This window comes from Rufibacter sp. LB8, assembly GCF_014876185.1.
GTDB lineage: Bacteria > Bacteroidota > Bacteroidia > Cytophagales > Hymenobacteraceae > Nibribacter.
In genome coordinates this window covers 2,234,651-2,465,336 of the sequence record NZ_JADALJ010000001.1, presented here as the reverse complement: position 1 = coordinate 2,465,336, position 230,686 = coordinate 2,234,651, and the positions used below count along the sequence as shown (strand labels likewise).

Annotated in this window: 184 protein-coding genes, 2 tRNA genes, 1 pseudogene and 1 riboswitch (1 of these 188 only partly in view); of the genes and pseudogenes, 86 read left to right on the top strand and 101 right to left on the bottom strand. The window is 50.8% G+C overall.

The features are described 5' to 3' along the window. The 10 genes from IMY23_RS10445 to IMY23_RS10400 form a co-directional block, all read right to left on the bottom strand. On the bottom strand, positions 1-654 hold the start of the coding sequence (locus IMY23_RS10445; protein ID WP_192822029.1) for a M1 family metallopeptidase. Its footprint begins 1,665 nt before the window's first position; 654 of the gene's 2,319 nt are visible here — the first part of the coding sequence; it begins with the start codon at positions 652-654; its stop codon lies off the left edge, out of view. A gap of 130 nt (positions 655-784) precedes the next feature. Then, complete coding sequence (locus IMY23_RS10440; RefSeq protein WP_192822028.1) at positions 785-1,411, bottom strand: J domain-containing protein; 627 nt, start codon at positions 1,409-1,411, stop codon at positions 785-787. A gap of 55 nt (positions 1,412-1,466) precedes the next feature. Beyond that, complete coding sequence (locus IMY23_RS10435; protein ID WP_192822027.1) at positions 1,467-2,069, bottom strand: HupE/UreJ family protein; 603 nt, start codon at positions 2,067-2,069, stop codon at positions 1,467-1,469. A gap of 704 nt (positions 2,070-2,773) precedes the next feature. Then, positions 2,774-5,392 (bottom strand): ATP-dependent chaperone ClpB, encoded by a 2,619-nt coding sequence (gene clpB / locus IMY23_RS10430; protein ID WP_192822026.1) that lies wholly within the window; start codon positions 5,390-5,392, stop codon positions 2,774-2,776. Positions 5,393-5,711: 319 nt separating this feature from the next. Beyond that, complete coding sequence (locus tag IMY23_RS10425) at positions 5,712-6,278, bottom strand: transposase (protein ID WP_225986474.1); 567 nt, start codon at positions 6,276-6,278, stop codon at positions 5,712-5,714. Positions 6,279-6,425: 147 nt separating this feature from the next. Next, positions 6,426-6,986 (bottom strand): hypothetical protein, encoded by a 561-nt coding sequence (locus tag IMY23_RS10420; protein WP_192822025.1) that lies wholly within the window; start codon positions 6,984-6,986, stop codon positions 6,426-6,428. A gap of 95 nt (positions 6,987-7,081) precedes the next feature. Beyond that, positions 7,082-7,879: a prohibitin family protein gene (locus tag IMY23_RS10415; protein ID WP_192822024.1), complete on the bottom strand. Its 798-nt coding sequence runs from the start codon at positions 7,877-7,879 to the stop codon at positions 7,082-7,084. Then, the gene (locus IMY23_RS10410; protein WP_192822023.1) at positions 7,876-8,142 is read right to left on the bottom strand and encodes a hypothetical protein; all 267 of its coding nucleotides are present in this window, start codon (positions 8,140-8,142) and stop codon (positions 7,876-7,878) included. Before IMY23_RS10410 ends, IMY23_RS10415 begins: the two co-directional genes overlap by 4 nt. A gap of 69 nt (positions 8,143-8,211) precedes the next feature. Further along, a complete protein-coding gene (gene nfi / locus IMY23_RS10405; protein ID WP_192822022.1) occupies positions 8,212-8,895 on the bottom strand; it encodes a deoxyribonuclease V in 684 nt (227 codons plus the stop codon). Positions 8,896-9,863: 968 nt separating this feature from the next. Beyond that, positions 9,864-10,619 (bottom strand): hypothetical protein, encoded by a 756-nt coding sequence (locus IMY23_RS10400; protein WP_192822021.1) that lies wholly within the window; start codon positions 10,617-10,619, stop codon positions 9,864-9,866. Between the two features lie 756 nt (positions 10,620-11,375). On the opposite strand from IMY23_RS10400, the gene IMY23_RS10395 reads away from it, so the two are divergent. Further along, positions 11,376-13,601: an NADP-dependent isocitrate dehydrogenase gene (locus IMY23_RS10395; RefSeq protein WP_192822020.1), complete on the top strand. Its 2,226-nt coding sequence runs from the start codon at positions 11,376-11,378 to the stop codon at positions 13,599-13,601. Positions 13,602-13,776: 175 nt separating this feature from the next. On the opposite strand, the gene IMY23_RS10390 is transcribed toward IMY23_RS10395, so the two are convergent. From IMY23_RS10390 to IMY23_RS10365, 6 genes are all read right to left on the bottom strand, one after another. Beyond that, positions 13,777-14,670 carry an HpaII family restriction endonuclease gene (locus IMY23_RS10390; protein ID WP_370589908.1) on the bottom strand — a complete coding sequence of 298 codons (894 nt, stop codon included), beginning with the start codon at positions 14,668-14,670 and terminating at the stop codon, positions 13,777-13,779. A 52-nt stretch (positions 14,671-14,722) separates the two neighbouring features. Further along, entirely contained in the window at positions 14,723-15,490 is a 768-nt protein-coding gene (locus IMY23_RS10385; RefSeq protein WP_192822019.1) for an HNH endonuclease, read from the bottom strand. Then, positions 15,474-15,692, bottom strand: a complete 219-nt coding sequence (locus IMY23_RS10380) for a hypothetical protein (RefSeq protein ID WP_192822018.1) — start codon at positions 15,690-15,692, stop codon at positions 15,474-15,476. Before IMY23_RS10380 ends, IMY23_RS10385 begins: the two co-directional genes overlap by 17 nt. 38 nt (positions 15,693-15,730) lie before the next feature. Further along, positions 15,731-16,156 carry a putative toxin-antitoxin system toxin component, PIN family gene (locus IMY23_RS10375; protein ID WP_192822017.1) on the bottom strand — a complete coding sequence of 142 codons (426 nt, stop codon included), beginning with the start codon at positions 16,154-16,156 and terminating at the stop codon, positions 15,731-15,733. Beyond that, entirely contained in the window at positions 16,134-16,370 is a 237-nt protein-coding gene (vap15, locus tag IMY23_RS10370) for a type II toxin-antitoxin system VapB15 family antitoxin (protein ID WP_192822016.1), read from the bottom strand. The genes IMY23_RS10375 and vap15 overlap by 23 nt, the downstream gene beginning before the upstream one ends. 120 nt (positions 16,371-16,490) lie before the next feature. After that, the gene (locus tag IMY23_RS10365) at positions 16,491-17,570 is read right to left on the bottom strand and encodes a glycoside hydrolase family 3 protein (RefSeq protein WP_192822015.1); all 1,080 of its coding nucleotides are present in this window, start codon (positions 17,568-17,570) and stop codon (positions 16,491-16,493) included. Positions 17,571-17,780: 210 nt separating this feature from the next. Here IMY23_RS10365 and IMY23_RS10360 point away from each other — a divergent pair, with 210 nt between their 5' ends. Then, positions 17,781-18,683, top strand: a complete 903-nt coding sequence (locus IMY23_RS10360) for an NmrA family NAD(P)-binding protein (protein WP_192822014.1) — start codon at positions 17,781-17,783, stop codon at positions 18,681-18,683. Between the two features lie 128 nt (positions 18,684-18,811). On the opposite strand, the gene IMY23_RS10355 is transcribed toward IMY23_RS10360, so the two are convergent. From IMY23_RS10355 to IMY23_RS10325, 7 genes are all read right to left on the bottom strand, one after another. Further along, positions 18,812-19,372, bottom strand: coding sequence for a fasciclin domain-containing protein (locus IMY23_RS10355; protein WP_192822013.1), 561 nt, complete (start codon positions 19,370-19,372; stop codon positions 18,812-18,814). 404 nt (positions 19,373-19,776) lie between these two features. Next, positions 19,777-21,078 (bottom strand): outer membrane beta-barrel protein, encoded by a 1,302-nt coding sequence (locus IMY23_RS20310; protein WP_192822012.1) that lies wholly within the window; start codon positions 21,076-21,078, stop codon positions 19,777-19,779. Positions 21,079-21,225: 147 nt separating this feature from the next. Further along, positions 21,226-24,195 carry a M16 family metallopeptidase gene (locus tag IMY23_RS10345; protein WP_370589843.1) on the bottom strand — a complete coding sequence of 990 codons (2,970 nt, stop codon included), beginning with the start codon at positions 24,193-24,195 and terminating at the stop codon, positions 21,226-21,228. Positions 24,196-24,480: 285 nt separating this feature from the next. Further along, positions 24,481-24,996 carry a hypothetical protein gene (locus tag IMY23_RS10340; RefSeq protein WP_192822011.1) on the bottom strand — a complete coding sequence of 172 codons (516 nt, stop codon included), beginning with the start codon at positions 24,994-24,996 and terminating at the stop codon, positions 24,481-24,483. A 251-nt stretch (positions 24,997-25,247) separates the two neighbouring features. Beyond that, entirely contained in the window at positions 25,248-27,197 is a 1,950-nt protein-coding gene (locus tag IMY23_RS10335) for a DNA polymerase III subunit gamma/tau (protein WP_192822010.1), read from the bottom strand. A 374-nt stretch (positions 27,198-27,571) separates the two neighbouring features. Further along, positions 27,572-28,879 (bottom strand): tetratricopeptide repeat protein, encoded by a 1,308-nt coding sequence (locus IMY23_RS10330; protein ID WP_192822009.1) that lies wholly within the window; start codon positions 28,877-28,879, stop codon positions 27,572-27,574. A 62-nt stretch (positions 28,880-28,941) separates the two neighbouring features. Then, on the bottom strand, positions 28,942-29,346 hold the full coding sequence (locus IMY23_RS10325; protein WP_192822008.1) for a hypothetical protein: 405 nt from the start codon (positions 29,344-29,346) through the stop codon (positions 28,942-28,944). 306 nt (positions 29,347-29,652) lie between these two features. Here IMY23_RS10325 and IMY23_RS10320 point away from each other — a divergent pair, with 306 nt between their 5' ends. The 4 genes from IMY23_RS10320 to pruA all read left to right on the top strand — a co-directional run bounded on the left by IMY23_RS10320 (position 29,653) and on the right by pruA (position 34,101). Beyond that, positions 29,653-30,393 carry a nucleotidyltransferase gene (locus tag IMY23_RS10320; protein WP_192822007.1) on the top strand — a complete coding sequence of 247 codons (741 nt, stop codon included), beginning with the start codon at positions 29,653-29,655 and terminating at the stop codon, positions 30,391-30,393. Positions 30,394-30,476: 83 nt separating this feature from the next. Then, on the top strand, positions 30,477-31,319 hold the full coding sequence (locus IMY23_RS10315) for a metallophosphoesterase (RefSeq protein ID WP_192822006.1): 843 nt from the start codon (positions 30,477-30,479) through the stop codon (positions 31,317-31,319). Positions 31,320-31,517: 198 nt separating this feature from the next. Next, complete coding sequence (locus IMY23_RS10310) at positions 31,518-32,063, top strand: hypothetical protein (protein ID WP_192822005.1); 546 nt, start codon at positions 31,518-31,520, stop codon at positions 32,061-32,063. 406 nt (positions 32,064-32,469) lie between these two features. Next, positions 32,470-34,101, top strand: coding sequence for an L-glutamate gamma-semialdehyde dehydrogenase (pruA, locus tag IMY23_RS10305; protein ID WP_192822004.1), 1,632 nt, complete (start codon positions 32,470-32,472; stop codon positions 34,099-34,101). Positions 34,102-34,471: 370 nt separating this feature from the next. On the opposite strand, the gene IMY23_RS10300 is transcribed toward pruA, so the two are convergent. The 5 genes from IMY23_RS10300 to IMY23_RS10280 all read right to left on the bottom strand — a co-directional run bounded on the left by IMY23_RS10300 (position 34,472) and on the right by IMY23_RS10280 (position 40,338). Further along, positions 34,472-35,746 (bottom strand): N-acetylmuramoyl-L-alanine amidase, encoded by a 1,275-nt coding sequence (locus IMY23_RS10300; protein ID WP_192822003.1) that lies wholly within the window; start codon positions 35,744-35,746, stop codon positions 34,472-34,474. 72 nt (positions 35,747-35,818) lie between these two features. Next, positions 35,819-36,739 (bottom strand): N-acetylmuramoyl-L-alanine amidase, encoded by a 921-nt coding sequence (locus IMY23_RS10295; RefSeq protein WP_192822002.1) that lies wholly within the window; start codon positions 36,737-36,739, stop codon positions 35,819-35,821. Between the two features lie 57 nt (positions 36,740-36,796). Further along, positions 36,797-37,072: a hypothetical protein gene (locus IMY23_RS10290; protein ID WP_192822001.1), complete on the bottom strand. Its 276-nt coding sequence runs from the start codon at positions 37,070-37,072 to the stop codon at positions 36,797-36,799. Between the two features lie 113 nt (positions 37,073-37,185). Next, positions 37,186-38,478, bottom strand: a complete 1,293-nt coding sequence (locus IMY23_RS10285) for an N-acetylmuramoyl-L-alanine amidase (RefSeq protein WP_192822000.1) — start codon at positions 38,476-38,478, stop codon at positions 37,186-37,188. A gap of 585 nt (positions 38,479-39,063) precedes the next feature. Continuing rightward, positions 39,064-40,338 (bottom strand): ROK family protein, encoded by a 1,275-nt coding sequence (locus tag IMY23_RS10280; protein ID WP_192821999.1) that lies wholly within the window; start codon positions 40,336-40,338, stop codon positions 39,064-39,066. A 435-nt stretch (positions 40,339-40,773) separates the two neighbouring features. Here IMY23_RS10280 and IMY23_RS10275 point away from each other — a divergent pair, with 435 nt between their 5' ends. The 4 genes from IMY23_RS10275 (at position 40,774) to IMY23_RS10260 (ending at position 44,319) form a co-directional block, all read left to right on the top strand. Then, entirely contained in the window at positions 40,774-41,259 is a 486-nt protein-coding gene (locus IMY23_RS10275; RefSeq protein ID WP_192821998.1) for a DUF4112 domain-containing protein, read from the top strand. Between the two features lie 179 nt (positions 41,260-41,438). Beyond that, positions 41,439-42,827 (top strand): lysophospholipid acyltransferase family protein, encoded by a 1,389-nt coding sequence (locus IMY23_RS10270; protein WP_192821997.1) that lies wholly within the window; start codon positions 41,439-41,441, stop codon positions 42,825-42,827. A gap of 131 nt (positions 42,828-42,958) precedes the next feature. Beyond that, entirely contained in the window at positions 42,959-43,669 is a 711-nt protein-coding gene (locus tag IMY23_RS10265) for a GDSL-type esterase/lipase family protein (protein WP_192821996.1), read from the top strand. A gap of 224 nt (positions 43,670-43,893) precedes the next feature. Continuing rightward, complete coding sequence (locus IMY23_RS10260) at positions 43,894-44,319, top strand: hypothetical protein (RefSeq protein WP_192821995.1); 426 nt, start codon at positions 43,894-43,896, stop codon at positions 44,317-44,319. Between the two features lie 109 nt (positions 44,320-44,428). Here the strand turns inward: IMY23_RS10260 and IMY23_RS10255 are convergent, their stop codons facing one another. From IMY23_RS10255 to IMY23_RS10215, 9 genes are all read right to left on the bottom strand, one after another. After that, positions 44,429-45,442, bottom strand: a complete 1,014-nt coding sequence (locus IMY23_RS10255; RefSeq protein WP_192821994.1) for a hypothetical protein — start codon at positions 45,440-45,442, stop codon at positions 44,429-44,431. 121 nt (positions 45,443-45,563) lie between these two features. After that, positions 45,564-46,457 carry a UV DNA damage repair endonuclease UvsE gene (uvsE, locus tag IMY23_RS10250; protein WP_192821993.1) on the bottom strand — a complete coding sequence of 298 codons (894 nt, stop codon included), beginning with the start codon at positions 46,455-46,457 and terminating at the stop codon, positions 45,564-45,566. A gap of 252 nt (positions 46,458-46,709) precedes the next feature. After that, the gene (locus tag IMY23_RS10245; protein WP_370589907.1) at positions 46,710-47,006 is read right to left on the bottom strand and encodes a hypothetical protein; all 297 of its coding nucleotides are present in this window, start codon (positions 47,004-47,006) and stop codon (positions 46,710-46,712) included. A 50-nt stretch (positions 47,007-47,056) separates the two neighbouring features. Then, positions 47,057-47,551 carry a hypothetical protein gene (locus IMY23_RS10240; RefSeq protein ID WP_192821991.1) on the bottom strand — a complete coding sequence of 165 codons (495 nt, stop codon included), beginning with the start codon at positions 47,549-47,551 and terminating at the stop codon, positions 47,057-47,059. Positions 47,552-47,675: 124 nt separating this feature from the next. After that, positions 47,676-49,052 (bottom strand): hypothetical protein, encoded by a 1,377-nt coding sequence (locus IMY23_RS10235; protein WP_192821990.1) that lies wholly within the window; start codon positions 49,050-49,052, stop codon positions 47,676-47,678. Between the two features lie 10 nt (positions 49,053-49,062). After that, the gene (locus IMY23_RS10230) at positions 49,063-50,055 is read right to left on the bottom strand and encodes a hypothetical protein (protein ID WP_192821989.1); all 993 of its coding nucleotides are present in this window, start codon (positions 50,053-50,055) and stop codon (positions 49,063-49,065) included. A gap of 10 nt (positions 50,056-50,065) precedes the next feature. Next, entirely contained in the window at positions 50,066-51,022 is a 957-nt protein-coding gene (locus IMY23_RS10225) for a DUF6175 family protein (RefSeq protein ID WP_225986473.1), read from the bottom strand. A 2-nt stretch (positions 51,023-51,024) separates the two neighbouring features. Continuing rightward, the gene (locus IMY23_RS10220) at positions 51,025-51,540 is read right to left on the bottom strand and encodes a hypothetical protein (RefSeq protein ID WP_192821988.1); all 516 of its coding nucleotides are present in this window, start codon (positions 51,538-51,540) and stop codon (positions 51,025-51,027) included. After that, positions 51,527-52,087 (bottom strand): hypothetical protein, encoded by a 561-nt coding sequence (locus IMY23_RS10215; protein WP_192821987.1) that lies wholly within the window; start codon positions 52,085-52,087, stop codon positions 51,527-51,529. Before IMY23_RS10215 ends, IMY23_RS10220 begins: the two co-directional genes overlap by 14 nt. 230 nt (positions 52,088-52,317) lie before the next feature. On the opposite strand from IMY23_RS10215, the gene sucD reads away from it, so the two are divergent. Further along, positions 52,318-53,208 (top strand): succinate--CoA ligase subunit alpha, encoded by an 891-nt coding sequence (gene sucD / locus IMY23_RS10210; RefSeq protein WP_192821986.1) that lies wholly within the window; start codon positions 52,318-52,320, stop codon positions 53,206-53,208. A 552-nt stretch (positions 53,209-53,760) separates the two neighbouring features. Here sucD and IMY23_RS10205 read toward each other — a convergent pair. Next, on the bottom strand, positions 53,761-54,696 hold the full coding sequence (locus IMY23_RS10205; protein ID WP_192821985.1) for a hydrogen peroxide-inducible genes activator: 936 nt from the start codon (positions 54,694-54,696) through the stop codon (positions 53,761-53,763). Between the two features lie 182 nt (positions 54,697-54,878). On the opposite strand from IMY23_RS10205, the gene IMY23_RS10200 reads away from it, so the two are divergent. Next, the gene (locus IMY23_RS10200) at positions 54,879-55,352 is read left to right on the top strand and encodes a Dps family protein (RefSeq protein WP_192821984.1); all 474 of its coding nucleotides are present in this window, start codon (positions 54,879-54,881) and stop codon (positions 55,350-55,352) included. Between the two features lie 426 nt (positions 55,353-55,778). Here IMY23_RS10200 and rny read toward each other — a convergent pair whose 3' ends face one another. The 6 genes from rny to radC all read right to left on the bottom strand — a co-directional run bounded on the left by rny (position 55,779) and on the right by radC (position 63,034). Then, entirely contained in the window at positions 55,779-57,371 is a 1,593-nt protein-coding gene (gene rny, locus IMY23_RS10195; protein ID WP_192821983.1) for a ribonuclease Y, read from the bottom strand. Between the two features lie 58 nt (positions 57,372-57,429). Continuing rightward, positions 57,430-57,720, bottom strand: coding sequence for a cell division protein ZapA (locus IMY23_RS10190; protein WP_192821982.1), 291 nt, complete (start codon positions 57,718-57,720; stop codon positions 57,430-57,432). Positions 57,721-57,897: 177 nt separating this feature from the next. Continuing rightward, positions 57,898-58,194 carry a hypothetical protein gene (locus IMY23_RS10185; RefSeq protein WP_192821981.1) on the bottom strand — a complete coding sequence of 99 codons (297 nt, stop codon included), beginning with the start codon at positions 58,192-58,194 and terminating at the stop codon, positions 57,898-57,900. A 1-nt stretch (position 58,195) separates the two neighbouring features. Beyond that, complete coding sequence (gene pheT, locus IMY23_RS10180; protein ID WP_192821980.1) at positions 58,196-60,610, bottom strand: phenylalanine--tRNA ligase subunit beta; 2,415 nt, start codon at positions 60,608-60,610, stop codon at positions 58,196-58,198. 271 nt (positions 60,611-60,881) lie between these two features. Next, the gene (locus IMY23_RS10175; RefSeq protein ID WP_192821979.1) at positions 60,882-61,484 is read right to left on the bottom strand and encodes a DUF1684 domain-containing protein; all 603 of its coding nucleotides are present in this window, start codon (positions 61,482-61,484) and stop codon (positions 60,882-60,884) included. Between the two features lie 845 nt (positions 61,485-62,329). Continuing rightward, the gene (radC, locus tag IMY23_RS10170) at positions 62,330-63,034 is read right to left on the bottom strand and encodes a DNA repair protein RadC (protein ID WP_192821978.1); all 705 of its coding nucleotides are present in this window, start codon (positions 63,032-63,034) and stop codon (positions 62,330-62,332) included. A 207-nt stretch (positions 63,035-63,241) separates the two neighbouring features. Between radC and IMY23_RS10165 the strand changes: the two genes are divergently transcribed. From IMY23_RS10165 to IMY23_RS10140, 6 genes and pseudogenes are all read left to right on the top strand, one after another. Then, entirely contained in the window at positions 63,242-64,471 is a 1,230-nt protein-coding gene (locus IMY23_RS10165) for a metallophosphoesterase (RefSeq protein WP_192821977.1), read from the top strand. Between the two features lie 255 nt (positions 64,472-64,726). Further along, on the top strand, positions 64,727-65,536 hold the full coding sequence (locus IMY23_RS10160; RefSeq protein WP_192821976.1) for a hypothetical protein: 810 nt from the start codon (positions 64,727-64,729) through the stop codon (positions 65,534-65,536). A gap of 81 nt (positions 65,537-65,617) precedes the next feature. Then, a complete protein-coding gene (locus IMY23_RS10155; RefSeq protein WP_192821975.1) occupies positions 65,618-66,310 on the top strand; it encodes a carboxypeptidase-like regulatory domain-containing protein in 693 nt (230 codons plus the stop codon). 138 nt (positions 66,311-66,448) lie between these two features. Further along, positions 66,449-67,426 (top strand): annotated as a pseudogene (locus IMY23_RS10150) (PLP-dependent cysteine synthase family protein); the annotation flags it as partial. Positions 67,427-67,611: 185 nt separating this feature from the next. Beyond that, the gene (locus tag IMY23_RS10145) at positions 67,612-68,892 is read left to right on the top strand and encodes an ATP-binding protein (protein ID WP_192821973.1); all 1,281 of its coding nucleotides are present in this window, start codon (positions 67,612-67,614) and stop codon (positions 68,890-68,892) included. Then, positions 68,889-69,305 (top strand): response regulator, encoded by a 417-nt coding sequence (locus IMY23_RS10140; RefSeq protein ID WP_192821972.1) that lies wholly within the window; start codon positions 68,889-68,891, stop codon positions 69,303-69,305. Before IMY23_RS10145 ends, IMY23_RS10140 begins: the two co-directional genes overlap by 4 nt. A 144-nt stretch (positions 69,306-69,449) precedes the next feature. On the opposite strand, the gene IMY23_RS10135 is transcribed toward IMY23_RS10140, so the two are convergent. The 3 genes from IMY23_RS10135 to ade form a co-directional block, all read right to left on the bottom strand. Continuing rightward, positions 69,450-70,286, bottom strand: coding sequence for a sulfite exporter TauE/SafE family protein (locus IMY23_RS10135; protein ID WP_192821971.1), 837 nt, complete (start codon positions 70,284-70,286; stop codon positions 69,450-69,452). A gap of 360 nt (positions 70,287-70,646) precedes the next feature. Continuing rightward, complete coding sequence (locus IMY23_RS10130; protein WP_192821970.1) at positions 70,647-71,105, bottom strand: DUF2750 domain-containing protein; 459 nt, start codon at positions 71,103-71,105, stop codon at positions 70,647-70,649. Positions 71,106-71,163: 58 nt separating this feature from the next. Next, positions 71,164-72,804 carry an adenine deaminase gene (gene ade, locus IMY23_RS10125; RefSeq protein WP_192821969.1) on the bottom strand — a complete coding sequence of 547 codons (1,641 nt, stop codon included), beginning with the start codon at positions 72,802-72,804 and terminating at the stop codon, positions 71,164-71,166. A 295-nt stretch (positions 72,805-73,099) separates the two neighbouring features. Here ade and cmk point away from each other — a divergent pair, with 295 nt between their 5' ends. The 4 genes from cmk to IMY23_RS10105 all read left to right on the top strand — a co-directional run bounded on the left by cmk (position 73,100) and on the right by IMY23_RS10105 (position 78,486). Beyond that, a complete protein-coding gene (cmk, locus tag IMY23_RS10120; protein ID WP_192821968.1) occupies positions 73,100-73,795 on the top strand; it encodes a (d)CMP kinase in 696 nt (231 codons plus the stop codon). A 98-nt stretch (positions 73,796-73,893) separates the two neighbouring features. Continuing rightward, entirely contained in the window at positions 73,894-74,787 is an 894-nt protein-coding gene (locus IMY23_RS10115) for a 4-hydroxy-3-methylbut-2-enyl diphosphate reductase (RefSeq protein ID WP_192821967.1), read from the top strand. Between the two features lie 78 nt (positions 74,788-74,865). Then, the gene (locus tag IMY23_RS10110; RefSeq protein ID WP_192821966.1) at positions 74,866-75,408 is read left to right on the top strand and encodes a DUF502 domain-containing protein; all 543 of its coding nucleotides are present in this window, start codon (positions 74,866-74,868) and stop codon (positions 75,406-75,408) included. A 492-nt stretch (positions 75,409-75,900) separates the two neighbouring features. Next, complete coding sequence (locus IMY23_RS10105) at positions 75,901-78,486, top strand: family 20 glycosylhydrolase (protein ID WP_192821965.1); 2,586 nt, start codon at positions 75,901-75,903, stop codon at positions 78,484-78,486. A gap of 132 nt (positions 78,487-78,618) precedes the next feature. Here IMY23_RS10105 and IMY23_RS10100 read toward each other — a convergent pair whose 3' ends face one another. The 3 genes from IMY23_RS10100 to kaiC all read right to left on the bottom strand — a co-directional run bounded on the left by IMY23_RS10100 (position 78,619) and on the right by kaiC (position 80,939). After that, positions 78,619-78,978, bottom strand: coding sequence for a hypothetical protein (locus IMY23_RS10100; RefSeq protein ID WP_192821964.1), 360 nt, complete (start codon positions 78,976-78,978; stop codon positions 78,619-78,621). A 164-nt stretch (positions 78,979-79,142) separates the two neighbouring features. Continuing rightward, positions 79,143-79,433 carry a circadian clock KaiB family protein gene (locus tag IMY23_RS10095; protein WP_192821963.1) on the bottom strand — a complete coding sequence of 97 codons (291 nt, stop codon included), beginning with the start codon at positions 79,431-79,433 and terminating at the stop codon, positions 79,143-79,145. 69 nt (positions 79,434-79,502) lie between these two features. Then, positions 79,503-80,939 carry a circadian clock protein KaiC gene (gene kaiC, locus IMY23_RS10090; protein ID WP_192821962.1) on the bottom strand — a complete coding sequence of 479 codons (1,437 nt, stop codon included), beginning with the start codon at positions 80,937-80,939 and terminating at the stop codon, positions 79,503-79,505. A gap of 472 nt (positions 80,940-81,411) precedes the next feature. Between kaiC and IMY23_RS10085 the strand changes: the two genes are divergently transcribed. After that, positions 81,412-82,215, top strand: coding sequence for an alpha/beta fold hydrolase (locus tag IMY23_RS10085; RefSeq protein WP_192821961.1), 804 nt, complete (start codon positions 81,412-81,414; stop codon positions 82,213-82,215). 8 nt (positions 82,216-82,223) lie between these two features. Here the strand turns inward: IMY23_RS10085 and IMY23_RS10080 are convergent, their stop codons facing one another. Continuing rightward, positions 82,224-82,412: a hypothetical protein gene (locus IMY23_RS10080; RefSeq protein ID WP_192821960.1), complete on the bottom strand. Its 189-nt coding sequence runs from the start codon at positions 82,410-82,412 to the stop codon at positions 82,224-82,226. Positions 82,413-82,639: 227 nt separating this feature from the next. On the opposite strand from IMY23_RS10080, the gene IMY23_RS10075 reads away from it, so the two are divergent. From IMY23_RS10075 to IMY23_RS10040, 8 genes are all read left to right on the top strand, one after another. Further along, complete coding sequence (locus tag IMY23_RS10075) at positions 82,640-83,842, top strand: sorbosone dehydrogenase family protein (RefSeq protein ID WP_225986472.1); 1,203 nt, start codon at positions 82,640-82,642, stop codon at positions 83,840-83,842. Positions 83,843-83,910: 68 nt separating this feature from the next. Next, the gene (locus IMY23_RS10070) at positions 83,911-84,108 is read left to right on the top strand and encodes a hypothetical protein (RefSeq protein WP_192821959.1); all 198 of its coding nucleotides are present in this window, start codon (positions 83,911-83,913) and stop codon (positions 84,106-84,108) included. 73 nt (positions 84,109-84,181) lie between these two features. Continuing rightward, positions 84,182-84,370, top strand: a complete 189-nt coding sequence (locus tag IMY23_RS10065; RefSeq protein ID WP_192821958.1) for a hypothetical protein — start codon at positions 84,182-84,184, stop codon at positions 84,368-84,370. Next, entirely contained in the window at positions 84,367-84,741 is a 375-nt protein-coding gene (locus IMY23_RS10060; protein WP_192821957.1) for a type II toxin-antitoxin system death-on-curing family toxin, read from the top strand. Before IMY23_RS10065 ends, IMY23_RS10060 begins: the two co-directional genes overlap by 4 nt. Before the next feature lie 86 nt (positions 84,742-84,827). Continuing rightward, on the top strand, positions 84,828-85,370 hold the full coding sequence (locus IMY23_RS10055) for a hypothetical protein (RefSeq protein ID WP_192821956.1): 543 nt from the start codon (positions 84,828-84,830) through the stop codon (positions 85,368-85,370). A 125-nt stretch (positions 85,371-85,495) separates the two neighbouring features. Further along, entirely contained in the window at positions 85,496-85,990 is a 495-nt protein-coding gene (locus IMY23_RS10050; protein ID WP_192821955.1) for a RimK/LysX family protein, read from the top strand. Next, complete coding sequence (gene rimK / locus IMY23_RS10045) at positions 85,987-86,922, top strand: 30S ribosomal protein S6--L-glutamate ligase (RefSeq protein WP_192821954.1); 936 nt, start codon at positions 85,987-85,989, stop codon at positions 86,920-86,922. Before IMY23_RS10050 ends, rimK begins: the two co-directional genes overlap by 4 nt. Beyond that, the gene (locus IMY23_RS10040; protein WP_192821953.1) at positions 86,900-87,838 is read left to right on the top strand and encodes a succinylglutamate desuccinylase/aspartoacylase family protein; all 939 of its coding nucleotides are present in this window, start codon (positions 86,900-86,902) and stop codon (positions 87,836-87,838) included. The genes rimK and IMY23_RS10040 overlap by 23 nt, the downstream gene beginning before the upstream one ends. Positions 87,839-88,047: 209 nt before the next feature. Here the strand turns inward: IMY23_RS10040 and metF are convergent, their stop codons facing one another. The 7 genes from metF to IMY23_RS10005 form a co-directional block, all read right to left on the bottom strand. Further along, entirely contained in the window at positions 88,048-89,001 is a 954-nt protein-coding gene (gene metF, locus IMY23_RS10035; protein ID WP_192821952.1) for a methylenetetrahydrofolate reductase [NAD(P)H], read from the bottom strand. A gap of 95 nt (positions 89,002-89,096) precedes the next feature. After that, positions 89,097-92,786, bottom strand: coding sequence for a methionine synthase (gene metH / locus IMY23_RS10030; protein WP_192823741.1), 3,690 nt, complete (start codon positions 92,784-92,786; stop codon positions 89,097-89,099). An 82-nt stretch (positions 92,787-92,868) separates the two neighbouring features. Then, positions 92,869-92,977: riboswitch (SAM riboswitch) on the bottom strand. A gap of 400 nt (positions 92,978-93,377) precedes the next feature. Next, positions 93,378-93,890 (bottom strand): hypothetical protein, encoded by a 513-nt coding sequence (locus IMY23_RS10025; protein WP_192821951.1) that lies wholly within the window; start codon positions 93,888-93,890, stop codon positions 93,378-93,380. A 139-nt stretch (positions 93,891-94,029) separates the two neighbouring features. Then, complete coding sequence (locus tag IMY23_RS10020) at positions 94,030-94,815, bottom strand: cyclopropane-fatty-acyl-phospholipid synthase family protein (protein WP_192821950.1); 786 nt, start codon at positions 94,813-94,815, stop codon at positions 94,030-94,032. Between the two features lie 418 nt (positions 94,816-95,233). Then, complete coding sequence (locus tag IMY23_RS10015; RefSeq protein ID WP_192821949.1) at positions 95,234-95,899, bottom strand: oxidoreductase; 666 nt, start codon at positions 95,897-95,899, stop codon at positions 95,234-95,236. 12 nt (positions 95,900-95,911) lie between these two features. Then, positions 95,912-98,392, bottom strand: coding sequence for a DUF5916 domain-containing protein (locus tag IMY23_RS10010; protein WP_192821948.1), 2,481 nt, complete (start codon positions 98,390-98,392; stop codon positions 95,912-95,914). A 28-nt stretch (positions 98,393-98,420) separates the two neighbouring features. Next, a complete protein-coding gene (locus tag IMY23_RS10005) occupies positions 98,421-99,257 on the bottom strand; it encodes a S1 RNA-binding domain-containing protein (RefSeq protein ID WP_192821947.1) in 837 nt (278 codons plus the stop codon). Positions 99,258-99,731: 474 nt separating this feature from the next. Here IMY23_RS10005 and IMY23_RS10000 point away from each other — a divergent pair, with 474 nt between their 5' ends. Both IMY23_RS10000 and IMY23_RS09995 read left to right on the top strand, forming a co-directional pair. Then, entirely contained in the window at positions 99,732-102,311 is a 2,580-nt protein-coding gene (locus tag IMY23_RS10000; protein ID WP_192821946.1) for a zinc-dependent metalloprotease, read from the top strand. Positions 102,312-102,589: 278 nt separating this feature from the next. Next, a complete protein-coding gene (locus tag IMY23_RS09995; protein WP_192821945.1) occupies positions 102,590-102,862 on the top strand; it encodes a hypothetical protein in 273 nt (90 codons plus the stop codon). 80 nt (positions 102,863-102,942) lie between these two features. On the opposite strand, the gene IMY23_RS09990 is transcribed toward IMY23_RS09995, so the two are convergent. Next, positions 102,943-104,835, bottom strand: a complete 1,893-nt coding sequence (locus IMY23_RS09990; protein ID WP_192821944.1) for a hypothetical protein — start codon at positions 104,833-104,835, stop codon at positions 102,943-102,945. A gap of 188 nt (positions 104,836-105,023) precedes the next feature. Between IMY23_RS09990 and IMY23_RS09985 the strand changes: the two genes are divergently transcribed. The 11 genes from IMY23_RS09985 to rodA all read left to right on the top strand — a co-directional run bounded on the left by IMY23_RS09985 (position 105,024) and on the right by rodA (position 117,130). Continuing rightward, positions 105,024-106,289 (top strand): putative DNA modification/repair radical SAM protein, encoded by a 1,266-nt coding sequence (locus tag IMY23_RS09985; RefSeq protein ID WP_192821943.1) that lies wholly within the window; start codon positions 105,024-105,026, stop codon positions 106,287-106,289. Positions 106,290-106,357: 68 nt separating this feature from the next. Next, complete coding sequence (locus tag IMY23_RS09980) at positions 106,358-106,507, top strand: hypothetical protein (protein WP_192821942.1); 150 nt, start codon at positions 106,358-106,360, stop codon at positions 106,505-106,507. A gap of 98 nt (positions 106,508-106,605) precedes the next feature. Continuing rightward, the gene (locus IMY23_RS09975; RefSeq protein ID WP_192821941.1) at positions 106,606-107,442 is read left to right on the top strand and encodes a TIGR03915 family putative DNA repair protein; all 837 of its coding nucleotides are present in this window, start codon (positions 106,606-106,608) and stop codon (positions 107,440-107,442) included. Positions 107,443-107,654: 212 nt separating this feature from the next. Then, positions 107,655-108,173: a DUF488 family protein gene (locus tag IMY23_RS09970; protein WP_192821940.1), complete on the top strand. Its 519-nt coding sequence runs from the start codon at positions 107,655-107,657 to the stop codon at positions 108,171-108,173. Between the two features lie 94 nt (positions 108,174-108,267). Continuing rightward, a complete protein-coding gene (gene purN / locus IMY23_RS09965) occupies positions 108,268-108,879 on the top strand; it encodes a phosphoribosylglycinamide formyltransferase (RefSeq protein ID WP_192821939.1) in 612 nt (203 codons plus the stop codon). Positions 108,880-109,098: 219 nt separating this feature from the next. After that, the gene (gene purH / locus IMY23_RS09960; protein WP_192821938.1) at positions 109,099-110,628 is read left to right on the top strand and encodes a bifunctional phosphoribosylaminoimidazolecarboxamide formyltransferase/IMP cyclohydrolase; all 1,530 of its coding nucleotides are present in this window, start codon (positions 109,099-109,101) and stop codon (positions 110,626-110,628) included. Between the two features lie 960 nt (positions 110,629-111,588). Then, entirely contained in the window at positions 111,589-112,617 is a 1,029-nt protein-coding gene (locus IMY23_RS09955; protein WP_192821937.1) for a rod shape-determining protein, read from the top strand. Positions 112,618-112,629: 12 nt separating this feature from the next. Further along, the gene (gene mreC / locus IMY23_RS09950) at positions 112,630-113,496 is read left to right on the top strand and encodes a rod shape-determining protein MreC (RefSeq protein ID WP_192821936.1); all 867 of its coding nucleotides are present in this window, start codon (positions 112,630-112,632) and stop codon (positions 113,494-113,496) included. Continuing rightward, the gene (locus IMY23_RS09945; protein WP_192821935.1) at positions 113,489-114,013 is read left to right on the top strand and encodes a hypothetical protein; all 525 of its coding nucleotides are present in this window, start codon (positions 113,489-113,491) and stop codon (positions 114,011-114,013) included. The genes mreC and IMY23_RS09945 overlap by 8 nt, the downstream gene beginning before the upstream one ends. After that, positions 114,010-115,845, top strand: coding sequence for a penicillin-binding protein 2 (gene mrdA / locus IMY23_RS09940; RefSeq protein WP_192821934.1), 1,836 nt, complete (start codon positions 114,010-114,012; stop codon positions 115,843-115,845). Before IMY23_RS09945 ends, mrdA begins: the two co-directional genes overlap by 4 nt. Before the next feature lie 10 nt (positions 115,846-115,855). After that, positions 115,856-117,130, top strand: a complete 1,275-nt coding sequence (rodA, locus tag IMY23_RS09935) for a rod shape-determining protein RodA (protein ID WP_192821933.1) — start codon at positions 115,856-115,858, stop codon at positions 117,128-117,130. Positions 117,131-117,448: 318 nt separating this feature from the next. Here rodA and IMY23_RS09930 read toward each other — a convergent pair whose 3' ends face one another. From IMY23_RS09930 to IMY23_RS09920, 3 genes are all read right to left on the bottom strand, one after another. Beyond that, positions 117,449-117,700, bottom strand: coding sequence for a PID-CTERM protein-sorting domain-containing protein (locus tag IMY23_RS09930; RefSeq protein ID WP_192823841.1), 252 nt, complete (start codon positions 117,698-117,700; stop codon positions 117,449-117,451). A gap of 46 nt (positions 117,701-117,746) precedes the next feature. Continuing rightward, positions 117,747-121,913, bottom strand: a complete 4,167-nt coding sequence (locus tag IMY23_RS09925; protein ID WP_192821932.1) for a T9SS type A sorting domain-containing protein — start codon at positions 121,911-121,913, stop codon at positions 117,747-117,749. A 422-nt stretch (positions 121,914-122,335) separates the two neighbouring features. Next, complete coding sequence (locus tag IMY23_RS09920; protein WP_192821931.1) at positions 122,336-123,427, bottom strand: hypothetical protein; 1,092 nt, start codon at positions 123,425-123,427, stop codon at positions 122,336-122,338. Between the two features lie 35 nt (positions 123,428-123,462). On the opposite strand from IMY23_RS09920, the gene IMY23_RS09915 reads away from it, so the two are divergent. Next, on the top strand, positions 123,463-123,792 hold the full coding sequence (locus IMY23_RS09915) for a 2Fe-2S iron-sulfur cluster-binding protein (RefSeq protein WP_192821930.1): 330 nt from the start codon (positions 123,463-123,465) through the stop codon (positions 123,790-123,792). Positions 123,793-124,240: 448 nt separating this feature from the next. Then, positions 124,241-124,834: a thymidine kinase gene (locus tag IMY23_RS09910; RefSeq protein ID WP_192821929.1), complete on the top strand. Its 594-nt coding sequence runs from the start codon at positions 124,241-124,243 to the stop codon at positions 124,832-124,834. Between the two features lie 238 nt (positions 124,835-125,072). Here IMY23_RS09910 and IMY23_RS09905 read toward each other — a convergent pair whose 3' ends face one another. After that, entirely contained in the window at positions 125,073-125,843 is a 771-nt protein-coding gene (locus tag IMY23_RS09905; protein WP_192821928.1) for an IS5 family transposase, read from the bottom strand. A 413-nt stretch (positions 125,844-126,256) separates the two neighbouring features. Between IMY23_RS09905 and IMY23_RS09900 the strand changes: the two genes are divergently transcribed. The 4 genes from IMY23_RS09900 to IMY23_RS09885 all read left to right on the top strand — a co-directional run bounded on the left by IMY23_RS09900 (position 126,257) and on the right by IMY23_RS09885 (position 131,984). Further along, positions 126,257-129,529: a S41 family peptidase gene (locus IMY23_RS09900; RefSeq protein WP_192821927.1), complete on the top strand. Its 3,273-nt coding sequence runs from the start codon at positions 126,257-126,259 to the stop codon at positions 129,527-129,529. 102 nt (positions 129,530-129,631) lie between these two features. After that, positions 129,632-130,111, top strand: a complete 480-nt coding sequence (locus tag IMY23_RS09895; protein ID WP_192821926.1) for a hypothetical protein — start codon at positions 129,632-129,634, stop codon at positions 130,109-130,111. Positions 130,112-130,299: 188 nt separating this feature from the next. Next, the gene (locus IMY23_RS09890) at positions 130,300-130,626 is read left to right on the top strand and encodes a hypothetical protein (protein WP_192821925.1); all 327 of its coding nucleotides are present in this window, start codon (positions 130,300-130,302) and stop codon (positions 130,624-130,626) included. 134 nt (positions 130,627-130,760) lie between these two features. Continuing rightward, positions 130,761-131,984, top strand: a complete 1,224-nt coding sequence (locus IMY23_RS09885) for an RtcB family protein (RefSeq protein ID WP_192821924.1) — start codon at positions 130,761-130,763, stop codon at positions 131,982-131,984. 330 nt (positions 131,985-132,314) lie between these two features. Here IMY23_RS09885 and IMY23_RS09880 read toward each other — a convergent pair whose 3' ends face one another. Further along, complete coding sequence (locus IMY23_RS09880; protein WP_225986471.1) at positions 132,315-133,430, bottom strand: mechanosensitive ion channel family protein; 1,116 nt, start codon at positions 133,428-133,430, stop codon at positions 132,315-132,317. 212 nt (positions 133,431-133,642) lie between these two features. On the opposite strand from IMY23_RS09880, the gene IMY23_RS09875 reads away from it, so the two are divergent. Then, positions 133,643-135,817: a bifunctional alpha,alpha-trehalose-phosphate synthase (UDP-forming)/trehalose-phosphatase gene (locus tag IMY23_RS09875; protein WP_192821923.1), complete on the top strand. Its 2,175-nt coding sequence runs from the start codon at positions 133,643-133,645 to the stop codon at positions 135,815-135,817. A 296-nt stretch (positions 135,818-136,113) separates the two neighbouring features. Here IMY23_RS09875 and IMY23_RS09870 read toward each other — a convergent pair whose 3' ends face one another. From IMY23_RS09870 to IMY23_RS09845, 6 genes are all read right to left on the bottom strand, one after another. Next, on the bottom strand, positions 136,114-137,895 hold the full coding sequence (locus tag IMY23_RS09870) for a glycoside hydrolase family 15 protein (RefSeq protein WP_192821922.1): 1,782 nt from the start codon (positions 137,893-137,895) through the stop codon (positions 136,114-136,116). Positions 137,896-138,179: 284 nt separating this feature from the next. After that, complete coding sequence (locus IMY23_RS09865; RefSeq protein ID WP_225986470.1) at positions 138,180-139,547, bottom strand: leucine-rich repeat-containing protein kinase family protein; 1,368 nt, start codon at positions 139,545-139,547, stop codon at positions 138,180-138,182. Positions 139,548-139,863: 316 nt separating this feature from the next. Beyond that, positions 139,864-142,482 carry a hypothetical protein gene (locus IMY23_RS09860; protein WP_192821921.1) on the bottom strand — a complete coding sequence of 873 codons (2,619 nt, stop codon included), beginning with the start codon at positions 142,480-142,482 and terminating at the stop codon, positions 139,864-139,866. Between the two features lie 27 nt (positions 142,483-142,509). Next, on the bottom strand, positions 142,510-143,223 hold the full coding sequence (locus IMY23_RS09855; RefSeq protein WP_192821920.1) for a GLPGLI family protein: 714 nt from the start codon (positions 143,221-143,223) through the stop codon (positions 142,510-142,512). A gap of 112 nt (positions 143,224-143,335) precedes the next feature. Then, positions 143,336-143,590 carry a hypothetical protein gene (locus IMY23_RS09850; RefSeq protein WP_192821919.1) on the bottom strand — a complete coding sequence of 85 codons (255 nt, stop codon included), beginning with the start codon at positions 143,588-143,590 and terminating at the stop codon, positions 143,336-143,338. A gap of 20 nt (positions 143,591-143,610) precedes the next feature. Next, entirely contained in the window at positions 143,611-143,850 is a 240-nt protein-coding gene (locus tag IMY23_RS09845; protein WP_192821918.1) for a hypothetical protein, read from the bottom strand. 1,281 nt (positions 143,851-145,131) lie between these two features. Between IMY23_RS09845 and IMY23_RS09840 the strand changes: the two genes are divergently transcribed. The 4 genes from IMY23_RS09840 (at position 145,132) to IMY23_RS09825 (ending at position 149,477) form a co-directional block, all read left to right on the top strand. Continuing rightward, positions 145,132-145,884, top strand: coding sequence for a phosphoadenylyl-sulfate reductase (locus tag IMY23_RS09840; RefSeq protein WP_192821917.1), 753 nt, complete (start codon positions 145,132-145,134; stop codon positions 145,882-145,884). 15 nt (positions 145,885-145,899) lie between these two features. Continuing rightward, on the top strand, positions 145,900-146,808 hold the full coding sequence (gene cysD / locus IMY23_RS09835; RefSeq protein WP_192821916.1) for a sulfate adenylyltransferase subunit CysD: 909 nt from the start codon (positions 145,900-145,902) through the stop codon (positions 146,806-146,808). A gap of 331 nt (positions 146,809-147,139) precedes the next feature. Beyond that, positions 147,140-148,417, top strand: a complete 1,278-nt coding sequence (locus IMY23_RS09830; protein WP_192821915.1) for a sulfate adenylyltransferase subunit 1 — start codon at positions 147,140-147,142, stop codon at positions 148,415-148,417. 169 nt (positions 148,418-148,586) lie between these two features. After that, on the top strand, positions 148,587-149,477 hold the full coding sequence (locus tag IMY23_RS09825) for a sulfite exporter TauE/SafE family protein (RefSeq protein ID WP_192821914.1): 891 nt from the start codon (positions 148,587-148,589) through the stop codon (positions 149,475-149,477). 283 nt (positions 149,478-149,760) lie between these two features. Here the strand turns inward: IMY23_RS09825 and metX are convergent, their stop codons facing one another. Then, on the bottom strand, positions 149,761-150,771 hold the full coding sequence (metX, locus tag IMY23_RS09820) for a homoserine O-acetyltransferase (RefSeq protein ID WP_192821913.1): 1,011 nt from the start codon (positions 150,769-150,771) through the stop codon (positions 149,761-149,763). Positions 150,772-150,827: 56 nt separating this feature from the next. On the opposite strand from metX, the gene IMY23_RS09815 reads away from it, so the two are divergent. Beyond that, complete coding sequence (locus tag IMY23_RS09815; RefSeq protein ID WP_192821912.1) at positions 150,828-151,253, top strand: OsmC family protein; 426 nt, start codon at positions 150,828-150,830, stop codon at positions 151,251-151,253. Positions 151,254-151,770: 517 nt separating this feature from the next. Continuing rightward, positions 151,771-152,940, top strand: coding sequence for a PLP-dependent aspartate aminotransferase family protein (locus IMY23_RS09810; RefSeq protein ID WP_192821911.1), 1,170 nt, complete (start codon positions 151,771-151,773; stop codon positions 152,938-152,940). Between the two features lie 438 nt (positions 152,941-153,378). Here the strand turns inward: IMY23_RS09810 and IMY23_RS09805 are convergent, their stop codons facing one another. The 4 genes from IMY23_RS09805 to IMY23_RS09790 form a co-directional block, all read right to left on the bottom strand. Beyond that, a complete protein-coding gene (locus IMY23_RS09805; RefSeq protein ID WP_192821910.1) occupies positions 153,379-153,918 on the bottom strand; it encodes a pyridoxamine 5'-phosphate oxidase family protein in 540 nt (179 codons plus the stop codon). A gap of 118 nt (positions 153,919-154,036) precedes the next feature. Continuing rightward, positions 154,037-154,879 carry a metallophosphoesterase gene (locus tag IMY23_RS09800; protein ID WP_192821909.1) on the bottom strand — a complete coding sequence of 281 codons (843 nt, stop codon included), beginning with the start codon at positions 154,877-154,879 and terminating at the stop codon, positions 154,037-154,039. A gap of 18 nt (positions 154,880-154,897) precedes the next feature. After that, the gene (locus tag IMY23_RS09795; RefSeq protein ID WP_192821908.1) at positions 154,898-155,806 is read right to left on the bottom strand and encodes a polysaccharide deacetylase family protein; all 909 of its coding nucleotides are present in this window, start codon (positions 155,804-155,806) and stop codon (positions 154,898-154,900) included. A 221-nt stretch (positions 155,807-156,027) separates the two neighbouring features. Further along, on the bottom strand, positions 156,028-156,219 hold the full coding sequence (locus IMY23_RS09790) for a cold-shock protein (RefSeq protein WP_192821907.1): 192 nt from the start codon (positions 156,217-156,219) through the stop codon (positions 156,028-156,030). Between the two features lie 351 nt (positions 156,220-156,570). On the opposite strand from IMY23_RS09790, the gene IMY23_RS09785 reads away from it, so the two are divergent. The 5 genes from IMY23_RS09785 to IMY23_RS09765 all read left to right on the top strand — a co-directional run bounded on the left by IMY23_RS09785 (position 156,571) and on the right by IMY23_RS09765 (position 165,019). Beyond that, positions 156,571-157,632, top strand: coding sequence for an oxidoreductase (locus tag IMY23_RS09785; protein ID WP_192821906.1), 1,062 nt, complete (start codon positions 156,571-156,573; stop codon positions 157,630-157,632). Between the two features lie 268 nt (positions 157,633-157,900). Continuing rightward, a complete protein-coding gene (locus IMY23_RS09780) occupies positions 157,901-158,641 on the top strand; it encodes a hypothetical protein (RefSeq protein ID WP_192821905.1) in 741 nt (246 codons plus the stop codon). Then, on the top strand, positions 158,638-161,409 hold the full coding sequence (locus tag IMY23_RS09775) for a TonB-dependent receptor (RefSeq protein ID WP_192821904.1): 2,772 nt from the start codon (positions 158,638-158,640) through the stop codon (positions 161,407-161,409). The genes IMY23_RS09780 and IMY23_RS09775 overlap by 4 nt, the downstream gene beginning before the upstream one ends. After that, the gene (locus IMY23_RS09770) at positions 161,409-162,602 is read left to right on the top strand and encodes a DUF4249 domain-containing protein (RefSeq protein ID WP_192821903.1); all 1,194 of its coding nucleotides are present in this window, start codon (positions 161,409-161,411) and stop codon (positions 162,600-162,602) included. The genes IMY23_RS09775 and IMY23_RS09770 overlap by 1 nt, the downstream gene beginning before the upstream one ends. 59 nt (positions 162,603-162,661) lie before the next feature. After that, positions 162,662-165,019 carry a hypothetical protein gene (locus IMY23_RS09765; RefSeq protein WP_192821902.1) on the top strand — a complete coding sequence of 786 codons (2,358 nt, stop codon included), beginning with the start codon at positions 162,662-162,664 and terminating at the stop codon, positions 165,017-165,019. Between the two features lie 349 nt (positions 165,020-165,368). Here the strand turns inward: IMY23_RS09765 and typA are convergent, their stop codons facing one another. Beyond that, the gene (gene typA / locus IMY23_RS09760; RefSeq protein ID WP_192821901.1) at positions 165,369-167,174 is read right to left on the bottom strand and encodes a translational GTPase TypA; all 1,806 of its coding nucleotides are present in this window, start codon (positions 167,172-167,174) and stop codon (positions 165,369-165,371) included. A 221-nt stretch (positions 167,175-167,395) separates the two neighbouring features. Here typA and msrB point away from each other — a divergent pair, with 221 nt between their 5' ends. The 6 genes from msrB (at position 167,396) to IMY23_RS09730 (ending at position 173,839) form a co-directional block, all read left to right on the top strand. Beyond that, entirely contained in the window at positions 167,396-167,938 is a 543-nt protein-coding gene (gene msrB / locus IMY23_RS09755) for a peptide-methionine (R)-S-oxide reductase MsrB (RefSeq protein WP_192821900.1), read from the top strand. Between the two features lie 215 nt (positions 167,939-168,153). Further along, positions 168,154-168,936: a DUF3050 domain-containing protein gene (locus IMY23_RS09750; RefSeq protein ID WP_192821899.1), complete on the top strand. Its 783-nt coding sequence runs from the start codon at positions 168,154-168,156 to the stop codon at positions 168,934-168,936. Positions 168,937-168,999: 63 nt separating this feature from the next. Then, the gene (locus IMY23_RS09745) at positions 169,000-169,311 is read left to right on the top strand and encodes a hypothetical protein (protein ID WP_192821898.1); all 312 of its coding nucleotides are present in this window, start codon (positions 169,000-169,002) and stop codon (positions 169,309-169,311) included. An 82-nt stretch (positions 169,312-169,393) separates the two neighbouring features. Then, positions 169,394-169,672 (top strand): hypothetical protein, encoded by a 279-nt coding sequence (locus IMY23_RS09740; protein WP_192821897.1) that lies wholly within the window; start codon positions 169,394-169,396, stop codon positions 169,670-169,672. A 657-nt stretch (positions 169,673-170,329) separates the two neighbouring features. After that, positions 170,330-172,375, top strand: coding sequence for a methionine--tRNA ligase (metG, locus tag IMY23_RS09735; protein WP_192821896.1), 2,046 nt, complete (start codon positions 170,330-170,332; stop codon positions 172,373-172,375). Between the two features lie 336 nt (positions 172,376-172,711). After that, entirely contained in the window at positions 172,712-173,839 is a 1,128-nt protein-coding gene (locus tag IMY23_RS09730) for an acyltransferase (RefSeq protein WP_192821895.1), read from the top strand. A 168-nt stretch (positions 173,840-174,007) separates the two neighbouring features. Here the strand turns inward: IMY23_RS09730 and IMY23_RS09725 are convergent, their stop codons facing one another. From IMY23_RS09725 to pth, 5 genes are all read right to left on the bottom strand, one after another. Then, positions 174,008-175,012 carry a phytanoyl-CoA dioxygenase family protein gene (locus IMY23_RS09725; RefSeq protein ID WP_192821894.1) on the bottom strand — a complete coding sequence of 335 codons (1,005 nt, stop codon included), beginning with the start codon at positions 175,010-175,012 and terminating at the stop codon, positions 174,008-174,010. A gap of 213 nt (positions 175,013-175,225) precedes the next feature. After that, positions 175,226-176,320, bottom strand: coding sequence for a lactonase family protein (locus tag IMY23_RS09720; protein WP_192821893.1), 1,095 nt, complete (start codon positions 176,318-176,320; stop codon positions 175,226-175,228). A 244-nt stretch (positions 176,321-176,564) separates the two neighbouring features. Continuing rightward, on the bottom strand, positions 176,565-177,173 hold the full coding sequence (locus tag IMY23_RS09715; RefSeq protein WP_225986469.1) for a transposase: 609 nt from the start codon (positions 177,171-177,173) through the stop codon (positions 176,565-176,567). 140 nt (positions 177,174-177,313) lie between these two features. Then, positions 177,314-178,528: an MFS transporter gene (locus IMY23_RS09710; protein WP_192821892.1), complete on the bottom strand. Its 1,215-nt coding sequence runs from the start codon at positions 178,526-178,528 to the stop codon at positions 177,314-177,316. Positions 178,529-178,638: 110 nt separating this feature from the next. Then, the gene (gene pth / locus IMY23_RS09705) at positions 178,639-179,199 is read right to left on the bottom strand and encodes an aminoacyl-tRNA hydrolase (RefSeq protein ID WP_192823737.1); all 561 of its coding nucleotides are present in this window, start codon (positions 179,197-179,199) and stop codon (positions 178,639-178,641) included. Between the two features lie 405 nt (positions 179,200-179,604). Here pth and IMY23_RS09700 point away from each other — a divergent pair, with 405 nt between their 5' ends. Next, positions 179,605-180,987: a T9SS type A sorting domain-containing protein gene (locus IMY23_RS09700; protein ID WP_192821891.1), complete on the top strand. Its 1,383-nt coding sequence runs from the start codon at positions 179,605-179,607 to the stop codon at positions 180,985-180,987. A 224-nt stretch (positions 180,988-181,211) separates the two neighbouring features. On the opposite strand, the gene IMY23_RS09695 is transcribed toward IMY23_RS09700, so the two are convergent. The 6 genes from IMY23_RS09695 to IMY23_RS09670 all read right to left on the bottom strand — a co-directional run bounded on the left by IMY23_RS09695 (position 181,212) and on the right by IMY23_RS09670 (position 185,848). Further along, the gene (locus IMY23_RS09695; RefSeq protein ID WP_192821890.1) at positions 181,212-182,339 is read right to left on the bottom strand and encodes a PLP-dependent aspartate aminotransferase family protein; all 1,128 of its coding nucleotides are present in this window, start codon (positions 182,337-182,339) and stop codon (positions 181,212-181,214) included. Positions 182,340-182,444: 105 nt separating this feature from the next. Then, entirely contained in the window at positions 182,445-183,005 is a 561-nt protein-coding gene (locus IMY23_RS09690) for a hypothetical protein (RefSeq protein ID WP_192821889.1), read from the bottom strand. Positions 183,006-183,158: 153 nt separating this feature from the next. Then, a complete protein-coding gene (gene atpC / locus IMY23_RS09685; RefSeq protein ID WP_192821888.1) occupies positions 183,159-183,407 on the bottom strand; it encodes an ATP synthase F1 subunit epsilon in 249 nt (82 codons plus the stop codon). Positions 183,408-183,477: 70 nt separating this feature from the next. Continuing rightward, positions 183,478-184,983 (bottom strand): F0F1 ATP synthase subunit beta, encoded by a 1,506-nt coding sequence (gene atpD / locus IMY23_RS09680; RefSeq protein ID WP_192821887.1) that lies wholly within the window; start codon positions 184,981-184,983, stop codon positions 183,478-183,480. A 219-nt stretch (positions 184,984-185,202) separates the two neighbouring features. Next, complete coding sequence (locus IMY23_RS09675) at positions 185,203-185,442, bottom strand: hypothetical protein (RefSeq protein WP_192821886.1); 240 nt, start codon at positions 185,440-185,442, stop codon at positions 185,203-185,205. Further along, positions 185,435-185,848 carry a hypothetical protein gene (locus IMY23_RS09670; RefSeq protein ID WP_192821885.1) on the bottom strand — a complete coding sequence of 138 codons (414 nt, stop codon included), beginning with the start codon at positions 185,846-185,848 and terminating at the stop codon, positions 185,435-185,437. The genes IMY23_RS09675 and IMY23_RS09670 overlap by 8 nt, the downstream gene beginning before the upstream one ends. 682 nt (positions 185,849-186,530) lie before the next feature. Between IMY23_RS09670 and purL the strand changes: the two genes are divergently transcribed. Next, positions 186,531-188,753, top strand: a complete 2,223-nt coding sequence (gene purL / locus IMY23_RS09665; protein WP_192821884.1) for a phosphoribosylformylglycinamidine synthase subunit PurL — start codon at positions 186,531-186,533, stop codon at positions 188,751-188,753. Between the two features lie 96 nt (positions 188,754-188,849). Beyond that, positions 188,850-188,922, top strand: a tRNA-Gln gene (locus IMY23_RS09660). Between the two features lie 861 nt (positions 188,923-189,783). Here the strand turns inward: IMY23_RS09660 and xylE are convergent. The 3 genes from xylE to IMY23_RS09645 are packed head-to-tail and all read right to left on the bottom strand — an operon-like array spanning position 189,784 to position 194,110. After that, on the bottom strand, positions 189,784-191,238 hold the full coding sequence (gene xylE / locus IMY23_RS09655; RefSeq protein WP_192821883.1) for a D-xylose transporter XylE: 1,455 nt from the start codon (positions 191,236-191,238) through the stop codon (positions 189,784-189,786). A 33-nt stretch (positions 191,239-191,271) separates the two neighbouring features. After that, positions 191,272-192,603 carry a xylose isomerase gene (gene xylA, locus IMY23_RS09650; protein WP_192821882.1) on the bottom strand — a complete coding sequence of 444 codons (1,332 nt, stop codon included), beginning with the start codon at positions 192,601-192,603 and terminating at the stop codon, positions 191,272-191,274. A gap of 25 nt (positions 192,604-192,628) precedes the next feature. Continuing rightward, entirely contained in the window at positions 192,629-194,110 is a 1,482-nt protein-coding gene (locus tag IMY23_RS09645; protein WP_192821881.1) for a xylulokinase, read from the bottom strand. A 669-nt stretch (positions 194,111-194,779) separates the two neighbouring features. On the opposite strand from IMY23_RS09645, the gene IMY23_RS09640 reads away from it, so the two are divergent. The 4 genes from IMY23_RS09640 (at position 194,780) to IMY23_RS09625 (ending at position 200,672) form a co-directional block, all read left to right on the top strand. Beyond that, complete coding sequence (locus IMY23_RS09640) at positions 194,780-195,856, top strand: LacI family DNA-binding transcriptional regulator (protein WP_192821880.1); 1,077 nt, start codon at positions 194,780-194,782, stop codon at positions 195,854-195,856. A gap of 172 nt (positions 195,857-196,028) precedes the next feature. Then, positions 196,029-198,704, top strand: coding sequence for a hypothetical protein (locus IMY23_RS09635; RefSeq protein WP_192821879.1), 2,676 nt, complete (start codon positions 196,029-196,031; stop codon positions 198,702-198,704). Positions 198,705-199,048: 344 nt separating this feature from the next. Continuing rightward, positions 199,049-199,981, top strand: coding sequence for a ribose-phosphate pyrophosphokinase (locus IMY23_RS09630; protein WP_192821878.1), 933 nt, complete (start codon positions 199,049-199,051; stop codon positions 199,979-199,981). Between the two features lie 106 nt (positions 199,982-200,087). Next, positions 200,088-200,672 (top strand): 50S ribosomal protein L25/general stress protein Ctc, encoded by a 585-nt coding sequence (locus IMY23_RS09625; protein ID WP_192821877.1) that lies wholly within the window; start codon positions 200,088-200,090, stop codon positions 200,670-200,672. 688 nt (positions 200,673-201,360) lie between these two features. Here the strand turns inward: IMY23_RS09625 and IMY23_RS09620 are convergent. The 4 genes from IMY23_RS09620 to IMY23_RS09605 are packed head-to-tail and all read right to left on the bottom strand — an operon-like array spanning position 201,361 to position 204,879. Next, positions 201,361-202,497: a DegT/DnrJ/EryC1/StrS aminotransferase family protein gene (locus tag IMY23_RS09620; protein WP_192821876.1), complete on the bottom strand. Its 1,137-nt coding sequence runs from the start codon at positions 202,495-202,497 to the stop codon at positions 201,361-201,363. Then, complete coding sequence (locus tag IMY23_RS09615; RefSeq protein ID WP_192821875.1) at positions 202,494-203,153, bottom strand: acetyltransferase; 660 nt, start codon at positions 203,151-203,153, stop codon at positions 202,494-202,496. Before IMY23_RS09615 ends, IMY23_RS09620 begins: the two co-directional genes overlap by 4 nt. Then, entirely contained in the window at positions 203,150-203,764 is a 615-nt protein-coding gene (locus IMY23_RS09610; protein ID WP_192821874.1) for a sugar transferase, read from the bottom strand. Before IMY23_RS09610 ends, IMY23_RS09615 begins: the two co-directional genes overlap by 4 nt. An 8-nt stretch (positions 203,765-203,772) precedes the next feature. Next, complete coding sequence (locus IMY23_RS09605) at positions 203,773-204,879, bottom strand: transglutaminase domain-containing protein (RefSeq protein WP_192821873.1); 1,107 nt, start codon at positions 204,877-204,879, stop codon at positions 203,773-203,775. A gap of 236 nt (positions 204,880-205,115) precedes the next feature. On the opposite strand from IMY23_RS09605, the gene ispE reads away from it, so the two are divergent. Beyond that, entirely contained in the window at positions 205,116-205,934 is an 819-nt protein-coding gene (gene ispE / locus IMY23_RS09600) for a 4-(cytidine 5'-diphospho)-2-C-methyl-D-erythritol kinase (protein WP_192821872.1), read from the top strand. On the opposite strand, the gene IMY23_RS09595 is transcribed toward ispE, so the two are convergent. The 3 genes from IMY23_RS09595 to tgt all read right to left on the bottom strand — a co-directional run bounded on the left by IMY23_RS09595 (position 205,911) and on the right by tgt (position 209,334). Then, entirely contained in the window at positions 205,911-206,834 is a 924-nt protein-coding gene (locus IMY23_RS09595; protein ID WP_192821871.1) for a DMT family transporter, read from the bottom strand. The genes ispE and IMY23_RS09595 overlap by 24 nt on opposite strands. Before the next feature lie 161 nt (positions 206,835-206,995). Next, entirely contained in the window at positions 206,996-208,078 is a 1,083-nt protein-coding gene (locus tag IMY23_RS09590; protein ID WP_192821870.1) for an LptF/LptG family permease, read from the bottom strand. Positions 208,079-208,203: 125 nt separating this feature from the next. Continuing rightward, positions 208,204-209,334 (bottom strand): tRNA guanosine(34) transglycosylase Tgt, encoded by a 1,131-nt coding sequence (gene tgt / locus IMY23_RS09585; RefSeq protein WP_192821869.1) that lies wholly within the window; start codon positions 209,332-209,334, stop codon positions 208,204-208,206. Between the two features lie 128 nt (positions 209,335-209,462). Here tgt and IMY23_RS09580 point away from each other — a divergent pair, with 128 nt between their 5' ends. The 7 genes from IMY23_RS09580 (at position 209,463) to IMY23_RS09550 (ending at position 219,167) form a co-directional block, all read left to right on the top strand. Then, positions 209,463-210,632 (top strand): glycosyltransferase, encoded by a 1,170-nt coding sequence (locus IMY23_RS09580; RefSeq protein WP_192821868.1) that lies wholly within the window; start codon positions 209,463-209,465, stop codon positions 210,630-210,632. Next, positions 210,623-211,231 carry an RNA polymerase sigma factor gene (locus IMY23_RS09575; RefSeq protein ID WP_066615766.1) on the top strand — a complete coding sequence of 203 codons (609 nt, stop codon included), beginning with the start codon at positions 210,623-210,625 and terminating at the stop codon, positions 211,229-211,231. Before IMY23_RS09580 ends, IMY23_RS09575 begins: the two co-directional genes overlap by 10 nt. Positions 211,232-211,363: 132 nt before the next feature. Further along, positions 211,364-211,771 (top strand): hypothetical protein, encoded by a 408-nt coding sequence (locus tag IMY23_RS09570; RefSeq protein WP_192821867.1) that lies wholly within the window; start codon positions 211,364-211,366, stop codon positions 211,769-211,771. A 125-nt stretch (positions 211,772-211,896) separates the two neighbouring features. After that, positions 211,897-212,538 carry a 16S rRNA (guanine(527)-N(7))-methyltransferase RsmG gene (rsmG, locus tag IMY23_RS09565; protein WP_192821866.1) on the top strand — a complete coding sequence of 214 codons (642 nt, stop codon included), beginning with the start codon at positions 211,897-211,899 and terminating at the stop codon, positions 212,536-212,538. 178 nt (positions 212,539-212,716) lie between these two features. Continuing rightward, complete coding sequence (locus IMY23_RS09560; protein WP_192821865.1) at positions 212,717-215,509, top strand: TonB-dependent receptor; 2,793 nt, start codon at positions 212,717-212,719, stop codon at positions 215,507-215,509. Positions 215,510-215,514: 5 nt separating this feature from the next. Then, positions 215,515-216,678, top strand: coding sequence for a DUF4249 domain-containing protein (locus IMY23_RS09555; RefSeq protein ID WP_192821864.1), 1,164 nt, complete (start codon positions 215,515-215,517; stop codon positions 216,676-216,678). Positions 216,679-216,704: 26 nt separating this feature from the next. Then, positions 216,705-219,167, top strand: coding sequence for a hypothetical protein (locus tag IMY23_RS09550; RefSeq protein ID WP_192821863.1), 2,463 nt, complete (start codon positions 216,705-216,707; stop codon positions 219,165-219,167). Between the two features lie 104 nt (positions 219,168-219,271). On the opposite strand, the gene IMY23_RS09545 is transcribed toward IMY23_RS09550, so the two are convergent. Both IMY23_RS09545 and IMY23_RS09540 read right to left on the bottom strand, forming a co-directional pair. After that, positions 219,272-219,955, bottom strand: coding sequence for an SH3 domain-containing protein (locus tag IMY23_RS09545; protein ID WP_192821862.1), 684 nt, complete (start codon positions 219,953-219,955; stop codon positions 219,272-219,274). A 145-nt stretch (positions 219,956-220,100) separates the two neighbouring features. Beyond that, positions 220,101-222,044 (bottom strand): peptidylprolyl isomerase, encoded by a 1,944-nt coding sequence (locus IMY23_RS09540; RefSeq protein WP_192821861.1) that lies wholly within the window; start codon positions 222,042-222,044, stop codon positions 220,101-220,103. A 209-nt stretch (positions 222,045-222,253) separates the two neighbouring features. Here IMY23_RS09540 and IMY23_RS09535 point away from each other — a divergent pair, with 209 nt between their 5' ends. After that, on the top strand, positions 222,254-223,441 hold the full coding sequence (locus IMY23_RS09535; RefSeq protein ID WP_192821860.1) for an MFS transporter: 1,188 nt from the start codon (positions 222,254-222,256) through the stop codon (positions 223,439-223,441). 576 nt (positions 223,442-224,017) lie between these two features. On the opposite strand, the gene IMY23_RS09530 is transcribed toward IMY23_RS09535, so the two are convergent. Continuing rightward, positions 224,018-225,871, bottom strand: coding sequence for an ABC transporter ATP-binding protein (locus IMY23_RS09530; RefSeq protein WP_192823736.1), 1,854 nt, complete (start codon positions 225,869-225,871; stop codon positions 224,018-224,020). 163 nt (positions 225,872-226,034) lie between these two features. Next, positions 226,035-226,108 (bottom strand) — tRNA-Ala (locus IMY23_RS09525). 738 nt (positions 226,109-226,846) lie between these two features. On the opposite strand from IMY23_RS09525, the gene IMY23_RS09520 reads away from it, so the two are divergent. Together IMY23_RS09520 and IMY23_RS09515 are read left to right on the top strand one after the other, a co-directional pair. Next, positions 226,847-229,453, top strand: a complete 2,607-nt coding sequence (locus tag IMY23_RS09520; RefSeq protein WP_192821859.1) for a TonB-dependent receptor domain-containing protein — start codon at positions 226,847-226,849, stop codon at positions 229,451-229,453. A 12-nt stretch (positions 229,454-229,465) separates the two neighbouring features. Continuing rightward, positions 229,466-230,644 (top strand): hypothetical protein, encoded by a 1,179-nt coding sequence (locus IMY23_RS09515; protein ID WP_192821858.1) that lies wholly within the window; start codon positions 229,466-229,468, stop codon positions 230,642-230,644. The last annotated feature ends 42 nt before the right edge of the window (positions 230,645-230,686 follow it).

Below are 230,686 nucleotides of genomic sequence, written 5' to 3'. Positions count from 1 at the left end.
GTCATACACGGCCATGCGCGGGAACCATTGGGCCATCTGGTATTCATAGTTTCCGTCTTCGGGGAAATATTCAAAACCGCCCCGGCCACCGTGCTTGCGTTGGTCATTGATGTGGTTGAACCAGTCTATGCTGAACTTCACTGACTTGCCCGGTTTTAGCGGCTGCGGCAAATCAATGCGCATCATGGTGAAGTTGATGGTGTAGGGCAACGCTTTCCCGCCCGCATCTTTCACGGCTCTTATTTTGTAGCCACCGTCAAAGGTCTGCTCGGCCAGCGCCTCAGCCGCGCCAAACGTGGGCTTGTCCGGGATTTTGTTGCTGCGGGTGAGGTTGGTTATGGAATTTTTCTCGAAGACGTTCTGGTCCAGCTGCACCCACAGGTACGTCAAAACATCTGGCGAGAGGTTGGTGTAGGTGATGGTCTCAGAGCCGGTGAGGGTCTGGTTGTCATCGTTCAGTTCGGCTTTAATCACATAGTCGGCGCGCTGCTGCCAGTAGGCATGGCCGGGCGCCCCAGACGCTGACCGGTAGGTGTTGGGCGTAGGCAGTTCCTGCCCTAGTTGCCGAAACTTGGACTTGTCAATATTCTCCTGCGCCCAGGCCGGAGCCGCCAGACTGAGCAGCAGGCCCGCAGTGAGTAAGGTATGTTTCATATGGTGTGGTGGATGAATGCGTTTGGTGTGCTTGGTGCGCCCGCGATGATGGATTTTCAACTCCCCAGACTACACGCTTGCACTGGCAAATTCGGGATTTCTGGGCTAAGAACAAAATAGCGAAATGGACCTAGGTTTCTTCCCGTAAATCTTCCCCAAAATGCCGCCTGATGTCTTTCCGGAAATCCCGCATCACGCCAATCATTCTGTAGCCCATGGGCAGCATGAACACCCCCAGCAGCGAGGCTTTGTACTGCCCTGTGAGTACGAACCACACCGGGAACACCATGAACAAAATGCCCACTCCCCAACCCAAAACCAAGACCACGTAACTGCTGCCCCGGGCCAGCCCATACCACCACTTTTTCTTCATGGCCAGCGTCCGTTTCACGTAGGCCGCATGGTCTTTGGCTTTCTGCCGACGCACCCGTTCGCGGGCCACGGCTGCCCAGGCGTTGTATTCTTTGGGGTCTCTGGGCGGCTCAAACACATGCTGGTAGCGTTCCCAGTCTGAGATAGGTTTTGGCGGTGGTGAGGCAGTGCGCGATGGGGGAGCAGTGTTTTGGGTGCCCGGTACGCCCTCAAACCGCTGCAGATACTCATAGGCGGCCTGAATCTGGAGGAACATATCATGCGCGGCCGGTGAGGGGTTTCGGTCTGGGTGGTATTGCAGCACCAACTTGCGGTACGCCTGCCTGATCTGCGGCATCTTGGCCCCAAACGGCACTTGCAACACTCGGTAAGACTCCGCCAGCATGAAAGAAATCGGTTAAAAACGAAGTAGCTATACTATCTAAGGTGGGACCCGTTCGCTAGAAAATGGCCGAAAAATCCTGTTCCAGAATCAGCATAAGCGCAATGGCTCCGGCGGCGGCGCTCACGCCCAGAATCCAGTCGCGGCGGGTGAGCCGGAAAGCCTGCACCAGCACCGCACTTAAAATCAGCACCAAGACCACAATCAGCAACTGCCCCAGTTCAATACCCACGTTGAACGCCAGCAACTCCAGCACAATGTTTTCGCGGTTGCCCAGCAGAGATTTGAGGTAATTAGAGAAGCCCAACCCATGGATCAGCCCGAACGCCACCACGTAGAAATTGCTCCAGTTGAACACCACGGAGGCATGGCTTCTGTTCTTGCTCATCTGCGAAAAATTATAGAAACACGTGAGCAAGATGGTAATGGGGATCAACAGCTCAATAAACGCCGTGTTGAACCTGATGATCTCCAGCGTGGACAAGGCCAGCGTAATGGAATGCCCCACGGTGAAACACGTGACCAGCACCAGAATGCGTCGCCAGTCATAGGCTGTGTAGAGTGCGCACATGGCCAGAATAAACACCAGGTGGTCATAGGCCTGCAAATCGAAAATGTGATGGAAGCCTAATTGCAGGTATGTAAAGAAGGTGGAAGACACAGGAAAGGTGGTTTGGCGCGTATAAACAGACAAATTTAACAAATGCCCGCTCCTTCGCAAGAAAGCCTCGGTTTTGCTAAGGTATTCCTTCCGTTTTCGGGCTCATTTCTGGAAACGGAGCCGAAAAGGAAAGTAGAAGTTTTCTCTTCCTTTGGGAGAGGGCTAGGGTGAAAATGTTGCTTTTTGATTCACGGGAATTACTGATCAATGGTGAAATCTCCCTCATCCTAACCTTCTCCCAGAGGGAGAAGGGACTGGGCTTTTCTGTTTTGGTGCTCATTTCTGAAAACGAAGCCAAAAACACATTCTAGAAAGGTGGCGTCAATTCACTAAACTACGTGTTGGCATGGAACGGGAAATTGATTTTGCTGGCGCGAGTGTTTAGCGCAGCGGTCACTCGTGTCTACAGATGACGGGTAGTCTCCAGACAACCCTCGCTGCGGAGGCAGCGAAACTACGCATGACTTATAATCACGCAGCATTGCGCAAAAATAGCTTGTGGTTTCCGACGAGTCTGGAGACTCGCGCCAGGGAAATCGGCAGGGAAAATTCCTTTCGTTTTTGGCCTCATTTCCAGAAATGAAGCCGAAAACGCACTTCAAAAAACTCCCCTCTCTGTGGGAGAGGGGCCGGGGGTGAGGTCACAAAAAAAGCGGCCGAAGAATTTCTCCGGCCGCTTTCCAAATTCTAATCACTTTCTAAACTTATCTATCTACCGGCAAATCAAGGTCAATGTTCACGAACTTGATTTCGTTACCTTCCAGCACGGCTTCCACCACGGCGTCTTTCCGAATGTCACCACCCAAGATGGACTTGGACAGCTCGTTCAGAATACGGCGCTGTAGCACGCGCTTCAACGGACGGGCCCCAAACTGCGGGTCGTAGCCCTCGTGGCCCAGGAAGTCCAGGACTTCGTTGGTGGCTTCCAGCCGGATGCCGCTTTCTTCCAGACGGTTCTGGATCTGGCGGAACTGGATGTCCACAATCTTCCGAATTTCCTTGGAACTCAACGGACGGAACATAATCAGCTCGTCAATCCGGTTCAAGAACTCCGGCCGAAGCGTTTTCTTCAAGACCTCAAACACCTCGTCTTTGGTGCGCTCAATGGTGGGCTCGGGGTTCAATTCATCCAAGGTCTGGAAGTTCTCCTGAATGATGTGCGCGCCAATATTAGACGTCATGATGATGATGGTATTCTTGAAGTTGGCCACGCGGCCTTTGTTATCGGTTAACCGACCATCATCCAAGACTTGCAGCAGGATGTTGAATACATCGGGGTGCGCTTTCTCAATCTCGTCCAGCAGAATTACGGAGTACGGTTTGCGGCGAACGGCTTCGGTCAACTGACCACCTTCATCGTAGCCCACGTAGCCCGGAGGTGCGCCCACCAATCGGCTCACAGCGTGGCGTTCCTGGTACTCGCTCATGTCAATGCGCACCATGGCGTTCTCGTCATTGAACAGGAAGTCGGCCAAGGCCTTGGCGAGTTCGGTTTTACCCACACCCGTGGTTCCCAGAAAGATAAACGACCCGATGGGGCGTTTGGGGTCCTGTAACCCGGCCCGGCTGCGGCGCACGGCGTCAGAAATGGCAGCAATGGCTTCTTCCTGACCGGCTACGCGGTTGCCCAATTCAGCTTCCAGGTGCAGCAGTTTTTCACGGTCGCTTTGCAGCATTTTGTTCACCGGTACGCCGGTCCACTTGGCCACCACCTCGGCGATGTCCTCAGACGTCACTTCCTCCTGCAACATGTGCTCGCCTTCCTGCTGTAGTTTAACCTGTTCTTGCAGTTCTTTCAGCTTAGCCTCAGCTTCCTGGATTTTTCCGTACCGAAGTTCCGCCACGCGACCGTAATCGCCGGAGCGCTCGGCTTGGTCGGCTTCCAGTTTGAATTGCTCAATAGCTTCTTTTTCCTTCTGGATGCCTTCAATCACCTGTTTCTCGCTCTGCCATTTGGCTCTGAGGTTATCCCTGATTTCGCTTAAATCAGCGATTTCTTTGCTCAACAGGTTCTCTTTTTCCTTGTCATTTTCCCGCCGGATGGCTTCGCGCTCAATCTCCAGCTGCATGATTTTGCGCTGCACCTCGTCCAGTTCCACGGGCAGAGAATCCATCTCAATTCTAAGCTTAGACGCGGCTTCGTCAATCAGGTCAATGGCTTTGTCTGGCAAGAAACGGTCTGTGATGTAGCGGCTGGAGAGTTCCACCGAGGCAATGATGGCATCATCTTTAATGCGCACGCCGTGGTGCAACTCGTACTTGTCTTTGATACCCCGCAAAATGGAAATGGCATCCGGAATGCTGGGCTCATCTACCGTCACCGCCTGGAACCGACGCTCCATGGCCTTGTCCTTCTCAAAATACTTCTGGTATTCCTTGAGCGTAGTAGCGCCAATGGCATGCAACTCACCACGTGCCAAAGCTGGTTTCAAGAGGTTCGCGGCATCCATGGCACTGTCGCCGCCGGCCCCGGCGCCAATCAAGGTATGAATCTCGTCAATGAACAACACAATATCGCCCTCAGAGTCTACCACTTCTTTAATCACGGCTTTCAGGCGTTCCTCAAACTCGCCTTTGTATTTGGCACCCGCCACCAGCAGACCCATGTCCAGGCTCATGATGGTTTTGGATTTCAGGTTTTCCGGCACGTCACCGGACACGATGCGTTGCGCCAAGCCTTCCACAATAGCGGTTTTACCCACGCCTGGCTCCCCTAAAAGAATAGGGTTGTTTTTGGTGCGGCGGCTCAGAATTTGTAATACGCGTCTGATTTCCTCGTCACGGCCAATTACTGGGTCAATCTTGCCCAGGCGCGCCTGCTCGTTCAAATCAATGGCGTAGCGTTTGAGGGAATTGTATTTGGCTTCGGCGTTTTGGTCGGTTACTTTGGAGTCGCCGCGCAGTTCCTTAATGGCTGCTTTCAGACCTTTCTCGGTAATGCCGTTGTCTTTTAAAAGCGTAGCGGTTTTATCACGTCCGGCCAGCAAACCCAAGAGCAAATGTTCAATGGCCACGTACTCATCGCCGAATTCCTTCAAATACGAGGTGGCTTTCTGCAAGGCGGCCGCCGCGTCATTGCCCAGGTACGGACTTCCGCCCGTCACCACGGGGTAGCCCTTCACAATTTCGTCTAGCCGCGTGTTGAATTGGTTTACGTTCACGCCCAGCTTCTTGAGGTAGAAGTTGGTCACGTTCTCGTCGGTCTGCAGGATGCCCTTCAGCAAGTGCCCCGTCTCAATGGCCTGCTGCTGGTTGCCGCCGGCAATCTCGGTTGCCTTTTGCACGGCCTCCTGTGATTTGATGGTATAGTTGTTAAAGTTCATGGCTTTATCTTGTCTTTCCTGTAGTTGCTGTATTCTCTACGAGGACGATAGCAAAGCAGGTGCCGCGGCGTTTTTGCCCTCCATTTCGGAAATAATGGCAGAAGTAGGGAGGGTGGTATTTAACATAATCAGACAGAATGGCTGGGTTTTTGACGGAGACACTCGTAGAAGCTTCGCACACTACGAGGTCTTTTGAGCAGGCGTTAAAGGGTTTTTCCTGTGTTGTGCTTGTGTTGTTTGTGTTGTGCGTAGAGTTAGCGCTAGCGCTCTACGCACTGCCGTACCGCCAATCTCCAGATTGGCGGTACGGCATAAACCTTCATTCAATGAAAGTAATTGGCACCAACCCGTTCAATCCCGCATAATCGCGGGCACTGCTGTAGAGGTAGTGCTCCGGTTCTTCCACCCAGCCTTCTTTTACCGAGTTTTCATGGATGTACTGCAGCTTCTGGTCCATAAAGTTATTGCTGGTCAGTTCCAGGGCGTGGTTGTTTTGTTGCCAGAACTGGTACGTAGTATTTCGGCTGTTGCTCTTAGCCGCGAATTCAAATTTATCCAACAGCCAATCCCGACGACTTTCTAATAGGGTGCTTTCAATTTCCCGGATGATCTGTTGGGCGGTGTACTTCTTAAAATCTCTAAGAACACCTGCTAGATTGGTGGTTTCTGGGTCTTTGGCAGAAAGAATCAAATGCGCATGGCTGGTCATCAGGCACCACGCGTGGACTTGCAGTCCTTTGTGCTGACAGCAGAACTTCAGGCTTTCTACAAAGACTTCTTTGTATTTGGCCCTGATGAACACGTCTAACCAAAACACCACCGTGCACGTGACAAAATACATGCCCTCTGGGTTGTGCATGTGGTAGGGCCGTGGCTCTTTGGGCATGGTTGAAATGTTCTGCGTGTGAATGTTAATCTACGTTTGGTGCCAATCTGGAGATTGGCTGTCTGGAAGTGCGTAGAGCGCTGGCGCTAACTCTACGCACAGCAAATGCTCAAAAGACCTCGTAGTGTGCGCAGTTCCTACGAGTGTCTACACCACCGGCCCAGCCAACTTTTGCACGATGGTTATTACCATTCTATAGACTTCTTGCAGTTTGGTCATGTCCAGGATGGCTTCGTCTTTGGAGAAGGTAATGAAGGGTGGGGCGTCGGCGTCATCGCTTTCTGTGCCTAGTTTGAGTTCACAGTTGGGGTGCTGCAGCAGGGCGTGCCGGAGGTGTTCATCGGCGAAGAGGGCTTGGAGTGTTTCTGGTTGGTTCGTTTTCACCACAAAGGCCTCGTCCAGTTCTGGGTAGCCCAAGGTCACATCGTCCATCCCGAAGAACTTGCCGATCTCGCTCATCCAGTCTTGTTCATGCAGCACAAACTGAAACGTGGAGGGAGACAGCAGCGGCGCCATGAACGTGGTGGTGGAGAAACCGCTCTCAAAACCGCCGCCCAGGTCAATGTCAATGTCCAGGAAAACCTCGGTGTCGTTGAGGTTCAGTTGCGCGGAGTAGGAGGTGAGGTTCTTGTCGCGGGCGATGTCTAGGGCCACTTGTTGCCAGAGTTCTTCTTCAGAGGTGCAGTTGAATTTTCTGAGAGCTTCCATATAGATTCAAAATGGTGGATGGACCGGCTCTAAACGGCAGCGGCCTCACGTTTTAGACGTAAGGCCGATGGGTTTGGTTGAGTGTCAGAAAAAGTCTACTGCGGAACGTTCTTGAAAAACACCGGCGAGTTGCCGTACAGCGGCGTGGAGCCGTTCCACTTCTCAATGAACTGCTGCTGGATCAAAAGCGGCGTCAAGGTCTGCTGGCGGAGTCGGTTGGCTTCGGCCTCAGCTTGGGCTTCCACAATTTTCTTGCGGGCTTGGGCTTCGGCTACTTTCAATTCGTTTTCTACTTGCATGGCCTGTTGCACGGCGCGGTTTTTCAGGTTCACGGCGCGCACAATCTCTTCGGGGTAGGTGAGGCCGCTGGTCATCTGCTCCAGCTTGAACCCGTCTTTCTGCAGGGCAGAATCCAGGGTACTCTGCACTTCGGCCTCAAACTGCTGGCGCTTGGAGATAATTTCCTCGGTGCTGTATTGATTCAACCTGATTCTGAAGGCGTCTTTCACGTAATTGAGCAGCGTGGTCTGGGCAATCTCCTGAATGGTTTTGCGGTATTTTTTGAAGATAATCGGCGAAGCGCCCGCTTTCACATAGAACGAGATGGTGGGGTCCACGGTGAACACCGAGCCGTCTTTGGCGTTGACCGTGAAGGCGTCATAGTCGCGGGTCTGGATAAAGGTGGGGAACTCGTGCACTTCCTCGGTGAACGGGTTGAACCACACGCGGCCCGTCACCAATGACACGTCCTGCACGCCTTTGTCAGTGCCGTAGAGTTTCACCAGCACGCCTTCATGGCCGGCGTCTACGCGGGTGCAGGACTGGGTGAGCGTTACTCCGATAATCAGTATGAAAAGGCTGGAGAGAATGCTGGTGACAACTTTGCGGTTCATTTTTTTCTGCTGTTTGCGAGGATTAATTTAACGACAAAATAATTAAGCGTCATCAGGAGCACGAGGAACATGACGCCCAGCAATACCGCCGAATCTGACGTGGCCCGGAGCAGGCTCACCACTTCCGTGAACACAAAAATGTCCAATGCGGCCATGGCCAGAAGAATTAACACATGTTTTGCATTCATGCAGAGCTCAATCTTAGTTGTAGGAAGTGGTTTTTGCCGGGTACCTGCAATATCTGCAATCCTGCTGAATTTCAAGCCAACGGCCTAAAAAAGCCCTGAAGATTTTGTCTCTCAGGGCGTTTCTTGTGATTGCTATAGGAATTACTACAGGTTTTTAGCTTCCGCCTTAAAGACCTCGGCGTAATGGTCGGCCAGCCGGGTAGGTTCCGGCAGTTTGTGTTTCACCGCGGTCTGCAGAGCAATGGCGGTGGCCGTTTCCAGGTCCATCAAATGCCCCGGCGACACAAACACGGGCAGTACCTTGTCTTTGGTCCGGAGCACGTTGCCAATGTGTTCGCCTTTCTGCGTGAGCGGGGTAATGCTTCCTTTTTCTAAACTTGGTTCCTCGTATTTGCCCGTCAACACTTTTTTGGCCACGCCCATGGTGGGTTTGTTCAGCAGCACACCCAACTGACTGGCAATGCCCAGCCGGCGCGGGTGCGCAATGCCGTGGCCGTCTACCATGATCAGGTCTGGCGTGTGTTGCAGTTTTCCGTAGGCTTTCACCAGATTAGGCGATTCCCTAAACGCCAGAAACCCCGGGATGTACGGTACCTCCACCGGCGCATAATGCCACACCTTTTCCACCAGCTCCAACTCCGGGAATTTCAGCACCACAAACACCGATAAGATATTTTCGCCGATGAACGAAGAGTCACAACCCGCCAGGTAGTTTAAGTGGAAGTCTGGTTTCTGGAGGATGACCTGCTGGCGCAAGATTTCCTGCTGCTCGGTGAGCGTACGCACCAGTTGCGGGTCGGGTGGGGGAAGGTTTGGGTACCAGGCCATGGGCTTGCGTTTTTGGCTTCGTTTCCAGAAATGAGCCCGAAAACGGTGTTGGAGAGTGTACGCGGTTTTAGGTTTGCTGTTTACATTGTTACGGTCATCCTGAGCCTGTCGAAGGATCTAACGAAGATTTTTGTATTGATTTCCTTTCGTTTACTGCGTCGTTTTTTTGCCGTTGTTGGTGTTCTCACCAACGACTAAGACTGCGGCGCCAGCAGCTTTCCTTCGCCGTTGTTATCACCAACAACCTGAACTGTGGCCTCAACAGCTTTTGTGCATGCCATTTGCTTTCCTTCCAAACCGCCGCTTCATCCTGAGTTCTACAAGACGGCCTATTCCATAGCCGGGCTCCGGGCGCTCACGGCCGCGAGGCCCCGCCTTCCCCTCTCGCGCTGCCCGTCTTGGCCATAGCTGTTCTCTTCTTTTAGCCCCGGCCATACAAGGCCAACCCGCGAGGCGCTCGATGGAAAGGCTGGAATAGGTGACCACCCCCAGCCCCTCCTAAGACAGGAGGGGAGCCTTTCTGTAAATTGCGTTTTCGGGCTCTAAAATGGAAATGGAGGCGAAACTGGAATTCGGTTGCTGGTTGTAGAGACAAGGCACCGCCTTGTCTCTACGGTGGAGGTTCCGATTGCTGTTGCTCAAAAGACCTCGTAGCGTGCGCAGCTCCTACGAGTGTCTCTGCCAATCCCGTTTCTAGGCTCTGGATTGGAAATGGAAGCTAAACTGGAAATTGTGCAGGTGTAGAGACCAGGCACCGCCTTGTCTCCCACGTTTGGCTTTCTTCTGCCTTCGCATGCATAATATTCCCCCTTTGAAGGGGCCATTGGGTAATGTTGACACCAGCAGAGTTTAGCATTCCAGATAACTCCCCTCCTGTCCTAGGAGGGGTTGGGGGTGGTCATGTAACAAAAAGAGCCGCTCTACTTACAGAACGGCTCTTCTCAAATCAAAACTAATTCAAACGCAATTTACGCGCTACAAGGTGTCATCAGGTTAATAAACAACACCTTCCACTGCCCGTCAATCTGCCCGAAGTAGAATTTATAGCCAGAGACGGTATGCAGCACAGATTTAGTCACCAAAGGCAGGGTTTTCTCCACGCGTTGGTTCTCGGCGTCTGGTAAACTGGCGAACTGGTGGATGCGCTGCTGCTGGAATTCTTTGCCGTCGGTCAAGAAGCAGCCGCGTTGGGCGTAGGCATCCCCGTCGCCTTCGCAGTTGATCTTGGGCCAGGTTTTCACCTCTTTCAGCTGGCAGCCTTTGAACAACTCCTTAATGGTGAAAAACGGTTTGTTGAAGTTAGACAGCCGGTGCTTGGCAATGTCAGTGATGTGGTAGAAATTGGGCATGGTGCCGGTGGTCTCAATGGTGTAGAGGCCGCGCTGCGGGTCAATGAATTTGTTGAAAGCGGCGGCGTCCTGGCGCTGGATGGTGGCCTCAAACTGCGTGAAAAAAGCGGCGAAGCTCTGGGTCGTGCTGGCCGTCGGTTTCTTTACTATTTCTTCCTGCACAGCGTTCAGGGTGTCTTTGGCCAGCATGTCGGCTTCGCGCTGCTGTTCCTGGCGCGAGGGGGTGGCCGAGGTTTCTGCGCCCGCCGGTGCGCCCGCTACCGGTGCCGTGGAAACTGTGTCGGTGGCCTGGGTGGTGACCTGGTTGGAACTCTGGGACTGGCAGCTGAAAAAAAGCAGGGCACTGAGGCCCAAAAGCGTGGCGTGTTTTTTCATAGTGGTCTTTTGTACGGGTATTGGTGCTAAGATGGGCGAAAGAAACCAATATCTCAACCCAAACGGCTACTTCTTTTTACCTGGATCGTTCAGTAACAGTCAGTTTCAAGACTGCCCGGCAACACACTTTTCGTCTCCAAAACACGTAAACTTTCTTTCCGTTTTCGGGCTCAATTCCAGAAATGAAGCTGAAAACGGAAGAGTTTTAAACTGGAACCTTGCCCAAATTCTGGCTCGTTCGCTCTCAACGGTTGCTCTCCCACGTTCGCTCTTTCGGATTTCTAAACCAAGGTTCGCTCCTCAGCTCCGCTCTTTCGGATTGATAAATCCGAAAGTACCTCTGTCGGGGATTTGCAATCCCCGTTGTGCTATAAGTTCACCTACCACGGGGATTACAAATCCCAGACAGAGTGATTCGGGGTTACAAATCCCGAATAGCAAGCAAGAAGCGAAAGTTGAAATTGCCATTTTTGGCTCCGTTTCCAGAAATGAGCCCGAAAACGCAAGCCTGCTCGTCTGGATTTCTGCCCTAAGCGTCTGATCAAAGAGAAATGGGTCTATTGGTTTCTGCGCGAGATGGGTTTGGAGGCAAACAGACTAGGAGGAAGAAGACAACAGAAACCAATCAGCAACGTAGGTTCGGGCGTATTGAAAAGACACGTATATTTGCCTTCTGCGCGTCCACGTTTATGGGTGTGCAGGCCAAGGCGTTTTTAATGGAAAATCGCCTCGGCGCAAAACCTAAACCAGAAAGACATGAGCAACACCGCAAAGATTATTTATACCATCACAGATGAGGCCCCGGCGCTGGCCACGCAGTCGTTCCTGCCCATTGTAAAGGCGTTCACCAAGGCAGCAGGCATTGACGTGGAAACCCGCGACATCTCGTTGGCAGGCCGTATTCTGGCCACCTTCCCAGAGAATTTAACAGAAGAACAACGGCAAGCCGATGACCTGGCAGAACTGGGCGAACTGGCTAAAACGCCAGAGGCGAACATCATCAAATTACCGAACATCTCTGCCTCGGTTCCGCAGTTGACGCAGGCTATCAAAGAACTGCAGGCGCAGGGCTACAACATTCCAGATTATCCGGCCACGCCGAAAGATGATGCTGAGACCGAAATCAAGAGCCGCTACGCCAAAGTGTTGGGCAGCGCCGTGAACCCGGTTCTGCGCGAGGGCAACTCTGACCGCCGCGTGGCCGATGCCGTGAAGCAGTACGCCCGCAAGAACCCGCATTCCATGGGTGCGTGGTCTGCTGATTCTAAGTCGCACGTGGCCCACATGACCGAAGGCGATTTCTACGGCAGTGAGCAGTCGGTGACCGTGGAGCAGGCCGGTGCCGTGAAAATTGAGTTCGTGGCCGAAGACGGCAGCACCAAAACCCTGAAAGAAAACATCTCTCTGAAAGCCGGCGAAGTGATTGATTCATCAGTGATGAGCAAAAAAGCGTTGCGCGCGTTCCTTGAGAAAGAGATTGCTGATGCCAAGGCGCAAGGTGTGCTGTTCTCCTTGCACCTAAAAGCCACCATGATGAAGGTGTCTGACCCTATTATGTTCGGGCATGCCGTGACGGTGTTCTTCAAAGACGTGTTCACCAAGCACGCCGAAACGCTGAAGCAATTGGGCGTGGACGTAAACAACGGCCTGGGAGATCTTTATGGTAAAATCCAGACCTTGCCGGCTGACCAACGCGCCACCATTGAAGCCGATATTCAGGCGGTGTATGACAATGCGCCGGCCATGGCCATGGTAGATTCAGACAAAGGCATCACCAACCTGCACTTCCCCAATGACGTGATTATTGACGCGTCTATGCCGGCCGCTATCCGGACCTCTGGCAAGATGTGGGGAACTGATGGCAAGGCGCATGACACCAAATTCATCATTCCAGACCGCAGCTACGCCGGTATTTACCAGGAGATTATTGATTTCTGCAAAGAGAACGGCGCCTTTAACCCCAAAACTATGGGCACCGTGCCGAACATCGGGTTGATGGCGCAGAAAGCCGAGGAATACGGTTCGCATGACAAGACGTTCCAGATGACCGGCCGCGGTACTGTGCGCGTGGTAGATGCTTCTGGCACGGCGTTAATGGAGCAGAAAGTGGAGGAAGGCGATATCTTCAGAATGTGCCAAACCAAAGACCTGCCTATCCAGGACTGGGTGAAACTGGCCGTGACCCGCGCCCGCATTACCGGTGCCCCCGCTATTTTCTGGCTAGACCCGCAGCGCCCGCATGATGCCAACCTAATCAAAAAAGTAGAGCGTTACCTGCAAGACCATGACACCAACGGCCTGGACATCCAGATCATGTCGCCGGTGAAAGCTATTAGATACACGTCTGAGCGCGCTATTGCCGGAAAGGACACCATCTCGGTGACCGGGAACGTGCTGCGTGATTACCTCACAGACCTTTTCCCGATTATTGAACTGGGCACCAGCGCCAAAATGCTTTCTATTGTGCCCTTGCTAGACGGCGGCGGGCTGTTTGAAACCGGTGCCGGTGGTTCCGCGCCGAAGCACGTGCAGCAGTTCCAGGAAGAAAACTACCTGCGTTGGGATTCACTGGGTGAGTTCCTGGCCCTGGCTGTTTCTTTGGAAGACCTGGCCTACAAAACCAAAAACGACAAAGCCGCCGTGCTCGCCGAAGCCCTGAACCAAGCCAACGCTGAGTTCCTGGAGAAAGACAAATCGCCGGCCCGTAAAGTAGGCGGCATTGACAACCGAGGTAGCCACTTCTACCTGGCGCTTTACTGGGCCCAAGCCCTGGCCGAGCAAACCAAGAACGAGGAGCTGAAAACCCGCTTCACTGACTTGGCCAATAGCTTAACGGAGAACGAGGAGAAGATTGTACAGGAGCAGATTGCCGAGCAAGGCAAGCCCGTAGACATGGGCGGTTACTTCCACCCTGACTTCGAGAAAGTAGCGGTGGCCATGCGCCCAAGTGCTACGTTGAATGGGTTTATTGACCAGTTCTAGGAGGAGAAAGTTTTGTAAACAGGAAAGGCTGTCTGAGAAATCAGGCAGCCTTTCCTTTTGTTGGTGGCGTAAACGTGTTTTTGGCCTCAAAGTTGTAAATAGAAGTAAAACTAAAGCAATTGTATTGCCAGGGCAATTGTGCCGCGGGCTGTGGCACAAATTCAGATGCTTTTGTTTACTTAAACCTCACTTGCAGATTGAGTTTAAAATAATATTCTCCAGCCTCTTTATAGATTACGCCGAAGTCGTGGCGGGTACTGCTGGCCGTGTCAAGCCTTGTATTTGCGAATAAATAGTCCTCAAACTCATTTTTGTTGTAAATATGGTAGCATACTATTTCGCCGTCTGCCTTTACAATTAAATAACCACCTGTAGCATCATATTGACCCGTCCAGACCTTAGAGGGCATCATGCCTAAGGCAATATCAGTAAGAAACCGCTTTATCTTGTAACTGTAAAACAGGTGTTTGTCAGAAATATCAAAGTCTAGCGGGTTCTGTGTTTCAGTTATCTTTACTAAATCTGCTGTGTTTGAATGACTTGATGTATAAAAATGAAATAATACGCTAGCAAGAATCTGAGGCAATAAACTATCAATAAGAATAAGATTGTTGCCGAAAATAGTGCGTTGGGTTTTTACAAATGAAAATAGACCGCCCTTAGAAGTAATTGCTGAAATGCGGTCTTTAATCTTACTTTTTGTGGAAATGCTGTTAATGTCATCTATTTCCTTCTGGCTGAATGCTGCGCCAGTTATCTTGTATATAAAATTGGTAGTCTCACCAGCGTTTAAGAGGGTGGAGGGATTGCCTAATTGAGATTTAATGCTGAAGCCTAAAGATGGTTGAAGTCCTGTTCTTTGGTCATGCACCACAATGGTTATATCTGTTTTAGCAGAAGAACTTGCCTTTAATGAAAGACAGTTTATGTCTTTCATAAATTGCTCTATTTCTGGCACTGGAAAAACGCCTGGGGTATTTCTAATCTTCTTTAATAAAAAGCCTGCGCGTAATTTAAATTCTGAAATTGGAATACGTAATATCTCTTCATTGCCTGAAACTACTACAATATTATCTTCAATGGGGTATTCAAAGCTTCCATTGTCTTCTGTGTGAAGAATTTTATTTTTTGAATTTATTTTGGTAATGATAATCCAAAAATTCTTTTGAGGGAAGGAATTTGTCGGGTAGGTTAATGGATAGGCCTTCGTATTTTAAAAAGAAATCTAAAACGGATTTGTCAGTTTTGAAATCATTAAAATACTTTGAAGTCATAACTTTATAATCAGGGGTGACAGTAATATAACCTTTATCAAACGCTTTATCGTGAATTGAGTTCAGACACAATCCATTGCGTGGGTTTAATCTATTCTTTTTATCTTCTGACCACGGAATAATATGGCTTGAAACTAAAAAGTCTGTTATGGATAATTCTGTGATGCAGCATTTTAAATTGTATGATGATAAAACTGTTGAACGAAAGAAGCTTTGGTTTACCCTTTGCTTGATTATTGCTTCTCTTTCTTTGCCAATAGGAAATTCAATTGTTTCAACATCTATTGTGTCTTCAATTGCCTTGTTCTGAAATCTTGCAATCAGTAATTCGCTTTCGTATGCCAGCTTGTCCCAATTACCATGAAATTCATTCCAAATAGTTTCTTCTAGTTTGCCTCCATTAGATAATCCTACTATTCCTTGGCTTCTTAATTCAGGGTCTAATCTTCCAAAGTTACCAATTTTCATGTTTAATGCGGAGGGAGAGCGGCCAATGATATTGGCATATTTAATTATAGTTGGATTAGTTTTGCTGCTTTTCTTAAATTGGATTTTACAATAAACGTTGAAAGCGATTATTGTTTCGTCTCTTGTCCAGTTATTTTCTTTTTTCATTATCTAAGTCAATTACCTCAAGATTAGAAACGCAATAATCAGATAAAATTTCATCTAAAAGGTTTTTAGTGAAATCAGAACTTCCTACTAGTATTGTTCTGAAAACTTCAACTCTATCATCTGCATATAATTCATTTAATTTTTCATTATCACGAAAGAATTTCATGAAATCATCTCTTGTTATTTTATGATAATTTTCCATGTATTGATTATCTTGTAAGATATTAGTTGCCTCGAATTTTAAGATATTTCCAAGACTACTTCAAACTCCTTTGGTGAAATGATTTTGGCAGTTTTAAACTTCCCAAGTTCAAGCAAGTCATTATCTCCTGTTATCAGATAATGTGCGTTAGAAGCGTCAATTAAATCGAGCAGGAAGCTGTCTTTAAGGTCTCTCTCTAAGGTATGGGTTGGAGTTGCGTTATAACGTGTGCCAATGGTGTCAAGCAAATCTAATAGCTCTACCACTGCGTTCTGTGGGAAATATTTCTGAAGTTTAGGACGCGAAGTGACCAACTTAATTTCTGTCAACAATTGGTCAGATAGGATTAGATGAATATTTCCGTTGGCAATAAGGGAAGTGATAGATTTTAACCGCTTGCCAATCAAAAAGCTAATCCAAATATTGGTATCAAAAATGACTTTAAACTTTCCTTGAATTGGCATAAAGCTCTTGTCTTACCGATTCTACTTCTTGGTTTACATCTTCTATAGAAAGGTCTTCTGCTTTGAAGGTAGAAAGCAGTTTCTGGAGCTTCGTGTAAATGCCTTCTTTCTCCAATTCTTTGGAGAGTTTTATTTTCTGGCTTTTAGGTAACTGGCGCACCAAGTCCAGAATTTGGTTAAAACTCAATGCTATGTTATAAGATTCTGATTTCATAACGCTTAGGTTTACTAATCAAATATACGAAAAACTGAGGTGAAAGGAATTAGGAATTACTGTTTTCGGTCTCGTTTCCTAAAAAGAAGCCGAAAACAGAAATGCCATCCTCAACCGCTTCTACCAGCGATTCTTCATCTTCATAATCCTTCCATAAGCTTCCTCAATCCTACTTTCAGGGATTTTCTTTTCCTGCACCAGTTCCAGAATCATGGCCACCAGGGTACTGCCAGACACGGGTGCTTCACCAGCGATGTTGCCAGAGAACAGCAGCACATCCACGCCGGCGTTGATGGCGCGTTCCAGGGCTTCTTTGAGGCCGTATTCCGCGCTGATGGCTTTCATGTGCAGGTCGTCTGAGAAGATGACGCCGTCAAATTTCCGGTCTTTCCGGAGCAGCGTGGTCATGACTTTTTTAGAGAGCGTGGCGGGCAGTTTGCCTTCATCTAAGGTGGTGTTGACAATGTGCGCCGTCATCACGCCCTGTACCAACCCTTGCTTGATCAGGCGGCGGTACGGTTCCAGTTCACTAGGTTTCCAGGTGCGGCTGACATCGGTGAGACCCAGGTGTGAGTCCTCGGTGGAGCTGCCGTGGCCGGGGAAGTGCTTCATGACCGTGTGTACCTTGAAGTAGTTGTGGGCTTTAATCACCTGGGCCGCGTGTTTGATGATGATGTCGGGGTCTATGGAATAGGTGCGTTCGCGGGAGCCCAGCACGGGGTTGGTAGGGGCGTAGACATCCAGCACCGGCGCGAAATTGATGGTAATCCCCAACCGTGACAGCGTGTAGGCGGTGTTGTCGGCGTAGAATTTGGTGCTGTCCAGGTTATTCAGTTGCCCCAGGTACTGCGCCGAGGGCATGCGCGGAAACCCGTATTTCTCTTTCAGGCGGTTCACCACGCCGCCTTCTTGGGTAATGGACACCAGCAAGGGAACCGGCGCGGCTTTCTGGTAGTTACTGATCAGGTTCTTCAGGTTCTCGGCCGCGTTAGTAGGGGTGAGGTGCCGTTCATACAGCGTAATGCCGCCAATCTTACCCTGCTTTATGTCCTGGTAAAAGGCGCTGGTGGTGTCGGCTATGGTGCCCGGAACGCCAATCATCAGCATCTGCCCAATTTTTTCTTCCAGTGTCACTGGTTTCTGCGCGAAAGACAGCCAAGGGGCCAAGCAGAGCAATAAACCCAACCAAATTGTTTTCATAGAGAAAATGCTATCGTTGACGTGCGCCACAGGATAGATGCCAGGGAAGTTACAGCGCAGTAGAAGTGAATTGTGGGTTACGCCAGCTTTCCGTTTTCGGGCTCATTTCCTGAAACGAAGCCAATAACGGGAATTATAGGAGCATTTAGGTCATAGCCTACAACCTTTTACCTGTCTACAGGTTATTCCTCAGAACCAAGCCGCTTCCCCATGTCTACCACTTCTGCCACTATTATTCTTGCCGGGGCCACCGGTGACCTGGGCCGCCGCATTGCCCGTTTCCTGAAACAACGGGGAGCCCATGTGCGCGCGCTGGTTCGACCGGGCACCGAGGCTAGTCGGCTGGCGCCTTTGCATACCATGGGCGTGACGGTGGTGGAAGTAGATTTCAACAATGCAGCGGCTCTTGCCAAAGCCTGTGAGGGCGGAACCTGCGTGGTCTCTGCCTTGTCGGGATTGCGGGAAGTGATGATTGACGCGCAGACGCAACTCCTGAACGCGGCGGTAGCGGCAAGCGTACCAAAGTTTATTCCCTCAGATTTCTCCATTGATTTCACCAAACTGCCGCGCGGCCAAAACCGGAACCTGGATTTCAGAAAGGAGTTCCAGCAAATTCTGGACAAAGCCCCCATTCAGGCCACGTCTGTGTTGAACGGCATGTTCGCTGATTTGCTCACGGGGCAGGCGCCTATTGTGCTGCAGGGCATCTCCCGCATCATGTTTTACGGCAACCCAGACCAGCCGCTGGACTTCACTACCATTGAGAACACCGCTGAATTTACCGCCGCCGCGGCGCTGGACCCTACCACGCCTCGGTTTTTGCGCATAGCCGGCGACGTGCTTACCGCCAGAGGTTTACAAGCCGCCGCCAGCCAGGCCCTGGGCAAGCCATTTAAATTATTTAGGGTTGGCGGTTTGGGGGTGTTAAAGGGATTAATTACCGCCACCAAAACGCTGGCACCCGCCAAAGGAGAAGTGTTCCCGGCCTGGCAAGGCATGCAATACATGTATGATATGTTCACTGGTCTGCCCAAGCTTTCGCCGCTTGACAATGACCGCTACCCAGACATCACCTTCACGCCCGTGCACCAGGTTTTGGCCACCAAAGAGTAAAACGTCAGAACCACTTTGGCAGGTAATTTCTGTTTTCGGGCTCATTTCCAGAAACGGGGTCAAAAACGCAAAAAGGGCCGATGCTTTCTTAGAAAGCATCGGCCCTTTTTGCGTTACCTCACTAGGTATTACTTAGTAGGTGGCATTATTACTTTGTCAATTACGTGCACCACGCCGTTAGAGGCAGCCACATCGGCCATGGTCACGGAGGCGTCATTGATCATCACGCTTGAACCGTTCAGCATCACTTTAGCGGTGGCGCCGTTAAGGGTTTTGGGCATCATGTTGTTGGTTAAATCTGTTGACATCACCTTGCCTTCTACCACGTGGTACATCAAAAGGTCTACCAACATCTGCTTGTTTTCTGGCTTTAACAGGTTCTCCAAGGTGCCGGCGGGCAACGCGGCGAAGGCCTCATTGGTGGGCGCGAACACAGTGAACGGACCTTCGCCTTGCAGGGCACCTACCAGGTCAGCGGCTTTCACGGCCTGCACCAAGGTAGAAAGAGAAGGCGTTTCCATGGCCAGGGTCACAATGTCTTTGGCGTCAGAGGCCATGGCGTTGTCTGTAGTAGTGACAGAATCTGTGACCATGGTTTCAGTGGTGGTGGTGGTCTCTGTGGTTTCCTCTTTAGAAGAACAGCCGAATAAGAACGCGGCAGACAGTGCAAAAATGATTAATCTTTTCATTGGTTTTTTTGTAGTTGGTTGAAAATCAAAAGGTAAACCACGGCGGGGCGGCATTGTTTCTTTTTATTTTTCCATAGCCCCAAGAAAGTTCCAAGCCAAGCCAGTTGCCACCTTCTTCTCAATGTTGAATACGGCGTTTGCGCCCTGACAGAGCCGTTCTGGTAAAGGTTGGTCACCAGATTTTTACCTGAAATTTATTCTGAGAAACTTCAGAAATATGAACCGTCTCTGGTTTTGGTGTCTGTAAAACTCAGAAATAGAGGGCGTCTTGCCGCCGAAGAAGAAGGGAGAGATGGCACGTAAGCCAGAACAGGCACTTGGTTTCCCAACTGAAATCTGGGGTGTCAAAGATTTTCCGTTTTCGGGCTCATTTCCAGAAACGAAGCCGAAAACGCACTTACCTTTTATGGCCTTGCCGCGTTCATTGCTAAAAGAAGTAGCATGGCAGCAATTTTATGGGAAGGTGCCAGGCTGTGCGAAAAGGAATCGCCACGTTCAACGCGAGTTTCCAGGCTGAATTTCTTGTACGTAACCCCAGCCCCCAGCGCCAAAGCCAATTCCACCTGCTGGTAAACGCCCAGTGGCGTAGGTTCCCAGTAAGTCTCCCGGGTGGTGAAGTCAAAGGTGGTGCGCACGCTCTGGAATTCCTGCACATCAAATATGTAATTGACTGCAAACCCAGCATTCACATACGGCCTTACCGGCGTGTCCAGGAATTGGTACCGCAACATAGAGGTGAGCCCTGCGCTTTTCACGTCAAACTCTGTGTAATAGTGGCGGGTTTCATACGCAAAGGGTAAGTGTTCCTCAAAACTGCCGGTGGCTTTAAAACTCTTTAAAAGCAACTCATTGTAAAAAGACCATTTCTGCCGGTTCTGCGGAATAATGATGTTCAGGGCCAAGCCCACGTTCAAGCTTGGGCCACCTTGAAAAGGCGTGTGCTGCAAAGATGGAGTTTCAGGCGTGTCAAAGTCCACGTAGGTCAGAGATGTGCCGCCCAACAGGCCAAAGGCCAGCGTCAGGTTTTTGGCGGCTCCTTCATAGCCTTGGTTTTGGGTGCAGGCATTATATGCCTTGAACGCAGCACGTAAGTCTGAAATATTGTATTTGGCGAACGTAAGCTGCTTCACCACCGCGGGGCACGCTTCAAAATAGGATTTCAACTGAGCTTGGAACCTGTTGTCAGTGATGAACAGCGCCTTGCCGGTGAGCGGATCTTGCTGCAGGGTGTAGCGTACGTCTAGCTCCACAGGGATGTCTGCGTTGGTCTGGTAATAGAAGTAGTCGCGGTTGCCGTTGTTGAGGTAGAGCAGGTTGGCCGCGCCGCGCACCAGCACCCGCAGGAAAACGGTGTCTGTGGTCGTGACCCCGGTGTTTCCCAGGCGCAGTGCCTCAAGGTCTTTGGGCGAGTTGTTGCGCGTGACCACCCGGCCTTCATAAATGTCTCCGGTAGACAAGCCAAAGCTTTTGATCTCAGCGGGCCGGAACGTGGCAGCCTCGCCGGCGGCGGTGATTTTGTACTCAATCTGCCTGGGGTTCTGGTTCCAGCCCTTGTCATTGATAAAGCACTGAATGGTGTCATTGGCCGTGGTCACAAAATAACCTTTAATGAAATTCTTCTGCGCCGCCACTGGCAACGAAAAAATCAGCAGGGTTGGCAATATCAGGGCAACAACTAAAACGCTACGCAGCAAGAAAACGGTCACAGGTTGATTCTTTGGGGAAGGTGAAAAAAAGAGAGCCTGAGCCTTTGCCAGCGCTTTTCTGGTTTGGGCTTCATTTCAGAAATGTAGCCCAAAAACGCAAAAGGAGCAACCGCTAGGCTGCTCCTTTTCTTTCTTGACAACTGAATACTAGTACCCAAACAGCTCTTTCAAGGTCAACTGTTTCACGGTGCCGTACTTGGCCAGTTCCTTGAAATTGAGCCGATCCTTGGACCCGATGACCAGAATAGTTTGGTTCTGGCCTTTCACAAACTGCTGCTGAAACGTCTTTATCTGATCCAGGGTGATCGCGTCCAGGCTTTCATAGATGTCGCGCCGCAGGTCATGCTCTACGCCCAGTTTGCGGGCTTGCTCATAGTTGAACAAGATGCCCACTTTGTTGATGCGCTCCGTGGCGATGCTGTTGCGCACCGAGGCCTTCGCGTTGGTGAAGTTGGTCTCCGCCAGGGGCAACTCATTCAGGAGTTCCTGCATGCCGGCCATGGCCTCGGGGAGTTTGTCGCTCTGCGTACCGATGTACGACATGATGTAGTTGGCCTGGTTTTTCTTGCTGGCGTTGTTGAACCTGGAGCTGGCGCTGTAAGCCAAAGCCCGGGATTCTCTGAGTTCCTGGAACACAATGGCGCCCATGCCGCCGTCAAAATATTCGTTGTACAGCCTGATGGTGGGCACCAGTTTCGGGTCATAGTTCAGAGATTTGGTCAGGAAGAGCAGTTCGGCCTGCACCATTTTATAATCGGTCCAGAGCACCTGGCGCTTGTTGATGTCCAGTTCCTTGAAGGCATTCTCCGCTGGAACCGGTTTTAAGCTAGCCGGAACATGATGCCCCGTGTTCAAGGTAGCCGAAATGGCCTGCAACTCCCGAGGGCCATAATACAACACGCGGTGCTGGTACGTAGGAATGCTCTTGATGCGGGAAATCAACTCAGCGGGTTTGATTTTCTTCAGTTCCTGTTCGCTGAGAATGTGCGTGAACGGGTTTTTGGGGCCGTATTTGGCGTAGTTCACCATGGCCACGCTGTGGATGATGTTCTTGTTCAGCTTCGCGTCTTTGCGGTCTTTCAAGATGCCGGCCACCATATCATTCAGGGCTTTTTGGTCGGCTTTGGGGTTTTGCAGCAGGCTTTCAAACAAGGCCAGGCCCTGCTCTAAATTGGCATCTAACCCGGTCAAGGACACATACACCTGGTCTTGGCCCGAGGACACGTTGAACGAGCAGCCAATCTTGAAAAACTCCTTCTGCAGTTCCTCGGCGGTGAATTTATCGGTGCCCAGGTATTTGAGGTAATCCACGGCCAGGCCCAGTTTCAGGTCATTGTTGGTGCCCATGTCCAGGAGGTAGTACAGGTTGAAAAGGCCGTTTTCCTGGTTTTTGGTGTAATAGATGGGTATTCCGGCCTTGAGCGTGCCCTGCTGAATGTCTTTCTGATAGTCCAGAAACTGCGGCTTGAGGTCAGACACGGTTTTGCCGGCCACTTGCTTGTAGTAGTCAGACTGCGCCTCGCGGTTGGCAGGCACAGGCGTGATGGTGGGTTTGTCCACTTTCTGGGCGGTGGGGTCTTGGCCGATGCGCTTGTAGATGATGGCGTAGTTGTTGGCGTAGTAGCGGTTGGCCACGTCCATCACGTCTTGCTTGGTGATGCGGTCGAAGGCTTCATCCTGCTTCAGGTACTCGGCCCAGTCCTGGCGCGCCAGAAAGGCATCTACGAAGGCGGTGCCGCGGGCGGCGTTGCTTTCATAAGCCTGCATCTTGCTGATTTTGTTCTTGTTCACGATGGCCGGAATGAGCCAATCTTCAAAAGCTCCTTTCTTCACCATCTCAATCTGCTGCAACAACAAGTCTTTCACCTGGTCAAGCGTCTGTCCCTGCCGCGGGTTCCCGCTCAGGAAATGGGCGCTGTAATCATTGTAAATCTCCGCGAACGAACCTGCGCCCAGGGCGGCCTGCTTCTGGTTAATGTTCAAATCTATCAAGCCGGCCTGACCGTTGCTCAGAATCTGATTGATCATGCGCAGCACCAACGCGTCTTTGCTCTTGATGCCTGGCAGGCGGTAGGCCATCAGCACCATCTCAGCCTCAGGCCCTAGAATTTCTTTGACCACGGGGGCAGCCATAGGTTTTTCCTGCGGGGCATGGTACACCGGCTCGGGTCCTTTTTTCCAGCGCCCAAAATGCTCGTTAATCGTTTTAATGGTCTGGTCGAAATCCAAATCACCGCTCATGGCAATGGCCATGTTGTTGGGCACGTAGTAGGTATCAAAATACTTCTTGATCTCGGTGATGGACGGGTTTTTGAGGTGCTCCACAGTGCCGATGGTGGTCTGCGTGCCGTACTGGTGCGTGGGGAAAAGCGCTTCAAACGCGGCCTCAAAGGCTTTGTTCTGGTCAGAGTCCAGCGACCGGTTTTTCTCTTCATACACGGCCTCCAGCTCGGTGTGGAACAGGCGGGGCACCATCACGCCCAGGCGCTCAGATTCCAGCATGGCCCATTTGTCTAGTTGGTTGCTCGGGATGTCGCCGTAATAGATGGTTTGTTCCACCCAGGTGCTGGCGTTGGAATTCTTCATGCCCATGGCCGCCACCAGTTTGTCATATTCATTGGGCACCGCATACTTGGCCGCCACGCCCGAGATAGAGTCAATCTGGTGGTAGGTTTTCTGGCGCTGGGCCTGGTCTTTCTGGGTGCGGTACAGCTCATACAGCGCCTCAATCTTGTCCAGCTCTACTTTCTCTTTTTCCCAGTCAATAGTGCCCAACCGGCTGGAGCCTTTGAACGCCATATGCTCCAGGTAATGCGCCAGCCCTGTGGCATTGGCCGGGTCATTCTTGCTGCCCGCGCGCACCGCAATGTAGGTCTGAATGCGCGGCGCGTTGTCATACTGCGTGAGGTACACCGTTAAGCCGTTGTCCAAGGTATAGATGCGGGCCTTGAGCGGGTCATTGGGAACGGTGGTATAGGTGAATTCTTTTTGGGCCGGGACTGTGGTGGGCGTGGCAGCAGTTGGTTGCGTTTGCGCTGTCTGCGGCGGCGTGCTGGTCTTGCACTGGGTCAGCAGCACCGCTGATGCCATATACAGGGGGAGGAATCTTCTTTTCACGGGAAGGTTTGTGTTAGGTCTGATAACCAAAGATAAGGATTCTGGCGGTTTTGTGCCGCAATTCCCTCTCCCACTGGGAGAGGGTTAGGGTGAGGGAGTTTCCCTGCCTCAAGGTGCGCAAACGGCCTACACTTGCGGTAGTTAAATCGAAACGTAGAGACAAGGCACTGCCTTGTCTCTACCACGCATACCAGATTTCTCCCCTCTCTGTGGGAGAGGGGCCGGGGGTGAGGTCCTTCCGTTTTCGGGCTCATTTTCAGAAACGAGGCCAAAAACGGAAAATGACTACAACGGTCGGGTGGTGTCCTCGGCGGGAATGTTGAGTTGTTTGGCTAACAACTGGAGCGTTTTATGGGCATCGGCTTTGTTATCGGTGCGGAGCTCATAGTCCGGAGCTTCTGCCTGCGAGTACAGCGAAATGGTGAACCAGGAAATGAGTGGCTTGGGTTCTTCCCCATCATGCACATGGCCGTGGTCATTTGGGCCGGGGCCGAGGTTGGAGCTGAGCACCACGCGCCGGAAAGCCGGCAGCGGCGCCCACTTGCCGGTCTTGAACCAAAACATGCTCAGGTATTCGCGCACGCGCTGTTTCTTAAAATCTAGTTGGAAACCGTGGTGCGTGCTCTGGAACAACACGCCCAACAAAAACAACAACGCACCCACGCTCAGCATCTGCACTTTGTCAGCGGCAGACCAAAACACTGAACCGCCTAGTATAATACCTGCTGGTACCAGCAAATACCCCAGAAAGCTGATGCTCCCAAAAAAAGAATCGGTTTTACGGTCAAACACGTGGGGCATGGTTTTTTTGGTAATAGACGATGACTGAAGTAACGCGAACCGCTAGCAGAGGTTATTTAGAAGGCAAAACTGGCAATGTAACTATTTCTCCTCCTTTGTCATCCTGAAAGGATCTCGCTAGCAAACTAGACAGACTTTTGCCAAACGTTTTCATGGCTTGCTCACTAGATTTTTCCAAGAGGACAAAGTGGGTGGTTTCTATGGACGGCCTGCGTAAATGTTACAACTTTTCTGCGGCGGCTGTACAGCAATTAAAAATCTGTATCTAGCCCCAGGCGGGTTTTCAGGTCTTTGAGCACGGGGTATTGTTCCGCCAGGTAATTGTACTTGTCTTGGGTGGTGTAGAGCTTTCGGCCGTTTTCCTGCTGCACCACGTCAATGCGCACCTGCAGGCGGTTGTGGTTCAGGCCCTGGCGCAGATACGCCATGAACTCTGGTTTGAAGCTGTTGAACTCGGCTACCTGCACATCATTCTCCACGTTGAGCTGAATCTCGGCTTTCTCGGCGTCAAAATGCCATTCGCGGTTCAGGATGGTGTATTCCAGGGTGCGGTCTGTGTTCTTGATGCGGTCTACGTAGAGCTTCCAGAGGCGTTCCAGTTTCTCAGCGTTGATGGGCGGGAGGGAGCCGGGCACGTAGTCTTCGGTTTCCTCTTCCAGCACTTCCACCGCCGGGGCCGCCGATGCCGCTACTTTCTCCTCCAGGTTCTTGAAGCTGGGCAGCTTAGAGGCTTTCTTTCCCGCCAGCGGCGAAGAAATAGGCCGTGACGGCGCCAGCATGGCCGGGGCTGGTTTCGGTTCTTCAGAAGGGACTAACGAAGGCGCTTCTTCGGGATATTCGTCAGAGAAAATGGGGTCTTCGCCGGCGTCCATGTCAGCGGGCGCGGTGTTGTGGTGCGTTTCCGGGCTCTGTTCCGCAAATGAAGCTAAAACTGGCGCTTCCTTGGTAGGTGCCGTGCCTAGATTTGGAGCTGAACTAGCTTGCGGTGCTGGTTGCGGCGGCGCCGAAGAAACAGCGGATGGCGCTGCGGGGGCTGCTACGCCGGAACTTCCATTAGTTTTTTTTTTGACGTCCCCGGTGAGAGAGACGTCTGAGGCCAGTTGCAGGGCGTGGGGCAAATGCGCCAGCTTCATGAGCAGCAGTTCCACGTGCAGCCGTTGGTTTTTGGCCGCCTTGAAGTTCTGGTCACAGCTTCCCACCAGGTTCAACCCCGAGAGCAGGAAACTCAAACTGGCTTCCTGGGCCTGTTTGGCGTACTGACTCTTGATGTTCTCAGATACTTGCAGCAAAGCTACCGTCACGGTGTCTTTGCACACCAGCAAACTCCGGAAATGGTCACCGATGCCCAAGACGAAATTATGCGAGTCAAATCCGTTTTTCAGGATTTCATCATACAGCAACAGCGCGCCGCTCAGGTTCTGGGTAAGCAAAAAATCAGTGAGCCGGAAATAATAGTCATAGTCCAGAATGTGCAGGTTCTGCACGGTGGCCTTGTAGGTGAGGTGGTTGCCCGAGAACGTCACCATCTGGTCAAAAATAGACAGGGCATCACGCAGGGCACCATCGGCTTTCTGGGAGATCAGGTGCAGGGCGTCGTCCTCGGCGGTGATTTCCTCTTTGGCGGCAATGCGGCCCAGGTGCTGCACCATGTCTTCAATCCTGATTCGGTTAAAATCAAAGATCTGGCAACGGGATAATATGGTGGGGATGATCTTGTGGCGCTCGGTGGTGGCCAGAATGAAAATGGCGTAAGCGGGCGGCTCTTCCAGGGTTTTCAGAAACGCGTTGAACGCCGAGTTGGAGAGCATGTGCACCTCATCTATGATGTAGATTTTGTACTTGCCCGTCTGGGGGGCGTAGCGCACCTGCTCCACCAGGTTCCGGATGTCTTCTACCGAGTTGTTGGAGGCCGCATCCAGCTCATGCACGTTGAACGAGCTGTTGTTGTTGAAGCTCTTGCAGGAGTCGCACACGTCACAGGCCTCAGTTTCTGGAGTAATGTTCTGGCAGTTGATGGTCTTGGCCAGAATACGCGCGCAGGTGGTCTTGCCCACGCCCCGCGGGCCGCAGAACAGGAAGGCCTGGGCCAAATGGTTGCTGCTAATCGCGTTTTTGAGGGTAGTGGTAATGTGGTGCTGTCCCACCACGCTGTCAAAGGTGGTAGGGCGGTATTTCCGGGCCGAAACAACAAAATTCTCCATCGCTCTACAAAGTTACTCTATTCTGGTTTGTTTGCGCAACGGAAAAAAGACACGGCGTGCAGGTTCTTGGTTAAGTGCAAGGAGAAAGGCGTTTTAAGGCCCGTTTCTGAAAATGAGCCCCAAAACGAAATCAAGAAAACCAAGGCAAGAGAAATGATTCACAATATAACCCATGGGAACTAGTCGTAACTTATCCAACAACACATTGCTTTAAATACAAGATTATATCAAATCATTAATGTACTCTTTTGCAGGCGAAAGTCTGCAGTATGTGTCGGCACACATATGGATTCCTTTTTCTGAAAGTTTAACTTCTGAAAGTTTGTATAGGAACGTGTGTAAACACGAGTCGCAGATTCTTGCTAGCGGACGCTTTATAACTTAATAAAGTAATTTGATAATATATATCCATAATTGCCCTGCCATTCAGTATAGAAATATTCACTATCAGTATTAACATCCAGAATTCTTACTTTCCCACCAATTGGTACAATTACATTTATATCTTTCCCATTTGACTCTTTGTACATTATACAGGCATCTAAAACTTCAGTGCTAGTTTCTTCTAAATATCGGTAAAATGAAAAATCATATTGGTCATCAGAATAAACTTCTTCTTGCAATAATTTATATTGTTTCTTTTCATGATTAGACTTTTTCTTTTCATGATCTGACTTTCTAGTTGCAATTTTAAAGTCACTTCCCTTCAATGCGTCTATTGCAACCTGAAGCCCTCCATTTGCGGCTGACTGATACCAATATTTGGCCTGTTGTAAATCTTTGCCTGTTCCATCTCCATTATGATATAATTTAGCAACAACTAACATGGCGGTTGAATTACCTTTCTTAGCTACTTTCAAAAATCTTTTAAAAGCCTCGGTTTTATCTTCATTTATACCATTTTTGCCATGGTAATATTGTGTTGCTAAATAGTAATCAGCAAAGATAGCCTGAAGAGTATCCTTTCCTTGCGAAATTTCATTCATCATTTTATTTGCTAATAAATCATTTTCTTGTACTCCTAGTCCCACTCCATGCATATAGGCAAGACAATACCTAGCCTCCTGAGTAAAAACTTCATCATTTTCTAGGCTCCGCAGAATTTTATAACTTTCAGAATAATTTTCATTATTAAATAATTGAATTCCAGCTGCTAGTTCAGCAGTTTTATTATCATAATTTTTAGACCTTGCAAAAAATAATAGTATAATAATAAAAAATAAACTTATAAGGGTAAATAATATAAAAGAATTGTAATTGTTTTTTATTGAAGGTGAAGACTTAGGCTGTTGTGAACCAGACGTTTTCTGATAATTTTTACTCTGTTGATGATTATTCTGATTATTAAAAGCAGAAGCAGTATTTTTAGCGCGTTCTTGGCGTAGTTTTTCTTCGTATTCTTTTTTTATCTTCTCAGCAAAATCCCTTACCTCTTCAGCTGTGAAACGATGTTCTTGAGATTTATTTAAATACTCACGCAATTTACTGTCATAACTTAGCTTTTTAGCTGAGTCAGAAAGCGTCTCATATGCTTCATTAATCTGTTTGAATCTATCCTCAAAAAAAGTATCTCCACCATTTTTGTCAGGATGGAATTTCAGTGACAATTTTCTGTATGCTTTTTTTATCTCTTCTTGGGAGGCATTACTTTCAAGCCCAAGAAAGTGATAGTAATTTTTCATAAACTTTTAAAATATGATTTTGACTATAATTTAAGAGTTGTATTGTCACTTTCAATAACCATTTACTTAAACGGCCATTGCACCACGCGCGTCTGGCCCATGGCGTCTTTCTCATACACGGCCAGGCAGTGTTGGTTGAACTGCTGGTCAAAATTCTGCTCGCCGGGGAAAACTTCTGTAGGCGCGGGTTGGCCTTTCAAGAAGAAATAGACCTTGGTGGTGCCGTATTTGGTGTGGGGCATGAAATCGCCGTAGGCCTGCATCTGGTCCCAGAGCGTATCAGTGACGGTGGCGGCGTAAATGCGTTGGATAGGGCCGGTGTTGTTCTCGTTTCTATAGAGGGCCACTTCCTCAAACTGGCCGGGGAGGTCCTGCGGGCCGGGCTGGGTGAGCGCATCTTTCATAAACCAGACTACCAGCACGGCGAAGGCGGCTAGCAATAGGTATTTCAGTTTCTTGTTCTTCATGGCATGGTACATTATTGCCCGCAAGGGCAGAAAGCGGCAAGGTACCGCTCTTTTTCCTTTTTGACCGCAGCAGCCGCGGGAATTTCCGTTTTCGGGCTCATTTCCAGAAACGGGGCCAAAAACGGGAAGAAGTGCTTTTTTCTGGGCGACATGGCAGTTTGCAGATAACATTTTTCCAAGGATTCAGTAAATGCTATACCTGCCGTGCCTTGGCCCAGAACGCGTGACGTGTTTCCCTTGGCTCACAAGGCAGGGCCTACCGTGACAGCGGCAGTCTTTCTTTCAATTTCTCATACCAGGTTTACCATGGAACTAGATGATATGGCCCCCGAAGTGGCCAAAGAGTTTTACCCGCAGGCTTTAGCCATGCTGCATGAAAGCGGTCTGCCCTTTTTAATGGGCGGCGGCTTTGCCCTGCGCCAGTACACCGGCATGCAGCGCGACATGAAAGACATGGACGTATTCTGCAAAGCCGGCGACTGCCCCAGATTGTTGAAATTGTTCGCTGATGAAGGATTTAAGACCGAACTGGTAGATGCGCGTTGGCTGGCCAAGGCGTTCAAAGACGGCAAGTACGTGGACTTCATCTTCAACAACCCCGGCAACAACACGCCCGTGAACGACGGCTGGTTCCGGAAAGCTCCCGAGGGCACCGAGTTCGGCGTGCCAGTCAAGTACATCTCTGCCGAAGATCTGTTCCGGTGCAAGATCTACGTACAGAACCGCGAGCGCTATGACGGCTCAGACCTAAACCACCTCATCTTGCGCCACGGCCACCTCATGGACTGGGAACGCATCTTGCAGACCCTGGAGCAGCACTGGCAACTGGTGCTGGCGCAACTGCTGTCGTTTCAGTTTGTGTACCCAAGTGAGCGGGACATCATTCCACGTTGGTTGTTTGACGAACTCCTGCTTCGTGCCAAAGAACAGTTTGACATGCCGCCGCCTACGGAGCGCGTTTGCCGTGGTCTGCTCATAGACCAGACGCAATACGCGCCGGCCGTCACAGAATGGGGCTTCAAGGCCATGACCATTATGACTATTTAGTTGCTAGTTGTCTGTTTTTAGTTGTTTGTTCCAGCCACAATGAAACGTACAACAATCAACCACCAACAATCAACAATTTAAAGATGGAGCAACAACCACAACCCTTTGCCACACCGCAGCCGGCCGCCGCGCTGCAACCGGTGGCCACGCAACAGCAGCAATTGGTAGAGCAACCAGCCCCCGTGCAGGAACCAACCCGCCCGTTCCGGATTGCCGCCGTGGGCGATATTCACGTGCGCGAAACCGACAAAGGCAAGTGGGTGGAATTCTTCAGGTTGGCCTCTGAACAGGCAGACGTTTTGCTGCTCTGTGGCGATTTAACGGATCATGGCTACGCCGTGGAGGCCGAGGTGCTCTGCGAAGAAATGAAAGCCTGCGCCATTCCCATTATCTGCGTGCTGGGCAACCATGACCATGACAAAAACGAGCATCAAGCCATCAGAAAAGCCCTCATCAGTGACCGCGTGCATTTCCTGGACGGCGACAGCCTGGTGATTGGCAACGTGGGTTTTGCGGGCGTGAAAGGCTACGGAGGCGGGTTTGACCAATACATGCTCTCCATGTTCGGAGAGGCCGAAAACAAAGCCTTCGTGCAGACCGCCGTAGACGAAGCCCTCAAGCTGGAAAGCGCCTTGTCACGCTTAGACGCGGAGCACCCCGGCGTGCAGAAAATTGCCATCATGCACTACGCGCCCATCAGGGCTACTGTTGAGGGAGAACCAGACGCCATTCATCCGTTCCTGGGTTGTTCGCGCCTGGCAGAGCCCTTGAACCGGCAGAACGTGGTGGCCTGCTTTCACGGGCACGCGCACGTGGGCACCCTGGAAGGCGAAACCTCAGAAGGCGTAAAAGTCTATAACGTGGCCAAACCCATTTTGCAGAAAGCCGGGCTGGCCTTGCCATTCTTTATTTTCGAAGTGCAGTAAGGCCAGGAGGTTTTTCCGTTTTGGGGCTCATTTCTGGAAACGAGGCCAAAAACGGGAATGCATAATATTGCTATACCAATTATTAAACCCTGAATAGCAGAAATAAAGGAATTTGTAAAGGCTAGGACAAGTAGAAATGGATGAAATGGCAGGTTTAACTATTGGAAACCTTATATTTAGGGTAATAATCCCCAACACATGAAGCACCTCCTTTCAGCAAAAAGAACTTTCCTGTTGCTAATCATTACCTGCCTCATACCACTTTTGGCATCTACGCCCCTTGCTAATGACTGGAAAAGACAGCAGATTGACCAAAGATTGTCTGTGGAATTCCCTATAGTGCCTGTGCATAAAAGTGGGTATGGCTCTCTGCTGTACAACTCTATTTTACCAGATGCCGCTTATATAGTTGCAGCTATTCATTATAACAAACAGCCGCATTTAAGGCCCATCACAGAGCCTTATACCTATTATCTGAGCATGTTGAATTCCAGTTTAAGGGATTTTAAAGGCACGATGGTAGATTCTTCCACGTTTGAGGTGGACAACTACAAAGGCTTGCAATATGCTTTCTCTGCGTTGCACCCAGGTGGGAAGAGAAAATTAATCAGAACCAAAAGAGTGCTTTTTGTGGAAGGCTGGGTGTACCAGGTAGAATATATGCCCCTAACTGCGGTTACTTCTAAAGATGGCCCTGTCAACATGAAGAAATTCTTTGACTCCATGCGGCTTACAAATATGTAAATCCCAAATGGCTTGCATACCCCGCCACCGCCTCGCTCTTCCGGATTTATCAATCCGGAAGTTTTCTGTCGGGGATTTATCAATCCCCGTGCATGTGATTTCCCAATAGACCAGCAACGGGGATTAGGAAATCCCCGACAGCGTGGTTCGGGATTAGAAATCCCGAACAGCAGAGTAACAAAAGATTAATACATCCCAAACAGCAGAATAGCAAAAGATTAATACATCCCGAACAGCGATTACACCAAGGCAAAAATCTAGAATGCGTTTTTGGGCTCGTTTTCAGAAATGAAGCCGAAAACGGAATGTAAACAAGTAAAAGAAGCCGCCTACCAAGCGTTAGCCATTTCCGGGGAAAGCGGTATCTTTGTTTTCATCACATCAGCACCTAAAAATTAGAAATTATATGGCCAACGGATATTTCAACGTCCCTATTCCGGTGAACGAGCCGGTGAAAAGCTACGCCCCCGGTAGCCCAGAAAGAAAAGAACTGCAGGCTACTTACAAGGCCATGCGTGACCAGAAGATGGACATACCCATGTACATTGGCAGTGAGGAAGTACGTACCGGCAAAACCAAAACCATCAGTCCGCCGCATGACCATACCCACGTGCTGGGGCAGTTTCATGAAGGCGATGCCAACCACGTGCAGCAGGCCATTGACGCCGCCTTGGCCGCCCGCGAGAACTGGGCGAACATGCCCTGGGAAAGCCGCGCCGCCATCTTCCTGAAAGCCGCCGATTTGTTGGCTGGGCCTTTCAGAGCCAGAATGAACGCCGCCACCATGCTGGGCCAGTCTAAGAACGCCTTCCAAGCTGAGATTGACGCCGCCTGCGAGCTCATTGACTTCTTTAAGTTCAACGTGAAGTTCATGACCGACATCTACAAAATGCAGCCGGAGTCACTGCCGGGCATGTGGAACCGTCTGGAGCACCGTCCGCTGGAAGGATTTGTGTTCGCGCTCACGCCGTTCAACTTCACGTCTATTGCCGCCAATTTACCAGCTGCACCGGCCATGATGGGCAACGTGGTGGTCTGGAAACCTTCTAACACCCAGATTTATTCTGCCAACGTGATCATGGAGCTGTTCAAAGCGGCCGGTGTGCCAGATGGCGTGATTAATTTGGTGTATGTGGACGGCCCTACGGCCGGTGACGTCATCTTCAAGAACCGTCATTTCGCGGGCATCCACTTCACAGGTAGCACGGGCGTGTTCAACCACATCTGGAAAACCATTGGCGAGAACGTGAACACCTACCGCAACTACCCGCGCATTGTGGGTGAGACCGGCGGAAAAGACTTTATTGTCGCCCACAAATCGGCGAACGCCAAAGAAGTGGCCGTTTCCATCAGCCGCGGCGCGTTTGAGTACCAGGGACAGAAATGCTCGGCTGCCTCAAGGGCGTACATTCCTAGCAATATCTGGGAAGATGTGAAAAAGTACGTGGTGGAAGACCTGAAATCGTTCAAGATGGGCGACCCAGCGGATTTCGGCAATTTCATCAACGCCGTGATTGACGAAAAATCCTTCGACAAACTTGCCAAGTACATTGACAACGCTCAGAAAGATGACTCCGTGGAAATCATAGCCGGCGGAAAGTATGACAAGAGCAAAGGCTATTTCATTGAACCTACCATCATAGTGGCGCAAGACCCTAACTACGTGACCATGTGTGACGAATTGTTCGGGCCGGTGCTGACTTTGCATGTGTATGATCCGGAGAAATTTGAGGAGACCTTGCAACTGGTAGATGAAACATCGCCGTATGCCTTGACGGGTGCTATTTTCTCTAATGACCGCTACGCCATTGAGGTGGCCACCAAGATTCTACGCCATTCTGCCGGTAACTTCTACATCAATGACAAGCCCACGGGCGCTGTGGTGGGCCAACAGCCCTTCGGTGGTTCACGTGCTTCAGGCACCAATGACAAAGCCGGTTCTATGCTGAACCTTTTGCGCTGGACCACTGCCCGCACCATCAAAGAAACGTTTGTGCCGCCGGTTGATCACCGCTACCCGTTCCTGCAGCAAGACTAAATTTGGTGCATTGATTTGCAAAAAAAAATCCCCGAGGTGAGACATCGCTTCGGGGATTTTGCGTTTTCGGGCCCGTTTCCGGAAATGAGGCCGAAAACGGAATATTCGCACTTATTCACTCACTCACTCACTCACTCACACTTTGTCATCCTGAAAGGATCTTGTGGACAAGTTAGAAAAGCATTTAGTGAAAGCTTGTCTAGTTCGCCACCTAGATCCTTTCAGGATGACAAAAATATAGATCCATAGCTCGCTTCCTTATTTAATATGCAAAATCCCCGAAGCAAATTCTCACTTCGGGGATTTTACGTTTTGGGCCTCATTTCCGGAAATGAAGCCAAAAACAGAAAAGTCTGGATGAAAAATATACCTAGTTGATCACAATTCTGCGCACCACTTTGCCATAATCTGGCGTGTCAAAATGGAAGAAATACGTTCCGGCGGTTAGACCGCTCACGGGCAAAACCTCGCCAGATTTCTTCACGGCGGCGCGAACCTGTTTTCCGTCTAAACCAAACACAGACACGGTCTTGTAATCAAAGTTGGCTTTCAGTTCTTTGCCGTTGCTGGGGTTTGGGTAGACAATCACAATGTAATCCATGTCCTCGGCAGTGAGGCCGAGCGGCGCTTCGCAGATGTTGCCCACTTCGGTTCTGATACGACGGTTGGGGCTGGTGGGCGAGGTAAACAAATAGTTGTACAGCGCATTGCCCGGGCAGGCGGTGGCGCAGGGACCTTCGCGGTGGCCAATGATGGTGGGGATCCGGTTCTGTGGTCTGGTGGAAGTTGGCGTGTTGGGGTGCAAATCGGTGCCGTTAATGTCAATGTTGTCCTTTTTCGCCTTCCACTTAATGATTTTGTAGAGCGACTCCAGGGCCTTGGCACTAGGCAGCAGGTTGGTATAATCGCCCATGATGCAGATGCCCATGCTGTTGGAATTCATAGAGCACAAGTGCGCGCCCATGATGTAATCTGACGTGTAGGTTTTATCAGGCGTTACTTCCCTGCCCTGAAAAATGGAACCGTCTGGCCCAATAAGGTAATTGTAGCCAATATCGCCCCAATCATTGGTGTTACGGTGCAGCAAGTAGTACTGCCTGATGGTGGCCAAGCCTTGTTCATAGGTGCTAATGGTCACCCCGCCCGCGCCGTGGTGCACGGCAATATTCTCCGTTTTGGTGTAGGTAGTGCCCCAGGTAGGTTCTGCCAAACCAGCCCGCCAGACAGAAGTAGGAATGACGTCAAAGGTGCAATCTCCATCGCCAACGCGTAGGGTGGCACCTTTCTTAGCTGGTATTTTAGTGCCGCTGGTCTTAAAGAAGTCAAAGCTGAGCAGGCCTTTGGTGTTGCCGCTGTGAAAAGTAATGGCCTCTTGTTTGGAAGGCAGCACGGCCAGCGCCACAATCAGGTCAGAGTGCTCATCGGCCTTGAGGGCAACCGTATCTTTGCCCACCACCAAATAGGCGCCGTCAAACACGCAGGACTCGCATTTAACGCCTGCCGCATCAGCAGAGAAGGCATTGATTTGGTACGTTTGGTTGGGTTGGGCCTGTAGTTGGGCTTTTCCGGCCAGGCCGTCTTGTGCCCAGGCGCTGGAAGAGAAGCCAAGGACCAAGGTGAGGAGGGGGAGTAAGGTTTTTTTCATGCGTAGGTTAGTTTGTAATGGGAGGGTTGGGTGAAAATAAAAGAGCCCAGGTTGCTGGGCTCTTTCAGATGGTTAGTTGATCACAATTCTGCGGACTACCTTGCCGTAATCTGGGGTGTCAAAATGGAAAAGATAAGTACCGGCGGTCAGGCCGCTCACAGGCAGAACCTCGCCGGCTTTTTTCACGGCGGCACGTACCTGCTTGCCGTCTAGGCCATATACGGCTACGGTTTTGTAGTCAAAGTTGGCTTTCAGTTCCTGGCCGTTGCTTGGGTTAGGGTAGACAATCACAATGTAGTCCATTTCCTCTGCGGTTAAGCCCAAAGGCGCCTCGCAGATGTTGCCTACTTCGGCCTTGATTAAGCGGGTAGGCGTGACAGCCGGGTTAGCTTTGAAGAGGTAATTGTACAGCGCGTCTCCGGGGCAGGCGGTGGCGCAGGGACCTTCGCGGTGGCCAATAATGTTGGGGATGATGTTGCCGTAGTGGTAGGTGCTGCCGTTAATGTCCAGGTTGTCTTTCTTCATCTTCCACTTAATAAGCTTGAACAAAGATTCCAGGGTTTTGGCAGATGGCAAGACGTTGGTGAAATCGCCCATGAGGCAGATACCCATGGTGCCCACGTTTTTTTGACACAGGTGCGCGCCCATGATGTAGTCTGAGGTGAAATTCTGCCCTGCTTTTACCTCACGGCCCTGGAAAACGGTTCCCTCTGGCCCAATCAGATAATTGTACCCTATGTCTGACCACCCGTTGGTGTTGCGGTGCAACAGATAATACTGTCTTATAGTTGCTACAGCCTGGTCATAGGTTGAAATGTTTGCCGAAGCGCCGTGGTGTACCGCCACAATCTCTGTCTGGGTGAAAGAAGGGGTGTAAGTGGGCTGAATCAAGCCTGCGCGCCAAACGGAGGTAGGCACCACATTGATCACGCAGTCGCCGTCACCTATGCGCAGGGTTTCCTGGCGCTTGTCAGAGGTTTTGATCTTGCCCACGCTGAACAGGTCAAAAGAAACCTGCCCAGAAATGGTGCCGCTGTAGAAGGTAAGCGTTTAAGTGGGTGCCGGAAGCACAGCCAGGGCGGTGAGTTGGTCAGAATGTTCGTCCTGGGCTAAACGAACGGTGTCTGGGCCGGCTAGAAAGTAAGCCTTGTCAAAGGTGCAGGATTCGCATTTCACACCCAGCGCATCTGCCGAAGCCGATTTGATGGTATAAGTCTGGCCTGGTTGCACGGTCAGCTGCACCTTGCCGGCCAGCCCGCCTTGCGCCAGGGCAGTCACTGAAAAGGTGCAGAAAGCGGCTGCTAGTAAAAGTAAACGTTGTTTCATGTTGTTTGTCTGGTGTAATATTGGGTGAGAACAGTACTAAACTAAAAAGAAGCCAGACGTAGTAAGGCCTGGCTTCTTTTGGTTAGTTGATATGGATATGGTAGCGGGCCATGTTAGTTTACAACCACACGTCTCACTACTTTGCCGTAGTCTGGGGTGTCAAAATGGAAGAGGTAGGTACCGGCGGTAAGACCTGTTACGGGCAAAACCTCACCGGCTTTCTTCACGGCGGCACGCACTTGCTTTCCGTCTAAACCATACACAGAAACGGTTTTGTAATCAAAATTGGCTTTCAGCTCCTGGCCGTTGGTTGGGTTGGGGTACACCACTACAATGTAGTTCATGTCTTCATTGGTGAGGCCAAGCGGCGCTGCACAAATGTTGCCTACTTCGTTTAAGATAGGACGAACCGGGCTGTTGGGGTTGATAAAGTGGTTGTTGTAGAAGAAGTCACCCGGGCAGGAAGTGCCGCAAGGTCCTTCACGGTGGCCAATCAATCTGGGGATGAGCGCCTGGGTTTGGCTAGACGTTGGGTTCACCGGGTGCAACACTTTGCTGTTGAGGTCAATGTTGTCTTTGGCTGCTTTCCACTTGATCAATTTGTACAGAGATTCCAGCGTTTTGGCGGTAGGCATCTCAGAGGTATAACGGCCAATAAGGCAGATCCCCATGGTATTGGTGTTCTTCGCGCAAAGGTGGGCAGCAATAATCTTGTCAGACTCCTGGCCAGTCCCGGTCTGGCTGGCTAGTTTTTCACGCCCTAAAAAGATGGTGCCGTCTGGCCCAATCAAATAGTTATAGCCAATGTCTGACCAGTTATTGCCTGAGGGGCTGGTGTGGTGATTGTAGTAACTTCTCAGCACGCGCAGGCCTTCTTCATACGTAGGGGCGGTATTAGGAGAATCTCCGTGGTGAACGGCAATGACATTGGTGGTAGAAAACCCAGGCGTATAATTAGGCTGAATCAAGCCGGTGCGCCAAACAGAAGGCGGTACCACCTGAATGGCGCAATCACTGTTATCGGTTCTAAGCGTGATGGTTTTCTTGGCAATTGGTTTCTTGGGCGTTCCGGTGATATACACCATTTGCAAATCTGCGTTTATGGTGCCGCTGTAGAACGTTATGGTTTCTTGTTTTGATGGCAGGAACACCAGGGCAGACATGTCTACGTGACCGTCTTGGTTTACGGTAACGGTGTCTTGGCCAACCACAAAGTAGGCCTTGTCTATCACACAGTCTTCGCATTTAAGACTGATGGCTTCTGCCGCGTAAGTAGGCACGCTGTACGTTTTGCCAGGCTTGGTTGGCAGCACGGAAGATTTGATTATCCCTTCTTGCGCCATGGCCGAACCGGCCAGGCAGCAAACTGCCAGAAAGGTAAAGAATGAGTGTAAGGGTTTTGTCATTGTTGTCTGTAAGAAATAATGGTAAGCGGCTGAAGAACACCAGTTGTCAGGAAAGTGTTCACTGGGTCTAAATTAATAATTTGATTTATGGAACACAATAATATTAATAAAAAATTTTAAAATCTTTTGAATGATCAGCCCCTCCTGATTGCATTTTTGAAATTGGGGAATTCCACCCACCTTTTATTTTGAGAAATAGGCAAAGTTCTCTTTGGCCACGGCGGGCATAAAAACTGTTTCAGAAGTTGGATTGTTGGGGTCTGCAACTTGCCAGAATAGCCAAAACTTAAGCCTTTACAAAATAGACTTTGTCTCGGTTAAATCCTGAGATATTAATGAGAGGTTTCTGACTAATTAGAAGTCATAGGAAAAGAAGCGAAAGCCACCTCGGGTTTTGAAAAAGCAGGCAAGACGGTCAGAATCCTTTCCGTTTTGGGGCTCATTTCTGGAAATGAGCCCCAAAACGGAAAAGGATTTCCTCTGACTAAATTAGGAGGTGCCTTGTGAGGACTGGAAGCCTGCATAATGCAAAAGCCCCGCCAACTGGCGGGGCTTTCTTCTTGTCATGAATTGGTGAACCAATGCTTAGGCGTACACAAACGAGGTGTTTTTGGGTGGCTTGGCGTTCAAAGAAGTATCCAGGTCCAGTAGTTTGTGGCGTACCAAAAGACACGCGCCAATCACGCCGGCCTGTTCGCCCAGTTTGGAGAATTTGATCTGGGTGTCATTGTTCACCAGGCTCAGAGAGTATTTGTTGATGGCGCTTTTGATGGGGAGCAGTAAATATTCTTCAGTGGAAGACAGCAGGCCGCCTAAAATCACCAGTTCCGGGTTGAAGATGTTGATCAAAAGGGCAATGCCCTTGCCAATGCGCTTGCCTACCTTGGCAATGAGCTCAATGGCCAGTACGTCATCGTTATGAGCGGCCTCAATAATGTCTTCCAGCAGCAGGTCATCAATGGGAATGCCTTTGTGTGTGACCATGGAGGTAGCGCCATCTCGCAGCTGTTGTTTAAACATATCCAGGAGCGCCCAGCCAGAGGCCTCGGTTTCCAGGCAGCCTTTCTTGCCGCACTTGCAGATGATGTCGTTCTGAAAGATGGGAATGTGGCCAAACTCCCCGGAGAACCCCGACTTGCCATAGTACAGCTGGTTGTTCAGAATCACGCCCATGCCAATGCCGTAGTCCAGGTTCAGGAACAATACGTCTTTCTCATCGTTCACGGTGCCGGAGCAGAATTCGCCGTAGGCCATGGCCCGGGAGTCGTTCTCCAAGAACACACGTATGCCCACCTCAGACTCAATCACTTTGCTCAGCGGTGCCTCATGAAAGTGGAACAGGTTGTAGTTGCGGCCCTTAGCGTAGTTAATGCGGCCCGACAGGTTAATCCCAATGCCCAGAATCTTCTCTTTGGGCACGGGCAGGCTGGCGATGAAGTTGTTGATGATCAGGCAAAGTTCCTGCAAAGAATCCTCGTCATTGCTCAGCAGGTAAGGGAACTGGTCAAAGTCGCTGATCAGGTTTTTCTGGAGGTCGGTGAGGCCAATGTTGATGTGGTTTTTCTTCACGTCAATGCCCAGAAAGAAGCCCGAGTTAGGGGCCAGGCCGTACACGTTGGGCTTGCGGCCGCCGGTGGAATCTACCTTGCCGTGGTCCTGCACCAGCCCATCCAGGATCAAAGAGTTCACCAGGCTGGTGATTTTGGGCACGCTCAGGTTCAGTTCTTTGCTCAGCTCTGCAATGGTGGCGTTGCCAATATGCGCGAAATAGGAAATGACCTTCTTTTTCAGGTTCACATTTTTATAAGCGACTCCAGATGAGGTCTCGTCATTGATTTCCTCAAAGAAAGAAGGGGTCATTTTTTTTGCTTTGGTCATCATATTGGCGGTGGTGCTTTTTAAATTTTAGGTGAGTTATAAATATTTATTTTGCGGTAAGTATAAGAAACGAAGCCCAAATATTTATATATTTTTAAGAATAGCCTAAAAAATGTTAAATAGAAACCCGACTTTTCTAAAAAAATAGCGGTCGAGAAGAAGTTTGATTTAATAAATTGGCCTTTGGTGAATGGTTTACCCCAAGCTTGCTGTATCTAATTGAGATAAGTTTTGCTCCATGATAAGATAAGTGTAGGTCTGGGAAAGAAATACGCGGCGGCCTAGTAGAATAGGGGAGTGAGCTGCCTCCAGATCATGGCATTTTTGCCTTTCGCTCGGCGGTACAGAGCCGTGCGTGGTGACAGGCTTATCTAGTGGGCGCTTTTTTGCGTAAGACCACCAAAAAGCCAAGCAGCCATGAACACATCTCCTGAAATACCCCTGGACGACCGCCTGCGGTGGGTGCAAAGCGTCTCTAAATTATTAGACAACCAGTTCACCTTCCCGGGCACCAACTTCAAGTTTGGGCTGGACCCAATTATTGGCTTGTTGCCGGTGGTAGGCGGTATGTCTACCATGGCCATGTCTGGGGTGTTGGTCATGACCATGGCCCGCCACGGCGCCAGCCGCTACCTCATCATGAGAATGTTGTTCAACGTGGTGCTGGACACCGTTATTGGCATGATACCCGTGCTGGGCTGGATTTTTGACTTTACCTACAAGGCCAACCAACGCAACGTGGAACTGCTGCGCCGCCATTACCAGCACGGGCAATACCAAGGCAAAGGCACCGGTTTTCTGATGGCAGTACTCCTTGGCTTCTTGGTCCTCTTCGGGCTGATTTTCTACGGCATCTGGAAAGCGTCAGAATACATCTGGACGTATTTTTCTTCTATGTGGTAAAACCAGAAAATAGGAGAATGGGGAAGGTTTGGGGTCTGGTTTGCTGGGCTTTGTAAGGAAGATGCACTTCATATAAATACAGCTTCTGAGTAGAGGCAAAGATTGCTTTCCTGTTTTCGGGCTCATTTCTGGAAATGAGCCCGAAAATGCGTAGCTTTCTCTGCATTAACAGAGCCATTATGCTGTACTTCCTGCTGAAAAACCTTTTCAGAATTGCCCTGCGGGTTTTTTTCAAGCGAATCACGGTCAATAACCGGCAACGGCTGCTGGGGGAGGGGCCGCTCATTGTAATTTCCAATCACCCAAATACCCTCATGGACCCGGTTGTCACGGCCTCTTTCATGAAGCAGGAGATTTATTTTCTGGCCAAGAGCAGTTTTTTCAAACCGGGTTGGCAAGGCTGGCTTTTCCATAAGTTATTCATGATTCCTGTGTACCGCCGCGAAGACGTGGGTGACTCCGGCACCGCCCAGAACGATGCCACATTCTCTAAATGCTATGAATTCCTGGGCACGGGCGGCACGCTCATGGTGTTCCCGGAGGGCAACAGTTTTATGCAGCGCCGGCTGCGTCCGCTCAAGACCGGCACCGCCCGCATTGCGCTGGGCGCCGAGGCGCAGCATGATTTCAACCTGGGCTTGAAAATTCTGCCCGTGGGCCTCAACTACTCAGACCCGTCCAGGTTCAGGAGTGAAGTGTTTGTGAACGTGGGCGAACCCCTGAGTCTGGAAGCCTACAAAGAAGCCTACGTCCAGGACCCGTTCAAAGCGGCGCACGCCCTCACAGACCAACTGAAAGAAATTCTGGAGGAACTGGTCATCCATTCAGAAACCGACGAGGAAGACCAGTTGGCGCGCCAGATTGAGGCCGTGTACCAAGACACTCTGGTTCGGGAATTGGACCTGGCCCCGACGGAGCCCGAGGAAAAGTTTCTCATCACCAAAGGCATTCTGCAGAGCATCAAATATTTTGAGGCCCGTGACCCCCAGCGGGTGCATGCCTTAAAAGAGGAACTGCAGGAATACCTGAGCCATCTGCAAAGCTTAGGCCTGCTGCCCGAGGGCGTGAAACAAGCGCCCCAGAAATCAAAAGTGGCCTGGGGTACGCTGGAGACCTTGGCGTATCTGGTGCTGGGGTTTCCGGTGTATGTGTTTGGGGTGATTCATAATTACCTGCCCTACCTGCTGCCCGCTAAAATTGCCAAGGCGCTCACCAAAGACATTGAGTTCTACGCGCCCATGATGATGACCATTGGCATGTTCACCTTCCCCATCTTCTATACAATAATCGGGTTGGCGGTACATGCCTGGCTGGGGCTGAGCGGTTGGGCCTTGGTGGCGTATCTGGTGGCTTTGCCGGTAACTGGGTTTTTTGTACTTCACTACTGGCACCGCATACAGGTGGCCCGCCGCCACTGGATCTTTTTCTCCCTGTTTTACCGCCGGTCCACGGTGCTGCAGCAACTCCTGGAACAGCGCAAACGCCTCATGCAGGTCTTAGAGGCAGCCCGGGCCGAGTTTTTGGGCTCATTTCCAGAAACGAAGCCAAAAACGGAAACACACCCCTAGTGTTGACTTTCTCTGCGCGTCATTTTATATTTATTGCATAAAATGAACATTTACGGAATTGCCTTTGTTTGCGCAAAACAAGGGCGTCCTTACGAGTCTAATTTGTAAAAGGTTACAAAATTTTATCAATTATGCGGTCTATTCTATTTTCCTTGTTGCTTTCGGGCCTTGCCCTGTTCAGTTCCTGTCAAGGTAAGGACGAGGATGACCCGTTGGAAGACTTGCCTGGCCCAGGTGCCTCGGCCTCTTATGTGGCGCTTGGTGATGCCTACACCCTTGGCGACGGCATTGCCACCGCCAACCGTTGGCCCATGCATCTGTCACGCCTGCTGGCCACTGAAAATCTGCAGGTGGGTGAACCCCTGGTGATTGCCAAAGCAGGTTGGACTTCAAATGAATTAGCCACCTATTTACGCAGCGTGGCCCTGCCCAATGACTACGGCATGATCTCGTTGCAGATTGGCATGAATGACCTGCTCCAGAACCGCACGGTAGACGCCTTTAGAATAGATTTTAGGGCGCTGTTAAGCCTGTCTACCAACATGGCCAGAAAAAACGCCAAGAAGGTGCTGGTACTCACTATCCCAGATTTCAGTGCTTTGCCTTCTGCGTCTAGCCAGAACAGAACTCAAATAAGTGGGCAGATTAAGAAGTTCAATGACATCATCAGGGCAGAGGCGCAGGCCGCCGGTATTGCCGTGGGAGACGTGAACGACCTGTCTTTGAAAGTGGTGCAGGACCCCAGCCTGCTCACCCCAGACGGACTCCATTACAGCAGCGCCATGTACCTGCAATGGGCCCAACGCGTGCAGCCCCTGGCCAAAACCATTATGTTGAATTAATCTTTCCTGTTGTTAATCTGAAATTGGCTTTCTGTTAGAAAAACCTTTTTCAGCTTTTAGAATCAAACATTTGGCACCTTTCTTTAGAGCAGCCGTGGGGCTTCCTGAAGAAAGGTGTATTTTTTTTCAGGCAATCAGGCGCGTGCAAAATTTTTGGAACGAAAAGTGCATAGAGCCTTTCAGCCGCCGGTGCGGTGCGTGTTTAACCCCAAACTAAAGGTGATATGAAGCTGAAATTTAACTCTGTAAACAGCATGATGGTGGTAGTTGGCGTAGTGTTCATGACAGCCACAACCCTGCAGGCCCAGACCCAAACAGCGCCAAGGGCAAAAGGTACTACCATTGCTATGGCGGCGGCCAGAAAAGCTGCCCCCGTTCGGCGCGAGACGCTTTCTGGCATTGACCTGTTCCCCAAAGCCAAAAACAACGACGAGTTCCTGCTTTCCTTCCAACAGAACATGACCGAGGCCGGCGTGCTGGAATTTACCAACGCCTCCGGCAAAGTGCTGTTCAGCAAACCCATCTCGGTGGGCGACCATACCTTGGCGGCCCCAGACACCTTGGGAAAACTAAAGCCGGGCATTTACATGGTAGAAGTGAAAACCCCCACCACTGTGTACTGGAAAAAAATGCGCGTTCGCCTGAGATAACGTTTAAAATCTGTCTATAAAAAAAGCATCGGTCTGTGGGAAATACGCCACAGACCGATGCTTTTTTTAGGACTAAGATATTATTTCGGCTATTTAAAAACGCTACTTCTTACCACGAAAACGTAAGAAGCACCAGCTCAGAGAAACCATCGTCATTGTCGGCTACGGCTACGGCCTCCAGGTGGCGCCGGTGCGTGTCTAGTATACAGATAGATTCAATCTTGCTTTTGTAGGCCGCGCCGTCCTTTTCCGTGATGGGCACAATTACTTCGGGTTGCAGGGGTTGGGCGCTGGGCCTGGGGTGCGCTTTGAGCCAACCCACCATGCTGCCGTACACTTCGCCGTCCAGCACGGCATTGGGTGTTTCCTCGGCAGAAGATGTGAACAGAAGTTTTCCGCCCAAGGCCGGGGCCATGCCCGAGAACCCAGTCTTAATGGAAGCCAAATCTGGCAAGGCCCATTGTTGAACCGATGTTGGTTTGGGTGCCGGCCGTTTGCCCAGCAGAAACTGCTCAATAGAAGACAAGGTGTAGGTGATGACCACGTTCTGCCCGCCTGGCGCAAACCGCTGCAACAAATAAAGATAGTCTTCATCGGCCGCCAGGCCTTCCAGGTTAAGCGTGGCCTGGCCCACCACGTTCTTATCTTCCCTGAAATGCTGATAGAGCGGCTGCAACGACAGACTGATGGGTTTGCCAAGTCCACTGCGCCCCACCGGCACCAAGAACCCCTGGTTGCGCGCCGGCATGGAGCCTGAGCCAATGATGAACAGATACGGCATGCCTTCCAGGGTGATGGAAGTGATGGCTTCCAGGTCAGGTTTCACGGGTTTGGGAATGCGGCCCGCCGTGAGCGAATCAGTCTGCAGCAGTTGGATTTTGTCAATCAGCTTGAAGTCCTGGTCAAGGCAGAAAAGGTACGGCGAATCATCTCCAATCACATAGTACCGGTTGCCCACGCGCTCAATGCCAGACGCCGAGGGAATTCCCTTGAGCGATACTTTCTTTGTGATGATGGCGGCCGGTGGGTTGTTGGCGGTTTCTGCAGAAGACTGGCAGCCGGTGGCGAAAAAAGTCATGGTCACAAACGCGAGACAGGAAAAAAACGGAAGTACAGGTTTCATAAGGAGCGGCAATAGGGCCCAGCCAAGATGTTCTTTTAAGTGACGGCAGGCCGAACGTTTGGTTCTATACGCAGACTTTCCGTTTTTGGGCTCATTTCTGAAAACGAAGCCAAAAACGCCTTTACACCAAGGCCAGCTCCTGCAGCACTTGCCGCGCCCGCAGGCAGCTGGCTTCTTTGTCTTTTATCTCCAGCATAATGTCCACATCCAGCCCGTTCAAGTGCGTGAGAAACTCCCGGAACAAGTCCGTGTCCATGCTGCTGGTGTGCTTGCCTTTGCGCTCGCCGGTAGATTGGGAGCTGTAGTCCATCATCAAGACGCCGTCTTGCTGCGGGTGCCAGGTACCGGCGGCTAATTGTAGAGCCTCGGCCATGGGTTCGCCGTTGTTCAGGCATTCATGGTGGAAATTGTCGAATAAAATAGGGATTCCGGTTTCGCCGTGTAACTCCAAACAATCTCTGAGGCTGTAGAGTCGGTCATCGTTCTCTACTACCAGACGGGCTTTCACTTCTTCAGGCAGCATGGTGTGGTACGTGTGGATGAAGCGTTTGAGCGCGGCCGGTTTGTCGCCGTACACGCCGCCGGCATGAATCTGGAGTTTGGCCGTAGAGTCCAGTCCCATCAAATCCATCACGCTGCCCTGGTAGATTAATTCTGAGATGCTGTTGCGCACAATGCGCTCGTCGGGCGAGTTGAGTACCACAAACTGGTCTGGGTGCATGGAAATACGCATGTCGTGCTTCTTGATGAAATCGCCCAGGCGCTTGAACGTCATCTTAAAATGCTCCTGCCAGTTGTATTTGCACACTTCATGACTGGCGAACGGCACCAACCCAGAACTCATTCTAAAGAACAGAAAGCCGTGTTCTAAGTTATATTCCAGAATTCGCCGCAGGCAGGCCAGGTTTTTCTCCACGTTTTCTATCAGGCGCTGCTCAGAGTAAGACGCCAGCCTGAACGTGGTGGACGTGCTACAGTCCAACGATTCATTTACACAAGGGTATCCTATTTTCATGTGCTACAGTTTAGGGCAGAAACCTGAAAGCCGGTCTAAGGTTTTCCCTTTTGTAAACGGAAGGAAAATAGGAGTGTTGGCTGAAACTGGGCTTATGGCAACGAGGATTTTCCGTTTTCGGGCTCATTTCTGAAAATGAGCCCCAAAACGGAAGAGAAGAAAAGAGATAGTGATTGTGTATGAGTAAACTAAAGGTGCACACTCTCTCGCTGGCGCCCCGCGAGTGAGTAAAAAATATCCGCCAACTACCAACTACTTTACTTCCACGGTTTTCAGTGCTTCCCGCCCGAAGAACGTGGGGAAATACATCAGTTCCGCTTTGGCGGGGTTCAACGTGTAGGTGCCTTTGTAGCGCGGCAGCAGTTTGATAGTGAAGGTGTAATGGCCCTGGTACAGGTAGTTGGAGAAAATACTGACTTTGTCCCGGAAATACTCGCGGTGCGCTTCATTGGATCCCCACTTGGTTTTGGTGTCATAAGAACAGCCCGCCGGAATGGGCACTTCAATCATCACATAAGAAGCATTCCCTTTTACATCAACGGAAAGAATTTGCAGCTGTTAAACATTAATTTATCAGCTACAAGCATGACTATGTAATGTTATAATTCTTTGAAGAAAATAAATACCATATGCTTGCCTTCATTTGTATCAAAATTAGTGAGAAGTTCAAGCCTCCTAACAAATCCTTGTGAATTTTCTTTAATGGATTCAATAGTTTCTATTGTAGATTTTCTAACGGTACTGTCATTCTTTTGCTCAGTAGTTTTAATGATTAAATCAGAGGTTATTGTTGAGCCATTAAAGAAAGTATTAGCTAAGGACTGCCCTTTGGTTTGCGCAACACGCATCATAATGCTGTTGCTTGGATATTTCCCTTTATTTAAAGAGAGAACTGAAACAAGATATTTTTTTTCATAATCTTCAATGACCTTTACTCCTTCAAAAGGAGAGTATAGATACATTCTTTTTAAAAAAAGTCCCAAGTTGTTCCTTTCTTCGTTAAACCCTTGAGCATTAGAATAATTAGTAATAAAAATTATAGAAATATAAAATATTAAATTTATTAATATTTTAAAGGTGTGTTTTTTAGCCATTTTAATATTCTTAGTTATAACTAGAGGACTTAATAAGGTCTGGTGATTAGGCTTAAGGTGAATAGAATAATTAAAAAATTATTTACATTATTTTATTTAATAATTTTTTAATAATGCTTCTTTATTAGTCTTCATAAGGCTTTATTTCTGGAATAACTTTGTATCCAGTTATTTTAGCAAGTTTCTCTTCGGTCAATACATTTCTAAAAGAAAATATCATCTTAGATTGTGAAATTTTTGTTAAGTCAATTAATGTATCAATATTAATTCTTTCTGAGCTGCCAGCTTTATCAGTAAGAATAAATGAGGCGAAAGGCTTGTCGTATTTATTATACTTGTTATACAGTTTTTCTATTGTACTTCTGTCATACATATCTGATTCTTTGCGATTTAAATCACTTAAATTAGTTATTATGTTGTAGAAGTTCAAATACTTGACATCCATTAATAAGTGCAAACCTTCTAATCCTGCATATTTAACTCCAATTAGATTATTGAGGTTTCTGTCATAAGCATCTAATGCGTAAAAATCTGTTGATTCACTTGTAACTCTAAAATTTACTGATTTTGTAAATATTCCTTGATGGATTAAGTGTTGAATCATATTTAATGAGTATAGGCTTCTTAATGTAAAATAATAATATTTTTTTCCTTTAAAAATGCTGCTATTACTTCCTTCTAATACTGGTATATTTCGGTAGTTGTTAAGAGTACTTTTTGCGTTCTCTGTGTTTTCTAATTTATTTTTTTTATTTTTGGGTTCGTTTTTAGCTTCTTCTAGTTTTTGGGTATCTTCTATCTTGAATAGAATGGTATATAACTGTTTGTTTTGTCTTTTGTAAGATTCAATCTCTACCGATGTAAGACTAACACCAGCCAGTGTATTTAGCATAAGGGGATACATGTTGTCTAGGTTCTTGTTATATCTAGCTTCAACATCTAATTTAATTTCCCAACTTCCTTTAGTTGAACTACTTTTGCTTTCTACTGGCTCACTCGCAGTAATAGTATAGTCATAGCCACTCTTGGCCATTGTGGAAATAGTGTTACATAAGTTCAATATGGCTTTTTCTTCATTCTCCTGATTTAATTTTTGCAGTTTAATATTTGCAGCAAACAAACTTCCTTTAAGTTCCACTTGTCCACCCTTGCTTTCAATAAAGCTTGTAAGCTTAGTCACAGAGACTACTGCCTTGACTGTGTTTGTGAATGTGCCATCTAAAGCTTGCGTTTCTGTTAAAACTTCATAGTTCTGAATATTGCCATTGCTAACAGAAACGATTTCATCTTTAATTAACTTGTCATTTAATATTTCTGTTTTAGATGAAATAAAAGCACCAAAGGCCTGTTCAATTGCATTTCTAAGTGCGTTCTGAGTTGCTTCATCCTTTGTTTTGCCATCTCCTGTTACAGTAAGGGTCACAGTATTATTCTCTTGTGCATTAGCAAATTGAGCAAAGAGAAGGGTGATAAGTAAACTTAGTAAGTATTTAGTTTTCATTTTTGTAAATTTATCTCCAATAGATTCTATTATAATACACTGCTTTAGGCTGTTTCTCAGCATACTTTACAGCTATGTCACGATAAGCTGTTATGCGAGTGCGTTCTGTTTCTGATTGCTCTCTTGCGTTAATTATTGTTAACTGGTGATTCCTCTGTGCTTGTCTTTCTTGTAGGCGAAAGCGTTCCCTATCATCTGAAGCTAATTTAGTCTGAATTGACTTTATAAGTGGAGCTACATCTGGGTAAGAACTAGAAGAAGGATTAATCTGAATAGTTAATTCTAAAGCTTTTTCTGCTCCTCCATAGTTTTGATTAGATGCCCATAATGCTTTAGCCTGCGTTAATTTTTCTTTTCCTTCTGCATCTATCAGCTTCTGGTATATGACAGCAGAGTTGCTAAGGCTATTGAAATAGCATTCTTTGCAAACTTCAGGTACCAGAGACAATTTATAGATAGCCTCTTGGTACTTGCCTTGATTGGATAAAGCTTTTGCGTCCTCCGTAATAAAATCACATTGAGTATTATAATAGGCAATTATTTTATTTTTTCCTTCCTCAATGAGAAGGGCTAAGTTCTTGTTCTTAGGATTTATCTTTTTAAGCGCGTCAATAAAGGCTTTGTTTTCATTAGTGCCAACGCCTTTTAGTGAGACAGTGGAGTTGCTAAATATTTTGTCTTCTATAGCATCTCCTATAAAGAAGGTTATATCTACATTCTGTGCAACCATTTGAGGCGGTCCAGCAATAATATCTTTTGTGCCAATATTAATGGATGCCGTTAAGATAAATCTTGGGTTTGCTGAACTGCCCCCCATGCCGTAAGCGGTAGCTATTTGGTTTAGCTTGTTTTGGAGAAGTTGTTTTGATTCTTGGGGTAGGCTTGCCTTATCTGAGATATAGGTATTCAATACAATCCTGCCAAAATCATCAAGTTTTGGTTGTACTTGCGCATTTGTATAGAATGCTACAAAGAGTAATAGTGCTGTTATAAATCTTTTCAAAACCAAGTCTTTATTTTTCTCCTACAACTATTATAGCTTCACCAAGCCCTCTTGTCATTAATTTTGCTTCTGAGGTAATGGGGTTGCCTTTAATATACTTCTGTAATCCTTTTGCAAACTCCCTGGCATCTACAGGTCTATTGTTTTTGTCAAATAAGGGTATGCGCACCTGTTCAAAGCTTATCTTGTTTTCAGTTGCATCACTTAGGTTAAAGCGGCCCGCGACTGTGTTTTCCTGCATCCATCTCTGAATTAAATCAGTGATTTCGTCACCATTAATTTCTGTTTCAAAATTTCTGTCCCAATTATCCCAGCGTTTTACTGTTAGTATAATTTCTCTGCCATTTTTAAACATATCATTAAAATGGGTCTGGAGTTGTGCTGCGAAAGGGTCAATGTTAGTAAGTATTGCTTTCTCTAACATGACTGGCACTATCTCAGTATTTGATGGAGGACTTGTGCCTGTTGATGAGGCAATACGTTTACTAGAATAAGAATCAAAAGCTTCTAGTATAAAGGATACTGATTTGCCTTGATCCGTTTTATTTACCTTCCACCATATTTGAATTAGGATATCAGCTTTAGCCCTGTTTTTTAATTTGTCAAGTGGGCTTTCTGCAATAGATGACCCGCTAGTATTACTCGCGGTTACATTATCTTCAGCTGTTCGAGCTTCAATATTCTTTAGTTCTTGTTCTGCATCCTTTAAGGGGAAGCCTCTGTCAATCATTAAAGCTCCTATTTTACTTATAACTTGTCCGAGTTCTGTGTCCTCTTGAAATGCCATTTTATAGTCAGGAACTTTCTGCTTAGTCCCCTGATTATTAAATTCAGTCATGAAATAACGTTGATTGCACCAGTTGTCACTAGGCAAAACAATAATTGTTGGCTTTTTGGCTTGGCTCAAAGCCACATAGGAGTAACAAAGAAGAAATAAAGCTATTATGTATGTGATTATACGTGGCATATTTAGAATCCAGAATTGAGAGGTTTTAAAATTTGTTGCTCCTGTAAGTCTTTTCTTAGTAAGTTTTTGGCAACACTTATTGTGTAAACCTTCCACTTTTTGCTATCTATAGGTGAACAAGAAGTCACCATCTCTGTAGATAGTCTGGAATATTTAGACCATGAGCCTCTTTTACTAAAGAACTCAGATTCTATTTTCTTATATTTGTTAATTTCTTCTTGGTTGTACAAGATAGGCTTCTGATTACTACCTCCATTATTTATAGCTATACCAGAAAAAAGAATAGCATGTATGGCATCCTTCTGAGCTTGTTGCTGCTGGTATCCTTTCCCGTCCTTAGTGTCATAAATTTGAAGAGTAATATATTCGTGAGTATCTAGAGTAGCACATGCTATCTGGTATGAACCTCTATTGTTTGTAAAGGAAGATAAGAGAAGGAACAGGAAAATTATAGTTATGAGGTTAAGACTACAACAATTGTAAGTCAGCTCTAACAAAAAGATTTTATAAGTCTTCATATTTTTCATACACCTGTTTTCCATCAATACTAAGAGTTGTACCACAAGCGCTTGTTCCACAATGTGATGAAGTGCTTACAATCTTACCCGAGTATGATGTAATAGTGCCAGAACCGTGTAAAGCAGTGCCGGCATTAAAATTATAACTTATAGTCACATCCTCGTCTTGGTAGGTGATTGGTGTATAGGTCAAAGTATAAGAAATGTACTGTTCACCAATTAAACCTTCTTCGCTTGAGTAGATGAGTTGATTTAAAAAATGTTCTGGCTCACCTTCCTCTGTTCTGTAATATCGCTTTACACTATCTGCTAAAACTATTGATTCTTCCATTTTAATAAGATTTTTGAAGAGTTTCTTCTCTTCCTCACTAAGGGCTTCAACTTTTATTGTAGTGCCATCAATCTTAATTGCTTCTTTTGAGGGTACTACTTCTTGTTTAGAGGTCTGAATAGCAGGTTCTTTAGAGTCAATTTTACAACTCAAAAATACAGAAGCCACCAAAAAAGGTAGAATCATAGATTTAGTGTTTTTAATAATTGATTTCATGGTTGATTAAAGTTATAATATAAAAGTAATTAAATATAGTGAAAAGTCATTTTTGCTTATCGTATTGTGTTTTCGGCCTCGTTTCCAGAAATGAGCCCCAAAACGCCGGTGCTTGGCCAGCTAGCTTATTCCGGCTTCTTAGTTTGCAAGCGCGGCAAAAAAGCCTATTTTTGCGTACAGTTTCAAAAAGCTTAAACCAGACCGTTCATCTTTCACATAATCCACTACACATGAGTGTTTTAGTAAATAAAGATTCCAAAGTGATTGTGCAGGGCTTCACCGGCTCAGAGGGTTCCTTCCACGCACAGCAAATGATTGAGTATGGTACCAACGTGGTAGGCGGCGTAACCCCGGGCAAAGGCGGTGCCATGCACCTGGACCGTCCCGTGTTCAACACCGTGGCCGAAGCCGTGCAGAAAGCCCAGGCCAACGTGTCTATCATTTTCGTGCCGCCGGCGTTTGCCGCTGATGCTATCATGGAAGCCGCCGATGCCGGGATTGAAGTGATTGTATGCATCACCGAAGGAATTCCGGTGAAAGACATGGTGGCCGCCAAAAACTACATCAAAAACAAAGCGGTTACTTTAATCGGGCCAAACTGCCCAGGTGTGATCACGCCAGGAGAGGCGAAAGTTGGTATCATGCCTGGTTTCGTGTTCAAGCCGGGTAGAATTGGCATTGTTTCTAAATCAGGTACGTTGACCTATGAAGCCGCTGATCAGATTGTGAAAGCCGGTTTGGGTATTTCTACCGCCATCGGTATCGGGGGTGACCCTATCATTGGAACGCCAACCAAAGACGCGGTGCAACTGTTGATGGAAGACCCGGAGACCGATGCCATTGTAATGATTGGTGAGATTGGTGGTAACTATGAGGCCATGGCCGCAGAGTACATCCGCTCTACCGGCAATAAAAAGCCAGTGGTTGGTTTCATTGCCGGCCAAACCGCTCCAGCCGGACGTAGAATGGGCCACGCCGGTGCCATCATTGGCGGTGCCGATGATACCGCTGCTGCCAAAATGCGCATCATGCGTGAAAACGGCATCTTCGTGGTAGATTCTCCCGCTGAGATTGGCGACACTATGCTGAAAGCCTTGAAAGGCGAAGCCACCAACGCGTAAGTTCTAATAACCTATAAATGTTGAAAGGCCACTCTGTAAAGAGTGGCCTTTTTTTTGCTCCAGTCCCCGGCCCAAAGGAGAGGCGAGAAATCTGTAGAAGCGTTCCAAAAAGCAGTTGTGCGAAGAGTTAGCAATAGCGCTCTTTGCACGTACCGGGCAGCCAATCTCCAGATTGGCGTGAAAAGAATGGACATCGGCGGAGACGCTCGTAGGTCTTGCAGACGCTACGAGGTCTTTGGAGCAAGCGATAATACGAGTTCAACCGCAGGAGACAAGGCTGTGCCTGGTCTCTACAGAATCTGGTTTTACCTTCATTTCCAATTCAGAGCCCGAAATCAGCATTTACTGCCGCAAGTTTAGCGCCAGCGTAACTTGTGGCTTACAACCGAGTGAGTTTGTTAACTCACGTATAAAGTATACATATGTAAGTTTATAAACTTACTCAGTGAAAAACCACAAGTTACGCTGGCGCTAAACTTGCGGTAGGTATAAATTCTGGTTTTGCTCTCAATTCAAATCTGGAGCCCGAAAACGCTAAAACAGACGCACTAATTACTTAATCTTCACCACCCGCACCGGGTTGCGCTCCCGCATTTCTAAGGGCACGTGCGCCAGAATCACATTGCGGAGCGATTCTATCATTTTCTTCTTCAGGAAACTGCGATGGACAACCAGACTGACTTCGCGCAGGGGCTGCGGTTCTGCGAAAGGTCTTACCAACGCAAATTTCTCCGGGGACAGCTCCCGCACCGATAGTTCTGGTAGCAGGGTCATGCCGCTCTGGGTTTCCACAATGCGCTTGAGGGTTTCCAGGGAGCCGCTTTCATAGTCAATGTGCACGTTTCTGATGCCTTTGGCGCGGTTGCAGAGTTGCAGGACCTGGCTCCGGAAGCAATGGCCGTCGTTGAGGAGCCAAAGGTCGGTGGGGTCAATGGTTTCGGGGGTGATTTCCTGTTGGGCGGAGAGTGGGTGGGAGGGGTGGAGGTACCCTACAAAGGCTTCGTAGAAGAGCGGTACCTCCACCATAGTTTTGTCATGCAGGGGCGTCACCAGCAAGCCCACGTCCAGGAGTTCCAGTTTCAGTTTTTCTATAATGTTGGCCGTCACCAGTTCCTGAATGGAGATGTGCACGTCTGGGAATTTCTGGATAAAATCTGTGATGAACAGCGGAATCAGGTACGGTGCCAGGGTGGGAATTACGCCAATCCGGAGTTCGCCGGAAATGCCGTCGCGCTGCGTTTTCACCAGTTCGGCAATTTTCTTGAACTCGGCCATGGCCACCCGCGCCTGCGCAATGATTTCCTTGCCCAGTTCGGTGGGCCGCACGGGCACGCGGCTTCGGTCAAAAACCTGCACGCCCAGCTCTTCCTCCAGTTTCTGCAGCTGCATGCTCAGGGTGGGCTGGGTCACAAAGCATTTCTCGGCGGCCGTGGCGAAGTGGCGGTACGTGTCAACGGCCAGCAGGTATTCCAGTTGCGTGTGGGTCATGGGCAGTGCGTTTTTGGCCTCTGTTTCCCAAACGGGCGCCAAACCGACGGATCCAGGAAGCAGGGTAAAGATAATAGATTTTCTCTATGGCCGGTGGGTGCTTATCAAGCGGTTGAATGTAATCGTTTCAATCGGATTCCCGTATGGGAAGTACAATCGTTTTACTCTACTAATTAAAATTCATGGAATCACATAATGAACTGGGCCTGGCCCGCCGCGACACCAAAGACCTGGCCGTGAAATTGAACGAACTGCTAGCCAATTACCACGTGTATTACCAGAACCTGCGCGCTTTCCACTGGAACATCAAAGGCGGAAACTTCTTCGCGCTGCACGCCAAATTTGAGGAACTCTACACCGAGGCCTTCGAGACCATAGACGAGATTGCCGAACGCATCTTGACCCTGCGCCACACGCCCATGCACAGCTTCTCAGATTTCCTGGCCACTTCTACCGTGCAGGAGCGCAAGGGATTGAGTTCTGACGTAGACACTGTGGCTGCCACCGTGGAAAACATTGGCCAGATTATCCAACTGGAGCGCGACGTGTTAGCCTTGGCCGCTGAACTGGACGACGAAGGCACGCAAGGTCTTATCAGCGATGACCTCAATGCCCTGGAGAAAAACCTTTGGATGCTAAATGCTTTCCAAGGATAAATAATAACCTCACCTCCGACCCCTCTCCCGTAGAGAGGGGAGCCCCAATTTCCGTTTTCGGGCTCTGATTTGGAAAAAAAGCAAAAACCGCAGTTCTGGTGATAGCCCGAGCTGCGGTTTTTTAATGGTATTTCAGATTTGTACGGACAGGGCTTGACCTGTCCCGAGCGCATTGCTTTCTGTATTTGATAATTTATCTGCTGGTGTAAACATCCCCCTTCGCCCCCTTCAATGGGGGAATTTGCGGTTGGTAAACGTTCTTACTTCGGCCACCGTTCAGGACAGGTCGCGACCTGTCCGTACCTTAATAAGCAAAGGCAAAAATAAAAAAACGCCCTTCACTCCACAGAGCAAAGGGCGTTTTTGGCTTCACTTCCAGTTTAGAGCCCGAAAACGGACTAATCACTGAACACAAATAACTAATTACTATTTAGCGTAAGAAACCGAGCGCATTTCCCTGATGACCGTGATTTTAATCTGGCCTGGGTACTGCATCTCTTTCTCAATCTTCTGCGAAATATCAAACGACAACTGTGAGGCACGCTCGTCGGTGACGTTATCAGCGTCAACCACTACACGTAACTCACGGCCGGCCTGAATGGCATAGCACTGGTTTACGCCTTCAAACGAGTGGGCAGTTTCTTCCAGTTCTTTCAGACGTTTGATGTACGACTCCATGATTTCGCGGCGGGCACCTGGGCGTGAGCCGGAGATGGCATCACAGGACTGGATGATTGGCGAAATCATAGCGGTCATCTCTACCTCGTCATGGTGAGCACCGATGGCGTTGCACACGTCTGGGTGTTCTTTATACTGCTGGGCCAACTGCATACCAATTATAGCGTGCGGTAATTCTGGCTCCTCGGTGGTCACTTTCCCAATGTCATGGAGCAAACCGGCGCGTTTGGCGTGTTTCACGTTCAAGCCTAGTTCGGCGGCCATGGTGGCGCAAAGGTTGGCTACTTCGCGGGAGTGCTGCAGCAAGTTCTGGCCGTAGGAAGACCTGAAACGCATGCGGCCCACCATTCTGATTAGTTCTGGGTGCAGCCCATGAACGCCGAGGTCAATGGCGGTACGCTCGCCAATCTCCACAATCTCGTCGTCAATGCTTTTCTTGGTTTTGGCCACCACTTCCTCAATACGGGCGGGGTGAATTCTGCCATCGGCCACCAAGCGGTGCAAGGAAAGGCGGGCAATCTCACGGCGCACAGGGTCGAAACCAGAGATGATAATCGCTTCTGGCGTGTCATCCACAATAATCTCTACGCCAGTAGCTGCTTCCAAAGCTCTGATGTTCCGGCCTTCACGACCAATAATCTTCCCTTTGATATCGTCTGACTCAATGTTGAAGATAGAGACGCAGTTCTCAATGGCGTGCTCGGCGGCGGTGCGCTGAATGGTCTCAATCACTACCTTTTTGGCTTCTTTGGTAGCGGTGAGCTTGGCCTCGGCCACAATGTCTTTGATGTAAGAAGAGGCGCGGGTAGAGGCTTCTGATTTCAGGTTTTCTACCAATTGCTCGCGGGCTTCATCGGCAGACAGATTCGCGATGCGCTCCAGGCGGCTCAGGATTTCGTGGTGGTCTTGCTCTACCTTGGTCAGCTTGTCTTTGTACTGGGCCTCCAGGTCTTCTTTGCGCTTGTTGAAGCCTTCCAGCTGTTGGTTCAGCTTGTTCTGGAGAACGTCTGTGTCCTGCTCTTTTTTCTTGAGGTCTTCCAGCTGTTTGTTGATCTGCTGCTCGCGCTGCTTGACCTTGTTTTCATTCTGGATGATGATGTTCTTCTTGTGGTTGGCCTGCTCCTCGTGCTCGGCTTTCAGCTTCAGGAAATGTTCCTTGGCTTCCAGCATCTTGTCTTTCTTCTGGGTCTCGGCTTTTACTTCGGCCTCTCTAATGATAAGTTTGGCGCGCTCGGTGGCTTGTTCTTCTTGCTCTTTGAAGAGCTTGAGCAGCAGCACGCGGCCGGCGTAGAAACCCACGCCCAAGCCCACAACGGCGGCTAAAATGATATAAATAGTCATGACTACAACTTTAAAGGGTTATAAAGTATAGCAATGACACTTGGCTAACAGAACCGGTTTACCCGAGCTGCAGGGAAGAGAGCAATTGGTTTAAAGAAGAGAGTTTCTGTTCCAGCGTGAGCTGGGTTTCTACGGCGGCGTCTTCCGTTTTTATCTTGTCAGCGGCGGTTTCCAGCGCAATCATGGCCAGCAGATCCTGCTTGTCATGAATCCCGAACTGCTCCCTGAACATGCGCAGGCGCTCATTTAGAAACTTTCCGGCTTGCCGCAGCCTTTCTTCCTCGTCCTCGTTTACCCGCATCGGATATTCGCGGTCTGCTATCTTGATTCTAATAGATAACTCACTCATGTCCAGATGCTATTTAAGGGCGGCCTTGGCGCGTTGGTTCTTTAAAAGGTTGTTCTGCAGTCTCAAAATTGTGTAAAAATGCTGCATGGCATGCCTTGGGTTCTATCTCTATGGTCAGCGTGCGGGGCACGCGGTAAAATGTAAAGAAACAACACGCGAACAGGACCACCCGTTCTTCTATTCCCGTAAATAAGCGATGCACTTGTCAATCTCGCGCAAGTACTCGTTTATCTTCAGCTTCAACTCCGTTGAATTAGTAGTGTCTACTGCTATGGTTTGTACAATTTTACTAATATTATCTTGATTCTGAAAATTTTTTATCTCCGCGTCCTTCTCCTGAATGACCTGCTGCAGCCGCGCAATTTCCTGCTGGGCCGCCAATAGCCGTTCTTTGCCCGCCTGGTACTGCTGTACCAACTGGTGCACTTTGCCCTCAATGGCCTGTATTTGGTTAAGGTAGCTTTTGTTGGGCATCTTATTTCCTGATAACGGCTCCTAGCTGGTGCTCAAACTGTTGCATCAAACGCCCCATGGTGGCATCAATCACTTTGTCGGTGAGCGTTTGGTTCTGGTCTTGCAACGTGAAGCTGATGGCGATGGCTTTCTTGCCGGCTTCAATCTTGTCGCCTTCATACACGTCAAACACGTTCACGTCTTGCAGCAGTTTGCGCTCCACGCGCTGGGCCACTTGTTTAATCTGGTCAAAAGATACACTTTTTTCCACCACCAAAGACAAATCGCGGCGCACCTCCGGGAATTTAGACAGTTCAGAGAACACCAACTTGTTTTTGTAGTTGCGCAGCAGGTAATCCCAGTTCAGCTCGGCGTACCAAACGGGTTCTTTTACGTCTATCTGCTTGCACACACTTTCCTTCAGCAACCCGATATGGCCCAAGACCACGTCGCCTTTCTGGTACGTCACGCCACCGGCTAAATAAGGATGCTCGGTAGGCTTGGTGGTATAGTTCGGCTGACGGCACAGCGTAAGTACCTGTTGCACTTGTCCGGCTAAATCATGGAAGCTCGCCTTCGCCGTGGCCTGCTGCCAGCTTTCGGCGGCTTGGTTGCCCGTTTGGAAAAGTGCTAAGAAATTATTCTCCTTGAATTTCTCGCCGTCTTTGCGGTACACTTTGCCAATCTCAAACACTTTGAGGTCGCGCTGGCGTCGGTTGATGTTGTGGCGCAAAACTTCCAAGCCAGAATACACCAAGGTCAAACGCATGGCATCTAAATCTTCTGAATTGTAGTTCAGGATAGGCACCAGTTCCGGCGGCGTATTGCCTTCGGCGTCTTTGTAGTAATTGGAGTTGGTGAGCGAGTTGGTGATGATTTCCAGGAAACCGTTGGCGGCCAACGCGTCTGCCACGCGCTTGGTGATTACCTCTGGGTCTGGGTTGGGGAACTGCGCCAAATAACTAGCCGCCAGATTGTCGCTCAGCGTGATGTTGTTGTACCCGTAAATACGAAGCACTTCCTCCACCACATCGGCCTCACGGGTCACATCTACTTTATACGCCGGAATAGTCAGCAATAAATCCTCTGCGGTTTCCTCGGCTATTTCAATGCCTAAATCCGTGAGAATTTCTTTGATTCTGGCTTCGCCGATATGCTGACCAATCAGTTGGTGTACCTTCGCGTAGCTTACTCTGATTTGCGTTGGCTGCACCGGCGTTGGGTACACGTCTACAATCTCCGACGAAATTTCGCCCCCGGCTACTTCCTGAATCAACAGCGCTGCCCGTTTCAAAGCCGTGATGACCATGTTAGGGTCGGTGCCGCGCTCAAACCGGAACGAAGAATCTGTCTTAATCCCGTGCGTCTGGCTCGTTTTCCGGATGCCGGCTGGGGAGAAGTAAGCGCTTTCCAAAAAGATATTCTGCGTCTCAGCCGTTACACCGGAGTTCAACCCGCCGAACACACCGGCCAAGACCATAGGCTCCTCGGCGTTGCTGATGGTTAAATCTTCAGCGCGCAACGTGCGTTCAATGCTGTCTAAGGTGGTGAACTTGGCTCCTTCAGAAGCGTTTTTCACAATGATTTTACCGCCTTTGATTTTGGCCGCGTCAAACGCATGCAACGGTTGCCCCAGTTCATGCAGCACGTAATTGGTCACGTCTACCACATTGTTAATAGGTGACAAACCAATGGCCCTTAACCGCTGCTGCAACCACTTGGGCGACTCCTGCACTTTTACACCAGAGATGGTCACGCCCGCATAACGCGGACAAGCCTCTGTATTCTCAATCTCAACTGAAATAGGCAGATTGGTATTGGCCACGTTGAAACCGCTCAAATCTGGCAGTTGGTACGGTGTTTTCAGCAATGCCTGCAAGTCGCGGGCCACGCCCAAGTGGGAGGCTGCATCTGCGCGGTTAGGCGTCAAGCCAATCTCAAACACCTCGTCAGACGCCAGCCCGAAATAGTCCGCAGCCGGGGTTCCGTTGGGTAAATCGGTGTCCAGCACCAAAATTCCGTCGTGGTCGGTTCCCAAGCCAATTTCATCTTCGGCGCAAATCATGCCTTCAGACAGCGCGCCGCGTATTTTCGATTTCTTGATTTGAAAAGGTTCGCCGCCCGCCGGGTACAGGGTAGCGCCCACGGTGGCCACCACCACTTTCTGGCCCGCCGCCACGTTGGGCGCGCCGCAGACAATGTGCTTGGGCTCGGCTTCGCCAATGTCTACGGTGGTCACGCTCAGTTTGTCGGCGTCTGGGTGCTTAGCGCAGGTGAGCACCTGGCCAATGACCATGCCTTTCAGTCCGCCGGGCACTACTTCCACGGTGTCAATGCCTTCCACCTCTAGACCGGCATCGGTGAGGAGTTTGCCTACTTCTAAGGCGGGTTTATCTATGGTAATTAAAGTCTTGAGCCAATCTAATGATATGCGCATGGTGTTCTGTGGGTTACGGGTGCAGCCTGTGCCGCGCTAGACGGCCATTTCTGGACTACAATTTTCAAAATTACCAAAAACTGGTAAACATGGTGCTGCCGGGGGAATTTTTATGACCTCACCCCCGGCCCCTCTCCCACGGAGAGGGGAGTGGATTTTCCGTTTTCGGCCTCAATTCTGGAAATGAAGCCGAAAACGGCTTGGCGCAGACGCTCGCAGGTCCTCCGGACGCTACGAGGTCTTTTGAGTCAGCGGTTTTACAAACGCAGGATTATTTGAACTCCTTCTCGCCCGCTGGGATTTTTACTTTCAAGCGGTTTTCTGCCGGGGGCATGGGGCACGCGAAGGCCGGGTTATAGGCGCAGAACGGGTTATAGGCCTTGTTGAAGTCCAGCACAATGGTTTTGCCGTTGGGGATGGCGTCTAGGTAGCGGCCGCCGCCGTAGGTCTCGAACCCGTTGGTCTGGTCTGTGAACGGAATGAACAAAGTGTCTGAAGCGGCTCCGGCTTTTTGGTACAGCGTGAGCGTGTGGGTGTTTCCATCCAGCTCAAATTCGGCTTTGCCTTTGATGAAGTAGGGCTCTTTGGTACCGGTGGTCATGGGCATGGATACGGGCTCTGCGCGTTCCTCCGGTAGAAAATCTGCGGTGACTTCGTAATCGCGGGTGGGGTCGTAGTAGGTGAGTTTCCGGAACAGGCGGCGTAAAGAATCTGGCAGCGGCGAGCGGGTCACGCTGGAGAAGGAGAGGTCTTTGCTCTCGCGGAATTTCAGAAGGGCCTGGTTGTAGCTTTCATCATTATAGAACAGGTCCTTTACCAAATATCCGAAGATGACCAGGAGCCCGAAGAAGATGACGTATTTAATTCTTTTCATGGTTTGCCAATTGACGGGCAAAGGTCGGAAAGAAATTGATATGACGTTGGGGTTTGTTAAAGGGGGGGGATTATGTGATTCTAAGTATTCGTTAGCTGAAAACCCAAAACGGTCATCCTGAGCATTCTTGCTGTGAGAGCCTAACCGGTCATCCTGAGTATTCTTTAACCGAAATACAAAAACGGTCATCCTGAGCCTGTAGAAGGATCTAACGAAGATTCTTTCTTTCCTTTTCGCAATTTTTATAGTAGTGCAGATAATTCTACGCCGTTGTTGTTATCACCAACGACCAAATCTGCGGTTCATTCATCTTTTGTGCACGCCATTTGCCTTCCTTCCAAATGATCGCTTACTCCTGAGTTCTACAAGACGGCCTTTTGCATAGCCGGGCTCCGAGCGCTCACGGCCGCGAGGCCCCGCCTTCCCCTCTCGCACTGCCCGTCTTGGCCATAACCGCTGTCTGCATTTAGCTTCTGCCATACAAGGCCAACCCGCGAGGCGCTCGATGGAAAGGCTGGAAAAGGTGCGGGTTCAAGCGCAGTCTGCCAGGTAAGACCTCACAGGTTTCCAAAACCTGTGAGGTCTAGAACGTTTTCGGGCTCTGTTTTGGAAATGGAGGCGAAACTGGGCAATGCGTGGTAGAGACAAGGCAGTGCCTTGTCTCTACGGTTGAGGACCCGACAAACGCCTGCTCAAAAGACCTGTAGTGTGCGCAGCTCCTACGAGTTTCTCCGCCTTTTCCCGTTTTCTGCTCCATTTCCAATCCAGAGCCCGAAAACGCAAAAGGCCGATGTCACCCCACATCGGCCTTGCAAAAAAAACAATCAACAATGAACAATCAACAATTACAAAAGGTCTTCATCGGCGAAGCTATAATAACTGCTATCCGTGAAAATCAAGTGGTCCAAAATAGGCAAGTCCAAAACCTTTCCGGCTTCCTGGAGTTTTTTGGTCAGGGAAATATCGGCGGCGCTGGGTTTGAGTTGGCCCGAAGGATGGTTGTGCACCAGAATGATGGCGCTGGCCAGGTTTTCCAGGGCGTGCTTGAAAATGAGTTTGGGGTCGGCCACGGTGCCGGCCACGCCGCCGCTGCTGATCTGGATCTTCTTCATGATGGTGTTGGCGCGGTTGAGCAAGATGATCCAGAATTCCTCGTGGGGCAAGTCCAGCAGGTGCGGCTTGATGTAGTCGTAAATGTCAGTGGAGCAGGTGATGCGGGTTTTGACGGCGGGCGCGGCTTCTTTGCGTCTTCGGCCCAGTTCCAGGGCGGCCACAATGGAGATGGCCTTGGCTTCACCAATACCTTTGTGCTTCTGCAGTTCCTTTACGGTGAGGCGGGCCAGGGCGTTGAGGTCATGGTCCACGGCGCTTAAGATTAGTTTGGCCACGTCTACAGCGCTGAGTTTGGGCGTGCCGGAGCCAATGAGAATGCCAATTAATTCGGCGTCTGAGAGGGCGGCGCGGCCTTTGAGCAGGAGTTTCTCCCTGGGGCGGTCTTCCTCGGCCCAGGATTTAATGGTGAGCGGCGCGGCGGCATACACAACTGACATACGGTGAAGGGTTTACGGGCTTAATTCTGAAATAAAATTGAACCTACAAGCCCCGCGCCCCTGAAATAGTTCACCAGAGGCGTACAATTTCCCGTACACCCCACGTTGTAGCAAATTATCTTCGGCCGTGAACGGAAGGCCTCTTGCTGAATGTTCAGCGGAGCAGCCTCCTGAAATCTGGCCCACGCCCTTGTTGTAAAAAGAAAAATGATTCGTCTGATCCTTACCTTAGTAGTTGTCTTCCTGATTGATTTATATGTCTTCCAGGCCATCCGGACGGTGGCGGGGGGCATGTCGCCCATGGCCAGAAAAGTGGTGTACTTCCTGTATTGGGGCATCAGTCTGTTCACCTTGGGTACTTTGTTGCTGGCTTTGTTGACCCGGGGCACCGCGCCCAACCCGGTGCGCATGCAGGTGGCCAACGTGCTGTTCATCCTGTTCGTCTCCAAGTTGGTGGTGGTGCTGTTTCTGTTCCTGGATGATTTGGTGAGAATGGGCCAATGGCTGTCAAACGCCATGCGCGCACCGGAAAAACCGAAGTTCGATTTGTCACGGCATAAATTCATGAGCCAGTTGGCGCTGGTGGTGGGGGCTATTCCGTTGGGGACCATGCTGTGGGGCATGGTGAAGGGCGCATATGCCTACCAGGTGAAGAAAGTAACCCTCAAGTTCCCTAACCTGCCGCCCGCCTTTGACGGGTTCAAGCTGCTGCAGATCACAGACATGCACGCGGGTAGTTTTTACTCAGGCGAACCCTTGCAGGAAGCAGTAGCCTTGATCAACAAACAGGCCGCTGACGTGGTGGTGTTCACCGGGGACATGGTCAACAACATGGCCACTGAAGTGGAACCGTACGTGCCCATTCTGGCCCAGATCAAAGCACCCAGCGGGGTGTACTCCATCTTGGGCAACCATGACTACGGCGATTATGTGCAATGGCCCAGCCCCGAGGCCCGCAAGAAGAACATTGACGACCTGAAGAGCCACCAACGCCGCGCCGGCTTTGACTTGCTCCTGAACGAACACCGCGTGCTGGAGCGCGACGGCCAGAAAATTGCGCTACTAGGCGTGGAGAACTGGGGCCACCGCATGAACTTCCCAAAATATGGTATTCTGTCTAAAGCCTACGCAGGTACGGAGCAATACCCGTTCAAAGTGCTGCTGTCGCATGACCCATCGCACTGGGACGGCGAGGTGAACCAGAAGTACCCAGACATTGACCTTACCTTGTCGGGGCACACGCATGGCATGCAGTTTGGCGTGAACATACCCGGGTTCAAGTGGAGCCCGGTGCAGTATGTGTACAAGCAATGGTCTGGCTTATATAAGAAAGGCAAGCAGTACCTGTACGTGAATGTGGGCCTGGGTTTCATTGGCTACCATGGTCGCGTGGGGTTCTTGCCAGAGATCACGGTGTTTGAGTTCAAGCGCGGGTAACAAGGCTGTAAAAGTTAAGCAGCGGCTAGATTTTTTTACAGCCGTTGGTGCAATTCCTGTTTTCGGGCTCATTTTCAGAAATGAGCCCGAAAACAGGAATTTTTTTGTCACAGGCTGATTTTGCAGAACTCTGGGCTTTCCGGCGTCTTTTTAAAGTACAACCCAACGGGAACATGGTGTCTGGCAATACGTACGTATGGGAGGCTGCCTTTGCAACGCGCGGCCGGTACATGTTAAACTGAAAGCAGAAAGCATATGAAAAAGCATTTTTTAATGGTAATGGCAGCCGGAGCCCTGGTTTTCTCCAGCTGTAGTGAAGACCGCGGTACCTCCACAGAAACCAATGAAAACGACAGCAGCACGCCAGACAATGCCGCGGGCAGTACCAATGACAGCACCACTTCCTACAACTATGAGACAGAGTACCGCGAACGCGCCAACCGCATGGCCACCCAGGTATCGCAGGACTTAACCTTAGACACCGCTGCCCAAGCCCGGTTGCGCACCGTTTTCTACAACCGCGCCCGCCAAATGGCCGACCTGGAAACCCGCTACAGCAGCACCAACCGCAGCGCCGGCATGACCGCAGACAACGGCGATAGCCGCACAGCCAGCTCCACTATTCCGCCAGACAATGACATGGCCATGCGCGAGAACAGCACCCGGTCTACCAGCACGGTGGGCGTGGCAGATTCGTACCCGGCGGGATATTACAAAGAAATGGAATCCATCAACTCCAACGTAGACATGGAAATGCGCGGTTTTTTAACGCCCCAACAATACCAGACCTTTGAGACCAACCGCACCAAATACTATGATGCAGACATCAAATACAAGATGGAAAACGGCGGAAAGATGAAGATTGACGGCGATGAGGCCAAAATGGAGATAGGCGACACCAAGATTAAACATGAAGGAGACGAGTCTAAGTATAAGTCTGACAACCTGAAAATCAAGAAAGACGGCGACGAGACCAAAATTAAGACAGACAACACCAAGATTAAGAAAGACGGCAATGAAACCAAGATGAAGTCTGGTGACACCAAAATAAAAATCGAGAATTAGGCGTTCTCTAGCTACTTTTGAAGGCTTGCCCGGTTATAAAGGCAAGCCTTCTGTTTTTATATTCGCTGCGCCGCCGTCTCTATGCTGAAAACCTTGTACCTGTTGCTTTTTCTGTGCTGTTCTCTGCTTTGGGCTAGCGTGGCGCTGGGGCAAGAACAAACCCGAAGTTTGGTGATCAGCGGCCAGGTGCTCAAAGAGAAAGACAAATCTCCCATTGCGGGCGTGTCTGTGTACCAGAAAAGTACCGGCCAGGGCCTGGCCACCGACGCCGCGGGCCGGTTCAGGATTCAGATTCCGGCTTCAGATACCTTAGTGTTTAGAGCCTTGGGCTTCAAGCAGAAACTGTACGTGCCCTCATTGCGCAGCGTGACCGAGATACGGGTGAACATTCTGCTGCAGGAAGAAAGCGTGCAGTTGCAGGAAGTGAAAGTGTCGCCGTTTGCTACGCCAGAGAAAGTGGACCGCGTTTTGCGCAACATGAAACCTAGGCCCGCGCCGCCCAAGCCCCGCATGAACCCCACCGTGCCGCGCATCATCATTCCGCCCGGGCCACCGGCAGAACCCAACATTTTTGAAAGCCCGCTTACGTTCTTGTGGGAGCAGTTTTCCAAGGAAGGCAAGCAGCGCGCGCGGCTCAAACAGCTCATGGAGGCCCGCGAGCGCGAAAAGGAATTGCAGCGGCTCATGCTTCGGCAAGACTCCATCAGGCAGGCCCGCATCAGGTATAACCGTTTCTTCAGAGACACCACCAGTTACTTTGACCCCCGCTGGTAAGCTAACCGCCGTTAGCCACGTCTGAAATATTTTAGTTACCTTTGCACCTGGTTCTCAGAGCTTGTTTATAATTTGATTTCGCTTGCGAAAGACACCTATATACAAACGCTCATAGCCCTGAATTTTAACGCATTGACTATGTATTTCAACAATATTGTAGAAGCCATCGGTAACACGCCCCTGGTGAAACTAAATAAAGTGACGGACGGCATCAAAGCCACCGTGTTGGCCAAGGTAGAATATTTCAACCCGGGCAACTCCGTGAAAGACCGCATGGCCCTGCGCATGGTGGAAGACGCTGAGAAAGCGGGCATCTTGAAACCGGGCGGCACCATCATTGAAGGCACCAGCGGGAACACCGGCATGGGTCTGGCCCTGGCCGCCATCGCCAAAGGTTATAAGTGCATCTTCACCATGTCTGACAAGCAGAGCCCTGAGAAGGTGAACATCCTCAAGGCCGTGGGCGCCGAAGTAATGGTTTGCCCCACCAACGTGCCGCCGGAGCACCCAGATTCTTATTACTCGGTGGCCAAGCGCCTGAACCAGGAAATCCCCAATTCGTTCTACCCCAATCAGTATGATAACCTGAGTAACACCGCGGCGCACTATGACACCAGCGGCCCCGAGATCTGGAACCAGACAGATAAGAAAATCACCTGCTTTGCGGCGGGCGTGGGCACGGGCGGTACCATCTGCGGCATCTCCAAATACCTGAAAGAGCAGAACCAAGCCATTAAAGTAGTGGGCATTGACACCTACGGCTCAGTGTTCAAGAAATACAAAGAGACCGGCATTTTTGACGAAGAAGAAATCTACGCCTACGCCACCGAAGGCATTGGCGAAGACATTCTGCCCAAAAACGTGGACTTCGACCTTATTGACACCTTTATTAAAGTAACCGACAAAGACGGAGCATTAATGACGCGCCGCCTGGCCAAGGAAGAAGGTTTGTTTGTGGGTTGGTCCTGCGGTTCTGCCGTACACGGCGCCCTGGAATATGCCAAGGAACACCTCACCGAAGACGACGTGTTGGTAGTAGTCTTGCCGGATCACGGCACCCGTTACCTGGGTAAGATTTACAATGATGACTGGATGCGCGCCCAAGGCTACATAGACTAACCTGGGCGGCCGTTTTTGCCCTCATTTCTGAAAACGAAGCCAAAAACGGCCGACCGTCTCTTGCGGTTGGCCGTTTTTGGCTTGTAGCTATCCTAAAAATGTCTAGTTTTGAAACAGTGGCCCTCGGGCCGATGATAACTTTCTGACGGTTATCGGCGTTCTTTCCTCAGACAGGACTTGACATGACCTTACCGGTACTTCTTTTTCAACTTCAAACGCAGATGACCACAGGTGCCGCTTCGGCAGACATGGGCTGGATGTACTGGGCCGGCGAGCTGCTGGCCGCCGGTGCGTACAGCCTGGTGGCGGTCCTGCTTTTCTTTCTGGGCGCCAAACGTGATGAATGGCCGCGCCGCCTGCTGTTCTTTCTGTTTGGGGTGCTGGCCACCATGGGCTCCTCTGTGCATTTCATCAACTTGCTGGGCACGCAGGAGTGGCTGGGCGTGTTGCTGGTGGTCAAACTGTTCTTCGGGCTGATTGCGGTGGTGGCGGCTTTTCTGCTGTTCAAGGCCATACCGGGCGTGCTGGCTATTCCCAGCACCAAAAAGCTGGAGAAAGCCAACGCAGACCTGCAGGCCCTGGTCCTGGACCGTGAACGCATAGAGCATGACCTCAAAGAAACCCAGGCCGAACTGGAGCGCCGCGTGCGCGAGCGCAGCAACCAACTCACCAAAGCCAACCGTGACCTGGAAAGGGAGGTGGAGAACCGGAAAAGCACTGAAAAACAGCTCATCGCCAAGAACTATGAACTGGTGCGCATCAACGCAGACTTAGATGACTTTGTGTACTACGCCTCGCGTGACTTAAAAGGCCCCGTGCTCAACGTGGCCGGTTTGGTAGACGCCCTCAGAGAAGACCTGCCGGCCGGAAATCCAGAATTCGCGCAGCTTTTTAGTCGGTTAGATGGGGCCGTGGCGCAGATCAACCAGAAATTGAACAACCTGGCCGAGGTGAGCCGCATTCAGCGCCCCGCCGAGGAAGCCCAGCAGACCACCGTTGCCTTTGACGAAGTCCTGGCCCAGGTGAAGGGTGATCTAACCGAAGCCCTGCAAATATCCCAGGCCCAAATTATCACTGATTTTTCGGCCGCGCCTACTCTTTCCTATTCCAAGGAGAACCTGCGCAGCCTGCTCTTCCACCTGCTTTCCAACAGCTTGAAATACCGTGACCCCGAAAGGCCTTTGACCGTGACGCTGAAGACGGAGGTGCAGGAGAAATTTGTGCGCCTCACCGTGCAGGACAACGGCATTGGCATGGATTTAAGCCGGCATGAGCAGCAGCTGTTCTCGTTGTTCCGGCGGTTCCATGACCACGTGGAGGGCTCCGGCCTGGGCCTGTACATCATCAAGCGCATCATAGATAATAACAGGGGCAAGGTGGAGGTGCAAAGCACCCTGGGGCAGGGAACTACCTTTTTCCTTTACTTTGTTAACCACCAGATAGAGACTGGAACAACTGTATGAAAAAAATAGAGGGCATTCTGCTCATTGACGACGACGATACGAACAACTTTTTGAATAACCGCCTGCTTTCGCGCATGCAACTCACTGACCGGATCAAGGAGTTCAGGAACGGCAAGCAGGCCTTTGATTACCTGTATAACATTAGTACCGGGCATTATGATGCCAGCAACCCAGAGTATTTCAAGCCGGCCCTGGTGCTGTTAGATATTAACATGCCGGTCATGGACGGGTTTGAGTTCATTGAACTGTTTGAGCGCCTGGATGCTGAATTCAGGAAAGACGTGGTGCTGGCCCTGCTCACCACCTCAGAGCACAACCAAGACACCGAGCGCGCCGCCGCCAGCAACATTGCCTACCTCACCAAACCGCTTACCTCAGAGAAAGTACAAAGCCTGCTGGAGCAATATTTTTAAGCGAAGCGGTTGAATTGATGTAGATTATTACGAAACGATGAAGGCGTTTTGGGGCTCATTTCCAGAAATGAGCCCCAAAACGCCTTTTGTTATTTTAAGGTGGAGGTGCTGAAAAGGAATGATGGCATCACTAAGGTTGAAGCCTTAAAACTCGTACTTCATAAAGATGTGCACTACCACGCTCAGGCCCGCCAAAATCAGACCAATGCCAATCATTTTCTCTGAGGTCTGCTGCGACGCCGCGTTTTTTCCTTTGATCACCTTCCCCAGAACGGCACCAAACGCGAAGGCCAGCATGAGCGGGAAGCTCTTGGCCCAGTCCACGTGGCCCAGCCAGTAATGCGAGGAGATGCCAGACAGACTGGTGATCACCAGAATAAACAAAGACGTGGAAATGGCAATCTGTGACGGAATCCTGAACGCCTTGATCATGATGGGTGTCTGCAGAAACCCGCCCCCAATCCCGAACAAGCCCGCCACGGTGCCCGTGCAAAGCCCCATGAACGCCATCAGGCTGCCGTTAAGCCGGTAGGCGGTGTGTTTGTTGTGGTTCTTCCGGATGAAGGAGGTGGGCATGCGGTTGAGGCGGTACATCATGCCCTGCTTGCGCTTCTGCTTTTTCTTGTAGGTGGCCAGCATGTAAATGCCCGTGCCCAGTACAAAAAACGAAAACAGGAACTGCATCTGCAGCACCGGCATGTACGCTACCAAAAACGCCCCAATCAAGGTGCCCACCATGGCCGGCAACTGCAGCAAAGAAGCCACCACGTAGTCAATGCTTTTCTCGCGGTAATTGAACACAGAGGCAATCAAGGAGGCTGGTAACAACGCGCACATGGCCGTGCCAATGGCCAACTCAATCGGGAATTTGAAGACAATGATGAGAATGGGCACCATGAATACACCGCCCCCAAACCCCACCAGCACCCCGAAGGCGCTCACGGCCACACCAATCACAAAAAGCAGGAGTTCAGTTACCAATAGTTCAGGTCAAAAAGGCTTCTCTTTCTCTACGGCGTAAGCGCAGGCAAGGTAGAGAAGAATTATAATAGGCGATGGTGCTGCTGCCCATGATTTGCGGCAAAACGCAGGTTGAAATAAGCACGAAGTTGAATGAGAACGTGGTTAAATTCCTGTTTTCGGGCTCGTTTTCAGAAATGAGCCCGAAAACAGATTAGCTGTAGGTTAAATATCTTTCCTTGATTTGTAGAACAATGAATAACCTAAATAAGAATGCTGTGGAAATAGAGATGTTCATTCAGTATCTAGGAAAATTATAGTACAGGAGAATTCATTAAATGTGGTTCTACTCTGGTAGAGTGACGAGAACGCATGTGAATTTTAACTTGCTATAATATCCCTTACTTGATTTTCTAAGTCTTCTAAGTTAATAAACTTTTGGAAGTCCAGGTTTTTGCCTTTCGCTTTAAGTTCTGTTGCTAATTCCAATACAAGATCCAAAGGATCGCTTTCATAGCCGAATAAATTTTGATCAAAATTGGTGCCTATTAAAAGTCCATCGGTATACATGCCAACACACCAATTCTCAAGGAATTCTGCCAAAGGGATTTCTGTAGGATGATAATCTTTCCAATCCTTCTGGGCACATGCCTGCGCCAATGCTTTTTCTGACCAAAAGCAAATCATAGGAATAGGATTCTCTTCATCGTCTTCATAGTTATTTGAACTTGATGTAGCAAAACCTTCTTTACCTTCAAGCCCAAATACACGACCAGACTCACATGCCTTGGTTATAAATGCTTCGTGCCTCTGTTTTACTGTGATAGAATCTTGTAACATATTAAAAAGTTATAGCTTATAGTTGTTAGATTATTGTCCTCTTTCTCTACCTAGCTTACTACTCCACTACCTCCACAAACTGGAAATGCTGCCCGTCAAACAGCCCTTTGTCTGAAAGTTTAAGAGCCGGAATCACTAGCAAAGCCATAAACGAAAGCGTCATGTACGGCGAAGTGAGCGTGCTGCCCAGGTCTTTGGCGGCTTGGTCCAGTTTGGCGTATTGCTCGGCTACCCAATACCCATCCTCGGCCGACATGATACCGGCCACCGGCAAGGGGAGGAGTTCTTCGCGGGCACCGTCTACCGCCGAGATACCGCCTTTGGCGTCAATCAACAGGTTCACGGCGCGGCACAGACTTTCATCGTCTACGCCCACAGCAATAATGTTGTGCGAGTCATGGCCCACGCTGGAGGCGATGGCGCCGCGTTTCAAGCCCACGTTATTGATGAAGGCCACGGCGGGTTCGGTGTTTTGGTAGCGGTTCACCACCGTCATTTTCAGCACATCCACGCTTGGGTCACTCACAATAAAACCGTTTTCTACCTTGGCATCCGTAGATACCATGCCGGTGATTAATTGCCCGTCATACGGTTCAATTACGCGTATTCTGGCACCTTTCTGACCCGCAAGTTGAAATTGCTCCACAGTTTTAGGCGCCGTGTTGAAGTTGTTTATGATCTCGCTGGGCGTGAATTCAATCTTGGTTTGGCCGTTCTCAGCCACTAACTGCCCGTTGATGTACGTCTGCAGAATGTTGAAGTCCTGCGGGTTGTCAATCACAATGAAATCAGCGGGGTCTTTTGGCTGGAGCAGGCCCACTTCCAATTTGTAGTGCTGCACGGGGTTTATGCAGGCGGCCTGTAGCACGTGGAACAAATCATGGCCTTTAGCCAGCCCGCGTTTCACCAGTTCATTGATGTGGCTTTCCACCAGGTTGTCGGGGTGCTTGTCGTCTGAGCAGAACATGATTTTTTCTGGGAATTCGCTCAAAAGCTCAATCAAGGCCTCAAAATTCTTGGCGGCGCTGCCTTCCCGTATCAGGATTTTCATGCCGGCGGCCAGTTTGTCGCGGGCCTCGTCGGCGGTGAAGCATTCGTGGTCGGTGGTCATGCCGGCGGCGGCGTAGGCATGGGCATCTTCGCCGCGCAGCCCGGGCGCGTGGCCGTCAATCTGCTTGTCGAACTTCTGCGCCAGCGTGATTTTCTGCATGACCAGGTCATCCTGGTTCAACACGCCGGGCCAGTTCATCATCTCGGCTAAATATTTTACTTCCGGCCGAAGAAACAGTTCCTCAATATCCTCTGGGGTGATTTCGGCGCCAGCCGTTTCAAACGGCGTGGCCGGCACACAAGACGGTGCCCCAAAGAAGAATTTGAACGGTACTTTCTTGCCATTGTCCAGCATGTATTCCACGCCTCTCAAACCCAGCACGTTGCCAATCTCGTGCGGGTCAGAGACGGTAGCCACCGTGCCATGCGGAACGGCCAGACGCGCGAACTCAGACGGCACCAGCATGGAACTTTCCACGTGCACGTGTGCGTCAATGAACCCGGGCAGAATGTACTGCGTTTCTGAAACCGGTTCCCGAATAATGGCCGATATGCGGCCATCAGTGATTTCAAGGGTGCCCTGGTAGGTGTCATGGTTCAGCACGTCTAGGATGGTACCGCTCACTTTGAAAAACCTGCGTGTTGCCATGGTATGTTTTGGGGTTCGTTTACGATTTGGAGGCCAGAAACAGAAAGGTACGTAAAAACACGTGGCGGTTCCGGCAGATAACGTGTATCTTTGCGCCCAAAGTTAATGGTTTTGAGAAAGATTTTTTCCCTTGGGTTGCTGTGGTGCGTGTTGTTGGGGGCGGTGAGCCCGGCCTGCACGCGCAAATCCACGTCATTGAGTAAGAAAACCAAAATTTTCCAGCGCCAGCAGCGCAGCGGCAAGGGAATTCCCTGCCCCACTAAAGATTGTTAATTTCTATTCCCAAGGCACTGGTATGAAGAAGATTGTTGTAGCCCTTGACGGGCACTCTTCGTGCGGTAAGAGCACTACCGCCAAGCAAGTGGCACAAGAACTAGGCTACGCCTACATTGACACCGGCGCCATGTACCGGGCCGTTACCCTCTATTTCCTGGAGCATTACATTGACCTCACCAACCCCAAAAAGGTACAGGAAGCCCTGGACAACATTGAGGTCACCTTTCACCGGAATGACAAAACGGGCCGCAATGAGGTTTTTCTGAACGGGCTCAACGTGGAGGACGAAATCAGGAAGATGTACATCTCCAACAAAGTGAGCGAGGTGAGCGTGCTGGCCCCGGTGCGCCATGCCATGGTGGCCGAGCAGAAGAAAATGGGCAAGCGCCGCGGCGTGGTCATGGACGGCCGCGACATTGGCACCGCCGTTTTCCCTGACGCCGAGGTGAAAGTGTTCATGACCGCCGATGTGGAGACCCGCGCCAAACGCCGCCAGGAAGAACTGCTGGAGAAAGGCCAACTGGTGCCCTATGACGAAATTGTAGAGAACCTGCAGAAACGCGACCACATAGATTCCACCCGTGCCGAAAGCCCTTTAAGACGTGCCGAAGATGCCCACCTGCTGGACACCTCACACATCACCATTGACGAGCAGGTGGACTTTGTATTAGATTTAGTGGCCACAGCGTTACTCCACAAAGAACTAGCCGACTAATCTGTTTGTTTAGAAGATGACGTAAGAAGAGAATCCAGAGGGAAGAGCCCTTGTTGGATCTGGCTTGTGTCTTTTATCTTGATACTTGTGTCTTTCATATGAATGTTACCATAGATCAGAATTCGGGGTACTGTTTTGGGGTGGAGTTTGCCATACAAATGGCCGAGGATGAACTGGAGGAAGTGGCAGAACTTTATTGCCTAGGCGATATTGTGCACAACCGCATGGAAGTGGAACGCCTCTATAACAAAGGCCTGCGTATTATTGACCGTGCCCAACTGCAGGAACTGCATGACTGCAAAGTCTTGATACGGGCCCACGGCGAACCACCAGAAACCTACCAAACCGCTTTAGAAAACAACCTAGAGCTGATTGACGCGTCTTGCCCCGTGGTACTCAAATTGCAGAATCGCGTGAAACATGCCTATGACTCCACCAAAGCCATCAACGGCCAGGTGGTACTCTACGGCCAGCAAGGCCACGCCGAGGTCATTGGCCTGGCCGGCCAAACAGGCAACGAAGCCATTGTGATTACCACCGAGGAAGACCTGGACCAACTGGATTTCACGCGCCCCATCACCTTGTTCAGCCAAACCACCAAAAGCACCAAAGGCTTCTACAAAATGAAGGAGCTGATTGAGCAGCGCGTGGCCGTCGCCAAGGCAAGTGGTGTGGAAGTGATTGATCTGGACGCCAATGACAGCATCTGCCGCCAGGTGTCTAACCGCGAGCCCCAACTGGAGAAATTCGCGCAGCTGCATGACGTGGTGGTGTTTGTGAGCGGCAAGAAAAGCTCCAACGGCAAAGCCCTGTACGCCGTGTGCCAGCGCGTGAACCCGCAGAGCTATTTTATAGAAAATGAAACCGAACTAGACAGGAGCTGGTTTGCCAACGCAACTTCCGTGGGAATCTGCGGCGCCACCTCCACGCCCATGTGGCTCATGCAACAGGTGGCAGACGCCATTCAAGCCCAGCAGCCGGTGGCCGTATAAAAGACACAACCTATATAGTAGAATATCAGTATTTTTGAAAGCCCCGCGTACCGGGGCTTTTTTCTATTCTCCATCCCTATGAAACGGATCTTACGCTATTTCCTGAACGGGTTCCTGATCATGGCCCCCATCACGCTCACTATGTACATCATCATCGCCACGGTTAACTGGCTAGATGATCTCTTCTTCCTGACATACCCGGGGGTGGGCCTGGCCATTATCTTGATCTTGACCACGGTGGTGGGTTTTATTGGCTCTTCGTTTCTGGTGAAACCGTTTCTGGTGCTCACTGAGCGCGTGCTCAGTCGTTTGCCGCTGGTGAGCATGATCTATTCGTCGCTCAAAGATTTGTTTGATGCCTTTGTGGGCGAAAACCAGAAGTTCAACCAACCGGTGCTGGTGAAGATGACCCAGTTCCAGGATACCTACAAAATGGGCTTCGTGACGCAGACCTCCATGGAAGCCGTGAATATGCCAGACAAAGTAGCCGTCTATTTCCCGCACTCCTACAACTTCTCCGGGGAGATGTTTTTGGTGGCGCGCGAAAACCTCACGTATTTAGACATTCCAAGCGGCGAAGTCATGAAGTTCATAGTCTCCGGCGGCGTCTCAAAACTGTAACAGATTTTCTGCCTTGCAGACTCATTCCCGTTTTGGGGCTCATTTTCAGAAATGAGCATGAAAACGGGAATCTTCTTTTTCCCTGCCGCAAGTTTAGCGCAGCGTAAATGTGGTAGCCAACATGGTGAGTTTATCAACTCACGTAAGTTTATAAACTTACAACGTGTTTAGCCACAAGTTACGCTGCGCTAAACTTGCGGCAGAGAGAGGCCGAGAAACTTCTAATATCCTTATCATGCCGGGCCTTAAAAGGATGACGGAATGCGTACGAACCTATCTCCGCTGTTAAAGCCATTTTCAAAGGGTAAAGACTTCCGTTTTTGGCTTCATTTCTGGAAATGAGCCCGAAAACGGAAGTCTTTTTGAGGCGTCATCTTTTTAAAAAAAATTAGGTAAGGCCAGCCGTCTCGTGAGAAAGAGGTATATTAGAACTTTCAACAGCCGCTGGGCGCTAGCCGCCTGCCTGGGCCTCTGACTTTAATTTTTCCCCTGATGAAATCCATTTTAGCCACGTTTCTCTGCGTTTTTGTTCTCTGCATATCGGGCTCCTGCCAGAACAGCAGCAGTCCAAAACCAGCGCCGCAGCAAGCTGCCAATGCCACTAAGTTTGACGCCAACCACCTGCAACTCACTTGGGAAGTGTTGGAAGAAAAATTCCAGGGGAAAAACCAGACCCGGTCAGTGCTTACTTTCAAGAACACCGGTTCCGTGGCCCTGCCCGCCAGCGGCTGGAACCTGTATTTCCATAGCAGCCCTTCGTTCAAACCCAAAGAAGAAGGCGCGCCCCTGAAAGTGGAACCCATCAACGGCGATTACCTGCGCATGTCGCCCACGGCTGGGTTCACGGCCTTGGCGCCGGGTGCTTCTGCGCGCGTGGAATTTGTGGCCGCCGGCCAGATTGTGAACGAAAGCCGGGCGCCCCGCAGCTTCTACTTGGTCTGGGACAGCGAGCCCGGCAAAGGCTACACCCTGGAAAATTTTTCCATTACAAAACCGGCCCAGAACCAGATTGGCTGGATTGAACCCAAAGACATTTTTGAGCAGAACAAAAGCATCAAAAACCTGCCAGACGCGCAACTGACCAAGGTATTTCCCACGCCGGCGCAATACAAAGAAACCGGAGCCACCTTCGCCCTGACCCCGGCCGTGGCCATAGTCACAGACAACGCATTCCAGCGGGAAGCCGCGCACCTGGCCGAGCATTTAGGCCTTATTTTCGGGCAGAAACCGGCGGTGAAAAACGCAGGAACCGGCAAAGTAATCAAACTGCAGAAGAAGGCAGGCTTGGCCGCTGAGGCCTATGAACTGAATGTGACACCGCAGGAAATCGTGATTTCGGCTACCACCCCGGCGGGCGTTTTTTATGGAATTCAGTCCTTGAAAACTTTGATTCCGGCTTCGGCGCTAGCCAAAAAACAAACGTCTGTGACCATTCCGGGTGTGCAGGTGGCAGATGCGCCAAGGTTCGGGCACCGCGCCTACATGATGGACGTGGCCCGTAATTTCCAGCCGAAAGAACAGGTTTTGAAAGTGCTGGATTTAATGGCGCTCTACAAACTGAACGTGTTCCATTTCCACCTGAATGACGACGAAGGCTGGCGCATTGAGATTCCGGGCTTGCCCGAACTGACGGAAGTGGGCGGCCGCCGTGGCCACACCGTGGATGAACGCCACTCGCTCAACCCGGCCCTGGGCTCTGGCCCAGACGTGGACAAAAGCAGCGGCAGCGGTTTTTACACGCGCGCAGACTACGTGGAGATTCTGAAATACGCCCGTGACCGCCACATAAAAGTAATACCGGAGATTGAGACGCCCGGCCACGCCCGCGCCGCCATCAAGTCCATGGATGCCCGCTATGACCGCCTCATGAAGGAAGGCAAGAAAGCCGAGGCCGAACAATACCTGCTCCGTGACCCCGCTGATAAATCGGTGTACCGCTCGGTGCAGTATTTCAATGACAACGTGATCAACGTGGCGCTGCCATCGGCCTATGATTTCCTGGAGAAGGTCACTGATGAACTGCTGGGCATGTACAAAGAAGCCGGAGCGCCCATTGAAACCATCCATTTCGGGGGTGATGAGGTACCCAACGGCGTGTGGGAGAAATCGCCGGCGGTGCAGGAACTCATGGCCAAAAACGCCACTATCAAAGAGGTAGATGACCTGTGGTATTACTACTTCAGGAAGCTGAATGACATGCTCAAGGCCCGCAGTTTGTATCTTTCTGGCTGGGAGGAAGTGGGCCTCAGAAAAGTGCGCACCAACGGCCGCCTGACCTATACCGCCAACCCAGACTTTGTGAAAGACAACATGCACATGGATGTCTGGAACAACCAGGGCAACAACATTGACCTGGCTTACCGCATGGCCAACGCCGGCTACAAAGTGATTTTGACCAATGTGAGCCACCTGTACATGGACCTGGCCTACCAGAAATCTTATGACGAAATGGGCCTCTACTGGGGCGGCTACACAGACGTGGACAAAGCCTTCTACTTCAACCCGTATGACTACATGAAGAGCATGCGCGTGAACGATGACAACCAACCGCTCAGCGCCGCCGCCTTGGCCGACTACGCCACTAAAGAACAACTCAAGCCCGAAGCCCGCGCCAACATTGTTGGCCTGCAAGCCCCGCTCTGGAGCGAAATGGTGAAAACCCCGGAACGCCTGGAGTACATGTTGCTGCCTAAACTATTGGGTTTAGCAGAACGCGCCTGGGCTCCGGATCCAAGTTGGGCCACCAATCCAGAATCGGCTCAAAGCAAAGCGGGCTATGCGCAGGCGTGGTCTCAGTTTGCCAACGTGTTGGGCAAGCGCGAACTGCCGCGCCTGAACTACTACGCCGGCGGCTTCAATTACCGCATTCCTACCGCTGGGGCCGTGGTAGAAAACGGAAAAGTGCTAGCCAATGTGCAACTGCCCGGCTTCAGCATTAAGTACACCACCAACGGCGCTGCCCCCACCGCTAAAAGCAAAACTTACACTGGGCCCATCACTGAGAAAGGAACCGTGAAACTGGCCGTGTTTGACGCCGCCGGAAGGTCCAGCAGAGTGACCACAGTGGAAAATAAGTAGGTAGATTTTTTCGTCCCGAAAAAAAAAGTCCGTTTTAGGCCTCATTTCTGAAAATGAAGCCTAAAACGGAATATAAAAGAAAAGCCTCTCCAATCTGGAGAGGCTTTTTTGTGCTTTTAATTGACTGGCAGTTTAGTTGCTGTCAGACTTGGCCTTGGCGCGTTCGGCTTTTCTGGCGCGTTTGTCGGCTTTGATTCTGTTCTTCTGGGCTTTGGCCTCCAGGCGGGCTGCGTGCTTGGCTTCTTTGGCGGCGTCTGCGGCATCATCATTAATGCGGTTCGCTTCTTTGGCGGCGAGTTTGGCGGCCTTGGCTTCTTCTTTGGTAGATTTCCGGAGCGTTTCCAGGTTATCTATGCGGGTTTTGGCGGCCAAAATCTGCTGTTTGAGCGAATCCTGGGCGGTTTCCTGCTGAGTTACCTGGGCGCTTGCGGGTGAAAGTAGCAACAGGAACGAACCGGTAAGCAAAATAAAGAATAACGTATTGGTTTTCATGGGTTTAAAGTAAGCAAGCTGTGGTGGGTATACGTAGCTTAGGTGAAAACAAATGGATGTGCAGGAGATAAGTGACATTAATCTTCTGCCCCTTTGGTGAACTTGTGATTTATAAGAGAAAGTTGATGCCAGACAGTCAGGAATTCGGCTGAAAATGAACAGCCTTACTGCTTCTGCAAATGGTCTACGTTGGCAATGCCCAGGCCAGCCAGCACGCGGGTCTGCACGGTTAAGGCACCAATCAGGCGCACTTCCGGCGCGGGCCATTTTCTGATAAGGGTTGGAATAGCCAGAATTCCCGCCTCTTCGGCTTTGTCTGGGTCTTCCATAATGTCAATAATCTCAAGACGGAACTCGCCGGGGTAATATTTCTTGAGGATAGCGTTTAAATTTTCTTCAGCACCCATAGACGTGATGCTGTTTCTATTTATAAAAAGTTGTATCCAGTAATCCATGTTGGTCAATTCTAAGTACTTCGCATTTTGTCTCTTTCACGGTTATTGGCTCTTGGTAAAAGCCAGCGTTTAGTGGGAGATTTGGCTGCTAATGCCGGTAATGGGTGCGCCAATCTGCATGCCCTGGCCGTCAATCAGGATTCTTCTAATGGCGGCATCATGCCGGGAGCCGCGCATTTTGAGTACCGTCACGCTGCGCTGCATTTCGCCGGCCAGCTCCGCGTACCGGAGGAGAATGATGGTGTCTGTGATGGTGGCAAAGTCACTCTCAGTGATGGAGGCGCGCCCGGGGAGCATGTTGGTGGTGGCTGTGAAGAGGGTGGTGATGGCCTGGTGCTTTAGGTAATTGGTGAGAGCGGCCACAAACTCCTGAAAGCCTTTGTCTGTGGGGTTGCGCGTGAGGGCAGAGATGCTGTCAATGGCAAGGCGCTGCGGTTGGTATTGCTCCACCAGGTCCTGGATGTTAATCAGGTGGTCTTCCAAGGATTGCACTTCGGGGTAGATGGAGATTACTTTCAGCAGGCCCTCGGCCTCCAGTTGCTCCAGGTCCTGGCCCCAGCCTTTGGCATTCCTGAAAATCTGTTCCTTGCTTTCCTCAAAGGCCAGCAAGAGGCAGCGCTCGTTTTTCTCTTTGGCGCCCTTCATGAAATTGGAGGCCAGCAAGGTTTTGCCGGTGCCCGTTGCCCCAGAAACCAAGACAATGGAGCCCTTGAAAAATCCGCCGCCGCACATGTCATCTAAGGCCGGGTTGCCAGAGGTAATGCGTTTCATAGAGGCCGATTGAGTAAGCGTGAGGCTGGAGATGGGCACAATCACCACCCCTTTTTTAGGACTGATGGTAAAAGGTGTCTCGCCCTTCACATGGTTGCTGCCCCTGAATTTGAGGATTTCAATGGTGCGTCGCCGTCTTTCCTGGCATAGCACGTTGCGCAGAATCATGACATTGTCTGCCAGAAATTCCTCTACGCCGTACCTGGAGATGGCCCCGTATTCCTCGGTGCGTTCTGTAGTGATGATAGCCGTGGCTTTCACGCGGCGCAGCGACATGGTCACTTTTGACATTTCCTGCCGAATGATGTTGTGCTCCGGAAAGTGGGTGAAAATGCTGCCAATGGAGTCAATGACCACGCGCTGGGCCTGGTTTTTGGTCACGGCCCGCTCCAAGCGTATTCTGAAGGCGCTCAAGTCAAACTCGCCGATGGTAATCACATCTTCCTCTTTAGGCGACGCATCTATAAACGTCCACATGCCCTCAGACTCCCACTGGTCAATGTCCCAGCCGAAGCCCTTGAGGTCATTCCTGATGTCTTCCACCTGTTCCTCAAACGTGACGAACACGCCTTTGTGGTTGAATTTTAGAATGCCCATGGCCAGAAACTGTGCCGCGAACAAGGTTTTGGCACTGCCTGAGCTGCCGGCCAGCAACGTGGTGCGGCCTATGGGCAGACCGCCCTCAGAGATAAGGTCAAAGGCATCAATACCGGTTTTCAGTTTGGGGACGGTCATAAATAACAGGCTAAAAAAAGTGGAGGCAAGGCCCAACAGGCCCAGCCCGTATGGGTGGTGAAAGAATGTTTTCTGAAGGAGGGAAAACAGAAGCGGTAAGGGAACGTCAAAAAGGAGAGGTAAGATGGGTTAGGTTCCTCTCAGAGATTGGTGTCTAGTAAAGGTACATTTTAAACGAGCCGTATCCTAGGTATATTCCTGGCGGCGGCCCCTGGCGGTAATGGTCTTTTGCTTGCCTTTCAAAAGGCTGCGTCAGGGGGCAGCAGGTGGCATTCTGGCGGTTAAGAGCTAAGTCCGTTTTCGGGCCCGTTTCCAGAAATGAGCCCGAAAACGGAAAGTGCCTTCGCTTTCTTACCTTTGGTCTACTGTCGGGTTTTCTGGTTTGGGCTTCATTTGAAAAATAGAGCCCTAAAACGGACTTACCGAACGTGTTTTTCCGTAAAAGACCAACCTGTACCAACACCGCTGCGCTGTGCCCATCCTTCAACTCAAATCATCTAAGCTGCATTACCGCACGCTGGGCCACGGACCCAAGGCCTTGCTGGCGTTTCATGGGTACGGGCAGGAGAGTGGCTATTATGACGCCATGGCGCGCACGCTGCAACCCGGTTACACGGTGTATGCCATTGATCTGTTCTTCCATGGCAAGAGTACCCTCAGCAAGGCAGACCAACCGCTCTCCAAGAAAAAACTGCAGGAGTTCATTCAGCACCTGCTGGAGAAAGAGAAGATAGACACGTTCTCCGTGATGGCGTTCAGCATGGGCGGCAAGTTTGCGTTGGCCGTGCTGGAGAAGTTCCACCCTAAGATTCAGGAATTGTATCTCATAGCCCCAGACGGCATTAAAACGCATATGCTCTACAACCTGGCTACGTACCCCGGCTGGTTACAGGGCCTGTTCAAACGCATTGTGCTGCGCCCCAGTCCGTTTTTCAAGACCTTGAACTGGCTGGAGCGCAAGCGGTGGGTAGCGTCTGGGGTGGTCAAGTTTGCGCAGTGGCAGATGGACTCGCCACAGAAGCGCCTGCGCGTGTACCGCAGCTGGATCGGGTTCAGCCACCTCACCTTTGACACGCGGCACATCGCCAAGATTCTGAACCAAAGCCATATTGAGGTCACCGTTTTCCTGGGCAAGTATGACCAGATTATCTCGCAGCAGCGATTGCAGACGTTTTTGAACGCCCTCAAGAACCATAAACTGGTAGTGCTGCAGACCGGTCACACCAACCTGCTGTATTCGGTGGCGCAGCATATCAGGAAAGGAGATACTAAGTAATGCTAGTATTAATAAGCGGCAATAGCTTTTTTAATAAGCGTCATTTCATAAAATGCCGAAGCCATAAGGCAGAGCCATATGAAAACATTTGCCGGTAAACCCAAGTAGTCATAATGCACAAAAGATATAATCATAGCCGGGAACGCAAATGAATACACAAACAGTTTGAAGACAATGCCTAATTTTTGACCTATCATGGGTTTAATTGTATAATTGGGGGATTATAGAAATTTCATCCTTTGCGTGTATAATGTAAAAGATATATTTTATAAAATATATATTGTCATCAATATATTTTGTTTGAAAAGCGTGAGGCTGTATTTTGCTTAGAATTAATTGTAATGCCTGTATGAAATTGTAGCGGAATTGAAATATTATAAAATGGCACTTAAACTAGTTTAATTTGATTTTTATTTAAACCACGATGATAAATTATAAACAATTTTTGCTGGTAGGAACCTTGGCAAGTATGATGGCCTGTTCTTCCAATTCAGACAAGCCCAATGCTGATGACAAAGGCGAGCGCACGTCCACCGCCGCCAAAGACACGCTCTCTGAGGAAGTCACCGAAAGCCCGGCCACCGACGGCAACCTAGCCAACATCACCTTGCCAGACGGTTTTGAAATCAGCTATTACGCCCGCAACGTGGTCAACGCCCGCTCCATGGCCTTGGGTCCCGACGGCACGCTCTACGTGGGTACCCGCCGAGAAGGCAACGTGTACGCGCTCCCAGACAAAAACAAAGACGGGAAAGTAGATGAAGTAATTACCCTGGCCAAAGGTCTGAACATGCCCAACGGCGTGGCGCTTAGGAACGGTTCTTTGTATGTAGCAGAAATCAGCCGAATCACGCGGTATGACAACATTGCCGAGAACCTAAAAAGCGTGCCCAAACCGGTGGTGGTGTATGATAAACTGCCCACCGAGGAACACCACGGCTGGAAATACATCGCCTTCGGGCCAGATGATAAATTGTATGTGCCGGTGGGCGCGCCCTGCAACATCTGCCTTTCAGAGAAACCGGTATACGCTGCCATCAACCGCATGAACCCAGACGGTTCGGGCTTTGAAGTCTTCGCCAGCGGCGTGCGGAATACTGTTGGTTTTGACTGGCACCCCACCACCAAAGAACTCTGGTTCACCGACAATGGCCGTGACTTGATGGGCGATAATATGCCCCCAGATGAACTGAACAAAGCGCCGCGCAAAGGCATGCACTTCGGGTACCCGTTCTGCCACGCCGGCGAGACGCTTGACCCCGAGTTTGGCAAAGGCAAGAACTGCGCAGACTACACCGCGCCCGTGCAAAAACTGAATCCGCATGGCGGCACGCTGGGCATGGAGTTTTACACCGGCAGCATGTTCCCGGCCAATTACAAAAACCAGATTTTCATTGCCGAGCACGGCTCCTGGAACCGCACTGAGAAGATTGGCTACCGCGTGAGCCTGTACCGCGAAGATGCCCAGGGCAAAGGAAGTTTTGTGCCGTTTGCCGCTGGTTGGCTGCAGAACGGCAAGGAGTGGGGCCGACCAGTAGACGTGGAAGTGATGCCAGACGGCTCGCTGCTGGTCTCAGATGACATGAACGACGCCATTTACCGCATCACCTACACTGGCAAAAAGTAATTTCTAATCTGCGTTCTTTTTTCCAAATTGGGGCTTCCTTGCTAAATAGGAGCCCTAATTTTTTTGATATGCCCCAGACTTCCAAAGCCTATTCTGTCTTGTTCTTGCTTTCTGCCCTTGTGCTGGCAGCGGTAGTTGGTTTCTTTTTCATTGTACAGGCCAATGACCACCAAGAATGTTCTTCCACCACCACAACCACAACAGACGCTGCCGGCTGCACTACCGTTACCACGTTGCATGAATGCAAGGAACGGTTTAGTATTTAGGCATTCAACCTTATAAGAATCAACGAAGGCAGTTTGGCTTCGTAAGTTCTTTAAGTAACTTTTAGTTAATCATATGACAGCCAAAGACCTTAAAATAGAGATTCAGAAAGTATTGGAAACCGTTCCGGAAAACCTGCTGGAAGATGTACTCTTGTATTTGAAGGAAGTCCAGAAAAAGTCAGGGGCTGGATTTTCCAATGCACAACACTTAAAGAAAATACTGTCAGAAGATCGCAATCTTCTGCAAAGGCTTGCCCAATGATTACTTTGCAGGAAGTTGAGAAAATACATCAGCTTTTAATTGAACAGTTTGGCGGGGCAACAGGAGTTAGAGATGCAGGCGCGTTAGATGCAGCACTCAACCGTCCGTTTGCCACTTTTGACCAGCAGGAACTTTACCCAGAGCCTGCAGACAAATCCGCGGCCATCATAGAAAGCCTATTGATCAACCATCCGTTTGTAGATGGAAATAAGCGGACGGGCTATGTCTTGATGCGTCTTCTGCTCTTGCAATCCGGTCAAGATATTCTAGCGGAGGAAGAAGACAAATACCAATTTGTGATCTCTATTGCCAGCGGAAAATCTTCTTTTGACGAAATACAAAAGTGGATTGTAGGCAGATTGAAAAAGTAGACGTCTTTGCCTATAGTGCATCCTTCGACTTAGCATAAGTGTAAAGAGCGGATAAGTATTCAGCCTATAATTGTAAAAGTATGAAAATGTATAAGATACTTTTATTAGCTGTTCTAATGATTGTTTGCCGATTTGGCTATGGACAAGAGCTAAATAGAATTGAGTTATTAAACTTTTATGACTCAGTAATTAGTGACTATTACTCGCGAGGTCTCTTCAATAAGACTTCTCAAGAAAATTTACTATTGAGCGATAGCCTACCGAATGGTTTGAGACTAAGGTACCCAAACTTCACCCTTAAGCCTGTGACTGAAGAAGCAGGTCTAAATATTATTGAAAGCACGAAGGGGAAAAGCGGAAGATTAAATAAAATATCGTTAAAAAAAATTAGTCCAGATACTTTGGATTTAGTTATTGTTGGATGGGGCGTAACAATAGAAAGAGTATTCAAAATTCACAAAGGCAGGGTTATTACAAAGAGCATTAATATGGCTTATGGCTGTGGCGGCACGATGGGTTATATACCAGACGGGAGATTAGTATATAATAAAAATAGAGACAAGTGGGAGTATCATCCCTATTCAGTATTATTAGAAAAGAAAAGAGAAAAATTAGAAGCGAACCGGTAAAACAAGCATATTACTTAAACGCTGCCTTAACACTCTTTTTCAAAAACCAACCCATTTCAGTTTTCGGCTTCATTTCCAGAATTGAGCCCGAAAACGCAACCCCTTTCCTTACCAATGCGCACTGTATGAAGGAAGTGATAGAAAAGAAAACCATTGGCCGGCGGGAGATAGTTGATTTCCCCGGCCTGGAATTGTTTGAGATTGAGGCGAAGATAGACACGGGCGCGTACACCTCGGCCATTCACTGTGACAACATCAAAGAAGTTAATCTGCCTGACGGTCAGCGCGCTATCCATTTTGAGTTGCTGCACCCCAATAATCCGGCCTACAACCATAAAGCGTTTGAGTTCACAGATTTTGACTTGCGGTGCGTAAAAAGTTCGTTTGGCGATGTGCAGGAGCGCTATGTTATCCGTACAACCATCATCATTCATGGGCAGGAAGTGGAGACAGAATTCTCGCTTTCAGACCGAAGCGACCTCAAATACCCCGTCTTGTTAGGCCGCACGCTGCTCCGGAAGCGGTTTGTGGTAGACGTGGCCAAGAAATACCTGTCGTTGAAGGCCAAGAACAAATCCCAGAAGAAAAAGCGTACCACACCCAAGAACTCCCCTTTATGAAAATCGCGATTCTCTCCCGGGATCCTAAGTTATATTCTACCCGCCGCCTGGTGGAGGCCGCCCAACAGCGGGGCCACGAGGCCGTGGTACTGGACCACCTGCGCTGTGACCTGGTCATGGAGAAAGGCGACCCACACATTCTCTACAAAGGCGAACTGCTCACCGGCATAGACGCGGTCATTCCTAGAATTGGGGCATCCGTTACGTTTTACGGCACGGCCGTGGTGCGCCAGTTTGAGATGATGAAGGTGAAAAGCGTGGTGGCCAGCCAGTCCATTGTTCGGTCCAGAGACAAACTGCGCAGCCTGCAGATTATGGCGCGTGCAGGACTGGGAATGCCTAAAACTGCCTTCACCAACTATTCTAAACAAGTTAAAGAACTGATCCATGAAGTTGGGGGCGCGCCGTTGGTGATTAAACTGCTGGAAGGAACCCAGGGGCTGGGCGTAGTCTTAGCCGAAACCCAGAAAGCCGCCGAGTCTGTGATTGAAGCCTTCCACAACCTCAAGGCCCGCATTATTGTGCAGGAATTCATTGCCGAAAGCAAGGGCGCCGACATACGCGTGTTTGTGGTGAACGGCGAGGTGGTGGGCGCCATGAAACGGCAGGGCAAAGAAGGTGAGTTCAGGTCTAACCTACACCGCGGCGGCAGTGCCAGCCTGATTAAACTCAGCCGCGCCGAGAAAGCCGCCGCTTTGATGGCTGCCAAATCTCTGGGCTTAGACGTGGCCGGCGTAGACATGCTGCAATCCAAGCGCGGCCCGCTCATTCTGGAAGTGAACTCCAGTCCCGGCCTGGAAGGCATTGAGAAAGCCACCCAAAAAGACATTGCCGGTAAGATTATAGAATTCACTGAATTGTTGGTGACGAAGGCCAAAAGCAAGAAGACCAAGAAAAAAACGACCCCAGATGGAGGAGATGATCATCAATGACATTCCCATCTACCCGGGAGACAGAAAATTGATTAGACTGAACATCTCGCGGCTGCCCAGCGGCACCGAGATTGACATTCCCATTCACGTGTTCAGGGCCGAAGAGCCGGGGCCGGTGCTGCTGCTCATGGCCGGCCTGCACGGCGACGAGGTGAACGGCGTGGAAACCATTAGGCGCATGATCAGGCGCAACATGCTCCACCCGCAGCGGGGCACCATTCTGGCCATTCCCATCCTCAATATCTACGGATTCCTGAACTTCTCCCGTGAGGTGCCCGACGGCAAAGACGTGAACCGCAGTTTCCCGGGCAACGCCAAAGGCTCACTGGCCAGCCGCGTGGCCGCTCGGTTCACCAAGGAAATTCTGCCGCTGGTAGACGTAGGAATTGATTACCACACCGGCGGCCGAAGCAAGTCTAATTTTCCGCAGATACGCTGCATTCTGGAGACGCCCGGCAACCCAGAGCTGGCCCACGCGTTTGCCGCACCGTTCATTCTCAATTCCAAACTACGGCCGGGTTCCCTGCGCAAAGAAGCCGCCAAATACGGCAAGTCCATTATTGTGTATGAAACCGGCGAATCTTTACGGTTTGACGAGCCGGGCATCAACATCGCCATAGAGGGCACCTGCCGGGTCATGCACCACTTGGGCATCATAAATTCCTCCACGCCGCCCTCGCAGAAATCCATCATCTGCCTACGTGATACCTGGATTAGAGCCCTCAGGGCGGGTTTGTTCCGAAGCTTCGTGCGCAACGGCCAGGCCGTGAGCCGCGGGCAACAGGTAGGCACCGTGGCAGACCCTTACGGCTACGCCAGTCACCCCATCATCTCTCCCGTGAGCGGCTACGTGGTTGGCGTGAACAACATGCCCGTGGTCAACCAAGGCGATGCCATTCTCCACATTGGGTATTAGGTGAAATTTCCGTTTTAGGCCTCATTTCCAGAAACGAGCCCGAAAACGCAATTCAGAACCGTAGCGTAGTTTCAGAGAAATGACGCTACGGTTCTCACTCATTTCTCTGTCGCAAGTTTTTAACTTGAAGCAGGAAATTGTTGAACAGCTTTATGAAAAGGACTTCCCGTTTTCGGGCTCATTTCCAGAAACGAAGGCAAAAACGGAAATTAGAATATTTCTCTGGCCACGGCGGCAGTGGCTTCAGACTTACTCATGGTATAAAAGTGCAGGCACGGCACGCCAAACTCCACCAGCTCTTTGCACTGCTGAATAGTCCACTCAATGCCCACCTGTTTTACGGCTTGCGGGGTTTTGGCGGCCTCCACGGCGTTCACCAGTTCCTCCGGCAAGTCAATGTTAAAGTAGCGGGGCAACACGTTCAGTTGGTTGCGGGTAGTGAGCGGCTTCAAACCCGGAATAATGGGCACGGTAATGCCCACCGCGCGGCAGGCTTTCACGAAGTCACAGAATTTCTTGTTGTCAAAGAACATCTGCGTGATGATGTACTCGGCGCCCAGTTCCACTTTCTGTTTCAGATACTTAAGGTCAGTGCTGAGGTTGGGTGCGTCCATGTGTTTCTCAGGGTAACCGGCCACGCCAATGCAGAAGTCGGTGGGCACGGGGTTTTCCATTTCCTCGTCCAGATAAATGCCTTTGTTGAGCTGTACCACCTGCTTGATCAAGTCAGAAGCATGCAAATGTCCGTCTTTGTGGGGCCGGAACCCGGGCTCGGTTTTCACGACATCGCCGCGCAGCAAAAGCACGTTGTCGATGCCCAGGAAGTTGAGGTCCATCAAGGCGTTCTCGGTGTCTTCCCGGCTGAAGCCCCCGCAGATAATGTGCGGCACCGTGTCTACGTGGTACTTGTTCATGATGGCCGAGCAGATGCCCACCGTACCCGGCCGTTTCCGGATGGTGATTTTCTCCAGCAACCCGTTCTCGCGCTCCTTGAACACGTACTCCTCACGGTGATAGGTCACATTGATGAACGGCGGCCTGAACTCCATCAAAGGATCAATGCCTTCATAAATTGACTGAATGCTGGTGCCTTTCACCGGCGGAAGTATCTCAAAAGAGAACAGGGTCTTGGTGGCGTTCTGTAGATGATGGGTAACTTTCATTGACGTTTGTCAGGTGTTAATCTTTGGTTGGCCGGCGGCCGATGGTGTAGCGTTTTCGGGCTCATTTCTGAAAACGAGCCCGAAAACAGGTATTCCTAGTAATTCAAATTCGGTGATAGCCAGCGCTCGGCTTCCTCCACGGTCATGTTTTTACGGCGGGCGTAGTCTTCTACCTGGTCTTTCTCAATCTTACCCAGCCCAAAGTATTTGGATTGTTTGTGCGCGAAATACATGCCTGAAACCGCCGCGGTGGGGTACATAGCCAGACTCTCCGTTAAGGTAATGCCAGTGTTTTTCTCCACGTCTAGCAATTGGAACAGCGTGCGTTTCTCGGTATGCTCCGGACAGGCCGGGTAGCCGGGCGCCGGGCGGATGCCCTGGTATTTCTCTTTTATTAGCTCGTCGTTGGTCAGGCTTTCCTCTGGTTCATACGCCCAGATTTCCTTCCGTACAATCTCATGCAACTTCTCCGCGAAGGCCTCAGCCAAACGGTCTGCCAGGGCTTTGGCCATGATGCTATGGTAATCGTCATGGTCGGCCTCAAACTGTTGCACCAGTTCATCTAGACCAATGCCAGCCGTCACCGCGAAACCTCCGGTATAATCTGCCAGACCCGTTTCTTTAGGCGCCACAAAATCTGCCAGTGCGATGTTCGGGACGCCCGGGCCTTTCTGCCCTTGCTGGCGCAGCGTCCGGAAGTGGGTCAAGATTTGAGTGCGTTGTTCATCTGTGTAGATTTCCACGTCATCATCACCCACAGAATTGGCAGGGAACAAACCGGCCACGCCGTTGGCGGTGAGTAGTTTTTCATCTACTATGCGTTTGAGCAGGGCTTGCGCATCAGCGTACAGTTTAGTTGCCGCTTCGCCTACTATCGGGTCTTCCAGCAGCTTCGGGAATTTACCGTGAAGTTCCCAAGCTTGGAAGAAAGGCGTCCAGTCAATGTACGGCACCAGTTCTTCTAACGGGAAGTTGTCAAATACTTGCACTCCGGTTTTGGTGGGCGTGTAGACGTCTTCGGGGTTCCATTCAATAGGCAGTTTGTTGGCGCGCGCTTGCGGCAAAGGCAGGTATTTCTTGTCTTTCTGGCGGCTCAGGTAGCCCTCACGCATCTGGTCATATTCCAAACGCGTGTCCGCGGCGAATTTCTCTTTGTTCTCAGGGCTCAACAGATTGCCCACCACCGGCACGCAGCGCGAGGCATCCAATACGTGCACGACGGTGCCGTGGTAAGCCGGTGCCACTTTCACGGCCGTGTGTGCCCTAGAGGTAGTAGCGCCACCAATCAGCAATGGAATGTTGAAGTTCTGCCGCTCCATTTCCTTGGCCACATGCACCATCTCGTCCAGCGACGGGGTTATCAAACCGCTGAGGCCAATCACGTCTACGTTGTGTTCGCGGGCGGCATCCAATATCTTGTCAGCGGGCGTCATTACGCCCAGGTCAATCACTTCGTAGTTGTTGCAGGCCAAGACCACGCCCACAATGTTTTTCCCGATGTCGTGCACGTCGCCTTTCACGGTGGCCATCAAGATTTTGCCGTTGGTTTGGCGGGTAGACGTGTCTCCGGAGGCGGCGGCGCGTTCTTTTTCAAGTTCAATAAACGGCAACAGATACGCCACTGCTTTTTTCATGACACGGGCGCTTTTCACCACCTGCGGTAAGAACATCTTGCCTTCCTGAAACAGGTCACCCACCACGTTCATGCCGTCCATCAACGGGCCTTCAATCACTTCCAGCGGTTTCTGGTAGAGGTGGCGGGCTTCTTCCACATCCTGGTCAATGTATTCCACCAGACCTTTCACCAGTGCGTGCGTCAGGCGTTGCTGAACCGGCTCCTGGCGCCAGGCCTCGTCCCGAACAATCTGCTTGCCTTTGTTTTTAATGGTTTCGGCAAATTCTACTAGGCGTTCGGTGGCATCCGGACGGCGGTTGAGCAGGACGTCTTCCACCAGTACCAGCAAATCCTTCGGGATTTCCTCGTAGACTTCCAGCATGCCCGCGTTCACAATGCCCATGTCCAGACCAGCTTTGATGGCGTGGTACAGGAACACGCTGTGCATGGCCTCGCGCACGGGGTCGTTGCCCCGGAACGAGAACGAGATGTTGCTCACGCCGCCGCTCACTTTGCAGCCCGGAAGGTTTTGCTTTATCCAGCGGGTGGCTTTGATGAAATCTACGGCGTAGTTGTTGTGCTCCTCCATGCCCGTGGCCACAGTGAGGATGTTGGGGTCAAAGATGATTTCCTGCGGCGGGAACCCAACTTCTTGGGTCAAAATAGTATAGGCGCGCTGGCAGATTTCAATGCGGCGTTCGTAGCTGTCGGCCTGGCCTTGTTCGTCAAAGGCCATGACTACCACGGCGGCGCCGTAGCTGCGCACTTTGCGGGCCTGTTCCTTGAACTGTTCTTCGCCTTCTTTCAGTGAAATAGAATTCACGATGGCTTTGCCCTGCACGCACTTCAGGCCGGCCTCAATCACGCTCCACTTGGAGGAGTCAATCATGATGGGCACCTTGGCGATGTCAGGCTCTGAGGCAATCAGATTCAGGAACAAGGTCATGGCGGCTTCTGAGTCCAGCATACCTTCATCCATGTTCACGTCAATAATCTGGGCGCCGTTTTCCACCTGCCCGCGGGCGATGGCCAGGGCTTCCTCGTACTGCTCGTTCAGAATAAGTCGCTTGAATTGCTTGGAACCCGTGATGTTGGTGCGCTCGCCAATGTTGATGAAATTGGAGCCTTCAAAAACGGTGAGTGGTTCAAGTCCTGAATAGGTGGGCACCGCGGGAATTTGCGGCAAGGGGCGGGGAGGGAATTCTTTGGCAATCTGGGCAATAACTTTGATGTGCGGCGGCGTGGTGCCGCAACAACCCCCCACAATGTTCACGAAGTTGTTCTCCAGGAAGTCTCTGATGTGTGCGCCCATCTGCTCGGGGCTTTCGTCATAGGCTCCGAACGCATTGGGCAGACCGGCATTGGGGTACGCGCTCACATAAAAGGTAGACGCCTTGCTCAACGATTCTATGTGCGGACGTAGCTGCTTCGCGCCCAGCGCGCAGTTAAAGCCCACGCTCAACAGCGGCATGTGTGATACTGAGTACAGAAACGCCTCCACAGTCTGACCGGAAAGCGTTCTGCCGCTGGCATCAGTGATAGTACCAGATACCATTAAAGGCAGGCGCTTGCCGGTTTTCTGGCTGTATTGGTCAATCGCAAATAGCGCCGCCTTGGCATTTAACGTATCAAAGATGGTCTCCACCAACAGCAAATCCACGCCGCCATCCACCAAACCTCTTACTTGTTCCGTGTAAGCTTCTACCAACTCGTCATAGGTGATGGCTCTGAAACCAGGATTATTGACATCCGGAGAAAGGGAAGCGGTTCTATTAGTTGGGCCGATGGCCCCGGCCACGAAGCGGGGTTGGTCTGGCGTTTTGGCCGTCCATTCCTCGGCGGCTTCCTTGGCGATGCGCGCTGATTCATAGTTCAGTTCGTACACCAGGTCTTGCATGTCGTAATCGGCCATGGCGATGGAGGTGCCAGAGAAGGTGTTGGTTTCGGCGATATCGGCGCCCGCCTCAAAGTAGAGGCTGTGGATTTCTTTGATTATGTGGGGTTGCGTGAGGGAAAGCAAATCATTGTTGCCCTTCACGTCTTTGTGGAAGTCTTTAAAGCGTTCGCCCCTGAAATCGGCTTCGGTGAGGTTGTACCGTTGCACCATGGTGCCCATAGCACCGTCTAAGACTAAAATTCTCTTTTGTACTTCTTCCTCAATACGGGTCATCATCTTTGCAAACCAAAAGGGTTGGGTTGCTTCTCAGGAAAGGGCAGGAGGAAGGGTGCAGGGTAGGGTAAGGCAAGGCCTGCACTCATCTCCCCATCGGCCGCAAGGGCCTCAGGTAGGAAGTAGCACCCAACTGAATTGGGTTGCTAAGACATCATAGGGCCTAATCCCTCCGTCTTTCTTGATAAGCCCTGCAAAGGTACGCGGTGAGGGCCGAAGTTGCAAGGGACAGAATTGTTGATTGCTATTTGCTAGTTGTTGATTGATTTTGGTAAAGGAATTTCCGTTTTCGGCCTCATTTCCCAAAACGAGGCCGAAAACGTAGCGTCGTGGCACTGACACGACGTGGCTCTACGCAGCAAAACAAGTTCAATTAATCAAAGCACAATTTCGCAGCTTTGCTTTGGCTGTAAGTCTGTCGGTTAGAGAACCGTTCACGTTTCATAGACACACGTCGTGTCGGTGCCACGCCGCTACGGTTCTGGAATGCGTTTTCGGGCTCATTTCTGAAAACGGGGCCGAAAACAGAAAACGCCTTAATAGAAAAAGCCCCGCACTAGGCGGGGCTCTTCTGGTAGGTTTGGGGAAGCATTAGAAACTGTACCTGACGGTGAGAGACCAGTCGGGTAGCAGAAACAGTCCGTCTCGGTTCACATCTAAAAATGGCTTAAAATCAGTGCTCACCTGAATCGGAATCTCCGCAATCTTATATTCCAAACCTACAATGCCGTCTATCCCCATGGTGGTGAGGGTTTTGTCATAGGAGTCATTGTAGCCGGCGTACGTGCGCTCATGGTAATAACGCCCTTTGTACGACCCCACGTGCGCGCCCGCCCCGTAAAACCACTGCAAGTTGCGCACATTAAACGCGGGCGCGTGCAGCTCATACAGGCCCAGCAGGTGAAAACCCTTTCGGCCGAAATTGGTGCCCACCACGCCTTCCAGCGCCACATTCTCGCGATAAAAATACTTGACAGAAACGCCGGAGGAAAAACCGCCCACCCGCGCGCCCACACCCAGGTTGGAAGCCTGCTGCGCTTGGGCCGTCTGGCCGAGGCAAGTCAAAACCACCGCCGCCGCAAAAATAAGAATCTTGTTTTTCATGGTAACCTGTTTTCAAGCGGTAAGACAGTTGCCGAAGCGCGTGCTCCTATAAAACTGTTTAACCCCAGAAAATATTTTACCGGCGCGGGTGTGTTTTTGCGTGGCACGGTTCCGGTTGAAACGTGCTTGCGGCTGCAATTTAGGCTTTTTTGTAAGACTGTAGGTAGGCTTCTTTGCTGGTGCGCTGGCCAATCATCCTGAAGAAACTGATAGTCTGCTGGTTGTCTTTTTTGAGCGCCCGCGCGAAAGGGTCTTTTTTTTGCCCGTGCTCCTCAAAGTCCTTCACGTAGTGTTCGCGTATCAAATCGGCGGCGGGCAGCAGGCTGGCCTCCGTGATGTGCACCAAACCGGTTTTCTCCCACAATTTTCGCCACCAGGCCACCGAATGGATGTAATACCAATATTCCTGAAAATCCTCGCGCAGAAAGTCCGGCACCTGGTCAATGGTCTCAATTTCCTCCTTGAAACAGACGTCCACAATGCCAATGTAGCCTTCAGGTTTTATAAAATGGCAGATGTAGGGCAGGTACTTGTCATCGGTGCCAAAATAGGTGTAGGAGTCGATGACCAGCACCACGTCGAAGAATTCCTCCGGGAAAGGCAAAGAACGGGCATTAGCCTGCAGCGGGAACACCTGGTTTTCAAGGCCTTCGTCCAGCACGCGCTTGTAATTGGCCGTGGCCGAAATAGCCTCATCCACGGCCCACACCTGTACTTCATATTCCTGAGCCAGAAAGATGGAACTGGCCGCTTTTCCGCAGCCCAAATCCAGCACGCGCAGGCCTTTCTTGAGTGGCAATAAAGACGTGATGCTTTCCAAATTGAAGAGCACGTTTTCACCCATAGAATGCTCGCGCACCCACGTGGGGTCATACTGGGTACTTCTGGGGAAATGGTGTTTAATGCGGTGCTGGGCAGAATCCATAAAGCATTGTTGGGGGTTGGTACTGCCTCTACGGACTGCGAATGGTGCGGGTTGAAACTTTCCGTTTTCGGGCTCATTTCTGGAAAAGGAGCCTAAAACGTATCCAGAAAATCCCCTCTCCCTCTGGGAGAGGGCTAGGGTGAGGGTGTATTTTCTAAAAGTAGGGTTTTGTGCGGGCGCCAGTTTCCAGATTCCTATTATTTGTGGTACCCGGCGGGTCTGGAGACTCGCTTTATCCCCAAGCACAAGTTTTGAGACTCGCGACAGAGAAAGAAATCACCCTCATCCTAACCTTCTCCCAGAGGGAGAAGGGACTGCGCTTTTCTGTTGGGAGATTGCTTGGCTCGGAATTTTACTGTAGAAACTTACCGTTTTCGGGCTCATTTCTGGAAACGGAGCCGAAAACGGGAATTCACAATCAATCATTCAATTGGTGCATTTGCTCATTGGAATGGACCAGTACGCCGCCGCCGTCTTGTTTGGCGGCTTCCAGCATGGCTTTGGCCACGGTGCGGGCTTCAATGGCTTTGTATTTCCTGAGCGGCCCGCTGAACACAAACCCGAAAGTTTTGGCAAACCCGCTGGCCACTTTTTCGCCTAACCTGAATTCCTCACGCTCACCTAGCAGCAACGAAGGCTGAAAAATATGCACGGCAGTGAAGGGCAGGGCTTTTACGGCTTGTTCCATTTCGCCTTTCACGCGGTTGTAGAACACGCCGGCCTCTGGGTCTGCGCCCATGGCTGAGACTACAAAAAACTGTGTGGCGAAGTGTGTGGCGGTGATTTTAGCCAGGTTGACCACGTAGGAGTAATCTACCTTTCTGAAGTTTTCTTTGGAGCCCGCCTGCTTGATGGTGGTACCCAGGCAGCAGAACACGTCATCGGCTACCAGGCTGTGGCGGTGCTTTTCCAGGTGGTCAAAATCCACTACCAGTTGCTGCAGTTTGGGGTGCTTTACGTCCAGCTGCTTTCGGCCTACGGAGATGACTTTGTGGTAGCGGTGGCTTTGCAGCAGCAGGTGCAGGCAGTGGTTGCCCACTAACCCACTGGCACCGGCAATCAGCGCAACTTTAGAGGAGACCATAGAATGAATAGCTTAAGATTTTAAGGCACGTCTGAGCACCTGGTAGTCCAGGTAGTACAGAACCTTAACGGAGAAGCTATTCAATTGTTTGGCCTGCAGAATGTTCTGGAAGTTGCGTTGGTAGTTGTTGCGCTCCGTGGGGAAGAGGTCACTGTCAATGGCGTTTTTCCAGACAATGCTCAGCTCACTGCCGGGCGCAAACCGCCAGCTGTACACCAGGTCAATGTTAAAGGCGTTGAAATTGCGGCTGTTGGTAAAACCCGGGGCGGGTTTGAAGTCCAGTGCCTGCAGGTTGCCGTCTTCCAGCAGCAGAAAATAGTCATGGAACGTGTAGGTAGACCAATAATGGCGCATGTTCACGTTGAGCGCCGTGCGGGCGTTGAAAATATAGGTGCCGCTGAGCGTGTTGTTCACCGTGTTCACGTCACGCACGCCAAACACAATATCTTGGCCAGACCGGGCGGCATACCCAAAGTTGCGGTAGTCCAGGTTGTAGTTCAGGCGGTACACAAACTGCAGGTGGTCGTTTACGCGCACGCGGGGGCTAATGCTAATCCAGGTGGTGCGCTGGTCATACTCAGCAGACCGAAAAATGCCGCTGTTAATGTCAAACGCAAATTTCTTGCGGTAATCTGAGGACAGGTACCCGCTGATTTCCCAGCCGCTGGGTGTCCTGAACTTGCGGTTGGGCACACCGTCTTGGTAAGACCTGGGCTCAAAGTAATTGTAGTTGTCCAGAGGAAGCCAGGCCAGGGTGGTGCCCAGGGAGATGAAGTTTTTGGTAGTAACGTTGCTCTCCAGGAAATACACCACCTCTCTATAAGCCCACGGTTTGTAAAGCATGCGCTGCTGCACGCCCAGGGTATTGTACATGTTGTTGAGTTTCCAGAAGGGCTTGTAAATGTTGTACCGCACGTTGGCCGAATTCTGGATGTTGTTGTTGTTGCTCAGGTAACCCAGGTCATCAATGTCATAGGTGTGGTTTTCGGCGCTGTGCGCCACGGTGAACTGAAAATTGCCGCTGGTTTTCCCGAAGTTGGCATAATAGGCATGGCCCAATTCCACTTTCTCGCCGTCTGGGGCTACTTCACCTTTGTTGTAGCGCTGGCTCAGATTGCCGCGCAGGTTCAGGGCATAGCTGTTTTTCTTGTTGGCGAGCCTTGTCATTAAACCGGTCACGTTGGCGTTGTAAAAACCGGCCCCGCGGGTTACGTTGGTGTTGGTGAACGTGACAAATGACCCGTACGGCAAGCTTTGGTCCAGCACCAGCACGCTGTAATTGGTGATAGGGTCGGTGAGTACCTCAAATTTCTCGCCTTCGGGGGTTTGCAGCGTGGCGTAGGTGTTGCGGGTCACGGCGTTGAACAAACCAATGCCCAGGCCCTTATTAGTCCGGCCCGAAATCTTGGTGGCGTTGACCAGGTTGGTTTTCTCTGGGTTCTCCAAAATAGTAGTTCCTTCAGTGTAATTGCCCAGGTTGACGCCCTGAATAGGCGCGCCGCCAATCCTTCGGGAATAAAAAAGGCCCGCTTTGTTGAACAGCTCCGTTCCTTCGGTGAAAAACTGGCGGTTTTCGTTAAACCTGACTTCAAACGGCGACAGGTTGAGCACCCGTGCATCTGACTGCGCTTGCCCAAAGTCCGGGACCAGGGTCATGTCCAGGGTGAAGGCGTCATTGATGCCGTATTTAATGTCCATGCCGCCGTTGAGCGTGGTGGTGAGGTTCTTCTTGCCGGGCTGGTTTTCGGGGTAATGATTGGCGTAGCCAGAAATGTAGGGCATTAAGGATAACCGAAGCGGCGCTTTGAGGCCACTGATGCCCGTGATTTCGCCAAACTGGTTCACGAAGCCCTGCTTGGAACTGTCAATGAAATTCCAGAAGGCGTCTTCGCGGTAGCGGCGCGTGCCCCGCCAGAAGTTGATGCCCCAGGTTTGCACGTCTTGTTTGGGAAATCTTATGGCGGAATAGGGAATTCTCAGTTCCACGGCCCAGCCTTGCGGGTGCCGCGCCACGCTGCTTTGCCACACGGCATCCCAGGAGCGTTCATCGCCGTTGCTGGTGAGTTTAAAATCGGTTTGCACGCCGGAGGTGGAAATCTCAAACCCAAACGCGTTCTGCTTGTCTTGGTAAGTGTCTAAATAAACCCCGAACATATCTGCGTTCACCTGCCCGCCGTCGCGCTGGCTGAGTTGCGAGAGAATGGAGTCTGGGGCGGTGTCAAAGAGCATGGCGCCAATGTACACGGCTTCATCGTCATACAACACGCGTACCTCGGTGCGCTGCCGGGCGGGTGAGCCGTTGGCCGGATTGCTTTGGATGAAGTCAACGGCGGCGGGTGCCAATTGCCACATTTCCTCGTTGGGAAGGCCGTCTAGTTTTGGCGGCGTGGCCGTTCTCACCGCCCCGGTTTGTTTTTTGACAGGTGTTTCTGACTGAGCCCTGAGCCCAGAAATGCTTACAGAAAGGGCAAGCAGCAAGAAAAGGGTTCGCATGTAGGGTGGGCGGGCTTGAGGTGCGGGTTTAGTCTTTCTGTGAAAGACTAAGGTGGTCTGGGAACAGTTGCACGTCGCCGCGTTTATATAAGGCGCCAATGGCTTTTTTAAAGGTCTTTTTGCTCATAGCCAGCTGGCGGTAGATTTCCTCTGGGGCGCTTTTGTCTGAAAGGGGCAGTTGGCCGCCTTCGGCTTGGAGGCGTGCCAGAATATTTTCGGCGGCTTGTTCCACTTCGTCATAGCCCTGTTTCTGCAGGCTCACGTCCAGGCGGTTGTCTTCGCGCACTTTCTTCACGAAGCCTTTGGTCAGCTCACCGGGCTCCAGCTTTCTGAACACTTCATTGCGGTAGAGCATGCCCAGGAAACCGTTGTTCACCATCACCTGGTAACCCAGCGCTTTCTCCGGGCCTATTAAAATGTTCACTTCGTCGCCTTCCTGGGGCGGCATGGCATCATAATTAAGATAGGGGGCCAGTTTGGTGGCGCCCACCAGGCGGTCTGAGTTTTCGTCTAAGTACACGTACACCAAAGCCCACTGGCCCACGTGCAGGGGTTCATGCTGGTTTTTGTACGGCACGAATAAATCTTTCTCCAGGCCCCACTCCATGAACGCGCCAAAATCTGTGAGGTCGCGCACTTGCAGGCAGGCAAACTGGTCCACCTTGGCTTTGGGCTCCAGCGTAGTGGCAATTAATCTGTCCTCAGAGTCGCGGTACACAAACACAGAAATCATGTCGCCGGGCTGCACGCCGGCGGGCACGTACTTGCGGGGCAGGAGCACATCGCCGTCATCAGAACCCAGGTACAGGCCGTGCTCCAGGTCACGAAGAATCTCAAGGTAGTTGTAATCGCCTAGGTGCAGCATGCCGTTCAAGTTTTAGGATTTAAAACAAAGGTAGAGAATTGGCGCGGCACCTATCACCCGTTAGGCAAAGTTTCTGCGCATTTCCGTTTTAGGCTTCGTTTCTGGAAATGAGCCCGAAAACGGCGGCAGTTTCAAGGGTAACGATGCTGCTGGTTCGCCGGAACGGAGTTCCTGCTGGCCATTGAAATTTTGGAGTTGGCCAGGCGGAAGGCTCCAGACGGTTGGAACGTGTTTGCCATTTCCGTTTTCGGGCTCATTTCCGGAAATGAGCCCGAAAACGGGACTTTCCTTTTCTTTCCTAAATGATGTTGTGTTAAAGTTTTGTTAAGGTTGGCGTTAAGGCTTGGCCGCTTTGTAGATGACAAATCTGTTGCCTATCTTTCTAGTAGAATTGGTGATGCCCTCCTTTGCTGTTTCTCCTTCTCTGCCTTTTTCATCAGAACTATCTTATTTTATACTTTACCCTAAACCCTAATGAACAAAAAAGTAGCCACTCTTCTGTTGGTGAGCCTGCCGCTGCTCTGCTTTAACGCAGAGGCACAGAAGAAAAAAAAGAAAGGCAAAGAAGCCGATAAACCGGTGGCCGCCGCCGCTGCCCCAGAAGCACCTAAAAAAGCCTCTGTTGCGGAGAAGACCAAGACCAGCAAGAAATCTGACGGCCTTTTCACCATTTACCAGGATACCCTCACCGGTTCTGTGCAGCTGTTTGTGCGCAAAGACCAGTTAGGCCAGGAGTTTGTGTACCAGAGCTTTGCGCTGAACGGACCTACCAGCCTGTTCCTGAACCAAAGCATGCACCGCAACACCGCCGTGTTCAAGATTGTGAAGGCCTTTGATAAACTGGAGTTCCAGCAGGTGAACACCAACTTCTATTATGACAAAAACAACGCGGTGAGCAAAACAGCCGGCGTAGACGTGCCAGAGGCCGTAATGCTGTCTGAGAAAGTGGCCGTGGAAGACGCCAACGGTTATTTAATCAGTGCCGATGCCTTGTTCCTGAGCGAGAAAATGGACCCGGTGAAGCCGTTGGCTCCTATTGGCGCGCCGCCCACCATGTTCTTCAACCTGGGCACGCTCAACGCCTCCAAGTCTAAATACCACAAGGTGAAATCTTTTGCCGGTAACACAGACATTCAGGTAGACCTGGCTTATGACAACCCCGCGCCTTACAACCAAGGTGGCAAAGACATCACAGACGCCCGCTACAACCGCGTGCGCATGCAGCACAGCTTCATTGAGATGCCTAAAAACGACTTCCGGCCAAGAATGGATGACCCGCGCGTAGGCTATTTCACCCAGGAAGTAAACGACCTCACCAGCGTAGACGCCATCAATTATCGTGACATCATCAACCGCTGGCATTTGGTAAAGAAAGACCCAACGGCCGCTTTGAGTGAGCCCGTGGAGCCAATTACCTGGTGGATTGAAAACACCACGCCCGTAGAATTCAGAGAGACTATTAAAGTAGCCGGCGAAAAATGGAACGAGGCTTTTGAGAAAGCCGGTTTCAAAAACGCCGTGGTCATGAAAATGATGCCAGACCAAGTGGACTGGGACCCAAGTGACATTAAGTACAACGTGATCCGGTGGGTTTCTTCGGCCAGCCCGCAGTACGGCGCCATTGGGCCCAGCTTCGTGAACCCGAGAACCGGTCAGATTTTAGGCTCAGACATCACAATTGAGTGGTACAGCGGCAACGCCACGCCTATCTCAGATGAATTGTTCAGTGGCCCCACCGCCGCCGAGTTGCAGTTCCCGGGCATGAACCACGCCAACCACACTGCCTGCACCATGGCGCATGAACTCAAAGCCCAGTATTCTGCCGGATTGACCACGCTGGAAGCCACCGAGGCCGCGCCCGCCGACATCAAGAAAATGCACCAGCAATTCCTGTACTATTTGGTGCTGCACGAAATGGGCCACACGCTGGGCCTGAACCACAACATGAAAGCCAGCCAGATGCTGAAGCCTTCTGAAGTGCACAACCTGGCCATCACCCAGAAAAAAGGCCTGATGGGCAGCGTGATGGACTACCCGGCTATCAACATCAGCCTAGACAAAAGCAAGCAAGGCGATTATTACACCACCAAGCCAGGACCGTATGACCTGTGGGCCATTGAGTACGGCTACACGCCGGTAGCTGCTTCTGACGAGGCAGCATTCAGCAAGAAAGTGTTGAGCCGCAGCACTGAGCCAGACCTGGCCTTCGGGAATGACGCCGATGACATGCGTGCCCCGGGCAAGGCCATTGACCCGCGCGTGAACGTGAACGACATGAGCTCAGACGCCATTGGCTATGCCCAGGAGCGTTTTGCGCTGGTGAACAACATCATGCCCAAACTGAAAGACAAATACAGCAAAGATGGCCGTGGCTACGCCGAACTGCGCGCCCGTTACAACGTGCTGAACGGTCAGCGTTCTGGCATGGTGAGTGCCGTAAGCCGTTACATTGGCGGGGTGTATGTAGACCGCAGCTTCGTGGGCCAGAACAGCGCCAACAAGCCCTACACACCAGTAGCCGAAGCCACGCAGAAAAGAGCCATGGCCGTGTTAGCCAAGAATGTGTTCGCGCCAGACGCCTTCGCCGCTGATGCCTACTTGATTCCTTACCTGCAAATGCAGCGCCGCGGGTTCAACCTGATGTCCGGTACCGAGGATCCCAAACTGAGCGGTTCTTACACCGGCTTAGGGGTTTCTGCCTTGGCCCACATCTTGCACCCCACCACCACGCAGCGCATCACCAACAGCTCCATGTACGGCAATCCCTACAGCCTGGCTGAGGTAATGGCCGACCTGACCAAAGCCATCTTTGATGCGGACCTAAACGGCAACGTGAACACCTACCGTCAGTACCTGCAGACCGCCTATGTGAAGCAACTGGCACTTTTGGCAGACGCCAAAACCCCGGCAGACGACGTGACCAAAGCCGCCGCCCGCTACACGCTCAAAAACCTGAAAGGCAAAATGGCCACCGCCGTGTCTGCCAACGAGGAAACCAAAGCGCACCGCCACAACCTGACCTATTTGGTAACAGATGCCCTGGCTGTGAAGTAAGTCTAAGTATTCATTTATTGAAAAGGCTACCTCTGTTTGGAGGTAGCCTTTTTTGTTTGGTATGGTTGCGAAGGTTGAGTTTCCGTTTTCGGGCTCGTTTCTGGAAATGAGGGCAAAAACGGGTCGGAGTTATAATTAGCTACTTTAATACATTTTACGATTTAATATACTGAAACAAAGAAGAATTATTTTATATAACAGTAGACAATATAAAGCTGTCGTTTTTTCTATATTTAGATTATGATAAAACAGTTTATATCGATCTTAATGGGAATTTTATGCTTTATGATAAATGTAAAACAGTAGATGAAGGCTTGAAATTTTTAGCAACAGAATTATGCTTACCGGTTAGCGTAATCGATGAAGAAAGTAATTGTCATCTTGCAATGCTTGAGAATGTAAATTATAGTCCTTTTTTTTTAGCAAAAACTGTGCATGCTGAATTAGGTCTGTATTGTGACCAATATTTAACTGGAGCGACCGTGTATAGAAAAGTAGATTTACCTGAAATGGTAGTTAAAATTGCTATTAGATTAGGAGCGATAAGATAAGAGGTAAATAGGCGATCTAGGCCGCATACAATACTTCTGTTTTCGCCCTCATTTCCCAAATTGAGCCCGAAAACGGGAATCTACCGGAACTCGGTAATCAACGGCTGGGTGAACCGGAGGTCATTGAAATCATAATACCGCCGCGTGGTCTGGAAGAGCTTGAAGTCCTGCTGGCCGGGCACGTCGGGGAGGCGGGGATAGTAGCCCAGCAGAAACTGAATGGTGTTGAACGTGAGGTATTCGTTCCGGAAACGGAGCCCGAAGCCGAAGCCCGTGTACGGTTTCTCTTTGAAAGGGGAACGTTCGTTCACGTTGGTAAGCCAGGCCACATCGGCGAAGCCAATGAGCGCTAACCTAAACCCGAACAGCGTGAGCGGCGTGAACAGGTTGGATTCATAGTTGAGCACAAATTTGCGGTAGCCCCGCACCGTGGGCGAATTGAACCCGCGTATGCCTTCGTCCTGGTTAATATTGAGCGCCAGCAGGTCTGGGCGACGCAGGCCAATGTTGGTGCGGTTCCAGAGAAAATGGCGCAACAGCCAGTTGTTCATGCGGTGCAAGGGCGTAAAGTACAAAGCCTCTGCCGTGAACACGCCTTGTTCCCACCTGTTGTCATAGCGGTAGGTGCCGTATTCCAGGCCGCCGTACAAGTAGCCAAAAGACGGACGGTATTGCCCGAATGCGCCTTTCACGCCTACGTACGGTCGGTTTTTAAGGGAGCCGTCTTCAAACCCAGCCGTGAACGCCAGCAAGGTACCCGCCGGAATATCCTCGGTTCTACCAAACCCAAACAAGTACTGATCTTTGTAATATCTTCTGAAGCTGTAGCCCACCGCCGCCAGGTACAAACGGGCGCTCTGAATGGTGGGGCCGCTGCCCTGGGTGTAGGCCACGCTGCGCGCCCTGATGGCGGTGATAAACTGCCCCGCATTGTCCTGTGACAGGTCATAGGATTTGAGTTGGAACGCGCGGCCCAGCCAGACGTCTTGTATGTTGTAGTCCAGGGGGCTGTGCGTGATAAAGCCTTCGGGCAGGTCCTCGTCACGCAGGTAATAATCTGGTTGCATGGTCTGGTACCAGCCCACCGAGGCGCCGCCCGCATACTTGGTGGAAGTAGAGAAGAAATCGCGGCGCAGGCTAAGGCTCTGCTGGTTGTAGTAATAGGTGTTCTGGTAAAAGAGCTCCGCCGAAATATAACTGCGCGACAAGTTCTCAATAAAGTAAGACCCCTGGAACTGCCAGGTCTGCGGCTCTTTCAACCCAAACCGGTACGTAGTGCGCACCTGGTGGCCCATGCCCATGAAATTGATTTCGCGGAGCGACAAGCGGGTGCCAGAACTGCTCATGGAACCGGAACCACTGATGCTGAACACATCGCGGGTGATGACGGTAATGTCCAGGCTGTCTTGCGTGGAGGTGGAGTCATTGACCAGTACGCGGGCGTCTAAGATATACGCTGTCTGCCTTAGCAAACGCTCAGACTCAGACAAAGCCAGCGGCTCCAGCAATTCTCCTTCCCTGAAAAGCAGCGTGTTTTTAATGCGGGCGCGTTTGGTGCGGCTGTGCAACCCGTTCCCCAGTTTCTCCACGTTGTCTGGCACGCGCATGGTGTCGGTCACAGAAAACCCGAACGCATCTAGCCGCTTGTAATAAATGCTCCGGACTATTTTGTAATTATGCTGGGCGTAGGCCTCGGGGAGCAGTTCGGCGTCTATGGGTTGGTTGGCCTGCCGGGGCTTAAAGACAATCATGGCCCGCACTACGCGGCCAAAAATGGTCTTGCGCTGACTCATGCGCCGCAGGAACTGCAGAAAGCGTTTGGGATCTGTGGTGTCTGGCGGCGTGCTCACCACGGGGGCGGCAATGGGAGCGGCACTGCGGGTAGAGTCTGTCTGGGCATGGGTTTCCAGCTTGCCCAAAAGGCAAACCAACGCCAACAGCAATTGCGCCAGCCGCTTTTTCTTTCTATTCATGCCTACCAAAGACCCCATGCCTTGAACTCCATCCTTTAAAAATACGGCAAAAACTTCTGATTCAAGAGAATGTGGATAAATGCTATTTTTGTTAGTAAATCTGTGGATAAAAATACTAAATATATTAGTTTTTTAGTTCAGGCTGTGCTACCTTGCTAACGCATTCAAAACCAGATAGTGTACAGCCAATGCAGTCAACTCTCATAGAAAAGCTAAGTATTTTGGCAGACTCTGCCAAGTATGACGTGTCTTGTTCCTCTAGCGGCGGCAAACGCAAAAACGAGAACAAAGGCCTGGGCAACGCCGAGGGCATGGGCATTTGCCACAGCTACACTGAGGACGGTCGCTGCGTGTCTCTGCTCAAGATTCTGCTCACCAATTTCTGCATTTTTGACTGTGCCTACTGCGTATCGCGCAAGAGTAATGACGTGAAACGCGCCGCTTTTACCGTGCAGGAAGTGGTGGATTTAACTATCAATTTCTACCGCAGAAACTACATTGAAGGCCTGTTCCTGAGCTCGGGCATTTTCAAGAACGCCGACTATACTATGGAACGCCTGGTGCGCGTGGCCAAGAAACTGCGCCTGGAGCACAACTTCAACGGGTACATCCACCTTAAAACCATACCAGGCGCCTCTGAGGAACTGATTCAGGAAGCCGGCCTGTATGCCGACCGCCTGAGCGTGAACATTGAGTTGCCCTCTGACGCGAGCCTGCAGCACCTGGCCCCTGAGAAAAACTTCAAAGACGTGCTCACGCCCATGGGCAACATCAAAGACCAACTGGTGCTGGTGAAAGAAGATAAAAAGCTGTTCAAATCTACGCCCAAGTTCGCGCCCGCCGGGCAAAGCACGCAATTGATTGTAGGCGCTACGCCCGAAACTGATCGCCAGATTCTGACCCTCGCCGATGGCCTGTACAAAGACTATAGCCTGAAGCGCGTGTATTATTCGGGTTACGTGCCCGTGTCTGGCGATAACCGCCTGCCCATCATCAGTACGCCGCCCATCATCAGGGAAAACAGATTGTACCAGGCCGATTGGTTGGTGCGCCTCTACGGTTTTGACGTGCATGAACTGCTGGACGAGCAGAATCCACAGCTGGACTTACAGATTGACCCGAAGTTAGCTTGGGCATTGCGCAACCGGCATTTGTTTCCGGTTGAAGTGAACACGGCTGAACTGGAGATGATTAAGCGCATTCCGGGCGTGGGTTTGAAATCTGCGCAGAAAATAGTGGCGGCCCGCCGCTTTGCGCACCTCACCTGGGAGCATCTGCGCCAGATTGGGGTAGTGCTCAAACGGGCGAAGTATTTTATGACCGCTGGTGGCAGAAGTTTGGAGACGAGAGAATGGGACGAAGAAACCATCAGAAGAAGAATCCTTTTCGGGGAGAAGAGCAGCCGCGGCAGCCTATGGGGAAGCCAACTGGACTTGTTCAGCCAGGCCAGCTAGCCCAGAAAAAGCACTTCAGAAAAAACAGAAAACAGATAAAACTTGTTAACTATCAAATCAATAAGACCATGCAATCCATCACCCTTCCGCAAACTGTAGCACCTTTGTCTGTTCGTTGCAAGCTCAGCACCTTGGTGCCGTATCTGCGCCAACTGTCGGCCCAGCGCCAGGAAGCCGCCGCTAACGCCGGTTTGTCCCACATCAGAATTGCTTCTTAGGCAAGCTTAGATTTCCGTTTTCGGCCTCGTTTTCAGAAATGAGCCCAAAAACGGCAAAAGATTGCCCAGAAGTTTCATTAATTCTATATCGCGCAGCTATGCACTTTTACACCTATGACGGTTCTTTTGAGGGATTGCTCACGGTGGTGTTTGAGGCATTTGAGCGGAAGGCCTGGCCCAGCCAGATAGGCAAAGAAGGGGAGGCGCCGCCCGGCATCTTCGCGGAGCATCATTTTGTGCCTACCCAGGAAGACAAAGCCCGCCGCGTGTGGGAAGGCCTGGGCAAGAAACTCTCCACAGCCGCTTGGGAAAACGTGTATAAAGCCTACCTCTGGGAACAGCCGGGGTTTGAAATGCTGATTTTCCAGTTCGTGCGGTTGGTGTTCAGCAGCGAGCAGAAAGGCATAGAAGAGAATTTCGCGGACCCGTATGTGCAGAAGATGGCGCAGGTGGGCAAGCAGATGTTCCGGGAGAAGCACCGTATGGAGGCTTTCATCAGGTTTCAGCGCACGCAAGACGGGTTGTATGTGTCGCCCATCAGTCCAGATTTCAATGTGTTGCCGCTGGTGGTGCCGCATTTTGAGAAACGCTACGCCGACCAGCCCTGGTTGATCTATGACGTGCGCCGGCAGTACGGGGCCTATTATGATTTGCAGCACGTGAACATAGTAGCCCTGGAAGAAACACCCTTGGGCCTGCGGAAAGGGCAACTTGCCCCGGAGATTCTCACATCGGTGGAGCCTATGTACCAACAACTCTGGCAGGCCTATTTTGACCACGTGAACATTCCTGAGCGGAAAAACATAAAGCTGCACCAACGCCACATGCCCAAGCGCTACTGGAAATACCTCACCGAGAAAAAGCCCCGCGTGCAGGCGCACCAACCCATCCAGAACAAACAGATTCCCGGGTCGCAGCCAAGGTTGGGCGCGTAGTCTTTTCCGTTTTAGGCCTCATTTTCAGAAATGAGCCCGAAAACGCACTGTTTTGGAGTGGGCAATTCTCGCTGAAATTTCGAGCTGCAAAGAAATAGTAATCTCTTTTGGTAATTTCTATTCTGCAAAAAGGCGACAACACCAAAAAAGCCCATTCGTACCACTAAAGGCGAAGGCAGACACCTGCATCAACTTCTGGGAAAATATACCATATGGCAGCAATTTCATCATCTACTATCTGGACCGTAGGGCACTCTACGCACCCTATAGAAGAATTTCTGGCGGCTCTGTTGTCTTTTCAGATTGAGGTGTTAGTAGATGTCAGGCGATACCCGGGCTCCAAGAAATATCCGCAGTTCAATATAGAGCCGCTGCAAACAGCCCTGGCAGAAGTTGGCATAGTCTACCAACCTGCTTTAGAGTTAGGCGGCCGAAGAAAGCCTAAGCCAGATTCAACCAATACTATCTGGCGAAGCGACTCATTCAGAGGCTACGCCGATTACACCGCGACGCCGGAATTCCAGAATGCCTTGGAGAACTTGAAAGCGTTGGCCTCAGAAAAACGGGTGGCCTACATGTGCTCAGAGGCGGTTTGGTGGCGGTGTCACCGCGCTATAATTTCAGATGTGTTAAAGGAGCAAGGCTGGCACGTGCAGCATATCATGAAACCAGACACTGCCGTGGAGCATCCGTTCACTGCGGCCTACCTGGCCACGCACCCGCAGCCGTAAGTCGGTCGTCAAATAAAAAGCACGTTTTTGCCCTCGTTTCTGGAAATGAGCCCGAAAACGCTATATTTGCCCTTCCATTGACGCACCGGCCATTTTGGGTACCTCTTCCAAGAAAAAGAACATCGTCATCTTTGCTTCCGGCTCCGGAAGTAATGCCCAGCGCTTGCTGGAGCAGTTCGCAGACCACCCGCGCATTCAAATTTCGGCGCTTTTCTCTAACAATCCAGACGCTTTTGCGCTGCAACGCGCCCAGAACTATGGCGTGCCCACGGCGGTGTTTGACCGCGCTACTCTAAAAGCCGGCGAAGTACAGGCGCAAGTAGAAGCGTACGAACCCGATTTAATTGTACTGGCCGGGTTTCTGTGGTTGTTGCCCGCGGCGTTTGTGCAGGCGTTCCCTAACAAAATCATCAACATTCACCCAAGTCTGCTCCCCAAGTTTGGCGGCAAAGGCATGCACGGGCAGCACGTGCACCAGGCGGTACTTGACGCGCAGGAAGTCGAAACCGGCATCACCATCCATTACGTGAACGAGCACTATGACGAAGGCGCGCCCATTTACCAGGAACGCTGCCCGGTGCAACCTGATGACACGTGTGAAACCCTGGCCGCGCGCGTGCTCACGCTAGAACACCAGCATTTACCCCGCATAGTGGAAGAACTGCTGACGGCAGACGCCTGCCAACCTGAAACGCCCGCCGCCTAACCAAGACCAAGACATGAAGCGACTGCCCCGGCCTTTTCAACTGCTTTTGCACCCGCTGCCGTGTCGCTTGTCGCTTTTTTTTCGCCCGCTTTCCCTGCGTTTTTCTCTAAGTAAGAAACGTTACCGTTCAATAATTGGTGGCTGCCTGGCTGCACCTATATTTCGGCGAAGCCTTCCCTTTTTTGACTTTCCTACTCACATACAATTTTCAGTATTTATATGAATTCCGTTAAAATCAAATCTGCCCTTATCTCAGTTTATTACAAAGACGGCCTGGAACCGCTGGTGCGCGAACTGCAGAAACAAGGCGTCACGTTTTATTCCACGGGCGGCACGCAGACGTTTCTGGAAGGCCTGGGCGCCGAAGTGGTGGCCGTGGACAGCGTGACTGATTATCCGTCAATTTTTGGCGGACGCGTGAAGACCTTGCACCCTAAGATTTTCGGGGGAATTCTGCACCGCCGCAACCACGAGCAGGACCAGCAGGAGTTGCGCCATTTCCAGATTCCGGCCATTGATCTGGTGATTGTGGATCTGTACCCGTTTGAGGAAACCGTGTCTTCCGGGGCAGCAGAGGCAGATGTGATTGAGAAAATCGATATCGGCGGAATTTCCCTTATACGGGCCGCAGCCAAGAATTTCCAGGATGTGATGATTGTGTCTTCCCGCGAGCAGTACAGTGACGTGGTGGAACTGCTCCAAAGCAAAGACGGGAGCACCGACCTGACCGACCGCAAGAAGTTCGCGGCGAAGGCCTTTGATATTTCGTCGCACTATGATACGCACATTTTCAATTACCTGAGCCAGGAACAGGACCTCGCGCCCGCGTTCAAGCAGAGCCAGCGCCAAAGCCAAACCCTGCGCTACGGCGAAAATCCGCACCAGAACGGCACCTTCTACGGAGATTTAGACGCCCTTTTTGACAAACTGAATGGCAAGGAATTGTCTTATAACAACCTGGTAGACGTAGATGCCGCCGTGTTGCTGATGGCCGAGTTTTCTGCTCAACCCGCTGTGGCCATTCTCAAGCACACCAATGCCTGCGGCGTGGCCGTGGCAGATTCCCTGCACCAAGCTTACGTGAACGCCTTGGCCTGCGATCCGGTCTCGGCGTTCGGCGGCGTGATCATCACCAACACCCCCGTAGATTTAGCTACCGCCGAAGAACTGAACAAACTTTTCTTCGAGGTTCTGATTGCCCCAGCCTTTGACCAAGACGCGCTGGACCTTCTGAAAAGCAAGAAAAACCGAATTTTGCTCCAGCAGAAACCTGTGGCCTTGCCCACCAAATTATTCAAGACATTGCTGAACGGCGTGATTGAGCAAGACAAAGACCTGGCCACTGAGACCGCCGCTGATTTCAAAACCGTGACCGAGCGTGCTCCTTCTGCAGAAGAAATTGAAGGTCTGGAATTTGCCCTGAAAGTCTGCAAACACACCAAGTCCAATACCATCGTGCTCGCCCGAGGAAACCAACTGCTTGCCAGCGGCGTGGGCCAAACCTCCCGCGTAGATGCGCTGCGCCAGGCTATTGAGAAAGCCAGAAGCTTCGGGTTTGACTTGCAGGGTGCCGTGATGGCCTCAGACGCGTTTTTCCCATTCCCGGACTGCGTGGAGATTGCCGCCGAAGCGGGTATCACAGCTGTAGTACAACCAGGAGGTTCCATCAAAGACCAGGATTCTATCAACGCCTGCAACGCCCGCAACCAGGCTATGGTCTTGACCGGCGTGCGTCATTTCAAGCACTAGCAGCTGATTTGATTAATTGAAAAATCCCGATGGTTCTCACGTGAGCCATCGGGATTTTCTGTTTTCGGGCCCTAAACTGGAAATGAAGCTGAAAACGGGTGACCACCCCCAACCCCTCCTAGGACAGGAGGGTCGTTTCTGGAATGTGTAAGTGTGGGAAGTGGGAGCCTTTGGCAGAGACACTCGTAGGAGCTGCGCACACTACGAGGTCTTTTGAAAAGGCGTCTGTTGGGACCTCACCCGTAGAGACAAGGCAGTGCCTTGTCTCTACAACCAGTACAAGCATTGCCCAGTTTCGCCTCCATTTCCAATTTAGAGCCTGGAAACGCAATTGGCGCAGACCTCACAGGTTTCCAAAACCTGTGAGGTCTTTTGAGCAGGCGGCACTGCTGATGCCCTAAACGCAGACTGCCTATCGACGCGCACCTTTCCCAGCCTTTCCATCGAGCGCCTAAGCAGGTTCCGTCGCCGGCAGGCGGGTGGCGAAGGCACCAGGAAGCTGGTACAGCGCGAGAGGGGAAGGCGGGGCCTCGCGGCCGTGAGCGCTCGGAGCTAAGCTATGAAAAGAGCCGTCTTGTGAGGCAAGGGATACAGCGGTCATTTGGAAGGAAAGCAAACTGCGTGCACAAAAGCCGCTAGAGACGTAGACTTGGTCGTTGGTGAGAACACCAACAACGGCATAGGGAATTGCTTGCATAATCAAGTAAAGTATCTTCGTTAAATCCTTCGAAAAGCTCAGGATGACCGTTTAGGATATAATCTCAAGATTGCTCAGGATGACTGAGGAAATTCATTTCCGTTTTTAGGCTCATTTCCAGAAACAAGGCCAAAAACGCAAAGCTTTGAGGCTTTCAGAATTTATTGGTGGGAAATACCTATTTTTGCGGGGAAGTAGTACCTTGTACAGAATTTGTTTTTACTATATAGTCCTCCGTCACCGGAGTACAACACACATACCCAATGGGATTATTCAATTTTTTTACTGCCGATATAGCGATAGATCTGGGTACGGCCAATACCCTTATCATCCATAACGATAAAATAGTGGTGGACGAGCCGTCCATCATCGCCATGGACCGCACCACCAACAAGGTGATTGCCGTGGGCCGTGAAGCGATGCAGATGCACGAGAAAACCCACGAGAACATCAAGACCATCAGACCTCTCAAAGACGGTGTGATTGCGGACTTTACCGCCGCCGAGCAGATGATCAGGGGCATGATCAAGATGATTGACAAAGGCAAGAAACGCCTGTTCCAACCGTCTTACCGAATGGTGGTGTGCATTCCTTCGGGCATCACAGAGGTGGAGAAACGCGCCGTGAAAGACTCCTGTGAGCACGCAGATGCCCGCGAGGTTTGGATGATTCAGGAGCCCATGGCCGCGGCCATAGGTATTGGCATTGACGTGGAGCAACCCGTGGGCACCATGGTGGTGGACATTGGGGGCGGAACCACAGAGATTGCCGTGATTGCCCTTTCTGGTATTGTCTGTGATCAGTCTATCAGAGTAGCCGGTGACACGTTCAACAAAGACATTCTGGACCACATGCGCCGTCAGCACAACCTGCTCATTGGCGAGCGTTCCGCAGAGAGAATCAAAATTGAGGTTGGTGCCGTGTTGACTGAATTAGACAACCCACCGGCAGACTTCGAGATCAGAGGCCGTGACTTGATGACCGGTATTCCTAAGGTGATCAAAGTAACCTACCAGGAAATCGCCATTGCACTGGACAAATCAGTTTCCAAGATTGAGGAAGCGGTACTGAAGGCCTTGGAAATTGCCCCGCCAGAACTGTCTGCCGATATCTATGACAACGGTATTCACCTGATTGGCGGCGGAGCCATGTTGCGCGGTCTGGACAAACGTCTGGCTGCTAAAACCAAACTGCCTATTCACATTGCCGAGGATCCGTTGCGCGCCGTGGTGCGGGGCACCGGCGCGGCCGTGAAAAACATTGAAGGGTTCCGTAACGTGCTGCTCAGCTAAGAAGTCGCGCCCATGCGGAAACTGTTTATTTTCATCTTCCGGATACGGGCATTTCTGGTGTTTCTGCTGTTGGAAGGCGTGTCTCTGTACCTGCTGTACCGCAACAACACCTACCACAACGCGGCGTTCTACCAGTCTTCTAACTACTACGTGGGACGGGTGCTGGAAATCCAAAGCCAAGTGTCTGAGTACTTCCGGCTGACGGATGTGAACACGGCCCTGGTGGCGGAGAACGCGCGACTGCGCGCAGAACTGACCAGAAGGCTGGAGCAACAACTGAACGACAGCTTGGGCCAAACGGCTGACTCGCTGTTCCTGGCTTCAGACTCTGTAGCGGCGGCGGTGTACAGCTACCGGCCGGCCCGGGTCATCAACAATTCGGTGCGGCGCTTGAACAACCACCTTACCTTAAATGTGGGCTCAGAAGCAGGCGTACGGCCGGGCATGGGCGTGCTCACGTCTAAGGGCGTAGTGGGCCGGGTGAAGTCGGTGTCTAAGCACTACGCCACGGTGACGTCTTTGCTACATTCCCAGACGCTTATATCAGTAAAACTGAAGCGCAACCGGAGCTTCGGGTCTATTAAATGGGACACAGAAGACCCCGGCACGGCCAGTCTGCATTACATACCGTTGAGTGAGAAAGTGTTCAAGGGAGATACCGTGGTGACCTCGGGGTTCAACGCCATTTATCCGCAGGGCATCATGATTGGCCGTGTGGAGCGCGTGCGCAAGGAACTGGACAAGAGTTTTTATACCATTACCGTGCGCCTAAGCGTTGATTTTACAAAACTGTCTTACGTGTACATTGTAGAAAACAAACAGCAGCCTGAGCTGGATTCGCTGCAAACGGCGGCTGGCATACGAGAAGAGAATGAATAATTTCCGGTTTGTCCATTTGGTGCAGTTTGTGGTGTTTATGGGGCTGCAGGTGCTGCTTATGCGCAATCTGGTGCTCTATGAACGCGGCTTTTGCTTTGTGTACATCGGGTTTATCTTGTTTCTACCCATTGACTTAGACAAGGTGCTGTTGCTGGTGCTGGCCTTTATCTGCGGCATTACCATTGACCTGTTCTATGACACCGCCGGGGTGCACGCCGCAGCCACGGTGCTCATGGCCTACCTGCGCCCGTCAATTCTTAATTTGCTGACGCCCCGCGACGGCTATGAACCCTCAGACAATGCCAGTTTGCCGTCAATGGGTTGGCGTTGGTTTCTGGCCTATGGCGTCACGCTGATCTTGGTGCACCATTTCACGCTGTTCTTTTTAGAACTGAACGGATTTAAATTGATAGGATTTACGTTGGCCAAAATAGTTGTCAGCACCCTCTTCACGGGCACTGTGTTAGTAATTCTGCAGATGCTATTCTTTGAGAGGAGGGCCAGAAGTTTTAGATGAAGTACTTAGAGAGCCGGAAATACGTCATTCAGGCCATTTTTTTAATTATTGGCGCGGTCTACCTGATCAAGCTGTTCTACATTCAGGTACTGGATCACAGCTACAAAACCGCCGCTGAAAACAACGCCATGCGCCGCGTGGTGCAGTACCCGTTCAGGGGCCTGGTCTATGACCGCGATGGCAAGCTGCTGGTGGAGAACACGCCCGTGTATGACCTTATGGTGGTGCCCAAAGAAGCCAAAGCTATTGACACGCTCAAGTTCTGCCAGGTTATGGGCATTACCCTGGAGGATTACCGCGAGAAGATAAAAGCCGCTAAGGCGTATTCGTACGTAAAATCCTCGCCGTTTCTGCAGCGCCTCACCAATATTGAGTTTGCCGCCATTCAAGACAATCTGGTCGATTTTCCGGGGTTTTACATCAATGCGCGTACCGTACGCGGCTATCCGCACCAAAGTCTGGCGCATGCCTTGGGCTACATTGGCGAAATCAGTCCGCGGCAACTGGAAGACAGTTCTTACAAAGGCTACCGCCAGGGGGATTATCTGGGCGTGAGCGGGCTGGAGCGCGAATACGAGAAGTTTCTCATGGGCCGGCGAGGCGCCAAGTACACCATGGTGAACGTGCGCGGCATTGAGAAAGGCTCCTTCAAAGACGGTGCGTATGATACGCTTTCGGTGGCCGGCAAGAACCTGGTCACCACCATTGACCTGGAATTGCAGCAGTACATAGAAACCATGATGGCCGGTAAAACCGGCAGCGTGGTGGCCATTGAACCCGCCACCGGCGAAGTGCTGGCCCTGGTTTCGGCCCCATTTTATGATCCTTCGCAGTTGACCGGGAAAGAGCTTGGCAACAATTACATGAAGCTCTTGCGGGACCCCGTGAAGCCCTTGTTTAATAGGCCTTTAATGGCTACGTACCCGCCGGGCTCCATTTTTAAGCTGGCGCAGGCGCTCATTGCCATGGAGGAAGGAACGCTCACCCCTGAAACCGGTTACGCCTGTAATTGGTCTTTGGTGCGCTGTTCCCACCGGCACGCGCATCCGGCTAACCTAGGCATCGCCATTGAACAATCTTGTAATCCTTATTTCTACCAGGTGTTTCGGTCAGTGGTGAACAAGGGGCGCTCCAAGAATATTTTTCAGGACAACCGGTTGGGGTTGGATGCGTGGCACAAACACATCCAGAGCTTCGGGTTTGCGAAGACGTTGGGGATAGACTTGCCCAATGAAAAGAAAGGGCTTATGCCCAACGCCAAATTCTATGACCGCATCTACGGCACCAACGGCTGGAAATTCCCCACCATTTACTCAGTGAGTATTGGGCAGGGCGAAACCGGCGTGACACCCTTGCAGATGGCCAACTTTGCGGCTATTCTGGCCAACCGTGGTTATTACTACACGCCGCACATTGTGCGTTCCGTGGGCGAAAAGGGCAAGCCGCTGCCAGAATATTCCGTGAAAAACTACACCACCGTAGACCCCAAACACTTTCCGGCGGTGGTAGATGGTATGCAGCGCGTGGTGCAAAGCGGTACGGCCCAATACGCCAAGCTAAACCATATTGGCGTAATCCTCTGCGGCAAGACAGGCACGGTGCAGAACCCGCACGGCAAAGACCACTCAGTGTTTATCGCGTTCGCGCCCAAAGATGATCCCAAGATTGCCATTGCGGTGTACGTGGAAAATGCCGGCGGCGGGGCCATTGCGGCGGCGCCCATGGCCAGCTTAATGGTGGAGAAATACCTGACAGACACCGTGAAGACCGCCAGCCGCAAACGCTGGGAAGCTGACATGATCAGTGGGGCGTTCTACAAATGGGGCAAATAGCCAATCACCTATGCGGACTACCTATAAACTCACCAATAACATTGACTGGATCACCATCGGCCTGTACGGGCTCATGGTCACGCTGGGCTGGATGAACATTTACGCCGCCGTCTATAACCCCGAAGACGTGACCAGCATCTTTGACTTCACGCTGAACTCCGGCAAGCAGCTGATGTGGATTGGCACTTCCATCATCATCATTGTGGTGCTCTTTGTGATTGACTACAAGGCCTATGACTCCCTGGCCTACGCCATTTACTGGTTTTTTATCTTGCTGCTGCTAGGCACGCTGGCCTTCGCCTCAGAGATTAAAGGGTCCCGGTCCTGGCTGGTGATTACAGATACCATGCGCCTGCAACCCGCTGAGTTTGCGAAGTTTGCCACGGCATTGGCGGTTTCAAGGTTCATGAGCAGCATTAACCTGCGACAGCAGAACTGGAAAGACCAGGCCAAGCTCATGGGTCTTGCGCTGTTGCCGCCCATCATCATCATCCTTCAGAACGAAACCGGTTCGGCGTTGGTGTTTGGCGCCTTTATTCTGGCTTTCTTCCGCGAGGGCATGTCGCCGTTGATTTTGATTATTGGTGCGGTGGGCGTGTTCCTGTTCGTGCTGACGTTGTTGGTGCCGCCTCTTTATCTGGCATTGGCGGTTACGGTGCTGATGGGCGCGTACTTGTGGTTCAATTACCACCGCATCAGGCGCTACCTGTTCAATTACATTGGCGTGTGGGTGGCCGTGCTGGTGATGGTGTTCAGTGTGACCTATTTCATTGACAACGTGCTCCAGGAACACCAGCAGAACCGCATCAAAGTGTTGGTTGACCCCGAAATTGACCCCTTGGGCGTGGGCTGGAACGTGACGCAGTCCAAAATTGCCATCGGGTCGGGCGGGTTTTTGGGCAAGGGTTTCCTGGAAGGCACACAGACCAAATTTGACTTCGTGCCGGAGCAAAGCACTGACTTTATCTTCTGCACCGTGGGCGAGGAGCACGGCTGGCTGGGCAGTCTGGTCATTATTGGCTTGTTCATTGGCCTGCTGCTCAGAATCATTCACGTAGCCGAGCGGCAGCGTTCCGTGTTTGGCCGAACCTACGGCTACTGCGTGGCCTCCATCATCTTCTTCCACTTTCTCATTAACATTGGCATGACCATTGGCCTGGCGCCGGTGGTAGGAATTCCGTTGCCGTTCTTCAGCTACGGCGGTTCCTCATTGTGGTCGTTCACCATTCTGCTGTTCATTCTGCTGGCCATTGACGCGCACCGTAAGCTGGATTTGGGCCGATAAGTGGATATCAAATAGCCGGTAAAAACTAGCAAGATTTCCGTTTTGGGGCTCATTTCTGGAAACGGAGCCGAAAACGGAAGCAGTTTTAATTCACAGGTTTTAAAAAATATGTGAGGTATTTTCTACAGCTATTGAAGAGACACTCGTAGGAGCTACGCACACTACGAGGTCTTTCTTTTGCGAAGCAGGAAGTCTTAGGCAAGCTGTTTATAGCCAATGCCCCGTATTTTCAAGATTTCTACGGTGGGTTCTAGATTTGAGCCTTTGGTGGTGAAAACACCGCCAAAGGTGGCAATTTCTGCGCTTTATTATATTTTACTACTTTCTGCTTTTTCTGCTGTCCCTGATTTTCTTGAGGCCATAGCCTGCTCCTGCCGCTAAAAGTAGACTAGCTCCTCCATCTATAGGTACGCCCGTGGGGGGTGGGGTTTCTTCTTCTGGGTCTTGTTCTTCAAAAGTGGGTGGCCCACCACCACCAGGGCCTTGCGCCCAAGTTCCTTCTATTGGTAAAGAAGATAGAGAAACTGTTAAGATGCTACTAAGTAGGACTGTTTTTAAGTTTTTATACATATTGGGGCTGCTGGTAATGAGCTAATGATTTGCGGACTTTCTAAGTTTACTGTACAATTACTTTCCTGGTAGTCTCAGACAGTCCGTTACTCAATTTGAGCAGATACATACCAGCTGGCAACCCTTGAGTGCTTATTTGGCTTTGGACAGTGCCGCCTTTAATTTCTGTTTCTTGGTAGCTTACCAATTTGCCTACGCTGCTGTAAAGGGAGGCCATTAATTTTTTGCCTTTCGCTTTTTCAAGGCTAATGCGGAGGGAACCAGTGGAAGTGGGGTTGGGGTAAATGACCACTGTTGCCTCCCGCTCAAGGTCATGTAAACTGGTAAGCCTAGCATTTTGAAAGTGAAGCACAAACCTACTTTGGTCATTAGCTGAGGGGGTGAAAGAATATTCAGGCTCACGAGTAAGGTTTTTTAAGATGCCCAATGATTTGTCCTCCAGAATCACGTGGGTCTCCTCTTCAAAATTTAGCAACTTGACTGCCTTGAATGTGTGCTGCCCCACTTGGCTGGTCTTTAGGCCAAGCGGCACTATCATAGCTTGCCCCTGCATGGGTGGCAGCCCGGTCACAGATAATTTCTCAGAGGCCGCAAAAGAATAAAGGGTAGGCTGCCCTCCGTAATTGTCCTGCACCTTGAAAGCGTCATAGCCCCCGTCAACGCCTAGTGTGGCTCCTTCTTCCAGATAGAAAAACGCTTCGTCACGCTGGCCGTCTGCCGCTGACAGGTGCAGTTCTAACAGTGGCCTGGTGGTGCCCGTACGGAAAGAGGGGTTTGCATACTCTTTTAAACGGGCGGCGTTGGTGAAGGTGAAAGTGGCTGGACCAGACGCTCTCACAAAGAAGCCCTGCATCATGGGGATGGTGCCGTTGGTGAGGTTACCCACCCCGTTGACATAGTAAGCATATGAACCGTTAGAGCCCCCAGAGGTTCGGAACGCGTACACCGCATTACCCACGTTCGCTGGCAAGGTAATGTTGCTCCAAGTGATAGGGGAAGGGTAAGGATTACCTAGTAAGTGCCATCCTGACTCAGCCACTGGGCCGCGGCTTAGGCTCACACTGACAGGCCCGTTGTTTAAGGTGCCGTTTAAATCTACAGTAGCAGTTGCGGGTATGTTTACACTGTAGCCTCTGCCGGGGGTAAGGACGGAGGAAAGGGAAGAGGGCGAAGCCCAGCCAATACCAAAGCCAGGGAAATCTGAACTGAGGCGACTCTCTTCATAGGCGAAAATAGTAGGGTAGGTAACCGCGGTGTAGAAACTAATGGGCGGTGTGGGCAATGCGTTGTACGCTGGGTTCACAATGGGAGTAAAACCCGCCGTGGCTAAGTCTGCCACCGTAGTGTTGACCACCGGCGATGCATAATGCCGGTAGCCTCTTCCGCCGTTGGCAGACGCATGAATGCGCCTTTGCACAGTGACCGTTCCGTTTACTACGCCCCCGCTGTTCACCACCATGCCCGTGCCCGAGGCATCAGAAATGACAGTGAACGGGTTGCCATTGGTAGTTAAATTGCCCGTGAGGGTAAGAATGCCTTTTAAACCTGCCGCTGAATTCAAGCTTAGGCCCTGGCTGCCTATGGTCAAGTTACGGAAAATGGTGGAAGAGCTGCCCGAAACAGTCTGTGTGGTGGCACCCGTGAACGAGACTAAGCCATTTGTGTGAGAAAATATTCCGCTATTGATAAAATTGCCGAAGAGAGAAAGGTTGCCGCTTGTTATGGTTAGACTGGCACCCGCTTCCACTGTCAGGTTCTTAACCGAAGCGATGCCCAATGCGACGCTCGAAGATAAAACTGGGTAAAGTAAACGCCCAGCAGGAATTACCACATCGTCCGCAGAGGTGGGAACTGTATAGCTACTCCAGTTGCGGGAGTCATTCCAGTTGTTGGTTACTCCCCAAGTGTTGGAAAAGGGCCCCATCCAAGTAAATGTAGTTTCTCCTCCGAAAATACGAGCGACGCGGTTGCGGCCCCTGCGGTCATAAGAGGTGAAATACCCGCCTACAAGTATTTTTCCGTCAGGCTGCAGAGCTAGAGTATTAACATCACTATTAGGGCCTTGGTCGGTGTAGAAGGATGCGTCTGGGGAGCCGTTTGGGCCCAAGCGGGCAATTTTGCTGCGTGCCATGCCGTTGTAGATGCCAAAATTACCGGCTATGATGATTTTCCCGTTGGTCTGTATCACCAAGGTATTAATAAAACCATTGGTTCCGGAGCCTGGATCGAAGGAGGTATCTAAAGAACCATTTGCATTGAGGCGGGCGATTCGGTTGCGGCCCGTGCCGTTGAAGGATGTGAATGAGCCGCCTACAATCACCTTACCGTCAGGCCCTAATATCAATGCTTTAATTTCAGCATTAAATCCTGAGCCAGGGTCGAAGGAGGTGTCCAAGGAGCCATTTGCATTGAGGCGGGCGACTCGGTTGCGGCCCGTGCTGTTGAAGGATGTGAATGAGCCGCCTATTAGTACCTTGCCATTAGGCTGCACCACTAGGGCTTTTATTTCATCATTAGCTCCAGTGCCTGGATTAAAACCAGTGTCTAAAGAGCCGTTAGAATGTAAACGAGCTATGCGGTTCCGAGTTATTCCATCATAGGAAGTAAATGAACCACTTACAATTATCTTGTTATCTGGCTGCACAATCATGTTGTAGATTGGGCCATTAGTTCCTACCCCTGGGTCGAAGGATGTGTCCAGTGTGCCGTCTGCGTTCAGACGGGCGATGTGGTTACGGCTCGTACTATTGTAAGAAGTAAAATGTCCGCCTATTAGTATTTTATTATCAGGCTGTTTTAATAGGAAATTAACATAATAATTTGGACCTATTCCTGGGTCGAATGATGTATCCAAAGTACCGTCTGCGTTGAGACGTGCGATCCGGTTCCGGCTTATGTCTTCGTAGGATGTGAAATCACCGCCTAGAAGTATTTTGCCGTCTTCCTGCACTGAAAGGGTTGTTACAGTATTATTGGCACCGGTCTGAGGATTAAAATTAATGTCTAAAGATCCATCAGAGTTTAAACGAGTGCCGTATTTGCGTTCCTTTCGGTTATAAGAAGTGAATTGCCCTCCAATGAAAATCTTGCCATCTGGCTGAAATGAAACAGTGTTTACAAAATTGTCTACTCCATCCCCTTCAATATTAAAGGTTACATCAGGAGTGCCATCAGCATTTAGTCTAGTAATTACATTAGGGATATCGCCTTCATCAAAGGTTAAATTCATGCTGACTACAATTTTTCCATCTAGTTGTAGTCCTATGGTTAGAACACTAATCCACATAGTTCGATCATTAAAGCTGGTATCTCTAGTGCCATCAGAGTGTAGACGAACTATATTTATTCCCCCTCCTCCTCCAACTAAAATTTTGCCATCGGGCTGTAGAACTATTGTATATATATAACTTCCCACATTAATTGCATTGAATGAGTGGTCTTGGGAGCCATTAGGATTAAGTCGGATAATACGGTTACATGCAGTGCCATTATATGAGGTGAACTGACCACCAATAAGGATTTTGCCATCAGGTTGTATCGCTATTGATAAAAGCTGACCGTCTTCTACACCAGAGCCAGTCTCAAAGCTATTATCTAATGAGCCATCAATATTCAGGCGAACAATGCGCTTATGCATTTCCCCGTTAAAAGTAGTAAATTCACCTCCAATTAAAATCTTACCATCGGGCTGCACAACTAAGGTTCTTATAAGTGTTTCATTAAAAATGGCATCATTAGGACCTATGCCAGAATTAAAAGAATTGTCCAGGGAGCCATCTACATTCAAACGCGCAATGTGTTTGCGGCTGATGCCATTATATGAAGAGAAATCTCCGCCGATTAGGATTTTTCCATCTGGCTGTATTGATAGAATTAGAATTCCACCATCTACTACTCCAGCACCGGGGTTAAAGCTATTGTCAATGGAACCGTCTATGTTTAATCGCGCAATACGATTACGGCTGATGCCATTATAAAAGGTGAACGACCCTCCGATAAGAATTTTTCCATCTGCCTGAACGGCTGATGTATTTACGCTGCCTCCGGCTAAACCATCACCAAGACCAAGATCATTGGGATTAAATGTTAAGTCCAATGTTCCTGGAGGCTGCTGGGCTTCGACAGCAGAAAATGAACCTATGATTATGAAGACTGTTAGCCAAAAAAATACAAGTGATTGTTTTTGAAAAAATCGTAGTGATAGATATTGCATAGTAATTTTGTTAATAGGCTATCTGATATCTGAGTTGTTGCTACTTTCTGCTTATTAATAGGATAATGGCACAATCTACCAAATATCTTAAACAATATAGGAATAAGTGAATAATTGCTGGGTTGGTGGTAGGCCTAATTCATAAGTTATGTTACTTGAAAGTCAATTGAGTAACACTAAAGTTGTTTAGATTTTAGGATATGAAAGTTATTTTTCATTGCCTTCGCGCAGAATATCAGCTTGGGCTAGAAGATTAGTAGCGCTAAATACTTCCTCATCCATAGGAAGCCATTCGTAGTAAAAAGGTAACTAACTTCAGATAACTTTCATAGCCCTTTGCCCAAAACGCAAAAAAGCCCGGCCTTTTCTTAAAAGCCGGGCGTTTTGGGGCTCATTTCCGGAAACGAAGCCGAAAACGGGAATTACACAAATTTGCGGTCAATCAGTTTAGTCAGTTTCTGCACGTGCTCTTCTTTCTTGCTCCAGTTGTATTTGCTGCCCAAATCCTGTAACAGGAAGTTCTTGGCGGCATCAGCGGATTGTTGTTCATCCAGTTCTTTGATGGCGCTGTGGTAGGCCATGTTGTCGCCGTCAAAGAGTTCATTGATGAAGGAGAAGCGCTGGTTAATGGAAATGGCGTCTCGCAAAGATCCAATTTTCTGGTCCTGCTGCCGGTCGGCCAACGTGGCGCTCACGGGTTGCTTGAGGCGGTCGTTGAGGGTAGGTTTTTGTTCGGTTTGGAAACGCTGGGTTAGGGCTGGTTCCGGCGAGCCCACAATGGGTCTGAACGAAGGAGCCGGCGCGGCAGCGGGCGCTTCAACAGGCGTGTTGGTTTGAACCGGGGCCGCTTCAGGGGCCGAAGAAGCCGTGACAGGTGCAGCTGGTACAGGAGCCGCGGCGGGCAGCAAGTCATCTACAGACAAGGTTTTCAAGTCGCTGAACTTAGCCACTACCTCGGCCAACGACTGGCGCTCCTGGGCATGTTTTTCCAGGAAAGCCTGGAGTTTGGTGCTGAGGTGGGCGCGGTCCAACTGGCTTTCAGAAAGAGTGTCCAGAAATCGGCGGTAAAGGTCTTTATCCACGTCCTGGTACTTGAGGCTTTCCTGCAGTTTGGCCAGTGACAGGTCTTCTACGCGCAGGTATTTCTCCTCAAACACCGCCACCGGTTCTAAAACCGTGCGCAGCGTGTCATGAATGGCTTTCTGCAGCAAAGGCTCAAAATGCGGCCGCTTGATGGAGATTTTCCGCGACAGCACGTTCATGAACTGCACTAAGGCGTCTTTCACATCGGGGTGCTCAAAGTCGAAGTACGGGCTGCGCAGGTTGGCCATCTCGTGGTTCCAGAGCGTGAGCAGTTCGCGAATCATGTACAGGTTCACCTGTTTAATGGGCGTGAACGTGACCAGCTGGGGCGCAGTAACGGTCTCTTGCTGAGCGAAGTGCTCCTGGCTCAGATGTTGGGCAAGTTCCTGGCTGTACTGCGCCAGGCGTATTTGATTATATTTGTCTTTCATTTTAAGCAGGACTACGCTCGTAAATATAGGCAATAATGGGGGAAATAACGGTGCAGAACTTAGGCAATCTCACTCTAAACGTGGCCGCGGGGCAAACAGTTTTGGCCGCCCTGCAAGCCGCCGGCATTGACTGGATGCACGCCTGCGGCACCAAAGGCCGTTGCACCACCTGCCGCATGATTATCATTTCAGGTCAAGAGAATCTAGCCCCAGACACCCCCGCCGAAACCAGGTTCAGGGCCAACGGTCGCCTGCAACCCAATGAACGCCTCACCTGCCAGGCCCAAATCTCTTCGGGTGCCGTGGTGTGCCGCGTGCCCAGGCAGACGCAACTCCCGCATATGGTGTATAATGATGGAAGGTGAGAATGAGGGGAGGAGTGATTGCAGTTTAACCTGCTTTTAACTTTTGTTATCCAGCAAGGAGCTTGTGGGCGAATTATACCTTCATTTATGTCACGCATTTCGTCCCCCTTTGAAGGGGGTAGGGGGATGATTTTTCGTGCTGATATTTAATTCATAAGAATCACCATTATTAATTCCATAGCTTTCGCTTCCAGGTCTTCTACTGACTTTATCATCCCCCTACCCCCTACAAAGGGGGACGAAATGCGTTTTTCTAGAATTACATCTACACCGCACTACCAAAATAAATACAAAGCAATGATGTCCTAACTTTCTGATTGTCTTTTGATTGGATAAGTCTGTGGAAAAGTTGTGCATTAGCGAAGGACCCTCATGGCGTAACTTCGTTCTGAGATAAAGTGGTGAATCATTCACACCTTTCCTCATTCACACCTTCACTCATTCAAAAATGTTCATAGAACCCCGGGTAGGAAACCGTCAAACTGGTCAGAAGCGTGGATGGATAGAGGTGATTTGCGGCTCCATGTTCTCGGGGAAAACCGAAGAATTGATTAGGCGCCTTAACCGCGCGAAAATTGCAAAGCAGCGCGTGGAGATTTTCAAACCCGCCATTGATACCCGTTACCATGAAATAGACGTGGTCTCGCACAACGCCAATGCCATTAGGTCCACGCCCGTGCAGTTCGCCAATGACATGTTGTTGCTGGGCAGCGGCTGTGACGTGCTGGGCGTAGACGAGGCCCAGTTCTTTGACGAGGCCATCACCGAGGTCTGCGTGCAGCTGGCCAACTCCGGCGTGCGCGTGATTGTGGCCGGCCTTGACATGGACTACCTGGGCAAACCTTTCGGGCCTATGCCCGCCTTGATGGGCGTGGCCGAATACGTGACCAAAGTACACGCCATTTGCGTGCAGTGCGGCGAAATTGCTTCCTATTCCTTCAGAAACGCCGCCTCCCAGGAGAAAGTCCTCTTAGGCGAAACCGATAGTTACGAAGCCCGCTGCCGCCATTGCTTTGTGGAAGGGCTGAAAGGGAAGCTTTAAAGAAGTTCTGAGTCTATAGCCCTGAGTCCTGAGTTGCAATCCCGTTTTCGGCTTCAATTCCAGAAATGAGCCCGAAAACGGAAGTTTCTTTTGTAAATCTCCAAGCCACGCCAACTCCGGTTCAAGGTAAGAACACGCAGTCCCTTCTCCCCCTGGGAGAAGGGTAGGATGAGGGAATTATTTTATTTGTAAGCTGTAGAGTCGTTTAGAGCTTGTTTAAATTTTAACTTTCTGGTTATCAGCCCAAACGATTGAGAATGACTTGGCAGTTCTGCCAAAGCACCCAACTTTCGGCGCTTTCGGTCGTTTTCTCGTGGTCTTTGTCGAGCCTGCGGAAGAAGGAGAACATGCCGAAGGCCCGCTCCGTGACCCACCTCCACCTCACAGGGGCGAAACCCTCCGTTCCCGGCGGCTTGGATGACACCTCCAACTCCACGCCCAGCAAACTTTCCTCCACCCAGGCCATGAAGCCCTTCTGGTAGGCGGCGTCGGCCAGTATCTTCTCCATGCGGTGCAGGTAGCCCTTCATCGGCTCCACCACCCTGCGGGCCAGGGCCCCGTCCGCCCTGTTGGCCCCGTGCACCACCACGCCCCACACCAGGCCTAGCGTGTCGGTGACCACGTGCCGCTTCCGCCCGTTGACCTTCTTGTTGCCGTCCACGCCTGTCTCCTGTGAGATGAACGGGCCTGCCTTAACCGACTGGCTGTCAATGCTGACCATGCTGGGCGAGTCCGCCTTGCCCTGCCTTCTCCGCTCCCGCATGTTCAGGGCCCAGTTAAGCCTCTCCAGCGTGCCGTCCGACTTCCATAGGCGGAAGTAGTAGTACACCAGCTGCCACTTGGGGAAACACCCCTGCGGCAGGTTCCGCCACTGGCATCCCACGCGAAGCACGTAAAATATGGTGTCCGCTATAACCCGAAGGCTGTGCAGACGTTTCCTATCAGTGGGCAGCGATGACTTCATCGCCTCCCATTGCGAGTCAGTCAATTTCCTGTACTGGGATTCCATAAGCACCGAAGTTTGGTCACTTAATGCTTACGGGCTGACTCGCTTTTTTTATCCCTTTCCAAAATTTAAACATGCTCTTAGTTGAAAGGATTGCAACTGTCTGAATATTCATTCCTGCTTGTAGGGGCGTATCGCATACGCCCTAGACGGTGGCTTTTTCTGGCCGTCAACCATTGGAAAAATGCCTCGGAATTCGCTTTTCTGCGTTGGCTACGGCAAAGGGCGTATGCGATACGCCCCTACACCCAGAATGGCGTGGAGAACAGGTCCAGCCCTGTCCCTATAGAATCAAATATACTTACCGACTTTCGTTTTCGGCTCCGTTTCCAGAAATGAGCCCGAAAACGCAAAGTTGCATTCCGCCGGGTTTTCGCTACATTTAATCTACCATTCTACCAAACAATAAACTACCCATGAAAAAGAGGTTCTTCGCCGCTTTGGCTCTCTGCTGCGCCAGCAGTCTAGGCGCCAGCGCGCAAACCCAAACACCGCTCTGGATGACCACGCCAGCCATTTCACCCGATGGCCAGACCATTGTCTTCAGCTACAAAGGCGATTTATATAGAGTACCCGCAGCTGGCGGAAATGCTACGCCGCTCACCATGCACGAGGGCTATGAATACATGCCGGTTTGGTCTCCGGACGGAAAACAGCTGGCCTACGCCTCAGACCGCCACGGTAACTTTGACGTGTTTGTGATGCCGGCGCAAGGTGGTGAAAGCAAGCGGTTGACCTTTAATTCCAGCGGAGATTTGCCGTCAGATTTTTCTGCGGATGGCAAGAGTGTGCTCTTTACGGCGGCCAGACTAGATGCGGCCAGTAATTCCATGTTCCCCTCGGGGGCGTTCCCGGAATTGTACAGCGTGCCGGTGAACGGCGGCAAAAACAGCATGGTCCTGACCACGCCCGCCGAAGCTGCCCGCTACAACTCCGCCGGTGACATGGTGGTGTACCAGGACCGCAAAGGACCCGAGAATGCGCTGCGCAAGCACCATGTCTCGTCCATCACGCGGGATATTTGGGCTTACAACGCCAAAACCAAGCAGCACACTAAACTCACTGACAACCCCGGCGAAGACCGTCAACCCCTGTTTTCGGCCAACGGCCAAGAGGTATATTACTTGAGCGAGCAGCCCAACGGCACGTTCAATGTGCGCAAAATGAACCTGCAAAACCCGAAACAGAGCACCGCGGTCACCAACTTCACCAAGCACCCGGTTCGGCATTTGAGCGGCGCGAAAGACGGTACGCTTTCCTTTACCTACAACGGCGAAATCTACACCCAGAAACCGGGCGCGCAGCCGCAGAAAGTAGCCATTCAGCTGTACTCAGACATAAGAGCGAACCAGGAAACCGTGTTGCCCATCTCAGGCGGCATGACCGAGATGGAAGTATCGCCGAACGGTAAAGAAGTAGTGTTCGTGAATCGCGGCGAGGTGTTCGTGTCCTCAGTGGAAGGTGGCATTACTAAGCGCATCACCAACACGCCGGAGCAGGAGCGGAGCGTGAGCTTCTCTCCGGACGGGCGCAAGATTCTGTACGCCGGTGAGCGCAACGGCAGCTGGAACGTGTATGAAACCAGCATCGCACGCAGCGCCGAACCTTATTTTTACGCATCCACTATTCTCAAGGAAGACGTGGTGATAGCCAACCCGAAGGTAGAGGAATTTCAACCGGCATATTCACCAGACGGGAAAGAGGTGGCGTTTCTGGAAGACCGAGTGAAGTTGCGGGTGGTGAACAAAGCCACCAAGCAGGTGCGTGACATTATGGTGAACGCCAACAACTATTCTTATTCAGACGGTGACCAGTACTATTCCTGGTCGCCGGACGGAAAATGGTTTTTGGTGGATTTCAACCAGCCCAAGCAATGGATCAGCGAGGTCGGCTTGGTATCTGCCAGCGGCAACGGGGCAATCAGAAACCTGACCCAGAGCGGCTACAATGAAGGCGACCCCAAGTGGATGATGGGCGGCAAAATGATCGCCTATTATTCTAACCGCGAAGGCCTGCGCGGCAACGGCAACAACTGGGGCACGGGTGATGTGTTCGCGCTGTTCACCACGCAAGACGGCTTTGACCGCTTTAAGCTGAGCAAGGAAGATTACAGCCTGATGGAGGAACTGGAGAAGCGTGAAGCCGAAGCCAGAGCGCAGGCCGAGAAAGCCGCACCCAAAGGCAAAAACAAGAAAAACGAAGTGGTAAAAGTAGCGCCCGCCGCCCTGGCTTTGGAACTGGACAACTTGGCTTACCGCAAGGCCCGCCTCACGGGCACGTCCTCAGACCTGGCAGATTTTGTGGTCACAGACAAAGGCGACCGTATGTTTTACCTGTCCCGGTTTGAGAAAGGCTATGACCTGTGGGTGACCAACCTACGCGACAATGACACCAAATTACTGGCCAAATTAGGTGCCCGCGGGGGCAAAATGGTCATGAGCAAAGACGGCAAAAACCTGTTCGTGCTCACCGAAGGCAAAATCCTGAAACTGGACACCGACAACGGCAAGCAGGAAACGCTGCGCGTGAACGGCGAGATGAATTTGAACGCCTCCGCCGAGCGCACCTACATGTATGACCACGTCATCAGAGAGCTGGAGCAGAAGTTTTACGTAACGGATCTGCACGGCGTAGACTGGAAAGCCAATACTGAGAATTACCGTCAGTTCTTGCCGCACATCGCTAATAATTACGATTTTGCAGATGTGCTGAGCGAGTTGCTGGGTGAACTGAACGCCTCGCACACCGGCGGCCGTTACAGTCCCCGCTCCACCAATCCAGATGCCACCGCTTCGCTTGGTTTGTTTTATGACGAAAACTACACCGGCAAAGGGTTAAAGGTGAAGGAAGTGGTGAACATGAGCCCGTTTGACCGCGCCAGTTCCAAAGTAAAGCCGGGCATTGTGATTGAAATGCTTGACGGCCAGCCGTTGGAAGAAAACACAGATTTGGACCAACTCCTCAACCGAAAGGCCGGCAAGTACACCTTGGTTTCTCTGTACAATGAAAGCACCAAACAGCGCTGGGAAGAAACCGTGAAACCCATCAACGGCGGCGAATTAAACGAACTACTGTACCAGCGCTGGGTAGAAAACCGGAGAAAAGAAGTTGACCGTTTATCGGGCGGCCGATTGGGTTATGTGCATATACGCGGCATGAACGACGCCAGCTACCGCACCGTGTACGAAGACGCCCTCGGCAAAAACGCCGGCAAAGAAGCCCTGATTGTGGACACCCGTTCCAACGGCGGCGGCAACCTGCATGATGACTTGATTAGCTTTTTGAACACAAAGCGCTACGCCGAGTTCATCCCCCGCAACCAGCACCTCTCAGACGAGCCCCGCAACAAATGGACGAAGCCGTCTATTGTGGTCATGAACGAGAGCAACTACTCAGACGCGCACATCTTCCCGGTACTCTACAAAGAATTGGGCATTGGCAAAACCGTGGGCATGCCCGTGGCCGGCACCGGTACCTTTGTGTGGTGGGAAACCCTGATTGACCCCACCATGGTCTTCGGGATTCCGCAGATTGGCTACCGTACGTTGGGCGGCGGAAAATTTCTGGAGAATACCCAACTGGAACCAGATTACCTGGTAGCCAATGAACCGGCCCTCGCCGCCCAAGGCCGCGACCAACAACTGGAGAAAGCCGTGGAGGTTTTGTTGCAGGAGCTGCCTAAGAAGTAGGTTTTATTTCGATGTAAAGACAAGAAGCCCTGCCAGATTTGGTGGGGCTTCTTTTGTTTTTTATGTAGGTTGCTGATAAAGCCACAAACAGCATTGATAAATATGAAATTTAAGCAAATGTCATTATTTAAAACCCTGCACTTAATTCTCTGCGTGGGTATTGCTTGTGTCTTTTCAAGCTGTTTAGTTTCTAATCACTTATTTATTCCTTTGGATGCAAAAAGCAAATCTGAAGATGTAATTAAAGGGAAAGGTTACACTTTAGAGTGTTACGCTCCTTATTATAGAAATGATTTTTTGGAGGTTAACATCCGGCAAGCAGATAAAGATACTTTAGATAGATTCAAGTTGTCAAATCTTACTATTTCTTGGAAGAAAAACGAGGATTCTGTAACGCTGCATCCAGAAAAAATAAAACAAACGTTACATTACAGTTACGATTTTACTGAACCCAATATCAAGAAAATCAAAAATTTAACTATCCGTGTGGAAGGATATTTAGTTAAGGGAAGAGATTCGGTAGTAATAAACCAAACTTATCATTTAAAGAAAGAGCGTGATTACTTCTTTACCATACATTAAAATAATTTTCGTTTTCGGCTCCGTTTCCAGAAATGAGCCCTAAAACAGACATCTTACTAAAAAGTTTTAACGCCGCCGCAAACCAAATCTCTGGAAGCCACCTGGTAGCAAAATTAAAATTTAGGTAAACCCTCGCCCGTGTTCTACGTTTTCATAGGATATTTCATTACCTAAACTGATATAAAACTATGGCAACTGCACAAGACTTAAAGAACGGCGCACAAGATTTGAAAAACGCCGCAGACAACTACAACCCAGAACACAGAGAAGGACCGGTAGCTAGAACCATTGAGGAATATACCGCCAAATTGCCGTCTGACCTGTTCTTATGGGCAGCTTTGGGCTCCATGGCCGTGTCGGCTACCTTGAAAATCATGAAGAAAGACGAGGAAGCCCTGTTTGTAGGTCAGTGGCCAGCGCCGTTCCTGCTGTTGGGCTTGTACAATAAAATTGTAAAAGTGAAAGGCCACGAAGGCGAAAAAACCGGTGGCTCACGCAACGGCGGCGGATTATAATCTGACCCAGCGTATTGAAAGGAGAGGGAGGCCAAACGGCTTCCCTTTTCTGTTTTTAGCCCCATTTCCAGAAATGAGCCCGAAAACGCACCGCAGTTTTTGCGTATAGCCCAGTCAGACCAAGTTTTGCAGCCATGGCCAGAATAGAGAACAACCTCACCATTTTCGGCGAAGAGATTATTGACCAAAGCGCCATTGACCAAATCAAGCGCTGCGTGGGCCCAGAAGATTTGGGCGTGCTCACTGCTGATGCCCATTACGGCTACAACCACCCCATTGGCGGCGCGGTGGCCTATAAAAACCAGGTGTCCTTGTCGGGTGTGGGGTTTGACATTGGTTGCGGAAACAAAGCGGTGCGCACCAACATTTTGGCCCAAGACGTGAAAATTGCCCGCGCCATGGATATGATTGTGAAGAACATCGGCTTCGGGGTGGGACGGCCCAATCCCAAAAAAGTGGACCATCCGGTCATCGACCACATTGCCAAAGCCGACTTTAAACCGCAGCGCGAACTTTGCAAACTGGCCGCCGAACAACTGGGCACCGTGGGCAGCGGCAATCATTTTATTGACTTGTTTGAGGACGAAAAAGGCTTTCTCTGGATTGGCGTGCACTTCGGTTCCCGGGGCTTCGGGCACCGCACCGCCTCCGGGTTCATCGCTCTTTCTCAAGGCGGCAGCTTCACCGACAAAGCCCGCGAAAGCGCCATGGATGGTTCGCCCATCTTGTTCGATATCAACTCCGGAATTGGCCAGGACTATATTGCCGCCATGGCCCTGGCCGGGGAATACGCCTACGCCGGCCGTGATATTGTGGTAGACACCGTGCTGGACATCTTAGGCGCACAGGCCACCGAATCCATTCACAACCACCATAATTTCGCGTGGTTTGAGCGCCACCAGGGCGAAGATTACTGGGTGGTGCGCAAAGGCTGCACGCCCGCCTTCCCTGGTCAGAAAGGCTTTATTGGCGCCAATATGTCTGATAACTCCGTGATTATTGAAGGCGTGGAAAGCGAATTGGCGGTACGCGGCTTGTACTCCACGGTGCACGGCGCGGGCCGCGTTTTGAGTAGAAGAGCTGCCGCCGGCAAAACCAAATGGATACGAGATGCCAAAGGCGTCAAACGAAAAACGGTTGTCAAACCTGGCCTGATTGATTTTGAAGCCGTGCAGCAGCGCATGAAAGAAAATCGCATTGAACTCCGCGGCGCCGGAGCCGATGAAGCCCCAGAGGCCTACAAGAAACTGGAAGACGTGCTCAAGTACCAGGGAAATACCATCAAGATTCTGCACACACTCAGACCGCTGGGCGTGGCCATGGCCGGGGAAGATGTGTATGACCCGTACAAGGAATAAATTGACCACCCCCGGCCCCTCCTAAAACAGGAGGGGAGCTTTTTGGCTTTTTGCGTTTTCGGGCTCTGTTTTGGAAATGGAGGCGAAACTGGGCAATGCGTGGTAGAGACCAGGCACTGCCTGGTCTCTACGGTTGAGGTCCCGGCAGACGCCTGCTCAAAAGACCTCGTAGTGCGCGCAGTGTCCATGCCAATTGCGTTTTAGGGCTCTATTTCAGAAATGGAGGCGAAACTAGAAATCGTTTGCAGGTGGTAGAGCCCAGGCACTGCCTTGTCTCTACCAAATTCACTTCTTTTGCTACTACGCATTCCAGATAGCTCCCCTCCTGTTTTAGGAGGGGCTGGGGGTGGTAAAACCTTCAAACGGCATCTTCCCACTACCAGCGCCTGGCACCGTGTTTCTAGTCACCGGCAGGCTTTCTGGGTAATGCTCGCGCACAAACGTTATCAATTTCTCCCGTACCCAGCAACGTAAGTCAAACGCGCTCGCAGAATCAGCGGCACTGACTAGAATCCTGATTTCCAGGGTGCGTTCCTTGGCCTCGGTGACCTGGAGCACGGCTACGCGGCCATCCCAGAGATGGTTTTCGGGCAAGATGCGGTTGAGTTCGGTGCGGAGTTCGTCCAGGGGCGCGGTGTAATCTAAATGTAAATAAACGGCGCCCAGCAGTTCGGCGGTGCTGCGGGTCCAGTTCTGGAAAGGTTTCTCAATGAAATAATTGAGCGGCAGAATGAGCCGGCGCTGGTCCCAGATGCGGAGCACCACATAAGTGAGCGTGATTTCCTCCACGCGGCCCCATTCGTTTTCCACCACCAGCACATCGTCAATCCTGATGGGTTGGGTGAACGCAATCTGAAAACCCGCCAGCAAGTTGGCCAGGGACCGTTGCGCGGCAAAACCCAGAATCACGCCCAAAATCCCCGCCGAGGTAATCAAGCCCGTGCCAATCTTGCGTACCGTGGGGAAACTCATCAAGATGAGCGAAGCCGTGAAAAAGACAATCAGGATAATGACGATTTTCTTGATGAACTGCAGCTGCGTGAAAAGCTTCCGCTCTTTGATGTTGTCAGATTTGTCTAACTGGTACTTCTGCCTGATTCTGTACTGCACCACATAGACCCAACCAATCAAAACCCAGGCAAAGGCGCAAGTGAGGGCAATCTCCACCATTCTCCGGAGCACCTCAAACGGACGGGGCGCCAGCGGCACCAGGGGCAAGACCAAAGACAAGGCCAGCAAGGGCAGAAAATATCCCAACGGTCTAGGCAGATACTTCAACACGCCTCCCAGCCACGACTTGGGCGACCGTGCGTGATATGCCGCCGCAAACCGGAACAACAGCCATTTCAGCAGAAAACCAAGCATCAATCCGCCGGCCACCAGGCCCAGGCCTTGCAGGAACTGCGGAAAATGATCTCTGACTACATGTGAAAGGTTTTGGAACATGGCACCCATTGGGGAAGCGTTGACAAGTTCATGCGTACCCCATTTGGCCAGGAAAGGTTATAAACGGAGCGCTTTCGCCGCCAAACCGCAGCACCTGGTTTTATAACCATTCAAGGGAAACTTAACCTAAGCGCCGCAAACAAAGTACACCTACTATACGCTTGCGGCGGCGGCAAGCCAGGCACCAGTGCCCCAGATTGACTAATTCAACTATGCCCAAAACCATTATTATCTCTAACCGGCTGCCCATCAAAGTACAGCAGCAGCCAGACGGCACCATCACCTATGAAACCAGCGAAGGCGGCCTGGCCACCGGCCTGGGCTCCATCTACAAAGAAGGCGACAACCTCTGGATAGGCTGGCCCGGCATGTACTTTGACGACGAGGCACAGCAACAGCAGGTCACCCAAGACCTGGCGGCGCAGAGCATGTTCCCGGTTTTTCTCACGGAAAGCGAAATCAGGGATTTCTATGAAGGCTTCAGCAATGAGACCCTGTGGCCTACGTTCCATTACTTCAGCCAATACGCGGTCTATGAAGATGCTTTCTGGGATGCCTACCAAAGTGTGAACCAGAAATTCTGCCAGGCCGTGCTCCAAAACGCTGAGCCTGAAGACACCATTTGGGTGCATGACTACCAGTTGCTGCTCTTGCCGGCCCTAATCAGGGAACAGATGCCGGGCAGCACCATCGGGTTTTTCCAACACATTCCGTTCCCGTCTTATGAAGTGTTCCGGTTGTTGCCCTGGCGCCAGCAATTGCTGCACGGCATGCTGGGCGCCGATTTAATCGGGTTCCATACCTATGATGACGCGCGCCACTTCCTGAGTTCGGTAAGTAGAATTATAGGTTTCAACACCGCCCAGGGCTTAATTGACAACGGCGACCGCAATATTATGGTAGACGCGTTCCCCATGGGCATTGACTATGACAAGTATGAACAACTGGCCACGCTGCCCCAAACCCAGGAGAAAATAGCCGAGTACCGTAAAGCCCTGCCTCAGCAGAAAATAATACTGGCCATTGACCGGCTGGACTATTCCAAAGGTATTCCGCAGCGGCTGCTGGCGTTTGAGTTGTTTCTGAAGGAGAACCCAGAATTCCACGGAAGTGTGACGCTCTCCATGGTGGTGGTGCCCTCCCGCGACCAGGTGGACCAGTACCGCCAGCTCAAGGAAACCATTGATGAATTGGTGGGCCGCATCAACAGCGCCTATCGCACCATCTCCTGGAACCCCATTCAGTATTTCTACCGGTCTTTCCCCATTGAAGAACTGTCGGCGCTCTACTGCATAGCTGATATTGCCATGGTCACGCCTATGCGCGACGGCATGAATCTGGTCTGCAAAGAATTCATAGCCAGTAAAATAGACCAGAAAGGCGTGCTGGTGCTCAGCGAAATGGCGGGCGCGTCCCGTGAGTTAGCCGATGCCCTCATGGTGAACCCCAATGACCTGGGGCAGATGGTGCGGTCACTCAAAGAGGCGCTCACCATGCCAGAAAAAGAGCAGATCACCAGAATGACGCATTTGCAAGATTTGGTGCGGCGCTACAACATTCACCACTGGGTCAAGATTTTCATGAACAGATTAGACTACATCAAAACCAAACAACAGGCCATGGCCACCAAAACGCTCTCCAGAGAAGAAAGCCAGCTGCTCCAGGAGCGTTTCAACCAAGCCCAGCAACGCCTTCTGTTCCTGGATTATGACGGCACGCTGAGTCCGTTCCACCGCGAGCCGCAGCAGGCTTTCCCAGACCAGGAACTGCTGGAAACCCTCACCTGTCTCACCCAGGAACCCAAAAACCAGGTAGTGATTGTGAGCGGCCGCGACCGCCACACGCTACAGAACTGGCTGGGCCATCTGCCCCTTGATATTATTGCCGAACACGGCGTCTGGTCCAGAATGCGCGGCCATGACTGGGAGATGCTGCAGAACCTGAGCGGCACCTGGAAAGAAGAGGTTCGGCCCATTCTGGAACTGCACGTGAGCCGCACGCCGGGCTCCTTCATTGAGGAAAAAGATTTCTCGCTGGTCTGGCATTACCGCAAAGTAGACCCCACCCTGGCCGAACTCCGGGCCCGCGAACTCAGCAATTACCTCCTGTTCATTGCCGCCAACATTAACCTACAAGTCATGGAGGGCGATAAAGTGGTGGAGATCAAGAACATTGAAGTAAACAAAGGCGTGGCCACCGCCCGCTGGCTAGAAACCAACCCTCAGGATTTCATTCTCTGCATTGGCGATGACCGCACCGACGAAGACATGTTCGGGGCCATGCCCGAAGAAGCCTTCACCATCAAAGTAGGCCATGAACGCTCCCGCGCCCGCTTCAACCTGGAGAATTCGCCGCAAGTCAGAAAGTTGCTGAAGTCTCTGTGTTAAGAAGCTCGTTTCAGGAGCAAGTGTTTAAATTTCGTTTTCGGGCTCATTTCCAGAAATGAGCCCGAAAACGGAAGCTGGTATTTATTGGGAATTCGTTGACCACCCCTAGCCCCTCCTAGGACAGGAGGGGAGTTTGGGAATGCGAGAGCAATACCTAGAGACAAGGCATTGCCTTGTCTCTACAGGTTTAAATTCCGTTTTCGGGCTCATTTCCATAAACGAGCCCGAAAACGGAAAACAGAAAAGCCCACCGTTACCAGTGGGCTTTTCTGTTTTAGAAAACGAAAGTCTAAATCCTACAAGAACGAAGGCCGGTCTAACCGTTTAGAGATTCTATAGGCGGCATTCAGCAAGCCCACGTGGCTGTAGGCCTGCGGGAAGTTACCCCATTGGCTTCCGTCTTTGGAGTCCACGTCTTCGCTGAGCAAGCCCAGGTGGTTAGTGTACTGCAGAATGCTCTCAAACTCTCTAATGGCGTCATCTACACGACCCACGCAGGCCAGGGCCTCAATGTACCAGAAGGCGCAGATCAGGAACGTGCTTTGCGGCACGCCAAAATCATCGGCGTGTTTGTAGCGGTAGAATAAGCCTTCGGGGGTTTTAAGCTCGCGCTCCATGGCTTCCAGGTGCAGTTTGGCGCGCTCAGAGGCGGGGTCCAGGTAATGCATCATGATGAGCTGGAGCGTGCTGGCGTCCATGTGGTTTTTGCCGATGGCCTGCGTGTACACGCCCTGCGCGGGGTCAAAGCATTCCTCAATCTTGACGGCTGCCTGTTGCATTAAGTCATTGGCCAAGGCACCCAATTGTTCATCGCCCATGTAGCGGGCGGCGCTGCGGGCGGCGGCGGCCCCGGCCCAATGGAACAGGTAGGTGTAGCAATGGTACTGCGCAAAATCCCGGAACTCCCACAGACCGGCATCGGGCTCGTTCATGGTGTCGCGAATCTTGTACAGCGTTTTGTAAATCAGTTTCTGCGATTCAATGCGCTCGGCGTCATTGAACCGGCGGTCAACATATAAGGGCAGCAGCGCGACCAGAATCTGGCCGTAGACATCGTTCTGAATGTGGGTGTATGCATCGTTGCCAATTCTAACCGGTTTGTTGCCCAGGTACCCGTCCAGTTCCAGCTCAATCTCGGTGAGTTTGCTTTGGCCACTAATGGAGTACAGCGGTTGGTAGCGGGGCGTGTCTTTGGCCGTAATGTTGGCGATGAAGTGGAAATACCGCTCCATCTCCTCAAAATGCCCAATGTTGTTGAACGCATTGAGAATGTAATAGGTGTCGCGCATCCAGCAGAAACGGTAATCCCAGTTACGCCCGCTGCCCGGGTGTTCCGGTAAACTGGTGGTAGGCGAGGCAATGATGGCGCCCGTGTCTTCGTACTGATGGATTTTGAGGGCCAAGGCGCTCCTGATGACTTGTTCCTGGAAGAAATTGCTGATGCTGGTGTTCTTGACCCAGTTGCGCCAGTAGCGGCGGGTCTGGCTGATGAACGACTCCACGGTGCTTTCAATGTTGGCTTCCAGCGGCGCGCCGTAGGTCAAGACAAAGTACAGGGTCTCGTTCAAGACAAAATATTGGTCCTCCAGAATATAGCTCAACGAGGCATTGGTAGTCAGGCGCACTTCTTCGTCAAGGCCTAAAAACGCGATGTGGTTGCTGCTGCGTCTCCTACCAAGCTCCAGCTGCCCGTATTTGCCCACCGGCCGGCACGTGGCCTTAATGCGCGGCGACCCGCTGATGGGCTCCACCTTTCTGATGAACATTAAAGGCTTGTAATAGCGCTGGTGCTGCTTGAAACGCGGCGCGAAATCAGTGACGCGGTAGGTGCCCTCCTGGCAGGTAATCTCCGTGACCAGAATGTTGGTATTTTCCTCGTAATACTGGTGCGAGGTGAAGTCCTCGGCGTCTGGTTTGAGGGAGAACTCGCCGCCTTTCTGGCGGTCCATTAAGGGGCCGAAGATAAAGCTGCTGTCAAAACGGGGCCAGCAGAGCCATTCAACGTTGGTGTCTTTGTGAATCAGGGCCAGGTAGGCGCAGTTGCCAATCAAGCCCAGGTCATAGGTGTGCTTCGCCATACGGTTAGGGTCTGGCGCCGGGGGTACCTGCCGGCGCTGGATTTACATGTACCGTTTTAGACGGACTGAGGTTTCCTGATTTTTAAGACAGCGCCGCGCAGGAGGTTCCGTTTTTGGCCTCAATTCTGAAAATGAAGCCGAAAACGGAGTTGGTAAATTGCCCGCATGTCTTTGAACCGGCAGAGAATCTTGCGCTGGCGCGAATGGTGCGCAAAGCGTCAGGAGTTATTGACAGATGATGCCAATTTCCCTGGCCACCCACGCTGTATCAGTCTCTTAGATTTTCAATTTTGCGCTAATTTCTGAACCCTATTTACCACGGAATCAAACGTAGGCCGCTGGTGAACTTCTGGTTGCAGGCAATCTTGCATCAACGCCTGCAACTGCTGCCAAGCCAAGGTTTCTGCTGGCGCTGATGAACCGTGATTTAATACATCTTCCAGCAGACAGCCAAACGCCCGCACTTCCAGTTTCTCCAGCGCCGCGGCGTAGGTTTCTGCTGTGCCATACACGGTGGCTGCGCCGAAATCACTTAGCAACGGGTGTGCCGATTCATTGATCAAGGTGTTGTGGGCGTACAAATCGCCGTGCAGAAGGCCACGTTGGTGCAAATGTGCGGCCACAGAGGCAATGCCAGTGACTATCTGGATAATTTCCTTCAAACTGAAGGACGTTGCAGCCGGAAACGTATCACGCGTGCAGGTTTCAAAGGTGGGCGGGTTTCCCAAAATTTTGTAACCAGCCGGAATCAACGCCAGCACCAAGCCTTGTTTCTGCGCTGGATGCCCTGTGATTTTGCCCAGCACTTGCACCAGATTTGAATGCTGTCCGGCGGCCACGCTCGCCTCCATTTCGTCTTGCGGCAACCCGTCGCTGGTTACGGCGCCTTTGAACACTTTCACGGCCACTTGCTCCGGCGCTTGCCCGTTTCTGCGCCAGGTGGCCAAAGAAATCAACCCCGAGGCGCCTTCGCCCAGAACAGAACGTACTTCCAACTCTGCCCACGGAATTTCCTGTAACTGCGGTTGGGTTAGCCGCTTCGCCTGGCAAGGATTTCCTGAGAAGGCCAACCAGGAAAGACGCGGCAACCTGAACAGCCATTCGGGTAATTCTGTCAAATTATTGGCGGAGATCCGTAGCAATTCCAGGTTTTGCAGCGCGGCCATTTCCGGCGGTAGTTCTGTCAATCTATTGCCCGCCAACATCAGTTTCTGCATGTTGGTGCAAAGGCTAATAGAAGTCGGCAATTGGGTAATCTGGTTGTCGGTGAGAATAAGCCAGCGCGTGGTTTTGGGAATAGCATTTTCTGGAACCGTTTGCAGCCGACACGCCTTGAACCCGATCATCTCCAACTTTGGGCATTGCGCCAACACCGCCGGAAACTCAGTAAAGGGATTCTCTGAGAAGAACGCGATTTTCAGGTGCTGCAGCTGCGCGAATTCCTCTGGCAAATGGGTGAGTTGGTTGCCAGACAAATCCAGAATTTCCAGAGTGTCTGCTAAGTCCAGAATCTCCAGCGGGAACTGGGTGAGACCGCCCGAAAGTTTGAGGCTTTTAGTGCCTTTGAGTTCGCCGGAAGTGAGTTGCGGAAGCGTGTGCATGGGCTTGGGTTGAACCGCAAAGGTAATGCGTTTGGCCGTTTTTGGCTTCATTTCTGAAAACGAGCCCGAAAACGGAAATGTAGCGTTGTGGCACTGACACGACGTGGTTCTACGTAGCAATGCCGGTACACTTATCCATAAATCTGTCTTCGCAGCTTCCCCTTGAAGTTGGGCTTATTGCGGCAGAGACATTCCCGTTGCATGGAGACACGTCGTTACGATGTAATGATGCTGCATTTTGATAAGGATAAACTCTGTTGTAGGCTCAGATTCTAAAAATGAGGTTAAAACTGGTGAAGGAACTGATATGAGTTATTACACATGATAAGGCATACCACCATCCTTTCGTTATAAGAAACACACTGCCTCAAAAAGTATAATTCAGGCCTCCCACCACGTACCTCCTGAAAAGGGAATTAGAGAAAACACTGGTAGAGAATTCTGTTGAGTAAACCTGTGTGAACGCGGGTCTATTCAATAGATTTTTGGCAAGCACGAAATACTCTATCTTCTTAGTGAAGTGATGGAATGAAAAATCAAGAAAAACCTGGTTTATGTCAAGTGTTGCGTTGCCAGGGAGCAATAATTCCTTCCCTACCTTGCAATATGTCTTGCTGGAGAGTTTCAAGATAGATTCCAAGCGGCCAGTAAGGTTGGTAGTGGTGATAGGGGTAGTGTTTTCCTGTTCGCCAATGATATGCGTTATGCCCCATGAGCTCTTGTAATTGAATTTGCCAGAGAATGCACTGTTCAGTTCTACGGTGGAAGTATGCACCTGTAGCCAGGTTCTCTGGGCAGAGGTGCCGTTGAGGGCGTTGTAGAATTGGTTGATATTGGTATTGGCCATAAGATTCACCTTGTGGCTGATAGCATCTATCAAGTAGCCTGCTGAGGCTGAGAGGTTCAGGTCTTTTCTGGTGAGTGGGGTTTGGAAGTAGGTTATCAGACTGAGGCCTTCCGTGATGGTTTGCTGGGCAAGCCACGTATTACGGGTTTCTTGGTAACTGGCAAATAAGGTGAAGTTGCGCTGCTCAAAAAGGTTGAAGTGTGAATAGCTTGCTGAGGAAATCCAAGTATCCTCCAAGTCTAGGGAGGGTATGTTGTTTAGAACGGTACGGGAATCCAGTAACAACGGGGTGGCGATTAAGTAGCGGTTTTCTACAGGTTTGCTCTCTTTCCCGGCCTTTAAGGTTATGCTGTTGCTTTCATTGATTTTGTATCTAAGCTTTACCTCACTGTTTATGTAAAAGTCGTTTTGCTGTAATCTATCTGGTTCCTGTGCGGTGGCTGCTGCACGTTTGGCGTAGCTCAGAGTGATGAGTCCAGAGAGAATAACAGTAGGTTTTGGATTAAAGCCCACCCTTGTGTGCAGGGCAGTGATGCTATTTCTAAGTTGGAACTTGTGTAAGGGGGACGCGGCGGCCATCACTATGTTTTCTTGGTCTAGTGCTTGTGTCAATTTCAATTGGGTGTCCACCTTATTTATTTTCACTAGGTAGGCAGCCTCCAAAGTTCGATTGCTTCTTTCACTGGTTAGATTTTGCAAATTGACTTCTTTTCCTTCCACAAGAATTGGCTGGGGGCTGTCTAGCAGGAAGGTTCTGTTAGTCTGGTCTAAAGCGTTGTATGCCGTGAACTCTAGCAATTGGGTAGGAGACAATTTGTTGGAATAACTGATGTGTTGGTGGTAATACCTTTTTCTTCCTGTAAGCGCAGTGTTAAATAATTGGGCGTTGTTCTGTAGATTGTTTTGGTAATAGGTATCTGCTTGATACGCGTACCTGTTGTTGATCTCCAGAGAAGAAGAAACAGATGGTTTGTAACTGAGTTTGGAAGTCAAGGCAGCGTACGTAGGCAGTGCCCGGTTTGAAGTCTGGTTGGAGATTTCCACAGAATTTTCTCCTAGCAGAAAAGAGGAGCGGGAATCATACTCAAACGTACTGACATCACTGAACAGCGAGAACTGATTTGTAAGTGTCACCTTTTTATGGGGTTTGTACAATAGACTCAATGCCCCAAACTTGAGTCTGTTGGCGTAGCTTCTGGCCATGGCGGGTGCTTGCGCCACGCTGCCCTCACGTAATAGGTCAACGCCGTAATTCTCCATTTCCAGGGAGTTCTCTGAGCGGTAAGTTTCTTTTAGGTAAGGCGTTTGGTTAAGTGAAATGTTATTGGCGTGCGCCACCCCCAAGGCCTTTACCTTTTCTGATAACAGGATGCTGTTTACATTAGCCAAGTAATTGCCAACTCCAGCCCCCGCTGAGGCATCACCAGAAACCTTAGCCACATTTCTTTTGAGTTTGAGGTTAAGAACTACTTTCTCAGATTTCTGCAGCCCTTTTTTCAGAGTGTTTTCTTGATAGTCTTCAATGGCCTCCACTTGGTCCACAATGTCTGCTGAAATACTGCGGGTTCCCACTGAATAACTTTTGCCAAATAGGTCATCGCCGTCCAGGAGAATAGTTTCAATTGATTTTCCCTTATATTTTATAAGTCCCGTTTGGTCATTAACTTCCATGCCGGGCATTTTCTTGAGCACGTCAGCAAGTTTTCGATCCTCGGAGCTTTTGAATTTATCTACCGTGTAGGTGACGGTATCTTCTGTGACCGCTATGTTCTGACGTTCCCCCAGCACCACCACCTCCTTCATCAGTTGCGGATTTTCTTCCACCACAAAATCAAGGGTATAGAACTCTTTACTGGGTACTAAGTGTAATTTCTTTGCCTGCGGATAATAAGCAAGCCCTTGCACTCTTATAAGCAATGTTAGGGTATCTTTAGCTTTAAGGAGAAGGTCATATTTGCCTTGGAGGTTGGGCACCACATAATCCACCACTTCTTGCGTGGTGTACTTTTCTACCAAGATATAGCAAGAAGTGGCGGGTTTGCCACTTTGGGTGGTAACAGTGCCAGTTATGCGTTGAGAATATGTGGTGAGTTGCGTGAAAAAGAAGAAAATGCCAAGAGAAATAAGACGGAAAAACATAGCCTAGTATCTGCTGTACGCATAGGTTTACAAAGGTATTATTTCTACCAAATTGGGTTTTATAGTGAGTTCTACATCTGGCTCTGCATTTGCCTGCATTGATTTCTTGATTCGGCTCATAGCCTTCTTGTATTGTAGACTATAAGCATCCCAAGTGATGGCCTCGTCGGCTTTAAAAGTAGAGACAGGTAATGGTTTCAGTGGCTTTTTCTCAATTTTTGTGGCCTCAATAGATAGTACACCGTCATCTGAGGCTACTGCCAAGATGAGACCAGGCAAGCCATCAAATTTCCAAGGGCCGCCCATTAATGAAATATCTGTGGAATACCAAGCAGTATACTTACGGCCTCTGAAAGTAGTAGTAGCCTTTTTGCACTTAAAGGATTTTATCTGTTTAGTTTCACTGGCTAGTTTCCATGTTTGCAATGGAAGTTCATCTTTAATAAAAAATACTTTGTTAATCATGGGTTGGTTGTACCGAGTTTGTTTTTGGAGATAGTCTTTGTAAACAAAAGGTATAGCCCCCGTATTAGCATTTATTAATTCAGTACCGTTTCTAGCTTCTTGCTCACTTTTAAGCTTAATGTAGTAGCTAGCCTCATGTGTTGCAGTGAGTTTATAAACAGCCCTAGTGACCAAGTCATCGAATGTAATAGTATGATTATATTCTATTTCGTATTGCTGTGCATTTGTGAGAAATGAATAAAAGTAGATTGTTAATAGTGTTAATAATAGTCTCATATTATTATAGTATTTTATTGATAATTACAGTATTAAATAGTGTTATTTATATATTTGAGATTAATATATAAATAACACTATTGTTTTTTGATTTATACTCTAAATGTAACCGTTAAAATTCCATTAAATCCATCATAATTTCAAATGCATTTCGGGTTGCTTCTTTACAAGCCTTCTCCATTGCAGTTTCACAACTTGTAAAGATGTTGCCTGCTGTTCCAGAAAACCCATAAGATCCTCCAAAGCCGTCAGGAACATTAATTGTGCAAGTGACTCTGCAAAATGGATTGTTTGCCTTTGGGTAAGATTTTACATTTGAATTAATAAAAAAACAAAATACTAAAATGACAGGAAATATACGTTTCATATTTATTATTATTATTATTATTAGTTTGAATAAGCTTCAATTGCCTCTCTGGTTTTTTCACATGCTCTAGCATAAGCCGCAGCGTCATTTGATAGGAACCAACCTGCGCATGCAGTTATGGTGATGGAATTTCCATCCTCTAAAGGAACAGTTTTTGAACAACACTGTCTGTCAAAAACTTGCTCAGTTTCTGAAGATTTAGCAGATGTTAGTGAAAAGCATAAACATACTACTACTGCTGATAATAATTTTTTTCTCATAAAATTAATGAATTTAATAATTGCCTACTTGGTAAAGGCATCAGCACTCCTTTTTTATTATTCTAGTTAAAGTAGAAGGTTAACTTGTTTTTCATAAGTAGTACTTCTGTTATCAATAGAAAACCTACAGGCAAAATCTCCATTGTTCTGTTCATATAGAAACTAGTACCTCTAAGTGCATAATCTATCATTCAGTAATGCAAACACTCAGAACAAGGGTGTCCTTGGTAACTATATTAAAAGTATGCAAGTGGGTTTTCTAAAAATAGGAAACATTGCTCTTTTTGATAATCTTAATCATTTAAATAAAAATTATAATTATATCTATAAATTAATTCAAATAACGCTTAACTGCGGTATTTGAATTAAAAAAAACAGCTATTTTCCTCATTTGGTAACATCTGACTTTATAGAATCCTAAAAATGATTTTGCACAGGCTTTACTTAAGTAATGAACCAGAAATTAATTATTCAAGTTTAGATTGACCCTTTCGATTTATTGACTTTGCAAGTTTTTTAATGAAATTTTATATAGAAATCAACATTTTTATATTTATGCATCAAAATTTGATAATATGTTCATATTTTTTAAAACTTGGCTACGGTCCATGTGAATACTCTTTTGCTCCATATTTTTTTCGAAATTGCATGAGATAGTGAAGTGAAGTTGGAAAAGTCTACCCCTTCTAGGCAATGGTTACTTTTTTATTTTTGGCAAATTTCCGGAAACGAAGCCAAAAACGGAATGTAGCGTCGTTACACAGTAGAGCTACGCAGCCAAACTGCTTCAGACAAACTAGGACCCGTGCTTCGCAGCTTTGCCCTGGAGTTGGGCCTGTTGCATATAGAACTGTTCTCGTTCATGGAACCACGCCGTTACAGTGTAACGACGCTACATTTCTGGTACAGTAAAAATCTATTTTAAAGCCTATTTTGAAAAACGAGCCTGAAAACGAAAACACAGCTATTGAAAATACGTTAACCTTGCAATGCTATTGTTAAAATTTATACACATAAATAATGTTTGGGTTATTTAATTTTCATAAACAAAACTCTACTAAATTGATAGGAAAACTTGATTTATAAAATTCGGTTTCTATATTTGCGTCATCTTATCTTAACAGCCAGAACAAGACTACATGGTCTACTCTTCTCACACAAAGCGAATGCGCTTCTGTTGTTGCAGCTCTGGCTGCTGTTGTTGCTAACCCTCGGCTTCAACAAAGTCCCTTTGCCCAGGCGGCAACCCAATTTTAATTTCTTTACCAGTATTTTCTTGCAATGGCCTCTTCTACCCAAAAGCTGGTGTCTCTCCTTATTCAGGAAACAGCAGGCTTACCCATAGACCAAACCCTTGCCTTGCTGGCTGGTCGGTTCCCGGGCGCGGTGACGTTTTCCTCTAGTTTCAGTTTTGAGGACCAGGTCATCTCGCACCAGATTCTGGAAAACCAGCTGCCCATCTCTATTTTCACGCTAGACACCGGCCGCCTTTTCCCCGAAACCTACAGCGTTTGGAGCAAAACCAATGCGGCCTACCACACGCGCATCAAGGCCTATTACCCCAATCATGAGAGCCTGGAGGAATTTGTGCAGGCCACTGGCCCCAACTCCTTCTATGAATCTACCCAGAACCGGAAAGACTGCTGCCACATCAGAAAAGTAGAGCCGTTGAGACGCGCACTGGCCGGGAATTCTATCTGGGTCACGGGTTTACGCGCCGAGCATTCGCCAGGCCGGGGAGATTTGCCCCAGTTTGAGTGGGACGAAGGAAACCAACTCATCAAGTTCCACCCGCTCCTGCATTGGTCTACCGACGAGGTGATGGCCTTCATCAAACAAAACAACATTCCTTACAACTCGCTGCATGACAAAGGCTTCATCAGCATTGGGTGCGCGCCGTGCACGCGGGCCATTCAGCCGGGCGAAGATTTCAGGGCCGGCCGCTGGTGGTGGGAAGACAGCAGCAAGAAAGAATGTGGGTTGCACGTAACGGAAAAGCCAGGCGTGGCCAATTCATTAGCGAAGATTGATTAGACAGAAGTACCGATTATGGGTTCCTATACATTAGATTACCTGGATCAGCTGGAGTCAGAAGCGATTCATATTTTCAGGGAAGTGGCGGGTCAGTTTGAGCGTCCGGCCCTGCTGTTTTCGGGCGGAAAAGATTCTATCGTGCTGGTGCACCTGGCCCTGAAAGCGTTCCGGCCCGGCAAGTTCCCGTTCCCGCTGGTGCACGTTGACACCGGCCATAACTTTCAGGAAGCATTAGATTTCAGAGATTACTTGGCAGATAAGATTGGCGAAAAACTGATTGTGCGCCACGTGGAAGACACCATCAAAGCCAAAGGCCTCACCGAGCAGAAAGGCAAACTGCCCAGCCGCAACGGCCTGCAGACCTACACCTTGCTGGACACCATTGAGGAGTTTGCCTTTGACGCCTGCATTGGCGGTGCCCGCCGCGACGAGGAGAAAGCCCGCGCCAAAGAACGCATTTTCTCCGTCCGTGACGAGTTTGGCACCTGGGACCCCAAGCTGCAACGCCCCGAGCTCTGGAACATCTACAATGGCAAAATCAACAAAGGCGAAAACGTGCGCGTGTTCCCCATCAGCAACTGGACTGAACTGGACATCTGGAACTACATCCGTCGCGAGAACATTGAGCTGCCCAACATTTACTTCGCCCACGAGCGCGAGGTACTGGAGTTTGAAGGACGCCTGGTTGCCACCAACCAATTCATTACCCTCAACGGAACCGACGTGGTGAGCCGCAAAGTAGTCCGTTACCGCACCGTGGGTGACATGACCTGCACCGCCGCCGTAGAGTCCAGCGCCTCAACCCTAGATGATATCATCAATGAAATCATCGCGACCAACACCAGCGAGCGCGGCCAGACCCGCATTGACGACCGCGCCTCTGAAGCCGCTATGGAGGATAGAAAGAAGAACGGGTATTTCTAATGAGTGAAGGATGGAGTGAGTGAGTGAGTGAGTGAGTGAGTGATTTTTTCTTTCACTGTAAACCGGATGTAGTGACTAAACTTCTTGCTATTTGTCATTCTGACTTTCTTCCTCTATGTCATTTTGCTTTCTCCCTCTTTGTCATCCTGAAAGGATCTTGTGGGCGAGCTAGAAAAGCAGTTGCCACGCAGAAATAAAGTTTTTCGGCACAGCCGATGTGGAAAATAGAAATCAAAAAGGTGAGTAGTATTTCCGTTTTCGGGCTCAATTCTGAAAAAGAGGCCGAAAACGGATAGTACATAAGCACATTGCTTCATTAGCACATTTCAAAATGGATATTCTAAGATTCTTAACCGCCGGAAGCGTAGACGATGGCAAAAGCACGTTGATTGGCCGCCTGTTATATGACAGCAAATCCATCATGGTAGACCAGTTGGAAGCCATGGAGCGCAGCACCAAGAACCGCGCCGCCGGCGAAGTAGATTTGGCGTTGCTCACCGACGGGCTCCGGGCTGAGCGGGAGCAGGGCATCACCATTGACGTGGCCTACAAATACTTCTCTACGCCCAAGCGCAAATTCATCATCGCAGACACGCCGGGGCACATTCAGTACACCCGCAATATGGTCACCGGCGCGTCTAACTCTGATTTGGCCATTATTTTGATTGACGCGCGCCACGGCGTGGTGGAGCAAACCAGAAGGCATTCTATCATTGTATCATTGCTCAATCTGCCGCATGTGGTGGTGGCCGTGAACAAGATGGATTTGGTGAACTTCTCTGAAGACAAGTACAATGACATCGTGATTGATTACGCGCAGGTGGCCAAATCTTTGGGCCTGAAAAACGTGACCTTCATCCCCATCAGCGCTTTGAACGGCGACAACATCGTGGATAAATCTGCGGCAATGCCGTGGTACGAGGGCGAGTCTTTGCTGCGCGTGCTGGAAACCGTGGAAGTGCACGAAGACATCAACCTCTCTGAAGGCCGTTTCCCGGTGCAGTACGTCATTCGTCCGCAGACCGAGGAACTGCCAGATTACCGCGGCTATGCCGGAAAAATCATCAGCGGCATCTATAAGAAAGGCGACAAAGTGGTGGTGCAGCCCTCGGGCGTGGAAAGCACCATCTCGGCGGTGGAAATAGGCGGCGAAGAAGTGGAAGAAGCCTTCGCGCCGCAGAGCGTAGTCTTGCACCTGGCAGATGACGTGGACATTAGCCGCGGCGATGTGATAGTGAAGCAAGACGCGCCCGTGCAGGTGGCCCAGGAATTTGAGGTGGTGTTGTGCTGGATGGGTAACACGCCGCTCTTGCCGCGCAACAAATATCTGCTCCAAATCAACAGCCGCACCGTGCGCGCCGTGGTGAAAGAACTGCACTACAAACTCAACGTGAACACCCTGGAGAAAGAACTGTCGCCGGTCTCGGCGGGCCTGAATGACGTGGTGAAAGCCGTGATTAAAACTGCCTCGCCCATCGCGTTTGACTCCTACAAGAAACTACGCGCCAATGGCGGCGCCATCTTGATTGACGAAACCAGCAACGTGACCGTAGGCGCCTGCATGATTTCCACCGAAGCCAAACAGGAAGAATTCTGGGCATTTAGTTAAAATCATTTTCTGATTTTAGGAATCCCCGTTTTAGGGCTCATTTCTGGAATTGAGCCCTAAAACGGGAATGAATTCAGTCCTTCAAACTCTACCATTCGGGCAAAACTAAAATGCGCAGCCAAAGGACAATACCAACGTGCTACCCGTGCCACTTGACCGTCACCGGCCTATGAATTTAAAAACCGAGCACCGGAAAAAGATGTCGCTGGGCGGCGCGGCAGCGTTGTTTTTGATGGTGCTGGGTTACGGCGTTTCTTTCTTTTTTCCGCTGGCCGAGGCGGCGGCGCGCACCCAAAACCTGTTGCTGAATGTTGAGCCCCTGTTCTACTGGATGATTCTGGCCGGGTTTGCCGCGCAGATGGTAGACGGTGCCTTGGGCATGGGCTACGGCGTTACCTGTACCACCATTCTCATGTCATTAGGCGTGAATTTGCCAGCCATCAGCGGAAGCATTCACACCGCCGAGGTGTTTTCCAGCGGGGCCTCGGGCTACAGTCATTACAAGTTCGGGAACGTGAACAAGAAGCTGTTCAAGGTGCTGCTCATACCGGGCGTGCTTGGGGCCATTGCGGGCGCGTATCTGTTAAGCGTGGTGGGCGAAGAGTACGGCGATTATGTGCGTCCGGTGCTGGCGTTTTATACTTTGATTCTGGGTTCCCGTATTATGTACAACGCCTTCCGGAAGAAAAAAGCAGCCAAACAGAAGATTAAGAAGGCTGGTCTGTTGGCCGGGGCCGGCGGTTTCCTGGACTCGTTTGGCGGGGGCGGATGGGGGCCTCTGGTAACCAGCACCTTGATTGCAAAGGGCCGCGCGCCCCGCTTTGTGATTGGTTCGGTGAGCATCACTGAGTTGTTTGTGGCGCTGGCCAGTTCGCTCACGTTCTTCGCCATGCTGGGCCTGAGTCACTTGCACATCATTTTGGGCCTGGTGATTGGCGGGCTGATTGCCGCGCCCATCGCCGCCCACCTGGCCGGAAAACTGCCCATGAAAACCATGTTCATCGCCGTAGGCTCACTGGTGATTCTCTGGAGCCTTAGAATTCTGCTGAAGACGTTGTAGACCTCACCCCCGGCCCCTCTCCCACGGAGAGGGGAGCTTTGCGGTAAAGCGTTTTTGGCTTCATTTTCAGAAACGAAGCCAAAAACGGAAATTGGCAGAGGCAAGTTTACTGTTCGCAGATTCCCCCTTGGAAGGGGGTAGGGGGATGTTTACACTGGAGGGAACGCAATGTTGAGGTATTCTTTATTGGAAACCGGTTAACTTTTAGCCAGCGTTTAGGACAGGTCGCGACTTATTCCTACCCAGACGGCATTGTGCCTGAAACTGGTTTTGCTTTCTAAATCTAATCTAACCATTCTGTGAAATGCCGGGAAATTTTCTCGCCTTCAATGATAAACCCATCATGGCCGTAGTTGGAGTCAATCTCCACGTAGGTGGCGTGGGGCAAGTGCTGGGCCAGGAATTGTTGTTCCTGCACCGGGCAGAGAATATCACTGCTGATACCAATAATAAGCGTTCTTTGATTTATTTTCTGCAAGACGGGCTCTAATTTTCCGCCACGGCCACGGCCCAGGTGGTGGCTGTCCAGGGCTTTGGTCAACACCCAGTAACTGTAGGCATTGAAGCGGTTGACCAGTTTATCGCCTTGGTAATTCAAATACGATGACACGCGGTAATTGTCCAGTTTCTCAGGGTCGGGGTCGGTTTGGTTTTGGGCCAGAATCTGGTAGTTGCGGTAGGTGAGCGTGCCTAACGCGCGAGCGGCTTTGAGACCTTTCGCGCCAGCGGTAGGAGAGGGTTCGCCCCAGGTACCATCGGCTTCCAGCATTAAGCGTTGGGTGGTGTGAATGCCAATGCTCCATGTACTTTCGGCGGCCGAGGTGGCCAACAGGAACAGGTTTTCCACTACTTCCGGCTCGGCCAGCGCCCATTCCAAGACCTGGAAACCGCCCATGCTGCCGCCCGCCAGAATCTGTATTTTCTCCAGCCCCAGGTGTTCGCGGAGCAAAATGTGCGCCTTCACCATGTCTCTGATGGTCATGGCCGGGAATGATGCGTAATAAGGTTCCTGGGTTTGAGGGTTCACGCTGAGCGGGCCGGTGGTGCCGTAGCAGGAACCCAGAATGTTGGCGCAGACAATGAAGTGCTTGGCCGGGTCTATGACTTTATTTTCGCCCACCAGGCCATCCCACCAGTCCATGGCGTTGGAATTAGCGGTCAAAGCATGGCAAATCCAGACCACATTGCTTTTCTTTGCGTTCAGCTGACCAAACGTGTGGTAGCCCACCGTGATTTCTGGAAGTGTTTGCCCGCCTTCTAACGCAAAAGGCTGGGCGTTTTGAAAATAATTCATGCAGCACCGTTATCTTTTGCAAAGTAAAGGCCTGCAGGCGTAAAACCGACATAAATATGATAAGAATTGAGATGAACAGAGTGGCCGGCGACTACGGTTTTGAGGCCAAAGATGCCAATGGCCACTCGTTAACCACCGACACCAGCCCCGAAGGCGGCGGCACCAACGCCGGCGTGCGCCCTATGCAAATGCTCTTGATGGCTTTGGGCGGCTGCAGCGGCATTGACGTGGCCATGATTCTGAAGAAGAAGCGCCAGGAACTCACCGGATTCAGAATGGATATTTCCGGGGAGCGCGAAGCCGGCAGGGAACCCAGTCTCTGGAAAACCGTGCACGTGATTTTCGACTTGCAAGGCCACAACCTAGACCAAGCCAAAGCCGAACAAGCTTGCCAACTCTCCATGGACAAATACTGCTCCGTGGCCGAAACGCTGAGAAGGGCAGGCGCGGAGATTACCTGGGAAGTGCGGGTTACGGCGTAACCAGTTCTGAGTCTCTAGTTCTGAGTCCTGAGTTGGGAAATGTAAACCCACCCCTAACCCCTCCGAGGAGGGGAATATACTGGCTAGCATTTTGGGACTCATTTCTGGAAATGGAGCCGAAAACAGGACTTGAACCTGTAGAGACCAGGCACTGCCTTGTCTCCCACGCATTCCAGATAATTCCTTTTCTGGGAGGGGTAGGGGTGCATGCAACTCAGTGTAGGGACCGCTTCAGCGCTTGCTCAAAAGACCTCGTAGTGCGCGCAGCTCCTACGAGCGTCTGTGCCATGAACGTTTCGCCAATCTGGAGATTGGTTGCCCGTTACTGCGAAGAGCGCGTTGCTAACTCTTCGCAGAGCGTATTTCTATGTAGAACGCATTTCTTCGCAGAACGCATGTTTCTAAGCAGCACGCGTTTTTCTTAGCCGAACTTGTACAAATTAACATCACGTGTCTTGCTACTTGATACCTGCTTCCTGATACCAACTTGCACATTCAAAAATTAGCACATTAAATAATGGACTACCATCCGCTGACCCAAGCCATAAGAATACAGACTGAGCGCACCCAGGAAATGGAGCATTCCACGCCTCTTTTCCTGACCAGCAGCTTCATGTTTGACAACGCCGAGGACATGCGCGCCGCCTTTGCCGATGAAACCGATGACAACATTTACAGTCGGTTTTCTAACCCCAGCGTGCAGGAATTCACCGACAAAATGTGCGCCCTGGAAGGAGCCGAAGCAGGGCACGCCACTGCCTCTGGCATGAGCGCGGTGTTCGCCTCGTTCATGGCCTTGCTCAAAGCCGGAGACCATCTGCTGGCCTGCAATTCCATCTTCGGGAGCACGCACACCATCATTACCAAATATTTGCCCAAGTACGGCATTGAGTACAGTTACGTGCCCGCAGACAATCCCGAGGAATGGGAAGCCGCCATCAGGCCGAATACCAAAATGCTGTACCTGGAGTCGCCTACTAACCCGGGGCTGGACATTCTGGACCTGGAGGCCGCCGGCAAACTCTGTAAAAAGCACAACATCATTTACAACGTGGACAACTGCTTCGCGACGCCCGTGAACCAGCGGCCCATTGAGTTTGGGGCTGATTTGGTGGTGCATTCGGCTACCAAATGGATTGACGGACAGGGCCGCGTGTTGGGTGGTGTGGTAGTGGGCAAGAAAGAACTGGTGAAAGAGATTTTTCTTTTCTGCCGAAGCTCGGGCCCCGCTTTGTCGCCGTTCAATGCCTGGGTGCTGAGCAAGAGCCTGGAGACGCTGGATGTGCGCATGGAACGCCACGCCAATAATGCCTTGGCCATCGCCACTAAACTGGAAGGACATGAAAAACTCAACTGGGTGAAATATCCGTTTCTGCCCAGCCATCCGCAGGTGGAAATCGCCAAGAAACAAATGAAAAACGGTGGCGGCTTGTTCTGTTTTGAACTGAAAGGCGGGCTGGACAGCGGCCGCAAGTTCCTGGACAGCCTGCAATTGATGTCGCTCACCGCCAATTTGGGAGATACCCGCAGCATCGCCTCGCACCCCGCTAGCACCACCCACGCCAAACTCACTGAAGCCGAGCGCCAGGCTGTGGGCATTACGCCGGGTTTAATCAGAATTTCCGTGGGCTTGGAGTACGCCGATGATATTCTGAATGATATTCTGCAGGCGCTGGAGAAGTGCTGAGGTAATTAGTGGTTTTTCGTTTTCAGTGGTTAGTGATTCGTTATTGCTGGTCCGGATTTATCAATCCGGACTTACTCCTCAGGGGATTTATAAATCCCCGACAGACTACTTTCGGATTGATAAATCCGAAAGAGCGGTAACTATCAAAAAACTGTTTCAATCAACCATCTCTCTTTTGTCATCCTGAAAGGATCTTGGTGGCCAACTAGACAGGCTTTTACCAAACGCTTTTCTAACTTGCCCACAAGATCTTTCCAAGATGACAAAAGAGAGATGGTCTTATTGCATTTCCGGGGATTTATAATTCCCCAACAGAATACAGCCGGATTGATAAATCCGGATGAGCATTTTGCGTCATCTGGATTAAAACAAAAAGCGTTTTCGGGCTCATTTCTGTAAATGAAGCCGAAAACGCCTTTTTATGAACGGTAAAGAAGTCTATTTCACGTTCAAGTTTCCTTCAATGGAATCATCCAGGGTTACGCCAATGGTGGCGCCTACGGCCTGTTTCATGAACGCGATGGCGTTGCCGTGTTTGTTGTCCCAGTAATAGCCGCCGGTGGGCACCACCTGCAAAACGGTGATGCGCGGGTCGTCAATGCCTTCGGTGAACCAGGTTTTGAGCATGGGATTCCAGAGTTCCTTGATTTTTTCTTTGTCTTTGCTGAGGCGCGCGTTGCCGTGCACCGTGAGGAAGTCTGAGTATTTGGAGCCCTGGAAGAATAACTGCACAAAAGGGTCTTTCTCCAACTCCTCTACCTTGTGCGAATCATCTGAGGTCAGGAACCAGAAACTACCAGTATCATCGGCTTTGAGCACGGCCATGGGGCGCGAGGTGATGGGCTGGCCAGCCTGGATGTTGGTGCAGAAAAAACAGCTTTCGGCGTTCTCTGCCAGCTCTTTCATTTTCTTGGCTGCTTCCTGGCCCTGTAAATCCTGGTGGTTGTCTTCGGGTTGGTTTTGGTTGATGCTATCCATGTTCTGGTAAAGTTCTAGGTGAACCTAGATGTACTGGTTTTACCGGCAAATGGATTTGGCGAGGCGTTAATTCTGTTTTCGGCCCCGTTTCTGGAATAGGGCAGGAAAACGGAAAAATTCACCCTTGGGCCAGCTCAAAAATAGTGATCTCCGGCCGCACGTTAAACCTGACCTGGAAGGAATGCCCAATAGCCCGGTTGATGTAAAGCGTTCGGCCGTCCTGTAAATCTATTTCGCCCTGGGCGTATTTTTTGTTTTTGACGGGCAGGATGGGTGCGGGCAGAAAGGGAGGCTTGCATTGGCCGCCGTGGGTGTGCCCGGCCAGAATCCAGCCTTGGTAACCGTTCCAGACGTCCAAATCGCAGACATCGGGGTTATGGCAGAGCAGCAGGTTGGCTTTGGAGGCGTCATACTGCTGCATGACCTGTGCTGGCGCGAAGTTCAGGGCCCAATAATCGTCTAGCCCAATAATGTTGAGACCTGCGAAATCTGCTTGCCGGTTGCTCAAGACGGTAATACCGGCTTGCTCCAGCTGCGAGGTAATCTGGTCGGCTACGGGTTGCTCTGCCCAGTTTTTGCCGTAGTCATGGTTTCCCAGAATGCCCACGGTGGCCAGCTTTCCTTTCACGGCGTGCCGCAAAACTTCGTCTAATTGCTGAAACTGGGTTTCATCTTCATAGCTCACAAAATCGCCGGTGTAGACCACAAAATCCGGTTCCCAGTTCTGGGCGTCTTTAAAAGCCTTAATCAGATAATGGTAGTCAAACCGGTTGCCCACGTGCAGGTCGCTGATTTGCATCACCGTTTTGCCCACTAAGTGGCTGGGAAGGTGTTTGATGGGCATTTTCTTCCGGACAAACTCCAGCCAGAAAGGCTCCATCTGCAGGGTGTACCAACTGCCCACGGCGCCCAGGCCCAGCGTTCCCAGCAGCGCGTGGTTCAGAAAATTACGTCTGTTCATGCGGTAAAACGCGAGGCCTTAGAAACTGTTCTGAATGCTGTTGTACAAGCCCTTGGTGCTCCAGTAACCGCTGGCAATAATGCGCCGAATGGTAAACAAGGGGTCATTTGGGTCACGTTTGGTAGCCAGAATATAAGCCGCCTTGAATCCGCGTTTCTGCAGTTCCGGAATGGCCTCTGGCCGCCACAACCCGAACGGATACGCGAAATACTCAATAGGTTTGCCGGTGATGGCTTCCAACTGTTTGGTGGGTTTTTCAATCTGGCGCACCCAGTCGGCGGCTTCATATTTCTTCACGTTGCCGTGGTCATAAGTGTGCGAGCCAATCACGTGGCCTTCGTCTGAAAGCTGCTTGATCTGCTCTTTGGTCATGTAATTGGGCCGACCAATAGACACGGTCATGATGAAAAACACGCCCTTGAAACCGTATTTGTCAAGCGTGGGTTTGGCCACGGTGTATTGGTCCAGCTTGGTGTCATCAAAGGTGAGCATGATGGGTTTGCTGGGCAGTGGCGTGCCTTTGGTGAGATAGGCCTGCAGTTGGTCGGGCAGAATGGTGTGGTAGCCGCTGTCGGCCAGCATTTTTATCTGGGCTTTGAAGTCATTGGGCTTTACAATGTAGTCTTTGCCCACTTTCCCGTCTTTGGCGGTCCACTCGCGTATTTGGTGGTAGCACAAAATGGGCACCTGTTTTCTGGCCAAAACGGTCTCAGCGGTGGCGGGTGCGGTAGATTCTGAAGTGGTGGCTGGGGCAGGAGTTGGCGTCGTTTCCGGGGTGGTTGCGGCTGGGGAAGCTGCCCCTGCCACAGTGGCGGTGGCGGCAACTGGTGCGGTTTCTGATTTGGTTTCAGCTGCAGAGGAGCAGCCACTTATCTGTAAGCAAAGAATGGCCGCGCACAGCGCACCAGCCCAAGATTTGAAAGACATAGACAACATGAAAAGGGTTAAAAAGCCCGAATCCGCATTCCCATCACTGGGCACATGCGTTCAGTGTTCTAAGCTACTCAAAAAAGAAAGACCGAAGTGCGTTTTGGGGCTCATTTCTGAAAATGAGCCCCAAAACGCACTTCGGTCTTAAAAGTGGGGACAAGAAAAAGGGCCTCGTAATACTACGAGGCCCTTTCCTGAGAACTGATTTATATTAAAACTTAAGCAAGTTTCACATTTACAGCGTTCAAACCTTTGTTACCTTCTTTCAGGTCAAAAGTTACTTCATCGTTTTCTCTGATTTCGTCCACTAGGTTAGACACGTGTACGAAATACTCCTCATTTGATTCTGAGTCCTTAATGAAACCAAATCCTTTGGAGTCATTGAAGAATTTTACTTTACCGTTTTTCATTTTGTGATATTAATTGATACTCAAATATACGAGAATATTTTTGACTAGGTGCGTTTGTGCTAAAAAAAGATGACAGCCTTAAAAAGCAAAACGCCAGAAGGTTGCCGTGCAGATAATAGAGGCACTTTTTACGCAGTTTTACTGGTGATGAAAACTGGTTCAGACTGATAGCCCTACGGCCAAGCTGGCCGGGTTTTACACCCCAAAACCAAAAGACGAATTCTTTTTTGCAGACCCAAAGCCAGCCAGGTTACTTTTCAAAAGCCAGTGACGTACAAGTAGAAACTAAAAATAAGGGAAGAACTGGCTATTTTGCCACAGCCGGGCTTACCAGCAGAAAACAGCAGCATTATGACTAAAGACAACATACGCGTAGGGCTTATTGGGTTTGGCATGGCCGGCAGAATTTTCCATGGGCCGTTCATTCACGCCGTGCCGGGGTTGGAACTCACCAGAATACGGGAGTCTAAGGCACCCAACATCCAGATTGCGCAGGATCGCTACCCCAAAGCCGCCATCACCGCCAACGTAGAAGATATTTTTGCAGACGCTGCCATTGACCTGGTGGTGATTGCCACGCCCAACGCGTCGCACTTTGAACTGGCCCAGAAAGCGCTCCTGGCCGGCAAGCACGTGGTGGTGGAGAAACCATTCACGCCCACCTCTGAGCAAGCCACCCAATTGATTGAACTGGCCCAAGCCCAGGGCAAGCTGCTCACCGTCTACCACAACCGCCGCTGGGACAGTGACTTTAAAACGGTGCAGAAAGTAGTGGCCAGTGGCGTGCTGGGCAATGTGGTGGAATACAAAGCACATTTTGACCGGTTCCGGCCGGCTGTGCGCGAGAATACCTGGAAAGAAGAAGTCGCGCCCGGCGCGGGCATTGTCTTTGACCTGGGTTCTCACTTAATTGACCAGGCGCTGGTGTTGTTCGGGCGGCCTATAGAAATTTTTGGGGACATGCGCGTGCAACGAAAACACAGCCGGATCATAGATAAATTTGAGGCCACCTTGTATTATGAAAACTGCACCGTCACGCTGTCGGCGGGCTTGCTGGTAAAGGAACTCAGTCCCCGCTACACGCTCCACGGCGACCAGGGCTCTTTCCTGAAATATGGCCTGGATGTGCAGGAGAAAGCGCTCAATGACGGCCTGTTGCCGCACCAATCTGCCAACTGGGGCGTGGAGCCTGCCTCTATTTGGGGCCACCTGCACACCGAGCACCAGGGCCTGAAACTCAAAGGCACCGTAGAAAGCGAAGTAGGCCATTACCGCGGGTTCTATGAAAACGTGTACCAGGCCATTACCGGCCAGGCGCCGTTAGTCGTTACCCCAGAACAGGCCCGGGATGTGATTACGGTCATTGAACGCATTAAGCAGAGCAGTGATGAGAAACGGCGCGTTTCGTTTTAACATTTCTGGTAGAATTGTTTCTTCCCGTCTTCGGGCTCATTTCCAGAAATGAGCCCGAAAACGGAAAAACTTTTCACTCAGATGGCACCCTTTTTATGTAGCGAACATAGGCCGAAGTAGAATTAGGAACTGCCTTGGCGAAGCTGAATGCCAGCGTATTACAACCCTTCTGTTTTAACTTCTGAATTTATTTTACAAAGTGGGCTGGCAAAGGTTGCTTCTTGGAAATATTCTGAGAAATTGCAGTAAAATAGTAACTCCCTTCCCCATGTCCCGAAGCGCAGCCTGCATCTTTCTGCTTATTTGTGTCTTCGGCACAAACCCGGCAGCCTTTTCCCAGAACCCAACTTCTGCCAATGCTCAGCCTTCTGCCCTGGAACCGGGAGCCGGGGCTTTGAAACTGTACCATACAGCGCTACGGATACAAATGCCTGTCTTTGTGGGGCCGGAATACACGGGCTTCGCAGGCAAATTAAAAGGCCATCCGTTTTATGGCTCAGACCTTTGGGAAGATGGCACGCTCACCTTTGACGGCATCACCTACGCGGCAGTCCCCTTGCTCTATGATATTGCCAATGATTTGGTAGTGGTGGTGCAGCCCGGCGAACAGGGAACGCTGCATAAAATTCAGATAGCGGTAGAGAACGTCCAAAATTTCAGCACCAAGGGCCATTCATTCACCAGATTAGATTCTACCATACAAGACATGCCGGGTGGTTTTTATGACCAGTTGTACCTGGGTCAGGTGCAAGTTCTGGCCAAACGGACCAAGACCACCCTCAAGCAGTCTACCGGCCTTACTTTCAATCAGAAAGACACTTATTTCATCCACAAAAACGGACAATATTATCCCGTGAAAAGCAAGGGCTCCGTGCTCAAGGTGTTCGCAGATAAAAAAGCCGACCTCCAGAAATTCATGAAAGAACAGGGCGTGGATTTCGCTCAAAACCCGGAGGCGGCCATGGTGCGGTTAGCGAAGGCGTATGACCAATTAACGTCCCGGCCATGAGCATCCGTTTTATTTTGGGGCTAATTACGGCTCTGTTCATCAGTACGTTGAGTTCAGTTTCTGCCCAGAACAAGCTGCCTGTGACGGTTTCAGGTACTTTTGCGGGGCTTACGTTTGAGCAGTTTGTCAAGCAGGTAGAAGCCCAGACGCCTTATAGGTTTTTCTTTGATCCACGGCAGCTAGACAGCCTGCGGGTACAGTTGCCTCAGGTCAATCAGCAGCCCATTGCCGTGGTCTTGGAGCAGTTATTCAAAGGGTCTGATGTGACGTTTGCCATAGACTCAGAGAACAGGGTGTTTGTGGTGAAAGGAGCCAGCTTGCAAGCCTCACTTCCCGCAGATTTTCTCAACGGCTCCCAAGATTCTGAAGCCAGCGTGCCCAGCGTGCTCGCGCAGCGTGATGCCCGAAAGCAAACCGCCGGCTCAGAAACCAAACTCTATGAAATTGGCATCAAAACGAACAAAATCACACCCGGCAACGCTACCATACGGGGCACGGTTGTAGACGGAAAAACGGGTGAGCCGGTGGTGGGAGCCATTGTACTGATTGAAAACCCCATGACCGCCGTGAACACCGATGAGAACGGCAACTACGCCTTGTCTTTGCCCAAAGGTCGTCACACCTTGAAAATCAGGAGCATTGGCATGCGCGAAACCAAGCGCCAGATCATGCTCTACTCAGACGGCCGCCTGGGTGTGGAACTTCAAAGCAGCACGGTGTCTCTGAATGAAGTGCTGGTGCGCGGCAACCGCGATAAAAACGTGACCTCAGCGGGCATGGGCGTGGAGAAACTGGACATCAGAACCATTCGGCAGGTGCCCACTGCCTTTGGTGAGGCCGATGTTTTGAAAGTGGTCTTGACCTTGCCGGGTGTGAAAAGCGTGGGCGAGAGTTCCACGGGCCTGAACGTGCGCGGCGGAGCCACCGACCAAAACCTGATTCTTTTCAATGATGCGACCATTTACAATCCGTCGCACTTGTTCGGTTTCTTTTCGGCGTTTAACCCAGACGTGGTCAAAGGCGTGGAATTGTACAAGAACAGCATTCCGGCCAAGTACGGCGGCAGACTGGCCTCAGTGCTGGACATTACCACGCGGGAAGGGAACAAGCAGAAATTTGCGGGTGCAGGTGGTATTGGGTTGATTGCCGGTCGGTTGTCGTTGGAAGGGCCTATCATCAAAGATAAGACCTCGTTTTTAGTAGGCGGCAGAACGTCCTACTCAGACTGGCTTTTGAAACAATTGCCCAATGAAACCCTGAACAACAGCAAAGCCGGGTTCTTTGATCTCAACGCCACCGTGCACCACACCATTAACGCCAACAACGCGCTTAGCCTGACGGGCTATTTCAGCAATGATAATTTCAAGCTGGGCAGTGACACGCTGTACCAATACCAGAACCGGAACCTGATTTTCAAGTGGGGCCATTCGTTCAAGGAAAATCTGTTCGGGACATTCACTACGTCTTACAGCGGCTACAACTACAACGTCACCAGTGAGAAAAACGAAGTCAACGCCTATGGCCTGTCGTACAACCAGGAGCAGGTGAATGCCAAGGTAGACCTTACCTATAACCTTGGGCAGAAACACACCCTGGACTTTGGCGCCAGCAGCACCTTCTACAAAATGAACCCGGGCAACTACCAGCCCCTGGGCGAAACCTCCCTGGTGGTACCAGACAAAGTGGCGCAGGAGCAGGGCCTGGAAAGTGCCATCTACCTTTCTGACCAGTATGAAATTACGCCGCGGTTAATGGTGTCAGTGGGGCTTCGGTATTCCTTTTTCAATTACATGGGCAGCAAAGAAGTGTTCACGTACGCACCGGGTGTGGCCAAGAATGAAAGCACTGTGATTGATAAAACCCAGTACGGCAGCAACGAGGTCATTAAAACCTACCATGGGCCAGAGTACCGGGCAGCTTTGCGCTTCAGTTTCACGGAGAGTTTTTCTGTGAAGGCGGGCTATAACCGCATGCGCCAGTACCTGCACATGCTCACCAACTCGGCCATGATTTCCCCCACAGACATCTGGAAACTGAGTGACAGCCACATCAAACCGCAGCTAGGTGACCAGATTTCCCTGGGGCTTTTCAAGAACTTCAAGAGCAACACCATTGAGACATCGGCGGAGGTCTACTACAAAACCATGCAGAACGTACTGGACTATAAAAGTGGCGCCAAACTACTGCTCAACCACCAGATTGAAACCGATGTGATCAACTCCAGGGGTAAAGCCTACGGCGTGGAACTGATGGTGCGCAAAACCGAAGGCAAACTCAACGGCTGGCTCAGCTACACCTGGTCACGGTCCTTGATTCAGTCAGATGACGAGGAGTTTGTGGAGAAGATCAACCTGGGGAAATTCTACGCCAGCAACTTTGACAAACCGCATGATGTGACCTTGGTGGGCAATTACCGCTTCAGCCGCCGCATCAACACTTCGCTTAACTTCACTTACAGTACCGGTAGGCCTATCACCTTGCCGCTTTCCATTTTTGAAATTGGCGGTTCCAAGCGCATTTACTACTCAGAAAGAAACCAGTTCAGGGTGCCAGATTATTACCGCGTGGATTTTTCTTTGAACCTGGAAGGCAGCCACAAAATCAAAAAGCTGGCGCATAGCTCCTGGACCCTGGCGGTTTACAACCTCACGGGCCGCAAGAACCCATATTCCATTTACTTCAAGTCTGAGGAAGGCATGATCAAAGGCTACAAACTGTCCGTCTTCGGTCGCCCGATTCCTACCGTGACCTATAACTTTAAATTCTGATGAAATCATCTTTTAAGTTTCTTTGGTTGGGTCTCTTTTGCCTGGTGTTGGCCAGTTGCGTGGAGGAATACCTCTTGCCGGAGACCGCCGCCGGCGAAGGTTTGCTGGTGGTTGACGGAGCTGTGGAAATAGAGGCGCGCAAGGCGTCTGTCCGGTTGACCCGCACGCAGAGCCTGGCCAACAAAGCCGCCGCTAAACCAGAGACCGGCGCCACCGTCTGGCTGGAATACGGCAACGGCACCAAAATCACGTTGGCAGAAAAACCTGCGGGTACCTACTCAGCCACCGGTCTGGCAGTAGATTATGGGGTAGAATATAAACTTCGAATTAAGACCAAAAACAACCGGGAATACACGTCCACCGCCGTGAGCACGGGCAAAACACCGCCCATTGAGTCCATCACCTGGGACGTGGAAGGCAGCAACGTGAACATACGCGTCAACACCAGTGACCCTGCCAACAGCACCAAGTACTACCGCTGGACCTATGACGAGACCTTTGAATACACCGCCCCCTACTACACCAGACGCATTTTAGACAAAGACGGCAAAATGCGCCTCAGAACCCCCGAAGACAGCACCTACCAGAACTGCTGGAAATACGGGGCTTCCACCAATATCTTGGTGGGCGCTACCACCAGGCTGGCAAATGATGTGGTCAACGGATTCCGGATTGCCGCCATTAACGGGAATTCAGAGAAATTGAGCATGCGCTACAGCATCTTGGTCAAGCAGTATGCCATCAGCCGCGAGGAGCATGACTTCTGGGAAATCCTGCGGAAGAACACCGAGGAAGTAGGCTCTTTGTTTGATGCCCAGCCTTCCCAGATTAGAGGAAACGTGACCAACATCAGAGATGTCAATGAACCGGTGTTGGGATATTTCAGCGCGCGTTCTTTGGCAACCAAGCGGTTTTTCCTGGAGAGGGCTCAATTGAACCCCTGGGAGTTTCAGTATACAAGAACTTGCACATTTGTGCCGGTTCCCATTATTCCAGGGGTGGGGCCAGATCCTAATTTTATCAATGATTTTGTCAAAATGCGATATGTACTGGTGGACCCATTAGATGAAATAGACTTCCCGCCACCCAGCCCTAGTGCAGATGGTGACAGTGGGCCGCCCTGGATGTTGAAGTTTAGCTGCGCCGAATGCCGGGACAACGGCGGAAGTGGCAAGAAACCTGATTTTTGGTAACCGTGCCCATGACTAGACCTCATCTTCACAAGTCGTTTGTTCTGACAGCTTTCTGTCTTTTGTTCAGCATCAAGGGTTGGGCCCAAAATGTACTTCTCTCAGATATTGGGCAAAAACTGCATGCTGCCGCTAGCCACGCCACGCCAGAAAAGCTGTTTGTACACACAGACCGTAATTACTATTTGGCCGGTGAAACGCTTTGGTTTAAAATCTACCAGGTAGACGGCATCACCCACCAACCCTTTAGCCTCAGCAAGGTAGCCTGCGTGGAAGTGCTGGATTCTGAAAACGTGCCTGTGGTTCAGGCCAAGGTGGCCATGGACCAGGGCGGGGGCGGGTCCCTGGCCTTGCCGTCTTCCATGGCAGCGGGAAAGTACGTCTTGCGGGCTTACACCAACTGGATGAAGAATTTTGACGCCGCCTACTTTTTTGAGAAGTCAATCACAGTGGTCAACACGTTTAAGCCTCTCGCTCAAAAAGAACCAGAGGTGTCTGTGGATTACATGGTGCGGTTTTTCCCGGAAGGCGGACACTTGGTGAACGGCTTGCAGAGCAAAGTGGCGTTTCAGGCGGTAGATGCGCAGGGCAAAGGCGGCAGTTTTGTAGGCGCAGTGGTCAACAGCAAAAATGACACGGTAGCCCGTTTTTACACCCATAAGTTCGGGATTGGCACCTTTCAACTCACGCCAGAGGTTGGGCAGCAGTACCGTGCCGTGTTCAAAGGCAATCAAGGCCAGCTGATGACCAGGCCTTTGCCAGAAGCCCAGGGAAGCGGGGTAGTCTTGCAACTCACAGACACGCATCCAGACCATGTGTCAGTGGCGGTGACCACGGCAGGCGTGAACAAGGCCTCGTACTCGCTGTTGGTGCACACGCGCCAAATGGTGCAATGGGTGCAGACCCAAAGCGTGGACCAGCAAGGAACCGCAACCTTTCTACTGCCTAAATCGAAATTGGCCGAAGGTATCTCGCACCTCACGTTGTTCAATGCCGCCAATCAACCTGTAAGCGAGCGGTTGTACTTCAAGCGGCCCCAGGCCCAGGTCCTGAATATAAAAGCAGATACTGACCGCCGGGAATACACATCTCGCAGCGAGGTAAACTTGCAGGTGACTGCGCAAAGTTTTCTCAACGCGGGCCAGGCCGCTCAACTGTCGGTGGCGGTGTACAGGCTTGATTCCTTGCAGGCGCCAGAGACCGAGGATATTCTTTCCTGGTTCTACCTGAGCTCAGACCTGAAAGGTGCCGTGGAAGACCCGGGTTATTATTTCCTGGACATGGGCCGTGAAGGCGAGATTGCCGCCGACAACCTCATGCTGACCCACGGCTGGAGCCGCTTCACGTGGGCCGATGTGCTGCAAAATCCGGAGAAGCCCCTGACCTACATACCCGAGGTCAACGGCCATTTGGTGAACGGGAAAATCACCGACCGCAGAACGGGTGCCCCGGCCCCGGGGGTGATGACCTACTTGGCGGCACCGTCTTTAAAAGTGGGCCTTGCTTTGGTTAAAAGTGACCAGAACGGGAGACTGCTGTTCCAGATGCCAAATTTGTACGGCACCCGCGACGTGGTCCTGCAAACAGACACGCGCCGCGACAGCACCTACCAGTTTGAGATTCTGGATCCATTTTCTACTGAATCGGCAACGCGCAAACCGCACCCATTAACGGTAACTTCCAATCTGTTGCCGCGCTTAGAGGCTGCTAGTCTGCATCTGCAGGTGCAGCGTTTCCATGCGCCAGATTCCACGTACATCTATAATTTCCCCAGGGTAGACAGCACCGCTTTTTACGGGAAACCAGACCGCCAGTATCTGCTGGATGACTTCACCCGATTCCCGCTCATGGAAGATGTGCTCCGCGAATACGTGCCGCCGGTGTTGGTGCGCAAGCGAGGAAAACGGTTCCAGTTTGCGGTAGTAGACCAGTTTAGGAAAGAGTCTTTCAAAGATGAACCTTTGGTGTTGTTAGACGGCGTGCCCGTGTTCACCACAGATTCCATCATGGCCTATGACCCCAAGAACGTACGCCAGCTGGACGTAACGGCCCGTAAATTTTACATGGGCGCCACAGAGTTCCCAGGCATTGTGAGCTTCACCACGTACGCCGGCAACCTGAAAGGCTTTCAGGTAGATCCCAGGGCTTTGCTGGTGGAGTATGACGGCCTGCAGATCCAGCGCGAATTCCACAGCCCGCAGTACGGCACCTCAGAGTTGCAGACCAGCCGCCTGCCCGACCTCCGCAACCTGCTTTACTGGAACCCCACCGTGCAAACAGATAGCCAGGGCAAGGCGCAGCTTCAGTTCTTCACGGCAGACCAGAAAGGCAGATACCAAGTGGTTATCCAAGGCCTCGCCCCAGACGGAAAAGCCGGCAGCGCCACCCACGCATTTGAAGTAAAGCAACCAGACTTATAGGTGTTTTCCGTTTTCGGGCTCATTTCTGAAAATGAGCCCGAAAACGGAAAATCAGCATTGCGTGTTGAGACCAGGCACTGCCTGGTCTCAACGGGTTCAGAAACGCACCAGGCGCTCGCTCAAAAGACCTCGTAGCGTGCGCAGCTCCTACGAGTGTCTGTGCCCAATGCCGGTGCTGAAGCATCAAATCCAAATAAATTCAGACCCTCATCTAAAACCTCTATCCCAGAGGGAGAAGGAATTGCGCTTTCCCGTTTTTAGCTTCATTTCCGGAAATGAGCCCGAAAACGGAAGCCAACAAAAAAGCCCGACCAATTGGCCGGGCTTTTTTGTAAATGTATTGTTTCAATTAACCTTGGGAGTTGCCGAAGCGCTTGCGCTCGTTCTCGTCCAGGTAAATCTTACGCATTCTAATGCTCTTAGGCGTGATCTCCAGCAATTCATCCTTCTGGATGTATTCCATGGCTTCTTCCAGAGAGAACTGTTTCTTAGGAACAATCTTCACGTTGTTGTCAGAACCAGAGGCACGCATGTTGGTCAACTGCTTTCCTTTCTGGATGTTCACGGTCAGGTCATTCTGGCGAGAGTGCTCCCCAATTACCATACCCATGTACACATCTTCGCCCGGATCAACAAAGAACACGCCTCTGTCTTGCAGTTTGTCAATAGAATAAGCCGTTCCCGGACCAGTTTCCATAGCGATCAACGAACCGTTGATACGGCCTGGGATAGCGCCTTTGAAAGGCTCGTAGCTGATGAAACGGTGGTTCATGATGGCTTCACCGGCGGTGGCCGTCAAGACATTGTTACGCAGACCAATCAAACCACGGGCCGGAATGTTGAACTCCAAATGCTGAAGATCGCCTTTGGGCTCCATAATGGTCAGGTCACCTTTACGCTGGGTTACCAATTCAATCACTTTACCGGCAGATTCCTCAGGAACGTCTACCACTAAGTGCTCCATTGGCTCATGCTTCTGGCCGTCAATTTCTTTGAAGATAACCTGCGGCTGGCCTACCTGTAATTCGTAGCCTTCGCGGCGCATGGTTTCAATGAGTACAGACAAATGGAGAATACCACGGCCGTACACCAGGAACGTATCTTCTTTGTCAGTTTCGTCAACTCTAAGGGCCAGGTTTTTCTCCATCTCCTTGAACAGACGGTCACGTAAGTGGCGCGATGTCACAAATTTGCCCTCTTTTCCGAAGAAAGGAGAGTTGTTGATGGTGAACAGCATGTTCATGGTTGGCTCATCAATAGAGATGCGCTCCAACGGCTCTGGGTTTTCAAAATCAGCAAGCGTGTCGCCAATCTCGAAGCCTTCAATACCGGTTACGGCACAGATTTCGCCGGCAGAAACAGATTCTACCTTTACGCGGCCCAGGCCTTCAAACACCTGTAATTCTTTGATTTTCACTTTCTTGATAGAGCCGTCACGCTTGCAAAGGCTCATGTTGGCGCCTTCCTGCAAGGTTCCGCGTTTCACGCGACCAATAGCAATACGACCCACAAAAGAAGAGTAGTCCAAAGACGTGATTTGCATCTGCGGCGTGCCTTCTTCAGAAGGAGCCGGAGGAATTACGTCAATGATAGCATCCAATAAAGGAATGATATTGTCAGTGGGTTTCTGCCAGTCGGTGCTCATCCAGCCGTGCTTGCTGGAACCATAGATGGTCACAAAGTCCAGTTGGTCTTCGGTGGCATCTAAGTTGAACATGAGGTCAAATACCATTTCATGTACTTCGTCTGGGCGGCAGTTTTCTTTGTCTACCTTGTTCACCACCACAATTGGCTTCAAGCCTAACTGGATAGCTTTGCCTAGCACAAAACGGGTCTGGGGCATGGGGCCTTCAAAGGCATCTACCAACAGAAGAACACCGTCGGCCATTTTGAGCACGCGCTCCACTTCTCCTCCAAAGTCGGCGTGACCAGGCGTGTCAATGATGTTAATTTTAACACCGTTGTAACGAACCGATACGTTCTTGGAAACGATAGTGATGCCGCGTTCCCGCTCCAGGTCATTGTTGTCCAGGATTAAGTCGTCGAACTGTTGGTGGGCGTCAAAAATTTTTGAGGCGTGGATGATTTTGTCTACCAGCGTGGTCTTACCGTGGTCCACGTGGGCAATAATCGCGATGTTGCGGATACTTTGCATTCAGAGGTTGTTTTCAGCCCGCAAAGGTAAAGGTTTTCTTAGACTTTTTTAAGTTTTAATTTAAAATAGCCTTCTGCCCAAACAGTTACAGACCTGGTGTTGTTAGAGTGGCAACAGCTTTGGTGCCCAGGAAGTTCCTGCAGAGGCCTTGGGGCGGGGGCGTACATCCGCCCAAGGCGTTTTCTGCGTATGTGTTCCCAATGAAAATAGATGAGCAATCCATGAAAAAAATAAACGTAGTGGCCGGTCTGTTCCTGAGTTTATGGCTGGTTTCGGCCTGCGCCCAGAAAGATGCCGGCACCACCGCCGCCACCGGCGACAGCGCTTTGTCGGCGGCCCGCACCCGCGCGCTCAACCGCACCACTTTTGGAGATACTTTGGTGAAAACCGATGCCGAGTGGAAGAAAATCCTGACGTCTGAGCAATACTATGTGCTCCGCGAAAAAGGAACCGAGCGCGCCGGCTCTGGCCAGTACAACAAACACAAGGAGAAAGGCACCTACACCTGCGCCGCCTGCGGGCACCCGCTGTTCAGTTCGCAGACCAAGTTTGAGAGCGGCACCGGCTGGCCCAGTTTCTGGCAACCTCTCAACTCCACCGCCGTGCAGGAAGTGCCCGATGACAGCGACGGCATGCTGCGCACCGAGGTGCTCTGCATTAAGTGCGGCGGCCACCTGGGCCATGTGTTTGATGACGGTCCCAAGCCCACCGGCCTGCGCTATTGCCTCAACTCCGTGGCGCTTAATTTCGTGAAAAACCAATAACCTGTTTTCGGCTCCGTTTCCAGAAATGAGGCTAAAAACGGAAACCGGCTTTTGGCGTATGGTATCTTCCCGGCGGCCGCTGCTATCCAGTGACCGCGGGGAGGTGCACACCGGCTGGTAGAAGTGAAATCTCCGGCTTTCTGTGTATCTTTAGAGTACACAACCCAAGACCGGCACTCTGCCCTTGAGAGGCTTGGTCCCAGAGCCCTACCGCCATGCCTATCTGTGTTGAAAAAATTGACTGGTTGCAGCAAGAACTGCGGCCCCACCGCCAGGCCCTCATGCAGCACGCGCTGTACCAGAACGTGGCTGCGCTGGCAGATTTGCGCGTGTTCATGGAGCACCATGTGTTTGCCGTCTGGGACTTTATGAGTTTGCTCAAGAGCCTGCAGCGCCACCTCACCTGCGTAGACGTTCCCTGGACTCCGCACGGCCACCCCGCCAACCGCCGCCTCATCAACGCCATTGTGCTGGAGGAAGAGACAGACGTTGACGTGAACGGCGAGCCCATCAGCCATTTTGAGCTGTACGTGCGGGCCATGGAAGAATGCGGCGCCGACACCGTCCTCATAAAGGAGTTTATAGCGGGCCTGCAAAACGGGAAGGCGGTCTACACCATGCTAGAAGATCTGCCGGTGCCGGGCAAGGTGCAGGACTTCGTGAAACATACCTTCCAGACCATTAACAGCGGGCAGCCGCACCGCATTGCCGCCGCCTTCACCTTCGGGCGCGAAGACGTCATCCCCGGCATGTTCCGGTGCCTCATTTCAGACATCAGCCAGCGTTACCCCGGCACCCTTGACACCTACCAATACTATATTGAACGCCACATTCATTTAGACGAAGAAGTGCATTCGCCGCTGGCCATGCACATGGTGTCTGTGCTTTGCGGAAATGATGACCAGAAATGGGACGAGTGCCGTGAGGAAGCCATTGCCTGCTACCGCCAGCGCCTGCACCTCTGGGACGGCATTCTGGCCAACCTGCAGCACCGCTAGCCGGGCAAATCTTTTGCCTTAGTCTTGCCGTACACCAAAGCCACGAACTTAACCTACAAGACTATGGATTTGGAAAACCTGAGCTCCAACAGCGCCAACATAGAGAACACCGGCCTTCTCATTCTCAAAGCCTTCAAAGAAAAAGGCACCCAAGCCGAAGAAGTGTTGGCCTGGACCGAGATTTACCCGTTCCTGCACCAGGAAGACGAGAAATACCACTACAAAGACGTGCAGCAGCGCGCCGAGGAACATTTAAGAAACCAAGGCTACGCCACCCCAGACCCCGCCGGCTTGCGCCTGACCCCCGTGGGCTACAAAGCCGTGCAGGAATTAGACGGCCAAGACCTGAGTCAAAGCAACGTCTATGAACAATAAGATGAAAACGATGCAAACGTTTTGGGAAAGTGGAGCAGGAGCGAGGCGAAGAACGTTTGCAACGCTTTCAATTATCATCACCATGGGGTTAGCGGTAAGTTGCACCTCATCAAGAGACAGCCCAGCCCTGGAGACCACTGAGCCGCAGCGCTCCTATCGGCCAACGCCCACGTCCCGGGACATGAACAACCAGTCCAGCACCACCAACCGCAAGGTCAACATTGAGGAACGCCCCAATGACCCCGCCAACCAGCCGCCCGAGGTCCGTTCCCAGCGCGTCTTGCCCGGCCGCCAGCCCGTGGTGGTAGATACAACCAGCACTCGTGCCCGCCGTGACACCACGCACCGGAAAAAGCAATAACATAAAATCCTGTTTTCAGGCTCATTTTTGGAAATGAAGCCGAAAATAGGATGATTGCGACAAAGCATTGCAGACCTCACAGGTTTTTAAAACCTGTTAGGTCTTTCCGTTTCTTAACCTTTTCTGTTTTGCGCGTATTCCGTCCCCCTTTGAAGGGGGTAGGGGGATGATAAAGCCAGGAGGAAGCACTCCCAGCCAAAGCAATGAAACTATAGCTACCGCAAGTTTAGCGTAAGCGTAACTTGTGGTTACCTACATAGTGAGTTTAGCAACTCACGTCAGTTGATAAACTGACCAAGTGTATTCCCACAAGTTACGCAGTCGCTAAACTTGCGGTAGAAATCACAAATGAATAATCTACTCAAGCCATCATCCCCCAACCCCCTTCAAAGGGGGACGAAATGCGTGGTTGCTCCATGATTCAAGAAATAGAAATTTCCGTTTCCGGGCTCATTTTCAGAAACGAAGTCAAAAACAGTAAACCGTAAAAATTCACATATCACTTCAGACCTCACAGGTTTTTAAAAACTGTGAGGTCTTTCTGCTTCTTATCCGTTTTCGGCCTCATTTCCAAAAACAAGCCCTAAAACGGCAGCCCTTTACTTCCTGAAAGCGTAGCCTACTATTTTACTATATTTGCAGCACAACCCGTTTTCCATGGCAGATTCCACCTACCCTCAAAGATATACCCTTACCGCCGCGCTTCCTTACGCCAACGGCCCTGTGCACATCGGGCATTTGGCCGGCGTGTACATTCCGGCAGACATTTACGCGCGGTATTTGCGTTCGCGCGGGCGCGATGTCAAGTTTGTCTGCGGCTCAGATGAGCATGGCGTGCCCATCACCATCAGGGCCAAGAAAGAAGGCATTACGCCGCAGCAGGCCGTTGACAAGTACCACGAGCTCATCAAGCAGAGCTTCGCTGATTTCAATATCTCCTTCGATATTTATTCGCGCACCTCGTCCAAGACGCACGCCGAGGTTTCCTCCGGGTTTTTCCTGAAACTCTACAATGAAGGCAAGTTCATAGAGCAGACCACCCAGCAGTATTTTGACGAGAAAGCGCAGCAATTTCTGGCCGACCGCTACATTGTAGGCACCTGCCCCAAGTGCGGAAATGACGGCGCCTATGGCGACCAATGCGAAAGCTGCGGCACCTCCCTGAGCGCCACTGACCTGATTAATCCCAAAAGTACGCTCAGCGGTGAGCAGCCCGTCATGCGCGAAACCAAGCACTGGTATTTGCCGCTGGACCAATACGAGGCCTGGCTGCGTGAGTGGATTGTAGACGGCCACAAGCAAGACTGGAAAACCAACGTGTACGGCCAGTGCAAAAGCTGGATTGACCAAGGCCTGCAGCCCCGCGCCGTGACCCGTGACTTGGACTGGGGCGTGCCCGTGCCCGTAGCTGGTGCCGAAGGAAAAGTGCTCTACGTCTGGTTTGACGCACCCATCGGTTACATCTCGGCCACCAAAGATTTGACTCCGGATTGGGAACTGTACTGGAAAGACCAAGGCACCAAGTTGGTCCACTTTATCGGAAAGGATAATATTGTCTTCCACTGCATTATTTTCCCGGCTATGCTCAAGGCCCACGGCGATTATGTGCTGCCCGACAACGTGCCCGCCAACGAATTCCTGAACCTGGAAGGCAACAAAATCTCCACCTCGCGCAACTGGGCCGTGTGGTTGCATGAATATTTAGAGGCGCTTCCCGGTAAAGCCGATGTGCTCCGCTACGTGCTCTGCGCCAATGCGCCAGAGACCAAAGACAATGACTTCACCTGGAAAGATTTTCAGGCCAGAAACAACAATGAACTGCTCGCCATCTTCGGGAATTTCATCAACCGCGCGGTGGTGCTCACGCATAAATATTACCAGGGCGCCGTTCCGAAACGCGGCGAACTGACCCAGTTTGACCAGGAAGTGCTGGCGCAGCTGGCCGGTTTCCCGGAGAAAATTGCCGCCTCGCTGGAACTGTACCGTTTCAAGGAAGCCTTGGGCGAATTAATGAACCTGGCCCGCCTAGGCAACAAATACCTGGCCGATACTGAGCCCTGGAAATTGATCAAGACCGATGCCGCGCGCGTGGAAACCATTATGAACATCTCCTTGCAGATTTCGGCGAGCCTGGCTATTCTGTCAGAACCGTTCCTGCCGGAGACTTCGGCTAAATTGGCAGCTATGTTGAATTACACCGCCGGAAAATGGGACGTTGCCGGTTCACCGGATTTGCTTCCAGCCGAACACACCATCGGTGAAGCCGCGCTGTTATTTGAGAAGATTGAAGACGCTGTGATTGAAGCCCAGGTGCAGAAACTACTGGATACCAAAAAGGAAAACGAACTGGCCAACGCCGTGGCCGCGCCCGCCAAAGAAGACATCTCGTTTGAAGATTTTTCCAAGATTGACATCCGCATTGGGACCATTCTGGAAGCCGAAAAAGTGGCCAAAACCAAGAAACTTCTGAAGCTGAAAGTAGATACCGGCTTGGACCAACGCACCATCGTGAGCGGCATCGCCGAGCACTTCAACCCTGAGGAAATCATCGGGCAGCAAGTGTCTGTCTTAGTGAACCTTGCCCCGCGCGAAATCAAAGGCATTGTTAGCCAGGGCATGTTGTTGATGGCCGAGAACGCAGATGGAAGTTTGGCGTTTATGCAACCGTCCAAGCCCGTGGTGAACGGGGGAGGCGTGAGTTAATTAGGAATTGAGAATTAGGAATTAAGAATTGGACAAAGTGGGATTTTTCTGAAATTTTTCCTGTTTCTTATTGGTAAGCTGGAAGGATTTTTCCTGCTTTTGTCAATTTTCTCTCTTTTGTCATCCTGAAAGGATCTTGTTGGCGAGCTAGAAAGGCATAGTAGTAAACGCTATGACAGCTTGCCCACAAGATCCTTTCAGGATGACAAAGTGTGTGGAGTTCGAATTAGTAATCCAGGCTTTCCTGTTTTGGGGCTCGTTTTCAGAAATGAGCCCCAAAACAGGAATTTTCAATTCAAGAAAGCAATCCATAAAAGAGAAAAGCCAGCCGATTGTATGAACCAGACTATTTCTGAGCAGGTCCCGGCGGTTAAATTCTTGCTTCTTCAGGTATTGCGGGGCGTTGCCGTGGTACTGGTGGTTCATTTCCATGCCATAGAGGCACAAACGCTGTACCTAGACTCTTCCAACCACTCTTGGCAAGAGGGTTTTGTGCATTTGAAAACCTTCGGGGCCGTGGGGGTTGACCTGTTCTTTGTGATCAGTGGGTTCATCATTGTCTACACCTCCAGGCGGTATTTGCAGCGGGGAGCCGGCGGGGAATTCTTTTTGAAACGATTGCTTAGGATTGTGCCGCTGTATTGGTTGGTCACGGGTCTGGTGCTGGTATCACAATGGGCCTTGAAGCAACCGGTGGCCGGGGTAGAAGTCTGGAAGAGCCTGTTGTTTTTCCCTTTCTTTGATGAAGAGCGGTTCATTATGCCGGTGTTGGCCGTGGGCTGGACGCTTTCGTTCGAACTTCTTTTCTATTTACTGACCGCCTTACTGCTTTTTTCAAAATCGCGCCATTACATGCTGTGGGTTATTCTGCTCCTGCTGCTTGCCATTAGCGCCGGATGGTGGTTTCCCTCCCCAGAATCCTGGTTGGTTTTTGCCACTAACCCCATGTTGTACGAGTTTGTGTATGGCACCGTGATTGGGTTGTTGTACCTTAAAACAAGCCAGCAAAAAGGCTTTACATCTGGGTTATTTCCAAAAAGACTGGTGCTGGTGGGCGCGGTGGGCTTTCTGGCCACTTTACTGGTTGGGTATGAACACATGGGCTTTCTGGCAGCCACGCTCTCTGGCGAAGGCGCTTTTATGCGGGCTTTGCTCTGGGGCTTACCCAGTGCTTTTGTGGTAGCAGGTTGTGTGTTCCTGGAAACCAGCCAGGTAATCACCGTACCCAGATTCCTGCTTGCCCTAGGTGACGCCTCATTTTCAATTTACCTCATGCACACGTTTCCTATCAAAGCCTTAACGGTTTTTTGGAACAAATTTGAACTGCCCTTTTTAGATTGGTTTGTGCTACTGGCCACCCTGCTTTCTGTCTTAGTTGGCTGGTTTTTTCATGTGCTGGTGGAAAGAAGAATGTTAACGTGGGCGAACAGTGTTTTCCTGCCCAAACAGCCATTGTCCAGATAGAATAAATTCTCAAGTAGGGAAGAGAAGTTTCCGTTTTCGGGCTCATTTCTATAATTGAGCCCGAAAACGGAAAAACAAAATGCCTCACAGAGATTATCTGCGAGGCATTTCTGCTTTCTGTCAAGAAAGAACTTTCAGCCTAAATACTAATCACTAAAATCAACCACCTTAATCATCATCGCGCAAACTGAAACTGTGCTGTAGTTCTTCGGGAAGTAGGGCGAGGCGCTGGGTGATTTCATGGTAACAGACCACGTCTTGGCAGAAGTAATGGATCACCATGCTTTTGCGGGTGGCCTGCGGGTTGAGAATGGGCAGGCCGCCGTGCAGCAGGTTGGCATGCCAGACAAAGACATCGCCTTTCTTAGCGTAGAAAATCTGTTGCTCCAGATTGTTTTCATTCACCACTTCCTGCACACGTTTCTCATAGCCGGCGTAGGCGTTGTCGCCGATGCGGTGGGCGGTGCCGCCGTGGTCAAAATTAGGGTTGAGCACGTAGGGAAGTTGGTGGCTGCCGGGGTAATAAAAGAGCGGTCCGTTCTGTGGGGTGATGTCTTCCAGGGCAATCCAGACGGCCACCAGATAGCCCAGCGGATAGGTGGTCATGTGAATGGAATCTGAGTGCGCCTTCTGCTCGCTGCCTTTGAGAAAGTTGATGGTCTGGAACGGCACCACCTTTTTGCCCATGAGAAAGTTGAGGATCTGCAGCAATTGCGGCGTGTACACCACCTGTTTTATGGCCGCAGACTGCCTGAACGCGAACATGATTTTGCGGTTGGTGTAGTTGAAATCCACCTGTTTCTGCTCCAGCAGCAAATCAATTTCCTGGTTCACCAAATCAACGGTTTTATGGTCAAAAAACTTATCCAGAATGAGGTAGCCGTTGGTGGGCCACTGTAAAATCTGCTCTTTTATTTCGGCTGGAAATGTGTCTAATTCTTGAGTTTTCTGCAGTTTAAAAGTTGCGTCTGGCGCATCTAACCATGGCCCTGGCTGCGGCGGAAGTTTCTCAAAGTCAACGCTGGACACAGAAGCATACACCGGTTTCTTCAGCCCGAATTTCTTATACAGCGGGCGATTGTGTTTGAGTTGTTTGAGGTGCAGCAGGTTGTTGAGCACGTACACCGCTTTGAACGTGCGCAGCAGGCCGGTATATTTCTGGAAAAACTTCATGTGGTAAAAGTAGAAGAACTAAGTTAGCTACTTTTTGCCGTTTTCGGGCTCATTTCCAAAAATGGAGTCGAAAACGGGAATTGATTACTACGCATTTCGTCCCCCTTTGAAGGGGGGAGGGGGATGATGACTCATGCTGAGTTTTTTTCCTTTTCGCCTGAAGTTTAGCTCCTGTTTTCGCCTTCATTTCCAAATTTGAGCCCGAAAACGCACTTATAACTTAGGTGTTTCTGGGAAGGCGGGCACCACCTGCACAAACACCGGCGAGGGCACTTCCAGGGAGTTGCCAGTGTAAGTCAGCTTACCGGTTTTGGTGTCTACCTTGAACGTGGTGATGGTACCGGAACGTTGGTTGGCTACCAACAGCGCTTTGCCGCTGGGGCTAAACCCGAAGTTCCTCGGCCAGTTGCCTTCCACAGACACATGCTGCACCAAGGTCATTTTTCCGGTGGCCTCGTCTATTTTGAACACCACCAGGCTGTTGTGGCCGCGGTTGGAGCCGTACACAAAACGCCCGTCTTTGGAGACATGCACATCGGCGCAGAAGCTTTCTCCTTTAAAATCTGAAGGCAATGTAGAGACGGTTTGGTTTTCTGTGAAGGTGCCTTTGGTAGGGTTATAAGAAAGCGAAACCAGCGTGGAGTTCAGTTCATTGATCAGGAAGGCCAGTTTTCCGTTGGGGTGAAAGGTCAAATGCCGGGGCCCGGCGCCTTTGGGCGTCTCAAAGGCAGGGGTGGGCTGGCGCCGCAATTCGCCCATTTCCGGAAGAATTTCATAGGCCACCACCTGGTCAATGCCCAAATCCACGGCCAGCGCAAACTTGTGGGCCGGGTCTGGAATAATGCAGTGCGCGTGCGGACCTTCTTGCTGTTTTTTAGGACCGGAGCCTTTGTGCTGCTGAGCACCTAGTGAATTGGCTAGCTCACCGCCATTCACCGGATAAGCCGTCACGTTGCCGCCTACATAATTGGCCACCAACGCCAAGTTGTTTCTTGAATCTAGACTGATGTAACACGGAGCGCCACCCAGGCTGAGCTGTTGGTTCAGGAAGGTGAGGTTGCCGGTTTTCTGGTCAATAGAGAACACACGCACCGCGCCGGTTTTCTGGCCCTGGAACTCGGTGGTTTCATTCACGGCATAGAGGTGCTTCCGGTCCTCAGAAAGGGCCAGAAAAGAAGGGTTCTCCCCGCCCTTCACCCCGAAGGCCTTGGTCAACTGGCCGGTTTCCTCATTCAGGTGGTAGGCAAAAATACTTTCGGCGTCTGCTTTGGCGTAAGTGCCCACGTACACTAGCATCTCGTTTTTCATTATGCCCTGTTTAACGGATGTACAGCTAGCCAGGGTTAGGCAAAACAAAATTAGGAGGAAGTGTTTCATAAGTTATTTTTATCTAAAAAGCGGCAAGTATCAGAAATGTAGAGACGCAATACCTTGCGTCTCACGCGTGCAGATCCAGAAATTCCCATTCGTGCAGATCCAGAAATTCCAATTCGTGCAGATAAAAACCAGCAATGCGTGAGACGCAAGGTATTGCGTCTCTACAAAGGGAAAATCACATCCACAGGTTTTCTGGATTATTTTTCTCTGCTTCCCATTTTAGAGGGTTGTCGTAAATATAGGCTCTTATGTGTTGTAATTCCTTTTCTGAACGAATGACACGGTCATAAAATCTGCTTTGCCAGGCAAAAGGAATTTGATAGGTAGTGGCATATTTTTTCACAGCGGCTTTAAATCCTCTAATCACAGACGCCAAATTCTGTGATTGCGGACCAAAAGTGTTAGGCTGCCATTGCTGGTAATTAGGTTTGTTCAAAAACAGAATACCATGAAGGTGGTTGGGCATGATAATGAACGCATCTACTTCCACATAAGGCGAAAATTGAGGAATCTGCTGCCAATAGCGGTGCACTAATTCGCCGATGGGCGTGTATTTCATAAACTGAGCAGCAGGTAGATCAAGGGATAAAGCGCTGCTATCTGGGGAAGGCACGATTACCTCGCCAAAGAAGTGTTCCCGGTTTTGGGTGCAGATAGTAATGAAATAAAGACCGGGAGAGCCATAGTCCCATTGCTGGAGACGCGCTGAGGGTATTTTGTAGGTATCCCTGAATTTGTCCATGCCATCATTTCTCTTGTAGAGACGCAATACCTTGCGTCTCACGCATGCCAGATTATACGTATTTCAGCAAACGAAAGAAATTAGAAAATTTTCAGCAACGCGTGAGACGCAAGGTATTGCGTCTCTACAGAATCAGTCCCGTTTTCGGCCTCATTTCTGAAAACGAGCCCGAAAACGGAAAATCAAAACCGACGCACCACCAGGTAAAAGCCCAGCGCCGTCACCAGGCAGAGCGCGGCACCGCCCCACCACAGGGCACCAAACCCCAACGCAGCAATAGTGGTGGTGCCCAGGAACGGACCCAGAATGTGCGCCACCGAGTAAGACAGACTGTACAGCCCCATGTACGCCCCGCGGTTCTGCGGGCCGGAGCGCTGCACGGTGAGCGTGCTCATGAACGGCATGGCCAGCATCTCAGACAAACTCATCAAGAGCACCGACAGCAGCAGAATGCCGAACCCGTGGAACAGGTTAAGAATGGCGAAACCAGCCGCCAGCAAGAGCAAGCCGGCCACAATCATCTTCCAGACCGCAAATTTGTCAGCGATCAAGTACACAATGATCATCTCCAGCAGAAACACCAGCAGCCCGTTAAAGGCCAGCAAACCGCCAATCTGCAGTTCAGAGAGTTGGTACACCTTTCTGTAGTAGAGTGGCATGGTGGAGAAAAACTGGAAAAAAGCCACGGCAAAAAAACAGCACAGCACCGTGAACACCAGAAAAAGCACATCGCGGTAGGGGGAACGAAGGGCCGGGCCTTGCGCCTGGTTTTCTGGGGCAGAAATGGCGGCTACCGAGACGGGTTGGTGACCCTGCCGGTGCCGGAAATAGAAGTAGAAAATGGCCCCGGCAGCTAGGCAAGTGAAACCGTCTGCCATGAAAAGCCATTGGTAAGACACCGTGGCCAGCACGCCGCCCAAGGCCGGCCCAATGGAAAAACCCAGGTTAATGGCCAGTCTGTTCAGTGAGAAGGCGCGCGTCACGTTCTCCGGCCGGGCGTAGGAACTCACAGAGGCTGCGTTGGCGGGCCGAAGGCTTTCAGTGAGCAGACTGAGCACGAAAATGCCGGCCGCAAACCAATGGAACTGCTGCAGCTGCACCATCACAAAAAACCAACTTCCGCCCAGCACCAGACTGAAGAACTGCACCTTGAAATGCCCAATCTTGTCGGTGAGCCAGCCGCCCAGAAACGTGCCGCACACAGAGCCTGCCCCAAAGATGCTCAGGAGCAGACCCGCCTGTTTCAGGCTGAAGCCCATGGACTCAGTGAGGTACACGCTCAGGAACGGCACCACCATGGCCCCGCTTCTATTGATGAACATGACGCCCGCCAGCAACCAAGCCTCTACCGAGAGGCCGCCAAACGCATTGGCGTACAACTTGAAGATCTTGTTCATGCTGCGAAGGGAAAAGCGACGGCGACCCGATTCTGACCTTTGGTGGAGAATAGGCGGGCGAAAAGCGTTTTCGGGCTCTAAATGCTAAACGGAGCCTAAAACAGCCTTGGTTATTTGTTGAAGAAGTTCATGGTGCGCTCCAGGCCATTAGCCCCAAACGAAAGGCACATTTCGGCGGCTTTCTCAATGTGCGTGCTCAGGTCAATTTTTTCGTCTTCTGAGAACGGACTCAAAACATAATCTACTTGTCGGCCCTTAGAAAATTGTGAGTCCACGCCAAACCGAAGCCTTGGGTATTCATTGTTGCCCAGCGTCTGTTCAATGTGTTTGAGGCCGTTGTGCCCGCCCGCGCTGCCCTTCGCCCGCATCCTGAGTTTTCCGTAAGGCAAAGCCAGGTCATCAGTAATCACCAGCATCTGCTCCGCCGGAATCTTGAGGGAGCTCAGCCAGTGCGCCACGGCCTTGCCGCTCAGATTCATGAAGGTGGTGGGTTTTACCAGCGTGAAGTGCTTGCCTTTGTGCTTAAATTCTGTAACGAAGGAATGGCGCCCGGTGTCAAAGGAAACCTCGTGCTTTTTGGCCAGGTAATCCAGCACCATAAAGCCTATGTTGTGCCGCGTCTCCGCATATTCCGGCCCAATGTTGCCCAGGCCCACCAGTAAATATTTCATATCAAGAGAAGTGTCCTCTACCGGTACCGTTTCCTTGTTGCCGGTGAAGAAGCTCATTAAACGTTTGAACATGGGGCAAAGGTAGGGGAATTGTTGATTGCTACTTGTTGATTGCTGTTTCCTTTTTATATAATGTCTTTAGAGCCAGAAAGCACTAATTTTAAGGAAGTATTTTCTGGTGACTTTTAGGATTTGGAGTGATTGGACCCAATGAGTAGGTAACTGAATACCATGGCAGCACCAGAGGTAGGATTTTTTTTATTCTCAGGAAAGTATCTAATTTTAAGTTGTTACGAAAGAATAATGCACCTTTCATAATAGGGTTTTGTTCAGGGGGAGCAATTTGTTTTTCAGTATCAAGTATAATTTTCAAATATTTCAGCAGCCTGTATTTAATAAGATCTAATGAGAAAATCTACAAATAATTTAATTCTGCTATTAATTCTAATATTCCAAACTGGATTCTTGCCCAATCTTGCTACAGGGCAAACAACCAATGCTTGGCGAACAGTAGGACAGCCGGGTTTTTCTAATCGTCCGATAGGTGAAGATGTTTCCATGGCTATAGGGCGGGATGGTACGCCTTATGTGGCTTTCATAGACAACATTAACCTTTCGAACGATGCGACGGTAATGAAATTCAACGGTAGTAACTGGGTCTTGGTGGGTACAAGAGGGTTTATGGTCGGACCGTCATATGGCTTTAAAATAGTGCTAAGCCCCTCAGGCACCCCATATGTTAGTTTTAGGGGCCGTTTCGGCGCTTCAGTCATGAAGTTCAATGGCTCCGAATGGGTTAATGTAGGGGGTGAAAGAATTTCGGCCGGTGCCGTTAATCATATATCCTTGGCCTTTGATTCAAACGAAGTCCCCTATATAGCCTTTCAGGACAATACTTTGGGATATAGGGCCTCAGTCATGAAGTTCAACGGCACATCCTGGGAAGTAGTGGGGAAGGAAGCTTTCTCACCTGGACAGGCATTTGAAACTAACATAGTTATCGGGCCGCAAAATACGCCTTATATCGCTTTCAGGGATGGCAGGACTGACAACTGGACGACTGTAATGAGATTCAACGGCACTGAATGGGTAAACGTGGGGCCGGGTCCTTTCGGGGCTTTTACCTATGCCCCTCAGTTAGTAATTACGGATGCTGGTATACCCTTTGTTGCTTTCAGGGATGGTGATAGAGATGGAAAGGCGTCGGTCATGAAATTTAATGGAACAGGGTGGGAGTACTTTGGACAAAGGGCATTCACAGCAGGCGCGGCCCGATTCCTTTCTTTAGCCCTAGACTTTACCGGCAAACTAGTGATAGGCTTCGCCGATGAGAATTTACAAAGGAAAACTTCTGTAATGCGGTTTAGCGGCACCCGCTGGGAAACTGTAGGGACCCCTGCTTTCTCCGCGGGCGAGGCTATTTATACCTATTTAGCACTTAATCCTTTAACAGGGGAACCTTACATTGCTTATAGTGATGAAACCGAACTGGGTAGGATTACTGTGATGCGCTATGGTCTACCTTCCACGGTCACTAGCCTTAGAGAGGAGGATGCAGCCAACGGCATTGTTTTATCCCCCAACCCCGCCACTCATAATCTTCGGATCCAAGCTCAAGAAACTATAGAGTCTGTTTCCTTGATTAATAATTTGGGGGTAAAAGTACTAAGCCGTAAAGGGGGCAAAAAAGAATTACATCTCAACTTGGAGGGATTAACACCTGGGGTGTACAGTGTTTTGGTTAGTACCAAAGGCAAAACCTTTAACCGACGGGTAATTGTAAGGTAAGGTCTTGGTACAGATGTGTACATTACTGCCTTCAGTAGCTGCACCAAACCTAGGATTCTCCATTTAAAGAAAAATACTACTGCTTTCTACAGCTGTAGAAAGCAGTAGTATTTTTCTTTAAAAAATTAATGGTTATTGTTTTAGTAGTTCTTATTTAATTGGTCTCCTTGTGGGCCAAAGGTTAGCCTAGCCACATGCGTTCAGCCTTTTTATTGCCAGTATATTTAAACCGCTGCCAACGCTTTCCCCAAATCAACCTTCAATCCCTTTACTTCCTCAATACCCACAGACAACCGTATCAAGCCCACGGTAATGCCTAAATTCTCGCGCTGCTCAGCGGTAAGTCCGCGGTGCGAGGTGCCGGCAGGGTAGGAGATAGAAGTAGTCACGCCGGCCAATGACGGCGCGAAGGGAATATGCGTGAGCGCACGCATGAACCGGTTCACGGCCTCCGCCTCATCTGCCAGCCTAAACGACAGCATGCCTCCATAGAGACCGTTGCCTTGGGATTTGGCGAGTTCGTGCTGCGGGTGGTCGGGGAGGCCGGGGTAGAAGACGGCCTGAATTTGTGGTTGCTGCTGGAGCCACTGGGCCAGGGCCAGGGCGTTGGCGCTGTGCTCGCGCATGCGCAGTTTCAGGGTTTTGAGACCGCGTGCGGCCAACCAGCCTTCAAACGGACTCAGGTTCAGGCCCCAGGTGCGCATAATCTGGGCAGCGCGGGTAGCGGTTTCGGCTTCTTTGGTGACCACCACGCCGGCGGTCACGTCACTGTGGCCCGAGAGGTATTTGGTCACGCTATGGATCACCACATCGGCACCCAAACCCAGGGGCCGCGTGATCACCGGAGAGGCGAAGGTGTTGTCGATGACAAGTTTGATGTTTTTCTGCTGGCAGGTCTGGGCTAAGCGCTGCAAATCCATCACCATCATCATGGGGTTGCTGATGGTTTCGGCTAGCAGGAGTTTGGTGTTTTCCTGCACGTAACCTTCCAGGGAGTATATGTCTACGGTAGGCACGTACGTCACCGAAATGCCTACCCGCGTGAGTTCCTGGCTAAGCAGAGACGAAGAACCGCCGTAGATTTCCTCGGCGCACAGCACATGGTCACCAGCCTGTGCATACACCAAAACCGCCGTCAAAATCGCCGACATGCCCGAGGACGTGACCACCGCGCCTGCGCCTTTTTCCAGTTGGTTAATTTCCTGGGCCAGTTCATCGGTGTTGGGGTTGCCGTAGCGCGTGTACATATATTGCGGGCCTGGCTCGGCGAAGTAGTTTTCCAGCGCGTTCAGGTCGTCAAACGTGAACACCGAAGTCTGGTAAATGGGCGTGGTTTTAGGCGATATAGACAAGGGAGGAGAATTAAGAATTGGGAATTAGGAATTAGAAACAAAATCTGCTTGCAACATCTAAGATAACAAACCAAAGGAACTGCCACAGGTTTAGGCGCTCAATTTTTATTTAGGGCGCTCTGCTACGTTGAAGCGCTGCAGCAGCCGAAGGTACCGGGGGCGGTTGTATCGTTGCAGCAGCACGGGATACACATTGAGTAGAATATTCGTGAACCAGAGCCACTTTGCCTGTTTCAAAGAATCTGTCATCACAACGGTGACCACCAGCACTAGCAGAAAAATAAGCGTGTGGCCCGTTTCTGAGACTCTGGTGTTGTATTCCAGTTGTTGCAGTGCGGCGGCATTTGGTTGTACGGTAACTCCTTTGGGCATCATCTTGTCCCAACGTAGCAAGGCCAATAGTTTCCGGTAAGCCAGAACGCCTGCGTATTTGTAAATCTTGCCGTCTTTCTCAAAAGGTTTCGGGAGGAAATAAGACGCGTCCAATTTAGGTAATATGGCACTAACCAGAGAAGTAAACCATGCCATCAGCAAAAAATTAAGCGTCCAGGCGAAGGCGAAACTATGGTAGCCCAGGAATTTGGCCACTCCGAAGCACACCAAGGCTACGCTGCCTGTGGCCAGCAGGCCGGTAAGCCAGATTTTTAGGGAGGACTTCTCTTTCATAAATCAGGCGGTAATTGAAATCTGACTGCTTCTCCAGGTCAAGGTAACTAAAATTCCGTTTTCGGGCTCGTTTCCGGAAATGAGCCCGAAAACGGAGAAAGCCCGCCTTCTTTGCAGAAGAACGGGCTTTCAGAATGAAAAACAGGAAAGTACTTAGGCGGTTACGGCTTCAGCGAGGACAATGATTTTATTGTCTACCACTTCCACCACGCCACCGTCAATCTGAAACACCAGTGGAGTGCCAGAAGTGGGTGTTACCCGCACCGGGCCGTTTCCTAAGGCACTAATCAAAGGGGCGTGGTTGTTGAGAACCTCAAACCCACCGTTAATGCCAGGGAACTGCGCCGACGTGATATCGCCTTCGTACACTCTTTTATCTGGGGTAATGATTTCTAGATACATCTATTAATGTGCTAATTGGCTAATGTGCTAGTGTGCTAATTAAACCATCAGCACATTAGCACATTAAAATTTATTTCGCTTCGGCCATCATTTTCTGACCTTTGGCAACCGCGTCTTCAATGGTACCAACCAAGTTGAAGGCTGCCTCAGGCAGATTGTCATGCTTGCCTTCCATGATCTCGTTGAAGCCACGGATGGTGTCTTTGATGTCAACCAATACACCTTTCAAGCCGGTGAACTGCTCGGCAACGTGGAATGGCTGCGACAAGAAACGCTGTACACGACGTGCTCTTGACACGACTAATTTATCTTCTTCAGATAATTCGTCCATACCCAAGATAGCGATGATGTCTTGCAGTTCTTTGTAACGCTGCAGGATCTCTTTCACGCGCTGGGCAGTGTTGTAGTGCTCTTCGCCTACTACGTCTGCGGTCAAGATACGGGAGGTAGAATCCAGAGGGTCTACCGCAGGGTAGATACCAAGCTCAGAGATTTTACGGGAAAGTACCGTGGTAGCATCTAAGTGAGCAAACGTTGTTGCAGGAGCAGGGTCAGTCAAGTCATCTGCAGGTACGTAAACGGCCTGTACAGACGTAATGGAACCACGCTTAGTTGACGTGATACGCTCTTGCATGGCACCCATTTCAGACGCCAAGGTTGGTTGATACCCCACCGCAGATGGCATACGACCTAAAAGAGCCGACACCTCAGAACCTGCCTGGGTGAAACGGAAGATATTGTCAATAAAGAAAAGGATGTCGCGGCCGGCACCAGTACCGTCGCCGTCACGGAAAGACTCAGCAATGGTCAAACCAGACAAGGCCACACGGGCACGTGCCCCAGGAGGCTCGTTCATCTGACCAAACACGAAAGTTGCCTTAGACTCTTTCAAAGCCTCTTGGTCCACTTTGGATAAATCCCATCCGCCGTGCTCCATAGACTCCATGAACTCGTCACCGTACTTCACAATGCCAGACTCAATCATCTCGCGCAGCAAGTCATTTCCCTCACGGGTACGCTCACCTACACCGGCAAACACAGAAAGACCACCGTGGCCTTTGGCAATGTTGTTGATCAGTTCCTGGATCAATACGGTTTTACCAACTCCCGCACCACCGAACAAACCAATTTTACCACCTTTAGAATAGGGCTCAATCAGGTCAATTACTTTGATACCGGTGTACAAAACTTCAGACGAAGTAGAAAGATCCTCAAAACGCGGGGCGTTTCTGTGAATAGGAAGGTCGTTCTCACTTACTGGCTGCGGAATACCGTCAATGGCATCACCAATCACGTTGAACAGACGGCCTAGCACGTTGTCGCCGGTAGGCATAGAGATAGGAGATGCCAGGTCGGTTACTTCCATGCCGCGGGTCAAGCCCTCAGTTGCGTCCATCGCAATGGTACGTACCCGATCCTCGCCTAAGTGCTGCTGCGTCTCCAGTACCACGCGGGCACCGTTTGACTTCACCACCACCAGGGCATCCATGATTTTGGGCAACTTAGAATTCTCACCCGAGAAGCTTACGTCCACTACGGGCCCGATCACCTGGGTAATTCTGCCAATATTCGCCATTTGGTTGGTTTATAATTATTTATAAAGATACTCACTTCTTTCAGGGTGCAAAACTACGGCATTCTCCTCTGATTTCCATAGAAGTACCAAAAAAGTTTTAGCGAATACGGCCCAACCAAATTTACCGAAGCGCCCGTGCCGTTTTCGGGCTCATTTTCAGAAATGAAGCCAAAAACGGCGCGGGCGCAAAAGAAGCGTAACCAGAAGAAAGTAAACCTGTTAGGCCGCTGACGAAACCTTGCGGGCAGGTGCCAGGTCTTGCAGGAAGTAGTGCGCCCGTTCCCACTCAAACTGGCTGCGCAGGTGAATAAAAATGGTATTCCCGTGCCGCACCATGCGCACATCTTCCAGCAGAGGAGCCAGCCGTTGGTCTTGGGCAGGCAAAGTGCAGGTGAACACCGGGGAGGCAGATTTCAAATAAAACCAGAGGGTAGTGCTAGCCGCTTGCATGTTAGCCATTGTTCAAGGAAAGCTGGAAAAACGATTTCACCCAACCCCACTTAAACCCCAAAATAGCCGCCGCGCGTGACGAGATGGCCGGCTGAAACGTATAGGTTTCTTGGAATTGGTTGGCGGTGGGCACGGCGGTGGTCATGCGTTTCTGGGCTTTTTTCCGGAGTACGCCGCGGTAGCGCAGGTGCCGGTTCACGCGGCCAATAGCCGGGAAAATGCGGCGCACCTGCCGTAGTTCCTGGGCTGTGGTGAGGCGTAGGCAATAATAATTTCCGCAGGGAATGGCGTTGGTGCTGTCCACCAGCCAGGCTATGTAGTCATCGTCTTCCTGTAGCGGTAAAGTAGCAATGGGTTGGAACGAGTTGTAATAGACTACCAGTATTATGTCTTTCTTGTCTGTGGTTACGCGCATAGTGGTACGGTTTTATGTAGAACCTGTGTAATACTACGGCGTCTTCTTCAATCAATCCAGTGCCGGGGTCAGGCTTAACTTAATCATAATCTGTTGGTTACCGTGCTGTAATGTTGGCGTAACAATCTGTTCATTTTAGGCTCCATTTTCAGTTTAGAGCCCAAAAACGGAAAATGTAGCGTCGTTCCGCGAAACGACGTGTCTCTATGCAACTGAAATGTCTCCATTTTAAACAGACCTTACACCAAGGCGGAACAATTGTAAGAATTATTGCAAAGGAAGGTTTTTGTGACAAATGATGATTCATTAATATGCTATTCGGGATTGGTAAATCTGCTGTTCGGGATTTCTAATCCCGAACCACTCTGTCGGGGATTTCCTAATCCCCGTTTTGAGCCAATGTAAAAGCGGGAACACGAAGATTGATAAATCCCGGACAGACTACTTCCGGATTGATAAATCCGAAAGAGCTTTGAAAAGCTGCGAAAACAGTCTTTTGGTGAGATTAGCTGGTTAGCTGTGAAGAACCACGTCTTTCCGCGGGACGACGCTACATTTTTCAATAAATAACGGCTATCGCTTTAAAAGAAAAATCAGCATACTGGTTTGAGCCGAACTTTAACCCCGCGCGTGTCAAAGAAATCTTTATTTTTGCCTTCGTCTTACCAAATCCATATCCGTCTTGGAAACCCAGACCACGCTTACCACCGTTGACACCGCCCAGAAACTGGGTCTCCTCCCCGAAGAATTCGACCGCATCAAAGAAATCCTGGGCCGCACGCCCAACTTCACCGAGCTGAGCATCTTCTCGGTGATGTGGTCTGAGCACTGCTCGTATAAAAACTCCATTGTGTGGCTGAAGACCTTGCCCAAAGACTCGCCGCGCATGCTGGCCAAAGCGGGTGAGGAAAACGCGGGTCTGGTAGATATTGGCGGCGGCTTGGCTTGTTCCTTTAAAATAGAATCACACAACCACCCATCAGCATTGGAGCCGTACCAAGGCGCGGCCACGGGCGTGGGCGGTATTAATAGAGATATCTTTACCATGGGTGCCCGGCCTATTGCGCAGCTCAATTCATTGCGCTTCGGGAATATCAAATCAGAAAAAACCAAAGGTCTTTTAAGAGGTGTGGTCAAAGGAATCGGTGATTACGGCAACGCCTTCGGAATCCCGACGGTGGGCGGCGAGCTATTCTTTGACGAGTGCTACAACATTAACCCGCTGGTGAATGCGTTCTCTGCAGGTATTGTGGAAGTGGGCAAAACGGCCAGCGCTACCTCGCACGGCGTGGGCAATCCGGTGTTCATCATCGGTTCCGCCACCGGCAAAGACGGAATCCATGGCGCAGCCTTCGCCAGTAAAGACATCACCGAAGATTCTGTGAACGACTTGCCGTCTGTACAGGTAGGTGACCCGTTCCAGGAAAAACTCTTATTAGAAGCTACTTTGGAAGTGCTGGCTACCGGAAAAGTGGTAGGCATGCAGGACATGGGCGCGGCTGGCATTACCTGCTCTACTTCTGAAATGAGCGCCAAAGGCGAAAGCGGCATGGAAATCTGGCTGGACAAAGTGCCCACGCGCCAAGCCAACATGCAACCCTTCGAGATTCTGCTTTCTGAAAGCCAGGAGCGTATGCTGGTAGTCATGGAGAAAGGCTCTGAAGACCTGATTCTCCAAATCTGCGACAAATGGGACATGACCTGCGAGCAGATTGGTGTAGTAACCGATACTAAACGCCTACGCTATTATGTGAAAGGCGAATTGGTGGCTGATGTTCCCGCTGATGACCTGGTGCTAGGCGGCGGCGCACCGGTGTACCACAGAGAATACAAAGAGCCCGCCTATTACGCAGAATCCAAGAAATTCACCATCGACTCTATTAAAGAGCCTGCCAATTATAAAGAGATAGCCGAGTTTCTGGCCACGCACCCCAACATTGCCTCCAAGCGCTGGGTGTACAAGCAGTATGACTCCATGATTGGCACGGCCACCTTGACCACCAATCGCCCGGCAGATGCGGCCCTAGTGAAGGTGAAAGGGTCTGATAAAGCCATTGCCATCACCGTGGATTGCAACAGCCGCTACGTAAATGCCGACCCCGAGGAAGGCACCGCCATTGCCGTGGCCGAAGCCGCCCGTAACATTGTCTGCGCCGGCGGCGAGCCTGTGGCCATCACCAACTGTTTGAACTTCGGGAACCCGTACGTGCCGGAAGTCTACTGGCAGTTTGTGGGCGCTATCAAAGGCATGGGCAAAGCCTGCACCGCCTTCGGGACGCCCGTGACCGGCGGTAACGTAAGTTTCTACAACCAGTCTTCAGACGAAGGCCCTGTGTTCCCTACGCCAACCATTGGTATGCTGGGCATTGTGGAAGACAAAACCAAGACCATGACCCTGGCGTTCCAGCAGGAAGGCGATGCCATCTATTTATTAGGTGACCCAGCCAACTGCATCGCATCTAGTGAGTACCTGTATTCCTACCACGGTGTGAAATTGTCGCCGGCCCCCATGTTTGACATGGACAAAGAGCTGTTGCTGCAGAAAACCGTGGCTAGCTTGATTGCTGAAGGCCTAATTCAATCTGCCCATGACTGCGCCGATGGTGGTCTCTACATCACGCTGCTGGAATCTGCCATGCCGAACGACCTCGGTTTTGAGGTGGTCACCGATAAAAATTTCCGGAAAGACGCGTACTTGTTTGGCGAAAGCCAGGGCCGTGTGGTAGTGAGCATTTCTGCCGCACAACAGGAAGCTTTTGAAAAATTGGTATCCGCTAATAACCTGACCCTCACGAAACTTGGCGCCGTGACCGGCCAGAACTGTGTGGTGGACGGCGAGAACTTCCATGCCCTGGCTACTATCAAAAACAGCTATGACACCGCGCTGGAGCGGATTATGGAATAATTTTTCTGAAATTTTTTACCCGGTGCTATTGCGCTGAATAAATTCTTTCCTACCTTTGCATCACCAAACGACGACAACCTGTTTGTCGTGAGAGATTGTCCGATGGTGTAACTGGCAACACGTCTGATTTTGGTTCAGAAGAGTCCAGGTTCGAAACCTGGTCGGACAACCTGGAAAGCCCCTTAGAGAAATCTGAGGGGCTTTTTCTTTTCAGGTGGTTTTGTATCCGTTGAAATTCGTGCAAAGCTGCCGCATTTCTGTAGAGACGCAATACCTTGCGTCTCCCACGCATTGCTACTCTTTCTGATAATTCAATTTCTCGGCTATCACTATTTCCTGTTTTCGGGCTCATTTATGAAAATGAGCCCAAAAACAGGAAAAATTGTCCCCACGGTTAGATTTTGACTCACCGCTTTTGTCATCCTGGAAGGATCTTGGTAGCAAACTGTAATAGCCTGCAGGAAACGCATAGCCGCCTTTGTTGGTGTTATCACCAACAAACCCAAGGGTGCCTTGTTGGTGAAAACACGACAAGGGCGCAAATTCCCACCTAAGGCAGCTTTCATGGAAGGCAGCCTAGATGTTGCATGGCGCCAAGACGCAAAGTATTGCGTCTCTACCTTCTTCGGTCAAGCCTTCATTGACAATTGTGACGCTGCTATTTCCAGACAGAGACCTGTAGAAAGCACCGCGTAAAAATCTTGGAGCGTCCGTTTTTGGCTCCATTTCCAGAAATGAGCCCGAAAACGGGTTTAAATTCTGGCGCAGAACGGTTGTTGGCGTCTTGGCTTTTAGAAGTGTATAGACCATTTGCGCTATCACGGTTTGGCTTTCCGAAGAAGTTCAGACCGTACCAGTTTGCCCGAGGGGGTGATTTGGTCTTCGGGCCAGTTGCCGGTCTTGCTGGCGCCTGGTTTAAGGGCAGAGGCGGTTTCCTCTTTATCGGCTACTGACCAGTTGCACCAGGAGATGTTATGCTCGTCTAAAAAGGCCTGCCTATGTTCTGGAGGAACAGGGCAGGCGCTACCTATTAAATAGTGGTTGTTGGCGTAAGCACATTTGATTTTACAGTTGGCACGTCTGGGCTGTTTTGCCACAGAGATTCCAGTTCTTCCAAAGACTTGCCTTTGGTTTCTGGTATCATTTTCCAAACAAACAGCAGTGACAGCACACTCATGACGCCGTAAAAGCCATAGGTAAAGGCACCGCTGAACTCCATCATGGAAGGGTAGGTGGCTGAGATGAAATAGTTGGCCGCCCATTGTGCAGCCACGGCCACCGCCACCGCTTTCCCTCTTATTTTATTAGGGAATATCTCTGAAATCAATACCCAGCAAATAGGTCCCCAGGACATCATGAAAGAAGCCGTGTAGATAATGATGAAGACCAATGTGCTAATGCCTATCACTTCATAATAGGCAAGTCCGGAGATGGCAAACATGCCAATGGCCATGCCTACAGATCCTACCATTAAGAGTGGTTTTCTACCCCATCTGTCCACGGTCATGATGGCCAACACCGTGAATAGCACGTTGACCACGCCCATTACCACCGTCTGTAGCATAGACGCATCTTTCCCGGCACCCATGCTCTCAAAAATGCGGGGCGCATAGTACAAGGCTACATTGATACCCACAAACTGCTGGAAAACCGAAAGAAGAATACCAATGATGATGACCGTTTTGCCATAAGAATACAGCTTGCCCGAATGGTGCTCCACAGTCTGTTTAATCTCCGCGAAAATGGTTCTGGCGTTCACGCTTCCGTTTACTTTGGTCAAGATTTGCAGAGCTTCCTCATCTCTGTTCACCATGCTCAAGTACCGGGGTGATTCTGGTACGAAAAACAGCAGGACACCAAAAAGGGCGGCTGGAATAGCTTCTGACAAAAACATGTACCGCCAGCCGGTTTCGTTTAACCATTCAATGTTTTGGCCATTGGCAATGCCCCAATTCACGAAGTACACAATCAGCATCCCGAAGATGATGGCAAACTGGTTCAGAGAAACCAGGCGCCCCCGCAGGTTAGCCGGGGCAATCTCACCTATATAGACCGGGCACACCGCTGAGGCCAGCCCAACGCCAATGCCACCTATAATGCGGTAAAAATTGAACATGTACAGCAGACCCATGGTGGGTTTCCCTTCTTCAAAGAACAAGAACTCAGGATAGCCAGAACCCAGGGCCGACAATAAGAAAAGAACCGCGGCAATGATCAGCGTTTTCTTGCGGCCAAGCCTGGAGGAGAAAAGGCCAGACACCGCCCCGCCTAGAATGCAGCCAATCAAAGCACTGGAGATGGTGACCCCGTGCACCCAGGTACTGAGGCCCTGGCCGGTAATCAAATACGCTTGCACAGATTTTTCTGCACCAGAGATAACCGCAGTGTCATACCCAAACAACAAACCGCCTAACGTGGCAATCAAAGTTATTCCGGCTATGTAAGGCAAGTTCTGGCCCGTTGTTACTTTTTCGTTCTTGATCATAGGAAAAGAAAAAAGGGTTTGTGAGTGAAAGGCTTAGATAAACCGGTTGATCAGATTCTCCAGGTATTCCTGGCGGCCGCTGCGGACTTCTGGCTCACCGTTTTCAACGGCATAGGCTCGCAGGTCTTCCAAAGACAATTTGCCGTTCTCAAACTCTTTTCCCTTGCCGTTGTCAAAGGAAGAGTAACGCTCTTCGCGCACTTTGAGGAAGTCAGAGTTCTGTAGGATGTTGTCTGCAGTGATCAGGGCGCGGGCAAATGTATCGGCTCCGCCAATGTGGGCGTAGAACAGGTCTTTTGGGTCAGAGGAGTTTCTTCTGATTTTGGCGTCAAAGTTCACGCCACCGCCTTGCAACCCGCCCGCTTCTAAGAAGACAAGCATTGCCTCCGTTAATTCATTTAAGTTGTTGGGGAACTGGTCGGTGTCCCAGCCGTTCTGGTAGTCGCCGCGGTTGGCGTCAATGGAGCCCAGCACGCCGGCATCTGCGGCCACCTGTAATTCATGCTGGAACGTATGGCCCGCCAGGGTTGCGTGGTTAACCTCAATGTTGATTTTGAAGTCACCTAAGAGGTCATGCTGGCGCAGGAAGCCTATCACTGTGGCGCAGTCATAGTCATACTGGTGCTTGGTAGGCTCCATGGGCTTGGGCTCAATAAAGAAAGCACCTTTAAAGCCTTGGGCGCGGGCATAATCTTTAGCGGTATGCAGGAAGCGGGCAAAGTGCTCTTGCTCCCGTTTCATGTTGGTGTTGAGCAGGGTCATGTAACCTTCTCTGCCTCCCCAGAATACATAATTTTCGCCATCTAGGGCAATGGTGGCATCTAAGGCGGCTTTCACTTGGGCACCGGCGTGGGCCAGCACATGGAAATCTGGGTTGGTAGAAGCCCCGTTCATGTAGCGCTGGTGCGAGAACACATTGGCCGTGCCCCACAGCAGTTTCACGCCGCTGGCGGCTTGCTTTTGCTTGGCGTACTCCACCATGGTCTGCAGGCGGCGCTCGTTCTCAGCAATGTCATTGCCATAATCCACCACGTCTACATCATGGAAGCAGTAATAAGGCATGCCTATTTTAGTGGTGAACTCAAAAGCGGCGTCCATCTTGGCTTTGGCGCGGGTAATCACATCTGAACTTTCATCCCAAGCAAAATTGAGGGTAGGGCCACCGAAAGGGTCAGAACCGTTGGCATTGAAAGAGTGCCAGTACGCCACGGCAAACTTCAAATGGTCTTTTAATGTCTTGCCGGCCACCACGCGGTTTTCGTCATACCACCGGAAAGCCAGCGGGTTGTCAGACTCCAGCCCTTCAAATTTTATTTGTCCAATTCCTTTAAAAAATTCTTTGTCTCCTAAAGTCAGATTTGCCATGATAAAAAGTATTGATTGTAAAAGATTAGTTCTGTAAGTGTTTCTCTAAAAAGGTTTTCCAGTTTTGGTAGGCGGGTTCATACTGGTCTATAAGAGTAGGCTCCACCAATTCTACCGGCTCAAAATACTGGAAGGCTTCTTCTGGGGAATCGAAGATTCCGGCGCCAATGCCAGCGCCCAGGGCGGCCCCCACGCTGCCGTCATTCTGGTAAAGTTCTACCGGTACATGGGTGGCATTCACGAAGGCCTCGGCAAACAGCTTGCTCTGGAACAGGTTGGCTTTTCCGGCTCTGATTACCTTGGGGTTCATGCCATTCTCCCGCATAATGTCTAGGCCGTACCGAAAGGAAAAGGCAATGCCTTCCTGAATAGCCCTAAAGATATGCGCCTGGGTGTGCAGGTTCAGGTCAATGTTGTGGAAGTGCGTACCAATGATTTTGTTGTTCAAGATGCGCTCGGCCCCGTTCCCGAAAGGCATGATGCGCAAACCGTCGCTGCCAATGTTAATTTCGCTGGCTTTGGCGTTCATGTCATGATAAGACTGCCCGGCGGCCAGGTTGTTCTTGGACCAGCTATTCAAGATGCCAGTTCCATTGATGCACAGCAACACTCCAACCCGTTTCTGATTGGTGGCATAATTGACGTGCGCAAACGTGTTCACCCGTGACTGCGAGTCGTGCACCAGTTGGTCACTTACGCCATAGATGACACCGGATGTACCTGCTGTTGCGGCTACTTCCCCAGGGTTCAACACATTCAAAGACAAGGCGTTGTTGGGCTGGTCCCCGGATTTATAGGCCACCGGAATTCCCTTTTTTAGATTAAGTTTCTCCGCCACCGCGGCGGTTACTTCACCGTGAGAGGAGAAAAGCGGCCTGATGTCTGGAATGATGTTGTGGCTGAACCCGAAGTAGTCCAGGACATCCTGGGACACTTCATCTTTCTGAAAATCCCAGAAAATGCCTTCCGAGAGGGCAGAGGCGCTGGTGGTGATTTCGCCGGTGAGTTTCATGCTAATAAAGTCGCCGGGGAGCATGACCTTGTGAATTTTTTGGAAGGTCTGCGGTTCCTTGTCTTTCACCCAGGCCAGCTTGGCGGCGGTGAAGTTGCCGGGAGAGTTTAAAAGCCGGGAAAGGCTTTTCTCATGCCCAATGTGGTCAAAGGCGCCAGTGCCGTAGGGCACCGCCCGGCTATCACACCAAATAATAGAGTCGCGGAGCACTTGCTGGTTTTGGTCAACAATGACTAGGCCGTGCATCTGGTAGGCAATGCCAATGGCGCCAATGTCCTGCGGGTTGTAGGTGCCAGAAGCGTTGACCTTTAAAATAGCCTGCTGTGCATGTTCCCACCACATCTCCGGCGATTGCTCTGCCCAACCCGGCTGCAAGGCGGTGATTTTAGACTCTTCGTCTGGGTATTGCGCGGCCGCGAGGCTTTTCTGCGATTGTGAATCCACCACCGAGACTTTGATTGAAGAAGTACCAATGTCGATTCCAAGTAAGAGCATAGAATAAGGTTGGTTAAGGTTGTGTTTCGGGAATTTGGGTAAGGTTTCCTTCTGGTAATTTTCTTTCGTTTTCTTCTTTATGCCAACGTTGGCATAACTTTATCTAAATTTTGGGAATTCGAAAATTCCCAGTGCCAAAGCAGGAAGATTTTATAAGATTTAGTTGAAAGTGCGTCTTTCAGTCAAAAATATTAAAAGTTATTGAAGAACCAACAGGTTTTGCAAAATAATTGCAATCGGTTTCATTTACCTGATTACTTATTAAAATTATTAAATAATCAGCATCGGGTATAAATATGGAAAGACCACGGCCAAGTTCATGACTATTGTCTTCCGCTGCCTGCACTGTGTGGTTTTTGATTAATTCCTTTTTCGAAATTAAAGCGAGATGTAATTTTCTGGGAAGGACGTTTTAGGAGAGCGGTGGCTTGCTTGTGATTTCCGTTTTCGGGCTCATTTCTGAAAATGAGCCCGAAAACGGAAACGCATAGAGGGGAAATCTTGAGTAAAATAGCTGCGTGAACCAATTCAAGAATATATGTTCCACCATAAGGCAGACATTCATGAAAGTTTTCTTGTAAGGCCGCAGGTTGGGTTACGCTTTCTGTTGCCAAATCTTACCTTTACATTTCAATACCGGTTTCTTCTCCTATCATACTATAGAGTCTTGTGAAAAAAACAACCATACATGATATCGCCAATGAATTGGATGTTACTTTCTCAACGGTAGCGCGCGCCTTAAATGACCACCCAGGCATTAGCGTGGCTACCAAGGCGGCGGTGTTGGAGATGGCCAAGAAGTTAAACTATCGGCAAAACAAACTCGCCTCCACGTTGCGCTCCGGCAAAAGCCACGTGATCGGCATCATCATCCCAAGTTTAGATACCAGTTTCTTCAGTTCGGTGGTGCATGGCATTGAAAAAGTCATGAATGAAAACGGCTACAGCGTGCTGTTGTACCAAACTGGCGAATCTCTGCAGCAGGAACAGAAAGGCGTGGATACGTTCCTGAAATCTATGGTAGATGGCATTCTGGCGTCTGTGTCAGCGGAGGAAAGGCAAACCGAGTTTTACGGAGACCTCAGAAAACGGCAGATTCCGCTGTTGTTCTTTGACCGGGCCATTCAGCAGTTGTCGGTTCCTTCGGTCACCATCAATGACTTTCAAGGCGGGTATTTGGCGACGCGCCATTTGCTGGAGCAGGGCTATAAAAAAATCGTCCATATTACCTCAGAAAAAGAATTAACCATTTTCAGCGAAAGGAAACGGGGCTATGAGGCTGCCTTGCTGGAGTTTGGCGTGCAGCCCCAGGCGGCGTGGGTGTATGCAGGAAACCTATCGTTGGAATTAGGGAAAACCACCGTGGCGGCGCTGCTGGAAAGCAACACGTTGTTTGATGCTATTTTTGCCGCCGAAGACTACACTGCCATGGGCGCACTGCAGCAATTGCAGGAGCTGGGCTATAAAGTGCCACAGGAAGTTGGGGTGATGGGTTTTGCCAATGAGGCGTTCGGGGCGTTCGTGAGCCCGTCTTTGTCAACCGTTGACCAACAGACCATTAAAATGGGCGAAGAGACGGCCCGGCTGTTTTTATCTTTGATTGAAGGAGATTCGTTCTATTCCAAAGTGCCGGCCCGCATAGTGCTGGACCCAATCCTGATTCCCAGAAATTCATCTAAACGGAACGTGGAAGGCGCACCAGCAACATCAGGCGAAAAACTGTCCTCGGGAAGGCGTTCCGGGTAAATTGCTGGCGTGTTCAACAGAATACATTCCGCACGAATTCTATTCCGCTCTCAGCCATCCCAAACTACGGATTATAAATAGCAGGGCCACCGAAGACTATTTCCGTTTTTGGCTTCATTTCCAGAAATGAGCCCGAAAACGGAAAGCAAATCCAGAAGTGTTATCTTGCCGCATGCGATTTCTTCTTTTGCTTTCTGTGTGCCTGGCTTTTTTGGCGGTTCCCAGCTTTGCCCAAACGTCAGGTAAACCGGCTGCCCCGGCGGTATCCTCTACCTACGGCAAAGTGTTCACGCCCAAAGGCGATCTTCGGTTTCTGATTATTTTTGCGGGATTTGACTCGCCGGAGGGCAAACAAAATGCATCAGATTGGCCCGCGGAGCCCATGACCGCCATTCAATCTGGGTTTGACCCGCCCAGAGGCGGAAATCAAAATGCGTTTTTCTTCAGTCAGAACAGCCAGTTCCCCAATAACCAGGACCCCAACAACACCTCGGTCTCGCGCTACTTCTATGAAATGTCGGGCGGAAAATTCAGGGTTACGGCAGATATTCTTTCCAATCCGGCCACGGGCCAGCCGGAGCGTATTAATGTAGACCCCACAGGCTTAAATTCCTTCGCAGAGGCCAACCAGCGCGTGATGGAGAAAGTGAAAGAGCTGTACAACGGCAAGATTGACTGGTCTAAGTATGACCGCCGCACCAACAAACCCAACTATAAATATGACAACAGCGCCTCGGCCCCAGACCAAGTCCCAGATTATGTGGTGATGGTGTACCGCCTGAGCACGCACTGGCAGAAAGACGGCAAAATGGTGTGGCCGGGCAACATTCCGTACGGCGGCAACGCATATTCTATCTTCAACGGCACCGGCCAGGAACTCTCCATCAAAGGCACCGACGGCAAAGACTACCAATTCTTCCCCAAGAACGGCACCAACGCCGGCTTCACCTACATGACGCCCGCTGACACCGGTCCCAGCCACTGGAAAGTTCTGTTCATCCATGAGCTGGCCCATGAGTTGTTTGACAGTCCGCATTCGTTCAACACCAACAGCGTGGTAGGCAACCGGTTTCAGGTGGGCAACGGGCACGGCATGATGAAACTGGGTGAACTGTCTTTCAGCTGCAACGCCTGGGAAGCCTGGTATTTGGGTTGGGTGAACCTTCTGCCCGGTCATGACATTTCGCCCGCCACGCCGCCAATCAAACCCGTGGTGCTCCGCGATTTTCTCAGCTACCAACAAGCCCTGCGCGTGGCCATTCCGCATACCAACCCCGTGCAGTATCTCTGGATTGAGAACCGGCAGGGCGTGAGCATCTTTGACAAGCGCAACCATTACGGCATTGACGGCCTCTCAGACACTATTCCAAACGTGCCGAAGGGCCTTTTCATGTACATAGAAGACATGGCGCCCACCCGCCACTCCCATTACCTCCAGAACCCCGGTAGTTTTGTGCAGCGCGCCAACCGTATTCAGATGCTGCACGCCGCCGGAAACCATGACTACACCGTGCAAAGCTTCATGCGGGACCCGCGCTGGTGGAACAACTGGATTGCCGACCTCAGCCTGAAACAAACCCCCAACCCGCTGAGCGGAGGCAATGACTTGGGCATTGTACCGCATGACAACCCAGAATGGGCCGCAGACGGCAGCAAAATCCTGAAACCCTCGGATGGAAACTTGTCTTACAACACCAACTGGAACCAGCGCGGGCAGCTGGAAGGCTTTCAGGTGAACAAGAAAAACGGCCGATGGACCTATGGGCACGTGGGCGCCTATGACCCCAAGGTGCCAGGCTCCACGTCGGTGGCATTCAACCAGGTGGGGCAGGGGGTGGGCCTTTCATATAACCCGGTGGTGGTGCCGCTGCAAACCTATCAGCAATATGACCCCAACCTGACCCTGACGCCGCTCTACCTCAATGGCATCTCAGTGGTGATTAAAGCGATTAGGCCAGACGCGGGCGGCAAGAATGCAGGGCAGGAATACGAGCTGGAAATCAAATACAATGATACGCACATCAGGAAAAACCAGCGCTTCACTGGCAATGTGGTGCAACGGCCCGTGCCCGGAGCACCCAACGGCTATGATGTGAATGTGGCCCAGGGCGTTACCTTGCAAATCAACAAAAGCGGTACCCCCAACCGGCATCGGCCCTTGCCCGGCACCCAGGAATTGGTGAACCCCACAACCTACACCTGCGAAGGCAAAACCATTTTCCACCAGGAAACCAATTCTACCGTGGTCCTGGACCAGGGCAGCACGTTTATTCTTAAACCCCAGGCCAAAGCGGTGCTGGAGAGCGGCGCCGTATTTCTGGTGAAGGGCAAAAGCCAGCTGCAGCTGCAGAAAGGAAGTCAGTTCCAACTGAAAGGCAAGTCTCTCGTGGCATTTGAGGAAACAAATGTGTCCTTAACTGGTCCTACCTTGGCGCTGGGCAACGGCAGCCGGATTGAAGTACGGAAAGGCACCAAACTGAAACTAACCCAAACGCTTCTGGCCACCGGCACGGCTGATATTGTGGTCTTGGCCGGCGGAACCCTGGAAGTCCCCACGGCGCAGGTGAGCAATGTGCGCATCACCGTGCAGCGCGGCGGCGTGTTGCAGGTGCCCGCCAAAGCGCAGGTGCAGTTCAAAGGCAGCAGCACAGTGACGGTAGAAGCCGGTGGTTTTCTCTGCGTGGCCAAAACCGCCAAACTGGTATTGGTGGAGAAACGGAACACCTTCAAAGTACACAAAGGAGGCATCATGGGCGCTGGTCCGGGCAAAAGTGCGGCGGCGGCTGGCTGTGCTACGTCGGTGAAAAGCATGGTGAAAACCGGCGCCGGCAGCATGCAGCAGTTGTAGGGCGCAGTATAGGAACCCACCCGAGGGGAAAACCTGTAAAAGTAGAAGTCATTGTAAATAGCACGCATTCTAATTCCCCTCCTGGGAGGGGCAGGGGTTGGTTCTTTGCGAAAGGGCAGTCGCTTCAGTTTGCCAGCTATTCCTGTTCTTTTTTGGGACTTCGTATTACTACGGATGTCTGTTTTTGGCTTCATTTCCGGAAACTAGGCCAAAAACGGGTGCAACTAAATGTATTTCAGGGATTTAATTATTTCAAAGTTCCTGCGCATTTTTTGCCTTAGTGGTTTGAGGGTAAGGAATTAAGCCCTAATTTTGCACCTTCATTCAGCAACCTCACCTGCCACATGAACCCTACGGTCAAGATTTTCTCTGGAAGTGCCTCCCGTTATTTCGCTGAAAAAGTGGCTGATGCCTACGGGCTTCCGCTTGGTGACATCACGGTTCAACGTTTTTCTGACGGGGAAATCTCGGTCCATTTCAACGAGAGCGTGCGCGGTTGTGAGGTGTTTTTGATTCAGTCCACGTTTCCGCCCGCTGACAACTTAATGGAGTTGATGCTGCTGGTAGATGCGGCCAAGCGCGCCTCGGCGCACAAGGTGATTGTGGTGATGCCGTATTACGGCTATGCCCGCCAGGACAGGAAAGACAAGCCGCGGGTTTCCATTGGCGCCAAAGTGATGGCCAACGCCATTCAGTGCGTAGGCGCTGACCGCCTCATGACCTGTGACTTACACGCCGGTCAGATTCAGGGCTTCTTTGACATTCCGGTGGATCATCTGGATGGGTCGGCCATTTTTGTGCCCTACCTGCGCAGCCTTAACCTGGGCCAGGATTTGATTTTCGCCTCGCCAGATGTTGGGGGCGTGGTTAGAACCAGAAGCTTCGCCAAAGTATTTGGCGTGGAGATGGTAGTCTGCGACAAGCACCGCAAGCGCGCCAACGAGATTGCCTCTATGCAGGTGATTGGTGACGTGGAAGGCATGGATGTGGTATTGGTAGATGACCTGGTAGACACTGCTGGTACCATCACCAAAGCCGCTGAGCTATTGAAAGGCAAAGGCGCGAAAACGGTACGCGCAATTGCCACGCACGGTGTGTTGTCGGGCCCGGCCTACGAACGCATTGAGAGTTCTGTGCTAGAGGAGTTGGTGATTTCAGACACTATTCCATTGCGCCAGCAGAGTGATAAAATCAAGGTGCTTACGTTCTCAGACCTGTTTGCACGGGCCATCAGCAACGTGGTCACGCATGATTCCATCAGCTCGCTGTTTATTTAATTGCTTGTTGATTATTGCTGATTGTTTAAAAGAAGTCTTGTGTCTTGCTACCTGATACTTGCTACTTCAAAAGAGTTTTTTCATTTTTTATTTATAACCATTTTTTATGCAAAGCTTAGAGATTATAGGGTTTAAAAGAGCAAATCTCGGTAAATCCGAAGCCAAGGCGCTTCGTGAGGAAGCTCAAGTTCCATGTGTCCTTTACGGCGGCTCGGAGCAAGTTCATTTCTCTGCCCCAGCCATCTTGTTCCGTGAATTGGTGTACACCCCAGATGTGTACCAGGTGAACCTCAACGTAGAAGGCACTATTTACAAAGCCATCATGCAAGACCTGCAGTTCCACCCCGTGAACGAGCAGTTGTTGCACGTAGATTTCTTATTGTTGCAAGACGAGAAAGAAGTGAAAGTAGACGTTCCGGTACGTTTTGTGGGTACGTCTCCAGGAGTTATGGCCGGTGGTAAATTGGTGACCAAACTGCGCAAACTGCGTGTGAAGGCGCTTCCTGCCAACTTGCCAGATTCTATTGCGGTTGACATCTCTGAACTGGAGTTGGGTAAGTCTATCAAGGTGAACAAAATCACGCCTGAGAACTACACCATCTTGTCTAACCCATTGGCCCCGGTTGCCACGGTAACCATCCCAAGAGCCCTGAAGAGCGCTCAGACCGAGGAGAAAAAAGGCAAGAAATAAGCCTGGCTTTTTTCAAGCATTTAAAAATCCTGCCTGGCTTTTGCCGGGCAGGATTTTTCTTTTTCTGGCGTTCCGTTTTTAGGCTCTGACTTGTAAATGACAGAGAAACTAGGTTTGATTATTTTTTGATTATCCTTAGCATTCCTGCGACGGGAGTCTCTAATCGGACATCCTGAGCCTGTCGAAGGATCTAGCGAAGTCTTGTTAATGCCTGATTTGTGCACGCAGTTTGCTTTTCTTCCAAATGACCGCTGCATCCTGAGTTTTACAGGACGGCCCTTTCTATAGCCAAGCTCCGAGCGCTCACGGCCGCGAGGCCCCGCCTTCCCCTCTCGCGCTGTACCAGCTCCTTGGCGCCTCCGGCACCCGCCTGCCGGCGACGGAACCTGCTTAGGCGCTCGATGGAAAGGCTGGGAAGGGTGACCACCCCCAACCCCTCCTAAAACAGGAGGGGAGCCTTTCTGTCAATTGCGTTTTCGGGCTCTGTTTTGGAAATGGAGGCGAAACTAGGAAATGCGTGTGCCGGTTGTAGAGACCAGGCACTGCCTTGTCTCTACGGTTGAGGTCCTGACTGCTGTTACTCAAATGACCTCGTAGTGTGCGCAGCTCCTACGAGTGTCTGTGCCAATTGCGTTTTTGGGCTCATTTCTGGAAACGAGCCCAAAAAAGGAAATGCCAGAGAAGAAGATTACCCTTTGAACACCCGCTTGATGACCTCGGCAATCTTTTCCTGCTGTGCGAAGGTCAGGCTGGAGCCGGAAGGCAGGCACAGGCCACGGGCAAACAAATCGTCGCTGACGCGCTCCCCGAAATGTGCACATTCTTGATACAAAGGCTGTTGGTGCATGGGTTTCCAGAGCGGGCGGCTTTCTATATGGGCAGCCAACAAGGCCAGCCTAATTTGGTCAGGGGAAATGCGGCAGCCTTTCTTTAGCGTGAAACAGGAAAGCCAGCGGTTGCTGGAAAATCCAGCCGGTTCCGGTTGCCATTGAATTTCCTCTATGTCTTGCAAAAGTTGGCGGTAGTTGTCAAAAATGGTGCGTCGTTGCTGTACGCGTAAATCCAGCACTTCTAACTGTCCGCGGCCAATGCCGGCACTCACATTACTCAGGCGGTAATTGTAGCCCAGGGTGGTGTGTTCGTAGTGTGGCGCTGGTTCTTTGGCTTGGGTGGCCAACCAGCGCGAGGTCTGGATCAATGCTTCATCCGCAGACACCAAGGCCCCGCCTCCCGAGGTAGTCACAATTTTATTTCCGTTGAAAGAAAAAGCGCCCAGTTGACCAAAGGTGCCCAGCAACTGGTTTTGGTAACGGGACCCCAGGCCTTCGGCGGCGTCTTCAATAATGGGAATGCCGTAGTGCTGGGTGATTTCCTGGATTTTCTGTAGCTGAGCAGGCATGCCGTAGAGATGCACCAGTATTAGTGCTTTGGGTAATTTACCGACACGTTGTCTGGCTTGAAGAGCTTGTTCCAGGGCCGTGGGGCAAAGGTTCCAGGTGGTGGGTTCGCTGTCGATGAAAATGGGCGTGGCGCCTACGTACCGTACAGGATTGGCGCTGGCTACAAACGTAAAACTGGAGCACAAAACTTCGTCTCCGGGGCCAATGCCCAAGGTCAGCAAAGCCAGGTGCAGCGCAGCAGTACCAGAAGATAGCGCTGCAACGTCAGGCACCTGTAAATATGCGCCCAGTTCTTTTTCAAAGCCATCTACATTGGCGCCCGCGGTCGTGATCCAGTTCTGCTGGAAAGCCTGCTGCACGTAGAATTCCTCGCGCCCGCCCATGTGCGGCGGCGACAGGTAAATGAAGTCCTGGGGCTGGTTCATGCGGTCTGCCGGATTACGCGGGCCGGAACGCCCACAGCGGTGGCATAACTGGGCAAATTTTGCGTGACCACCGCGCCGGCTCCTACGGTTGTGAATACGCCAACATTCAGATTCTGCAGAATAGAACTGTTGGTTCCAAAATATACGCCTTTGCCCAAACGTACGCCGCCACTGATGGCCACCTGGGGCATTAGCGAGCAGAAATCGTCTAAAACGGCATCATGGCCAATGGTACAGGCCAAGTTCACAAACACATGCTTGCCTACCTTGATGTTGGTGGTCAAGATGGAGTTTTGGCAAATGATGGTGCCTTCGCCCAGCTGGTTTTCCTGCTCAGGTTGATGGATGACTGAAGGGTGAAGCAGCACCGGGAATTTCAGGAAAGGATTGGTCAGGCGTTGCACTACGTGGCTTTTGGCCTGGCAACTGCCAATGGCCACAGCTACGTGCAACGTCTTTGAGGTCACAATATTCAGTTGGTCAATAGTGCCGAGGTACGGGTAGCGCAACAAACCACCCACGGGAACGGCATCGTCATAAAAGCCCATTATTTCCCAGGTTGGGCGCGTATGGTTGATTTGGAGGAGGAGCATCAGGACCTCGCGGCCCAGGCCTCCGGCCCCAACTATGACAATGGGTTGTTTCTCTGTACTCATGATTTAGAGGATGAACCGGTAAAGCGTTCCATGGTGGCCGTGCCCGGGGCAGAAATCCCTCTGGGTTGAAACAAATGCCGCACGGTGAGCCACAAGATACGCAGGTCCAGCCGCAAAGAGATGTGGGTCACGTACCACACATCAAAGGTAAACTTTTCTTCCCAACGCAGGTGGTTTCGGCCGTTGACTTGCGCCCAGCCGGTGATGCCGGGTTTTACGTGGTGCCGCCGGGCTTGTTCTGGGCTGTATAAGGGCAGATAGTCCATCAACAAAGGCCGCGGGCCCACCACGCTCATATCGCCTTTCAGCACATTGAACAGCTGCGGCAACTCATCTAAAGAGGTTCTCCGGAGGAACTTGCCCAGGTTGGTTAACCTTTGGCCATCAGGCAGCAGATCTCCATGTTGGTCCTGGGCCTGGGTCATGGTGGTGAACTTGTAGAACGTGAACGGCTGACCGTGAAGCCCAGGCCGGAGTTGCTTGAACAGGACCTTCCCGTCAAACCCAAACCAAACCACTACTGTCACCACTAGCATCACCGGCCAAAGCCACAGCAAGGCCGAAGCCGCCAAGGCAAGGTCCAGTATTCGTTTTCCGGTGGGGTGGTACATAAGGGTGCTTAGCGTTTCTGGCTGGGGCCGTTCTTCTGGAAATAATTGGCCAGGAAGGCTTCCTGCTGCTGGGCCTGGGTCATGACTTTGCCCAGGTTCTGTTCCAAAAGTACAAGGTTTTGGCTACTCTGGTGCCATCTGGTGGCCGTTAATTGCTGTTTCACGGTGTTGAACGTGGCCACGGTGGTAGATAGCATTTGGCTGAGGGTCTCCGGGCTTTTGGTGTTCAGCAAGCGGTTGTTGCGGTAATAAATGAACTGGTTCAGCAAATCCACGCCCTGGTTAAAGGTGTCGGTCAACTGGTTGTAGCGCTGAATGTCTAGGCCCTGTTTGAGGTACGTCAACCGTGACACTATAAACGGATTGTCGGCGCCGTGGGCCTCCATGCGGCGCACGGTGCCTGCTAATTGCTGAAATTCCGATAAACCTGCATGGGTCTTGAGCGTGTCTGCAAATAGAAAAGGTTTCTTTGCCTTAGGCATTGGCTGGCCTGTGTTGAACTCCCGGGCTTTAATGGGCGAAGTAGAAAACTGCCACAGCGGGTCAAACGGGTAATGCGATTTAATCATCTGGGCGGACGTGACCTTAAAGTAATTTTCATTGAGCTTCTTCACAAACAGATTCCCGTTCACGTAACCCGCGCCCCAGGTGGGGTCAAAGAAAAGCCACTGGCCGTTCAGCTGCGCGGCCACCCAAGCGTGCGCCACATAGTCCACCGTGCCCTGCTGTTTGGTATAGCCCGAAACCAGGTAATTAGGAATGCCCGCGCGGGTGCAGAGCGCCTGAAACACCTCGGCGTAGCCCTGACAAACGGCTTTGCGTTGGGCCAGCGTCTGTGCAATGACTTGCTGGGCCGGCACCGGCGGCGCGGCTGAATTGAACGCCACCACATCATAGGCCACGTTCTGCGCCAGCCACATAAAAGCCGCCCGGGCCCGGTCTTCCGGGGATTTAAACTGCTGGTTGATAAACCCAGAAAGCGCCTCCAGGGTGATTTCTTTCTGCGCGGGCATTCCCAATACCTTCTTGTCAACGTGCGCAAATGAGGAGACGGCTTGCGCCGAAAGCGCCAGCGGCAATAAAATCAAACTAAAAAAGGAAACTAGAAAGCGCATCTGAAAAATGAAAACGATGAAAGGGCAAGCCCGTGCCAAGACAACGAATGAACAACGGTTTCTGGTAAATTGAAAACCCGTTTTTGGTCTCATTTCTGAAAACGAAGCCAAAAACGCCACTCGGTTTCTGTTCAACAAACTATAAACCGAGTTTAGTTCTTGCCCTTATTCGCCGTCAAATTCTGAGTGAAACAGTTTTAAAGGGAATGTTTCGGCAACCTTCGTAATTTGCGGGCATGATCCTGTTCCCCAACGCGAAGATAAACCTGGGCCTGCAACTGACGGAAAAACGCCCCGACGGCTTCCATAACCTGGTGTCCTGCTTTTACCCCGTGCCCTGGACCGATGCCCTGGAGATGCTCCCCGCCGCTCAAGCCGCAGAAAACTCCTTCACGCTCTCCGGCCTGCCCGTGCCCGGCGACCCCAAAAGCAACCTCTGCTGGAAAGCCTATGAACTTCTGCGCCAGGAACATGATCTACCCAACATTCAACTGCACCTGCACAAGGTCATTCCCATGGGCGCGGGCTTGGGCGGCGGTTCCGCAGATGCGGCCTTCACGTTAAAGCTGCTAAACCAGGTTTTTGCATTAGAACTTTCAGACGAAACCCTGCAAGCTTATGCCAGAAAATTAGGCAGTGACTGCGCCTTCTTCATCCAGAATAAACCCGTGCTGGCCGTGGAGAAAGGCGATGTCTTTGAACCGATTGCCCTAGAATTAGCCGCCTACCATCTGCTGTTAGTTTATCCCAACCTGGCCATCAGTACCGCCGAGGCTTATGCTGCGGTTTCGCCTGCGTTTCCAGAATTGAGCCTGAAAACGGCTTTGGCCCAGGATATTTCTACCTGGAAAGAAACAGTGGTGAATGATTTCGAGAAGAGTCTGTTTCCAAAGTACCCGGTGTTGCACGCCTTGAAGGCACAACTTTATGAAATGGGCGCGGTGTATGCGTCTATGTCGGGGTCTGGGTCTACTATGTATGGGCTGTTTAAGCAAGCGCCCGCACAGCCGTTGCCTTTCCCGAAGGAGTACTCAGTTTGGCAGGGCGTCCTTTAGTTTCCGCTGTCTTCTAGCCAAAACGGCTTCAATGATGGGGTGGAGGAACACGCTGAGCAAGATAATGGCTGCGCCGTAGTAAAACCCCGCCGACATTACTTCGCCTTCCTTGAAAATAAACCAGGCCAGCAGAATGCCATACACGGGTTCCAGATTCACGGTCAGGTTCATGGTATAGGCACTGAATTTCTGCATCAAGCGCACCGCCGCCGTGTAGGCGTACACCGTGCAGACCAAGGCCAACACGCCAATGCAGAACATATCTACCCCAGAAAGGGTAAACTGCAGTTCCCCAGATTCGGTCATAAACGCACGGTAAAAGGGCAGAAACAGGCACGTCGCCAGCCAGGCGCCGGCCATTTCATAGCAGGTGATGGTAGTGGCTGCGTGTTTTTTGGTGAGGCCGCTGTTGATGATGGTGAACACCGAGGCCAGAAACGCTGAGCCCACCGCCATGGCAATGCCCACCGCGTGGTCAAACTCAAACCGGAAGATGATGTACAGCCCCACCATGATCAGCAGCGCCAAGGCAACTTCGTGCGGTTTGATCTTCTTCTTGGTGAACATAGGTTCCAGCAGCGAAGTCCAGAGACTTGCCGTGGCCATGCCCGCCAGACAGATAGACACGCTGGAAACCCTAGCCGAGGCGAAGAACAGAATCCAGTGCGCCGCAATTAGAAAACCCACGCCCAAAATCTTAATGATGTTCGCCCGGCCAATCTTGAGCGACTGCCCCCTGAATTTTATGATAATGGCCAGCGCCACCGCCGCCAGAATGGTCCGGTAAAACACCAGCTCCACCGCCGGAATAGAAATAAACTTGCCCAGAATAGCCGTAAAGCCCCACAGCAGAATAATTAAGTGTAATTCCAGGAAGTCTTTAAAGCGAGGCGTCTCCAAGGGTGAATTGAGAATTAAGAATGGGGAATTAAGAATTGAAAGGTATGAATTTTTCCGTTTTCGGGCTCATTTCCAGAAATGAGCCCGAAAACGGAAAATTGTTAATCTGTAATTGGTTTGATTTCGAGTTGACAAAAAAACAATCAACAACCAACAATCAATTACCTCGGTACGGTTCTATAAAGCACAATGCCAATAATGGTGAACACGAAGAGCGGCACAAAGGCGGCCAACTGCGGCGGAATTCCGCCCACCGAGGCCAGGCTCCTGGACATCATCACGAAGATGATGAACACAAACGCCAGAATAAAGCCCAAGGCAATCTGCAGACCCACGCCGCCTCGCACCTTGCGGGAACTCAGAATCACGCCAATAATGGTCAGCACCGTAATGGCGAAGGGATAGCTCATGCGCTCATATTTTTCGGTCATGTACATCTCCACATCGGTGGCGCCGCGCAGGACTTTTTCGTCAATGAGGGCGTTGAGTTCGGCGTTGGTGAGCGTTTCTTTGAGGCGGTAGGTGCTGGCGAAGTCCTTGGGCAGCATGTTGATGGTGGTGTCCAGGGCCCCGCCCTGGAAGACTACTTCCTTGTCGCCTTTAAACGTGCGCAGGGTGTAACTGTCCATGTGCCATTTCTGGGTGAGGCTGTCCCAGCGTATGCTTTCTGACGACAGTTTGCTGAACAGTTCCTGGTTTTTAATGGTCTCCAGCGTGAATTTGTAGCCCACGTTGGCGTGGTTGTTATAGCTTTCCAGATAAGCGAAAGTCTCCGGCCCAATCCTAAAATGCACGTTTCGGCCTTCAAAGGTGTAGGGGTTTTTTACGTATTTGATCTCAAACGCCACGCGTGTTTTGTTGGCCGTAGGAATCACGTAAGACGCGAAGAAGAAGATGAAAATTCCAATGAGAATAGACCCGATGATGTAGGGCACCAACATGCGCTTGAATGATACCCCGCTGCTCAGAATGGCCACAATCTCAGTGTGTGATGCCAACTTGGCCGTCACAAACACCGTGGCAATGAACACCGTTATGGGGCTCAGCAGGTTAATGTAGTGCGGAATAAGGTTGACGTAATAATCAAAGATGATGGTCTTGACCGGCAGGTTGTGCTGAATGAAGTCATCATTCTTCTCCACGAAGTCAATCACGCAGATGACCGCAATGAGAATGAGCACCACAAACACAAACGTGGTCAGGAACTTGAAAAGAATGTACTTGTCTAAAAGCTTTAACTTCACATTCGTTTAATTAGGAAGTAAGAATTAAGAATTAGGAATTGCTTTGCAAATGATAGACACTTGAAATGCACGTTTACCTAATTCTTAATTCCTAATTCTGAATTCTTAATTATAATCGGTCTCAATTATAAGCGGGTCATCAGTTTCTTCACCATCTGGTCTTTCCAGGTGCTGAACGTGCCGGCCAGAATCTGCTCGCGGGCCTGGCCCACCAGCCACAGGTAGAAGGTAAGGTTGTGCACGCTGGCAATCTGGGCGCCCAGCATCTCAGTGGCGTGCATTAAATGGCGCAGGTAGGCTTTGCTGTAGAAGGTACTCGCGTAGCCGCCTAACTCGGCGTCAATGGGTGAGTAGTCTTCTTTCCAGCGTTCGTTCCTGATGTTGATAATGCCCTGCGTGGTGAACAGCATGCCGTTTCTGGCATTACGGGTGGGCAATACGCAGTCAAACATGTCTACGCCCAGGGCAATGTTCTCCAGAATATTGGCCGGCGTTCCCACGCCCATGAGGTAACGCGGTTTGTCTGCGGGCAGTATATCACAGACCAGTTCGGTCATTTCGTACATCATCTCCGCCGGTTCACCCACACTCAACCCGCCAATGGCGTTACCTGGGCGGCCTTTGCTGGCAATCATCTCGGCAGACTGAATGCGCAGATCTTTGTAAGTACTGCCTTGCACAATAGGGAAAAGCGTCTGCTCGTATCCGTATTTGGGGTTTGTGCTGTCAAAGCGGTCAATGCAGCGCTGCAGCCAGCGGTGCGTGCGGTCCATGGAGTTCTTGGCGTAATGGTAGTCACACGGGTACGGCGTGCATTCGTCAAAGGCCATGATGATGTCGGCGCCAATGGTGCGCTGTGTGTCCATCACGTTCTCTGGCGTGAACAAATGGCTGCTGCCGTCAATGTGGCTCCGGAACTTGACGCCGTCTTCAATGATCTTGCGCGTACCTGACAAAGAGAACACCTGGTACCCGCCGCTGTCGGTGAGGATTGGGCCGTCCCAGCCGTTGAATTTGTGCAGTCCGCCGGCTTTTTCCAGCACGTTCAGGCCCGGTCTCAAATACAGGTGGTAGGTATTACCCAGAATAATCTGCGCTTTTACGTCTTCTTTAAGTTCGCGCTGGTGCACGGCTTTGACGGTACCGGCGGTGCCCACCGGCATGAAAATAGGAGTTTGTATGGTGCCGTGCGCCGTGGTCAACGTACCGGCGCGGGCTTTGGAAGCGGGATCTTTCGCTACTAAATCAAAAGTCATGTGTACTAGGTAAAGTGCCGGAGAATGTGCCGTTTGCCGTAGCAACCCAGGTGGAAGAGGTGCCTATGCGCCCTTCGCCGTTCTCCAAGCCGCAAAGATACAGATTGCCCTGCTGATTACCGCCGCGCATGAAATTTTGTGCTACTTTTGGGTTCCGTTTTAGATTTGCCTTGGACTACCGCCTACTTCTAGAATATCTTCCGCTCGCGCTGCTCGGCCTTTTGGTGCTGATCCAGCTTTTCTATGAGCTTTATTATTTCCTGCCGCTGGCGTTTCACAAAGATCCGGTAGAAAACCCGCAGCACTTGCCGCCGCTCTCAATCCTGGTCTGCGCGCATAATGAAGTGAAGAATTTGCAGGAACTTCTGCCCTTACTGGTGCAGCAGGAATATCCCGCGCCCTGGGAAATTATTATCATTGATGACCGCTCCTGGGACGGCACGCACTTGCTGGTACAGGAATACCAACTAGATCACCCGGAGGTGAAACTGGTGCGGGTGAAGGAGCAGGCCCGCTACATGAGTCCCAAAAAAGTGGCGCTGTTCCTGGGCATTAAAGCGGCGCAACATGAGCACCTGCTGCTCACAGACGCAGATTGCAGGCCGGTTTCTGCGGTGTGGGCGCAGGGCATGGCCGCGGGTTACGCCAACAATTCTGACATCATTTTGGGCTTTTCTCCGTATATGCGTATATATGGATTTTTAAATCAATTAATCCGGTTTGAAACCTTCTTGACGGCAATGCAGTATCTGTCGTTTGCCAAGCGGGGGCGGGCGTACATGGGCGTGGGCAGAAACCTGGCCTACACCAAAACCACCTTCCTCCGGAACAAAGGCTTCGCCAGCCACATCAGGTCTTTGGGCGGTGATGATGACCTTTTTGTGCAGGAAGCGGCAAAACATTCAAGGGTGGCAATTGTCTTAGACAAAGACGCCCAGACCCAGAGTTTGCCAGAAACCAGCTGGCGCGCCTGGTGGACCCAGAAACGACGGCATTTATCGGCGGGGCGCCGCTACAAGAAAAGTGAACAAGCCAGAATCGGACTTTTTGTCCTGTCTAACATACTATTTTATGTAATATCACCCATTCTTTTGAGCTTGCAGTACCAAGTGCCCTGGGTTGGCGTTATTATTGGGGCACGGTTTGCGGCGCTGTATGCCACCTACCTGCCAGTGGCCAGTCGGCTCAAAGACCCGCTCAACTGGTGGCTGCTGCCTGTACTGGAACTGGGGTATTACCTCAATTATATAGGGATCCTGATCTCTGTTTTAAGAACTAACAAGGTAAGATGGAAGTAAATAAGCAATTCTCCGCGAAAGCGAAACACGATTTTAAACTAATCCAGTCAGCGGTAGAGGATGGGGACGAGAAGGCGTACGCTGAATTGATGCAGATCTACAAAAAGCCGGTTTACCACGTGGTTCTCAAGATGGTGCGCAACGCCGATGACGCCGAGGACCTCACCATTGAAGCCTTCGCCAAAGCCTTCCGCAACCTGCACAAGTTCAACCCAGAGTATGCGTTCTCTACCTGGCTGTTCAGAATTGCCACCAACAACTGCATTGACTTCATCCGGAAGAACAAGATCAAGACCATGAGCATTGACTCAGCCATCAAGATTGACAACGGCGATGAAATCACCATTGACTTCAAAGACAACAACCTCAACCCGCAGGAGACGGCCATCAAGAACCAGAAGATTGAGATCATGCAGTACATTGTGAGCAAGCTGCCAGACAAATACCAGCGCCTGGTCACGTTGCGTTACTTTGATGAGCTTTCTTACGAAGAGATTGCCACCGAACTCAGCGCCCCGCTTGGCACCGTAAAAGCCCAGCTGCACCGCGCCCGTGAATTGCTCTATGACATGGTGAAGAACAAGAAGCACTTGATTTAGTATCAGGTAGCAGGTATCACGTAGCAAGATATAAGATTTTTAGAAAGCAGCCCCAGGGCTGCTTTCTGCGTTTTGGGGCTCATTTCTGGAAATGAGCCCCAAAACGGCATTTCTGATTAGGCATTCCTGATCATGTACGGACAGGGCTTGACCTATCCTCGGCGGTGGCTTAATCAAGAAAGCCAGCCACACGCAGATTTCCCCATTGAAGGGGGCGAAGGGGGATGTTTACATAGGAGAACACGCCTTGCTTTTCCGCAAGAGTATAGCGCTGACTTTATTAGATTTGAACTCCAAAGAACCGGTAGCAAGATGAAACCTCTTTTTCGTGCGGTGTTAAGTGTCGTTCTCACAATCTTAATTGAATTCCTGCTTCTCAATACCTTCGGTTCTGACTTGATCAGTTCACTGCTCCCGGGTTGGCATACCAGCATTTATTCTGCTGGTTGGGTGAATTGTCTTTTGCTCTTCCTGATATTTGTGGTGCCTTTTGTACTGATTATGGCAGTGAATCTTAAATTGCTGAAAAAATATTTTTAACAGCTTTAATTCCTAACCCACCGAATCGTTTTCGCCTTCATTTCCAAAACAGAGCCCGAAAACGCCTTCCAAAACTCAGGACTCAGAACTATTGACTCAGAACTCCTTTTCCTATCTTTGGGCCTATGAACCAGAATTCCGCAGACCTTCTCCTTCAGTATTTCCCTGACCTCACGCCAGAGCAACAGCAGCAGTTTAGCCGCCTGGCCGCGCTGTACGTGGACTGGAACGCCAAAATCAACGTGATTTCGCGCAAAGACACGGAGAATATCATGGTGAACCATCTGCTGCATTCGTTAGGCATTGCCAAGGTGGTACAGTTTCCGGCGGGTACCAGTGTGCTGGATGTGGGCACGGGCGGCGGTTTGCCCGGAATTCCGTTGGCTATTCTATTCCCCGAGGTGAAGTTTCACCTAGTAGATTCCATTGGCAAGAAAATTCATGTGGTGGAGGAAATTGCCCATGAACTGAAACTGCACAATGTGAAAGCCTCGCACACCCGCGCCGAGCAGGTGCCGGAGAAATATGATTTCATTGTGAGCCGCGCCGTGGCCAGATTGGCTACTTTTTACCAATGGATTCAGTTCAGCTTCAAGAAAGAAAGCGTGCCGGAGCAGGGCTTGTATTACCTCAAAGGCGGCGATTTGTCTGAGGAGCTGGCCGAGTCTGGCTTGGTCCACCAGGTCTATGACCTGAACACGTATTTTAAGGAGGAGTTTTTTGAGACGAAGAAAGTGGTCTACGTGCCGCAGCACCCAACGGCCTGATTTCTGTTTTCGGGCTCATTTCTGGAAATGAAGCCGAAAACGGAATGTTTTGAATAGCGGTTCGTCTAAATAGTTACTTATAAAACTTTCTAGCCACAGATACTCCTAAATTCCCTGGCTACTGGATTATATCTGCTTTTTTAAATACATTTAGAGGAAAGTAGTATTCTTCCTCCCCATGGCTGCCCTTTTCAGATGTCTTTTTTTGCTGTGTGTGCTCTTCGGAACGCAGGTGGCCATGGCGCAGCAGAAAACCAAATACCCCATCTACGGCGATTTTACCGGCTTCACGTTTGAGGAATTCGCCAGAGCCGTAGAAGCCAAAACACCCTACAGATTTTACTTTCAGCCAGAGGAACTAGACAGTATTGTGGTGCAGTTGGTGGTGCAGGAAAAGCCCCTGGAAGACGTGCTCCGAAGCATTTTCCTGAATACTGACATTTCTGCGGCCATTGCCCCCAACCTGCGGGTGTACGTGACCAAGGGCTTGCAAGTACAGCTCGCGCTGCCGCCCTCTCTGCAACCGGCTTCTTCCTCACCAGCCACTAATAATGCCGTACCCGCCATGGCGGGCCGCTTGGTGCCGCCTGCCCTCCAGATAGAAGACGGAGCGGTGAAGACCACCTCATCAGAGAAAAAGCTTTATGAAATAGGGTTTAAAGGGGGCAATGGCAACAAAAGGCTGGCCACCCTTTCTGGACAGGTGCGGGACGTGGAAACGCAGTCGGCGGTAGTGGGTGCCGCGGTTTTTCTGGCGGCCTCGCCCACCACGGGCGTCACCACAGATGAAAACGGAAACTACCAACTCGCTCTTCCGCCCGGGCGGCATGAACTCAGAATTCGGGTGGTGGGCAAACGGGAAACCAGCCGCCAGGTGCATCTGCTCTCCAGCGGCCAACTTAACATTGATGTTTTGCCAGACGCACTGGCCCTGGGCGAGGTGCTGGTGAAGGCCGACAAGTACAAGAACGTACTGGGCCAGCAGATGGGCATGGAGAAATTAGACATCAGAAACCTGAAGATTGTACCCACGGTGTTTGGCGAGACCGATGTGCTACGCGTGCTCCTGATGCTGCCTGGCGTGAAGTCTGTGGGTGAGGGCAGCACCGGCCTGAATGTACGCGGCGGCAGCGCCGACCAGAACCTCATTCTCTACAATGATGCCGTGATTTACAACCCTTCACACCTGTTCGGGTTTTTCTCTGCCTTTAACCCAGACGCGGTGCAGTCCGCTGAGATTTATAAAAGTGGTATTCCGGCACGGTATGGGGGGCGCCTGGCCTCAGTGGTAGATGTGAAAACAAGAATTCCGTCGGCTAAAACGTTCACGGGCGCGGGCGGTATTGGCTTGCTCACCAGCCGCCTGAACTTAGAAGGCCCCATCATCAGAAACAAGACATCATTTATGCTGGGTGGCCGAACCACGTATTCAGACTGGTTATTTGGTTTGTTGCCCAGTGCTTACCGCCAAAGTACCGCTTCTTTTTATGACGTGAATGCCAACATCAGCCACGCTTTCAATGACAAAAGCACGCTGGATATTTCGGGGTACGTAAGCCAGGACGCCTTCACCCTCAACGCCGACACTTCGTTTAAATATGCCAACAAACTGGGCAGCGTAAAATGGCGCCATGAATTCACCCCAGACGTGCTGGCCACCGTAACGGGCAGTTACAGCCACTACAAATACAAAGTAGCCAGTGAGAAAAACGCGGTCAGCGCCTCTGAGTTAGCCTACAGCATTAACCAGACCAGCCTGCAAGCAGGTGTGGCCTACCAGTACAATGAAAAACATGCCCTGGAAGCAGGGGTACAGGCCACCCATTACCAGGTAGCGCCGGGCAGCAGCCTGCCCCTGGGGTCTGAATCTATTTTGTTGCCAGACCAATTGCCCAGCGAATACGGGTTGGAACATGCTTACTACCTCTCAGATAAATATGAACTCAGCCCCAGGTTAACCATTGAAGTGGGGCTGCGCTATTCTTTCTACCACGCCTTGGGACCTAAACAGGAAAACACCTACTTACCCGGCGAGATACGTTCTGAAAACACACTCACCGGGGCCAGGGCATATGGTTCAGGCGAAACGGTGGCCACCTACCACGGGCCAGAGTACCGGGCGTCTGGTAGATTTGCGCTCAATGAAAAGTCATCGGTGAAAGTGAGTTATAACCGCATGCGCCAGTATCTGCACATGCTGTCCAATACCGCTGCCATCTCGCCCACAGACACCTGGAAATTGAGTGACTCCAACATCAAGCCCCAGGTAGGCGACCAGGTGGCCCTGGGTTTTTACCGAAACTTTGAGAACAACAACATTGAGACCTCCATAGAGACCTATTACAAATGGACCAAAGATTTCCTGGATTATAAAAGCGGGGCGGTCTTGCTCCTGAACCGGCAGATAGAGGCAGACTTGATGAACGTAAAGGGCAAGGCCTACGGCGTGGAGTTCATGGTGAAACGGGCCGCGGGCAAGGTGAACGGGTGGTTTTCTTACACTTATTCCAGGTCTTTGGTGCGGTCGCGGGGCGCGGGCATAGAACTCATAAACCGGGGCGAGTACTACCCCAGTAATTTTGACAAGCCCCATGATTTTACGCTGGTAGGCAATGTAAAGGTAAGCCACCGGTTCAGCGCTTCCATGAACGTGACCTACAGCACCGGCAGGCCCATTACGCTGCCCATTGCCAAATACATGTACAACGGCGCAGAGCGGTTGCTGTACTCAGACAGAAACCGGCACCGCATCCCAGATTATTTCAGGGTAGATGTGGGCATGAACATAGAGGGCAACCACCGCATCCAGAAGTTGAAGCACAGTTCCTGGACTGCTGGCGTGTACAACCTGCTGGGCAGAAAAAACCCGTACTCTGTGTATTTCAAAACCGAAGGGCGTTCCATTGGCGGGTACAAACTCTCCATCTTCGGGAACCCCATTCCTAATGTGACCTACAATTTTAAGTTTTAAATCAGATGGCTTCTGTTATTTCTATTCGTCTGAGAAAGTGCCTGGTGTGGCTGTTGGTAGGTTTATGTGCGTGCGTGGAGCAGTACACCCCAGACGTGGAGGATGTGACCACCAACTACCTGGTGGTAGACGGGTTCATTAACAGCCAGGGTGCCACTACCATCAAGCTTTCCAGAACGCAGCCTATTAGCCAAGAGGAAAACGCAGCCGTGGAGCGCGGCGCCACCGTGCAGGTGCAGGAGCTAGATGGACCCAGCCATGCTTTAGCGGAAGTAGCCGGTGGTACCTATAAAGGAGCGGCCGGCGTCATAAATCCCGCCAAAAAGTACCGGCTCTACCTCAAAACCTCGGCTGGAAAAGAATACGCCTCTGACTATGTGCCCGTCATGGTCACGCCCCCCATCGACGCCGTTACCTGGAAAGTGGAGTTGGATGGCGTGCAGATCTACGTGAGTACCCATGACGACCAACAGAATACCCGCTATTACCGCTGGGATTTTGAGGAAACTTTTCAATTCTCCTCTGCTTTCTATTCGCAGATGGTATTTCAGAATAACCAACTCACGTATAGGAAAGACAATATTTTTATGTGTTGGCGAGATGCCGCCCCAGGGTTGTTTTACCTAGGGTCTAGCGTGAAACTTGCCCAAGATGTCATTCATGAAGCGGCACTGGTGAAACTCAATTCATCCAACTTTAAACTCAAGCATAGATACAGCATCTTGGTGAAACAGTACGCACAGACCAAAGAGGCGTTTGCGTATTGGGAGAAGCTCAAGAAAAACACGCAGGATATTGGCTCTCTCTATGACCCCTTGCCCACCGTGCTCACCGGAAACGTGCAGTCGCTCTCTGACCCCAAGGAAACCGTGATTGGCTATGTCAGTGCCACTTCCGTGCAGGAAAAACGAATTTTTATTGACAGGTCACAATTGCCTGCCACCTGGCAGTTTGAAGACGAATACAGCAACTGCCGGGGTGCAGTAGATTCAACCTACTTAGGTAGTATGAACATGGCCATAGGAGCAGATTCTGAACAGTCTGAGATCCGGTTGTTAGGGCCAATTATTAAGCAAGGGTTTTTAGTAGGGGCCTATTTTTATAGGGCAGATTGCGTGGACTGCCGTTTCAGGGGCACCAACATCAAACCAGCGTTTTGGGAAGATTAGCACTACAAAAGATAGCAAAAAAGGTCATGGCGCTCACAAAACTGCAAACCTTAATATTGTTCAAGCAAAAGTGGCTGGCGCTGGTCTTGGTGTTGCTGCTAGGGAGTAACCCTCGGCAAGTATTGGCGCAGATAGATGTGTTAGGCACCGCTGTGCAGCAGCTTTACCAGTTCAAACGCCACACGTACAATGAAAAACTGTTTCTGCACGTAGCCCAGGAGTCTTATGTGTGCGGCGAAGTGCTCTGGTTCAAAGTCTATTGTGTGGAGGGCACCAATCATACGCTAACCGACGTGAGTTCTGTGGTGTATGTGGAGTTATTGGCCGCCGACAGAACACCCGTGATGCAGGCTAAAATTGGAATGAAAGACGGCCTGGGCAACGGTTCTTTTCTGTTACCGTTTACCTTGCCCTCGGGCCGCTATCTGTTGCGGGCCTACACTAATACCCTAAAGAATTTCAGCCCAGATTTCTTTTTTGAGAAGCCGGTTGCCATCATCAACACCTTCACTGGTTATGAAGACAGTCTGGCTACTGCTGCCTCTGAAGAACCCACCCTGGATTTGCAGTTTTTCCCGGAAGGCGGCTATCTGGTCAATGGTCTGGAAAGCAAAGTGGCGTTTAAACTAACAGATGCCGCTGGCAAGGGAATACAAGCTACCGGAGAAATAATAGACGGAGCAGGCAAGCGGGTGGTCTCTTTTCAGACACAGAAATTTGGCATGGGCAGCTTTGTCTTCACACCAACCACCGGTACCACCTATACTGCCAGAGTAAAAACCAGTTCGGGGAGATTGATGACGCAGGAACTGCCCCAGGTAACGTCGCAAGGCTATGTGCTCCGGCTGGAAGAAGCAGAAAATCAGCAGTTACTGCTGCGCGTGCAACAGAATATAGACGCAGGTGGCAACGCACCAACACAACTGTACCTCTTGGGCCACACCCGGCAGAAAATCTCGGCCCTGGAAACCGCAGCATTGACCCCTGAAGGCGAGGCCGTGTTTACCATAGACAAACGCAAACTCCCCGAAGGCGTGACCCACTTCACCGTCTTTGACGGCACCCAGAAACCAATTGCCGAACGCTTGTACTTTGCCCCGGTCACCAACCATCTGCAGCTTCAGGTTAACTCGTCTAAGCCAATCTACGGGCACCGTGAGCCAGTGCAGTTAACTCTGGCTGGTCAGGGAAATGGGAATACCGCCGCCGCCGACGCACAGGTTTCCTTGGCCGTGTTTAAGAAAGAAGACACCGGGCAACCCACGGGGGGCGACATGAAAACGTATTTTTATCTGGAGTCTGAGGTGAAAGGCCGAGTAGAGGAGCCTACGTATTATTTTTCGGCGGCCAAAAGTGCAGACATAGCCCAGGCCGCCGACCTTCTGATGCTCACCCAAGGCTGGAGCCGATTTTCCTGGGACAACATTTTCACCCAACGGTACGCCCTCCACCTGTTCCAGCCAGAATACGCGGGGCATACGATCAAAGCCAAACTAACAAACCAAACCACCGGCGCGCCGGCCCCAGAAGGGATTGCCGCGTATTTGGCAATCCCCACGTTTAACCCGCGGTTTTACAAAGCCCAGACCCAGCCCAACGGACAGTTAAATTTTGAAGTATGGCATTTTGACGGCCCCAGTGACCTCATCTTGCAGACCAATTACCTCAAAGAAAAAGGCTATATGTTCACCGTGGAGAATCCGTTTTCAGACGCGCCTTCTTCTACCAAGGTGCCTGCGCTCCAACTGACCAACGCCTGGAAAGAAAGTCTGGCCCAGCGGCACTTGCAGGTACAGGTGGAGAACGCTTTTGTCGGAAAACAAATAAAACGTTTCAAGCAGCAGTATTTAGATACCATTCCGTTCTATGACACACCAGACAGTCGCTATTTTCTGGACGATTTCACCCGTTTCCCCACCATGGAGGAAGTCATGCGCGAGTACGTGCTAGGCTTGCGCGTGCGCAAAAGGAAAGACGGGTTCAAGTTCCATGTCTATGAAAAAGGCAGCCGGCGCATGTTCAGGCAAAACCCTTTGCTAGTGCTGGATGGCGTGCCCGTATTTTCCGTGGACAGCATCATTGCCTATAATCCTTTGAAAGTGAAACGCATTGACTTGCTGGAGCGGGAATTCAAATACCTGGGTGACACTTACCATGGCTTGGTCAGCTATACTACCTACCAGGGCAAGGCCAATGACATCAGGCTAGACCCCAGCGCGCTGATCCTACAATATGAAGGCATGCAGCTGCAGCGCGAGTTTTACGCCCCGCGTTACCAAACCCCGGAACAGGCCAAAAGCCGCATAGCCGACCTGCGCCACCTCCTGCACTGGGAACCCAACCTGACCCTAGATGCCAAAGGCCGCCGAACCGTGGAGTTCTTCACCTCAGACCAACCCGGCACCTACCAGATTATTGTGGAAGGCCTTACCAAAGACGGCAAGCCAGGCAGCGCCGTGCACACCATTCAGGTAAAAAGCAGCCTTTAATCTTCTTTAGAAAATAAAAAGGGAGGATGAATTTTCCGTTTTCGGGCTCATTTCCAGAAATGGAGCCAAAAACGGAATGTTGAACGCGTTTTTTGGAGTGGTTTTTAAGTGCAGCTATCGAAGCTTAATAACACTTTCCCTTCTTGTACCTTCTTTATTTTAATGTCCTGGGCGGCATCTGCGTCAACCAGCATTTGTTCTATAAGCCAGTACGCCTGGTTAAAAGTTGTTTTGAACGTGAAGTTGAGTTCGTAGCAGCCATCAAAAAAAGTGGATTCTTCCACCATCCCCTTCGGGTAGGTTTTAATAACCGTTTCATAGGGAAACTTTTTCCCTTGTAAGACAGTGGTCTTTTGCAACGTCTTGGTGCTGGGTTTCCCGAAAAGAGAAGCGTAATACGCATCATCCTGCTCCTGAGATAGGTGCGTAGGAGCCATGGGCTGGCCTTTAAATGGCGAGAGCATGCCATCAAACACATAGCCCGTGCGGTTGCCGGCTTGTACCTTCACCCAATGCCCTTTCAGCTCCAGTTTCCCATTGTCAAAATTTGTAACCGAAACCTGATAAGGATTCTCCGGCACAGAGTCAGGCAGAACGGTGACCATGGTATTGTAATGGAGTTGCTGTAGCACAGGAGCTTTTCCGGAAGGATTCGCCCGCAGGTTTACGCCTGAGGTTGGCGCCACATACAACTTGTCACCTGCTGAATACCCATCAGCGGCCACCCGGAGCAAAGGCGAAAAGACGAGCAGGGCCATGATCAGCAATTTCCAATACCTGTGTTTCATAAAATGGGGAGTTGGGTTTTCCGTTTTGGGGCTCATTTCTGAAAATGAGCCCCAAAACAGAATGTTGGAATATTGATTCGGCACAAGATTTATTCTAGTTGACGATAAGAAAATCTTGCGTCTTGAATCTTGTGTTCCCAAAAATCTACTTCACCAAGGTCACCTTCTCAATGGTATCGCCAATGTTCAGTTTATGCACCACGTCCATGCCTTTGACCACGCGGGCAAAGATGGTGTATTTGCCGTCCAGGTGCGGGGTGGGCGAATGGGTGATGAACCACTGCACGCTCTCAGTGTCTTTGCCGGCGCTGGCCATGCCCACGTAGCCTTCCAGGAAGTTCAGATCAGCAAATTCTGACCGGATGGAATAGTCGCTGCTGCCCCAGCCGTCACCGCGCGGGTCGCCGCCCTGGGCCACAAAGTTGGGCACCACGCGGTGGAAGTTCTTGCCGTCATAAAACTTTTTCTGCACCAGCTCCACAAAATTGGCCACGCTGGCGGGAGCTTCCTCTACAAACAGCTCAAAAGTAATGTTGCCTTTAGACGTGCGCAGCTGCACCTGCTGGTTTTTGCGAAGGCTGTTGACCGTGGTCCAGTTGGTAGGGTGCGTGAACGGGGTTTTGGTGGCCGGGGCTGTGGTTTTCCCTTCCAGGAAGTCAATGCTGCGCTGCAACTCCTGGTACGTCTCCACATCACGCGGCAGCTGCAGTTTGTCGCGGGCCTGGGTTAAAAACGAACGGTCTGGGTAGGCGTCTTTCAAGCCCAGGCTCGGGTTTCTGATGGCGCCCGCGGCAATGCCCACCAACGCAATCTCGCCGCTCTGAATGGCTTTCTGGAAATACTGGTTAAACGCCGGAATATCGGCCCCGGGGAAATCTTTTTGCCCGCGCATGCTCACCAGTGCCTCTAAACCGGCGGTGCCAATGGCAGGGTGACTAGCCGAAAAAACCTGTTGCTGAATAAACGTATGCTGGCTCTGATCTTTGGCCAGGGCGGTGAGCAAGGCCGCTTTTTCATAGGCATTGCTGCTGGCCGTGAACCGCTTCTGAATTTCCTGCGATACACTGGCTTTCTGGCTGGCCGGCGTGGCGGCCAAGGCAGCCCCAAACAAGGTAGCCCGCACGCGCCAGTCAGGCTGTTTGTTGGCGGCTTCGGCTAATCTGTTGGCTTCTGTGGCGGGGGCTTTGGCAGTTAAATAGTCGGCGGCGCTCAATGCTACGTGCGGATGAGTATCTGCCAAGGCTGCCCAAGCAGCAGTTTTCACCTGCTCATATGGGAACGCGTTGAGTGGTCGAACGGCGTTCACGCGCACGCGGTAATCAGTATCGTTTTTAAGTGCAGCCATGGCCACGGCCGCCACTCTGGAAGTGTCGGTCATTTTGCCCAGCGCCAACACGGCGGCCATGCGCACGTTGGCGCTGGGGTCTTTCTGAACCACGGCAAAAATCTGCTCTTTAACCGAGCTGGCATCTAAACGCGGGGTTCTCCCTAAGAAATGCGCCGCGCCTAAGCGGGCTCCTTCTTCCGTGGATTTCAACAGTTCATTCGCTTTTTTGAGGGCGGGGCCGTAGTTCAGGCGGCGCTGTCCGGCGCGGTACAAAGCCCAGGCCTGGCCCACCTGCAACTGCGGTTGGGCCGTGCTGAACATGGCCAGCATGTCCAATCCGCGCTGCGAGGCGCATTTTCCCCAGGCTTCCAGTAGTTCGGCCCGCAACCCAGGGTCTGTGTTGCTGCCGTAGGCGGTGATCAAGGCTTGCTCGGCCTGGGGGCTATACGTCTGGCCCAAGGCGTAGGCGGCGGCTTTCTTCACGCCCAGGTCAGAGTCCTGCAGCAAGGCGCTGAGCTGCGGAATCACGGTGCTGTCCTGTACAGAGCCGAACGCCATGGCAGCCTCCTGCCGGTACATGGCTTCGGGGCGTTGCAGAAAGGGGAGGAGTTCCTGGGTTTTGCGTTCGTCTTGCAGGGTGTAGATGTTGCGCAGGGTGGCGTCTGAGAATTTATGGACGGTGCCGCCACTTTTCTGGCCGGGCTGACCACAGGCCGCAGCAAAGAGCAGCAGCGCGGTGGCGGTGCGAAGGGTTTTTTTCATAGGGAGCGTTAAAGGCAGGAAGATACAAAAAAATGCGCCGGCAAGGGCAGTTGGTTCTGCTGGAAGCTGGGTCATACGGGCGCCGTGCCGCTTACGCAGGGGCGGGCGCTTATGTTTTGGGGCTCATTTCTGAAAACGAGCACAAAAACAGAAACGGCGTTGTGGCCTAGCGGAATCTTTCTGACCTTTGCGCCTTCTTTTCTAATCGCATGGCAACAGCTTCCCAACGGGTCTATTCCTGGCATTTCTGGCTTATGTGCCTGAGCTCGTTTCTGTTTTTCGCCAGCTTTAATTTATTGATTCCGGAGTTGCCCGCCTATTTAACCCAACTGGGCGGCGCCGATTACAAAGGCCTGATTATTGGGCTGTTTGCGGTCACGGCCTGCCTTGCACGCCCGTTCAGCGGAAAATTGGCCGACACCTGGGGTCGTCTGCCGGTGATGTACGCGGGCGTGCTAGTCTGCGTGCTCTGTGGCTTGCTGTACCCGCTGTTCGCCACGGTGACGGGTTTTCTGGTTCTTCGGTTTCTGCACGGTTTTTCCACGGGGTTCACGCCCACGGGCAACAGCGCGTACATTGCAGACGTGGTGCCGCTGGAACGCCGCGGCGAAGCCATCGGGATTTTTGGTTTGGCCGGAAGTCTGGGCATGGCGGCGGGTCCGGCCCTGGGCGGTGAGATGGCGAAGTATTTTCCGGTGGAGATTCTCTTTTACACGTCTTCGGCGCTGGCCGCCATTTCTGTTTTGGTCTTGGCGGGCATGAAGGAAACCTTGCCCAATCCGCAGAAATTCTCCTGGAAACTGCTGCGCGTGCGCCGCCACGAACTCTTTGAACCCAACGTGTTGCCGCCGTTTATTGTTATGATCTTGACGGTATTCTGCTTTGGCGCCGTGCTCACCCTCACCCCAGATTTCAGCGAACATTTGAACATGGGCAATAAAGGGCTGTTCTTCACTTGTTTCACCGTTTCCTCGCTGGGCATCAGGTTTCTGGCAGGCCGCGCCTCCGACAAATACGGGCGCGTACAAATCCTGCGGGTGTCGTCTTTATTATTAGTGATTTCCATGGTGATTCTGGCCACGGCGCAGACTAAGTTTCAGTTCCTGGCTTCGGCGGTGTTGTTTGGGATTGGGTCCGGCATGAATTCGCCCACGCTCTACGCCTGGTGCATTGACCTGAGCCACCCCGAGAGCCGCGGCCGCGCCATGGCCACCATCTACATTGCCCTGGAACTGGGAATTGGCCTGGGTGCTTTCTTATCTGGTTGGTTATATGGGAACAATGCGGCTAGATTACCTCTGGCTTTCTGGACCGCGGGTGCGCTTTGCTTTGCGGCGTTTCTTTATCTGATGTTCGGGTCACATGCTAAATACAAGTCACAGGAAGAATTGGTGTGATTTCCGTTTTTGGGCTCATTTTCAGAAATGAAGCCTAAAACGGGATAGGAGAAAATCCCCCTCTCCCTTTGGGAGAGGGGAAGGGAGTAATTTTATGAGGAAGTAAACTTTGGCTTCTCCTGGCTTCTTCTGGCGCGAGTCTGGAGACTCTCGCCAGCGAATTTACAGGAAAGGCAAAACAATTCGCCCTCATCCTAACCTTCTCCCAGAGGGAGAAGGGACTGCGCTGTTGGTGGCGGGAAAGCTTTCGTTTTGGAGCTCAGTTTTTGAAATGAAGGCAAAAACGAGGAAAGGAAAATGCGCGCCTTTGTTCTCTTTCTATTTTTGATAATTCGTTCGCGATTGATTCTGTAGAGACGCAATACCTTGCGTCTCCCACGCATGCCAACGTTCCTGTTCCATAGCGCCAAGACGCAAGGTATTGCGTCTCTACAATCAGGCCTTGTCATTATCCCCAATCCCTTTAAAGGGGGACGAAATACGTGTCCTCCTTTGCTAAAACCCTCTGCAGAGCTTCGCTCGCTGCCTCAAACTCTCGTTTGGGCAATCCTCAAGGGGGGAGAATCCACTCCTTTCTTACATGTATCCCTTCGCTTGTAACCTAAACAGTTCTGCGTAGCGGACGCCTTTGGCAATCAAGTCTTCATGTGAGCCCATCTCCACGAATTGGCCGTTTTCAATGACCAGAATCCTGTCGGCCATGCGCACGGTGGAGAAGCGGTGGGAGATTAACACGGCGGTTTTGCCGCGGGTGAGTTCTGAGAAGCGTTGGAAGACTTCGTGCTCGGCGCGGGCGTCCAAGGCGGCGGTGGGTTCGTCCAGAATAAGCAGTTGCGCATCTCGCATGTAGGCCCGACCCAGCGCTATTTTCTGCCATTCGCCGCCAGACAAATCCACGCCTTTGTTGAACCGGCGGCCAATGATCTGGTCATAGCCATCGGGGAGTTTGGCCACCACGGTATCTGCCAGGCTTTGCTGCGCCGAGGACTCAATGCGGGGCCGGTTCTCTTTCTGGTCAATTCTGCCAATGGCGATGTTGGTGCCCGCGCTCATCTGAAACCGCACAAAATCCTGGAAAATCACACCAATCTCGCTGCGTAAATCGGCGGGGTCGTACTCACGCAGGTCAATGCCGTCCAGCAGAATTCGGCCTTCTGTGGGGTCATAGAGGCGGGAGAGAAGCTTGACCAACGTGGTTTTGCCGGCTCCGTTTTCGCCCACCAAGGCCAGTTTTTCGCCGGCGTGCAGCGTAAAGTTGAGGTTCCGGATGGCCCATTTTTCAGCGTTGCGGTACTTGAAACCCACGTTCTCAAACGTGAATCCGTGCCGGATGGGCTTGGGAAATGGAGGGGCCGAGGCCTTGCGCTTGATGCGTGGCTGCAACTCAAAGAAATCGAAGAAATCCTGGAGGTAGAGCGCGCCTTCGGCCACACTGGTGAACCGGTTGAGCACAGCTTCTAATAATCCGCGAAGGCGCATAAAAGAACCGGCCAAAAAAGTGAGCTGCCCTAGGGAAACCTGGCCTTGCACGGTCTGCATCACCAAATACCCGTACGCGCCATAATAACCGGCACTGCCCAGCGCCGCGAACACGGTTCCCCAGCCGGCCCGTTTGACCACCAGCTTTTTGTTATCAAGGTAAAATTGCGTGGAAAGTTCTCTAAACCGGTTGGTCAAGAAATCTGACAGCCCGAAGATCTTGACTTCTTTGGCCGTGTCATCGCTGGCGCCCACCTGGCGCAGGTAATCCAGTTCACGGCGTTCAGGCGTCCAGCCATGCACCAGAGAATAGCTGCGTTCGTTGAAATGTGATTCGCCCAGAAATGCGGGCAGCACGGCCACCAGCAAAAGCATTAAAAGCCAGGGGTAGAAAGAAATCAAGCCCACGGCCAGAATGACCATGGTGAGCATATCCTGCATCTGACCCAAGACCTGGCTCATCAAGATGGTTCGGCTCAAAGTCTGCCGACGGGCACGTTCCAGCTTGTCATAAAACGCCGAGTCCTCAAACTGATCCAGGTCCAGATCGGCGGCGTGCTCCATTAACCTGATGGACGATTGGTTCGCGAAGAGATCACCCAAAAGCCCGTCTAGCAACGCAATGCCTCGGTTCAAAATGTCAGAAACCACGGCCAGCCCAAATTCTATGGCCACCAAGGTTAGCAATTGGGTGAGGTCTTTGTCTGCAGCATTGGTGAGGCGCACCACTTCGTCAATGATCAACTGCCCCACATACAGCATGCCCAGCGGCACCGTGGCGCGCAGAAGCCGCAGCACCACGTTAGCCATGGCCATTTTGGGGTTGGTCTGCCAGACCAGTTTTAGAAAAGGCGGAAGGTGCTTGAGCGCGCTCACCCGCTGCTGCACAGACAGCGGCGGCTTGCCCTGTACTGGGGGCTTCTTCCCGAATATATTAGACCAAAATGCCATGGCGGTAAAGGTAGACAAAGGTTCTTAAACGGGGATAGGGACTTACTAGGTTGTGGGATGGTGAGGCAGATGGCGTTTTAGGCCTCATTTTCAGAAATGAGGCCTAAAACGAAAGCAGGTAGAAATAAAAAAAAGCCTACTCGTGTGAGTAGGCTTTTTAACGTGGAGAATATCGGAGTCGAACCGATGACCTCTTGCATGCCATGCAAGCGCTCTAGCCAGCTGAGCTAATCCCCCGTTTGGATGATGATGCAAAAGTAAGACGGTTTTTAATAACTGCCAAATTTTACAAAGCCATTCTGTTAAATATTTCTCTATTGTGTTGTAAGCGCTTGTCTTCCATGGCAAAAGAATTTCATGAGCCCATAGCCGCCTACGGTCTTTCTGCTCCCATGGTAAAATTCGTAGTGGGGCAAATTCTAATAGAAGCCATGAACCGGCAGATAAAAAATTTCGGCTCTTATAAAAGCTTGTTTAAATTTTGATTTTGCAAGCGAAAATTGGGAGCGAAAGGTTCTGGCGAAGCGTTTTTCTTGCAGCATAGCAGCGCTATGGTGCGAGAAAATGGCAAAGTCAGGTTCTTTTGATGCCAGTTTGTAGCGTGAAAGACAATTTTAAACATGCTCTAATATAGCGTCATAAAGGGCAAGGGGGAGAGGCTGCGGAATGGAGAAGATTGTGAGGCGTATCTTCTTGTAAAAATTTTAGGGGAATCAAGAAAGGGAAGGGAACTGCAGGCCTGTTGGCGGTGGTTTGAAAACTCACAAAAAACAAGGAGTTGCCTGATAAATTTGACAAGGAAGTGGGAAGTTGTAAGAGAGTTTAGCGACAGAGAAACAGCGCAGTAGCCCCCATATCTTAAAGCAAGACAGGACCAGAGCAAGATTTAACTGTTTAATAATGTCAAATTGGGAGAGGCGCTAAAAAATATGTGAAATGGTTGTTACCTTTGTGTCAAAGAACAACCAACCAAATATGAAAAACTCTTTACAACGGAAACTATTCTCAATAGTTGCCTTAATGCTTCTTGTTGCGTCCTCGGCCTTCGCGCAGCGGACTATTAGAGGAAAAGTGATTGATGCGGTTACCCAAGAGTCTTTGCCAGGGGCTTCGGTGTCTGTGAAAGGGACCACTGACGGCACCACAACAGAGGTTGACGGGTCGTTCACCCTGAAAACCAACGCAGAGAACGTAACCTTGGTGGTAAACTACCTGGGTTATGGACAATTGGAGTTTCCGGTGTCTGGTTCTAACGCAGGTACCCTGCGCTTACGGGCTTCAGAAAACAACATCAATGAAGTAGTGGTGACTGGTAACAGCTTCGCTATTGAGCGGGAAACCCCGGTGGCCATGTCAACCATCACCAGTGAGGTGATTGTGGAGAAAGCCAGCCAGCAGGAATTCCCTGAGTTGTTGAAGTCTACGCCCGGTGTATATGCCACCAGAGGCTCAGGCGGTGGTTTTGGAGACTCCAGAATCAACATGCGTGGTTTCCAGAGTGCCAACATTGCGGTATTGATCAACGGAATTCCGGTGAATGACATGGAAAGCGGCCGCGTTTTCTGGTCTAACTGGGCCGGTTTGACCGACGTGACCAAATTCATGCAGACCCAAAGAGGATTGGGAGCTTCTAAAGTGGCAGTGCCTTCTATTGGTGGTACCATCAACATCCAAACCAGAACCACAGATGCCAAGCAAGGCGGGTTTATCTCTCAGTCTTTCGGTAACAACAACTATAACAAAACCGCTTTCTCGCTTTCTTCTGGGTTGTCAGAAAAAGGCTGGGCATTCTCTATTGCCGGCTCTAAAAACACCGGTGACGGTTGGTTTGAAGGATTAGCCTACGAGGCGTACACGTATTTCTTCAACGTGTCTAAAGTGATCAATGAGAAACACACGCTTTCTTTGACTGGTTTTGGCGCGCCACAGTACCACGGCTCAAGATTTGAGAGAAGAGGCATTCAATATTACAAAGATGCTCCACAGGGCATCAGATTTAACCCTAACTGGGGTGTGTTGAACGGCGAGAACCAAACCATTAGCGGTAACTTCTACCATAAACCACAGGTTTCTTTGAACCACTACTGGACCATCAATGAGACTTCTTCTTTGTCAACGGCGGTGTATGGTTCTTTGGGCCAGGGTGGTAATGAATTCCCGAACAATGCTAACTTATTTTTAGGCACTAGAACCGCTGGTGAGTATTCTCCCGTAGATATTGACAAACTGGTTGACATGAACGTGGCTTCTACAGACGGAAACGCCGTGGCATATTTACAGTCAAACAGAAATGACCACATATGGACGGGTGTGTTGAGCACCTATCAGAAATCATTGACTGAAAACTTTGACTTATTGGCTGGGGTGGATTTGCGTTACTACAGAGGTATTCACTACAACTCAGTACGTAACTTGTTAGGCGCTGAGTATGTGCTGGACCGTTATACTGGTGGCCGTGGTGATATCAACAACCCAAATAACATTGCCAGAACCGGTGACAAAATTCAATTTGACTGGGATGGTATTGTGAACTGGGGCGGTGGCTTCCTGCAAGGGGAGTATAAAGTAGGTCCTTTGGCCGCGTTTGTGTCCTTGGCCGCTTCTAACACGTCTTATCAGCGTTTAGACCGTTTCAGATATGCTTCTAATGACCCAGCCCGTAAGAGCGAGAAAGTAAACTTCTTCGGGTTCCAGACTAAAGGTGGTGCCAACTATAACCTGACAGAGAACCACAACGTGTTCGCCAACGTGGGTTATTTTGAGAAAGCGCCTTTCTTCACCACCGTATTCCCAGGTCGTGATTTGTCAAGAAACCAGAACGTTCCTAACGCAGACGCAGAGAATGAGAAAATCTTGAGCTACGAGTTAGGCTACGGTTTCAGGACCGCTAATTTCACGGCCAACGTGAACTTGTACCGCACCACCTGGAAAGACAGAACACTCTCTAGAAATCTTACTGGCCAGGACGGGAACCCTTTGTTTGTTAATTTGTTAGGAGTAGACGCCCTGCACCAAGGATTGGAGATTGATTTCAGATATGAGCCTATCAGAAGAGTAACCCTAACCGGTATGCTGTCAGTAGGTGACTGGACCTGGACCAATGACATTAGTGAAGTAGTGGTGGAAGCTTCTCAATTAAGCAGCAACAGACCAGAAGTGATTGGACCATTCAACATTGCCGGCCTTAAAGTGGGAGACGCTCCGCAGACCACAGCTGCTTTGGGCTTGAACATTAACGTGATTGATGACTTGAAAATTGGAGCAGACTATAACTACTATGCCAACTTCAGCTCAGACTTTAACCCAACCAGCTTACCAGTGAACAGAGACCCGTACACCTGGAAAGTACCAAACTACTCTTTGTTGGATTTGAACGCGGTGTTCAGATTTAAATTTGCAGGCATGAACGCTTCTTTGATTGGCAACGTGAACAACGTGTTAGACACTGAGTACATCTCAGACGCGCTGGCCAACTTTGTAGCTCCTGGTGAGAACCGTCCTGCGGTAAGCAACGCCACTAACTCCTCTGTGTATTTTGGCGCCGGCAGAACCTGGACAACTACTTTAAGAATTAACTTTTAAGTCTCTAGTAAGATGAAAAAATTATTTTATTTAATCTGTTCCGTATTGGTGACGGCTTCGGCCTGTGAGCCCCTGGAAGATGTATATGATGAAGTGGAGGCTGCGGGTACCACGCCCAGACGGGAGATGGAGATTACGTTCACTGTTCCCAACTATGAGTCTTTGAGAGGTAAAACAGGGGTGCCGGCATATGTGGGCACCAGCTATTACTTCGCGTCTGAGAAAGAGGCCGGTGATTTGATTCCGTTGTACCTGAACGCTACCTTCGGCCATTTGAGAGATGGTGACGTGGTGGACGTAACCTACAACACAGCGTCTCCTTCAACGGTAACTGAGCGTGTAGCTTTCACCTTGGCTACCCAGGAAGATTACAACATGGGCGGCGTGACCAACAACAGAATGCAGTTTGAAAGCATGGGGCAGATTGAGACCTTCCTCAACGCTAAGTTTGGCGCTCCTGTTGAAGGCAGGCTGGCTACACTTACCTATACTTGGTTCAACACCAACGTAGGTGATGGTAGCGGCGGGGTAGTAACCAGAACCATGACGGTTCCTTTCTACTACACCGGCGGAAAATGGTATAATACCTACGCCATGACCCCAGCTGATTACGCAGCCGTTGACCGTAGCCGGAACAATGCGTTTGCTTCAGGGGATGAGGGAACGTTGGTTCCTGCGGCTTTCAACCAGATTTTCAAGCGTAACATTGTTGGCGCCAAAGTAGGCGACATTCAATATGGTAGCTTCCTGGTAAGGTTAAGTGCCTCTTCTACCTTAATGCAAGTGATTCCGTTGTTCTATGATGGAAACAACTGGCAGCGCACCACCCCAGCCACGCTTTCCTTCGTGAAAAAGCAAGGCGTGTGGGTAGCTAACCCAGTGACCAGATACACCTTGAAAGATGCTGATTATGAGTGGATTGGCAACAATGAAACCTTGACAGCCTCTAAAGGCAAAAGAGACAACCTGAAACAGTTCAAGAACTTCTACCAGCGTTTCACAGACAACGTGAACTACTGGAAACAAGATGAATTGGTAGAGGCCCTGGCTGCCTTGGTACAGGACCGTTTCCCTACGGCCACTGAAGGTCAGAGATTCCAGGTGACCTATATGCTGCACACCGGTCCTACCGGCCCGGCCAGCGTTATCTTGGTGAAAGAAAATGGCAAGTTTGTAGTCCCTGCCAACTAGTACTCTTCACCTGTAAAAGGAAGCCCCGCTTGGCACTTGCCA

Excerpts from the sequence above, each read along its gene's own strand:
- IMY23_RS10440 (WP_192822028.1), bottom strand. The coding sequence starts at position 1,411 with ATGCTGGCGGAGTCTTACCGAGTGTTGCAAGTGCCGTTTGGGGCCAAG.
- clpB (WP_192822026.1), bottom strand. The coding sequence starts at position 5,392 with ATGAACTTTAACAACTATACCATCAAATCACAGGAGGCCGTGCAAAAG.
- IMY23_RS10425 (WP_225986474.1), bottom strand. The coding sequence starts at position 6,278 with ATGCCCAAAGAGCCACGGCCCTACCACATGCACAACCCAGAGGGCATG.
- IMY23_RS10420 (WP_192822025.1), bottom strand. The coding sequence starts at position 6,986 with ATGGAAGCTCTCAGAAAATTCAACTGCACCTCTGAAGAAGAACTCTGG.
- IMY23_RS10415 (WP_192822024.1), bottom strand. The coding sequence starts at position 7,879 with ATGAACCGCAAAGTTGTCACCAGCATTCTCTCCAGCCTTTTCATACTG.
- nfi (WP_192822022.1), bottom strand. The coding sequence starts at position 8,895 with ATGGCCTGGTACCCAAACCTTCCCCCACCCGACCCGCAACTGGTGCGT.
- IMY23_RS10400 (WP_192822021.1), bottom strand. The coding sequence starts at position 10,619 with ATGAAAAAACACGCCACGCTTTTGGGCCTCAGTGCCCTGCTTTTTTTC.
- IMY23_RS10395 (WP_192822020.1), top strand. The coding sequence starts at position 11,376 with ATGAGCAACACCGCAAAGATTATTTATACCATCACAGATGAGGCCCCG.
- IMY23_RS10385 (WP_192822019.1), bottom strand. The coding sequence starts at position 15,490 with ATGAAAAAAGAAAATAACTGGACAAGAGACGAAACAATAATCGCTTTC.
- IMY23_RS10380 (WP_192822018.1), bottom strand. The coding sequence starts at position 15,692 with ATGGAAAATTATCATAAAATAACAAGAGATGATTTCATGAAATTCTTT.
- IMY23_RS10375 (WP_192822017.1), bottom strand. The coding sequence starts at position 16,156 with ATGCCAATTCAAGGAAAGTTTAAAGTCATTTTTGATACCAATATTTGG.
- vap15 (WP_192822016.1), bottom strand. The coding sequence starts at position 16,370 with ATGAAATCAGAATCTTATAACATAGCATTGAGTTTTAACCAAATTCTG.
- IMY23_RS10365 (WP_192822015.1), bottom strand. The coding sequence starts at position 17,570 with ATGAAAACAATTTGGTTGGGTTTATTGCTCTGCTTGGCCCCTTGGCTG.
- IMY23_RS10360 (WP_192822014.1), top strand. The coding sequence starts at position 17,781 with ATGTCTACCACTTCTGCCACTATTATTCTTGCCGGGGCCACCGGTGAC.
- IMY23_RS10355 (WP_192822013.1), bottom strand. The coding sequence starts at position 19,372 with ATGAAAAGATTAATCATTTTTGCACTGTCTGCCGCGTTCTTATTCGGC.
- IMY23_RS10340 (WP_192822011.1), bottom strand. The coding sequence starts at position 24,996 with ATGCCCCACGTGTTTGACCGTAAAACCGATTCTTTTTTTGGGAGCATC.
- IMY23_RS10335 (WP_192822010.1), bottom strand. The coding sequence starts at position 27,197 with ATGGAGAATTTTGTTGTTTCGGCCCGGAAATACCGCCCTACCACCTTT.
- IMY23_RS10330 (WP_192822009.1), bottom strand. The coding sequence starts at position 28,879 with ATGAAAAATTACTATCACTTTCTTGGGCTTGAAAGTAATGCCTCCCAA.
- IMY23_RS10325 (WP_192822008.1), bottom strand. The coding sequence starts at position 29,346 with ATGAAGAACAAGAAACTGAAATACCTATTGCTAGCCGCCTTCGCCGTG.
- IMY23_RS10320 (WP_192822007.1), top strand. The coding sequence starts at position 29,653 with ATGGAACTAGATGATATGGCCCCCGAAGTGGCCAAAGAGTTTTACCCG.
- IMY23_RS10315 (WP_192822006.1), top strand. The coding sequence starts at position 30,477 with ATGGAGCAACAACCACAACCCTTTGCCACACCGCAGCCGGCCGCCGCG.
- IMY23_RS10310 (WP_192822005.1), top strand. The coding sequence starts at position 31,518 with ATGAAGCACCTCCTTTCAGCAAAAAGAACTTTCCTGTTGCTAATCATT.
- pruA (WP_192822004.1), top strand. The coding sequence starts at position 32,470 with ATGGCCAACGGATATTTCAACGTCCCTATTCCGGTGAACGAGCCGGTG.
- IMY23_RS10300 (WP_192822003.1), bottom strand. The coding sequence starts at position 35,746 with ATGAAAAAAACCTTACTCCCCCTCCTCACCTTGGTCCTTGGCTTCTCT.
- IMY23_RS10290 (WP_192822001.1), bottom strand. The coding sequence starts at position 37,072 with ATGAAACAACGTTTACTTTTACTAGCAGCCGCTTTCTGCACCTTTTCA.
- IMY23_RS10285 (WP_192822000.1), bottom strand. The coding sequence starts at position 38,478 with ATGACAAAACCCTTACACTCATTCTTTACCTTTCTGGCAGTTTGCTGC.
- IMY23_RS10280 (WP_192821999.1), bottom strand. The coding sequence starts at position 40,338 with ATGACCCCTTCTTTCTTTGAGGAAATCAATGACGAGACCTCATCTGGA.
- IMY23_RS10275 (WP_192821998.1), top strand. The coding sequence starts at position 40,774 with ATGAACACATCTCCTGAAATACCCCTGGACGACCGCCTGCGGTGGGTG.
- IMY23_RS10270 (WP_192821997.1), top strand. The coding sequence starts at position 41,439 with ATGCTGTACTTCCTGCTGAAAAACCTTTTCAGAATTGCCCTGCGGGTT.
- IMY23_RS10265 (WP_192821996.1), top strand. The coding sequence starts at position 42,959 with ATGCGGTCTATTCTATTTTCCTTGTTGCTTTCGGGCCTTGCCCTGTTC.
- IMY23_RS10260 (WP_192821995.1), top strand. The coding sequence starts at position 43,894 with ATGAAGCTGAAATTTAACTCTGTAAACAGCATGATGGTGGTAGTTGGC.
- IMY23_RS10255 (WP_192821994.1), bottom strand. The coding sequence starts at position 45,442 with ATGAAACCTGTACTTCCGTTTTTTTCCTGTCTCGCGTTTGTGACCATG.
- uvsE (WP_192821993.1), bottom strand. The coding sequence starts at position 46,457 with ATGAAAATAGGATACCCTTGTGTAAATGAATCGTTGGACTGTAGCACG.
- IMY23_RS10240 (WP_192821991.1), bottom strand. The coding sequence starts at position 47,551 with ATGGCTAAAAAACACACCTTTAAAATATTAATAAATTTAATATTTTAT.
- IMY23_RS10235 (WP_192821990.1), bottom strand. The coding sequence starts at position 49,052 with ATGAAAACTAAATACTTACTAAGTTTACTTATCACCCTTCTCTTTGCT.
- IMY23_RS10225 (WP_225986473.1), bottom strand. The coding sequence starts at position 51,022 with ATGCCACGTATAATCACATACATAATAGCTTTATTTCTTCTTTGTTAC.
- IMY23_RS10220 (WP_192821988.1), bottom strand. The coding sequence starts at position 51,540 with ATGAAGACTTATAAAATCTTTTTGTTAGAGCTGACTTACAATTGTTGT.
- IMY23_RS10215 (WP_192821987.1), bottom strand. The coding sequence starts at position 52,087 with ATGAAATCAATTATTAAAAACACTAAATCTATGATTCTACCTTTTTTG.
- sucD (WP_192821986.1), top strand. The coding sequence starts at position 52,318 with ATGAGTGTTTTAGTAAATAAAGATTCCAAAGTGATTGTGCAGGGCTTC.
- IMY23_RS10205 (WP_192821985.1), bottom strand. The coding sequence starts at position 54,696 with ATGACCCACACGCAACTGGAATACCTGCTGGCCGTTGACACGTACCGC.
- IMY23_RS10200 (WP_192821984.1), top strand. The coding sequence starts at position 54,879 with ATGGAATCACATAATGAACTGGGCCTGGCCCGCCGCGACACCAAAGAC.
- rny (WP_192821983.1), bottom strand. The coding sequence starts at position 57,371 with ATGACTATTTATATCATTTTAGCCGCCGTTGTGGGCTTGGGCGTGGGT.
- IMY23_RS10190 (WP_192821982.1), bottom strand. The coding sequence starts at position 57,720 with ATGAGTGAGTTATCTATTAGAATCAAGATAGCAGACCGCGAATATCCG.
- IMY23_RS10185 (WP_192821981.1), bottom strand. The coding sequence starts at position 58,194 with ATGCCCAACAAAAGCTACCTTAACCAAATACAGGCCATTGAGGGCAAA.
- pheT (WP_192821980.1), bottom strand. The coding sequence starts at position 60,610 with ATGCGCATATCATTAGATTGGCTCAAGACTTTAATTACCATAGATAAA.
- IMY23_RS10175 (WP_192821979.1), bottom strand. The coding sequence starts at position 61,484 with ATGAAAAGAATTAAATACGTCATCTTCTTCGGGCTCCTGGTCATCTTC.
- radC (WP_192821978.1), bottom strand. The coding sequence starts at position 63,034 with ATGTCAGTTGTGTATGCCGCCGCGCCGCTCACCATTAAATCCTGGGCC.
- IMY23_RS10165 (WP_192821977.1), top strand. The coding sequence starts at position 63,242 with ATGATTCGTCTGATCCTTACCTTAGTAGTTGTCTTCCTGATTGATTTA.
- IMY23_RS10160 (WP_192821976.1), top strand. The coding sequence starts at position 64,727 with ATGAAAAAGCATTTTTTAATGGTAATGGCAGCCGGAGCCCTGGTTTTC.
- IMY23_RS10155 (WP_192821975.1), top strand. The coding sequence starts at position 65,618 with ATGCTGAAAACCTTGTACCTGTTGCTTTTTCTGTGCTGTTCTCTGCTT.
- IMY23_RS10145 (WP_192821973.1), top strand. The coding sequence starts at position 67,612 with ATGACCTTACCGGTACTTCTTTTTCAACTTCAAACGCAGATGACCACA.
- IMY23_RS10140 (WP_192821972.1), top strand. The coding sequence starts at position 68,889 with ATGAAAAAAATAGAGGGCATTCTGCTCATTGACGACGACGATACGAAC.
- IMY23_RS10130 (WP_192821970.1), bottom strand. The coding sequence starts at position 71,105 with ATGTTACAAGATTCTATCACAGTAAAACAGAGGCACGAAGCATTTATA.
- ade (WP_192821969.1), bottom strand. The coding sequence starts at position 72,804 with ATGGCAACACGCAGGTTTTTCAAAGTGAGCGGTACCATCCTAGACGTG.
- cmk (WP_192821968.1), top strand. The coding sequence starts at position 73,100 with ATGAAGAAGATTGTTGTAGCCCTTGACGGGCACTCTTCGTGCGGTAAG.
- IMY23_RS10115 (WP_192821967.1), top strand. The coding sequence starts at position 73,894 with ATGAATGTTACCATAGATCAGAATTCGGGGTACTGTTTTGGGGTGGAG.
- IMY23_RS10110 (WP_192821966.1), top strand. The coding sequence starts at position 74,866 with ATGAAACGGATCTTACGCTATTTCCTGAACGGGTTCCTGATCATGGCC.
- IMY23_RS10105 (WP_192821965.1), top strand. The coding sequence starts at position 75,901 with ATGAAATCCATTTTAGCCACGTTTCTCTGCGTTTTTGTTCTCTGCATA.
- IMY23_RS10100 (WP_192821964.1), bottom strand. The coding sequence starts at position 78,978 with ATGAAAACCAATACGTTATTCTTTATTTTGCTTACCGGTTCGTTCCTG.
- IMY23_RS10095 (WP_192821963.1), bottom strand. The coding sequence starts at position 79,433 with ATGGATTACTGGATACAACTTTTTATAAATAGAAACAGCATCACGTCT.
- kaiC (WP_192821962.1), bottom strand. The coding sequence starts at position 80,939 with ATGACCGTCCCCAAACTGAAAACCGGTATTGATGCCTTTGACCTTATC.
- IMY23_RS10080 (WP_192821960.1), bottom strand. The coding sequence starts at position 82,412 with ATGATAGGTCAAAAATTAGGCATTGTCTTCAAACTGTTTGTGTATTCA.
- IMY23_RS10075 (WP_225986472.1), top strand. The coding sequence starts at position 82,640 with ATGATAAATTATAAACAATTTTTGCTGGTAGGAACCTTGGCAAGTATG.
- IMY23_RS10070 (WP_192821959.1), top strand. The coding sequence starts at position 83,911 with ATGCCCCAGACTTCCAAAGCCTATTCTGTCTTGTTCTTGCTTTCTGCC.
- IMY23_RS10065 (WP_192821958.1), top strand. The coding sequence starts at position 84,182 with ATGACAGCCAAAGACCTTAAAATAGAGATTCAGAAAGTATTGGAAACC.
- IMY23_RS10060 (WP_192821957.1), top strand. The coding sequence starts at position 84,367 with ATGATTACTTTGCAGGAAGTTGAGAAAATACATCAGCTTTTAATTGAA.
- IMY23_RS10055 (WP_192821956.1), top strand. The coding sequence starts at position 84,828 with ATGTATAAGATACTTTTATTAGCTGTTCTAATGATTGTTTGCCGATTT.
- IMY23_RS10050 (WP_192821955.1), top strand. The coding sequence starts at position 85,496 with ATGAAGGAAGTGATAGAAAAGAAAACCATTGGCCGGCGGGAGATAGTT.
- rimK (WP_192821954.1), top strand. The coding sequence starts at position 85,987 with ATGAAAATCGCGATTCTCTCCCGGGATCCTAAGTTATATTCTACCCGC.
- IMY23_RS10040 (WP_192821953.1), top strand. The coding sequence starts at position 86,900 with ATGGAGGAGATGATCATCAATGACATTCCCATCTACCCGGGAGACAGA.
- metF (WP_192821952.1), bottom strand. The coding sequence starts at position 89,001 with ATGAAAGTTACCCATCATCTACAGAACGCCACCAAGACCCTGTTCTCT.
- metH (WP_192823741.1), bottom strand. The coding sequence starts at position 92,786 with ATGACCCGTATTGAGGAAGAAGTACAAAAGAGAATTTTAGTCTTAGAC.
- IMY23_RS10025 (WP_192821951.1), bottom strand. The coding sequence starts at position 93,890 with ATGAAAAACAAGATTCTTATTTTTGCGGCGGCGGTGGTTTTGACTTGC.
- IMY23_RS10020 (WP_192821950.1), bottom strand. The coding sequence starts at position 94,815 with ATGGATTCTGCCCAGCACCGCATTAAACACCATTTCCCCAGAAGTACC.
- IMY23_RS10015 (WP_192821949.1), bottom strand. The coding sequence starts at position 95,899 with ATGGTCTCCTCTAAAGTTGCGCTGATTGCCGGTGCCAGTGGGTTAGTG.
- IMY23_RS10010 (WP_192821948.1), bottom strand. The coding sequence starts at position 98,392 with ATGCGAACCCTTTTCTTGCTGCTTGCCCTTTCTGTAAGCATTTCTGGG.
- IMY23_RS10005 (WP_192821947.1), bottom strand. The coding sequence starts at position 99,257 with ATGCTGCACCTAGGCGATTACAACTACCTTGAGATTCTTCGTGACCTG.
- IMY23_RS10000 (WP_192821946.1), top strand. The coding sequence starts at position 99,732 with ATGAACAAAAAAGTAGCCACTCTTCTGTTGGTGAGCCTGCCGCTGCTC.
- IMY23_RS09995 (WP_192821945.1), top strand. The coding sequence starts at position 102,590 with ATGCTTTATGATAAATGTAAAACAGTAGATGAAGGCTTGAAATTTTTA.
- IMY23_RS09990 (WP_192821944.1), bottom strand. The coding sequence starts at position 104,835 with ATGAATAGAAAGAAAAAGCGGCTGGCGCAATTGCTGTTGGCGTTGGTT.
- IMY23_RS09985 (WP_192821943.1), top strand. The coding sequence starts at position 105,024 with ATGCAGTCAACTCTCATAGAAAAGCTAAGTATTTTGGCAGACTCTGCC.
- IMY23_RS09980 (WP_192821942.1), top strand. The coding sequence starts at position 106,358 with ATGCAATCCATCACCCTTCCGCAAACTGTAGCACCTTTGTCTGTTCGT.
- IMY23_RS09975 (WP_192821941.1), top strand. The coding sequence starts at position 106,606 with ATGCACTTTTACACCTATGACGGTTCTTTTGAGGGATTGCTCACGGTG.
- IMY23_RS09970 (WP_192821940.1), top strand. The coding sequence starts at position 107,655 with ATGGCAGCAATTTCATCATCTACTATCTGGACCGTAGGGCACTCTACG.
- purH (WP_192821938.1), top strand. The coding sequence starts at position 109,099 with ATGAATTCCGTTAAAATCAAATCTGCCCTTATCTCAGTTTATTACAAA.
- IMY23_RS09955 (WP_192821937.1), top strand. The coding sequence starts at position 111,589 with ATGGGATTATTCAATTTTTTTACTGCCGATATAGCGATAGATCTGGGT.
- mreC (WP_192821936.1), top strand. The coding sequence starts at position 112,630 with ATGCGGAAACTGTTTATTTTCATCTTCCGGATACGGGCATTTCTGGTG.
- IMY23_RS09945 (WP_192821935.1), top strand. The coding sequence starts at position 113,489 with ATGAATAATTTCCGGTTTGTCCATTTGGTGCAGTTTGTGGTGTTTATG.
- mrdA (WP_192821934.1), top strand. The coding sequence starts at position 114,010 with ATGAAGTACTTAGAGAGCCGGAAATACGTCATTCAGGCCATTTTTTTA.
- rodA (WP_192821933.1), top strand. The coding sequence starts at position 115,856 with ATGCGGACTACCTATAAACTCACCAATAACATTGACTGGATCACCATC.
- IMY23_RS09930 (WP_192823841.1), bottom strand. The coding sequence starts at position 117,700 with ATGTATAAAAACTTAAAAACAGTCCTACTTAGTAGCATCTTAACAGTT.
- IMY23_RS09925 (WP_192821932.1), bottom strand. The coding sequence starts at position 121,913 with ATGCAATATCTATCACTACGATTTTTTCAAAAACAATCACTTGTATTT.
- IMY23_RS09920 (WP_192821931.1), bottom strand. The coding sequence starts at position 123,427 with ATGAAAGACAAATATAATCAAATACGCCTGGCGCAGTACAGCCAGGAA.
- IMY23_RS09915 (WP_192821930.1), top strand. The coding sequence starts at position 123,463 with ATGGGGGAAATAACGGTGCAGAACTTAGGCAATCTCACTCTAAACGTG.
- IMY23_RS09910 (WP_192821929.1), top strand. The coding sequence starts at position 124,241 with ATGTTCATAGAACCCCGGGTAGGAAACCGTCAAACTGGTCAGAAGCGT.
- IMY23_RS09905 (WP_192821928.1), bottom strand. The coding sequence starts at position 125,843 with ATGGAATCCCAGTACAGGAAATTGACTGACTCGCAATGGGAGGCGATG.
- IMY23_RS09900 (WP_192821927.1), top strand. The coding sequence starts at position 126,257 with ATGAAAAAGAGGTTCTTCGCCGCTTTGGCTCTCTGCTGCGCCAGCAGT.
- IMY23_RS09895 (WP_192821926.1), top strand. The coding sequence starts at position 129,632 with ATGAAATTTAAGCAAATGTCATTATTTAAAACCCTGCACTTAATTCTC.
- IMY23_RS09890 (WP_192821925.1), top strand. The coding sequence starts at position 130,300 with ATGGCAACTGCACAAGACTTAAAGAACGGCGCACAAGATTTGAAAAAC.
- IMY23_RS09885 (WP_192821924.1), top strand. The coding sequence starts at position 130,761 with ATGGCCAGAATAGAGAACAACCTCACCATTTTCGGCGAAGAGATTATT.
- IMY23_RS09880 (WP_225986471.1), bottom strand. The coding sequence starts at position 133,430 with ATGTTCCAAAACCTTTCACATGTAGTCAGAGATCATTTTCCGCAGTTC.
- IMY23_RS09875 (WP_192821923.1), top strand. The coding sequence starts at position 133,643 with ATGCCCAAAACCATTATTATCTCTAACCGGCTGCCCATCAAAGTACAG.
- IMY23_RS09870 (WP_192821922.1), bottom strand. The coding sequence starts at position 137,895 with ATGGCGAAGCACACCTATGACCTGGGCTTGATTGGCAACTGCGCCTAC.
- IMY23_RS09865 (WP_225986470.1), bottom strand. The coding sequence starts at position 139,547 with ATGAAGCCAAAAACGGCCAAACGCATTACCTTTGCGGTTCAACCCAAG.
- IMY23_RS09860 (WP_192821921.1), bottom strand. The coding sequence starts at position 142,482 with ATGTTTTTCCGTCTTATTTCTCTTGGCATTTTCTTCTTTTTCACGCAA.
- IMY23_RS09855 (WP_192821920.1), bottom strand. The coding sequence starts at position 143,223 with ATGAGACTATTATTAACACTATTAACAATCTACTTTTATTCATTTCTC.
- IMY23_RS09850 (WP_192821919.1), bottom strand. The coding sequence starts at position 143,590 with ATGAAACGTATATTTCCTGTCATTTTAGTATTTTGTTTTTTTATTAAT.
- IMY23_RS09845 (WP_192821918.1), bottom strand. The coding sequence starts at position 143,850 with ATGAGAAAAAAATTATTATCAGCAGTAGTAGTATGTTTATGCTTTTCA.
- IMY23_RS09840 (WP_192821917.1), top strand. The coding sequence starts at position 145,132 with ATGGCCTCTTCTACCCAAAAGCTGGTGTCTCTCCTTATTCAGGAAACA.
- cysD (WP_192821916.1), top strand. The coding sequence starts at position 145,900 with ATGGGTTCCTATACATTAGATTACCTGGATCAGCTGGAGTCAGAAGCG.
- IMY23_RS09830 (WP_192821915.1), top strand. The coding sequence starts at position 147,140 with ATGGATATTCTAAGATTCTTAACCGCCGGAAGCGTAGACGATGGCAAA.
- IMY23_RS09825 (WP_192821914.1), top strand. The coding sequence starts at position 148,587 with ATGAATTTAAAAACCGAGCACCGGAAAAAGATGTCGCTGGGCGGCGCG.
- metX (WP_192821913.1), bottom strand. The coding sequence starts at position 150,771 with ATGAATTATTTTCAAAACGCCCAGCCTTTTGCGTTAGAAGGCGGGCAA.
- IMY23_RS09815 (WP_192821912.1), top strand. The coding sequence starts at position 150,828 with ATGATAAGAATTGAGATGAACAGAGTGGCCGGCGACTACGGTTTTGAG.
- IMY23_RS09810 (WP_192821911.1), top strand. The coding sequence starts at position 151,771 with ATGGACTACCATCCGCTGACCCAAGCCATAAGAATACAGACTGAGCGC.
- IMY23_RS09805 (WP_192821910.1), bottom strand. The coding sequence starts at position 153,918 with ATGGATAGCATCAACCAAAACCAACCCGAAGACAACCACCAGGATTTA.
- IMY23_RS09800 (WP_192821909.1), bottom strand. The coding sequence starts at position 154,879 with ATGAACAGACGTAATTTTCTGAACCACGCGCTGCTGGGAACGCTGGGC.
- IMY23_RS09795 (WP_192821908.1), bottom strand. The coding sequence starts at position 155,806 with ATGTCTTTCAAATCTTGGGCTGGTGCGCTGTGCGCGGCCATTCTTTGC.
- IMY23_RS09790 (WP_192821907.1), bottom strand. The coding sequence starts at position 156,219 with ATGAAAAACGGTAAAGTAAAATTCTTCAATGACTCCAAAGGATTTGGT.
- IMY23_RS09785 (WP_192821906.1), top strand. The coding sequence starts at position 156,571 with ATGACTAAAGACAACATACGCGTAGGGCTTATTGGGTTTGGCATGGCC.
- IMY23_RS09780 (WP_192821905.1), top strand. The coding sequence starts at position 157,901 with ATGTCCCGAAGCGCAGCCTGCATCTTTCTGCTTATTTGTGTCTTCGGC.
- IMY23_RS09775 (WP_192821904.1), top strand. The coding sequence starts at position 158,638 with ATGAGCATCCGTTTTATTTTGGGGCTAATTACGGCTCTGTTCATCAGT.
- IMY23_RS09770 (WP_192821903.1), top strand. The coding sequence starts at position 161,409 with ATGAAATCATCTTTTAAGTTTCTTTGGTTGGGTCTCTTTTGCCTGGTG.
- typA (WP_192821901.1), bottom strand. The coding sequence starts at position 167,174 with ATGCAAAGTATCCGCAACATCGCGATTATTGCCCACGTGGACCACGGT.
- msrB (WP_192821900.1), top strand. The coding sequence starts at position 167,396 with ATGAAAAAAATAAACGTAGTGGCCGGTCTGTTCCTGAGTTTATGGCTG.
- IMY23_RS09750 (WP_192821899.1), top strand. The coding sequence starts at position 168,154 with ATGCCTATCTGTGTTGAAAAAATTGACTGGTTGCAGCAAGAACTGCGG.
- IMY23_RS09745 (WP_192821898.1), top strand. The coding sequence starts at position 169,000 with ATGGATTTGGAAAACCTGAGCTCCAACAGCGCCAACATAGAGAACACC.
- IMY23_RS09740 (WP_192821897.1), top strand. The coding sequence starts at position 169,394 with ATGGGGTTAGCGGTAAGTTGCACCTCATCAAGAGACAGCCCAGCCCTG.
- metG (WP_192821896.1), top strand. The coding sequence starts at position 170,330 with ATGGCAGATTCCACCTACCCTCAAAGATATACCCTTACCGCCGCGCTT.
- IMY23_RS09730 (WP_192821895.1), top strand. The coding sequence starts at position 172,712 with ATGAACCAGACTATTTCTGAGCAGGTCCCGGCGGTTAAATTCTTGCTT.
- IMY23_RS09725 (WP_192821894.1), bottom strand. The coding sequence starts at position 175,012 with ATGAAGTTTTTCCAGAAATATACCGGCCTGCTGCGCACGTTCAAAGCG.
- IMY23_RS09720 (WP_192821893.1), bottom strand. The coding sequence starts at position 176,320 with ATGAAAAACGAGATGCTAGTGTACGTGGGCACTTACGCCAAAGCAGAC.
- IMY23_RS09710 (WP_192821892.1), bottom strand. The coding sequence starts at position 178,528 with ATGAACAAGATCTTCAAGTTGTACGCCAATGCGTTTGGCGGCCTCTCG.
- pth (WP_192823737.1), bottom strand. The coding sequence starts at position 179,199 with ATGAAATATTTACTGGTGGGCCTGGGCAACATTGGGCCGGAATATGCG.
- IMY23_RS09700 (WP_192821891.1), top strand. The coding sequence starts at position 179,605 with ATGAGAAAATCTACAAATAATTTAATTCTGCTATTAATTCTAATATTC.
- IMY23_RS09690 (WP_192821889.1), bottom strand. The coding sequence starts at position 183,005 with ATGAAAGAGAAGTCCTCCCTAAAAATCTGGCTTACCGGCCTGCTGGCC.
- atpC (WP_192821888.1), bottom strand. The coding sequence starts at position 183,407 with ATGTATCTAGAAATCATTACCCCAGATAAAAGAGTGTACGAAGGCGAT.
- atpD (WP_192821887.1), bottom strand. The coding sequence starts at position 184,983 with ATGGCGAATATTGGCAGAATTACCCAGGTGATCGGGCCCGTAGTGGAC.
- IMY23_RS09675 (WP_192821886.1), bottom strand. The coding sequence starts at position 185,442 with ATGGCTAACATGCAAGCGGCTAGCACTACCCTCTGGTTTTATTTGAAA.
- IMY23_RS09670 (WP_192821885.1), bottom strand. The coding sequence starts at position 185,848 with ATGCGCGTAACCACAGACAAGAAAGACATAATACTGGTAGTCTATTAC.
- xylE (WP_192821883.1), bottom strand. The coding sequence starts at position 191,238 with ATGATCAAGAACGAAAAAGTAACAACGGGCCAGAACTTGCCTTACATA.
- xylA (WP_192821882.1), bottom strand. The coding sequence starts at position 192,603 with ATGGCAAATCTGACTTTAGGAGACAAAGAATTTTTTAAAGGAATTGGA.
- IMY23_RS09645 (WP_192821881.1), bottom strand. The coding sequence starts at position 194,110 with ATGCTCTTACTTGGAATCGACATTGGTACTTCTTCAATCAAAGTCTCG.
- IMY23_RS09635 (WP_192821879.1), top strand. The coding sequence starts at position 196,029 with ATGCGATTTCTTCTTTTGCTTTCTGTGTGCCTGGCTTTTTTGGCGGTT.
- IMY23_RS09630 (WP_192821878.1), top strand. The coding sequence starts at position 199,049 with ATGAACCCTACGGTCAAGATTTTCTCTGGAAGTGCCTCCCGTTATTTC.
- IMY23_RS09625 (WP_192821877.1), top strand. The coding sequence starts at position 200,088 with ATGCAAAGCTTAGAGATTATAGGGTTTAAAAGAGCAAATCTCGGTAAA.
- IMY23_RS09620 (WP_192821876.1), bottom strand. The coding sequence starts at position 202,497 with ATGAACCAGCCCCAGGACTTCATTTACCTGTCGCCGCCGCACATGGGC.
- IMY23_RS09615 (WP_192821875.1), bottom strand. The coding sequence starts at position 203,153 with ATGAGTACAGAGAAACAACCCATTGTCATAGTTGGGGCCGGAGGCCTG.
- IMY23_RS09610 (WP_192821874.1), bottom strand. The coding sequence starts at position 203,764 with ATGTACCACCCCACCGGAAAACGAATACTGGACCTTGCCTTGGCGGCT.
- IMY23_RS09605 (WP_192821873.1), bottom strand. The coding sequence starts at position 204,879 with ATGCGCTTTCTAGTTTCCTTTTTTAGTTTGATTTTATTGCCGCTGGCG.
- ispE (WP_192821872.1), top strand. The coding sequence starts at position 205,116 with ATGATCCTGTTCCCCAACGCGAAGATAAACCTGGGCCTGCAACTGACG.
- tgt (WP_192821869.1), bottom strand. The coding sequence starts at position 209,334 with ATGACTTTTGATTTAGTAGCGAAAGATCCCGCTTCCAAAGCCCGCGCC.
- IMY23_RS09580 (WP_192821868.1), top strand. The coding sequence starts at position 209,463 with ATGAAATTTTGTGCTACTTTTGGGTTCCGTTTTAGATTTGCCTTGGAC.
- IMY23_RS09575 (WP_066615766.1), top strand. The coding sequence starts at position 210,623 with ATGGAAGTAAATAAGCAATTCTCCGCGAAAGCGAAACACGATTTTAAA.
- IMY23_RS09570 (WP_192821867.1), top strand. The coding sequence starts at position 211,364 with ATGTACGGACAGGGCTTGACCTATCCTCGGCGGTGGCTTAATCAAGAA.
- rsmG (WP_192821866.1), top strand. The coding sequence starts at position 211,897 with ATGAACCAGAATTCCGCAGACCTTCTCCTTCAGTATTTCCCTGACCTC.
- IMY23_RS09560 (WP_192821865.1), top strand. The coding sequence starts at position 212,717 with ATGGCTGCCCTTTTCAGATGTCTTTTTTTGCTGTGTGTGCTCTTCGGA.
- IMY23_RS09555 (WP_192821864.1), top strand. The coding sequence starts at position 215,515 with ATGGCTTCTGTTATTTCTATTCGTCTGAGAAAGTGCCTGGTGTGGCTG.
- IMY23_RS09550 (WP_192821863.1), top strand. The coding sequence starts at position 216,705 with ATGGCGCTCACAAAACTGCAAACCTTAATATTGTTCAAGCAAAAGTGG.
- IMY23_RS09545 (WP_192821862.1), bottom strand. The coding sequence starts at position 219,955 with ATGAAACACAGGTATTGGAAATTGCTGATCATGGCCCTGCTCGTCTTT.
- IMY23_RS09540 (WP_192821861.1), bottom strand. The coding sequence starts at position 222,044 with ATGAAAAAAACCCTTCGCACCGCCACCGCGCTGCTGCTCTTTGCTGCG.
- IMY23_RS09535 (WP_192821860.1), top strand. The coding sequence starts at position 222,254 with ATGGCAACAGCTTCCCAACGGGTCTATTCCTGGCATTTCTGGCTTATG.
- IMY23_RS09530 (WP_192823736.1), bottom strand. The coding sequence starts at position 225,871 with ATGGCATTTTGGTCTAATATATTCGGGAAGAAGCCCCCAGTACAGGGC.
- IMY23_RS09520 (WP_192821859.1), top strand. The coding sequence starts at position 226,847 with ATGAAAAACTCTTTACAACGGAAACTATTCTCAATAGTTGCCTTAATG.
- IMY23_RS09515 (WP_192821858.1), top strand. The coding sequence starts at position 229,466 with ATGAAAAAATTATTTTATTTAATCTGTTCCGTATTGGTGACGGCTTCG.